The sequence below is a fragment of the Cupriavidus cauae genome (assembly GCF_026210475.1).
Taxonomy (GTDB): domain Bacteria; phylum Pseudomonadota; class Gammaproteobacteria; order Burkholderiales; family Burkholderiaceae; genus Cupriavidus; species Cupriavidus cauae.
This window is the reverse complement of the sequence record NZ_CP080294.1, coordinates 914,690-1,145,375: the sequence shown is the minus strand read 5'-3', so window position 1 is coordinate 1,145,375 and position 230,686 is coordinate 914,690. Positions and strand designations below refer to the sequence as shown.

Genomic DNA, 230,686 nt, shown 5'->3' with positions numbered 1-230,686 from the left:
GCACCATCCGCGAGGATGGCGTGACGGTGTTCCTGGTCGAGCAGAACGCCAACAAGGCGCTGCAGGTGGCCGACCGCGGCTATGTGCTGGAAACCGGCAAGGTGGTGCTGGCCGATACCGGCGCGAACCTGCTGGCCAACGATCAGGTGCGCAACGCGTACCTGGGTGGCTAAGGCGCGGTCGAAGCCAGGGCCGGGATCGACGCACCGCAGCCAGGCATCGGCCCGGCCACCGCAGCCTTTACCGGGGCGTCGGTGGCCGGGCCGCTGTCCTTCCGGCACCCCACGATGCCACAGGGCACATTGCGGTACGTCAGGCGGCACGCCGAGCGGCACCCCACGCCAGTACGGCACATCGAGCGGGAGTGAATGCAGTACAATGCAAACGATTCTCATCTACGCCCGCTGATTCATCACTAAGCAAGCGGTCAGGTAGTACCGGCGCCACGCCGGCAACCCGCCCGCGGGACCAAAGCACATGCGCTTGTCAGACTTGCCGCGGCGCACCGCGGCCATCGTACTGTCGGTCGACGACAGCACCCCGAACGATCCCATCGCCCGACGCCTGCGCGAACTCGGCTTCGTGCCCGGCGAGGCCGTGCAGATCATTACCTTCGGCCCGTTCGGCAAGGACCCGCTGGTCGCCCAGGTCGGCAGCACGCGCTTCGCGCTGCGCCGCGCCGAAGCCGCCCGCGTGACGGTGCAGCCCGAGGGCGCCCGCACCGCCAATCCGGCCGCTGCGAGCAATACGGCTGCTGCAGGCAATACCGCCGATACAGCCGGTACCGCATGAAGCGGACCGATTCGAATTACGCCATGTCCGTCGCTACTTCTCCCGCCACTCCCGCTTCCGCCGCCACCGCGCAGGCGCCGCTGCGCGTCGCGCTGGTCGGCAACCCCAATTGCGGCAAGACCGCGCTGTTCAACCGGCTGACCGGCAGCCGCCAGAAGGTGGCCAACTACGCCGGCGTCACGGTCGAGCGCAAGGAAGGCTATTTCGTCGCGCCGTCCGGCCGGCAGGTCCGCATCCTCGATCTGCCGGGCGCCTACAGCCTGCACGCGACGAGCCTGGACGAAGCCATCACGCGCGACGTCTGCATGGGCAACCGCCCCGGCGAGGCCGTGCCCGACCTGCTGGTGTCGGTGGTCGATGCCACCAATCTGCGGCTGCACCTGCGTTTCGTGCTGGAACTGCGCCGCCTCGGCCTGCCGATGGTGGTGGTGCTCAATATGAGCGACGCGGCCGAACGCTGCGGCATCCGCATCGACCGCGACAAGCTGGCCGCCGCGCTGGGCGTGCCGGTGGTGCAGACGGTCGCCGTGCGGCGCGGTGGCGCCGCCGCGCTGCTGTCGGTGCTCGACGGCGCGCTGCCGTCGGCCCCGCCGCCTCCTCCGGCCCCGGCCGACGACTTCGACACGCATGCCGAGGTCAAGCGCCTGCTCGACGCGGCGGTGACGATGCCGACCGCATCGGCGAGCCTCGAAGACCGTATCGACCGCGTGGTGCTGCATCCGGTGTTCGGCCTGGCGATCCTCGCCGTGCTGCTGTTCCTGATGTTCCAGGCCGTGTTCTCGTGGGCCGAGCCGCTGATGGAGAGCATCGAGGGCGGCGTGGCCTATGCCGGCGAACTGGTCGGCGGCCTGCTGCCCGATGGACTGCTGCGCAGCCTGATCGTCGACGGCCTGATCGCCGGCCTGGGCAGCGTGGTGGTGTTCCTGCCGCAGATCCTGATCCTGTTCCTGTTCATCCTGACGCTGGAGGAATCGGGCTATCTGCCGCGCGCGGCCTTCCTGCTCGATCGGCTGATGATGGGCGCGGGGCTGTCGGGCCGCTCGTTCATCCCGCTGCTGTCGAGCTTCGCCTGTGCGATTCCCGGCATCATGGCGACCCGCACGATCCAGGACCCGCGCGACCGGCTGACCACGATCCTGGTCGCGCCGTTGATGACCTGCTCGGCACGGCTGCCGGTCTATGCGCTGCTGATCGGCGCCTTCATTCCGGCGGACACGGTGATGGGCGTGTTCAACCTGCAAGGGCTGGTGCTGTTCGCCCTGTATGTGGCCGGCATTGTCAGCGCGCTGGTGGTCGCCTATGCGCTGAAGTTCTTCCGCCGTGACCGCACCGAGCATCCGCTGCTGATGGAACTGCCGGCCTACCGCATTCCGAATCCGCGCGACGTCGCGATCGGGCTGTGGGAGCGCGCCCGCATCTTCCTGTCGCGCGTGGGCAAGGTGATCCTGACGCTGACGGTGCTGCTGTGGTTCCTGGCCACCTTCCCGTCCCCGCCCGAAGGCGCGACGCTGCCGCCGATCGACTACAGCTTCGCCGGCATGATCGGCCACGCGCTGGAGAAGGTATTCGCGCCGGTCGGCTTCAACTGGCAGATCTGTATCGCGCTGGTGCCGGGCCTGGCCGCGCGCGAAGTGGCGGTCGGCGCGCTGGCGACCGTCTACGCACTGTCGGGCAGCGAGGACACGGTGGCGGCGCAGCTCGCGCCGATGATCGCCGCGCAGTGGTCGCTGGCCACCGCGCTGGCGCTGCTGGCGTGGTTCGTGTTCGCGCCGCAGTGCATCTCGACACTGGCCGTGATCCGCCGCGAGACCAACTCGTGGAAGGTGATGGCCGCCTCCACGCTCTATCTCGCGGGCCTGGGCTATCTGGCGGCGTTCGTCACCTATCGCGTGGCGCTGCTGTTCAGCTGAGGCAGCCGGAAACCATCATGTCGCTCTATCACGCCGTCGAATCCGTGCTGGTGCCGCTGATCGTGCTGGTGTGCGCGCTGTCGGTGGCGGCGCGCTACATGCCGCGCACGCGCGAGCGCGCCAAGGCCGCGCTGGCCGCCAGCCTGGGCGGCGCGCAGGCACGCGGATGGCGCGCGCGGCTGGTGGCACGGCTGGCGCCGCAGGCGGTAGCGGCCGGCTGCGCCACCGGTTGCGACAGCGGGGGCTGCAACAGCTGCGACAGCAATACATCCGGCAATACATCGGGCAATACGTTGGGCAATGCGTCCAGCCCCGCCCCGTCCGCGCACGAGAAGCCGATCCGCATCGTGCGCAAGCCGCAGGGCAAGGGCCAGGGGGAGATACACGACAGCGCGCGGTAGCACGTCGTAGCAGCACGCCGCAGCCGCACACCGCAGCCGCACGCCATAGTAGAGAGGGCCAGCTTTTGCTGGCCCTTTGCTTTAGGTCAAACGGGTCCGCAGGCACCACGGGCACACTCGGCATGGGGTCTTTCCCAGTCCTGTCGATCACAACATGAGCCCGATGCAATCTCCTCGTACCCGATTGGCAACGGTCGCCGCGGCGGCCGTCATGATGGCCTTGCCGCCGCTGCACGCCAACGCGGCCGACGCTGCAACCAACACGGCAACCGGCGCCGCAGGTGGCATCGCGGCCGGTACCGCGGCCGGCACCGAGCCCGAAGGCAACTGGATGGTCCGCCTGCGCGGCACCTATCTCGACTTTGCGCAGAAGTCCGACCCCGTCGGCGGCGCGGGCGCCTCGGACCGCATCGGCGTCAACAACAAGTGGATCCCCGAGCTGGATGTCACCTATTTCTTCACGCCGCACATTGCCGCGGAACTGGTGCTGACCATTCCGCAGAAGCACGACGTCCATCTCGACGGCAATCGGATCGGCACGTTCAAGCATCTGCCGCCGACGCTGCTGGTGCAGTACCACTTCCTGCCGCACGCCACCTTCCGGCCCTATGTCGGCGCGGGGCTGAACTTCACGCGGATCTGGGGCGCGGATCTCGCCGGCAATACGCTGTCGCTGGACCGCTGGAGCATCGCGCCCGCGCTGCAGATCGGCATGGACTACCGGCTGACACGCCACTGGTACCTGAATGCGGACATCAAGAAGGTGTGGCTCTCCAGCGATGTGAAGGCGGCCGGCGCCAAGGTGTCGGAGGTCAAGCTGGACCCGTGGCTGTTCAGCGTCGGTGTCGGATATCGGTTCTGAGGGCCGGTCCCATTGGCACGCAGAAACGGGTACGCTCGTCTCTCGCTGCCGCTGTTGCGGACCGATGAAACGCCCCCGGGGCTCGTCGCCATGGGGGCGTTTCGGATCGCAGGGCCCGGCACCGGCGCGGCACGGCGCGCCAGCCGCGCGCCAAATGCCCGCCAACTGCCCGCCAACTGCGCGCCAACTGCCCGCCCTAGATCGCAGTGCCCGCAATCGTCACCGACAACCGTTGCCCGGTCTTCCTGACGCTGCAGCTCGCGGTCAGCGAGAAGTCGCCCGGGGTCAATGGCGTCACGCCGACCTGGCCCGGATGCGTGGCCGGGGTCACGGCGATATTGCCGGCCTGCTGCCAGTCCCACGCCTCGCATTCGAGGAAGGTCAGCGCGTTGCCGCGATGCCTGACGGTCGCGGTGACCGGGATCGGCAGCGGCGGCATCGTCGCGATGCGCAGCGGTTGCGGACCGTCGTAGACCAGCGCCCAGGTCGGCTGCTCGGTCACCGTCAGCCCGGCGCTTGGCGTGGCATCGAGGGCCTTGCTGGTGGCCGTGACCTTCAACAGGCTCTGCAGCGGATCGGCCCCGTTGGGACGGCTGGTGTTCAGCGTGAAGCCGCGCCCGCTCGCCGTGGGCTGGACCGACAGCGACGGCGAGGTGCTGGCGTACGACCATTGGCCGTCGAGCTGCGCGGTCGCATCAAGGCCGTCGCTGCGCATCACGCGCGCGGACAGCGTGGCCGGATAGCCGTTCAGGATCGAGATCGCGTCGATCGGCGTGCCGTTGCGCAGCAGCTCGAGCGTGTAGGCGTAGCTGCCGTTCTTCAGCACCACGACGGCGATCCGCGCGGCCAGCGCGACGCCATTGGGCGCCGTCACGCCGACGGTGACCGTGCCCTCGACCGTGCTGGTGGTAGACGGGTTGACGCCGTGCAGCGTCGCGCGCTCGCGATCCGCGCTCAGCTGGATGCCGGCGGCCGAGCTCGCCCAAGCCCAGTCATGCACGGCGGCGGACACATCGATGCCGTCGCCATCGAGCAGCGTGGCGCGGATCTGCCGCGTTTCGCCGTTGGCGAGCGTCAGCAATGGATGCGAGACCGCGAGGCTGTAGTGGGGGCTGGCCGCGACGGTGATCGTGGCCGTCTGCACCGGCAGCACGATGGCCTTGCCGTCGGCGCCGTTGATGGTGGCGGCGACCTGCACGTTGACGGTACCGGGGGCGATGCCGGTCACGACCGCGGCACCGGCGACGGTGGCACTCGGCGTCACCGTCGCGACGGCGGGATCGGACGAGGTCCACGCGTAGCTGCCCTGGGCGGTAACGTCCTTGCCATTGCTGTCGACGATGACGGCGGCCAGCGTCAGCGTGCGGCCCACGCCGACCTGTCCCGCCGATTGCCCGAGTGTCACGGTATAGCTGACCGTTGTCGGGGAGCCGTTGGACCCGGGTCCCGACGATCCGCCGGAACCCGAGCCCGAACTCGGACCCGCTGCCGCACCATCGCTGCCGCCGCCTCCGCCGCATGCGGCCAATACCATCGCTGTCAGCGCCGCCGCGACCCAGGCGAGCGCCTTCGACCCCGTTCCCGTTCTCATGATGTCTCCCCGTTTGCTGGGCCAATGTCCCCATTCAGGCTAGGCGCGACGGCGGCGTCGCTGTACCGGCCAAGCGGTGGACGATGGCCGCGGTTTGCGTGGGGCAGCGCGCGTTCAGGTACGAGACCGGGAGCGCGATCTCATCCATTTGGCCGAGACCGCGGTGTGGCGTCACACCACCGCAGCGTGCGCGCTTGACGAGTCGACGCTCGATGCACTACGCTTCGTGGCTGCTACACCGTAGCGCCTCGTCGAATCGCGTCGAATCGCATCGAAGCTCGACACCACTCACACCAGCCAGCACGATGTCCGTTGCAACGACCGTCCACCGCCAAGCCGCCGATGCCCTGCGCATCGCCGCGTCGGCGCGCGCGCGTCGTGCGGTCGCCATCGATGGCCTCGGCTCGGTCCGCGCGCTCGCCTGCGCCCTCTCCTCGCTACAACTAGACCTACCGATCGGTTGCCGGGCCTAGCGCCCCGTGGCAGTTCGGCAGCCTGTCGCCACTTTTCCGTTCGCATTGGCACGCCGCAATCGGCCTCGATTGCGGTCCTGATCGCGCCCGATCGGCATTCGATCGTCCGCGTGCCATCCGTCCCGCTTTTCTTTCGCTATCGCGATTCCCTCGCGAGGAGGACCCGTTCATGCTGCGCAATCCCGCCGTCAAATACCGCCCCGCCGCCACCGTCGATCTGCCGGATCGCAGCTGGCCCAACCAGCGCATCACGCGCGCGCCGATCTGGATGAGCACCGATCTGCGCGACGGCAACCAGGCGCTGATCGAGCCGATGAGCGTGGCGAGCAAGCTGCGCTTCTTCGAACAACTGGTGAAGATCGGCCTCAAGCAGATCGAGGTCGCGTTTCCGTCGGCATCGCAGACCGATTTCGACTTCGTGCGCATGCTGATCGAGCAGAACCGCATTCCCGACGACGTGACCATCGTCGTGCTGACGCAGGCGCGCGACGACCTGATCCGCCGCACCATCGAATCGCTGCGCGGCGCGCCGCGTGCGGTCGTGCATCTGTACAACCCGATCGCGCCGGCGTTTCGCCGCATCGTGTTCGGCGCGAGCCGCGACGAGGTCAAGGAGATCGCGCTGGCCGGCACGCGGCTGATCCGCGAACTGACCGATGCGATTCCCGGCACCGCGTGGACCTACGAGTATTCGCCCGAGACCTTCAGCATGACCGAGCTCGATTTCGCGCTCGAAGTCAGCGACGCCGTCGCCGACATCTGGGAGCCGGGCCCGTCGCGACCGATGATCCTGAACCTGCCGAGCACGGTTGAGTGCAGCACGCCCAATGTGTTTGCCGACCAGATCGAATGGATGCATCGGCATCTGGCGCGCCGCGCCGACATCGTGCTGTCGGTCCACCCGCATAACGATCGCGGCACCGCGGTGGCGGCGGCCGAACTGGCCGTGATGGCCGGTGCCGATCGCGTCGAGGGCTGCCTGTTCGGCAACGGCGAGCGCACCGGCAACGTCGACCTGGTCACGCTGGCGTTGAACCTCTATACGCAGGGCGTCGATCCGCAGCTGGACTTCTCCGATATCGACGAGGTGCGCCAGTGCGTCGAGCATTGCAATCAGCTGCCGGTGCATCCGCGCCATCCCTATGCCGGCGATCTGGTGTTCACGGCGTTCTCGGGCTCGCATCAGGACGCGATACGCAAGGGCTTCGCCCAGCAGAGGCCGGATGCCATCTGGGAGGTGCCGTACCTGCCGATCGATCCCGCCGACCTGGGCCGCAGCTATGACGCGGTGATCCGCGTCAACAGCCAGTCCGGCAAGGGCGGCATGGCCTATCTGCTCGAACAGGTGCACGGGCTGTATCTGCCGCGCCGGCTGCAGATCGAGTTCAGCCGCGCGGTGCAGCGCATGACCGACGAGACCGGGGCCGAGGCCAGCGCGGACGATCTGTTCGCACTGTTCCGCCGCGAATATCTCGATGTCGATGCGCCGCTGCGCTACGTGTCGCACCGGATGATGTCGAGCGCGGACGACCAGGTCGAGATCGAGGCGACGCTTGTGCAGGATGGCGCCACGCGCGTGGTGCGCGGCAAGGGCAACGGTCCGATCGACGCCTTCGTGCGCGCGCTCGGCATGCCGGTGCGCGTGATGGACTACCACGAACACGCGCAATCGTCCGGCGCCGATGCGCGCGCGGCCTGTTATGTCGAGGTACGGGTAGGGGAATCAGCGACCGGCTTCGGCGCGGGGATCGACGCGAATCTGGTGACGGCGTCGTTGAAGGCGGTGGTGTCGGGGATCAATCGGCATTTGCGGGCGGCACAGCTGAGCGGCGCCGACCAGCAGGCCGCCTGAGACACGCCGCGCACCTTGCGACACCGCAGGTTGGCTTCCCTCTCCCGCTCACGGGAGAGGGGACACCATAGCGATACCGGCGGCGTCGCGCGTCACCGTGTCACCGTGTCACCGTGTCACCGGAACGCCGGCTCGTCGAAGCTGCGCAGCTTGCGCGAGTGCAGCGCCTCGACCCCGTTCTCGCGCAGGATGCGGATCGCTTCGAGCCCGATCGTCATATGCTGGCTGACGCGCTGGCGATAGAAGGCGTTGGCCATGCCGCGCAGCTTCAATTCGCCGTGCAGCGGCTTGTCCGAGACGCACAGCAGCGTGCCGTAGGGCACGCGCAGGCGGAAGCCGTTGGCCGCCACCGTCGCGCTTTCCATGTCGATCGCGATCGCGCGCGACTGGTTGAAGCGCGCGTACAGCGTCTTGGACTTCAATTCCCAATTGCGGTCGTCGGTCGAGACCACGGTGCCGGTGCGCATCCGCGTCTTCATCTCGTTGCCCGACAGCCCGGTCACCCGCGCTACCGCTTCCTGCAGCGCGACCTGGATCTCGGCAATCGGCGGCACCGGCACCCATGGCGGCAGGTCCTGGTCCAGCACGTGGTCGTCGCGCACATAGGCGTGCGCCAGCACGTAGTCGCCAAGCTGCTGCGAGCGGCGCAGGCCGCCACAATGCCCCACCATCAGCCAGCAATGCGGGCGCAGCACCGCCAGATGGTCGGTCATCGTCTTGGCATTCGACGGGCCGACGCCGATATTGACCAGCGTGACCCCGAGCCGGTCCTCGCGCACCAGGTGATAGGCCGGCATCTGCGGCAGCGCGCGCGGATACAGCGCCAGATCGGGCTCGGCCTCGCCGTGGTTCTGCACGATATCGCCGGGCTCGACGAAGCGGATGTACTCGTCGCCATCGGCGCTGGTCATCAGCGAACGGCCCAGCGCGACGAACTCGTCGACATAGCGCTGGTAATTGGTGAATAGCACGAAGCGCTGGAAGTGCTGCGGCGCCGTGCCGGTGTAGTGGTACAGCCGCTGCAGCGCCAGATCGACGCGCTCGGCGGGAAACAGCGACAGCGGCCAGGCCTCGCCGGGCACGGGCTCGTAGGTGCCGTTGGCGATCCCGTCGTCGATGCGGCTCAGTTCTGGCAGCACGAACGACGCCTCGAGTTCGCGGGCCTGCGTGTAGCTGATATCGGTGGTCGACGCCTCGATCACGAAGGGCAGCGGAATCGGCCGCCGGCTGGTGCCCACCACCACCGGCACGCGGTGATAGCGCATCAGCCGTTCGATCTGGTCGCGGTAGTAGTCGGCAAACAGATCGGGCCGCGTCACGGTGGTGCCATAAACCCCGGGATACGCCACCGTGCCCCACGACGGCCGGCTGTCGGTCACCATCGTTTCGATATTGACCGAGATGCCCAGATAGGGATAACAGGCATGCGCCGCCGAGGGCAGCGGCTCGCCGCGGGCGAAGGCATCGAAACGCGCGCGCACCGCGCCGACCGCGTTGTCGTAGATCTCGCCGATGCGCGCCAGCGCGGCTTCTGGGTCGGTGAACTCGGCCAACTGGTCGGCCGGATGGGCGGAAGAGAAGATCGAGGCTTGCATGCGACGATCATACTCCGGAGCGCACGCGCCCTGCACATGACCGTGCTGGCGACCCGGCAAACCATCGCGATGCCGCTCCAGCGAATGCGGAGCGGCATGCGGGAACGGCTGCCCGGCTTATTTCCTCGGCTTACTTCGCCGGCTTATTTCCTCGGCTCACTTCGCCGGCTTGTTCGCCCGCCTTATTCCGGCTGGATATTGGCGGCGCGGATGATGCGCCCCCATTTGGCCGATTCCTGCTGCTGGAAGGCCGCCAGTTCGGCCGGCGTGCTGGTAAAGATCTCGGTGCCGGTGCTGCGATAGAAGTTGCTTGCGGTCTGGCTGCGCGCCGCCTTGACGAGCAGCTCGTTCAGCTTCGCGACCACCGGCTGCGGCGTGCCCGCCGGCGTGTACGCCGCGAACCAGTAGCTCATCTCGTAGCCCTTGACGCCCGCCTCGTCGATGGTCGGCACATCCGGTGCCAGCGGCGAACGGGTCTTGCCGGACACGCCGAGCGCGCGCAGCTTGCCGCTCTTGACCTGCGGCAGGCCGGTCGCGGTATCGGTGATCATCATCTGGATCTGGTTGCCGAGCAGGTCGGTGACCGCCAGCGGATTGCTCTTGTAGGGCACGTGCAGCAGCTGGACCTGCGCCATCTGCTGGAACAGTTCGCCGGCGATGCGCGACGACGAGCTGCCGCTGCCGAAGCTCAGCTTGCCCGGCTGCTGCTTGGCCAGCGCGATGAACTCGCCCACGGTCTTCACCGGCAATTGCGGGTTGACCACCATGATCTGCCCGCCCTTGCCCAGCGCGGTAATCGGCGTGAAGTCCTTGACCGGATCGTAGGGCAGCTTCTTGAACAGATGCTCGTTGGCCGCGTGCGTGGTGTTGGTCGTGATCAGCACCGTATAGCCGTCCGGCGCGGCCTTGGCGACGTCGGAGGCCGCGATGAAGCCGTTGGCGCCCGGCTTGTTGTCGACCACCACGGTGACCTTCGCATCGGTGGTCATCGCCTGGCCGATGGCGCGGGCCAGCTGGTCGGTGGCGCTGCCGGCGGCGAAGGGCACGACGAAACGGACCGGCTTGTCGGGGAATTCCGCGCGCGCCGGCGCTGACGGCAGCGCCAGCGCGGCGAATGCCGTCAGCGCGGCCAGCGCGGGGAGCAGTGTCTTCAGGCGCGGCGCCGGTTGCGTTCGCACGGCCGCGGGCAGGAATCGGGATGGCATGGTGTGGTCTCCTCTGGGTGTTTTATGAGGTCAGTTATCAGGTCGGTGATCAGGTCGGTGATCAGGCCAGTCGTCGGGTCAGGATGAACCGATGCGTGGCGCCGAGTCAGCCGCCTCCGCGCAAGCGCGGCGGCAAGGGAATCTCCAACTGCAGCAGCAGGAAGGACAGGGCCTTGCCGTGCGCGTCGAGATTGAGCGCATCGTTGACGCCGCCGTCGAGCACGCCGTCGAGGACGAAGTTCATCGCATGCAGGCTGGGCACGACGTAGCGCGTCACCGCGGCGGGACGGCGATGACGGAACAGCGTGCGTACCGCGTCCTCGGTCACGTGTGCGAGCAGATGCGCGAAATCGCGCTCGTCATAGGCGATCACGCTGATGTTCGAGCGGTCGCCCTTGTCGCCGGTGCGGGCGTGCGCGAGACGATAGAGGGCAATGGTGTCGGACGTCGTCATGTTCAGCCTTCGATCATCGTGTGGCGCGGCGACACCGCATCGCGCGGCACCAGGCAGGACATCGCGTTCAGCCGCGGACGCAGCGCGGTGCGCACGCCGCCGCCGCCGGCAGGTCCACAGCAATAGAGCGCGTTGACCTCGCGCAGCAGCGCCTCTGCCACGGCCTTGTCCTCGTGCGCCAGCGCGGCGCGCAGCCGCACGTCCTGGCTTTGCGCTTCATCTGGTTGCGGCGCGGACAGCCATGCGCCGCCATCGTCGGCCAGCACGCTGAGCACGCCGATCAGGTCGAGCCGCACCGGCGCCTCAATGCCCAGCATCGCCATCCGCTTGCGCACGATGTCGCCGGCCAGGCGCGCGCGCGCCGCGGCGTTCGGTCCGGCGTAGGAGATCTCGCCCTCGGCGATCCAGCCGCCTTCATGAAACAGGTTGGCCTTCAGTTGCTCGGGACGCGCGTGGCCGCGGATATTGCGCACCGCGACGCGGTCCGGACCGACCTGCTCGACCGTGACCGCGCTGATGTCGGCCACCACGTCGGGCGTCAGATAGGCGGCGGGGTCGTGGACCTCGTACAGCAGCTGTTCCTTGACGGTACGCAGGTCGACGCAGCCGCCGGTGCCGGCCGCCTTGCCGATCTCGATGCCGCCATCGCTGTCGAGTCGCACGATCGGATAGCCAAGCGCATGGACGTCGGGAACGTCCTTGATGCCGGGATCGGCGAAATAGCCTCCGGTCACCTGCGCACCGCATTCGAGCAGATGGCCGGCCATGGTCGCGCGCGCGAGGCGGTCCCAGTCCTGCCAGGACCATTTGAAATGCGCCATCGCCGGGCCGACCGCCAGGGCCGGGTCGGCGACGCGGCCGCACACCACCACTTGTGCACCGGCGATGAGCGCATCGGCAATGCCATGCGCGCCGATATAGGCGTTGGCGCAGACGAAGCGGCGCTCGGGAAAGGCCTCGCCCAGGAGGCCCGACAGCAGCGCGCGGCCGGCATCGCCGGACAGATCGTCGCCCTCGACCACGGCCACGCGCGGCCTGGGCAGGCCCAGTTCGGCCGCCAGCGCCTGCACGCGTCGCGCGGCGCCGTGCGGATTGGCCGCGCCGAAATTGCCGATGATCGGAATGCCGTGCGCCAGGCACAGGCCCAGCACCGGGGTCAGCAAGGCGTCGAGCAGCGGCTCGTAGCCGCGCTCGGGATCGGCGCGCCGGGCCAGGTGGGCCAGCGCCAGCGTGCGCTCGGCCAGCGTTTCGAAGATCAGCGCGGCCGGGCCGCCGTCGGCGATCAGCGTGCGCACCACGGGCAGCGCGGCGTCGATGCGATCGCCGGAGAAGCCGGCACCGGAGCCGATCGAGAGGGAAGAAGCCATGGCGGGCGCGATATCAGGAAGTCGACGGTCGGAATCAGGACCAACAGGGATCAACAAGGACCAACAAGGACCAACAAGGACCAACAAGGACCAACAAAGACCAATACGGAACCGCGCAGATGCGCGGCCGGTCCCGGCATTCTAGGCACGATGGCGAATTCGGAAAAACGGATTATTTGGATTAATCTAGCGGTCCGGCCGATCAATGCGCGGTCCGTCCGTGGTCGATTCCCGACCGATCCGTGGTCAATTCGCGGCCCGCTCGCCGTGCATTTGCCGTCCGTGCGCCATCCATGCGCCGTCCATTCGCCGTCCATTCGCCCTCGATCAACCATCCTTTCGCCGCCATGAACCTGTCCGTCAAGCATCTGCGCGCCTTCGTCGCACTGGCCCAGCAGCGCAATTTCACACGGGCGGCGCAGGCCTGCCATCTGTCGCAGTCGGCGTTCAGCGCGCTGATCCGCACGCTGGAGGAACAGGCCGGCGCGCGGCTGTTCGAGCGCACCACGCGCTTTGTCGAGCTCAGTGCCGAGGGTCGCCGCTTCGAGGAGGTAGCGGAGCGGCTGCTGGCCGATTTCGAGGACGCCTTCGCCGACCTGCGCGACCATGCCGAGCGCCGCAAGGGCCGGGTCGCGATCGCGGCGCTGCCGTCGATCGCCGCGGGCGATCTGCCGCCGGTGCTCGCCGCCTTCCGCGCGCGCTATCCAGGCATCGCGCTGGCGCTGCACGATGTGCTGGCCGACGGCTGCATCGATCTGGTACGGCGCGGCCGCGTCGATTTCGCGCTGGCGCCGGCGCCAGGCCAGGATGCGGACCTGAAGATCGAGCCGCTGGTGGCGGATTCCTTCCACGTGATCTGCCCCGCCGATCATCCGCTGGCCTCGCGCCGCAGCATCGCCCCGTCCGCGCTCGCCGGCCTGCCGTTCATCCATCTGTCGCGCACCAGCAGCGTGCGGCAGCATCTGGACGCCGCGCTGCATCCGACGCGGCTCAATGGCGTGATGGAGGTCGAGCATCTGGCCACGGTGGCCGGGCTCGTGGCCGCGGGCCTCGGCGTCACCGTGGTGCCGTCGCTGGCGCTGTTCCAGTTCCAGCTGCCCAATCTGGCGATCCGGCCGCTGCGGCTGGAATCGCTGGTGCGCGACATCTGCCTGGTGCGGCTGCGCGACCGCGGTGATTCGGCCGCGGCCAGCGCGATGCTCGACTACGTCTACGCGCACTTTCGCAAGCGGCGCGGCGCGCAGGATGCCGCGCGGCCGACGCGTCCGAAGTGAGTCAGACGTGAGTCAGAAATGAGCCAGATAGCCGCCGTCGACGGCAAGGACGTGGCCGGTGACATAGGACGCCGCCGGCGAGGCCAGGAACACCGCGGCGCCCGCGATCTCGTCCGGCTGGCCCCAGCGGCCCAGCGAGGTACGGCGCTGCAGCCAGTCCTTCACGCCGGCGTCGCCGACCATCGGCTGGTTCGGCTCGGTGGCGAAGAACCCCGGCGCAATCGCGTTGACGGTGACGCCATCGCGCCCCAGGTCCGCCGATAGCGAGCGCGTCAGCGCATCGAGCGCGCCCTTGGTGGCGGGATACAGCACGTCGTCGCCCCGCGCCACCTGTCCCGCGATCGAGCTGACATTGATGATGCGGCCATAGCCACCGCGACGCATGCGTATCGCTGCATGCCGGCACAGGTTGTACGGCGCGACCAGATTGGTCTCCATCATCGCGCGCAGATCGCCGGTATCGAGCTCGGCCATGGTCTGCCGATTGCGCGCGCCGGCGTTGTTCACGAGGATGTCGAGCCGGCCATATTGGCTGTCGATGCTGTCGAACGCCTTCGCTACCGCGGTCTCGTCGGTAATGTCGAGCACCAGCGGACGGGCGCCCTCACCGAGCGTGGCGACGGCCTGCTCGACACGCTGCGCATTGCGCGCGGCCACCAGCACGATGGCACCGGCGTCGATCAAGCCTTTCGCGATGGCGATGCCAAGACCCTGCGCACCGCCGGTAACCAGCGCCACGCGGCCGGTCAGCGAGAAGGGATGGGAGGAGGAATGGGATGGGGTATGCGCGGACATGCGGGGAAATATACCGCAGAGAGGCGAGCTTATCCCTGTGGTGTCTGCCTGGTTTGTTCGATCAGCCAGTCGCGAAACGCCACCACGCGCGGATCGTCGCTGCTGCTCTCCGGATAGACGAGGTGATACGCATAGTCCTGCGCCACGCTGACCCCGATGTCGAACAGCCTGACCAGACGGCCCGCCGCGAGGTCGTTGGCGATCATCGGCAGTTCGACCAGGCCGACGGCGCCGCCGTCCAGCACGGCCTGCACGACGTGCGTGGAATCGGCGAAGGCCATGCAGCGGCTGTCGTCGAAGTTCTCGATGCCGGCCGCCGCCATCCACATCGGCCAGTCCGGCCAGACGATGCCATCGGTCCGGCAATCGACATGGCACAGCGTGTGGTGCAGCAGATCGCGCGGCTCGTGCAGCGGGGGGCCGGATTCGAGCAGGCGGGGACTGCAGATCGGTACCACCACCGTGCCGAACAGACGCTCGGCGCGTGCGCCTTCGTAGTGGCCGGCGCCGAAGCGGATCGCGACGTCGATATCGTCGGCCTCGAAATCACGGACCTGCTCGCTGATATCGAAGGTCAGCTCCAGGCCGGGATTCGCGGCGCGAAATTGCGGCAGCCGAGGCAGCAGCCAGTTGGACGCGAAGCGCGCCTCCAGCGATATCCGAAGATGCGTCGCGCCCCGCGCCATGCGCCGGGCGCGCGCGGTGGCGCGGCGCAGATTGTCGAGCGCATCGGCGGTGGCCTCGTACAGGACCGCGCCGGCGGGTGTCAGCTGGATGGTGCGGCTGGTGCGCGTAAACAGCGTGATGCCGAGCTGTTCCTCGATTTCCTTGATCTGGTAGCTGACCGCCGCGGGCGTCAGGCCAACCTCTTCGGCCGCGCGGGTGAAGTTCAGATGCCGCGCCGCCGCTTCGAAGGTCCGGAGGGCGCGCGTGCCCGGCAGCATGCGATTCATTGATCTTCAGGCGAGATGGGAGGGTCGGCCGAAAACTACCGGTTTCTCGGCGAGGGGTCAATGCGCAGGGAGTCGCGCCGAGCCGGCGCGCACAGAGAGAACGTGGTGCACGGGCACGGGCCCTGCACCACGTATCATCGGACCTTCAGACCATCAAACCATCAGACCATCAGACCATCGAACAGCCGAAGCAATGCATCGCGCCGGATCAGGGGAATGCCGGCACCGCCGGGTCCATCCCCGCGAAGCGGGCTTCCGGATGCGAGCTGCGCAGCAGCGTTTCGATTTCCTCGACACGGCCGCGCGGCACGTCGACCATCAGCAGGATCTTGCCGTCGGCGATATCGGCCTCGAAGGGCTTGAGCCGGCTGTTCGGCGCGGAGCTGCCGATCATGCTCGAGGCCCAGGCCCCGAACACCGCCCCGAGCACCGCCAGCACGCCGACCAGGCCCCATTGCGGGGTATCGCTGACGATCGGGAACATCGCGACCACCACGCCGGCGACCACGCCGACCGCACCACCGATCATCAAACCCATCTCGGCGGCGTGAACGATATCGGAGGTCTGGAACAGATTGGCTTCATGCAGGCCGGTCATGTCCATGCCGTCGCGGGCGACGAAGTGGATGTGCCGGTGTTCGACGCGATTGATCAGCAAATCGTCCATGGTGCGCCGAGCGCTGACCACGTCGGGCAATAACCAGTAGATGCGTTTGCGCATGACGGATTCCTCCGAGCGAGGTCCCGTCCGTGGGCTGCCGAGGCTGGCAGGTGGCGGCAGAATCCGCCAGCGGGGCGGGTTTTACTTTTGTACGCCACCAGGCAGGGAATCGCAAGCGAAGCCGTGAGGTGCAGCGCACCGTGCCGGCGCCGCGTCGCGTAGCCGTCACGCCGGCACAGGGCCGACGTGACGGCGATGACGCCAGGGCAACGCCAAAAGCCGAAACTGGGGGCGAAGTCCGAGCCGAAGCGAACCCGCGCCAAAGCGCAAGCCCGAGCCGAAGCCCGAGCCCCACCCGAAGCCGCTCAGAACGTGATCGGCAGCCGCACGTTGACCTGCAGATCCGGCGTATCGCGCGTCAGCCCCGCGCCGACCGAGATATTGAGCGTATAGCGGTCGCTGAAGCGGTACGAATAGCCGACCAGCAGCGAGCCCTGCGTGATCCGCACCGAGCCGGGCACGGTCTGTCCGTTCTGCTTGGTCGGCCAGATGATGCTCTGGTCGTAGCCGATGCTGAATGACGCCCGCTCGTTCAGCGCCAGGCCCATGCCGAAGTTGAAGCCGAAGATGTCGCCCGGCTCGATCTTGCCCAGCGGCTCCTTCTGGCCGTTCAGCACGGTACGGCTGACGTTGTCGCGGCCAAAATTGTGCAGATAGCTGAAGGTGCCGAAGAACACCGCAGGATCGGTCGGCAGCAGCCACGTGATGCCCGGCTGGATCGCATGAAAGCCGGTGCCGGTCGGCATGCCCAGCGGCAGCCCGGTGCCGGTGGTATTGCCGATGCAGCGCTGCACGCAATCGGTGACCACGTCGAACGGGCTCTTGCCGGTATTGGACTTGTAGCGCAGCCAGCCGACGAAATACGGCATGCGGTCGTTGCCGTAGTTCAGCTGATAGCGCAGCGTCGCCTCGACATCGCCCAGTCCGCTGCCGCTCGAATTGAAGACGTTGTCGACCGCGGTGCCGGTGAAGACTTCGCGGCTGATGGTCGAGCCCGAGCTATGCACGTACGGGACCTTGGCCTCGATTTCGAGCCGCTTGGTAATGCCGTAGCGGAAGGCGACCGAGGCGACATAGGTCGAGGTCTTGACCTCGCGCACGTCGATCAGCCCGATCAGGATCGCCGGAATCACCGTGTAGCCGACCAGCGCCACGCGGTTGTTGGACGAATAGCCGTACTGGAACGCCGGCTCGACCACCAGCCGGCCGGGCGGCGTCAGCACGCCGGGCTGATCGAAGATCGGCGCGATCTCCGGCGGACGCGTGTCGCGCTCGGGCGGCCGGCCCACCGGTTCCTGCGCCTGTGCGACGGTGGTGCTGCCGTTCGCGGGGCCCTGTGCCGGACCTTGTGCCGGACCTTGTGCCTGATTGACCGGCACGTTGCGCGTATTGGGCAGGCCGGTGTTGCCGCTGGCGGCAGCCGGCGCCGTCGCCGCGCCGGTCGCGATATCGGCGCCGGTCACACCGGGGCCGCGCTGCCCGCCGCGCTTGTTCGCCAGCGCATCGGCGCCGACGATGCTGCGCAACTCGCGGATCGTGGCCTCTTGCTGGGCCATCGAGCGCTTCATCGCGTCGAGCACGGCGGCCTGTTCCGCGACCTCGCGTTTCAGGGCTTCCAGCTTGGCGGCCGTCGGCCCTTCGTCGGGCAGATTCTGCGCATGCGCCAATCCCCCCAGCAATAGCAAGGTCGAGCATCCCGCCTGCCGGATGCCCTGCATCGACCTTTTTCTCATGACTCTCCTCCCCCCGGATGGCGGACTGGTTCAGGAGTCCGCGACCTGTTTGCGTTGTTGCCATGCACCCCTGTGTGTCCGGATGCGACCGCGTGCATCCGTTGCTTCCGCTTGCTTCGTGTGGTCCCGTATGCGTGTTTGGCTCTACCGCATGCTCGCCGCCCGCTGCAGGGCGCTGTTCAATGCCGCGCCGGCGACCCCCGCGCGGAACGCCTGCAAGGTGTTCACGCCCGCATCGATGGTCAACAGGCTCTGGATCGACTGGTTGTTGAGCGAGTTCTGGATCACGGTCGCCGGCGTGCCCGCCAGCGCCCCCGCGTTGAAGCTGTTGCCCGGCCCGTTCTGGATCAGATTGAGCAGGCCGTTGGTGGTGACCGAACCGGTCGCGGTGGCGATCACCGCCGGCGCCGGCATCGGCGGCGTCCCCGAAGACGGTGGAGGCGATGGCGCCGCCACCGTGGCGGTGCCCGGCGTGGAGGTGGACGTGCCTGGCTGTCCCGCGCTCGCCGAGGAACTGGCGCTGCCGCTGCCGGGCGTCGAGGTGCCCTGCCCCGCCTGCCCGGCCTGCCCCAGCGCGTTGGCCGCGACCGAGCCCGCATTGGCCGCGCTCTGCAGCGCGGCGGCAAGCCGTCCTGCCTGTTCCGAGGTGATGCGGCTGACGTCGGGAATCACCAGGCTGGTCGATACCACCAGGTTGCCGTTGATATAGACGGCGCGTTCGATGCCGAACGAGACCTGCAGGCCGCCGGTCTCGAAGCCGCCTCGCAGTTCTTCCAATCGTGCCGATGCGACCGGTTTCCAGCCGGCCATGCCGCTGCGCGCGGCAGCGATGGCATCGTGATGCGGATCCGCGGCGGGGTAGGACGCCAGTCCGGCGTCCAGCCCTTCCTCGCGCGGGGCCTGCGTGCTCCACGCCTGGCCGGCGCAGGCCAGTCCCGCGCCTAGCAGCATCGCTGCAGCGGCCGAATTGGCAGCGCCACGGGCGGCGCCGCGGCGCGCCGGCCGCGTAGTCATGGCTTGTCGATACATGGTGACGGGTCCCTAGAAGTCTCCAGCGCCATGCTTTGGCATGACGGTAAAGAACAGACTGTCCCGATTGACCCCCATCCAGTACGGCCCACTGGGTGCGACGCGCCAGTCCGAAGCCTGGTTGAAGCGCGCGATATCGGTGCGGTTGTGGATCACGAACAGAAGACTACTGTCCCAGATCCGTTCGAAGTGTTCGCGAGACAACGCTCGCGTACCGAGGGCGGGATCGCCAACCAACACCCGATTGCCGCGTACCCCCTTGACCACGACGAAATGGTGGTAGCCGTTCTCGACCACCAGCACGATCGCCGGGACCTGGGTTTCCTCGAGCTTGGACAGCGGCAGTTCGAAGCCGTCGGCCATGAAGCCGCGCGTTTCGAGGAAGCGCTTCATGTCCAGCAGCGAGAAGCCCTCGCGCTGGATCTTGGCGCGATCGCCGGTCAGGTACATCTGCTGGAACACTTCGGCTTCCGTGACCGGATGGCCGTACTGATAGGTAAGCAGGGTCGCCACTGCGGCCGAGCCGCAGCTGAAGTCGTACTGCTGCCGGATGGTGGTCTTGAAGCGTGCCTCCTTCAGGCTCACCGTCCGGACCTTGTAGTCGCTGCCGGCCGGTGGAATCACCACCGTATCGGCGGCGCGCGCCGGCACCATGGCCGACGCCCAGGCGAGCGCCGCCAGCGCGGCAAGGCGTGGCAGGTTCATGGCCTGCTTCATGGCCTGCTTCATGGCCCAAATCGCACGTTCAGAATCGTCGCGTTCTGGATCAGCGTGTTGGCGCCGGTGTTCTGTATCACCGTGGGCAGGCCGCTCGCATTGGCGAACGCCCCATCCGAAATCGCGTTGCTGCCGGTGATGACGCGATTGGCGGTGTTGTCCGCCACGACGCCAGCCAGCCGCATGTCGTTGACCACCACTTCGGCGCCGCCACGGATATCGGCCAGCGCGTCGGTGCCGACCGGCTTGCCGAAGCCGGCGAGCACGGTGCCCGTCTGCCCTTGTGCCGATGCGTCGACCGTTGTCCGCGGTGTCGCGGCCACGGGGGTGTCCTTGCTGTTGTCTTCCGGCATGCCGACGGTGGTCGGCATCGCGGCCGTCGGGCTCGCCGCTTCTGGCGCGGCGGACGGCTCTGCCGCGGCGTGCAGGCCGGGCCAGAGCAGGAATGCTGTCGTCAAAGCGCCGACAGCGGTGCGGACCGCTCGCATGATGGTGCCTCCTTGTGTCCCGTCGAACGGGCATCCCGACGCGAGGCCGGGACGCCCACTCCTGCAGAGCAACACCGCGCAAGGCGCGATGCCGGTGCGCCATCCACGCACCGGCATTCGCGAGCGCGCAGCGTCTTACCTGCCTACAGCCAGGTTGGCCTGGACCGTGACGGCTTGTTGCACCAGCGAGCCGAGGCCGCTGTTCTGGTTGGCGATCATGATGCCGGCCGCCGACTGCCCGACGCTGCTCATCGCGTTGGACATGTTGAACGTGCCTGCATCGGCCAGCGCCGCACCACCGGCACCACCGGCACCGCCGGTCGCACCGTTGCCCACGCCGCCGGTACCGCCCGCACCCGCGCCACCGGCACCGCCGGCACCGCTGGTCGCGCCAGCCGCGCCGACCGCGCCGTTGCCGGCGGTCGCGGCGCCATTGCTGGCCGTGGTGGTGGCGCCGCCATTGGTGGCATTGCCGCCGTTGCCGCCGTTACCGGCCACGCTGGTCTGCGCGCCGCCAGCGCCGCCGGTGCCCGTGCCGGCGCCGCCCGAAGCCGTCGCCGCACCGCCGGTGCCCGCGCCACCCGCACCGCCAGTGCCGGTACCCGCGCCGCCAGTGGCCGCCACTGCGCCGGTGGTACCAGCGCCGCCGGCACCGCCCGCCGCGCCGGACGTGCCGCCCGCCGTGGTCACTGCGCCGCCAGTGCCTGCGCCGCCCGCACCCGCGGTGGTCGCGGTGGTGTCAGCGCCCGGACCGCGCGCGCCGCCGCCGCTCGAGCTGCTGCTGCCGCCCAGGCCAGCGCTCGCGCCGAGCGAGCCGCCCGACGCCGCACCGGCACCGCCGCCATCGCCGCCGCCGGCCAGGCTGCCGCCGGTGCCGTTACCGCCGGCACCGGTGCCATTGGCGCCGCGCGCGCCGACGCCCACGCTGGCGGCCAAGGCGCCACCGCCGGTGCCGACGCCGTTCGCGCCCCGGCCCGCGGTGCCGTTGGCGTTACCGCCATAGCCGCCGCGGCCCGCCGTTGCGCTGCCGTTGGTGGCATCGCCCGCGGTCGCATCGCCAATGCTTGCCATGCCGCCGGCACCGCCGTTGCCGCCGGCGCCGCCATTGCCGCTGTTGCCGCCATTGCCGCCGGTGCCACCCATGGCATTGCCGCCGGTGCCCGCGCCACCGCGGCCGCCGGCGCCGCCGCTGGCATTACCCAGCTGGCGGGCCACGTTGCCGATATGGCTGACGGTGAGGCCGCTGACCGTGCCGTTCAGGCGCGTCATGGCGACCGCACGGCTGGTGTTGAAGGCATTGGAGAAGTTGGCGGTCGAGGTGGAGCCGTTGTTTGCCGCAGTCGTGCCAAGGCCCTCAGCCCATGCGCGTCCGCGGTTCTCCGAATTGGTCTTGGTCGTGGTGGTGGTGTCGTTGTCGGTGACATTGACATTCACCGCCACGGCGTCGTCGGTTGCGGTCTGTGCCAAGGCGTGCCCTGTCACCCCGAGAGTCAGGGCGACGGCGGACGCGAGTAAGGTCTTTTTCATACATAGCTCCCAGGAGGAATGTTCTCTGCGACTCAGCCCGGCGCCGCGCTCGTCAGACGGAAAACGAAGCGGTAGCCAGGTCATGGTCCGGCATTGGCCAAACCGAAGCGCCCTGCGCATATTCGGTGCCAGCACCCCCCGCAGGCGTCGCTTTCCCTTGTAAAACAAGGCCAAAATGGCCCTGCTGCGGTGCAAGATCCCGCTTTCGGTGCGACACTGGGAGCCTAAATACTGTGAACCGGAACAGACATGTCACATCGCTGTGACAGCGGCCGGAAAGTGGCGTCGCGCCGCGATTCCGATTGCGCGAGAAAAATATGTTTATCGCCGGATAGTTAAGTCGGGATGCCGATAAAACCGAACCGGCTGACGTGGCGTTACGGAATTGAAACGAGGAATCGGACAGGGCGCAGGTGGTGTTTTTTTAAGCACGTCCTGCATTGGGGGGATGTTTCGGATGGACCGCATCGCGGATCATTGGCGGCCGTTGCCGGGGCGCGCTTCATGCGTCGCTTCCCGTAGCGGAAATGCTGGCTGGAAATCGCTCGCCGGATTGCACCGGAAATTGTGTCGACATTGCGCCGACGTTGTTCCGCCAAGGCCAGTGACCGGCCGGCCCAGCCAATGTGCGAATTCACACGGCGGCACGTATTCCGTTGTCACTTTGATCCATGTCTGATTTAAAGTACATTAAACTAATTGCCGACCTGTCGTCGACTCGCAAGGGAAACCATGAGTGAAGCCGTCGTTCCCCTGTATCACCAGATTTACGTGGTGCTGCGCCAACAGATTGTGGAAGGCCGTTTTGGCCAGGGGCCTCTGCCGGGCGAGATCGACCTGGCCAAGCAATTCCATGCCTCGCGCGTGACCATGCGCCGTGTGTTCGATCGCCTGGTGCAGGAAGGCCTGGTGCGCCGCCATCGCGGCCTGGGCACCTTCGTCAATCCGCATCCGATCGCGCCGGCCGCCAATGCCCCACGCACCGTCAGCCTGCTGGACAACCTGCTGGACATGGGCCAGAAGACCTCGGTCAACGTGATCTCGATCGAGGAGGTGCAGGCCGCCCCGGACGTCGCCGAATCGCTGTGCCTGCAGCCCGGCGATCCGGTCACCAAGGTGGTGCGCGTGCGCCATTACCACGGCGAGCCGCTGTCCCATATCACCGTCTATGTGCCGGCCGACCTGGGCCGCCATCTGACGCGCAAGGATCTGGAGACCACGCCGATCCTGCGGCTGCTCGAGAACCGCGGCGGCCTGAAGCTGGGCCGTGCCACGCAGGTGTTGTCGGCGCGCCTGGCCGACGTGGTGGTGGCCCCGCTGCTCGAGGTGCCGGTCGGCGCCGCGCTGCTGGCGACCCGCCGCGTGGTGCAGGACAAGTCCGGCCGGCCGATCCAGCTGCTGCTCGGGCAGTACCGGCCCGACCGCTACGAATACCGGATGGAGCTGTCGCCGGCAGGCGGCGACAGCGCCAACGTCTGGGTCGACAACGGGACCCGCACCAGCTTGCGCGACTGACGCAGGCGCGCCATGCTGCGCGCTTCGACGATCAGACAAGGAGACTCGCGTCATGCCGCTGCATCGAGCCAGCCGTTCCCTTCTGCCGCCGGCGCACCCCGCCGGCATCGTCAAGACACGCCGCGCCGCGCTCAGGCTGGGCGCGGCCACGCTGCTGACATCGCTGGCGTCGCCGATACCGCTGCTGCCGCTGCTCGCGCCGTCCAGCGCCATCGGCGCAACCAACGGGAACGCAGGGCAGGCGAGCACATCCGGCACATCGGCGACATCGGGCACCTCCGCGACATCCGGCACGTCGGCGGCCCCGCTTGGCCAGATCGCCGGCGGCAAGCCCATCCGCATCCTGGTCGGCGCGCCGGCCGGCGGCACCACCGATACGCTGGCCCGCACCATCGCCAACGAGATGGGCAAGCTGCTGGACCAGTCCGTCGTGGTCGAGAACCGCCCGGGCGCCGGCGGCAATATCGCCGCCGAGCTGGTGGCGCAGAGCGCGCCGGACGGCAGCACGCTGCTGATGAGTTTCACCAGCCATACCATCAACGCGACGCTGTACAAGAACCTGCCCTTCGATCCCGTCGCCGATTTCACGCCGATCACACTGGTGGCCAGCGTGCCAAGCGTGCTGGTCGCCCATCCGTCGGTGCCGGCCAACAATGTCGCCGAGCTGATCCAGCTGGCCAAGTCCCGTCCCGGCAAACTGAACTTCGGCATCGGCGCCGTCGGCTCGTCGGTGCATCTGGCCGGCGACATGTTCAAGATGATGACCGGCACGTACATCGTCAACATTCCGTACAAAGGTACGACGCCGGCAGTGACCGACCTGCTGTCGGGCCGCGTCGAGCTGATGTTCGCCAGCACCCTGAACGTGCTGCCGCATATCAAGGCCGGCAAGCTCAAGGCGCTTGGGGTCACCAGTCCGGCGCCGCTGCCGCAGCTGCCGGGCGTGCCGCCGATCTCGCAGACCGTCAAGGGCTTCGAGTCCAATGCCTGGTTCGGGCTGTTCGGCCCGGCAGGGCTGCCGCCCGAAGTCACGCGCACGCTCTATCAGGCCGCGCGCCGGGGCCTGGAGACGCCATCGGTGGCCAAGCGCCTCGAAAGCGATGGCGCGCAGCCGGTCGCCAGCACGCCCGAGGCCTTCAGCGCCTTCGTCAAGCAGGACATCAAGCGCTGGGCCACCGTGGTGCGCTATTCGGGAGCCAAGGTGGAATGAGCCGTGCCGGCGCCGGGACCGCCCCGGCGCAAACCCTCGCACAGAAGCTGGTCGCCCGCGCCGCGGGCCTGGACCGCGCGACGCCCGGCACCGTGGTGACCTGCAAGGTCGATCTGGCGATGTCGCACGACTCCAGCGGACCGCGCCGCGTCGCGCCGCTGCTGCGCGAGCTGGGCGCCAAGGTCTGGGACCCCGAGCGCTTCGTCGTCGTGACCGACCACTTCGTGCCCGCCGCGGATGCCGAGGCCGAGGCGATCGTCCGCTTCACGCGCGACTGGGTCCGCGAACAGCGCCTGCCGCATCTGATCGACAACGAAGGGATCTGCCACGTGGTGCTGCCCGAGCGCGGCTACGTGCTGCCGGGCCAGTGCATCGTCGGCGGCGACAGCCACAGTCCGACCGGGGGCGCGTTCGGCGCCTATATGTTCGGCATCGGCGCCACCGAGATGGCGGGCGTGCTGGCCACCGGCGAGATCTGGCTGCGCGTGCCGCAGACCATCCGCATCCAATGGGACGGCACGCTGGCCGACGGCGTCTGCGCCAAGGACATCATGCTGTTCCTGTGCGCCCGGCTCGGACTGGGCGGCGGCTGCTACGAGGCGATCGAATATGCCGGCACGGCGGTGACCGCGCTGTCGATGCAGGAGCGGATGACGCTGACCAATATGAGCGCCGAGCTGGGCGCGCAGACGGGCCTCGTCGCACCGGACGCCACCACGCTCCAATGGCTCGAACAGGCCGGCGTGCCCGCCGCCACGCTGGCGCAGATCGATATCGAGCACTGGCGCAGCGATGCCGATGCGCCGCTGCTGCAAACCCATCGCTTCGACGCCGCCGCCCTGGCGCCGCAGGTCGCCGCGCCGCACTCGCCGGCCAACGGCGCGCCGGTCAGCGACGCCCAGGGCCAGCCGATCGACCTCGCCTATCTCGGCGCCTGCACGGGCGCCAAGCTCGACGATCTGCGCATGGCCGCGCGCATCCTGCGCGGGCGCAAGGTCGCGCCGGGCGTCTCGCTGCAGCTGGCACCCGCCTCGCTGCGCGACCAGCAGCAGGCCGAGCGCGAAGGCACGCTGGCGGCACTCGTCGATGCCGGCGCGCAGCTGCTGCCCAATGCGTGCAATGCCTGCGCCGGTTACGGGCCCACGCGCTTCGCCGCCGGCACGCGGGCGATCGCCTCGACCGCGCGCAATTTCGCGGGCCGGATGGGCGACGCCGGCAGCGCGGTGTGGCTGGCCTCGCCGATGACCGTGGCCGCATCGGCGGTCACGGGCCGCATCACCGATCCGCGCACGCTGCTGTGAAGACCGAGATCCGCATGGATACGCCGACCCATACCGGCCCCGATACCGGACCCGATACCGGACCCCATACCACGCCCGAACGCCAGGCCCCCGGCCGCATCTGGCGCTTCGGCGACAACGTCGATACCGATGCGATGGCGCCCGCCACGCAGATGAAAGGCGGCATCGAGCAGATCGCGCGCCATTGCCTGGCCGGATTGCGTCCCGAATTTCCCGCGACCGTACGGCCGGGCGATCTGGTCATCGGCGGACGGCATTTCGGCGTGGGCTCGTCGCGCGAGCAGGCTCCCCAGGCCTTGCGCCATCTCGGCGTGGCGGCAGTGATCGCGCCTTCGTTCGCGGGCCTGTTCTATCGCAATGCGTTGAATCTCGGCCTGCCGGCGCTGGTCTGCGCGGATACCGCCAGACTGGTAGACGGCGAACACGCGACCCTGGATCTGGAGAACGCGGCCGTCGTGCTGCCCGACGGCAGCCGCGTGCCCTGCGAACCGATCCCGGCGTTCCTGCTCGACATGCTGCGCGCCGGCGGGCTGATCCCGCATCTGAAGCGGCGGCTGGCGCAGCAGCGCGCTTGACCACCTGTCGCGCTCAGCCGCGCTGCGCGTTGCCAGCCTCGCGCAGCAAGGCCATCACCTCTTCATCGGTGGTCTGGTCGAAATCCGCGTAATACGCGCCCACGGCGCCGAAGTCGTCGGGTACCCATAGCGAGACGCATTCGTCGGCCGCGTCCCGCAGCGACGCCAACCCTTCCACCGAAGCGACCGGCACCGCCGCAATCACGCGAGCCGCCCCGGCATGGCGCGCGCTCTCCAGTGCCGCGCGCATCGTCGCGCCCGTCGCCACGCCGTCGTCGACCATGATCACGACCCGGTCGCGCATCGCCGCCACCGGCGCCCCGCCGCGATAGCGCTGCTGGCGCCGGGCGATTTCTCCCAGCTGTCGACCGCGCTCCAGCTCGAAGGCGCCGCTGTCGACCGCGCGGCGCGTCCACGCATCGTCATTGGCGACGGTATGCGGGGGCGAGCCGGTGGCATCGCCCTCGACCACCGCGCCCAGCGCCAGTTCGGGATAGCCGGGCGCGCCGATCTTGCGCACCAGCAGGATGTCGAGCGTCGCGCCCAGCGCGCGGGCGACCTCGAAGGCGACCGGCACACCGCCGCGCGGCAGGGCCAGCACCAGCGGCGGCTGGTTTTCCTCTCGTTTCGCATAGCCCAGCTCGCTCAGGCGGCGCGCCAATTGGACGCCGGCGTCGCGTCGATCGGCGAAATACGGCGGCAGCGGCATCGCGGCCCTCCTGTCCTGTTGGTGCTTCCCCGGGGCGGTACGAGATCGGGGCCGCGCACGGGCCCATTAACCCTGTGGCGCGGTCACCCTTTTATGTCCGGCTCGACACATGCCGTTACAATGCGAAGGTTAACAAGAACGATTCGCATTTATCGTTCGTTGCCCGAGCCTCCGACCCGCACGGACCGACGTCACGGTCCGCGCCGCCGCACCGCGGCGGCATTCCGCGGGCGTTCTGAAAAAATATAGACGGAACCGACCATGCCACAGCGTGCAACCCATCGCCGCGGCCGCCACCGCGGCCATGCCCTTCGCCTGACGACTCTCGCCCTGGGCCTGCAAGCCGCCGGCATGGTCTGGGCCCAGCAGTCCGCGTCCGCCGATGCATCGGCGCCGGCTGCCGCCCCCGCCTCTGCTGCCACCGCCACCGCCACCGCTACTGCCCCCGCCACCGCTACTGCCACGGCCCCCGCCGAATTGCCGGCCGTTACCGTGCGTGCCACCAGCGACAACGAAACCGCGACGGGCCCGGTCTTTGGCTACGTCGCCAAGCGCAGCGCCACCGCGACCAAGACGGATACCCCGATCATGGAAACGCCGCAGTCGATCACCGTGATCACGCGCGACCGCATCGAGGCGCAGGGCGCGCAATCGGTGCAGGAGGCGATGGGCTATACCGCGGGCGTCCACGCGGGCCTCTACGGCAACGACAATCGCGGCGACTGGGGACGCTTTCGCGGCACCGATTTCACGCAATACCAGGACGGCCTGCTCAATGCGGTGGGCTACTACAACAACGTCCGTCCCGACGTGTATGCGCTGGAGCGGATCGACATCCTGCGCGGCCCGTCGTCGATGCTGTTCGGCCAGGGCGCGGTCGGCGGCATCCTGAACCTCGTCAGCAAGCGGCCGCAGCCCGAGGCCGCCCGCGAAATCGGCGTGCAGTTCGGCAACAACAACCGCAAGCAGGTCCAGGCCGATCTGACCGGGCCGCTCGATGCGGACGGCAAATGGCTGTATCGGCTGGTCGCGCTGGCGCGCGACAGCGACACGCATGTGGACTTTGCCCAGGACAATCGCTATCTGATCGCGCCGTCGCTGACGTATCGGCCGAACAGCGATACGTCGTTTACGCTGCTGGCGAATTTCCAGCGGGATGACAGCAATACCACTGCGGGCTTCTTTCCCTGGAGCGGCATGCTGTTTCCGAACCCCGGCGGCCTGAAGATTCGCGACAGCCTGTTCGTCAGCGAGCCGGGATTCGACCGCTTCAAGGCGGAACAGGCGGCGATCGGCTACCAGTTCGAGCACAAGGCGAACGAGGTGTTCACGGTCCGCCAGAATCTGCGGTACTCGTACAGCACGGTGGATTACCGCAGCATTTACGCGCGTTTCAATGGGCCTAACGGTGGCTGGGTGCCGGGCAGCGACCGGCTGCTGAACCGCACCGTCTATTGGGACAACCCGCGGCTGCGGTCCTTCCTCGTCGACACCCAGGCACAGGCCAAATTCCGCACCGGCAGCGTGGGCCATACCTTGCTGACCGGCATGGATTATCAGCACGCCGATATCGACGGACGCCGGGGCGTCAACGGTACCGGCAGCGCGGCGCCGATCGACATCATCAATCCCGTTTACGGCAATTACGTCGCACCGACGCTCGGCCACGTCAATCCGACCAAGCAGATCCAGACCGGCATCTATATGCAGGACCAGATGTCGTGGAACCAGTGGCTGCTGATGGTCGGCCTGCGCTACGACTGGTCGCGTGCCTCGCAAGTGAACACGACGGCCGGCTCGCGCGACGACAATGAGCTGACCAAGCGTTTCGGCCTGATGTACCAGACCGACATCGGCCTGAATCCGTACATCAGCTATTCGGAGTCCTTCCAGGGTGTGCCGGGCACCAACCGCGCCGGCCCGCTCAAGCCGCTGCGCGGCAAGCAATGGGAAGCCGGTATCAAATACCAGCCGCCCGGCAAGAACGCGATGGTGACGATGGCCGTGTTCGACATGCGCGAGAAGAACCGTCGCGCATCGGGCATCGTCAACGGCGTGCCCGACACCGTGCAGATCGGCGAAGCCCGTACGCGCGGTGTCGAGGTCGAAGCCCTCGCATCGCTGCGCAATCGGGTGGACCTGATCGCCAACTACACCTACCTCGATACCCGCATCCTCGCCGGCAATCCTGCCGAAGTCGGCAAGCGCATCGCCAGCATTCCGAAGCATATGGCTTCGCTGTGGGGCACGTACAAGTTCAACCTGTTCGACAAGCCTGGCTTCTCGGCCGGCGCCGGCGTGCGGTATTTCAGCGCGAGCTATGACGGCACCGATCGCAACAAGGTCAGCAGCGCCACGCTCGTCGACGCCGTGCTGGCCTACGACCACGGTCCGGTTCGCGTCGCGCTGAACGTGAACAACCTGTTCGACAAGGAATACCTGACGACCTGCCTCGCCCGCGGCGACTGCTATTTCGGCGCCCGCCGGACGGTGGTGGGCAGCGTTACCTACCGGTTCTGATCCGGCTCGGGAAGATTATCGACACTTGGGCTAATGGACGAAGCCTGATTGCGCCGCCTGTGGGCGGCGCTTTTTTTGGTCGAGAGCATCTATGTGGGCGGGCTTCCCAGCAGATTCCAGCGCCGTCCGGAAGCGCTGAAAACGACACTACCGTTCGAAATTTCCGCCTGGATCACTCGAATAACTTGACTTTGCGCATTATCTGCGCAAGATTCAAATTTATTCTACGCACCACCAGGTTGATTTCATGCTCCTCGAGTTCCGCGTCAAGAACTTCCGCAGCCTGCGGGACGAGCAGGTCCTCAGCCTCGTGGCGTCGAAGGACGCCTCTCTCGCCGACACCAATACCGTCGAAACCGGCCTGAACGCCGCCCCCCGGCTGCTGAGCAGCGCCGCCGTCTATGGCGCCAACGCGAGCGGCAAGTCGAATCTGATCAAGGCGCTGCAATACATGCGTGGCGTGGTCGTGGAATCGGCCACGGTCGTACAGCCTGGGCAGACATACGCCGTCCAGCCGTTCCGCCTCGACACCGCTTCTGCGGCGAAACCGACAGAGTTCGAGGTGACCGTGATCCTATCCGGCGTGCGGCATCAGTACGGCTTCGCCATGACGCAGCAACGCATCGTCAGCGAGCATCTGCTGGTCTATAAAGCCTTCAAGCCGCAGCGCTGGTTCGAACGGCACTATGACCCAAGCTCGGGCAAGGACATCTACGAGTTCGGTACCGGGCTGAAGGGCGCGAAGACGCTGTGGGAAAACGCCACCCGGTCCAATGCGCTGTTTCTGTCGATGGCCGCCCAGCTCAACAGCGAAGCACTGCGGCCGCTGTTCGACTGGTTCGCGAGCAGTTTGGTCGTCTTCAACGAGCAGGCGCGGCTCAATCCGCAGGTTTCGATCGAGATGCTCAAGCAGCCCGGAGGACGCAAGCGGATTTGCGATTTCCTGACGTCCGCCGACATCAGCATTGCCGACATCGAAGTCGTGACGCGCAAGGTGCCTGGGCAGACAGTGCATTTCGATGTTGCCGCCGGCAAGTCCGAGCTGCGGTCGGAGGAAATCGAAGAGCATCAGCTGCGCTTCTCGCATACCACCGATCACGGCACGGCCGTATTCGATCTAATGGACGAATCAAACGGAACACGCAACCTGTTGTTCCTCGCCGGCCCCGTCCTGGACATTCTCGAGAAGGGTCAGACATTGGTGATCGATGAACTGGATACCAGCCTCCATACCCTTCTGGTTCGCGAGTTGGTCCGGCTGTTTCACCGTCCCGACGTCAATACCGGCGGCGCGCAGTTGATCTTTACGACCCACGATACGTCGCTGCTCGATGCGCCGGATCTTCTCCGACGCGATCAGATCTGGCTCGTCGAAAAAGACAACGAACAAGCCTCGCACCTGATTGCGCTCGCAGAATTCAGCCCTCGCAAGAATGAAGCGCTGGAGCGCGGATACCTGATCGGCCGATATGGCGGCATCCCGTTGGTGCGCGGTGATATCGGGCGACGTCACTGATGGCCCGGGATAAATCCCCACGGGTCCGCCGACGCGATCAGTTGGCGCGCAAGATTGGCCAGCGCGCCAGCTACGACCGCATCCTGATCGTTTCCGAAGGCGCGAAAACCGAGCCAAACTACTTCTGCGAAATCCGGGCCGCCTATCGTTTGCACACCACCAATGTGGAAGTCCGGCACTGCGAGATCGGAACGTCTCCGATCCAGGTGGTGCAATACGCCGAATCGCTATTCCGAAACGGCGATCGCCACAAGCGCATCCAGGCCCGTGCATTCGAACAGGTCTACGCTGTTTTTGACCGCGATGATCACGACAGCTACTTCGATGCCCTGCAATACGCAGCGGCACTGGATGGTCGGCTGAAGAACGATATCAAGCAAGACGTCGCCTTCCGTGCCGTCGCGTCGGTGCCGAATTTTGAGCTCTGGCTATTGCTCCACTACGCGCAGGTCCACGCGCCCGTCCATCGCGACGAGGTGCTCCGGCGACTGAAAAATCATGTTCCGCAGTACAGGAAAGGCATGCGGGACGCTTTTGCCATCACCAGACCGAATCTCGACGCTGCGACGAGACGGGCCATGGAGCTGAGCCGGCGATTCACTGCCGAGATGGCGCCGGAACCGTACACGGGGGTGGGAGAACTGGTGACACGGCTGACTACCTTGAGAGCCGCGTCTTGATGGTCGAGCAGCGCACGGGCCCGAACCCCGCTTTTCTGCTTTGAATGACGGATGTGTCAACGCCGACAACAGGTCGCGCGTCCGCATCACGGATCATGAGGGAGGACATTGCTTGCCTAGTGGCAACACAATGAGACCTCCCCCTATGTACTCCTATGCTGTCGCAACCGGGACATAAGAAGCAACGGTCGCCTTCAATCTATCTCCAAGATCAAAGATGTCGTCAAGGCTTCCCAGCGGGATGCGTTCTTCCTCTTTGTTCTCGTCGAACAACCCGATGTAGAGTCGATTCTCGTTGTTGAAACGCAAGCGGCAAATTGGCTTACGGTTGTTGTCATCGAAAAGGATCGCACAGTAGCTTGCGGCATCGCGTATCGCCACCATGTCAGGCTTGACGACAGGCCGAAGGATCGCCTTGACGATCTGATACGCCTCCATCTCCAATGCAGAGGGCGTCGGTACGCCTTGGACTTCCTGTTGTGGTTCGCTCATCGCGACTTCCGGCGAAAGCGAAGGCTCCGGCGACATGGCGCCTTTTAGACGCTCGTTGATCTTGTCCCCGACGAGTTGCTGGAAGGCATGTTTCGTGATCATCGTGAACTGATCCTTCACGGCGTTCCTGAACTGCTTGCCAGCGAGAAACTCCGCCGATACCAGCCGCACGAAGTCCTCTGGCGGATTGATCATCCACTCGTTCAACGTGTTCTTGATAGCGCGGGTGTACTTCAGATGATTAGCCGTCGTCAGAATATTTTCGACATCAAACGCCGTCTTGGCGAACTTCTTCAGCTCGTCCACATCCTGGTCCCGAAAATCCAGAATGTTGAACTCGAAGAAGGGCTTGTCATCCATCTTGTTTGGCTTCTCCAGATCCGTGAAGAACCGATAGACCAAACCGTTCGTCAGCACGCCGAACCGAGCCTCCGTCACGTGGAAATAGCGAAACAGCTGGCTGGCATGGTTGATGTGCAAGTCGCCACCACACTTCTTGCACTCGAAAAGCATGATCGGCTTCCCGTCCTTCAGAATTGCGTAGTCGACCTTCTCGCCTTTCTTGGTACCGACGTCAGCGACGAGTTCGGGTGTGACCTCCAGTGGATCGAAGACGTTATAGCCGAGCATGTGGATGAACGGCATCACCATCGCGTTCTTCGTTGCTTCTTCGGTTTGAAGCATATCCTTGGCAGCCGCGACCCTGGCGGCGAGCGATCGAACCTCGTCGATAAAGTCCAACTTATTCTCCTTATTTTGAATTGATATAGCGGACCCGCCCGCTGGTACAGCAGGATTTCGATGCTCTACAAATGAGCAAACCATGATCGACTGTTCGGCCAATAAGGCGTAAGTTGCCTGACCTCGCCGCTTCACGTATTTCGCCGAAATGGGAATGCCGGATCGTATAGTATCGGCGCTCGCAGACCGTTCAAGACCCCACCGATGGGGGATAGCGTCTCATTGCCACAGATGCCAAATCAGCGAAGGAAACCGCCGACCTCCGCCAAGAACCCCTCGCGCATCTCCACATTCGACATATGCACCGCCGGTAGCAGCACCAGCTTCGCACTCGGAATCGCCGCTGCGATCTCTTCGCTGTGCTCCGCGCGTGTCACCGTATCGAACTTCCCGCCGATCACCAGCGTCGGCCGTGAAATGAGCGTAATGGTCCGACGCAGGTCCATATCGCGCACGGCGGCCAGTGCGCCGGCGATGCCGCGTGGGTTGGTTTCGAGCAGGACCTTGCGGAACGACGCGAGCGCCGGATCGCTCTTCTCGCACATTTCGGCGGGAAACCAGTTGCCCAGGAACGCCTCGGCGGTCTCGTTCGGCGTCGCGGTCAGGATCGTTTGAATGCGAGGCGCCCAATCCGCAGCGGGGCCGAGATAGGCGGCGGTATGCGCGAGCACGAGGTGGTCGATTCGCTCGGGGGCGTGGATCCCCAGCCATTGCGCGACCATGCCGCCCAGCGACAGGCCGAGGAAGTGGACCCGTTCGAGCTCCAGCGCGTCCATCAGTTCGAGCGCGTCGCGCCCGAGCCGGTCCAGCGAATAGGCGCCGGTCGGCACGTCGGAGGCGCCGTGGCCGCGCATGTCGTAGCGCAGCACGCGAAAGCGTTCCAGCAATTGCGGCATCACGCCGTCCCACATCGACATATCGGTCGCGATCGAATTGGACAGCATCAGCACGGGGCGGCCGGCTTCGCCCTCGAAACGGTAGGCAATCCGTTGGGCATCGCTGGTGGTGAAGGTCGAAAGCGCTTGCATCTCGGTTCTCCTGGAAGGTAGGGAAGGCCCTTCGCCGAATCGGCGCCGGGGCCATCACAGGAACCATCCTAGCGGCGGACCGAATCTGAGAAAATTACAAAGTTCTCAACTTCTCTGTCAGCAAAACAAACAATGTCCCGCTTCACGTTGCAAGACCTGCAGTGCTTCGACGCCGTCGTCCGCGAGGGAGGCTTCCAGGCGGCCGCGACGGTTCTGCATCGGACGCATCCCGCGGTGTTTGCGGCGGTGGCCAGGCTGGAGCGGCAGCTTGGCCTGGCGCTGCTCGATCGCAGCGGTTACCGGGTCAGCCCGACGGAAGCGGGGCGCGCGTTTCATCGGCACGCCCAGTCGCTGCTGCGCGAGCTGCATGCGCTGCAGCTTCATGCCGAGCAATTGGCGATGGGCGAGGAAAGCGAACTGCGCGTGGTGATCGGTGACCTGTGTCCGCCGCCGTAGACGCTGCGGCTGCTCGGCCCGTTCTTCGCGGAACATCCCGCAACGCGGCTGGACCTGCATGTCGAAGCGGTGACCGGGCCGTGGGAGCGCCTGTTCGACGGCGAGGCGGACCTGATCGTGCATCGCGTCGACAAGAGCGACACGCGCATCGAATGGCTGGATCTATGCAAGATCGAGCTGATCCCCGTGGTGGCACCGGGTTTTCTGCCATTCCCGGTCTCGCGTGCAATCCGTCCCGAGCAATTGCGGGCGCTGACGCAATGCGTGATCCGCGACAGCGCACGGCGTCCCGTAGCTCAGGAGCATTTCGTCGTGGCGGGCGCGCCGCAATGCACGGTGCCGGATCCGATGATGAAGAAGGAGATCATCCTGCAGGGGATGGCGTGGGGACATCTGCCCCGCTTTCTGATCGGGCAGGAACTGGCGGAAGGAAGACTGCTGTCGATCGCCGGGCGCTATCTGCCGGGCCGTGTCGAGGAACTGGTCGCCGCCCGCCGGCGCGACCGCCCGCATGGGCCCGTCGCGAACCGGCTGTGGGAGCATCTGGGCAAGGCGGCGCCGCGATTTCGCGCGGCGCTTCGCCATGGCGGAAATCGCTGAGTACGCGACGACCTCGCCCCTCCGCTACACGCGCGTCGTCTCCGCATGCGCCAGCCAGTGCCGCGCGATGGCGTCGCGCCGCGCGATCCAGACGCTGCCGCGCGAACGCATATGCGCGAGCATCGCCTCCAGCGCCGCAATGCGGCCGGGCCGCCCCAACATGCGCAGATGCAATCCGACGGACATCATCTTGGGGGCGTGTGCGCCCTCGCGCCAGAGCCAGTCGAACGCATCGGTGACATAGCCGGCGAAGTCGGCGGCGCGCACAAAGCGGTTGCCGTGCTGGAACTGCATGTCGTTGGTGTCGAATGCATAGGGCAGCATCACATGCGGCCCGCGCGGGCCAGACAGCGTCACGGGCAGGTCGTCACCATAGAAGTCGCTGTCGTAGACGAACCCGCCCTCTTCCATCAGCAGCCTGCGCGTTCTCGGGGTCGACGCGGAACGGGTATGCCAGCCCACCGGCCGTATGCCGGTGGCCGAACGGATTGCGGCGACCGTGCGGTCGATGGCCTCGCGCTCCTGCTCCTCCGACATGGCGACATGGCTTTCCCAGCGCCAACCATGGGCGGCGACCTCATGGCCACGGGCCACGGCATCGCGCGCCAATTCGGGCAGGCGCTCCACGGCTCGTCCGCAGGCGCTGACCGTGATGGCTACGCCGGCGTCGGCCAGGCATTGCATGATGCGCCACCATCCCGCACGCGTCCCGTAGTCGAAATGGCTCTGCAGGCAGGGATCGGGACGGCCTTCGATCCGGTCGACCACCTCGTACGTCGATTCGTTGCGCGCGTCGCCTTCGGCGATTGACAGTTCGGCGCCTTCCTCGAGATTCAGCACGAACGATACCGCCACCCTGGCCTCGCCTGGCCAATGCGGGTGGGGCGGACGACCCGCATAACCGAGCAGGTCGCGCTGCACGGCTGGCGCTTGTTCGTCGGAGTTCGGCGGCAAGGCATCGCGGTCCATCGTCATTCCGCCTGCAGCTTGCCGCTGCGCACCAGCTTCGCGTAACGGTCCAGCTCGCCGCGCAGGAAGGCCGCCGCCTCCGGAGGCGACGCGGTGGCCGGCTCGGCGCCCAGCGCCTCGAAGCGGCTGCGCACGTCGGCGCTCGCAAGTACCGCGGCGATGTCCTGGTTTAGCTTCTGCACGATCTCGCGTGGTACGCCCGACGGCGCGATCATCATGAACCAGGGTGCGAACTGGTAGGCGGGCAGGCCGGCCTCTGCCATCGTCGGCACGTCGGGCAGCAGGGGCGAGCGGCGCGGCGTGGTCACGGCAAGGGCCCGCAGCTTTCCGCTCTTGATATAGCCGACCGACGAGACGACCGGGTCGATCATCATGTCCACCTGGCCACCGACCAGATCCGTCAGCGCCGGCGCAGCGCCCTTGTAGGGCACGTGGGTCAGAGCGACGTCGGCCAGGCTGGCAAACTGCGCGCCGCCAATATGGCTGGTCGAGCCGCTGCCCGAGGAGGCATAGGTCATCTTGCCGCCGGCGCGCCGCGCGAGTGTGACCAGCTCCGTCACGGAGCGCGCCTGCACTGCCGGATTGACGGCCAGCACGCTGGGCAGCGTGGCGACCATTGCCACCGGCGTGAAATCGCGCTCGGTGTCATAGCGCAGCTTCGGATAGAGGCTGGGATTGACCGCATGGCCCACCGTCACCAGCAGCAGCGTGTGTCCGTCCGCAGGTACCTTGGCCACGTACTCGGTGGCAATCCGGCCGCCGGCACCCGGCTTGTTCTCGACCAGCACCGGCTGCTTCCACGCCGCGCCAAGCTTGTCCGCGAGGACGCGGCCGAAGGTATCGGCCGCACCGCCGGGCGGGAATGGCACCACGATGCGTACCGGCTTGTCCGGAAAGCTGGCGGCCGATGCCGCCGCCACGGCGTTGGTGGAAGCCGTGCCGACTGTCAGCAGGGCGGCGCAGGGAAGAAGGCATCGGCTCAACAAAGCGTGCAGCGTCATAGGGTCACCTGTTGCGATGGAAGGAAGGAACGCCCCGGGTCGTTTGCAAGCGCCGTGCCATCGATGGCTGCATCACGGCACGACGCGACAGCGCAGCGGCGTCATGCCGCCGGTTTCCAGTATTCGCGACCGACTCCCTGCCACAGCGCGCGACAGGCATGCTCGGCCTCACGGCATACCTCGTCGAGATCCACGCGCGTCGGCACGCCATCGTTCACCAGCACCTCGCCATCGACGACGACCATCCGGACATCCCTGCCCTGGCCGTTGTGAACCAGGTTGCCGAGCGGATTGACCAGCGGAACCAGATGCGGCCGCGCGAAATCCAGCATCACGAGGTCCGCGCGCTTGCCGACCTCCAGCGTGCCGATGCGGTCCGCCAGCCCGAGCGCACGCGCGCCGCCCATGGTCGCCATCTCGAACACATGGCGCGGCTGCCAATCGTCATCGACGCCGCCACGCTGCACGCGCGCCGTGACCAGGGCCCAGCGCATCAACTCGATCATGTCCGCATGCTGCGTATCGGTTGCCAGCGCGATATTGATGCCGGCGCGCTTGATGTCGGGCGTCGGTGCAAGGCGGCCGGAGGTCGCATTGCACTTGGGGATGTGGACCACATGTGCGCCCGCCCGCGCGAGCCTCTCGATGTCGTCTGCCGTCACATAGATGCAATGGCCGCCCATCAGGCGCGGCGTCAGCAGTCCGGTCTCGTCCAACACTTCGGTTGAAGTGCGCCCCGTGCGTGCCTTCACCCGCTCGACTTCCACGACGCTCTGGCCGAGGTGCATGTTCACCCGCATGTCGCGCTGCTGTGCCAGCGCGGCGATCTCGCGCAGGAAGCCGTCGGAACAGGTGTCGACGGCGTGAGCGGCGAGCTGGACCTGGACGCGATCGTTTCCCTGCCAGCGGGCCGCCAGATCCAGGGCCGCCTGCAGGGTGCGGGATCCGATCGCCGCGTCGTAGTGCCAGCGGCCTTCGGCGACCTGCGCGAAATCGACATCGTGGATGCGCCAGCTCGGCGCGAGCCGCACGCCGAGTTCGGCCATGGCCTCGGTGGTCACGTCGGCGTGCACGAAGTTGTCGCCGATCAGCGTGGAACCGAACAGCATCGCCTCGAGCGCGCCGAGCCGCGCCAGCGCGCGGGCCTGCTCCGGATTGACCTGCGTGCCCTTCGGAATTCCCGGCGTATAGGACGGCGCGAAGCCCGCGTCGGCGGCCACGCCGCGCACCATCGACAGGATCGCGTGCGTATGGACGTTGACGAGCCCCGGGATCAGCACCTTGCCGGTCGCGTCGACGACGCGCCGGACCTGGGCGCCTTCGGGCAGCGCGTTGCCGATATAGGCGATCGAGCCGTCCCGAACGGCAAGCGTCATGTCGCGCTGCGCGACGTCGGCACCGGCCGCGGTACCGAGCAATGTGGCGCCGGTGAATACAAGGTCGAACACGGGCGGTGACTGCAGGAATTCGGTGGTCATGGATGGGTCTCGTTTCGAAGGGATCACGGTCGCTTCTGGTGCGGGCGCCTGTTGATGGCGCATTCATGGCGCACCGATGGTGCACCGCATGCACCATTACCGCACAACAATTTTGCTGAAATCTGGTTAACCATTCTGGTTGACGATAACCCGGAACGCAAGAATAATTCGGCCATCGGTCCGCCACGCCGGCCGCTCGCGCACGTCCCACGGATGAGTACCGACCCTTCGCCCGACATCGAGCAACGCCTCTATCAATCGATTGCCAGCGCATTGATGGCCGGCAAGCTGCGCCCCGGCATGCCGTTGCGGGAGCGCAATCTCGCGGAACTGTTTGGCACCACGCGCGGCGCGGTGCGAAAGGTGCTGGCTCGACTGGGGCAGGAAGGCAAGCTCGAACTGCTGCAGAATCGCGGCGCCTTCGTACCGCAGCCGTCGCCGGAAGACGTGGCGGACATCTATGGCGCGCGCGCCATCGTCGAGGCGGGGCTCGTTGCCGCGCTGGCCATGCGCCTGACCCAGCGCGGTGGCCGTGGTGCCCTGGCACGGCTCAAGTCCCATGTGGAGGCCGAAGAGGCGGCATGCCGGGCGCAGGACCGCGAAACGTCGGTGCGCCTGGCCGGCGAGTTCCACCTGAAACTGGCCGAACTGGTGGGCAACGACTCGCTGCTGCGCTATCTCGAGCAATTGATCGCTCGCACACAACTGTTCGTCGCGCTCTACGAGGCGCGGGACGAGAGCCATTGCGCGCCGGACGAGCACCGCCGCATCGTCGCCGCGCTCGACAAAGGCGACGTGGCCGCGGCGATTGCGACGATGAGCGGCCATCTGGCCGACGTCCAGGCGCGCGTGCTGGCCCATATGGCGCCGACGACCGACATCGATCTGGCCGACGTGCTCGGCGCCCCGCTGGCCTGATCGTGCGCTTCGTTCTGCTCAACCCCAATGCCAGCGTCGAGATGACGGCGCGCATGTGCGCGGTGGCGCGCGAGGCGATCGGCCCCGGTCACACGCTCGACGGGCACCACAATCCCGACGGCCCGGCGGCCATCCGTTCCGCGGCCGACAACGCGCTGGCGGTGCCGGGCCTGCTCGCCCTAGGCGCCAGACATCTGCACCGGTGCGACGCGGCGATCCTCGGCGTGTCGATGGACACCGCGCTCGGCGAGCTCCGCCGGCAGGCGACGATCCCCGTCGCCGGTGTCACCGAATCGGCCATGCTGCTCGGCTCCCAACTCGGCGCGCCCGTCGGATTGATTACGGTCGGTCCCGACCTGGTGCCGCTGTATCGCGACCTCGTGCGGCAGTACGGGTTGGGCAGCCGCCTGGCCGGCATCATCGGCATCGAAGCGCCGGGGGCCTACGGCGGGGCGACCGACACTAGCGTGGCCGACAAGCTGCGCGATGCCGTGCGCACCTTGCATCGCGCCCATGGCGCACGCGTGGTGGTCACCGTCGCCGCCGCGCTGTGCGGCTACGTGAACCTGCGCGATACCGACGTGCCGCTCTACGACGGCATCGCTTGTGCCGCCTTGCAGGTATTGGCGCTGGCGCGGCTGCGCCAGGCCTCTCTTTCTTCGGCCGGCTGACCCCTCGTTTTCCCTAGCCCCTCGTCCGTCGACGGCGGGCCTCACGCGGCCGCGCTGCGCTGCGGCCATCTCCCACCCCACCCCGCAAACCCTTTCCCCGCTTGGCCTGCACGTCCGCGGCCGTGCCCCGAAACCGTGCGCCGCACCAATAGCCGGCATGCACATGCACCACTTTCGTCAAACAATTTTGGTCTTGATTGTATGGCGGTTATTGGACTACTGTACGGGACAGTGAGACGCCATGCGAGGGCCGTGCCGACGGCACGGAAGCGGCAGTCCCACCCACTACGCCAACATGCCAACCGCCGACAGGCGGCCCCCTCCGGAGGAGAACGCATCATGCAAGCAGTCAGTGTCGACGCAACCGCGCGTGCCGCGCAGGACCGTCCCCAGTCGGTCGCGCGGGTCGCGGGCGCCAGCGTGGCGGGGACCACGCTGGAGTTCTACGACCACTTCATCTACGGATCGGCCGCCGCGCTGGTCTTTCCGAAGCTGTTCTTCCCGCAGAGCGATCCGCTGACCGCGACGCTGCTGTCCTTCGCCAGCTACGGCGTCGCGTTTGTCGCGCGGCCGCTTGGCGCGGCGATCTTCGGCCACTTCGGCGACAAGTTCGGCCGCAAGTCCGTGCTGATCGTCACGCTGCTGATGATGGGCCTGGCGACCTTCGGCATCGGGCTGCTGCCGACCTACGGTAGCGTCGGCATGCTGGCGCCGCTGCTGCTGGTGCTGCTGCGGGTGATCCAGGGCCTCGCGCTGGGCGGCGAGTGGGGCGGCGCGGCCATCATGGTCAACGAGCTCGATCCCGAAGGCAGGCGCCGAGGGCTGCTCGGCAGTCTGGTGCAGCTGGCCGCGCCGATCGGGCTGCTGCTGGCCAACGGCGTCTTCGCGCTGGTGACGTGGATGGTGTCGGAAGAGGCGTTCCTGAGCTGGGGATGGCGTGTGCCCTTCCTGCTGAGCGCGTTGCTGGTCGGCGTCGGCATGTACATCCGCGCCAATGTGCGCGAGTCCGCGGTGTTCGAGAAGGCCGAAGCGCAGCACGCCGAAGCGCGCGCGCCGATCGCCGAAGTGCTGCGTCACTACAAGAAGCAGCTGCTGATCGCATTCGGCGCGCGCCTGGGCGGCGATATCGCCTTCTACGTCTTCACGCTGTTCCTGCTGTACTACGTGCCGACCAAGCTGGGCCTGCCCAAGAGCATCGCGCTCAATGCCGTGCTGCTTGGCGCCGTCGCGCAGATTCTGTTCATCCCCGTCGCGGGCCTGCTGGCCGACCGCATCGGCCGCCGCCCCGTGCTGATGATCGGCGGCATCGGCGGCGCGCTGTGGGCATTCGGCTTCTTCGCGCTGGTGCATACGCTGAGCCCGGCGCTGATCATGCTGGCCTCGTTCATCGGCATGGTGCTGGTGTCCTTCATGTTCTCGCCGCTCGCGTCGTTCCTGCCCGAGCTGTTCGCCACGAAGGTGCGGGTCACCGGCGCCTCGCTGGGCTTCCAGTTCGCCGGCGTGTTCGGCGGCGCGCTGGCCCCGCTGATCGCCGTCGGCCTGCTGGACCGCTTCGGCAGCAGCACGCCGGTCGCCATCTACCTGGCCGTGGTATGCGTGCTGATCGCCGTCGCCGCGGGCGTGGCACGCGAGACCGCACGGGCCCGCCTGTCCGACCTCGGCAACGAGGCCGCACGCTGAACGAGCGCCGCGTGTGCCGCGCCAGAACAACAACCGTAATGAGATACCCGTGAAACAGTTCGACCTTCTGATCCGCAATGGCACGGTGGTGACCGCCAGCGACACCGTGCAATGCGACATCGCGATCGCCGGCGGCCGCATTGTGCAGCTCGGCCACGACCTCGGCAGCGCCCACGAGGAGATCGATGCGAGCGGCAAGCTGGTGCTGCCGGGCGGTGTCGATGCGCATTGCCACCTCGACCAGCCGATGCCCGACGGCCTGAAGATGGCGGACGACTTCGAGTCGGGCACCATCTCGGCCGCGTGCGGCGGCACCACCACCGTGATTCCGTTTGCGGCACAGGAAAAGGGCCAGTCGCTGCGTGCCGCCGTGGCCGACTACCATCGACGGGCCGAAGGGCGCGCCGTGGTGGACTACGCCTTCCACCTGATCGTCTCCGATCCGACCGAGACGGTACTGCGCGACGAGCTGCCCTCCCTGATCCGCAAGGGCTACACGTCGTTCAAGGTCTACATGACCTACGACGACCTGAAGCTTAACGACCGCGAAATCCTCGACGTGCTGACGGTGGCGCGCCAGGAAGGCGCGCTGGTGATGATCCACGCGGAGAACTCCGACTGCATCGCCTGGCTGACCGACCGGCTGGAGGCCGAGCAGAAGACCGCGCCGCGCTTTCATGCCATCGCGCGGCCGATGGCGATCGAGCGCGAGGCGACGCACCGCGCCATCACCTTCTCGGAACTGGTCGATGTGCCGATCCTGATCGTCCATGTGTCGGGGCGCGAAGCGGTCGAGCAGATCCGCTGGAGCCGCGCGCGCGGCATGAAGATCTTCGCCGAGACGTGCCCGCAGTACCTGTTCCTGACGGCATCGGACCTCGACCAGCCCGGCTACCATGGCGCGAAATGCGTCTGCAGCCCGCCGCCGCGCGACCGCGCCAACCAGGAGGTGATCTGGGACGGCCTGGCCGATGGCCTGTTCACGATCTTCTCGTCGGACCATGCGCCGTTCCGCTACGACGATCCGCAAGGCAAGCAGCCGGGCGGGCAGGAGGTGCCGTTCCGCTATATTCCGAATGGCATCCCCGGGCTGGAGACGCGGCTGCCGCTGCTGTTCTCCGAGGGCGTCGGCGGCGGGCGCATTTCGCTGAACCAGTTTGTCGCGTTGACGTCGACCAACCCCGCCAAGCTCTACGGACTGCATCCGCGCAAGGGCACCATCGCGATCGGCGCGGACGCCGATCTGGCGATCTGGGACCCGCAGCGCGAGGTGGTCATCCGCAACGCCGACCTGCATCACGCGGTCGACTACACGCCGTACGAAGGCACGCGCGTCAAGGGCTGGCCGGTCGCGACGCTGGTGCGCGGCAAGGTCGTCGCGCACGAGGGCAAGATGCAGGCGACGGCGGGACACGGCGAATTCCTGCCGTGCGCGCTGCCGGAGATGGCAAAGCCGCGTTACCGGACTTCGGGAGGAAGCCTTTGATGTCCCATCCGAATCGCAGTCGGCAGGACAGCGGCCATGACCGCGATGCCGCGCCGCCGTACCCGAGCGCCTCTGGCATCGCGGCCCAGGTCAACGCGGGCGAGCTCGATCCCGGCGCGGTGGTGTCGGCGTTCCAGGCACGCATCGACGCGCGCAACGGTGAACTCAATGCCGTCTTCGAGGAGCGCCGCGATCTGGTCGAGGCCGACGTCGCGCAACTGCGCGGCCGCCTGGCCGCCGGCGAACGGCCGCCGCTCGCCGGCGTGCCCGTGATTGTCAAGGACGTGGTGTGGGTGCGCGGCCGCCGCGTGACCCAGGGCTCGCTGCTGTACCGCCACTTCGTCGCGCCCGAGGACGCCATCGCGGTCGAGCGGCTGCGCGCGGCCGGCGCCATCGTGCTGGGCATGGGCAATACCTCGGAATTCGCCTGCAAGGGCCTGACCACCAACAAGGTCTACGGGCTGACGCGCCATCCGCAGGACACCGCGCTGACGGCCGGCGGCTCGTCGGGCGGTTGCGCGGTGGCGGTGGCCGCCGGCATGGCGCCGCTGGCGCTGGGCACCGATGGCGGCGGCTCCAGTCGGCGCCCGCCCGCGCACGCGGGGGTGGTCGGCTTCAAGCCGTCCTTCGGCGCCATTCCCGATGCCGCCGGTTTTCCGCACGCGTTTCCGGGCATCCAGGTGATGGCGCCGATCACGCGCACGGTCGACGATGCTGCCCTGATGTTCCGCGCGCTGTGCGGTCCCGATCCGCGCGATCCCGATTCCATGGGCTTTCAGTGCGCTGCGGCCGAGCCGCTGGAGGAGCTTCGCATCGCGGTCAGCCCGCGCCTGGGCCTGGACACACCGGTCGACGACGATGTCGCCGAGGCCTTCGAGGCGGCGGTGGCACGCCTGCGTGCGGCAGGGCTGCGCATCGCGCGGCAGGATCCGGCCTGGCCGGAAGGGGCCGGCGAGGCGGCCTTGATGCCGCTGCAGCATGTCGGCCTGGCCAATCTCTACGGCGAGGCCTGGCGAAGCGACCCGGATCGCTTCGATCCGGACATCGCGCGGCAGATCGAGCGCGGCCTGTCGTGGAGCGGCGCCGAGGTAGCGCGCGCACGCGAGGCGAGCCGCCGCATCGGCCTGGCCCTGGCGGCGTTCTTCACCGAGCATGACCTGCTGCTGTGCCCGACCACGCCGTGCGTGGCCTGGCCCAACGACCGGCTCGGTCCCGAGCGGATCGGCGGCGTCGCCGTCGAACCGCGGGCGCATGCCGTCTTCACGCCGTTCTTCAACCATGCCCAGGCGCCGGCGATTTCGGTGCCATGCGGCACCGGGCGCGACGGCCTGCCGGTCGGCTTGCAGATCGCCGGCCCGCGCGGCGCCGACTGGCGCGTACTGGCGGCCGCGCGCCTGGTCGAACAACTGCTGGCGGCCGGCTGAGGCGACGGCCGCTCCCCGCACGTGACGAACCCGCGACTCCATCCCGAGACACCATGCGCATCCTTGTCCTGAATCCCAATACCAGCGAAGGCATCACGGCGCGGCTGATGGCCGCCGGCAGCGATGCCGCCGCGCCCGGTTCCGAACTGGTGCCGCTGACCGCGCCACGCGGCGTGCCCTATATCGCCACCCGTGCCGAGGCGCAGATCGGCGGCGCCATCGCGCTGGAGATGCTGGCCGAGCATCATGCGAGCGTCGATGCGGCGATCATCGCCGCCTTCGGCGACCCGGGCCTGCTCGGCGCGCGCGAACTGTTCGACCTGCCGGTCGTCGGCATGGCCGAGGCCGCAATGCTCAGTGCCTGCATGCTGGGACGGCGCTTTGCCATCGTCACCTTCGCCCGCGCGCTGGGCCCGTGGTACGAGGAATGCGTCGACATGCACGGACTGCGCGGCCGGCTGGCCGGCATCCGCATGCTCGACGACGCGTTTGCGTCGGTATCGGATGTGCAGGACGAGAAGGAGGCGTTGCTGGTGGCGCTGGCCAACCGCGCCGTCACCGAGGACGAGGCCGATGTGGTGATCCTTGCCGGTGCGCCGTTGGCCGGGCTGGCGGCGCGGGTGCGCGACCGCATCCCGGTGCCCGTGGTCGACCAGATGGCGGCCGCCGTCAAGCAGGCCGAGGGGCTTGTCGCGCTGAACACGCGCAAGGCGACCGCCGGCACGTTCCGCCGGCCCGATGCCAAGTCCACGTTGGGTCTGCCCGATGCGCTCGCGGCGCGTATCGAGCATCGTTAGCCCATCGTTCGCCAGTCGTTGTCGGCAGCCCGCACGTCGGTCCGCACCCCAGACCGCAGGTCAGTCCGCACATCGGTGCTCCGATGACCCGGCGCGTTGGCGCCTTGCTACACGGAGGCGAACACCGCCTCCAGGTCGACCTCTTCGTCGGCCGGCGCGTCTAGATGCAAGGTGCTCTCGACATGCGCCAGATGCTCGGTCATCAGCGTGGCCGCGCGCTCGCCGTCTCCCGCTTCGAGCGCATCGAGAATGTCGTCGTGTTCGTGATGCGGGCAGGACGGCACGCCCGGCGCGTCGTACAGCGCGATGATCAGGCAGGTCAGCGAGCACAGCTCCCGCAGATACCTGGCCAAGTACTGGTTTTCCGACAGGTCCGCAAGCCGCGCATGGAATTCGCCGGACAGCCGGATGATCGTGCGCCGGTCGTTCTTGCGCCGCGCCTGCGCTTCGTCGCGCGTGATCGCGCGCAGCGGCCGCAGGCGCTCCCGCGTCATGCCGGCCGCGAGGTCGCGCGCGAGCTCGGGCTCGATCAGCCGCCGCGCATGCAGGACCTGGCGGGCCTGCTGCACGCTCGGGCTGGAGACGAAGGTGCCGCGGTTCGGATACACCGTCACCACGCCCTCGTGTGCGAGCTTGGTAAAGGCCAGCCGCACCTTGGTCCGGCTGACGCCAAACACAGTGGCCAGTTTCTCCTCGACCAGCTTGGTGCCGGGCGGCAGCCTGTGCTCCCAGATCGCGACCAGGATGCGCTCGGCGATCTCGTCGACCTGGATGCCGGACGCGGCCTTGCCGTCGTCCAGCGGTTCGGCGGGGCTGTCGGTGTCGAGGCGGACGGCTTTCGCTCGCGGCATGATGGGGTCGGATACGGGCAGTTGGAGCGCCTATTGTACGGCGGCTGCCGGGCGACTGTATATCGCCTCGGCCGTCCGATCACCGCAGCGGCCGCCGCAGTGGCCGTATGCCGCCCCGCCCTTGCCGCTATCGGTTGACCGTCTTCGCCGGCATCGCCAGCACCAGCAGGCAGCTTCCCAGCAGGCAGACGGCGAACAGGATCAGGCCGGCGCTGGGGCTGTTGAAGGTGTCCTTCATCCAGCCCAGCAGGTACGTCGCCGCAAACCCGCCCAGGTTGGCGATCGAGCAGGCCAGCGCAATGCCCGCGGCCGCCGCGGTGCCGCTCAGGAAGGTCGACGGCAGGCACCAGAACACCGGGAACGTCGCCACGATGCCGACGTTGGCCAGCGTCAGCAGCGCCAGTGTGGCGCCGGTATGGCCAGTGACGAAGGTACTGGCGACCAGCCCGAAGGCGCCGAACAGCACCGGCACGACGATATGCCAGCGGCGTTCGCGGGTGCGGTCCGAATGCGCGCCGTTGATCAGCATGGCCACCACCGCCACGGCATGCGGAATCGCGGTCAGCAGGCCGATATGCAGCGGGCTGGCGACGCCCGAATCGCGGATGATGGTCGGCATCCAGAAGCCGATCGAATACGTTCCCATCAGCAGGCACATGTCGATCACGCCCAGCATCCAGACGCGGCGGTCGGTGAAGGCCGCCTTCAGCGAATGCTGGTTCTCGACGAGCACGTCGGCTTCGAGATTGCGTTGCAGCGTGCGTTTCTCGCCCGCATCGAGCCATTTGGCCGAGTCGATGTTGTTCGGCAGATAGAAGAACACCATCACGCCGAGCAGCACCGAGGGCAGCGCCTCGAGGAAGAACAGCCATTGCCAGCCGGCATAGCCGTAGACGCCGGCAAACGCCGTCATGATCCAGCCCGAGATCGGACTGCCGATCATGCTGGCCAGCGGCAGCCCGATCATGAACAGCGCGATGATCTTGCTGCGGCGATGGGTCGGATACCAGTAGGTCAGGTACAGCAGCACGCCGGGCAGAAAGCCCGCTTCGGCCGCGCCGAGCAGGAAGCGCACGATATAGAACTGCGTGGGCGTGGTGACGAACATGGTGGCCCCGGACAGCAGGCCCCACGTCACCATGATGCGGGCGATCCAGATACGCGCGCCGACCTTCTGCAGCACCAGGTTGCTCGGCACTTCGAACAGGATATAGCCGACGAAGAACAGCCCGGCGCCCAGGCCGTAGACCGTCTCGCTGAACTTCAGGTCGTCCAGCATCTGCAGCTTCGCCAGCCCGACATTGATGCGGTCCAGATAAGCGGCCAGATAGCACAGACAGAAGAACGGAATCAGGCGCCATGTCACCTTGCGGTAGACATCCGGTTCCGTCGTTGGGGCCAGCACGCCGGCCGTTCCTTGAGAGTACTGATACGACATCTTCGCTCCTTGCTTGGTCTACCTTTGGGTGCTGGCGCCAACACCGTCCCCGCCTCGGCGTCGATGACGCAAGGTGCGGGTTCGGCGTGACTGGGGTCCGATGCAGTGCGTGCTGCATCGTGATCGGGAATGCGTTGTGAAGCAGTGGTGCGGTTGTGAGTAGCGGCGGCGACCTCTTCGATGTCTTGAGCCTGTTCGACCTTATTGCCCGTGATGCGTGCCATTGGCGCCATTGGCGCCATGTACAACCTTCGCGCCGGTGGACGCGCTGCTGCGTATTCGGGCCACCGCCTCGTCCACGCCCTGCCAGGCCGGCTTGTCCGGCGCAAAACGGGCGCGCAGGTAATGCACCAGTTCGGCGACCTGCCGGTCGTCGAAGCTGTCGGCAAAGCTCGGCATATCGCCCAGCGCATTCGATGAAGGCGCCGGAATGCCCTTGAGCACGGCCTGAATCACGTTGTCCGGCTTGTCGCCATGCAGATTGGTGTTCAGCGCCAGCGACGGCTTGGCGCCGAACATCGGCACGCCCTGATCGGATTGATGGCAGACCGCACAGGCGCTCTGGTAGAGCCGGTCGGCGGGACCGGTCATGGTGCGGGCTAGCGTCGCGCTGCGCTGCTCGAGGACCCGTGCCCGCCGGTCGAGCGTGGCGGCATCCGGCGGCGGCGCGTTGAACGATGCGACGTAGTGCGCAATCGCGCGGACGTCGCTCTCCGGTAATTGCGCCAGCTCTTCGACGACCGGCGCCATCGGTCCGGCGGCGGCGCCATGGCGCGACGAGTACCCCGTGCGCAAATACTGGAACAGGTCTTCTTCGGTCCAGGGAATCGGCGCGCGCGACAGCGAGGTCAAGGCCGGCGCTTCCCAGCCTTCGGCCTCGCCGCCGGTCAGGTAGGCGCGGCCGCCCTTCTCCGCGCCGAAGGCATTGCGCGGCGAATGGCAGGCGCTGCAGTGTCCCAGCCCTTCGGCCAGATACGCACCGCGGTTCCATTGCACCGAGCGCGACGGGTCGGGCTGGAAGGGCTCGTTGCGATGGAACAGCAGATTCCAGCCGGCCATCAGTGGCCGCAGATTGAAGGGGAACGCCAACTCGGTCTTCGGCGCCGGCGCATGCACCGGCTCGGCCGACATCAGGTACGCGTACAGCGCGCGCATATCGCCCTCGCTGATCTTGGCGAAGGCGGTATAGGGGAAGGCGGGGTACAGCCGGCGTCCGTCGCGATGGACGCCTTCGCGCATCGCGCGCTCGAACGCGGCGTACGACCAGTTGCCGATGCCGGTGTCGACATCGGGCGTGATATTGGTGCTGTAGATCGTGCCGAACGGCGTCTCGAGCGGCAGGCCGCCGGCGTTCTTCGCGCCGTTGGGCGCGGTGTGGCAGACCGCGCAATCGCCGGCCGCCGCCACCAGCTGGCCGCGTTCGATTGTCGCGGCCGAATAGAAGCCCGGCTCGGGGGGCGCAACGGGCGCGATCGCCGAGCGCCATGGCATCACGGTGGCGCACAGTCCGGCGATGGCGGCGCCCGCCGCAATCAGCCAATGGCGCTTGCGCCTGGCGGGCGCGCCCTCGGTGTGTTCTCCGGCCAGCGCCAGGCGTACGCGTTCGCCGCTGAACGGCGGCTCGCGCAGGCGCACGCCGGTGGCATCAAAAATCGCATTGGCGATCGCGGCGGCGGCGGGCAGGGTCGCGGCGGCGCTTCCGCGCAGACCCGCGGTCGTCGTCAAGCCGCCGACGACGCGGACCTCGGGAGCGAGCGTGCCGACCGCGGCCGGCAGCGCGGTGGCGGCATCGGCGGCCGTCGCCCAGCGATCGAACGACGGCGCCTGTGCCGTCAATTGCCGGGTCGCTTCGGCGATATCGTGTTCCAGCGCCGGCGCAGCGGCCTGCGTTCGGCCGGGTGAAGGTGAAGGCGAAGGCGACGGCAAGGACGACCGCGAAGGTGTGGACGTGGACACCGCGCTGTCGTGACCGAGCGTGACCCGTGTCACGCTGACTTCGCCGCTGAACGCGTCTACCTCGACGTCGGCAACCCACGCGGCCCAGCTGTGCGTTGGCTGCGCGCCATCGGTATCGACCACGCTGGCGTAGGCGAAGCCGCGCCCGCGGCGAACGCCCGCCGACACATCGGGCGACGCGGCGCGGGACACAGAGCGCTGTGCAGGCGCCTGCCATCCGGCCTGCCACGCCACCTGCCGAACCAGCGCCGCGCCCCGCTCGTCCTGCAGATGATTCAGGCGCAGCGCAACCGGATCGACGCCGGCCAGCGCGGCGGCCTCGTCCAGATGCGATTCGCGTGCAAACACCTGAGCGACGGCGCCCGCCAATGGGTTGATCGCGATGGCGACTGCCGTGGGCGCCATGTCGGCCGACACCGCTTCGAGATGGTCGATCCGATACGGCGGCACCAGTCCGGCGTCATCGCTGCCGCCGACATCCGAGACCGCGGACGGCGTACCGGTCTGGATCGATGCCAGCGGCCGAGCCTGGACAGGCATTGCCGTGGCTGTGACCTGGTAGGCGGAAATCGCGGCGGCCTCGCCATCGGGCTCGCCGCCGGTCGTCGCACTTGCGATGCGGGTCGTGATCCATCCCGCGGCATCGTCGAACGCCGCCGCATCGAAGCGAACCCGCACCGGTCCGCCGACCGCCTGCGCCAGCAGCGCGGCATCGGCGGCGGCATGATGGGACACGCTTGCCCGGGCGGCCGCACCGCTCACGTCGGCCATGTCGGCCACGTCGGCCATGTCGGCCATGTCGGCCATGGCGGCCATATCGGCCATATCGGCCATATCGGCGCCGTCGTGCCAGCAGATCAGCGCGACCGCGGTCTCGGCAATCCCGAGCAGCTTCGCCAGCTCGGCGCGCAGCGCACCGGGACGGCTATCCGGAAGCCAGACCCGCAGTTCGCCGTCTCGCCAATCCGCGATCGCGGTGGCGGCAGGCGGGGCGATGCCGGCCAGCGGCCAGCGGTAGTCCTGTTCGAGTTGCATGGATGCGGCCGCCAGCGCCGACGCTGCGTCGCCGTGCGAGGCGACCACCCGGCGCCGGCGCGGAACACGCTGCTCGGTACGGCCCCCGGCCTCCGACCATACCGGGCGCAACGCTGCCGCACCGGCTGCCGCCTGCGCGGGCGAGCGTGCCACCACGGCGAGGAAGTTGGCGCGCGCGACCACCGCGACCACATCGGGCACCGCGCGTGCGGCCTCGGCGTCGAAGCGGCGCAGCGTCGCGGCATGCGGATGACGGGGCCGCACGACTTCGCCAAACAAGCAGCGTTCGCGCGCGGGCGGTGGGATCAGCATCGTCCCGTCCGCTCCGTGGGCGATATCGCCGCCGCCGGCCACCCGTGCCAGATCGTTCATCGCGGCTCCGCCTGTTCGCCGGCCTGCCCCAGCAATACCGCGGCGCGCTTGACCGCGCGCACGATCTCGACATGCGTGCCGCAGCGGCACAGGTTGAAGCGCAGCGCTTCGCGGATCTGCTCGTCGGTGGGATCGGGATGCATCGACAGGAAGGCCTTGGCGGTCATGATCATGCCGTTCAGGCAGTAGCCGCACTGGGCCGCCTGTTCCTCGATAAAGGCTTGCTGCACCGGGTCCAGCCGCTCGCCCCGCGCAAGCCCTTCCAGCGTCGTCACCGCATGCCCGACCGCGGCCCTGACCGGCACCACGCACGAACGCGCCGCGACGCCGTCGATCAGCACCGTGCAGGCCCCGCACTGACCGAGCCCGCAGCCGTACTTCGGCCCGTTGCATTGCAGGTCGTTGCGCAGGACATAGAGCAGCGGCGTGGCCGGGTCGGCGCAGACCGATCGTTCGGTGCGGTTGACGTTCAGCGAGAGCTGGCTGGGGGGGCGAGGCACGCTCATGGGGCTGGCTTGTCTTGGGGGCGGCAATGCAAGGTTGCCGCGCCTCCGGGATTCACGATGGGCATCGCGGGCCGGAGCGCGCCGGCTCGACCGCGCCGGCGGGCCCGAAGACCCGCGCCAGGCCTGCGCTCAGGCCGCGGCGGTGGCGGTGGCCGCGGTGGCCGGGCTGGCGGGCACCGGGGCCGCGGCAGGCTCGACCAGCGGTACCTCGAACACATCGTAGCCGAAGCACCAGTCGGGATTCTCGTTGCTGCGCAGCCAGGTGTTCTCGTGCGAGACCCGTTGCACCTTGCTGGCGCGCTCGGCGCGGTTGGCCTCGTACAACGCAAAGGTCGTGCCGAAGTCGTCGAGCCCGGCTTCGACGAAGCAGCGGGTCAGCATCGCGGCGTCCTCGATCGCCATCGCCGCGCCCTGGGCCATATGCGGCTTCATCGGATGGCAGGCATCGCCCAGCAGCACCAGCCGGCCGCGGCTCCACAGCGGCAGCGGGTCGCGCTCCAGCAGCGGCCACTTGGTGACCTCGACCGTGCCTTCGATCAGCGACTGCACGCCCTGGTGCCAGCCGTCGAACGCGGCGCGCATCTCCTCGATGCTGCTCGGCAGCCAGCTCTTGCTCATGTCCCAGGTCGGCTCGGGCACGCCCGTCACGTAATAGATCTCGTCGAGCTTGCCCGTGTCGAAGTAGACCATCATGTGCCGATCGTCGGACCACCACTTGGTACAGCGGTCGTGCGTGAAGCCCTTGACGCGCGAGATCGGGAACACCGCGCGGTGCGCGATATAGCCGGTGTACTTGGGCGGCTCGGCGCCCAGCAGCGTTTCGCGGATCTTCGAATTGACACCGTCGGCGCCGATCACGATATCGGCCTCCTCGACGGTGCCGTCGGCAAAGCTCAGCCGCACCACATCGCCCAGATCCTCGACCTGGGTCAGCTTCTTGTCGAACAGCAGCGTGCCGGGCGCGACCGCGTCGGTCAGCAGCGCGTGGAAGTCGCCGCGGTGCACGGTGAGGTAGGTGGCGCCGTAATGGGACACCGCGTAGTCGCCCAGCGGAATCTGCGCGATCACCTCGCCGGTCTTCCAGTCGCGGCTGTACCAGTAGTCCGGATGGCAGCCCATCGCATTGAGTCCGTCCTCGATGCCGATCCTGCGCATGATCTTCATCACGTTGGGTCCGACATGGATGCCGGCGCCAAGCCGCGAAAACGCCGGGGCCTGTTCATACAGCCTGACGTTGAAGCCCTCACGCTGCAGCAGCGCGGCCGCGGCCGTTCCTCCCAGTCCTGCACCGATCACGGCGATCCGAGGTTTGCCTTGCACGTTTTTCTCCTGGCCATCACTTCCATCAAACACAGTTCGCGCCGGCCGGGGCCAGCGATTGGAATTGAGTGTACACACCATATTTTTTGACGTAAAGGCGGAATGCGGCGACTCGGTGTAATCCCTAGGTATTGAAGTGGACGGAACGCTGCAATGCGCCATATCCGTGAAATCAAGCACCAATTGCGCCTTACGTTCGTTGAGTACTTACTAAAATGGTGCATTCGGCACGGTGCCGGAGATGGTTGTCGTAATACAGTGTGTACACTACAATGACTCGACACACGCAAGACGGCTTGCCGTAACGCGCCCCTCTCTACTGACAAACGGAGTCGACAGTGCAGAAAGTCTTCCGGATCGGCCAGATCGTGCCGAGCTCCAACACCACCATGGAAACCGAGATCCCCGCGATGCTGGCGGCGCGCCAGCTGGTGCGGCCGGAACGCTTTACCTTCCACTCGAGCCGGATGCGGATGAAGACGGTCAAGAAGGAGGAGCTTGCCGCGATGGACGCCGAGTCGGACCGCTGCGCGGTCGAACTCAGCGATGCGCGGGTCGACGTGCTGGGCTACGCCTGCCTGGTGGCGATCATGTCGATGGGGCGCGGCTATCACCGCGTGTCGGAAGGGCGCCTGCAGTCGCGCACCGCCGAGAACGACGGCACCGCACCGGTGGTCACCAGCGCGGGCGCGCTGGTCAATGCGCTGAAGGTGATCGGGGCGAAGCGCATTGCGCTGGTCGCGCCCTATATGAAGCCGCTGACCGAGCTGGTGGTCGACTACATCCGGAACGAGGGCTACGAGGTGGTCGACTGGCGCGCGCTGGAGATTCCGGACAATCTCGAAGTGGGCCGCCACGATCCGAACCGCCTGCCGGCCATCGTCGCGCAGATGAATACGCGCGACGTCGATGCCGTGGTGCTGTCTGCCTGCGTGCAGATGCCTTCGCTGCCGGTGGTCGAGAAGGTCGAAGCGATGACCGGCAAGCCGGTGATCACCGCCGCGATCGCGACCACCTACGCGATGCTCAAGGCGCTGGACCTGGAGGCGGTGGTGCCGGGCGGCGGCACGCTGCTGTCGGGCGCGTACTGAGCGGAGGCCGTCATGACAGCGTCCCTACTCTATGGCGGCAACGTCCTTGCCAACGGCATCCGCCAGCATTACCTGCGCTACGGCGGTCCGGGCGAAGGCCGCGACGCGCGCGACCCGGTCATCGTCGTGCCGGGCATCACCTCCCCTGCGATCACTTGGGGCTTCGTCGGCGAGCGCTTCGGCCGCCAGTTCGATACCTATGTGCTCGATGTACGCGGCCGCGGCCTGTCCGAGGCCGGCGACGCGCTCGACTACAGCCTCGATGCCCAGGCGGCCGACGTGATCGCCTTCGCCGAGGCCCTCGGCCTGCAGCGCTACAGCGTGGTCGGCCACTCGATGGGCGCGCGCATCGGCCTGCGCGCGGCGCGCGCCAGGCCGGCCGGCCTGGTACGGCTGGCGATGATCGACCCGCCGGTATCCGGCCCCGGCCGCCGGCCCTACCCCTCGCAGCTGCCCTGGTATGTCGATTCGATCCGGCTGGCGCGCCGGGGCATCGATGCAGAAGGCATGCGCGCCTTCTGCCCGACCTGGACCGAGGCGCAGCTGCGGCTGCGCGCCGAATGGCTGCATACCTGCGACGAACGCGCGGTGGTGGCCAGCTTCGACGGCTTCCACCAGGACGACGTGCATGCCGACATGCCCCATGTCGCCGTGCCGGCGCTGCTGATGGTCGCGGGCCGCGGCGACGTGATCCGACCCGAGGACGTCGAAGAAATCCGCGGCCTGATGCCGCAGCTGCAGGTCGCGCGCGTGCCAGACGCCGGCCACATGATTCCGTGGGACGACGAGGCCGGGTTCTATCGCGCCTTCGGCGACTTCCTCGGCGCGCCGCTGCAGCCGTGACGCACGCCAACCTTCACCGAATCACCGAGCAAGGAGAACGCATGCCGGTAAGCGATCATGATCTGACGCAAGCCTGGAAGCAGGTGCTGACGCTGTCGAAGCTGCAGCCGGGCCAGAGCGTCACCGTGCTGACCAGCGCCGCCACGCATCCGCAGACGATGCGCACCGCGCTGCTGGCGGCCTCGTCGATGGGCGCCATCGTCAACCGGCTGGATCTGCCGCCGGTCAACGCGGAGAAGGCGCTGAGCCGCGATTCGCTGGCCTATCTCGGCACCACGCCGCTGACCGGCAATCCGGCCGCGATCGCCGCGCTCAAGGCCAGCGACCTGGTGCTCGACCTGATGACGCTGCTGTTCTCGCCCGAGCAGCACGCGATCCTCGCCACCGGCACGAAGATCCTGCTGGCGGTCGAGCCGCCCGAGGTGCTGGTGCGGCTGGTGCCGACCGAAGCGGACCGCACGCGCGTGCGCGCCGCCACCGCGCGGCTGTCGCGGGCGCGGGAGATGCATGTCGTCTCCGACGCCGGCACCGACCTGCGCTGCGCGCTCGGCGAATTCCCGGCCATCAGCGAGTACGGCTTCGTCGACGAACCCGGCCGCTGGGACCACTGGCCGAGCGGCTTCGTGCTGACCTGGCCCAACGAGGGCGGCACCAACGGCCGCATCGTGCTCGACCGCGGCGACATCCTGCTGCCGATGAAGTCCTATCTGCAGGCGCCGATCGATATCACGGTCGAGAACGGCTATGTCACGTCGATCGACGGCGAGCTCGACGCCGAGCTGCTGGCCGATTACATGGCCTCGTTCAACGACCCCGAGGCCTATGCGATGTCGCACATCGGCTGGGGCCTGCAGCCGCGCGCGCGCTGGTCCACGCTGGCGATGTACGACCGCGAGGCCACCATCGGCATGGACGCGCGCGCCTACGAGGGCAACTTCCTGTGCTCGTTCGGCCCGAACAACGAGGCCGGCGGCAGCCGCACCACCGCCTGCCACATCGACATTCCGGTACGCCATTGCACCGTCCGCCTCGATGGCGAGACGGTGGTGGAGCGCGGCCGCGTGATGGACGGCGGCGCGCCGGTGCAGCATGCATTCGACTATCGAAACGACGGAGCCTGACATGCAGGATGAAGTGTCGACGTACCAGCGCCAGGGCTTTGGCGCGACCATGGAGATCGCCGCGCCGTTCGGCCTGCTGATCATCGACTTCGTCAACGGCTTTGCCGATCCGGCGGTCTTTGGCGGCGGCAATATCCCGCAGGCGATCGCCAACACCGGGCCGCTGCTGGCCGCGGCGCGCGAACAGCGCTGGCCGATCGCGCATACGCGCATCGTCTTTGCCGACGACGATGCCGACCGCAATGTCTTCACGCAGAAGGTGCCGGGCATGCTGACCCTGAAGGAGGCCAGCCACGACAGCGCGATCGTGCCAGAGCTGGCGCCGCGCGACGGCGAGCTGGTGGTGCGCAAGACCGTGCCGTCGGCGTTCTTCGGCACGTCGCTGGCGGCCTGGCTGGCGCACCGCGGCGTGCGCACGCTGCTGGTGGCCGGCTGCGTGACCAGCGGCTGCGTGCGCGCCAGCGTGGTCGATGCGATGTCGCACGGCTTCCGCCCGCTGGTGCTGTCCGACTGCGTCGGCGATCGCGCGCTGGGCCCGCATCAGGCCAATCTGTTCGATATGGAGCAGAAGTACGCGACCGTGATGCCGCGCGACGAAGCGCTGGGCGCGATCGCCGCGGCGCAGGATCGTTAAGGCTTCGACAGACCGCCGGAGACCGCCGATGCGTCCCGCTTCAACCGGCCGCCGCCACGCGGGCGTTCTGCGCGGTCTTGCCCACGGTCTTGCGCACCGGCTTGCGCGCGGACCTGGCGGGGCGGGATGCCGCGGCCGGCTCGGCCGCCGTCGCCTGCTCCGCCGCAATGGCGGGCCGGCAGACCGCGTTGAGCACGGTGTGCTGCATCACCTCGCGCCAGTGCTCCAGCGCGGGCTTGCTCATCATCGGCTCGCCGAGGAACGCGCTCAGCGTATGGTGGTTGGAGTTGTAGAAGTAGCCCAGCGAGGCGATCACCAGATAGATGTCGCGGGCGCGCACCTCGGGCCGGAACTGGCCGCTGGCCTTGCCGCGCTCGAGCACGCCGTCGAGCACCGACAGCGCATAGCTGGAGATTTCCTTGAGCCGGCCGGACTTCTTCGCATGCCGGCCCTGGCTGATATTCTCGCTGGTCAGGATCGCGACGAACTCGGGGTGGTCCAGGTAGTAGTGCCAGACGAAATCGGTCAGCTGCATCAGCGCGCGCACCGGATTGTCCGGATCGAGCTCCAGCGCCTGCTCGGCCTCGTTCAGCTGCATGTAGATGGTCTCGAGCACTTCGACGAACAGCTTTTCCTTGCTGCCGAAGTAGTAGTAGATCATCCGGTCATAGGTCTTGGCGAGCGACGAGATGCGCTCGACCCGTCCACCGTCGTAGCCGCGCTCGGCGAACACCTTGATGGCGGCCTTCAGGATCTTGGCGCGCGTATCCTGGGCTTGCCGGGCCCGCGTGCCGGCCGCTGCCCTGGTTCTTGCCGTCGCGGTGGTCATGTCGTCGGTTGCGAGGATCTGGCGTTGCGAAGCTGCCAGTATAACTGTCGAAGGTGCCCGCGGCCGCACGCCTTGCAGGCCATGCGGGGCGATCCATGCAAGGCGATGCGAGAGCACTGCGGCGCCATCGCGGCGCGGCCGCGATCGAAGGAAAACGAACGAAATGCCGATGCACGACGATGACTCTCCGCGCGCCCTGAGGGCGGCGCTGTCGCAGGCCCGCGGCGTGCTGCTGATCACGCGCGCCGCGCAGGCCGCGCCCAAACCCGCACCCGGCCAGCCCGGGGCGGCATCCGACTATGTGCCGGCGCTGCCGGATGTCTTCGTCGCCGTGCAAGCGGACGGCGAGGTGCTGGCCTTCAATGGCCATGTCGATCTCGGCACGGGCATCCGCACCGCGCTCGCGCAGATCGTCGCCGAGGAACTGGACGTGCCGCTCGCTTCGGTGCGCATGGTGCTCGGGCATACCGATGCCACGCCGAACCAGGGCCCGACCATCGCCAGCGCGACCATCCAGATTTCCGCGCAGCCGCTGCGCCGGGCCGCGGCGCAGGCGCGCGCCTTCCTGCTGGCGCGCGCCGCCGAGCGCCTTGGCGTGGCGGCCGACGGCCTCGTCGTCGACGCAGGCCGCGTTCGCGTCCGTCCATCGGACAGCCATACGCCCGCCGAAACCGGCCTGTCCTACGGGGCCCTGCTCGGCGACGACCACATCGAACTGCCGCTGGCCGACGAGGTCGCGCTCAAGCCGGCCAGCGCCTATCGCGTGGTCGGCAAGGCCGCGCCGCGCGTCGATATTCCGGGCAAGGCCACCGGTGCGCTGACCTTCGTCCATGACGTGCGCGTGCCCGGCATGCTGCATGGGCGCGTGATCCGTCCCCCGTATGCGGGACGCGATGCCGGCGACTTCGTCGGCCGCAGCCTGATTTCGGTAGATCGGGACTCGATCCGCGACGTGCCGGGCGTGGTCGATGTCGTGACGATCGGCGATTTCGTCGGCGTGGTCGCGCAGCGCGAGGAGCAGGCGATCGAAGCGGCGCGCCGGCTGCGCGTGCATTGGCGCGCCGCGCCGCCATTGCCGCCGCTGGACGATCCCGAGCCCGCGCTGCGGGCCAATCCCGCCAAACGGCGCGAGCTGCGCGCGCAGGGCGATGTCGATCTTGCCCGGGAGCAGGCCGCCACCACGCTGCAGCGCAGCTATGTATGGCCCTACCAGATGCACGCGTCGATCGGGCCGTCCTGCGGTGTGGCCCACTGGCGCAACGAAGGGCGCAACGAAGGGCGCGACGATGGGCGCAACGAAGGCCGCAACGAAGAGCGGGACGACGACGGACGCAACGAAGAGCGCGAAGAACGGCACGAAGAACGGCACAACGATGCGGACGGCAGCGCGCTGACGGTCTGGTCCGGCACGCAGAACCCCCATGTGCTGCGCATCGACCTGTCGCGCCTGACCGGGCTGGACGAAAGCCGGATCGAGATCGTGCGGATGGAGGCGGCCGGCTGCTATGGCCGCAACTGCGCGGACGACGTCTGCGCCGACGCCGTGCTGCTGTCCCGCGCGGTGGGCCGGCCGGTGCGCGTGCAGCTGTCGCGCGAGCAGGAACATCTGTGGGAGCCCAAGGGCGCGGCGCAGCTGATGGACGTGCAGGGCTCGCTTGGCGCCGATGGCGCGCTGCTGGGCTGCGACTTCGTCAGCCGCTATCCGTCCAACGACGCGCCGACGCTGGCGCTGCTGCTGACCGGCAGGATCGACCCGGCGCCGCGGATGCTGGAAATGGGCGACCGCACCGCGGTGCCGCCCTACGACTACGCGCATACGCACATCGCCTGCGACGATACGCCGGCCATCGTCCGCGCCGCGTGGCTGCGCGGGGTATCGGCGCTGCCCAATACCTTCGCGCACGAGTCCTTTATCGACGAGCTGGCGCACGAGGCGGGCGCGGACCCGCTGGCCTTCCGACTGCGGCATCTTGCCGACGAACGTGCGACGGACCTGCTGCGCGCGGTCGCCAACGAAGCCGGCTGGCGCGAGGGCGAACGCGGGACACGCGGCATCCCCGCTGCCAACGGCAGGCTGCGCGGCCGCGGCATCGCCTATGCGCGCTATATCCACAGCAAGTTTCCCGGCTTCGGCGCGGCCTGGTCGGCGTGGGTCGTCGATCTGGAGGTCGAGCCCGACAGCGGCAGCATCCGCGTGCTGCGCGTGGTGGTCGGCCAGGACACCGGCATGATGGTCAACCCCGACGGCGTCCGCCATCAGGTGCATGGCAATGTGGTGCAGACCCTCAGCCGCTCGTTGAAGGAGCAGGTGCGCTTCCACGCGGACGGCGTCGCGAGCCGCGAATGGGGCAGCTATCCGCTGCTGACCTTCCCCGAGCTGCCGCCGATTTCGGTGGTGCTGATGCCGCGCCAGCACGAGGCGCCGCTTGGCGCCGGCGAGTCCGCCTCGCTGCCGGGCGCGCCGGCGCTGGCCAATGCGCTGTTCGACGCCACCGGCCTGCGGCTGCGGCGGCCGCCGTTCACGCCGGAATCGGTGCGCGCGGCGCTGGCCGATGCCGCAGGGAAATCGTCGCCCGCGCGAATGCGGCGACCCGGTGTCTCCGCCCTTGCCGGCTGAAGCAGCGGCTGCATTACCGCGCTCGCGGGAACGGCAGCCTTTGCGTTCGCGTTCGAGTTGGTGCTACGCCCCCGGCTCGCGCTCGTCGAACTCGCTCATCTTCTTGAGCAGATAGGTGATCGCGACGCGTTCGGCCGGGTTCAGGTCGCCGAAGGTCTGCTCGGTGATCTGGTGCGCGAAGGGAATCGTCTGGTCGATCAGCGCCAGTCCGGCGGGCGTGACGGTGACCACCACCTTGCGCCGGTCGCTGGGGTCATGCGACACCGCGATCAGCTCGCGCGCCTTCAGCCGCTCGATGATGCCGCGCACCGTGGCCTGGTCGATCGCCGTGGCGCGCACGATCTCGCTGAGCGAGCACGATTGCCGCTCCTTGACCGCGCACAGCACGACGAACTGCGCCGCGGTCAGCTGCGAATCGGGAATGGTCTGCTGGAAGATCGCGACATGCCGCTGATAGGCCCGCCGCAACAGGTGGCCGACCTGGTCGGTGAAATCGTACGAAGGGACCGGCGTCTTGTTCTTGTTGGATGACGAGGTGGACACTTTGCGTGGCGGCATCGGTAGGAGTGTTGCGCAGAGTATATCGGGCACGGCGTCGATACGGGGCCTTCGCCGCCGCTTTCCGCGCTGCCTTCGCCGGCATTTCCTGGGCTGGTTCGCGGGCGGTTCGCGTCCGATGCGCGGCCGGTCCGCGTCCAATCCGCGTCCGGTTCACGGCAATAGGCGTGCGATTTGACGGCCTGCCGGCGCGCGCGCAGTATCATGGGGCCTTCCGCACGGCGCAGCGCGCCCACATCGCTTCTATGTCAGCCGTCATCCCGGGGCATCTGGCCAGGCCTGAGCCCTCCCACATGGTCCGCTTCTACGACGAGGATTCGATCCTTCTGGCGGACGTGCGCGAGTTCGCCGACGAGGCCTTGCGCTGCGGCGGCAGTGCGATCCTGATCGCCACCGAAGAACACCTGGACGCCCTGCTGCCGCTGTTGCGCGGGCTCGGCCCCGGACGCGACGACCGGCCGTGGTACACCGGCAATCTGGTCGCACTGCCGGCGCAGGCGACGCTGGACCGTTTCATGGTCGACGGCTGGCCGGACGAGCAGCGCTTTCTGGCAAGTGTGGGGGAGCTGGTCGCCACCGAAGCGCGGCGTGCTCCGCCGCTGCACGCCTTCGGCGAGATGGTGGCGCTGCTGTGCGAGCAGGGCAGGCACGACGCCGCGCTGCGGCTAGAGGAACTGTGGAACGACCTGATCCGGCGCCACGGCTTCAAGCTGCTGTGCGCGTATCCGCATCGCGTGTTCGACAGCGACGAGCAGGCGCGGCACTTCCGCTGCGTCTGCGACGTCCACACCCACTTCTACGCCACCGCGGCCGGCAAGCCGCCGGAGATCGAGGACAACGCCCTGCGCGCCGCGGTATGGCAGCAGAAGGCGCTGGCGCTGGAGAACGAGGTCAAGCGCCTGCGCGAGGCCGAAGCCACGTTGCGCCGGCGCGAGATCGAGCTGACCGACTTTCTGGACAACGCCGCCGAGGGGGTGCACCGCGTGGCGGCGGACGGCACCATCCTGTGGGCCAACCAGGCCGAGCTGCAGATGCTCGGCTATCGCTACGACGAGTATGTGGGCCGCCCGATCACCGACTTTCACGTCGACGCCCCGGTCATCGAACACATCCTCGACAGCCTGAAGGCGGGCGAGACGCTGTACGACCAGCCGGCCAGGCTGCGCTGCAAGGACGGCAGCATCAAACCCGTGCTGATCCACTCGAACGGCTGCTTCGAGGACGGCAAGCTGCGCTATACGCGCTGCTTCACGCGCGACGCCAGCGACCGCGTCGCGCGCGAGATCGCCGAGCAGCAGCGCGAACGCCTGCTGCGCGAACTGGAGCGCGCCAGCCAGGCCAAGGACGAATTCCTGGCCATGCTGGGGCACGAGCTGCGCAATCCGCTGTCGCCGATCGTCACCGCGCTGCAACTGATGCGCATGCGCGGCTCCACCGAGACCCAGCGCGAGCGGGCCATCATCGAGCGCCAGGTCGATCATCTGGTGCGGCTGATCGACGATCTGCTCGACGTCTCGCGCATCACGCGCGGCAATATCGGACTGAAGGTCGAGACGGTGCAGCTCGTCGACGTGCTGACCAAGGCCGTCGAGATGGCAAGCCGGCTGCTGGAGCAGCGCAGCCATCGGCTGACCGTCGATGTCGACCGCACGCTGGTCTGGCAGGGCGACCCCGTGCGGCTCGCGCAGGCAGTGGCCAATCTGCTGACCAATGCCGCGCGCTATACCGATATCGGCGGCGAGATCCTGCTGTCGGCGCGGCGCGACGATGAAGGCGGAGACGACATCGGCAGCGGCAGCGGCAGCGGCAGCGGTGAGAGCGCCGACGGCACCATCGTGATCCAGGTGCGCGACAACGGCATCGGCATCGCCGCCGAGATGCTGCCCCATCTGTTCGACCTGTTCTATCAGGGGCCGCGCAAGATCGACCGCCCGGAGGGCGGGCTCGGCATCGGCCTGGCGCTGGTCAAGAATCTGGTCGAGTTGCACGGCGGCAGCGTCACGGCGACCAGCGAAGGACCCGGTCACGGCAGCGAATTCACGATCCGGCTGCCCGCGCACGCCAGCGCCGCACTGGTCGCCGCTGCGCACCGCGAGGAACCTGCCGCCGTGGTGGCCCCCGGCGATGCGCGCCGCGTGCTGCTGGTCGACGACAACGTCGATTCGGTACAGGCGCTGGCGCAGCTGTTGACGGCCTACGGCCACCATGTGCAGGTCGCCTACGACCCGGTTTCCGCGCTGCGTATCGTCGAACGCTTCGCCCCTGATGTCGCGGTGCTCGACATCGGGCTGCCGGTGATGGACGGTTACGAGCTGGTGCGCCGGCTGCGCGAAGCGCTCGGCGAGCACCCCTGCCGCTTCGTCGCGCTGACCGGCTACGGGCAGGAGACCGACCGCGATCGCAGCAAGGCCGCCGGCTTCGGCCAGCATCTGGTCAAGCCGGTCAGCCCCGATGCGCTGCTGCGCCTGATCGAGGACACCGGCCGCTGAGACGCGGCGGCGCGCTTCCCGGCGCGCTTGCCAGCGCGCCTGTCGACTCGCTCCCTACACCGCCAGGTAGTCGCGCCGCACCGCGTCGTTGGCCGCCAGTTCCGCCATGGTGCCGTGATAGCGGATGTGGCCGTTCTCCAGCACATAGGCGCGATCGCTGACCAGTTCGGCGAAATGCAGGTTCTGCTCCGACAGCAGGATCGACATGCCCTCGCGCTTGAGCGCCAGGATCATGTTGGCCATCTGCTCGACGATCACCGGCGCCACGCCCTCGGACGGCTCGTCGAGCAGCACCAGATAGGGATTGCCCATCAGCGTGCGCGACACCGTCAGCATCTGCTGCTCGCCGCCGCTCATCTGGCCGCCCGGACGGTGCGGCATCTCGCCGAGATTGGGAAACAGCGAGAACAGCTTCTGCGGCGTCCATTCGACCGCATCGGGGCGCGGCGGCTGCTTGCCGATCTCGAGGTTCTCCATCACCGTCAGGTCGGTGAAGATGCGCCGGTCCTCGGGCACGAAGCCCATGCCCATGCGGCTGATCTGGTACGGCTTGGCACGCGCCAGGTCGCGGCCGCGGAAGCGGATGCTGCCGTGCGCGCGGTCGAGCAGCCCCATCAGCGCCTTCATCGTGGTCGACTTGCCGGCGCCGTTGCGGCCCATCAGCGCGACCACCTCGCCCCGCCGCACTTCGAGGCCGACATCGAACAGGATGTGCGCGCGGCCATAGAAGGCGTTCAGGCCGCTGACTTCCAACAGCATGTCGGCGTTCATGCCGAGCCCTCCTGCGTCTGTGCCGGGCGGCGCTGTCCCGCCTGGCTTTCGAAGGTCTTGCCGGTGCCGAAATACACCTCGCGCACCTTCGGATCGTTGCGGATCGCCTCGCCATCGCCCTCGGCGATCAGCTGCCCGCGCGCCAGCACGATCATCCGGTCCGCATAGGCGAACACGACGTCCATGCTGTGCTCGGTAAACAGCACCGACAACTGGTGCCGCACGACCAGCTGCCTGGTCAGCGCCATCAGCGCGCGGCGTTCCTCCGGCGCCATGCCGGCGGTCGGCTCATCCATCAGCAGCAGCCGGGGCCGGTTGGCCAGCGCGATCGCGAGCTCGACGCGCTTGACGTCGCCGTAGGCCAGCACGCCGCAGGCGCGCTCGGCCTGGCTCGCCATGCCGACCTGCTCGAGCAGCGCCATCGCCTCCTCCCGATGGTGCTCGCGCACCGGGCGCCACAGCTGGAACAGCTTGCGCTCGCGCGACAGGATCGCCATCTGCACGTTCTCGACCACCGTCATCGAGCCGAAGGTCGCGGCGATCTGGAAGGTCCGGCCGACGCCGAGCCGCCAGATGTCGCGCGGCCGCATGCCGGCGATCTCGTGCCCGTCGAAGCGGATCGAGCCCTGGTCCGGCTTCAGCTGGCCGTTCAGCATGTTGAAGCAGGTCGATTTGCCGGCGCCGTTCGGGCCGAGCAGCGCCAGCAGCTGGCCGGCGGGCAGGTCGAACGACACGTCGCTGACCGCCTTGACGCCGCCGAACGCCTTGCCCAGATGTCTGACTTGCAGCAGCGTCATGCCGGCTCCTTCAGCGAGGGGGATTGCCAGGACGAGGAGGACGCGCCGGCCACCCCCGCACCGCCGGCCGCCGGCTCGGCTACGGCCGGGTCCGTCTCGCGCCCGAAGCGCTTGCGCAGCGAACCGACGATGCCCGCCGGGAACAGGATCACCAGCAGCAGCATGGTCGCGCCCAGCAGCGCGCGCCAGTAATCGGTTTCGCGCGCGATGGTGTCCTGCAGCCAGGTGAACACCGACGCGCCGACCAGCGGCCCCGCCAGCGTCTGCACGCCGCCAAGCAGCACCATCACCAGGCCGTCGACCGAGCGGCCGACGCTGATCGCCTCCGGCGAGATGCTGCCCTTCGAGTAGGCGAACAGCACGCCCGCCATGCCGCAGAACAGGCCCGCGATGGCGAACGCCACCCACTGCACGCGCTTGACGTCGATGCCGATCGCCTCGGCACGCAGCGCCGAGTCGCGGCCGGCCCGCATCGCGTAGCCGAACGGGGCGAACAGCACGCGCCGCAGCGCCAGCACGCACAGGCAGCACAGCCCCATGGTCAGGTAGTAGAACGCGGTCGGTGACGACAGCCAGCCGGCTGGCCACACGCCCAGCAGCCCGTTGCTGCCGCCGGTAAAGCCGTCCCATTGATAGATGACGGACCAGACGATCTGCGCGAAGGCCAGCGTCAGCATCGCCAGATAGGTGCCCGACAGCCGCACGCAGAACCAGCCGAACACCACCGCGCCAATGCAGGCGACCAGCGGCCCCAGCAGCAGCGTGGCCTCCATCGGCAGCTGCCATTTGGTCAGCAGCAGCGCGGCGGCATACGCGCCGAGGCCAAAGTAGGCGGCATGGCCGAACGAATGCAGGCCGCCCGGCCCCATGATGAAGTGCAGGCTGGCGGCGAACAGCACAGCGATCAGGATCTCGACCAGCAGCACGGTCAGGTACGGATAGGCCTGCGCCAGCACCGGCACCAGCAGCAGCGCCGCGACGGTCAGCGCGCCGGCGAGCTTGACCGCCTTGCCGGGCGCGCGCATCGGCGCCTCCAGCTCGGCGCCATTGCGCGACGGCGCCTGCGGCTTGCCCAGCAGTCCCCATGGCCGCACCACCAGGATCACCGCCATCACCAGGAACTCGACCACCAGTGTCATCTTGGTCAGCGCGATCTCGACGCCGCCAAACGACACCGTGCCGAGCGCGATGCACAGCGCCTTGATCTCGGCGATCAGCAGCGCCGCGAGGAAGGCACCGGGAATCGAGCCCATGCCGCCGACCACGACGACGACGAAGGCGTTGCCGATCGTCTCCAGATCCAGTGCCAGGTTGGCCGGGACACGCGGACCCTGCAGCGCGCCGGCCAGTCCGGCAAGGAAGCAGCCCAGCGCGAACACGCCGGTGAACAGCCAGGCCTGATTGATGCCGAGGGCGCCGACCATCTCGCGATCCTGCGTCGCCGCGCGCAGCAGCGTGCCCCAGCGCGTGCGCGTCAGCAGCAGCCACAGCAGGCCGAGCACCAGCGGGCCGATCGCGATCAGCACCAGGTCGTATTGCGGGAAGCGCTGGCCCAGTATCTCCACCGCGCCGCTCAGGCCCGGGGCGCGCGGGCCGAACAGGTCTTCCGGTCCCCAGACGAACAGCGCCGCATCCTTGATCACCAGCACCAGCGCGAAGGTCGCCAGCAGCTGGAACAGCTCCGGCGCCTGATAGATGCGCCGCAGGATCACGCATTCGACCAGCGCGCCGATCGCGGCGACCAGCAGCGCCGACACCAGCACGCCGCCCCAGAAACCGGCGGCGGTTTCGCCGATGCGGCTGACCACCGTGTACGACAGATAGATGCCCAGCATGAAGAACGAGCCGTGCGCGAAATTGACGATGCGCGTGACGCCGAAGATCAGCGACAGCCCGGCGGCCACCAGGAACATCGTCGAGGCTTCGGCCAGGCCGTTCAGCAGCTGGACCAGCAAGCTTGTCAGTGTCATGTGTCGACTCCAGCCGGGACGCGCCGGCCTTATTGCATTGGCCTTACTGCATTGGCCTTATTTGCACCGGCCTGTTGCATCGGCCCGATTGCGTCGGCGTGGTTGCATCGCCGTTATTGCGCCGGCCGCATCGCCTTCACTTCGGCGTCGCTCGGCTGGACCTTGGCGCCGTCCACATAGACGAACGAGGTCATCACGCCCTTGCCGTCGCGCACGCCGGTGCGGCCGACGTAGGCGCCCATCGTCGATTGATGGTCCTGCGGACGGTAGACGATCTGCCCCATCGGCGTGTCGACGCGCAGGCCGGAGAACGCGGCGGCCAGCTTGTCGCTGTCGGTGGTGCCGGCCTTCTGCAGCCCGGCCGCGATCGACTTGACCGCGGCGTAGCCGACCACCGAGCCGACGCGCGGCGTGTCGTTGAACTTCTTGCGGTAGGCCTCGACGAACTTCTTGTTCTCGGGCGTATCGATCGCGTACCACGGGTAGCCGGTGACCACCCAGTTCTTCGGCGCCTCGCCGCGCAGCGGATCGAGGTATTCGGGCTCGCCGGTCAGCAGCGACACGACCTCGCGCCCCTCGAACAGGCCGCGCGTATTGCCCTCGCGCACGAACTTGCCGAGGTCGGCGGCGAACAGCACGTTGAAGATCGCATCGGGCTTGGCGTCCGCCAGCGCCTGCACTACCGAGCCGGCGTCGACCTTGCCCAGCGGCGGCGCCTGCTCGGCAACGAACTCGACATCGGGCTGCGCCTGCTTCAGCAGCTTCTTGAAGGTCGCGACCGCCGACTGGCCGTACTCGTAATTCGGATAGACGATGGCCCAGCGCTTCTTCTTCAGCTTGGCCGCCTCGGGCACCAGCATCGCGACCTGCATATAGGTCGACGGGCGCAGCCGGTAGGTGTACTGGTTGCCGTTCTGCCAGACGATCTTGTCGGTCAGCGGCTCGGCGGCGAGGAAGAACACGCGCCGCTGCTTGGCGTAGTCGGTCAGCGCCAATCCGGTGTTGGACAGGAAGCCGCCGAACAGCAGCGCCACGCGCTCGCGCGCCACCAGTTCCTCGGCCACCCGCACCGAGTCGCCGGGATTGCCGTTATCGTCGCGCGATACCACCTCCAGCTTCTTGCCGAGCACCCCGCCCGCCGCATTGACCTCGTCCACCGCCATTTCCCAGCCGCGCTTGTACGGCTCGAGGAACGCCGGCTGCGCCTTGTAGCTGTTGATCTCGCCGATCTTGATGGTGTTCTGCGCCAGCGCCGCGGCGCTGCCGAGCAGCGCCGACACGGTGACTGCCATGGCAGCGGTGGCGCGGCGCAGTCGTCGTTGGGGGCGGATTCGGTTGTGCATCGTTCTTCCTTTGCTGAAGCGAGTCGCCGGTTGGCGGAGATGGACGGTGGAACGGCAAGGCGCGCCGGCGCAGGCCCGGCACAGGGACGGCACAGCGCTGGTGCGTGGCGCCCCGCCCGGGCAGTGCGCCGCGCACTGTTTTCATTCAGGATTCACTACATAAATCGCAGCGGCCGGTTTGACGCAAGGAACGGGCCAGCGGCTGCCCACGCCGAACCGTGCAAGCATGCCACGGCAAGCGGCTTCGCGCTCGTTCCGCGGCGGATACGTCCGGCCGCGGCGCGGCGTGGTGCTTCCGGGCCCCGCCATTGATGTAGTGTTTACCGAATGGACGTTCAGTATGTACTACATCAAAGCGGGTGGAAATCAGGGTGTTCACGGGAATGGCACCGGCGGGGAGGCGGTGCGGCGCGGGAGATCGGCGAACAAGGCAGGCAACGACGCAGTCGGCGAGGAAGGGCAGGAAAGCGGCGCGGCAATCAAGCCCTCTGCGAAAAGCCGGGCGGGATCAGCCCCTTGCGCGCAGCAGATCGACATAGGCGGTCGGCACCAGCCGGCTGGCGTCGATGCCCAGCTTGCCCAGCAGCGCGTGCGCCTCGGCCACGCCGTGCTCGGGCGCTTCGCCGTCGCGCAGCACCACCTCCAGTTCGAGGAAGTCCCCCAGTCCCTCGACGCGGTCCAGATGCACGCGGGTGCGGCCGATCAGGTAGAGGATGCGGGCCTTGCGCACGCGCCCGGCCTCACCGTAGGCGGCCGACAGCGCGGCGCGCAGCTGGTCCGGCTCGGCGGTCGGCACGATCTGGTAGTGGCTGGGCTTGGGACCGCTGTCGTCGGCGCGGCGATAGAAAATCAGCTCGCCCCGTCCCGAGGGAAACGCGCGCAGCTTGAGGCGGCCGTTGCCGCAATGGAAGAAGGTGTCGTCCTGTTGCAGCAGCTCGGGACCGTGATCGGCCAGTTCGGCCGCGAGGGGCGCCAGGGCGTCGCGGTCGTCGACGCGGGCCTTGATTTCGATATTGGTCGGCATGGGGCGACGATGGTAGCACGCGTGCCCCCCGTGCCCAGCCCGGCCCGCCCCGCGCGCTCAGGCATTCGCGGCCTGCCCGATGGCCAGCGCCAGCGCGTCTTCCAGCCGGTCGTTGCCCCAGAACATCTGCTCGCCGACGAAGAAGGTCGGCGCGCCGAAGATGCCGCGGTGCAGCGCCCGTTCGGTCTGCGCGCGCAGCGCCTCCTTGTTCTGCCGCAGCACCGCGGCGGACAGCAGCGCGTCAGCCGGCAGGCCCAGTTCGGCCAGGGCCTCGCCGACCGCCTCGGGGTTGTCGATATCGCGGTCCTCGGCGAAATTGATCCGCATGATGCGGCGGCAATAGGCGCCGATCCAGGGCTCCTCGGCGCCGAGCAGTGCCACGCGCATCGGCAGCAGCGCGCGGCGCGGAAACTGGCTCGGCTGCCGCCACGGCAGGCCGTATTTGGCGCACTGGCGCGCAGTGTCGATCATCGCGTAGGCGCCCTTGGCGCGCTGCACCACGAAGGGCGAGCCTTCCCAGCCGTGTGCGGCGAACACCGGGCCGAGCAGGAAGGGCCTCCATGCCAGCGCGACGCCGTGCCGGGCGGCCAGCGCCTCGATCCGCATCGCGCTCAGGTAGCTGTAGTTGCTGCCGAACTCGAACCAGAACTCCAGGGTGGGCGTGGGCACGGCGGACATCGTGTCTCCTCGTGGGCTGCGACGTCACGATGATGGCGCGCGGCCCGGTGCCGCTCAAGCGCGGCTTGCGCATGGCTGGCATGCCGGCACGGCATGCGGCGGCGCACAAGCGAAGCACAGGCAGGGGACGAGCAGGGCGAAGGCTGTGACATGTCCGCCGCCCGGGGTGTCGTCCCTTTCCTACAGGCAATTCAGTCCGGGGCCGAATCGACGCCGGTCCGCCCGGGCCTAAGCTGGACGCATCAGGCGGCAACCACGCCGCTCAGGAGATCATCATGTGGAAGCTGATAGCGACGCTCGTTGCGGCGGGCGCGATGACCATCTCGATGCAGGGCTGTACGTTGGGCGGCGCTGTCGCCGGCGGCGCGATCGGCCACGAAGTCAGTGACGGCAGCCCGTGGGGCACCATCGGCGGCGCGGCGGTCGGCGGCTATATCGGCCACGAGCTCGGCAAGGACTGACGGGCGATTCGGCCCTTGATCGGCCCTTGATCGGCCCTTGATCGGCCCTTGCAGGCCACCCTGCTTTCGCGGGTGGCCTGACTCACCGGCGCTCGCCGTCGAAGGCCTGCGATCCCTCGGTGGTCAGCGGCCACGCGATGGCCAGCGATCCCTCGGTAGTCAACAATCCCCCGACGAGCTGCGGTCCCTCAACGGCGACCGTTCAATAACGCGGCCGCTCCGCGCTGCGCGCCACCACCGCGTTGCCCGCGATCAATTCGCTCAGCAGCGCCAGCGAGGCGCGCCCGCTGGTGCGGTACGGATCGAACTCCGCCCGCGGGAAATACTTCAGCAGCGTGGCGGTATTGATGCGGCAGGTATCGACCAGCCCCATCGCCCAGCCGGCAAATTCCCGCTCGGCGATTTCCTCGTAGTGCAGCAGCACCACGTCCTCGTGCCGCGGGTCCTGTGCGATCCGGTGATAGAGCGCCGACACCTCGGCGCGGGCGCCCTCCAGGGCCTGCAGGAACACACCGTTGCCGTAGCACAGCACCCCGGTGATGCCTTGCGGCGGATTGCGCTCGATGCTGGTGGCGACGATGGTATCGACCAGATCCTCGTCGGCGGGCTGGCGGGCGCGGCTCGCGTAAAGCAGACGAACTAGCATGATGGCCTCCTTCAGCCGCGGTTCAGATTGAGCAGGGTCAGGAATTCGCGCCGCAGGCTGTCGTTCTTCAGGAAGGAGCCGCGCATCACGCTGTTGGTCATCTTGGCGTCGGTATCGCGCACGCCGCGCCAGTGCATGCAGAAGTGCTCGGCCTCCATCACGATGGCCAGGCCGTCCGGATTCATCTTCTGCTGCAGCAGGTCCGCCATCTGGCTGACTGCTTCTTCCTGGATCTGCGGCCGGCACATGATCCATTCGGCCAGCCTCGCATATTTGGACAGGCCGATCAGGTTCGAGTGCTGGTTCGGCATGACGCCCACCCATAGCTTGCCGATGATCGGACACAGGTGGTGCGAACACGCGCTGCGCACGCGGATCGGACCGACGATCATCAGCTCGCTGAGCTGCTCGACATTGGGAAATTCCGTCACGCTCGGCGCATGCACATAGCGGCCGGCGAAAATTTCCTTCAGGTACATCTTGGCGACGCGGCGCGCGGTCTCCTGCGTGTTGTGATCGTTGTCGATATCGATCACCAGGCTGCGCAGCACGTCGGCCAGCCGGTTCTCGACCTCCTTGGACAGCTGGTCGAGCTCGCCCGGCTCGATGAAGCGCGAGATATTGTCGTTGGCGTGGAAGCGCTGGCGCGCGGCGAGAAGCCGGGCGCGGATGCGCTCCGACACCGGTTGCTCGACGACGTGGCCGCGCGCGTCGGCCACGACGGGCGTCGAGGCGCCGGCTGCTTGCCGTTTCGGAGCGGAATCGCTGGTGGTCATGCCGTTTCCCGAGTTGAAGGACATTGGCCCGACTATAGGGGGACGGCACAGTGGCGGCAAGCGCAGGGACGAACCTGGCGCTGCCTGGCGAAATCGGCGCCCGCAATGGCCCGGCGGCGTCAGGCCTCGCCGGCCGCTGCCGCGATGTCCCGCGCGGCCTGCGCGAACAGGGTCGCGGGCGGCACGTACAGCCCGCGGCCGAGCAGGCCCCGTTCCCCGGCGGCATCGATCATGGCGATCGCGGTCAGCGGCTCGCAACCCGCGGCGACGCGTGCGGCATCGAGGCCCACGGCCAGCCCTTGCGGCGCCAGGCCCGGATGCCGGCCCGCCAGCAGGATTCCGGACCGCTTGCGCCAGTCGGCCGGCAACCATGGCGCCAGCACGGTGGCGATCTCCGGCGCTCCGGTCAATGCCTGCCCGCCACAGCCCAACACATCGATGACCCCGCTGTCGCCGATTACCGGCGAGGCGGTGGCCGCGGCCGCCGATGCGTTCAGCGGCGGCCCGACCGGTGCGGCGGCAGCCGCGGTATGCCATCGATGCGGCTGGCCGGCCAGCCGGATGCCAGCCTGCTGCCCATTGCCGGCCAGCGCCACGACGAGGGTCGACGCCGCGTCGCGGCCGCCATCGGCGGCGCGTTCGAGCATCAGGTGGCAGGCCGCCATCCAGAGCGTCAGAAAAAACAGCGGCGTCTGGCGCAGCATCTGCGCCACCGCGTACGCGTCTGCTTCGCCGGTGGCGTCGGCCGCCACGTCGGGAAGGGTGTCCAGCGCCGGGATCAGCCGCTCGCACAGGGCCGCGTTGGCCACGACGGTACGCGCATGCAGATCGTCGCCACCGGCCAGTCCCGCCGCCGCCAGCGGCAGCAGGGGCAGCGGCCCGGCGGCTAGCACGGCGCTCAGCCGGCGCGCCAGCGGGCCATCGCGCCACGCCAGCCTGGGCAGGATCGCGGGATCCCGGCTGCCGAAGCGCAACTGCGGCCCCGCGCCGCTGCCCAGCAGCGACCACGCCCGGGCACGCGGGCAGTACGCGGCTGGAGCCGCGACGTCGGTGACCTCCACCAGCGCCGAGGAAGGCGAAATCAACGCGGCCAGCGGCGTGACGGCGCCGAAGTCCTGCGCCGGCCGCAACGCAATGCGCCCGGATGCAATCGCGCGCTCGGCCGCCATCGCATCGCTCGCCCAGCCCTCGTGCAGGCAGCACAGCACGGCCGAAGCGAGCAGCGGTCCCGGCGGCCGGCACGGGTCCGTCAGCGGCGGGCCGGCGTGCAGCAGGGTGTGGTGCTCCAGACCGAGCGCCTCGCGCGCGGGTCTTACGGCCGTCCACGCGGGTTGTACCGAGACGAGCCGCGCCAGCACGCGCGCATTGGCGGCGCGGCGGTCCGCTTGATTGGCATCGATCGCGTCCATTGCCATTCTCATGCCGCCTCACATCCCCATATAGGCCTGGCGCACACGGGGATCGTCGGCCAGCACGCGCGTGTCGCCTGCAAGCGAGATGCGTCCGGTCTCGACCACGTTTGCATGGCGGGCCAGCTCGAACGCCGTCAGCACATCCTGCTCGACCAGCAGGATGGTCAGCCCCGCGCGGTTGATCTGCAGCAGCGCCTCGCCCAGGTTCTCGACCGCACGCGGGGCCAGCCCCAGCGACAGCTCGTCGATCATCAGCAGCTGCGGGCGCGACATGATGCCCCGGCCGATCGCGCACATCTGCTGCTCGCCGCCGGAGAGCGTGGTGGCATCCTGCTTCTGGCGCGTCTTCAGGATCGGAAACATGGTGAAGACGAAGTCGAGGTCTGCCTCGATGTCGGCGCGGCTGTCGCTGCGCAGATACGCGCCAAGCAGCAGGTTGTCGCGTATCGACAGGCCGCGGAACAGCCGCCGCCCTTCGGGCACATGCGCGACGCCGGCGCGCAGCATCGCGTCGGGACTGGCGCCGGTCATGTCCTTGCCGGCAAACGCGAGTCGCCCGCCCGAGGGCTTGACCATGCCGGAGATCGTCCGCAGCAGCGTGGACTTGCCGGCGCCGTTGGAGCCGACGATGCAGGTGATCTCGCCTGCCGGCACCTGCAGGTCGATGCCCCACAGCACCTGCACGTCGCCGTAGCCGGCGTGCAGCCCGGCAATCTCCAGCAGCGGCGTGTTGAGGGGCGCGGCGGCGCCGGCGGGCGCGGCACTGGTGCGAGCGCCCATGGCGGCGCTGGTTTGGACGTTCATCGGTGGACCTCCGTGGTGGTGTCCGCCGCCGGCGTCGCGGCTACGCCATGCGCCGCCTGGCGCGCGGCAAACTTGCTGCCCAGATAGGCCTCCACCACGCGCGCGTCGCGGATGACGGCCTGCGGCTCGCCCTGCGCGATCAGCTCGCCCTGATGCAGCACCAGGATCCGCTGGCTCAGGGACATCACGACCTTCATCAGATGTTCGATCAGCAGGATGGTCACGCCGCGCGCCGCGATCGCGCGCATCAGCGCCAGCGCCTGGTCGATCTCGGCGGTGTTCAGCCCCGCATTGACCTCGTCGAGCAGCAGCAGGCGCGGCCGCATCGCCAGGCTTTTGGCCAGTTCCAGCCGCTTGCGCGACGGCAGCGTCAGCGCGGTGGCCGGGCGCCGCGCCTCATGCGCGAGGCCGACGAACTCGAGATGGTCCATTGCGTCGCGCTCGGCCTGCGCCAGGCTCGCCGCGTGGCCCGCGAACAGCGCGCCGGCGCAGACGTTCTCGAGGACCGTCATCTGCGGAAACGGCTGCACGATCTGGAAGGTCCGCGCCAGGCCGCTGCGGGCCGCCTGCCACGGCCGCTGCGCGGTCACGTCCCGGCCGCGGAACACCACCGAGCCGCCGTCGGCGCGCACCACGCCGGTGATCAGATTGACCAGCGTGGTCTTGCCCGCGCCGTTCGGTCCGATCAGTCCGACGATCTCGCCTTCCTCCAGCGCGAAGCTGACCTCGCGGGTCGCATGCAACCCGCCGAAATGCTTGTCCAGTGCCTGGACCTCCAGCAGCCTGCCCATCAGCGCACCTCCGTCGCGGTGGCGCGGCCGGCGCGCGCCCAGGCGGCCGATCGGATGTGTGCCAGCCCGCGCCGATAGTCGATCTTCAGCAGGCCGCCCGGCAGGAAGAAGATCAGCAGCACGATCACCACGCCGAGGATCGCCTGGTGGTAGTCGAGAAAGCGCGCCCAGATGGTTTCCTCCATCAGCACGAAGGCGGTGGCGCCGACCAGCGGCCCGTACACTGTGCCAAGTCCTCCCAGCATCGCCATCACGGGCACCTTCAGCGTCAGCAGGATGCCGAACGCGTCGGTCGGCGCGATATACGAGACCCACGACGCGTAGATGGCGCCGACGGTGCCGCAATAGACGGCCGACAGCGTGTAGGCCGCGGTCTTGTAGCGGTTGGTGTCGATGCCAACCATATCGGCGGCCTCCTCGTTCTGGCTGATGCAGCGCAGGCCGAAGCCGAGCCGCGAGCGCTCGACCGCCAGCGTGGTGGCCCACGCGCACAGCATCACCGCCAGCATCGCGTACAGGAAGACACGGCCGGCGAAGTCCGGGCCGCCGTCGAGGATGCGGATATTGAGCCCGTCCCCGCCGCCGGTCACATCGACCCACAGCGAGGCGACCATGCGCAGCACCTCGACCAGCGTGATCGACCCGATCGCGAAGTAATGGCCCTTCATCCGCAGGATTGCGCCGCCAAGCAGCGCGGCGAACAGGCTGACGAACACGGTCGCGCCCAGCCAGGCGAGCACCATCGGCACGCCCGCGTTCTGCAGCAGGCCGCCGACATAGCTGCCCAGGCCGACAAAGGCCGCGGTGGAGAACGACGGATAGCCGGCATAGCCGCCGATGAAGTTCCACGACAGCGCCAGCGCGCCGTACATGCAGACGAACGTGGCGAGCCGCACGAAGTAGTTGTCGGCCAGGAACGGCATCGCGGCCAGCAACAGCACGCCGCCGGCGAACAGCAGATGCGCGCCGCGCGCGGGGAAGCGGGAACGGTTGGCGTTCATTGGTACCCTCGCTTGCCGATCAGCCCGGTGGGCCGCGTCATCAACAGCACCAGCATCAGCAGCGAGCCGACCAGGATCGCGCTCTGCGCCCCCAGGAAGTTGCCCGCCACACTCTCGATCAGCCCCAGTGCGAGGCCGCCGACCAGCGCGCCCGGCACCGTGCCGAGCCCGCCGATCACGCAGATCACGAAGGCCTTGCCGAGCAGCAGCCCGGTGATATTGGTGGTGATCGGGAACACCACCGACATCAGCACGCCGCAGGCGCCGGCCATCAGCGCGCCGATGCCGAACGTGATCGCGTAGACGCGGCCCACGCGAATGCCCATCAGCGTGGCGGCATCACGGTCCATCCGCACCGCGACGATCGCGCGGCCGATGCGCGAGCTGCGCAGCACCAGATAGAGCACGCCGGTCATCGCCAGCGCCAGCAGCATCGCCAGCAGCCGGTCGTTCGGCACGATCACGCCGTTCAGGTCCAGCCGCCCAAGGTCCAGCGAAATCCGGCGCGGCGTCGCGTCGAACCACACGTTCATCAGGTTGTAGAGGATCATGTCCAGGCCGAAGGTCAGCGTCAGCGTGGTCAGCACCGGCTGCGACACGACCCGGTTGACCAGCCCGTACTGCAGCAGGAAGCCGAGCAGGAACAATCCCACCGATACCACCAGCAGCATCACGAAGGGACTGACCTGCCAGTGCAGCCACGCGAAGTAGGCCAGATAGCCCCCCAGCACGATGAACGACCCGTGCAGCATGTTGATCACGTTCAGCACGCCCCAGACCAGCGAAAAGCCGACGGCGATGCAGGCGTACAGCGCGCCCAGCATCAGGCCGTTGACGACGATTTGTGCGTAGAGACTCATGGCGGTGGCTTCCGGCGGTCCGTGTCAGCGCACGGCGACGAGGTCGGCCTGCTTGACGGCTTGCGGATACAGCACCGCCACCTTGCCCGACTGGACCTGGATGATCGGCAGGTCGCGCCCGGCATTCATGCCATTGGGGCCGAACTTGACCGGGCCGTAGAACGTCATCGCATCGAGCGAGGCCAGCGCGTCGCGCACCTTGGCGCCCTGCGTGCTGCCCGCCTTCTCGATGGCCTTCTGCAGCGCGATCAGCGCCGCCGCCGCGGAGGCGTGCACATAGTCGGGGTCGTGCTTCTCGCGGGCGACGAACTCGTCGTAGAACGCCTTGGTCGAACCGAACACATCGTCCGCCTTGTATTGCGACGACGGATGCCACCAGGTCGCGCTGCTGACGTTGTTGGCGAGCGGGCCCAGCGCATCGATGAACTCGCGGTAGGCCGGACCGGTGATCATCGTGATGATCGGCGCGGTCGTGCCCAGATCGGCCATCTGCTTGCGCACCAGGATCAGGTCCTTGGTGTAGCCGGTGATATAGATCCACTCGGCGCCCGATGCCTTGATGCGCGACAGCGACGCGGAATGGTCGAGCGCTCCCACCGGGAAATATTCGTTGTGGACGACCTTGAGCCCGGCCTTCTCGGCATGTGCCTTCATGGTCGCGGCCATCGAGCGCGGAAACACGTCCTCGCGGCCGAGGATCGCGATCTTCTTGACCGTGGGCATCTGTGCGGTGAAGGTGCGGATCATCGAATCGACCAGGCCGCCGTTCGGTGCCAGCGTGCCGAACAGGTATTTGTAGCCCTGGTCGAACACCGACTCCGACGACGCGGCCGACGCCATGACGGGAATGCCATAGCGCTCGGCCACGCCCGCGACAACCTTGGTATGTCCGGAGCCGAAGGGCGCGGTCAGGAATTCGACCTTGTCCTGCGTGATCAGCTTCTCGGCCATCTGCTGCGCGCGCTTCTCGTCGGACTGGTAATCGTAGGTGATCAGCTCCACCTTGCGCCGGGTGCCGCCGACATTGATGCCGCCGGCCGCGTTGACCCGCTTGAGCCACATGTCATAGGCGACCTGCTGCTTCTTGCCTTCGTCGGCCAGGCCTCCGGTCAACGCTAGCGGCGCGCCGATACGGATGGTGGACTGGGCCTGGGCCAGCGCGGTGGCGCCCATCAGGAGCGCGGACAGCAGCGCGGTACGGATCAGCTTGGGAGTCATGGAATACCTCGTCACGGGACAGGTCTTGCGGAGCGAATCAGGGAAAGGGACGGCAAACTCAGCGGCGGCCGAACGACAGCCACTGCCGCAGGCGGGCCCACAGCGCGGGCCAGAACAGGGCATTGAGGTCGAGCGGCGCGTTGGCAGGCGCGTTGGCTGGCGCACTGGCTGGCGCACTGGCTGGCCCACTGGCTGGGGCCTGCCTCGACGGCGCAGGCGCCGTCTCGACAAAGGCAGGCGGCTCGGCCGCGGCGAAGGCGGCTACCGTGGGAGCCGCCGCAACGGTAACGGCCGGTCCGGCCTCGGCTTCGAGCTTGCGGCGCAGGTTGGCGGCAAAGGCCTCGGTCAGCCGGGCGGCCAGCTCGCGCACGATGCCGCCTCTCGAGAACTGCGCCAGGCTGCCGGCGATCGCATAGTCCACCGCGATGTCGACGCGCGTGGCGGGCCCGCCGGTCGCGTCCGCGAGGTCATGCAGCGAGAACGCGGCCTCGCCCTTGACGCGCGAGCCGCTCTTGCGGTCCGCGCCGGTGCCTGTCACCGCGCCACGGTAATCGGCATCGTCCAGGCGCATCTCGCCGTCGCCGGCGAAGACCGCGACGATGGGCCCGAGCTTGACGGTCATCGTCAGGGGCAACCGGCCGTCTCGTGGCGGCGCCGACAGCGACGCCCCGGGCAGGCAGGCGATCACGCCCTCGGTATCGCGGAAGCAGCGCCATACCGCGTCGCGCGCGAACGGCAGCAAGATCGTTTGTTGGAGTTCCATGCGGGGCTCAGCCTCCTGTGGGTCGCCTCGGTAGCGTGTCGTGTCGGTTCGCGCGGGTTCTGGTCAGGTCCGATTGACCGCGCCGGCGGTCTTGCGGGCATCGAGCACGCTGCGTATCGCCCGCACCAGGCCGACATAGCCGGTGCAGCGGCACAGGTTGCCGGCAAGCTCGTGACGGACGCGCGCATCGTCGGCATCCGGCAGCCGCAGCACGATGTCACGCGCAGTGGCCAGCATGCCCGGCGTGCAATATCCGCATTGCAGCGCGTGTTCGGCGCTGAAGGCTTCGCGCAGTTGCGCCATCACGGGGTCGGCATCGAAGTCCTCGATGGTGCGTACCTCGGCGCCGGTGCAGCTGACGGCCAGCACGGTGCACGAACGCGTCGGCACGCCGTCGACCTGCAACGTGCAGGCGCCGCAGACGCCCTGCTCGCAGCCGAGATTGGTGCCTGTCAGGTTCAGGTGTTCGCGCAGGAAGTCGGCCAGGTGCGTGCGGGGCTCGATGGCGGCGCTGACACGCTCGCCGTTGACACACAGTTCGACAGGCATGGGGAGTGTCATGCGCCTTCTCCGGTAAAGACAGCCAGCGCCGCGGCGGCGCGCCGCAACGCCACCGCGTGGAGTTGGTATTCAAGCGTGCCGGGCTCGAGCCCGGCCTCGCACAGGTGGCGGTGCGCCAGCGCTTCGTCCCAGCGCTCGATCAGCGCGCCGGCGTCGGCGATCACGAACGGCGCGCCGTCGATGGCGCCGATCACCGCGCGACGCCTACCCTGTGCGCCGTCGTCGACGAAGGCGCAGATCGCCTCGGCGAATTCGCCCGGCTTGCGGTTGACCTTGTAGTAGCTCCAGCGCGCGCCGGGGCTCAAGCGCGCGATGCGGACCCCGAGCAGCACTTCGTCATCCGCCAGCGCCGTGGTGAATGCGCCGACCATCCAGTCGCGCTGCGCGATCTCGCGCTGGCCGCGCGGGCCCATCACGATGCAGGTGGCGTCGAGCAGCGCCATCACGTTGATCCAGTCGGCCGCCGGGTCGGCATGGGCCAGGCTGCCGCCCAGTGTGCCGCGGTTGCGCACGGCCCGATAAGCGATGCCGCGCGCGACGAAGGACATCAGGCCGCGGCTCGGATCGGGAATGCGCCCGTCCTCGATCTGCGCATGGGTGATGCCGGCGCCCAGTTGCACCGACGTGCCCGCGTCGAGGCATTCGCGCAGTGCCGCGATGCCGCCCAGATCGATCAGCTCGGCCGGCTGTGCCAGCCGCAGGTTCAGCATCGGGCCAAGCGACTGGCCACCGGCGACGGCCTTGGCAACGCCATTGCTGCCGGCGAGCGCGGCGAGCGCCGCTTCGACGGTGTCGGGCCGCCGATAGTCGAACGGCGCCGGCTTCATGCCGCCACCTGCGCAGGCGACGACGGCATCGGGCTGAAGTGGCCGGGGTGGCGGACATCCCTGGCACGCGCATTGGCGAGCGCGGCGAGGATCGCCCGCGGGCTTGCCGGCAGCTCGCGCAGTTCGGCGCCCAGCGGCCGCAACGCGTCATTGATGGCGTTGACGATCGCCGCGGGCGAGCCGATCGCACCGCTCTCGCCGATGCCCTTCTGGCCGAACTCGGTGTAGGGCGCTGGCGTTTCCATATGGTGGATGCGGATCGCAGGCACTTCGGTAGCGCCGGGCAGCAGGTAGTCGGCCAGCGTCGATGCCAGCGGCTGGCCGTCTTCGCTGTAGCGCATCTCCTCGTACAGCGCGGTGCCGATGCCCTGCGCCGCCCCGCCGTAGACCTGGCCGTCGACCACCATCGGATTGATCAGCACGCCGCCGTCCTCGACGATCGCGTAGTCGATCAGTTCGACCTTGCCGAGTTCGGTATCGACGGCGACCGCCACCGCATGGCACGCATAGCTGAAGGTGCCGGTATCGCGCGTTGCCTGGTAGGTGGTCATGACCTCCAGCCCCGAAGGATCGACATCGGCGGGCAACTTCTGCGGCTGCCGGTACCAGACGTGGGCGAGCTCGGCCAGCGGCACGCGGCCACCGCCGCCCACCACCGCCCCGTCCTCCCAGCGCGCCGCCGGCACAGGCAGGCCCAGCAGATGGGCGCCGATGTGCAGCAGCCGTGTTCGCAACTGCTTGCAGGCCTGGCCCACGGCCCCGCCGGCCATCACGATCGAGCGCGAGCCCCAGGTGCCGGTGGAGTACGGCGTGATCGCGGTATCGCCAAGCAGCACGCGCACCTGATCGGTGTCGACGCCGAGCACCTCGTGCGCGATCTGGGCCAGCGTCGTTTCCATACCTTGCCCGTGCGAATGCACGCCGGCGCGGATCTCCAGCACGCCGTCCGGCGTCAGCCGCACCACGGCCGGCTCGCGGCCAGGCACCATCGGAATGCCCCAGCCGTGATAGACCGAGGTGCCATGGGCGCCCTGCTCGCAGAACACCGCAAACCCGACGCCAATGCGGCGCCCGTCGGGCTCGCCGCGCTGCTGGCGCGCCCGCAGGCCAGGCAGATCGATGGCTGCCACGGCGCGTCGCACGCATTCGGGATAGTCGCCGCTGTCGAAGTGCTTGCCGGTGATGTTGTCGAACGGCATGCGCTCGGGCGGCACCAGATTGCGCAGCCGCACCTGATGGGGTTCCAGCCCCGCCTCGACCGCGATCGCGTCCATCACGCTCTCGATCGCGAAGCAGACGCCGGTGCGCGCCACGCCGCGGTATGGCAGGATCGGCGGCTTGTTGGTCGCCACCGACCAGGTGCGGCAGCGATAGCGCTCCATCATGTAGGGCCCCGGCAGGATGCTGCCGACCTGTGCGGCCTCCAGGCAGGCCGAGAAGGGGTACGACGAATAGCAGCCAGAATCCACCGTGGCCTCGCAGTCGACCGCCAGCAGGCGGCCATCGCGCTCGGCCCAGGCCTCGATGCGATAGGCGTGCTCGCGGCAGTTCGCGTTGGCCGTCAGCTGCTCGCGCCGATCCTCGATCCAGCGCACCGGCTGCTCGAGCCGCATCGCCAGCCACGCGACGCAGACTTCTTCGGGCAGCAGGATTCCCTTGTAGCCGAAGCCGCCGCCGACGTCCGGCGAGATCACGCGAACCTGCCCTTCGTCCAGGCCCAGACAGCCCGCCAGACCCGTGCGGTTGATATGCGGCATTTGCGCCGCGGTGACCACCACCAGCTGGGCCAGGCGCCGGTCCCACCACGCGACCACGCCACGGCCCTCCATCGGCGCCATGCTCTGGCGCGCGGTCCGCAGCGTGCGGATGACGTGAATCGGCGCGCTCGCGCGGATCGCGGCCAACGCGGCCTCGTTGTCGCCGTCCGTGCCGACCGCCGTCGAAAGAAACACGTTGTCGCCCCAGTGCTCGTGCACGAGCGGCGCGCCGACTTCGCGTGCGGCCAGCATGTCGACCACCGCCGGCAGCTCCTCGAAGTCGACGAAGACCTGCGCCGCAATGTCTTCGGCCAGGGCGCGGGTCGGGGCCACGCACATCGCAATCATCTCGCCGACCTGGCGCACCTTGCCGTCGGCGAGCACCGGCTGCGCCGACGACTTGAAGCCGGCGAGCCCCGAGTCGGCGACGATGGGCCGCACGCCGTCGAGGTCGGCCAGCGTGAATACCGCATCGGCCAGCCCTTCGGGCTTCTCGATGCCGCGGATGCGCGCATGCGCCAGCGGACTGCGCACGAAGGCGACATCGCGCATGCCGACCATGCGCAGGTTGGCGACATAGTCGCCGCGGCCGCGCAGGAAACGGTCGTCCTCCTTGCGGCGCAGCCGCGCGCCGATGCCGCCGGTCTTGCTGCCGATGTTGCCGCCGTTGTTGCCGCCGTTGTTGCCGCCGTTCCTGCTGCGGTCGCCGTGCGCTGCCGGGGTCGTCATCGCGATCTCCCTAGGCGACCTGCGCAATCGGCAGGATGGACGCGGCCGCATCGAAGCGCTGCCCGGCGCGCAGGCAGAACACCGGTTCCAGCATCCGCTCGACCACCACCTGGGTCCCCTCGTTGTCGGCGAGGACCCAGCGGCCACGCAGGTCTTCCAGCACCGAGACGTTGGCCTCGGCACCGACCCGCAGCGTGCCGGCGCCGTCCTTCAGGCCGGCCATGCGTGCCGCATTGACGGTGGCCATGCGCACCACATGGTCCAGTGGCAAACCGAGCGCCAGCATGCTTGTCATCGCCGACACCAGGCTGAAGCGGACGCGGCCGAGGAACATATGGTCCTGGTCCGGATGTTCCGCTGGCGTACCCGCTGGCGCCGGCACGTGCGTGTTGTAGCCGTGCATGTCGGCGCCCAGCGTATCGGGCACGATGCCGGCGTCCAGCACGGTGCGCGCCATCCGGTAGCTGAAGTGCGAGCCGTGACCGACGTCGATCTTCAGGCCGCGCGCCGTGGCCTCGCGCGCCAGCGGGTGCACGGTGCCGTCGCGGTTGACGAAGCCGCCGGGATGGCGGCTGAACGGATGCGCCAGCACATCGCCGGGCTTGAGCATGTCGACCACCTGCTCGAGGATCGTGTCGGGGTCGACCTCATGCTCGGGGTGGCCAGGCATCGGCCACAACTGGCCGAAGTGGACGTAGACCGGCAGCGCTGCCTGACGGCCGATCTCGGCGGACGCACGCATCACCTCGACGCCCCACCGCGCAAACCCGCCGAGCTCGGCATGGGCCTTGATGCCGCGCACCAGGTCGGCGTTGGCCAGCGCGGCCTTCACCGTGGCATCGACATCGACGCATTCGGGCCGATACAGCTCGGCGTAGTAATGGCCTTCGAGCCCGCCGACCAGATAGGCCGACAGGAAGGCGTAGACGCGGCTGCTTGCCGGCTCGGCAACGTAGTGCCGAAAGCCGGGCAGCGTCATGCAGCTCGCGCCGCCCTGGTCGATCAGCGTGGTGACCCCGGAATGCACGCCGCACATGTCCGCGTTCAGCCCGAAGCGTCCGGTCACGTACTGGTACACGTGCGCGTGCGTGTCGATCAGGCCGGGCAGCACCAGCTTGCCGCGGCAGTCGACGACTTCGGCCGCATCGGCGTCGGCAGGCAAGGCCGCCGAGCCGTCGCCGACCGCGGCGATGCAGCCGTTGCGGATCCATACATCGCACACCGCGTCGATGCCGGCGTCCGGATCGATGACGCGGCCTTGCCGAAGAACGATGTCGCGATTGCTTGCAGTCATGCTGGCCTCATGGGGTGAAAACGCTGCCTGCAAAACGCAAGAACTTTGCCAGTGCATGCCGCAGGCCCTGGCCCCGTTGCCGGAAACCCTTGACGGTCAAGGCTTTGCGGTCTTCCGTCGACGCAACGAAATACGGGGTATGCCACTTATCCGGGTCGATTCCGGATGCGCGAGGCTGGTGCCGGCGCACCGGGAATCGGCGTATACGAGCCCAGCGGGCAGCAAACATGCCCCGTTGCTGTGCAATACGGGGCATACCACCTATTCGGCGATAATGGCGGCAACCGAAGCCACGCTGGAACGGCTGCCCCCTGACCTGGCGCCAACCGCCGGCGGCGAAATGCCGTCCGTTTCCGAACACCGCACCGCATGACGACGACCAAACGACCCATCGCCATCCAGACCGAGATCGACGCCGCCCGGCACCGCTCCACGCTGCTGGGGCGCCCCGGCTTCCTGATCCGGCGCCTGCATCAGGTCCACTGCTCGCTGTTCCTCGAGGAGACCGAGGCGTTCGGCATCACGCCCGTCCAATACAGCCTGTTGACGGCACTGGACCAGCACGGCGAACTCGACCAGAACACCGTGGCCCTCGAGGTAGGCCTGGAGCGCACCACGGTGGCCGAAGTCATTCCTCGGCTGGAGGCGCGCGGACTGCTGCAGCGGCGGCAAAGCGAAACCGACCGGCGCGTCAAGCTCGTCAAGCTGACCCGCAAGGGCAAGACACTGGTCAGGAAGATGGAGGCGGCGGTTCAGCGCGCGCACGATCGCACCGTCGACCATCTGCCGCCGGCCGACCGTGAACGGTTCCTGCTGTATCTGATCCGCCTGGTCGAGGCGACCAACGAGCACGGCAGCGTGCCGTATCGGCTGCCGCCAGCGGAGTGACGGCCTGCGGGGAAATGTGACGAGTGATACATTAGCGCCAGCCCGATTTCCGGCTTGTTGTTCCCGTCATTGCGCCAAACAACGTTCTTCCGCATGGAGCGCCGCATGAACCCGTCCCGTTTTGCCCTTCCGCGTCGTGTTCTTCCTCTCGCGCTGGCCGCCGCACTGTCGTGCGCGGCGCTCGCCGGCACGCCGGCCCACGCGCAGGGCGTACCGGCGCAGCAGCAGAATCAGGTGCCCGGCTATTACCGGATGATGCTCGGCGAGTTCGAGATCACCGCACTGTACGACGGCTATATCGATGTCGACCCCAAGCTGCTGCGCAACACCAGCGCGCGCGAGGTGCAAACCCTGCTGGCGCGCATGTTCGTGGAGTCGACTCCCGGCGTGCAGACCGCGGTCAATGGGTTTCTGATCCACACCGGCAAGAATCTGGTGCTGATCGACACCGGCGCCGGCGCCTGCTTCGGCCCCGCGCTGGGCAAGATCGTCGACAACGTTCGCGCCGCCGGCTACGACCCGATGCAGATCGACACCGTGCTGCTGACCCATCTGCATGGCGACCACGCCTGCGGCCTGGCGGTCGACGGCAAGCCGGCGTTCCCGACCGCGACGGTCCATGCGTCGCAGATGGACGCCGACTACTGGCTGTCGCAGGACGTCGCCGACAAGGCCCCGGCCGAGGCCCAGCCCTACTTCAAGATGGCGCGGGATGCGGTCGCCCCGTATCAGGCGGGCGGGCGCTTCCGCACCTTCAAGGCCGGCGACGAGGTCGTGCCGGGCATCGCCGCGGTGGCCGCCTACGGCCATACCCCCGGCCATACCGGCTATCTGTTGCGCTCCGAGAAGAACGGCAAGGCGCAGAGCCTGCTGGTGTGGGGCGACATCGTGCACAGCCATGCGGTGCAGTTCCGCCGGCCGGACGTGGCGATCGAATTCGACGTGGACAGCCGCGCCGCGGTACGCACGCGCAAGCGGCTGTTCAACGATGCCGCGCGCAACAAGCTGTGGGTCGCCGGCATGCATCTGCCCTTCCCCGGCATCGGGCACGTGCGGGCCGACGGCAACGGCTATACGTGGGTGCCGGTCGAGTTCGGGCCGATCCGCACGGATCGCTGATCCGGCTGGCTGAGCCGGCCGGTCATCGGGGTACGCGGCCCGCCAGATATCGCGCTGTTTTTGGCGCGGCTGTTGGCGCTGCTGTTGGCGCTGCTGTTGGCGCTGCTGTTGGCGCTTCTGTTCGCCCTGCTGTTCGGGCTGCTGCTCGCGCCAATCGTGGGGCTACGCATCGCGCGGCTGACCGCGCCGCTGGTCGCGCCGCATCATGGCATCGCACATCGCCTGCAACCGTGCCGCCATGTCCCGCGCCGGCGCCGACGGTTCCGGCCTGGCATGCAGGCTCAACTCGACCGGCGGCACGGCGCCGATCAGCGCCGGCTCGTCCAGCACGCGATGCGCGCGCGTGACCACGCGGCGCGGCAGCAAGCTGATGCCCAGGCCGTCGGCCACCGCCGAACTGAGGCTGGCGAGACTCGCGCTGACGAAGCCGATGCGCCAGCGCCGGCCGCTCGCCTCCAGCGCATGCGTCATCTCCCCGCGATACAGGGCGCCGCCGGGAAAGACCGCCAGCGGCACCGGCTCGCGCCCGAAGGCGGGACGCCGGCGGCTGTCGATCCAGCACAACGGCTCAGGCCAGCTCGCCAGCCCGGCGGCGCTGCCCTCGCGCTGCTTGATCAGCGCCAGATCGAAGTCGCCCTCCTGGAATCCCTGCCATAGCTCGTGGCTCAGGCCGCTGGTGACCTCGAGCCGCACGCCGGGCCACGCGTCGGCGAAATCGGCCAGCACCGGCGTCAGCGTCTGCGCGGCGAAGTCTTCCGGCACGCCGAGCCGGATCTCGCCCTGCACCGCGCTGTCGCGGATCAACGCGACGGCCTCGCCCGACAGCTGCAGGATCCGCCGTGCATAGCCCAGCAGACGTTCGCCCTCGGGCGTCGGCGTGACATAGCGCCCGCCGCGGTCGAGCAGCGCGCAGCCGCACTGTTCCTCGAGCCGGCGCAATTGCTGGCTGACCGTGGACTGGGTCAGATGGACGCGCTCGGCGGCGCGGGTGAAGCTGCCGCTGTCGGCCACGGCGACGAAGCTGCGCAGCAGTTGGGGATCGAGGATGTCGTTCAAGGGGTGGCGTTCGAGGCGGCTATGTGTCCAGGGATTCGGGCAGGGATTGGGCCGGTCTTTGCGGGGTCCTTTGCGCGGGTCCTTTTGCAGGTCCTTTGCGCAGGTCTTTGGCGGGCCCTTTGAGCGGCCCTTTGCCGGGCTATTTGATTTCTCACTGCCCCGCATTCCATCATTTAATTTCCCAATTGCCAAGCGCGCGCGTACAGTCTGGTCCTCTACCCGCAGGCTCTTTTCCGCGAGGCATCCCCATGTCCAACCACGAATCCCTGTTGCGCGAAGCCGTGCATCTGGCGCAGGCCAACCGCGCACGCGGCGGCCGGCCCTTCGGCGCCGTGCTGGCGCGTGAAGGCCAGCTGATCGCCACCGGCGTCAACGGCATCGTCCACAGCCACGATCCGACCAGCCATGCCGAGATGGAGGCGATCCGCGCCGCCAGCCGGCGCCTGCAGAGCCCGGACCTGCGCGGCTGCGCGGTCTATGCCAGCGGCCATCCCTGCCCGATGTGCCTGGCCGCGCTGGTGATCAGCGGCGTGCAGGAGGTCTACTACGCCTTCGACAACAACGACGCCGCGCCCTACGGCCTGTCCAGCGAGGCCACCTACCAGGCGTTGCGGCTGACGCTCGATCCGCCGCCGCTGCCGCTGATCCGCCTCGATGTGGGTGTCACCGCCGATGCGGTCTATGGCCGTTGAGATCCATGGCAGTTGAAGTCCCCACCGGCCGGCGCGGCATCGGCGCGCCGGGCTGGGCACTGGCGGCCATCGTGCTGGCCGGCCTGAACCTGCGTCCCTTCCTGACCGGCATCGGCCCGCTGGCGCCGGTCATCCGCAACAGCACCGGCCTGGACTATCGCGGCATGGCGTGGCTGACGCTGCTGCCGATGGTGCTGATCGGCGTCGGCGCCTGCCTCGCGCCGGCGATGCGCCGATGGCTCGGCGAGCGGCGCGCGGTACTGCTCGCGTTGGCACTGGTCGGCATCGGTTCGCTGTTGCGGCTCGCGTGGCCCGGCGGCACGGCGCTGATCGCCACGGCCGCGCTGTGCGGCCTCGGGACGGCGGCCGCGCAGGCGGCGCTGCCGGCCATCGTCAAGCGCCAGTTTCCGGCACGGATGGCGATGGTGATGGGCCTCTATTCGGCCGCGCTGATGGCGGGCGGCGCGCTCGGCGCGCAGCTGACGCCGTGGATGGCCGGGCTGAGCGGCAGCTGGCATGCGGGGCTGGCGGTGTGGGCGCTGCCCGCATGGGTTGGATGGCTGCTCGCGTGGCGGACGCTGCCCCGCGATGCGGCCGTCGAGCCAGCGATGTCTTGCCGCGACGTCGCCGATGCCAGGGCCAACGCCGACGACGTCTTTGATGCCAGAGCCAAAGCGAACGCGACGGACACCGTTGATGCCAGCGCCAAAGCCAAAGCCGGCCGCCCAACCGCGATTCCGGTGCTGCGCCTGCTCAAGCGCCCACGCACCTGGCTGCTGATGGCCTCGTTCGGCGTGATGAACGGCGGCTATGCCTCCTTGATCGCGTGGCTCGCCGCCTATTACCAGGAGCGCGGCTGGAGCGGTCCGGCCTCGGGCGGCCTGATCGCGGTGATGTCGGTGGCGCAGGCCGTTGCCGCGCTGGCGCTGCCGACGCTGGCGGCCCGCAGCCCGGATCGCCGCGCATGGCTGGCGCTCGCCCTGCAGGCGATCGGCTTCGCCGGCCTGGCCGGATGGCCCGATCTCGCGCCGCCCGCATGGGCCATCATCGGCGGCGCCGGCCTCGGCGGCTGCTTCTCCCTCTACCTGGTGGTCGCGCTGGACCACCTGCCCCGCCCCGAAGACGCCGCCGCGCTCGGCGCGCTGATGCAGGGCGGCGGCTTCCTGCTGGCCGGCTGCGCCCCGTGGCTGGCGGCGGTGTTGCACGACGCAACCGGCAGCTTCGCCACCGCCTGGTGGTACCACCTCGCCGCGGTCGTGCTGGTGATGCTGGCCACCACGCGCTTCGATCCGCGCCGGTATCTGCTGGCGATGCCGAGCCGGGTCTGATGGCTGCCTGCGAAGGCGAAGGCTTCGGTCTTCGCCTTCGGCCACATCGGCGCTCCTTCTTCTCTTTCCGACGCCACCAGTTCGCCCGCATGGCCGCTGCAACGGGGCACACTGCACGACGATGCGTACCCGTTTCTGCGTACCGCAGCCGCGCTGCCGAAGCCGACCGTACCCGTTTCTGCGTAGGCCGGCCCGGACTTCCGATCAGGTCTTGATCCCCAGTTTTTCGATCAGCGCCTTGAAGGTAGCGTTGTCGCGCGCGATCACGCGCTTGAAGGCGGCTTCGTCCAGATAGCCTTCGCCCATGTTCTGCTTGGCCATCGTCTCGCGCAGCGCGGGGTCCTGCATGGTCTTGGCGATGGCGCTGCCCAGGCGGGCGACCACGTCCGGTGGCGTGCCCTTGGGCGCCGCGATGCCGCGCCAGCCGTGAATGACCAGATCGACGTTGCGCTCCTTCAGCGTCGGCACGTTCTCCCAGCCCGCCTTGATGCGCTGCTCCGACATCACCGCCAGCGGGCGGATCTTGCCGGCGGCCACATAGGTCGCGACTTCCACCGGCGTCACCGCCACCGCTTCGATATGTCCGCCGAGCAGGTCGAGCACCGCCGGATTCGCGCCGCGGAACGGCACATGGTTGAAGCGCACGCCGGCCTTGTCCTCCAGCGCGGCGGCGGACAGATGGCCGAGCGAGCCGGGACCGGCATTGCCCACGCGCATCGAATCGGGCTGCTTGCGGGCGGCGGCCAGGAACGCCTCGATGGTCGTGAAGGGCGAATCGGCGCGCACCGCGATGGTGGCCGGGTCCGCGTTCAGGCGCGCGACTGGCGTCATGTCGTCGGCGGTGAATTTGGCCAGACCCAGATGCGGGATCATCGTCAGCTCGACCGTGATCACCGCCAGCCGATAGCCGTCGGGCTTGGCGCTGACCAGATCAGCCCAGCCCACCGCGCCGCTGGCGCCCGACTTGTTCAGGATCACCAGGTTCTGCGGCAGATGCTTGCGTGCGGCCTCGGCGAAGGCGCGCGCAAGCACATCGGTGCCGCCGCCCGCCGCGAACGGCACGATCAGTTCGATCGGGCGCGACGGGTAGGCGCCGCCCTGGGCCAGCGCCGGGCAGGCCGCGGTGGCAGACATCGCAGCGAGCGCGCGCAGCACGGCGCGGCGTTGATGAAGCGGTTCATTCATGACGAAAACTCCGGGGTACGGTAAAGACTGGAGCGAGAGCAGGAGCGAGGAGAGAACCGGCGCAGGCCGCGCTCAATCGAGCCGGATGCCGGCGGCCTTGATCACGCCGGACCACAGCTTCTGCTCGCTGCGCGTGAAATCGCCGAACTCCGCGTCGGACATCGGCATCGGCTGGATGCCAAGCTCCTCGAGCTTGGCGCGCGTGCCCGGATGGCGCAGCGCGGCGACCAGTTCCTGGTTGAGCCGCGCGACGACCGGCTGCGGCAGCTTGGCCGGGCCGACAAAGCCCTGCCATGCATAGGCCTCGAAGCCCGCGAGTTCGGGCAGGCCGGATTCGGCCATGGTCGGCACGTCGGGCAGGATCGGCAGTCGCTGGGGCGTGGCCACGGCCAGCACGCGGATCTTGCCGGCGCGGATCATCGACAGGCTCGGCGGCAAGTCGACGAACATGGTCTGCACCTGGCCGGCCATCAGGTCCTGCAGCGCCGGCGACGAGCCCTTGTAGGGCACGTGCAGGATGTCGGTACGCGTACGCTGCTTGAACAGTTCCAGCGCGACATGCAGCGGCGAGCCGGGCCCCGACGACGCCGAAGAAATGCGCCCCGGCGACTTGCGCACCAGCGCGACGAACTCCTTCAGGTCTTTCGCCGGAAAGGACGGATGCACGGCCAGCACCAGCGGCATCCGGCCCAGTCCGCCGATGAAGGTGAAGTCCTTGCCCGCGTCATAGGTCAGGCTCGAATACATCGCCGGGTTGAAGGCCAGCGTGCCCGAGTCCGCGGTGCCGACCGTATAGCCGTCGGGCGCCGCTCGCGCGATGGCGGTGGCGCCGATGATGCTGGCCGCGCCGGGCCGGTTCTCGACCACCACGGGCTGGCCCAGGTCCTGCCCCATGCGCAGCGCCAGGTTGCGCGCGATCACGTCGGTGGTACCGCCCGGCGCATAGGGCACGATCCATTTGACGGGCTGGCTGGGGAAGGTCTGTGCGCCGGCCGGGGCCACGCAGGCAAACGTCGTGGCCAGTGACGTGGCAAGCGTCGTGGCGAGCGCGGCGAAGGCGCGGGCAATGCCGCGGGGGATGCGGGTCTTCATGGCGATGTCTCCTGTCTTGGCGGGAACTGCGGTGTTCCCTTGTCGTATGGCGAAGCGGGTGCCGCGCGGCGGCGGCGAACAAGCGGGTTCGGCGTTTCAGCGACGTTTGAGCGGCGTTGGCGCGGCGCCTCAGCGCGGCGCCATCAGCCACTCGTGCGCGGGGTCGTTGCGGAAGGCCCAGCGCCGTTCGGGCCCGGCCATCGTGTTCAGGTAATAGAGGTCGTAGCCGTACGGCGCGGTGCAGGGGTGATAGCCGCGCGGCACCAGCACCGCATCGCGATGCTCGACCGCCATCGCCTCGTCCAGACTGCGGTCGTCGGTATAGACGCGCTGGAAGGCAAAACCCTGCGAGGGATCGAGCTGGTGGTAATAGACCTCCTCCAGCGCGGTCTCGGCCATCGGGTCGCTCGCGTCGGCGCTGTCGTGCTTGTGCGGCGGATAGCTGGACGAATGCCCCGCGGGCGTGATCACCTCGACGACCAGCAGCGATTCGGCAGCCTCGCTCTCGGGCAAGATGTCGCAGACATGGCGGGTGTTGGCGCCCTGCCCGCGCACGCTGCGCCGCATCTGCGCGGGCTCGATCACGCGGCACGGCAGGCGGCCCTCGGCCGGTGCGGTACTGAACGCGATCTCCGCCGCATCGCGCGCGATGACCTGCACGTCGCGGCCCGGCGGCACATAGACGGCATACGGCGATTGCTCTTCGAAGACCGACCGGCGGCTGCCCAGCGCGCTGAACCGCTGCGTGCCGACCACCACGTCGACCTGCCCGGACAACACCGTGATGCACAGCTCGCGCGCGCCGGTGGACAACGCTTCGGCCTCGCCGGCGTCGAGCCGGATTGCACGAAAGCCGATATAGCGCCAGCCGGCCGACTGCGGCGTGATGTCGACGATATGGCGGCCCGGCTGGGCCTTGACCAGCAGGCTGCCGGTGTTGCGCATCGACCTCGGATTCATGCTGCCTCCCGTGTGGTGCTGTCGCCCGTGGGCGCGGGCCGGGTGCTGCGCCAGCCTGCAATGAGCCGGCGGAAGTTGGCGGCGACCCTTGCCTGGAAGGCGTCGTCGTCCAGTTCGCGGCGCAGCCACGCAAGACTCGCCTCGGCCCATACCGAGCGGCCGATCATGAAGCCCTTGACCAGCGGCGAGCTGGCTTGCGCGAAGCCATCGAGCAGTTGCTCGAGCGGCTGGTTCAGGCCAAGAATCACCGCCCCGCGGCACCAGGGGTCGCGCTCCTGCACGAGCCGGTCCAGCGCCTGCCATTGCGCTGCCGACATCGCGCCGACCTTCCACCATTCCGGCTTCAGGCCGATGTCGTAGAAGTGGCGGATCGCGCGGACCACCGCTTCGCCCCGGTCATCCGGTGCCAGCGTGTCCTTGGGCGGAATGACCTCGAGCAGCAGCTCGTGGCCGCTGTGGCGGGTCGCTTCCCATACGGCCTGCAGGTAGTCGTCCTGCTCCGCGCGCAGCGCGGCCGGATCGTCCGGGTGATAGAACACCAGGCACTTGACGACCTGCTCGCGCGGCCAGTGCGCCAGCTCGGAAGCGAGCGAGCGCGTGCCGTCGAAGCGCAACGGCCGCGAACCGGGCAGCTCGATCGGGCGGCCCACCCACCAGCCCCGACCGGTGGCCTGATGCAGCGCCGATTCGCCCAGCCGGCCGTCGATCAGCACGCCGATCTTGCCGCCGCAGCCCGGATCGCATTCGACCTCGGCCACCACTTCGTTGATCAGCCGCTTGAGCCGCGGGATCTCGGCCACGTTGGCGCCTGCCGCGCGCGCCAGCTCCTCGAATTGCGAGCGATGGTCGTAGGCCAGCACGTACAGCTCGGGCCACGGTTGGCGCGGCGCCGACACGCGATGCAGATGGGCCAGCGTCGGATCGCGGTCCGGCCGCGGATGCCGATGGCCGGAGAACCAGTGCGCCAGCTCGGCGGGCGTAGGCATCGCCGGCGCGCAGCCGTGCCGCGACACCACGATGGCGCCGCACGCATTGGCGATGGCAGCGGATTCGCGCCAGTCCTTGCCGCGCAGCAGGCCGGCGAGCAGGCCCGAGGCGAAGGCATCGCCGGCGCCGAGCACGTTGAGCACCTCGACCCGCTCGCCCAGCACCGTCAGCGCATCGTCCAGCGTCGGCGGAATCTCGCCGGTGACGATCGTGCAGCCGAGCGGTCCGCGCTTGACCACCAGGGTGGCCTGCGTGCAGGCGCGCACCTGGCGCAGGCTGGCCATCAGGTCGCCTTCGACGCCGCCGGCGATCAGCCATTCCTCCTCGGTGCCGATGATCAGTTCGAACGCGCCGAGCTGCGCCTGCAGGTGGCGGCTGACCTCGGCATTGCCGATATAGCGCGTCTCGCCGTCGCCCTTGCCGGTCAGGCCCCACAGCACCGGGCGGTAGTCGATGTCCAGCACGCGCACCACGCCGTGGCGCCCGGCGATCTCGAGGGCGCGCCGCGAGGCGGCCAGCACGCCGGGCGTGCTCAGATGCGTGCCGGTGATGACCAGGCTGCGGCAGCGGGCCAGAAAGGCGGCGTCGATGGCCTCGGCATCCAGCGCCATGTCGGCGCAGTTCTCCCGCGCGAACAGCAGCGGGAAGGTGTCCTGGTCCTTGATGCCCAGGAGTACCATGCCGGTCAGCCGCGCGGCGTCGATCTGCACCCGGCTGACGTCGCAGCCCTCGCGGCGCAGCGTGTCGAGCAGGAAGCGCCCGTTCTGCTCGTTGCCGACGCGCGAAATCATCGCCGAGCGCAAGCCGAGCCGCGCGGTGCCGAAGGCGATATTGGCCGACGAGCCGCCCAGGTATTTGGCGAAGGTGCTGGCCGCCTCGAGGCTGCAGCCGATCTGCTGCGCATAGAGATCGACCGCCAGCCGGCCAAGGCAGGCCACATCGAAATCGCGCTGATCGGGAAATGGGAGGGTGCGCATGGAGGTGCTGTCTCTGTCTGCTGTCTTGTCTTGTCTTGGTCGCTGCCGTGGATCGGGACCGAGCGGCTGCGCCAGCGATGGAAGCGATGATAGCGCGAGAATAGAAAATTTGTTCTGTTTTTTGTTGTGTGAGAAAATAAATTCCAATTCAATGCCTGTCTCTCCACATGCGGCCTGCACGATGCTGCCGCCGGAGAGGCAGCGCGGCGGCACCGAACACCGATGAGCGAATCCCTTCCCTACGCAGACGCCGATCAATTCCTGGCCGCCGTGCGCGCCGGCTTCCCACAACTGAGCAAGCAGCTCAAGGCGATCGCGCAGTACGTCGAGAGCCATCGCGAGCAGCTGGTGCTCGACGGCGTCAACGAGTCGGCCCGCCATTGCGGCGTGCAGCCTTCGGCCATGGTCCGCTTCGCCAAGCATTTCGGACTGTCGGGGTATTCGCAGATGCAGGCGCTGTTCCGCGCCGCGGCGGCCCGGCAGCTGGCGCCCAATCGGGACTATCGCGACCGGCTGCGCGCGCTGATCGGCAGCAAGGGCGGTCCGCTGGCGCCGGCGGACATCGCGCACGAGGTCATCGCGGGCAGCCTCGACAGCCTCGAGGCCCTGCAGCGCGAGGTCGACGGCGAACGCTTCGGCCAGGCCGTCGAGATGCTGGTCGAGGCGCCGTCGATCTGGCTGGTGGCATCGCGACGGGCTTTCCCGGTGGGCGCCTACCTCGCCTACGCGCTGCAGCACACCAGCAAGCCGATCCAGTGGCTCAATGGCCTTGGGCATATGCAGCAGGGCCAGCTGCGCGCCATCCAGCCGGGCGACGTGATGATCGCGGTCTCGTTCGCGCCCTATGCCGAGGAAACGCTGGCGTGCGTCCGGACCGCCGCCGCGCAGGGCGCGCGCATCGTCGCACTGAGCGACAGCGCGCTCGGCCCGCTGGCCGAACACGCCAGCGTGCTGCTGCAGGTCCAGGACGGCGCGACCTTCGGCTTCCGCTCGCTGACCAGCACGCTGTGCCTGGCGCAATCGCTGTTCCTCGCGGTCGCCTACCGGCTCGAGATCGAGTACACCAGCACGGCGCACTGACGCGCCCACGGCGGGTTCCCCGGCTGATTGGCTGATTCCCTGGCCGATTCAACGGCCGACTTACTGGCTGTTCCCTGGCCTGTTCGCTGACCTGTTCGCTGGCCGATTTGCTCGCCGATTCGCTGGCCAATTCGCAGGCTCGGCGTGCCGATCGGCATGCCGCCCTGCCCGCATTCATTTCCGATGTAACGCCACATTACGCACGCGCAACGCGGCGCGGCGATTCCACACGCGTTCATCCTGGCGAAAAAGCCTTGCCGCGCAAGGAGATACGCCAATCGACGCCGTCGCTCGACGCGGCCGCGGCGACGCGATGGCGCTGTGAGAGTGCCTTACAAGTGCAACGGCCGCCGCAGCGGGGGCACCGCTACATTGCAGCCATGTTCAACGCGCCCCGCCAAGGAGCCCACAGATGAAACGAACCCTCTCCATCCTCGTGCTGCTGTCCGCCACCGCCGCCATGCTGTCCGCCTGCATCGTCGTGCCGCATGGACATGGGCACGGGCATCACCATCGCCATCACCGCTATTGATGGAATTGCGGCCGCGCCAACGGCCCCGAACCGCATCGCAGTGCATCACCGCAACGCCCAGCTTGTTACCCGGACCAGGAGTACCTCATGACCCGCCCTCTGATTCTCGCGCTCGCCACCCTCGCCGCCGGCTCGGCCTTCGGCCTCGTGTCGCCGGCCCAGGCGCATGACGGCCATCGCTACGATCGCGACCATGGCTATCGCCGTGACGCGCCGCCACCGCCGCGCTACGAAGCGCCACGGGCCGCACGCCGGGGACAGGTTTGGGTGCCGGGCTACTGGCGTGCCGCCGGTCCGCGCTATGTATGGCAACCGGGCCATTGGGAACGCGCCCGCCCCGGCTACCGCTATGTGCCCGAGCGCTGGGTGCGCGGGCCGCACGGCTGGGTGATGCGGCCGGGACACTGGGTGCGATAAACCCGCCCGCTGTCTCGCTGGAACGAGAGAAGCGCCCCCATCCACTCTTTTTGTTTGAGCCCCGAAGGGCCGGCCATTGCGCCGGCCCCTTTTTGTCATCGCTGCGCCACCTGCGGCGCCAGACGGCGACCGTCGATCTCTGTTGCCTAACAAACATTGCTGCGGGACAGCGGTCGATACACTTGCCCTGACGGTTTCACCCAATCGCATCGGCACGCGTGCAGCGGCCGGTTGGAGGTGTCATGGCAAGCGAGAATCGAATCGTACCGGTGGTGCTGTGTGGCGGCACCGGCTCGAGGTTATGGCCACTGTCGCGCGACGGCCATCCGAAGCAGTTCCTGCGTCTGCTCGGCGAGCATACCTTGCTGCAGGACACGCTGCTGCGCGTGCGCGACATCGATGGCGTCGGCTCGCCGATCCTCGTCAGCAACGAAGCGCATCGCTTCGTCGTTGCCGAACAGGCGCGCGAGATCGGCTGCGAACCCGCGGCAATCCTGCTCGAACCGCATGCGCGCAACACCGCGCCGGCGGCCGCGGTCGCCGCGATCAAGGCGCAGGCGGGCGGCGACGATCCGATCCTGCTGGTACTGCCGTCGGACCATCTGGTCCGCGACCACGCCGCGTTCGCGAGCGCGGTCACCGCGGCCAGCGCGGCCGCCGCCGCGGGCGCCGTCGCCACGCTGGGCGTGGTGCCGACCTTCCCCGCGACCGGCTACGGCTATATCAAGGCGGTGCCGACCAACGATGGCGCGCTGATGACGGTCAAGCGATTCGTCGAGAAGCCTTCGCTGGAGCAGGCCACCGACTTCCTCGGCGAAGGCAATTGCTTCTGGAACAGCGGCATGTTCCTGTTCCGCGCCTCGGTCTATCTCGATGCGCTGCGGCAGTTCGCGCCCGACATCCTGCGTGCCGCCGAACAGGCGGTGGCGCGCGGCAAATCCGATCTGGACTTCTGCCGGCTCGATGCCGATGCCTTCGGCGCGTGCCCGTCCGATTCGATCGACTACGCGGTGATGGAGCATCTGCGCGACGGGCGCATGGCGCCGCTGGCCGCCGACTGGAGCGATATCGGCTCGTGGGATGCGGTGTGGAAGGCGGCCGAGAAGACCGAAGGCAACAACGCGGCGGTCGGCAATGTGGTCACGCACGGCGCGCGCGATTGCCTGGTCCATGCCTCGCATCGGATGGTGGCGGTGGCGGGACTGGAAAACGTGATCGTGGTGGAGACGCCCGACGTCGTGTTGGTCGTGCACAAGGACCATGCGCAGGACGTCAAGCAGCTGGTCAAAACGCTGCGCGCGCAGGGACGCCCCGAGGCGACGCAGCATCGGCAGGTCTACCGGCCCTGGGGGTCGTACGACAGCGTCGACCATGGCCAGCGCTATCAGGTCAAACGCATCAGCGTCAAACCCGGCGCCAAGCTGTCGCTGCAGAAGCATCACCACCGCGCCGAGCACTGGGTGGTGGTGTCGGGCACCGCGCGTGTGCGCCGCGGCGACGTCGAATTCCTGCTGACCGAGGATCAGTCCACCTATATCCCGATCGGCGAGACCCACAGTCTAGAAAATCCCGGCCGGATCCCGCTCGAGCTGATCGAGATCCAGTCCGGCTCGTACCTTGGCGAAGATGACATCATCAGGATGGCAGACATTTATGGGCGCACTTGACCTGCAACCGCTCGGCCCGCTGGCGGCCGGCGATCTCGAACTCCAGCCGCGGCAGCACGACGAGGCATCGGCCGGCAGCGGCGCACGCCGCAAGCGTGCGCTGATCACGGGCATCACCGGCCAGGACGGCGCCTATCTGTGCGAGCTGCTGCTGGCCAAGGGCTACGAGGTCCATGGCATCAAGCGCCGCAGCTCGCTGTTCAACACCGAGCGCATCGACCATCTGTACCAGGACCCGCAGGCGCCCGACCGCCGCCTGTTCCTGCACCACGGCGACATGACCGATACCGCGAGCATGGTGCGCGTGGTGCAGCAATCGCAGCCGGACGAGATCTACAACCTGGCCGCGCAAAGCCATGTGCAGGTTTCGTTCGAGGAGCCGGAATACACCGCGAACACCGACGCGCTCGGTACGCTGCGGCTGCTCGAGGCCATCCGCATCCTCGGCCTGGAAAAGACCACCCGCTTCTATCAGGCGTCGACCTCGGAGCTGTACGGGCTGGTGCAGGAAATTCCGCAGAAGGAAACCACGCCGTTCTATCCGCGCAGCCCGTATGCGGCCGCCAAGCTCTACGCGTACTGGATCACGGTGAACTACCGCGAGGCGTACGGCATGTACGCCTGCAACGGCATCCTGTTCAACCACGAGAGCCCGCTGCGCGGCGAGACCTTCGTGACGCGCAAGATCACGCGCGCCATCGCGCGGATCGCGCTGGGCCTGCAGGACACGCTGCACCTGGGCAACCTGTCCTCGCTGCGGGACTGGGGCCATGCGCGCGACTACGTGCAGATGCAATGGATGATGCTGCAGCAGGCACAGGCGGAGGACTTCGTGATCGCCACCGGCGAGCAGCACAGCGTGCGCGAATTCGTGCAGCGGGCCGCCGCCGAACTGGGCATCACGGTACGTTTCGAAGGCAGCGGGGTTGACGAGATCGGCGTGATCGACGCGATCGACAACAGCCGCCACCAGCTGGCGCCCGGGCGCAAGGTCGGCGACGTGATCGTGCGGGTGGATCCGCGCTACTTCCGCCCGACCGAGGTCGACACGCTGCTGGGGGACCCCACCCGGGCGCGCGAGCGGCTGGGCTGGTCGCCGACCACCAGCTTCGACGAACTGGTGCGCGAGATGATCGGTGCCGACTACGCGGCGGCACGGCGCGACGCCCTGTGCAAGCTGGCGGGCTTCCGCGCCTACGATCACCACGAATGATGGGGTGATGGCAACCGCGTAAGTGCGGCGGTGCGCGCCGGCGCGCCGGCGCATGAATGGCGGCCCGGGCCTGCTTCGGCGGCGCCCGGGCCGCGCAAAGGAAGAGGCAAGCGTGGAGCGGATATTGCGCGGCATCGGCGCGAACGCCCTGGGGCAGGTGGTCACCATCGTGACCCAGCTGCTCAGCGTGCCGCTGTTTCTGGCGGCCTGGGGTCCCGAGCGCTACGGCACCTGGTTGATGGTCATTGCGGTACCGGTCTATCTGGGGCTCGCCGACCTGGGCTTCACCGGCGTGGCGGTCAATCGCATCAATATGAGCATCGCGGCGGGCAACCAGCGCGCCGCCGTGGTGTGCTACCAGTCGACGCTGGTGCTGCTGCTGTCGATCGGCGCCGTGCTGGGCGGGATGGCGATGCTGGCCGGCGCCGCCTTCGGCGACGCGATCGAGGGATGGACCGGCCTGGCCGGCGGCGCGGCGGTGCTGGCGATGCTGATGATCGCGATCTACGTGGTCGGCTACATGTTTGCACTGCTGTCGCACGGCGTGTTCTACAGCGTGGGGCGCTACGCCGAGGCCATCATGTGGTTGAACCTGTTCCGGCTGCTCGAATTCGTCGCGCTCGCCGCCGGCGTGCTGCTGTTCGATGGCGGCTTCCTGCTGCTGCTGACGCTGCTGGCTATTGTGCGGGTACTGCTGGTGGTGGTGACGTATGTGCGGATGGTGCGCCTGGCCGCATGGGCGCGCGCCGGCGTATCGGCGTTTTCGCGAGCCGAACTGCGCGAGATGCTGCTGCCCGCGCTGGCGCTCAATGCCTTCCCGATCGGCAACGCCCTCAATATGCAGGGCATGGTGCTGTGCGCGGGCTTTGTCTTCGGTCCCGCCTTCGTCGCCTACTTCAGCGCGATGCGCACGCTCTCGCGCATCCCCTACCAGCTGGGCCAGCTGATCAGCCAGTCGCTGTCTCCCGAGATCGGCCGGCTCTATGGCCAGCGCAACGCGCGCGCGCTGCGCGCCCTGTTCCGTCATGCGCTCAGCGCCTCGGTGGGATTGGCCGGTGCCTGCGGCGTGTTCCTGTATATCGCCGGTGAATGGATCTGCCAGCTGTGGACGCATGGCAAGATCGCGCCGATCCATCCCGACTACAGCTGGCTGCTGGCGGCCGCGGTGGTCAATTCGCTGTGGCATACGGCATCGGTGATGGTGACCTCGACCAACAACCACGCACGGCTGTCGCTGGTGTATCTGGCGGCAAACGCCGCCGGTCTGCTGATCGCGGTGGCGGGCGGCAAGCTGCTGGGCCAGGCGGCGGTGTCGTTCGGCGTGCTTGCCACCGAGCTGCTGATCCTGCTGGCGCTGCTGCCGCTGATACACGGTTTCGCTCGGCACGGATTGGCCGGGGTGCTGGCCAAGCCCTGAACCGGTCAAGCTCTGAACCGGTCAAGCCCTGAAAGGATCATCCCCTCGTTGGCTGTCATTGCGGCGGATGCGGGCGGCGGATGCGGGCGGCGGATGCGGGCGGCGGATGCAGGCAGCGGATGCAGGCGGCGGATGCGCGGCGGATGCGGAGATTCGGGCGTCTTCGCGAGCCGCCGGGTCCCCCGCGGGCGCGGGGACGACGCATCTGACATCGGGCGCCGTGCGCACCGTCAGACGATATACCCTTCCTCGCGCCGGAAATAAGCCAGGTCCTCGGGCAGTTCCTGCACCGCCTTCGCCGGGCAGCCGCCGTACAGCATGTGCGGCGCCGCCATGCTGCGGTTCAGCACCGCGCCGGCGGCCAGCACGCTGTAGTCGGGCAGTGCCGCGCCGGGCAGCAGGATCGAGCCGGTGCCGACGAAGCAGTAGGCGCCGATCGTCACCGGCGCGCAGCGCTGGCGCGATTCGCGGATCGACACGCTGTGCGTCAGGATCTGGCTGCGATAGCCCGCCACCGTCGAATACGCACCAACCGTGATGGTGTCGGTGCAATCGAGGATATGGCGGGAGGTGATCGCGGCATGCCGGCCGATCACCAGTGCCGGGTCGCGGTCGGCGGCATCGCGAAAATGCGGCGAATCGGTCAGCCCCTGCGGGAATCCCGACACCCAGTTCAGGCTGCCGAGAATGGCATGCTCGCCCAGGCTCAGCCGGCGGATGCCCTTGACCAGCGTCAGGTGGGCGATGTGCGAGTGCGGCCCCATCTCGAGCTCGTCGCACAGCACCAGCGACCAGCCGATGCGCGCGCTCGGATCGATGCGCGCGCCGCAGAAGCGGTTCAGCAGCCGCCGCCGCAGCGGCCACGGCAGGCCGATCGAGACGGCCGCCAGCACTTTCCGGATCATGACTGCCTCCCGAACACGGGGCCGCGTACCACGCGCTCATAGGCGGCGCGCGGATTGGCCAGATGCTTGGTCACGCGGAACCAGGCCGACGCCAGATCGTCGTAGCGGCGGCGATCGCGCCCCAGAATCTTGCGGAACATGCGCTGCTCGAACTGCCGGTGCGCCTCGGCCATCCGCGCCGAGCCGGTGATCGACTCGGCGTAGACGCGGTAGCAGCTGAGAAAGTCGGGCACATTGCGGAAGGTGGCTCCGGCCAGCGCCATGTCGACCACCAGTTCGCCGTCCCAGTTCGAGCGGTTCTCGACATTGAAGCCGCCGACCGCGCGATAGGTCTCGGCGCGAAAGAAGGTCGACGGCTGGATCGCAATGCTGGCGCCATAGGCGGCGCGCCGCAGGCCGAAGCGGTCGGAGTAGACGCGCCGCACCAGTGCGCCCTCGCCGTCGATCACGTAGCCGTTGCCGCAGATCACGTCGGACGACGGATAGCGGCGGAAGTAGGCGGCCACCTTGGCGAACGCCTCCGGCAGGAACAGGTCGTCGGAGTTCAGGTAGCAGAAGATCTCCCCCGTCGCCGCCGCGAAGCCCTTGTTCAGGCCGTCGGCGGGGCCGTTGTCGGGCTCGAGGATGCAATGGTCGATCGACCTGGCATGGCGCGCGATGATGTCGCGGCTGCCATCGGTCGAGCCCGGATCGACCACGATGTATTCGATCTCGCAACCGCGCTGGCCCGTGACCGAACGGATCGCCTGCTCCAGATACCGCGCCTGGTTGAACGAGACCGTCACCACGCTGAATTTCATTGCACGCTCCGCAGCTGGCGATTGCGGGAGGCATGGTGCCAGGCGAACAGCATGCCGAGGAACAGCGCGGACTCCCAGCGGTGGTCCGCCGAGAACGGCGAGAAGAACACGTCCCAGACGAACTGCGCGGTGCCGACATAGAAGAAGATCGGCAGCGTGGGAATATTGCGCACGAACAACCACAGCGTGCGGGCCAACATGCAGATCCAGTAGAGGCCGCCGACGAGGCCGCTCCAGATCAGCGCGCCCATCAGGAAGGAGTGGGCGGGAATCAGCGTGTCGTCGGTGACGACGATCTTGTCGTCGAGCGCGGCCCCCATCTGGTAGACCATCACGCTGTAGGCGTCCTGGTAGCCGTTGCGGTCGATCGCCCACGAGCCATGGCCGAGCAGCGGCGCATCGAGGAAGGCGCGCATCGAGATCAGGATCTCCGAGCGGCCGCCGAACAGGATGCCGAGCTCGCTGGTGGCCTGCACGGTGTATTTGTGCGCGGCTTCGGGGGTGAGGAAGCCGAACTCGCCGGCATGCGCGAAGACCATCGAGAACAGCGCGTTGAGCGCCGCGATCACCAGCACCAGTACGCCGAACAGCAAGGGAATGCCGCCGCGCGCATTGGTCAGGCTGCGCACCCACGCAACCACGGCGCTACGGCGCAGCAGGTAGATCACCAGCGCCAGCAGCGGCAGCCCCGCCGCGCTGCGGAAGTCGAACGCCGCGGACACGGCGCAATAGGCCAGGATGCACAGCGCGATGCGCAGCGCGCCGGCGCGTGCCAGCGCCAGATAGCACAGCAGCAGCATCAGCACCGGCGTCGCATAACCCCACTTCCAGGGGTTGTACAGCATCTCCTCGGTCGGGGCCCGGCTCACGTTGAAGATCTCGCTGAGCGCGGCGCCGATCAGAAAATACCAGATCCGCTTCGGACTGCCCTGGCTGAAGTGCGTGCCGATCGCGAACACCGTCAGGAAGAACACGCCCGGCGCCAGCACGCCTTTGATCGAACTGGTCAGCGGCGTGCTGTTGGACAGGTCCGACAGCGCCTGGGCGAACGCCCACATCAATGTCAGGCCGAGGAAGGTGGCATAGCCGCGCTCGATCCGCAGCGTCGACAGCATCGCCAGGCCGTATGCCGCCGCGATGAATTCGCCGACGTACACTTCGCCGATCACATTGAGCTTGATCGCACACAGTGCGCCGAGCCCGAGGTACAGCAGCAGGGCGGCGTGGCTGGTGCGGGCGCCGATCGGCAGGGTCGAGGTGGTTTGCATGGTCTGACCGCCTTCTGAGTCGGTGAGCGGGTATGCCGTGCGGGACCAGGGCGGAACCGGACATCCGGACCCGCGAGCCCACGGACCCGCATGGCCGCACGATGCCGGGGGGTAAGCATGTTTTCCGTTCGATGGCGCACACCGGTTCGAGCCGCCCCGCGCCAATGTGCGCAAGCCCACAGTCGGAAGCGGGATCGCGCGCTAGAGTCCGTCCAGTGCACGCCCTTCCGGGTGCAGCCCGGCGTTCCCGATCCTCGCCCGACCGCCACGCCGGTGGCCCACTTCGCCGATCCACAGTCAGTGTCACAGCCATGAATCAGCCTCCACAACGCATCTTCGTTGCCGGCCATCGCGGCATGGTCGGCGGCGCCATCGTGCGCGCGCTCGGCGCGCGTCCCGACATCACCGTGATCACCCGCACGCATGCCGAACTGGACCTGTGCGACCAGGCCAGGGTACGCGCCTTCTTCGCCGAGCAGCGCATCGATCAGGTCTACCTGGCCGCCGCACGTGTCGGCGGCATCCATGCCAACAACACCTATCCGGCCGAGTTCATCCAGCAGAACCTGCTGATCGCGGCCAACGTCGTTCATGAATCGTGGCGCTCGGGCGTCAAGCGGCTGCTGTTCCTCGGTTCGAGCTGCATCTATCCGGCCTTCGCCACGCAGCCGATCGACGAGGCGGCGCTGCTCACGGGCGCGCTGGAGCCGACCAACGCGCCGTATGCCATCGCCAAGATCGCCGGCATCAAGCTGTGCGAGAGCTACAACCGGCAATACGGCACCGACTTCCGCTGCGCGATGCCCACCAATCTGTACGGCCCCGGCGACAACTACCACCCGGAGAACAGCCACGTGATACCCGGCCTGCTGCGGCGCTTCCACGAGGCCAAGCAGAGCGGCGCGAGCGAGGTGGTGGTGTGGGGCACCGGCACGCCGCTGCGCGAATTCCTCTACGCCGACGATCTCGGCCAGGCCTGCGTGCACCTGATGGCGCTGCCGCAGCAGGAATATCGCAACCACGCCGGCGCGCCGGGTTTCTTCAATGTGGGCAGCCCCGACGAGGTCAGCATCCGCGTGCTGGCCGAGCTGATCGCCGACACCGTGGGCTTTCGCGGCGCGATCCGCTTCGACACCAGCAAACCCGACGGCACGCCGCGCAAGCGGCTGAACTCGCGCCGGATCGAGGCGACCGGCTGGAAGCCGACCGTGTCGCTGGTCGACGGACTGCGGCTGGCCTATCGCGACGCGCTGCAAAGCGGCCGCCTGGAGAGCCCGCCGCGGCGCCAGCCGCGGCTGGTCGCGCTGCGCTGAGCCCGCGCAGGTCCCGCCGATGAAGATCCTGCTGTACTGCCTCAATTACGCTCCCGAGCTGACCGGCATCGGCAAGTACACAGGCGAACAGGCTCGCTGGTTCGCCGCGCGCGGCCACCAGGTGCGCGTCGTCACGGCCCCGCCCTACTATCCGGCCTGGCGTGTCGGCGCCGGCTACCGCGCCTGGCAATACCGGCGCGAGCAACACGACGGCGTGCAGGTATGGCGCGCGCCGATCTGGGTGCCGCGCCGGCCGTCTGGCCTCAAGCGCGTGCTGCATCTGGCCAGCTTCGCGCTGAGCAGCCTGCCTTGCCTGCTGGCGCAATGGCGCTGGCGTCCGGACGTGGTGATGGTGGTCGAGCCGCCGCTGCTGTGCAGCCCCGCCGCGCTGCTGCTCGGCCGCTGGACCGGTGCGAAGACCTGGCTGCATGTGCAGGACTACGAGGTCGATGCCGCCTTCGCGCTCGGACTGCTGAAGCAGCCGTTGCTGCGCAGGCTCGCCTATGGGCTGGAGCGTCATGCGATGGCCGGTTTCGACCGCGTATCGACGATCTCCGAGGCAATGCTGCGGCTGGCGCGCGACAAGGGCGCGCCGGCCGCACGCACGCAACTGATTCCGAACTGGGTCGACCTGCGCGCGATCCAGCCCGGCCGCGGCAGTCTCTATCGGCGTCGGCTGGGCATTGCGCCCGATGCCACGGTGGCGCTGTACTCCGGCAACATGGGCAACAAGCAGGGGCTGGAAGTGTTGGCCGAGGCCGCGCGCCAGTTGCGCGACCGGCCAGACATCTGGTTCGTGCTGTGCGGGGACGGCGCGGGCCGTGCCGCGCTCGAGCAGGCGTGCGCCGGGCTGCCGCAGGTCCGTTTCCTGCCGCTGCAGCCGGCCTCGCGCTTTCCCGCGCTGCTGGCCGCCGCCGATCTGCATCTGCTGCCGCAGCGCGCCGATGCCGCCGACCTGGTGCTGCCGTCGAAGCTGGCGGGTATGCTGGCCAGCGGCCGGCCGGTCATTGCGACCGCGCATCCCGGCACCGAGCTGGCCCGGCTGGCGGCGCGCTGCGGGCGCGTGGTCGCGCCGGGCGACGGCCTCGCGCTTGCCGCGGCGATCGACGCGCTGGCCGCCGACCCGGCGACGCGCGACGCGCTCGGCGCGGCGGGCCGCGCCTGGGCCGAGCGGCATCTGGACCGGGACGCGGTGCTGGGCCGCTGGGAGGCCGCGATGCAGGCCCTGTGCGGCGAGCACGCGGCGGTCAGCGTGCCGGCCGCGAGCGTCGGCACCGAGTAACGGACGGCGTTTCGGGCGTTTCGGGTGTTTCGGGCGTTTCGGGCGGCGTTTGCCTCAGCGGTCACTGCCGCTGGTCACGCCGCCCCCGCCCGTGCCGCGATCCGATGTGCCGCTGCCCTGGGTCGCCCCGGACGGCGTGCTGGCCTTGCCGCCGCCGGCGCTGGCGCGGCTGCTGCCCTGGGTCGAGTCGGACACGCCGCCGGCGCGGCGCGAGCCGCTCGCCGGCTTGCCGCTGGTCGCGTCGCCGCCGCTGTTGGCAGCGGTGTTGCCCGCGTTGTTCCCCGCGGTCTTCCCTGTGCCGCCGCCGGGCGCGGCCTTCGCGCTGCCAGGAGGCTGACGTCCGCCCGACGGCGAACCGGTGGTCGGACTGCCGCCATGCTCGACATCGCCGGCGCGGGATTGACGGGAGCCGCCGGCGCCGGCTTGCGCGCCGCCCTGGGCCCCGCCTTGCCCGCTGCCTTGCGCGCTGCCTTGCACGCTCGACTGGGCGCCCTGTCCGGGGCCGACCGCGCCGCGCGCACCGCCGCTGACGGGAGCGCTGGCGTCGGCCGCGGTACCTGCGCCAGCGCCGGCGCTATCGCTCATGCCGGTCGATCCTGCCTTGCCGCTGCCGCCGCTCGAGCGGCCCTGCGCCATCGCGAGCTGGCTCGCCAGCGCGAGGCAAGACGCGGCCACCACCAGCAGATCTCGTGGTTTCATGCTGTCCCTCCTGATTGTCGTGGTGATCTACCCGCTCGCCACGCAAGCCGCATGCCGATATTTGCGAGCCACCTGCAACATGGGGCTCCTGCGCCGCGCTGCAGCGCTTGCAGAAATTGCTCCACGGGCTTGCATATTTGGGGCCGGCGCGCATCGCGCGTCATCGGCGCCCGGGGGCGGTCAAGGCGCCGTGGCAAACGCGCGGGCCGGCACGCGCGCCGAGCGCCGCGACAGCCGTTCGAACTCGACCACGTCGTGGCCGCAGCAGACCGTCATATGGCCGTCGCGCCGTTCCTTGAGCTCGCGCAGATGCCGTTGTGTCGCCAGGCGAGCCTCACGGTCCTTTTCCATCATCCATTGATAGAAGCGCAGCCCCGGCGTGCAGTAGGGCCGCACCGGGTCGAGCTCGCCGTGATGGAAATAGGCGTCGCCCGCCTGCAGCAGCCATTCGCCCTGAGCCTGCACCGCGATGCCGGCATGGCCGAAGGTATGGCCGGGCAATGCAACCATCGCGATCTCGGGCGGCAGGCCGTCGAGCGTGCGGACGCGGTCGAAGCCGTACCAGCGCTCGCCGACGTCGGGTGCGTAGGTGCGCCAGCGTTCCTGCGTCGACCACTGCTGCGGCCGGAAGCGCTGGCGGTCCAGCCACGTGCGCTGCAGCCGCGCATAGTCGCGCTCGGCCGCCATCAGGTGGACGGTGGCCCAGGGGAAGTCGTCGAGTCCGCCGGCGTGGTCGAAGTCCAGATGCGTCAGCACGATGTGCCGCACGTCGCGCGGATCGAAGCCGAGCGCCTCCACCTGCCGGTAGGCCGTCATCTCGTCGCGGAAATCGGGCCGCAACAGCGTCAGGAAGAAGCCGCTCAGGCGCGAGCGCGGGTCCTGCACGTCGCGCCGCCCCATGCCGGTATCGACCAGCACCAGGCACTCCGGCAGCTCGACGAGCAGGCAGTGGCAGGCCAGCTCGCCGCGCTCGAGGATCGAACGGGAACGTCCGTCCATCAGGCGCCCGCCCAGCGGACAAGTCGAGATGCAGTTCAGATGATGGATCCGCATGAATGGTCTCCTGCACGATCCACCGCTCGTGCAAGTCCCATTCCAGGCCGCCGGGCATCCACGGCGCGGGGTCTGTGACCGGCCGCACCGACCGTCGGCGTGTCCCGGCACACCATCGTCCCATGCGCGCCGCGCGCTTACCGGGACAGCCGATGCTGATTACGCAAGACGATCCGACCATGGGCCCCTCGTTCTCGCTGGGGAACCGCGTGCAGCGGCAGATCTGGAACTGGGTCTGGCTGTTCCTGTTCCGTCCCAGCCCGCGGCCCGCACACGCCTGGCGCGCCGCGCTGCTGCGGCTGTTCGGCGCGCAGCTCGGGCGCCATGTCCATGTCTACCCGGGCGTGCGCATCTGGGCACCGTGGAATCTGCGCATCGGCAACAATGCCGGCGTGGCCGACGGCGTCACGCTGTACAACATCGAGCGCATCGACATCGGCGAATACTGCGTGGTGTCGCAAGGCACGCATCTGTGCACCGGCTCGCACGACTACAACAGCCCGAACTTCCAGCTGATCGCCTCGCCGATCACGCTGGCGCCGCGGGTGTGGATCTGCGCGGAGAGCTTCGTCTCGCCGGGGGTGTCCGTGCCGGAAGGCGCGGTGGTCGCGCCGCGCTCGGTGGTCACCAAATCGCTGCCGACGCCGTGGACCGTCTACGGCGGTACGCCGGCGCGGGCAATCGGCACGCGCAAGCGGCAGGGACGCTGAGTCGCAGGGACTGAACCGCCGAGCCGCGGCGCAGGGTGACGCGGCGGCGCGACGCCGCGCTCACGAGCTCAGGAGCTCAGGTGTTCAACTGCTCAGGCGCTCAGGCGCTCAACTCCATCACGATCTGCTGGTAGGTCTCGGCGAAGCGGCGACGGCGCCGTGCCAGGTCGTCGCGGGCAAGGCGCGCCTGCTCGGCGTCGCGCTCGGACGAAGCCGGACAGGCAAGCGCCTGCGCCATCGCGTCGGCCAGCGCGGGCGCATCGTCCGGGGCGAAGAAGACCCCGCGTGGCGGCGCCTGTTCGCGGTGGACCTCGATATCGGACAGCAGGATCGGCTTGTTCAGCGACCTGGCCTCTTCCACCGTGGTGCTCCATCCTTCGAAGCGCGACGGGTTGATCAGCGCGGCCGCGCCACGCATCAGGCCGGCCAGATCGGCGTGCGGGACCACGCCGAGAAAGCGGAAATTCCGCTGCAGGCCGGCCTCCTCGACGCTGCCCAGCAGGCGCTGGCCATAGCCGGGCTGCCGATGGTCGGCGGTCTGGCCCGTCGACAGCACCAGCGCTTCGATCCCGCGCTGCTTCAGCAGGCGCAGTGCCTCGACCACGATGCCGTGGTTCTTGTGCTGCCACAGCTGGTTCGGCAAATGGAAGTAGGGACCGCGAAAGCCGTAGCGGCGCTCCAGCTCGGACACCGGCGGCGCCGGCGCCAGCGGATTCATGTTGGCCACGAACTGCAGCACGCGGGCGCGATGCGCCTGCGCCGGAAAGCAGCGCTGCAGATCGCGGCACGCGGCGTGGCTGCTGACCAGCACGCGCGCCGAGCCCTGGCACAAGGACGCGAACAGGCGGTCGCGCATCGCGATCTCTTCGGCGGAGAACATCTGGGGCAGATGCAGATGCTGGAAATCGGGAATCCAGCCCAGCGTCGGCACGCCGGCGCGCGGACCGAGCGGGTTGTGGTGCGACAGCACCGCGATGCCGTTGCGGGCCAGATAGCGGGCCAGCAGCAGGTCCGTGCCGCTTGCCGCCTGGCAGGCCTTGCGCACGTACCACCACGGACGGCGGCGATCGAGCAGCGCCGTCCGATGAACCGGCAGCGGCGGCATGCCTTCGAGCAGGTCCGCCGGCGTGCGCTCGCCGGTCAGGATCACCGGATCGATCGTGCGTCCGGGCAGTGTGTGCAGGGCCCACAGCAGGTTGCGGAAGTAGCTGATGCCGCCGAGCCAGCCGCGATCCTGGAAGGCGAAAACGAAACCGACCCTAGTCATCGCACACTGCCTCGAACCATTGGGCATAGCGCCGCACGCCCGTTTCGAGCCGGATCTGCGGGGCCCAGCCGGTGCTCAGCGTATGACCGATATCGGCGCACTGGTCGCAAGGGTCGCCGTGACGGACCGCCAGCGAAAAGCGCGGATGGCGCGACGGCGCCAGGTCCCGATACAGCAGCGTCAGCACCTGCCTGACCGTGGTGGTCGTGCCGCTGGCGCCGTTGTAGATCGGGCAGGCCGGCGACGCCTGCGCCGCCACCGCGGCCACCAGGCGCGCCGCATCCTCGGCATGGAGCCAATCGCGGCTCTCCTCGCCCGTGCCGCAATAGAGGTCGTCGCGCTGGCCGATCTTGCGGCATGCGTCCCACAGCAGCTGCTTGCGCTGCCCCTCGCCAAAGAGCGAAAAAAAGCGCACCACCGCCACCGACACGCCGAAGTGCGCGCCATACGACGCGCACAACTGCTCCGCCATCAACTTGTGCATGCCATAGGGAGAGGCCGGCCGCAGCGGCGCCGTGCTGCCTTCGCTGGCGGGCAGATGCGCGGCGTTGCCATAGACCGCGGCGCTGGACGGATAGACCACCGGGGTGCGTGGGCAATGCCGCCGGATGTATTCGAGCACGGCGGCGGTCGTGTCGACGGTGCGGGCGTGGTCGCCGAAAGGATCGCGCAGCGATGCCGACACCGACCCGCCGCCGGCGCAGTGCACCAGCAGATCCGGCTCGATCTCCAGCCGCTCCAGGCGCTCGAGACTGACCGGGGCCTGGTGCCAGACCACGCGGCCGGCGCAGGCGCTGCCCGGGCTGCCGTGGCCGAGGCCGACCACACGCCAGCCCGCGGCAAGATAGTGCTCCACGACGTAACCGCCGAAGAAGCCTCTCGCCCCGGTGACCAGTACGGTCTTTTCAGTCATCGTCGATCGCCCTGCAACGTGTTGCGAACCAAAGGTCCTCTTGTGCAGACAATGTAGCGTCCAACATGGCGTCGCACTGTTGCCTCGACCTCATAAAAGGTCAAGTTACTTTTCGTGGGATGCCCGCGCAGTGTGGCGGCCGCGCGTGCCGCTAGGCGCAATGGCTGCGCAGCAGTTGCTTGACCTGCTCGCCGGCGCTGCGCCAGTTCAGCCGTTCGGCGTACTCCCGGTACGCGCCGCGGGCGAGCGCGCCATAGTGCGGCGCGGACTGGAACACGCGCTCGATGTAGTCGCACCACTCGGCCGGATCGGCCTGCAGCTCGAAGGTCATGCCGTTGCGGCGATCGCGTACCGCGGTCGGAATGCCGCCGACCCGCGTGGCCAGCGACGGCAGTCCGAAGGAGCTGGCCTCGGCCAGCACCACGCCGTAGCACTCGGCGGTCGAGGGCAGCAGCAGGAAATGGGCCTCGCTCATCAGCCGCTCGAAGTGGCGCCGGCCCGCTTCCGTGCTCTTGGGCACGAAACCGTGCAGCTTGACGAAGCTGGGTGGTTCGTACGGCGGACGGCAGCCGACCACATGCAGCTCGGTCGGAAGGCCGCGGCGATTCAGGCATTGCGCCACGGCCAGCGCGGTCTCGCCGCCCTTGCGCATCCAGTCCACGCCGACCATCAGCAGCCGGCAGACGCGGTAGTCCTTGCCCAGCACGATCCGCTCGATATCCTGCGAGGTGCGCCTGCATTCGAGGTTGGCGCCGAACGGCACCACCTTGACCTTGGCCGCATCGACGTCGTAGTGGCGCAGCGCGGTGGCCGCGGCCCATTCCGAGCTGAAGATCGCCAGGCGGCAGCGCGACAGCGCCTGCTGCTCGAGCCGATGGCCGTCGCGGAGCGTTTCCTTGCAGAAGTTGCTGAAGCCGGGATAGAAGCCGACCATGCCGTCGAAGGTCGCGTCGGTCCAGATCGCGATCGGACGGTCCGTGTCGAGGCACGACACCGGCAGCGTGCCGGGGCTGAGCACCGCGTCGCAGTGCGCGCCCTCCAGGCGGCGCTGCACGCGCTGCGCGTAGCGGCGCGCCACCGTCGGCGAGCGGTCGCGCTGGTAGTCGCGCCGCAACAGCCGCCGATAGGCCAGCGCCTTGGCGCGCAGCAGGCAGGCCAGCACCGGCCCCTCGTCGACCTTGTCGATCACCTCGGTCTCGATCGCGCTGCTGCGCAGCGCGCGCGGGATATAGCTTGCCGATCCCGACCAGGCGTGGGGATCGGAAGCGTCGTACGTCGTCACGTAGGCCACTCGCATGGTTCTCTCCAGCGGTGGCGGCGCACGCCGGCTACAGGGGTAACTGCATCGCCCGTCTTCGCTGCTCCTGTACCTTCAGCACCACCATGTATTCGTAGATCGATACCAGCACGCAGTAATGAAATCCGGCCTTCCCGTCGATGAAACCGAACTTCAGCAGGTACAGGTACAGAAAGCGCGCCACCGGCCGCATCGGCAGGCGGAACGACAGCTCTTTCAGCGCCCGCCGGCGCGCCGGCGGATCGGAGGCCAACAGCGAGGAAAAACGGAACTTGTCCTCGTCCAGACTGCGGATGGTCTCCAGCGCCTCCCCCATCGAATATTTGTTGTGCTTGTCGAACCAGGCGTCGAAGCCCTTGTTGAAGCTGTAGTGCAGGAAATGATGGCGCAGGAAGCCGACCGACCCGTCGACCACCGGCGCCGGATTGACCAGCCGCTCCCAGCGCACCTTGTCCGGCTGGAAGAAGCGCAGCACCCAGATTGGATAGCCGCCGGCGAAGCGGATCCATTTGCCGAGAAAGTAGTTCTTGTAGCGCACGCGGTAGGCCACGGGCGCTTCGGCCTCGTCGCCCGGCACCCGGTCGGCGATCTCGCGCAGCTCCACCGCCAGCTCCGGGCTGACCACTTCGTCCGCGTCGGAGTAGTAGACCCACCGATGCTTGAAGTCGATGTTCTCGTTGGCCCAGTTCTGATGGGCCGACCAGTTGTCGAACTTGCGCTGGAACACGCGCGCGCCGTGGCGCCGCGCGATCTCCAGCGTCTGATCCGTGCTGTACGAGTCCAGCACGACGACATCGTCGCACCACGACACCGACTCCAGGCACCGTGCGAGGTTCTTCTCCTCGTTCAGCGTCAGGATCAGCACCGACACCTTGGCGGTCTTGCACGGCACGGCATGCGCGCCGTCGGCGGCGGCCTGCGGCGTATCGGGACGCGTCACCGCCTGCGCCGGCAGGCTACGGGCCAGCGGAGCGGTCATTGGCCGTACCTCCGCAGCGCGATGCCGGCGCGCTGCAGCGCCGTGCGCAACTCGGTGGCGCTGACCAGCGGTTCGGTCTCGCAGCGCCGCCAGGGCTCCGCAAAGCCGGGATGGACAGAGATCTCGGTGAGCCCGTCGCGCAGCAGCTCCGGCAGCCGCGCGGCCCAGTCGGTGTTGTCGTGATTGATCGCGCCGTAGTAATGGGTATGGCGCAGCCCGTTGAAGTAGCGCTGGCAATAGTTGTTCATCACCGCCTGGCGCGGATTGGCGGTGAAGTAGAAGTTCTGCGGCCGCCGTACCCATTCGAGGCCGGCCCGTTCGAGTTCGGTGCGCAGCGCGCTGATCACGATGGGAAACTTGTGCAGATGGCCGTGGCTGTCGACATGGGTCACCTCGACGCCGTGGTCGCGCAGCTCTTCGAGCTGCACGCGGAACTCGCGCGCGATATCGTCCTCCGACAGCATCCAGGCGAGCGCGCGCACGCGCTGCCGATGGCTGGCGCGAAAGCGCCCGTCGGGCGTGCACAGCGACGAGGTCCGGCCCGCATGCGGCAGATGGCCGTCGACCATGTTGAAATGCAGGCCGAACGAGAAGCGCCCCCGGTTGCGGCGCGCGTAGTCGTACGCCTGCTGCGACGCCGGCCGGCCGGTCATGATGGTGGCGCTGGTCAGCAGCCCGGCCTCGAAGCAGGCAATGGTGGCGTCGCAGGTATCGGCATCCCAGCCGAAATCGTCGGCATTGAGGATCAGTTCTCGCATGTCAGTCTCCCGGTCAACCGCTAAGGGGCCGCATGCGAAAGCGCCGGTCCGGAATCGCGGTCGGCCGGCGGCGCGCCATCGGCGCGGCCCTGAATGATGTCGAGCAGGCGTTGTCCGACCTGCCTGCTCTGGAAGCGCCGCGCGAACGAGGCCGGCGCGGCGGCGCGCATGCGCGCGCGCGTGGCCGCGTCGGCGGCCAGCCATTCGCGCAGCGCCTGTTCGGTGCCGTCGACCGTGTCGGTGCGCACGATGCCCGCGCCGTCCGCCTCGATCTCGCGCCAGATATTGACCTTGTCGGAGATCAGCACCGGCACGCCGCAACCGAGCGCCTCGACCACCGCGACGCCGAAGTTCTCCTGGTGCGAGGGCAGGCAGAACACTTCGGCGGCATGGAAGGCACCCCACTTCTGCGGGCCGGACAGCATGCCGGTCCACACCACGCGCGGGGCGACGCCGACCCTCTCGGCCAGCATCTCCAGGTCCTCGCGCAACGCCGGCGCGCCCGGGCCGGCAATCACCAGCTGCAGCGCGGGATCGACGTTCGCCACGCGCGCGAAGGCCTCGATCAGCAGATCGCAGCCCTTCTTCTCGTGGATGCGCCCGAAGAACAGCACGATGCGCTTGCCCTCGGTCTGCGGAAAGGCCGCGTGAAAGGCCGCGCGCAGCGTGCCGTCGTCGGCCGGGGGCTGCGCGGTGCCATAGGACGCGATGCGTTCGGTGCAGTGGTACCAGGGAAACGACAGGCGCGCGCGCCGGCGCTCTTCGTCGCAGGTGAACAGCACCCCGGTGGCATGGCGCAGCGCGCGGCGCTCGAACAGCAGCCAGTACACCAGCTTCTTCAGATGCTTGAGCGGATAGCGGGTCTTGAACCAGGGGTCCAGCATGCCGTGGGTGAACACGTAATACGGCACCTTGCCGCGCAGCACCCAGAGCGCGGCCAGGCTGTGGAACTGCCAGAGACCTTCGATGATGACCGCGTCGTAGCGCGTGCCGTGTTCGCGCAGCCACGGCAGCAGGCGCGGGTTATAGGTGTAGATGCCCTTCGAAGGCCCCAGCGCGATCACGTTGAGCTCGCTCTCGCGCACCCATGGCGCATTCGGATCGTCGCCGCAGACGACATCGACATGCACGCCGCGTTCGACCAGCGGCATGCGCAACTGCCGCAAGCCTTCGATCGGGCCGCCGCCGGCCGGATTGATAGTCGCAATGATGTGAAGAAGCTTCATGGCCCTGACCGTATCGGCATGCAGCAGGATGGGATGGCGCACAGCGACGAACATGCCGCGCCAAGACGCGCCGTGCTGGCGGGCGGCGCTCCGTGCCACAAAGCGTAGGCAGCGCGATGGGCAAGCTCTGTTCGTTGGCGCACCCAGCGGGCGTGGCGCGACAGGGTCCCGCGCCGGGCGGATGCCCTCCGCACGAACGGCGGCAGGACGGCGGCAGAAGGGTGGAAGCAGGGTGGAGGGAGGGACGATGCGCCCTGCCTCGCGGTCATCATCCTGATGGTGGAGAACCCACTCATCCATTTGGCGGGCCCCCCGTTCGTGGGGCCCCGTCCGTGTGCGCGGCGCGATCCGTGACGGTGCGGGCCGCTGCTGTTTCAGCGCTGTATCGATGGCCCGGGCGAGGCTGGATCTACTGCGATGGGAACGCCATCGGCGATGACACGAGTTTCAACGCTGAAACATTATCGAACGAGCGTTGTTTCATTATTGAAACTCTAATGGGCGCATTTATTCTCACCCATTTGGGGAGGCTGGAAACGCTTATGGATCAAGGGTTACCGGATTATGAAAAGTGGGGGTAATCCCATCCTTCCGGGTCCCTGGGAGGTGACTTGATTTCGACTGACTCAACCCATAAGATGCCCTAAACGGATTAAAGATAAATGTTTTGGGGTGGGGAACAGGGTCGGCTATCGGGGCCGGCGCACCACAGTGGCCTGGTGATGCCGAGACCGACAGACGGGGGGAAGGCCTGAGCCGCTTCGCCGGGAAGTCGCCTGCGATGAGGCAACTGCATTCACCAGTGTATTTACCTGTTTTCCGCCCACAGATACGGGGGAAAAAGAACATGAATGCACTGTTGATTGAAAGCCATCCCTTGCTCCGGCTGGGCCTGCACCAGATGCTGGAGCGCATCGAGGGGATCGATCAGGTCATCGCGATCGATCCCGCCGATGTCTCTCTTCTTGACGGCACCGACGGCGATACCGACCTGATGGTGTTCGGCATGCCGCAGGATGTCGACGCCGGTTGGCAACTGCTGACCCAGGTCCGCCGCGTGCTCAACGCCCAGCGCGTGCTGCTGCTCTCCGATATGGTGCCGCTGCAGGTTCCGGCTGCCGCCATGGCGCAGGGCGTGTGCGGCTGCCTGCCGAAGTCCGCCTCGCTCGCCGTGCTCGAAGCGGCCATTCGCCTGGCGATGGTGGGCGGCTATTTCGTGCGCGGCAACGGCGCGGCGGGCACGCTGTCGTCCTCGCTGCCGGCCGGCTATGGCGGTCCGGTGGTCGCGCCGCCCTCGCTCGGCGTGCGCCCCACGATGACGGGCAGCGCCACGGTGTCGCCGCATCCCGCGATGCCGGCGTCTTCGCGCAGCGGCATCGTGCCGCCGCACGCTGCCGCGGCCGCGCCGCGTCCCGCACCGGTCGACACCGGCAGCGCGGAAGCGACCTACTACGACGAAGCCGAAATGCTGCAGATCACGCCGCGCCAGTACGAGGTGCTGGTGCTGCTGGCGCGCGGCCATCCGATCAAGACCGTCAGCCGCATGCTCAATATCTCGGTGGCCACGGTCAAGAGCCACGCCTGCACGCTGTACCAGCGTCTGAAGGTGCGCAACAAGGGCGAGGCGGTCTACACCGCGCTGCAACGCGGTGCCAAGCTCGAATGGGTCAACGGCGACGGCGCGGCGCCGGTTGCGTCGGTCACGCGCATGCCGCGTCCGGCGAACGAACGCGCGGAGATTACCGAACTGCCGCTGCAGGCCGGAGGCGGCATGCGCTGACGCCAGGCGGGGTTCGAACGAAGGCGGGCCGGATGAAATCCGGCCCGTTTTTTTTTTGCGTGATACGCGCGCTTGCGCGAGTTCGAACACTGGCAAGCGCGTCCTCGCCAACCCCTTTCGTTCCCCTTGCGTTGGGCTCCCGATCCACTCCGCATCAAATGTGTGACAACGCACCGATACCCAGTGCCTGCGCGGACACGATGGCAGCATCCGGGGGACATGGCCGTGCGCGTGTCCATGTGCAAGTCGCAGTGGGGGAGGTTACCATGAAAGCATTGGAACAGCATCAGCAACGCGGTCCACGCAGTGTGCGCCGCGGTCGAGCAGTGGCGGGGCTGGTCGCGGCCGGCGCGATGGGAGCGGCGGCGCTGCTGGCCGGCTGCGCCAGCTCGCCGGGCATGTATTTCGACAAGCAGGCGCCGGTCTCCGCCATCGGCCCCGATGCGGTGCCCAAGATCACGCCGATCACGATGGACCTGGTGCGCGAGCTGCGCAACAACTCGCGCCGCGAGAACGAGAACGTCGAGGAGCTGTTCGCCGCGCCGCAGCCGTATCGCGTGGGCCCGGGCGACATCATCTCGGTGGTGGTCTGGGACCACCCCGAGCTGGTCTTCCCGACGCAGACCTACAGCATCGGCCAGGCCTACGAGCTGCCCGCCACCGGCGGCAGCGCCAACGTGCCCGGCTATGTGGTCAGTCCCAACGGCGACATCCAGTTCCCGTACGCGGGCGTGATGAAGGTTGGCGGCAAGACCGCCAACGAGGTGCGCGACCAGATCGCCAAGGCGCTGTCGCGCGTGGTGCGCGACCCGCAGATGACGGTGCGCGTGCTGGCCTTCCGCAGCCAGCGCGTCTATGTCGACGGCGAGGTCAAGACGCCCGGCATGCTGCCGATCGACGACGCGCCGATGACGCTGGTCGAGGCGCTGAACCGCGCCGGCGGCGTGCTGACGCAGACCGGCGACAGCAGCCGCATCCGCGTGACGCGCGGCGAGCGCAGCTGGTACATCAACATGCCGGCGCTGCTGGCCAAGGGCGTCGACCCGTCGCGCATCCTGCTGCGCAACGGCGACATCGTGCGCGTCGAACAGCGCGAGGACAGCAAGGTGTTCGTGACCGGCGAAGTGCTGCGGCCCACCGCGCTGCTGATGCGCAACGGACGCATGACGCTGAACGAGGCGCTCGGCGATGCCGGCGGCGTGAATCCGAGTTCGGCCAGCGCCGACCAGATCTACGTCATCCGCAAGACCACCGCCGGCGAAGAGCCGAAGGTGTTCCACCTGGACGGCAGCTCGCCGGTGGCCCTGGCCATCGCGGAAGGATTCGAGCTCGAGCCGAAGGACGTCGTCTATGTCGATGCCCGCGAACTGGTGCGCTGGAGCCGCGTCATCAACCTGCTGATTCCGTCGACCCAGCCGGTGATCGGCACGGCCGGCGTGGTCCGATAGGCGGGCGCGATGATCCGAACCATATTGGTGGTCTGCATCGGCAATACCTGTCGAAGTCCGATGGCCGAAGCGCTGCTGCGGCAGGCGCTGCCAACGTGCGAGGTCGCCTCCGCCGGACTGGCACCGCCGGTCGGCGCGGCGGCGCATCCGTGCGCGATCGCGCTGATGGCCGCCGAGGGGCATGAACTGCGCGGGCATCGCGCCCGCGTCGTCGACGCGCAGCTGGTGGACTGGGCCGATCTGGTGCTGGTGATGGACCTCGAGCAGCGCGACGAGGTCGAGCGCCGGTTTCCGGATGCACGCGGCCGCGTCTATCGCATCTGCGAGTTCATCGCGGCCGACGTGCCCGATCCCTTCGGCGGTTCGCACAGCATGTTCGCCATCGCACTCGGCTTGATCAAGACGGGCATCGAATCCTGGTCGGTACGCATAAGAGCCATTGCGCCGGCCGAATGTCACGGGGAGGCATCATGAATAGCAACAACATCCGGAGCACCCACTCCGAGCGCGCCGACGAGCGCGATGGCATGGTCGATCTGACCTCCTGGTTCGACGTGCTGGCGCGATACCGCTGGACCTTCCTGACGGTGGCGGGCCTGGTCATCGCGCTCGGTGCGATCTATGCGCTGATCGCGCGCCCGGTCTATCGCGCCGACATCATGGTGCAGGTCGAGGAGAGCACCAACACCACCGCGGCGACCAACCGCGTGGCCGCGCAGATCTCGCCGGTGATCGAGGTCAAGTCGGCCGCCTCCGCCGAGATCGAGCTGCTGCAGTCGCGCATGGTGGTCGGGCGCGCGGTCGACAACCTGATGCTGAACATCGAGGCGTCGCCGCGCTACTTCCCGATCGTGGGCCGCGCGATCGCGCAGAACAACAGCGAGCTGTCGCAGCCGGGCCTGTTCGGCTGGGGCGGATTCGCCTGGGGCAGCGAATCGATCGCGGTCAGCGAGCTGACGGTGCCGGCCGAGATGGACGAGCGCAAGATCACGGTGACCGCGCTCGGCAAGGGCGATTACCGCGTCAGCTTCGCCAGCGATCCGGCCCGGGCCAACGGCAAGGTCGGCGAGCCGCTGACGGTGAAGACGGCCTACGGCCCGGTCAACCTGACCATCAGCAAGCTCGATGGCCGTCCCGGCGCGCAGTTCGAACTGCGCCATCTGCCGCGGCTGGCCGCGATCGCCCGCCTGCAGCAGCAGCTTCACATCATGGAACGCGGCAAGCAGAGCGGCGTGATCGGCGTCACGCTCGAAGGCGATTCGCCGCAGCTGACCGCGGCGATCCTGAACGAGATCGGCATGGAGTATGTCGAGCAGAACGTACGGCGCAAGGCCGCCGAAGCCGAGAAATCGCTCGAATTCCTGCAGGGCCAGATGCCGCAGCTGCGCCAGCAGGTCGAGGCCGCCGAATCGCGCTATAACGCGATGCGCAACCAGCGCGGCACGGTGGACCTGAGCGAGGAATCGAAGCTGATCCTGGCGCAGTCGGTGCAGATCCAGACCCGCCTGCAGGAACTGAAGCAGAAGCGGCAGGAACTGGCGATGCGCTTTGTCGGCGACCACCCCAGCATCACCGCGATCGACAGCCAGATCGACAGCCTGACCGCGCAGCTGAACGGCGTCACCGGGCGCATCCAGCGCCTGCCCGATGTCGAGCAGAACGTGCTGCGCCTGATGCGCGACGTCAAGGTCAATACCGAGCTGTATCAGGCCCTGCTCAACGACGTGCAGCAGCTCAAGCTGATGAAGGCGAGCAAGGTCGGCACCGCGCGCCTGGTCGATCCGGCCAGCGTGCCGCTCAAGCCGGTGCGGCCGAATCGCCCGCTGATCGTCGCGGTGGCGGTGGGCCTGGGCGTGCTGGCCGGCCTGCTGATGGTGGTGGTGCGCCGCTCGCTCGACGGCGGACTGACCGATGCCGACGAGATCGAGCAGCATACCGGCCTGACGGTCTACGCGACGATCCCGCAGAGCCAGCAGCAGGCGCGCAAGTTCGGCGGCGCCAGGCCGCTGCCTGGCCTGCTCGCGCTGCAGGAGCCCGAGGACCCGGCGATGGAAAGCCTGCGCAGCTTCCGCACCGCGCTGCAGTTCGCGCTGGTCGGCAGCCGCAACCGCATCGTGGTGATCACGGGCCCCGCACCGGGCGTCGGCAAGTCCTTCATCGCCGCGAACTTCGCCGCGATCCTCGGTGCCGGCGGCAAGCGCGTCGCGCTGGTCGACGCCGACCTGCGCCGCGGCGGCCTGAACCACCGCTTCGGCTCGCGCCGCTCGCCGGGGCTGAGCGACGTGCTGCTCGGCACGCCGCTGGACAAGGTGGTGCAGCGCCAGGTCGCCCCGGGGCTGGACTTCATCCCGACGGGGACGCAGGCGCCACAGCCGGCCGACATGCTGAACAGCCCGGGCATGGAGGCGCTGATCGATGAACTGAAGTCGCGCTACGACGTGGTGCTGATCGATTCGCCGCCGGTGCTGGCGGCGGCCGATGCCGGCATCCTGGCCAGCAGGGCGGGTGCGGTCTTCCTGGTGGCGCGCGCCGATGTCACCACGGCGAGCGAGCTGCAGGCGACCGACAAGGCAATCCGCCATGCCGGCGGCGACGTCAAGGGCGTGCTGTTCAACGGCCTGCATGTCGAAGGCCGCTGGTACCGCTCGCACTACCACTTCGGCAAGTATCGCTATATGAACCAGTACAGCGCGATCAAGGCCAAGCGCGCCTGATCCGCACGGGCTTGCACCCTACCGTCGTATCAACGCCGATCCCCGCCGCGCGCGGGGATCGGCGTTTTGTAGGACAGCCGGCGCGCGCCGCGTAGGAACGCGCTGTCGGTCTTTCGGCCATTTGTAAGGAGTTGTTGAAAGGCGGAAACGGCGACGAGCGCTTGCCATCAAAAATCGAGCGGGCGGCAGCATCCTTCGATCGCGTGCCGCCACCGTCGTCCCCGCGGCCCCATCGGCCGCGGGCTTCGTTCGATAACAACTCAAGAGGTCCGATATGTCCCGAAACCTGACTGTGCGCACCCGAACCGCCCTGGCGGCGCTGGCCGCGGGTCTGATCAGCGCGACCGCCTTTGCGCAGGCGCCGATGGCGCCCTCCACCGGCACCGGTGCCGATACCAGCGTTGGCGCGGGCGCCGCCGCTGGCGCCGGTGGTACTGGTGTCGGCGCTGGCGCTGGTGCCAGTGTTGGCGCCGGCGCCGGTGCCGGCACGATGGCGCCCGCCGGCGCGGCTTCGACCATGCCGACCACCGGCCCCGCTCCCGGCAGCGTTCCGGCCGGCATGGTCGCCACGCCGTACGGCCCGGGCGTCTACCAGCTCCAGCCGAAGCTCGATCCGCTGGTCGAGCGGCGCATGGCACGCGCCGAGGCACGCGGCGAGTACCGCGAGCGCAAGTCCGAAGCGCGGCAGGAATACAAGCAGGAAGTGAAGGCCGCCAAGCAGGAACGCAAGCAGGAGATGCGCGAGGCCAACGAGGAGGCCAAGCGCGAACTGACCACGCCGCCGGCGCGCTGATGCGTCGCGGGCCGCCCCTGGCCCCGGACGAAGGCCAAGCGCCAGTCCGGGGTCTGCGGGGGCGGGCCCGCGGGCTAAGCGGCCGAAGACGCGGCCAGCGAAGACGTGGATGTCGCCGCCACCGGCGCCCCGGACGCCGCCAGATGCCGCATCAGGCAAGCCGCGAATTGCGCGCGGCTCTCCGCGAGAAACAGCGAATGGTCCAGCCGCGGCAGTACATGGGCGCGAATGCCGCTCATCGGCGCCAGCGCCTCCAGATGCCGGCCGAAGCGCGCACGCGCCTGCTCCAGGCCGATATCCCCCGCCCCATACAGCAGATCGACGCGCACGCCGCGGCGTTGCAGGCTGTGCATCGCCTCGCGCGCATACGCGTCCAGATCCTTCGCGCCCGGTTCGGCGCGGGCGCGGCTCGGCAATAGCCGGCGCGCCAGCGCGGCGGCATGCGGCCACGGATCGATCTCGCCGCGCAGCAGCCGCAGCCATTGCGCCGGATTGCGCGCGGCGGCCAGGTAGACCCGCGTCGATTGCGGCTGCGCATCGGCGTCGGCTTCGGCTTCGGCATTTGCCCCGTTGCCGCCGTCCCGGCTGTCCCAGCGGAATTTGAGCAGATTGGCGAGCACCAGCCCATCGATCGGCGCGGCCGCCAATGCCGCCTGCAGCGCGAGAAAGCCGCCCGAGCAAACCCCCGCCGCCACCACGCGCCGATAGCCGCGCGCCTTGAGCCACGCCGCCGCGGCCGCGACATCGCGCCATGGCTGCTCGCCATAGAGCGCCGCGATCCGCATCGTGCGAGCGGCCAGCGGACTGTCGCCCAGTGCCGATACGTCGAGCCGCAAGGCCGCGACGCCGGCATGCGCGAGCTGGCGCGACAGCGTGACGAACAGCCGGCAATCGCCGACATGATGGTTGCCGCCGGTGTTTGGAAACAGCACCGCGATGCCGCTCGTATCGGCGCCGTCCTCGGGCGTGCACAGCACGCCGAACTGACGGCCGCCATCGAGCCACACCGGCTGCTCCACGATCCCCTCGACGCGCAACACGGCATCGTCCGGGACATCGCAAGACGGCTTGGCCCGGCGCGCCACCGAAGCGGCCGGACCCAGCCATTGCGCGATCTGCTGCCACGCCTGCTCGGGCACGCTGCTGTTCTCCGCCGAGCGCATCATCGCGGGATACTCGTCGAAGTCGAGCCGCGTCACCTGCACGCCCTGCGCACGATAGCGGCCCGCCAGCGCGGCGACCGGCGAACCGGCGCCGGGCCACGCATCGAGCAGCAGCACGCGCGGCGCGGGACAGGTGGCACGGCGTTCGAGCCGCAGGCTCTCGAGCAAGGCCACCGCGTCGGACGGCAACCGATAGCCCAGCACCTCGCAGCTGCCATCGCACGGCGGCGCCACCGGAATATCGGGGATCGCGTTATTGCACCAGCTGCCTTGCAGCGCGCGCAGCTCGCGCAGATAGGTGCGGCCGGTCACCGGCGGCGCCAGCAGGATCAGTCCGTCGGGACGCTGCCCGCCGTCGTTGGCCATCGCCTCGGCGGCCAGCACCGCAAGCGTCGCACCCAGGCGCAGACCGCACAGCACCACGCGCTCGACCCCGGTATGCGCGCGCAGCGTCTGCGCGGCGCGCACGATGCTGTGCGCACAGGCGCTGAGACGATCGGGACCCTCGTCGGAACCCGCCGAATCGCCGCAGCCGGGATAGTCGAAGCGCAGCACCGGCATGCCGGCGCTGGCGAGATCCGCGGCCAGGTGCCGCCAGGCGCGATGCGACCACATCGCTTCGTGGCCCCACGGCGCGCACAGCACCACGCCGGTTGCGCCAGGGCCGGCATGCAGCCAGCCGACGCAGTGGTCGAACGCCACTCGCTTCATCGGTCTTCCCCCGGATGCCGACAAGGCGCGCGGGCAAGAGCCCGCGCATGCCTCTTCGAAACCTTCTTGCTGCTTCTGCAATCCTGCCCGGCGCCCACGCAGAAACGGGTACGCTGCCCGCTTCATGCCTTCATGCCTTCATGCCTTCATGCCTTCATGCCTTCATGCCTTCATGCCTTCATGCCTTCATGCCTTCATGCCTTCATGCCTTCATGCCTTCATGCCTTCATGCCTTCATGCCTTGCCCGCTCCTGCCGCCACCGGACGTTCGAGGGCACGGGCCGCCGGTGTGGCTGGCGGCAGCGGCATGCCAAGATACGGATTGATGGTGGCGAAGTCCGCGCGGTTGCTGCGGCGCTGGGCCACGCCGTTGATGATGCCGCCCGCGATGCGCGCGTCGGCGCGCGCAAGCCGCTTGAGCGTGTCGTCGACCTGGCCGGGCAGCGTCACGTCGGCGCGCATGACCAGCAGCGTCGAGCCGGCCAGGCTGGCGATCAGCATCGCGTCCGCGACCGACAGCACCGGCGGCGTATCGACGATGACCAGGTCGAAACGCTCCTTGCACTGCTGCAGCGCGTCCTTCAGCGTCGGCAGCATCAGTAGCTCCGACGGATTGACCGGCGTGGCACCGGCGCCGAGGATGCACAGGCCCGCTACCACGGTCGGCTGCACCGCCGCCCCCACCGGAATGCGGCCGGCCAGCACGTCCGACAATCCCGGCTCGGCCGCCTGACCGAACCACGTCGCGACCTTGCCGCGCCGCATGTCGGCATCGATCAGCAGCACGCGTTGGCCGGCCTCGGCGAACAGCACCGCAAGGTTGACCGCGGCGAAGGTCTTGCCCGCGCCCGGCGCTGGACTGGTGATCGCCAGCACGCCATCGGGGGCGCCGCGCAGGCCGAAGTACAGCGAGGCCCGCACGCTGCGCAAGCCCTCGACCGCCAACGCATGCGGCGAGCGCCGCGCCAGCAGGAAGCGATCGTGCAGCCCGTTGGCGCTGCGCGCGCCGGCCTGCGGATCGGCGCCGCCTTGCGCCTCGGCCAGCGCGGTGCCGGGCGCGGGCGCGGCCAGCCGTTGCCGCGCGGCGTCGGCGAGCCCCATTGCCGCCATCGCACCGAAGCGCCGTTCGAGCTCGGCCTGGCGTTCGAGCTCCGCCTGCTCGTCGCTGAAGGCGACATCGCCCAGCATCGACAGGCCCAGGCGCGCCTCCGCCTCGCTGGCATCGGCGACCACCGGCTTGACACGCCGGCGCAGCATCACGCCGCCGATCGCCAGCGCCAGCGCGGCCGCGCCGCCGGCTACCGCCGCCGGCCATGGGCCGACGCCGACCGGCACGGTCGAGGCCGCGGCGGCATCGACGATGCGCACCGCGCTGCTGCGGTCGGCCTGCACCAGCGACAGCTGTTCGATCTTGCGGCGCAGGGTCATGTACATGTCCTCGGCCACCTTGACGTCGCGCGTCAGCGCCACCGATTCGCGCTCGGACAGCGACAGGTTCTGCATGCGCTCGTCGAGTTCGCGCCGCTCGCGGATCAGCTGCTGGATCTGGCTGTCGACGGTCTTCACCTCGTTGGCATCGGTGGTGAAGCGCTGCAGCAGCTTGGTACGCTCGAGCCGCAGCGCGGCGATCTGGCGTTGGTACTCCATGCTGCCTTGCAGATACGACTGCGCGTCCTGCGTCGGCTGGATCGAGCCGGAGCGCGAACGGTAACGCGTCAGCGCCGCCTCCGCGCGTTCGAGCTCGGCCTGCACGCGCGGCAGCTCGGCCGCAAGGAAGGCCAGCGACTCGGCCGCGTCGCCGCGCCGCGCGCTGGTCTGGCCGCGGATATAGCCATCGGCGATGCCGTTGACCAGATCGGCGGCCTGCTTGCGATCGCCGCTCTGCCAGGACAGCCGCACCGTGCCGCCCGGCATTTCGCTGACCTTGAGCTGGTTCGCGACGGCGTCGACCGTGGCCACCGGATCGCGCCGCATCAGCGTGAAGCGCGTGCCCGGCCGCGCGTCGATGCGCGAGATCAGCACCTCGACGCCATCGACCGCCGCCGACTCGCCGACTCGGCCTTCGAGCAGCGTACGGTTGCCATCGCTCAAGCGAAACGCGCCGCCGCTGAGCACCTCCAGCGTCAGCGGCTTGTTCAGCAGCCGCTCGGGCACCGCCAGCGTATCGAGCGCGATGCGCTCGCCGCCCCATGCATAGCCCATTCCCGGCGGCCAGGCGCCGCGCACCTGTCCCGGCTCGGACAGGCGTGCCGCCAGGGCACCGACCAGCGGCGCGCGCACGGGCTCGGCGGTGATGCCGAGCCTGAGCTGCTCGATCACCGGCGCGGCCACCGCGCGGCTCTTCAGAATGCTGGCGTCGAAGCCAGCGGCCGGAGTCGACGGCGCACCCGGTGCGCCGGCGACCACAACGTCAGGCTGCGCGACCTGGATCAGCGCCGCGGCCTCGTAGCGCGGCGGCACCGTCAACGCGGCCAGTCCGGCCACGGCGGCGCCGGCCAGCGTCGCACCGACCAGCAGGCCGGCGCGATCCTGCAGCGCACGCGCATAGCCGGCCGGCCGCTGCGGCACCACGTTGGGAGCCGGCATCGTTCCGGCGAAAGACAACCTGTCCACGGCAATCTCCTGACGCACTGGCGCAGTTCACGCTTCGGCGAGGGCCGGCAGCAGCCGGTCGAACTCGCGCTTGACGAGCTTGTAGCATTCGCACGAATGCGCTTCGAGCCCATGACGATCCAGCACCGTGATATGGCCGCGGCTGTGATGGATCAGGCCGAGGTCCTCCAGCTTGCCGGCGGCCTCGGTCACGCCCTCGCGGCGCACGCCGAGCATGTTGGCGATGACCTGCTGCGTGATCACCAGCTCGTTGGTCGCCATGCGATCGAGCGCGAGCAGCAGCCAGCGGCACAGCTGCTTGTTCAGCGAATGATGGCGATTGCAGACCGCGGTCTGCGCGATCTGCGTCAGCACGGCCTGCACGTACAGCAGCGTGGCGCGCTGGATCGTCGGCGAGCGCATGAACTCCTGGCGCAGCGTGCCCGCCGACAGCCGATAGGCAAAGCCGGGCGTGCGCACCTCGACGCGGCACGGCATGGTGTCGCCGCCGGTCAGCACCGGAATGCCGACCAGGCCCTCGTTGCCGATCGCGGCGATCTCGGCCGTCGCGCCGTTTTCCAGCAGCGACAGCATCGACACGATCGCCGTGGTGGGAAAGTACACATGGTGGATGCGTTGACCCGAGTCGGTGAGCAGTTGTCCCGCACGCATCCGCACCAGCTCCAGATGACCCGACAGCGTCTCCCACTCCTTGCGCGGCAGCGAGGCCAGCAGGTGGTTGACGTGCAAATCCGAACGTTGACCGATCATTTCTGTTCTCCCTTCTTGTCCTTTTTGTTGCTGTTTTTCCCCCGCCTCGCACCAGGACCCATCGACGACGTCCGTCACAACCACGAGACAGCGATGCTGACCGTGACGGCGACGCGGTGCGGCTTGCGTGCTTCCATTAAGTTCCATCTGTGGGACGCCCAACAGTAGCCGCACGGCTGAAACCTGCTCATCCTTCGGTAGGTGGGAATCGGGAGGGAGCCGCGTTACAGCGGTGCAACCTTTTGGCACGGCGCAGCGGCGATGCCCGCGCGCGTTGTGATGGGGATTGGCTTGCGCGACGATGCGCTACGCGCCGTAGCCAAGTGGACGAGGCGCGTTCAGCGCGCGAATCTCACCCATCGGGATGGCGGTGTTCGCCAGACGGTTTAGGCCTTCTCCGCCGCCTTCATTGCCGTGCCCCTCGCGATCACGTGGTCCCTCGTCGGCACGCAGCAGCACACGGCGGCTCGCACCCGGTGCGAGATGGAAGTAATCGCTTGCCGGTTGCAGGTTCGCATCGTCGATCTGCACCCAGCGCGCGAAGCGGCGCGCCGATATCGTCAGCCACCACTGACCGTCGATGCGCTCGACCTGCGCATGCAGCTCGGGCGGCGCGAGCGCGTTGGCACTGCGATCGGGCAGATAGAAGGCTTCGCTGACGAGCGAGCCACTGGCGTCGAACCACGCCGCATGCACCACGTCATGCAGGCGCGGGCCGAAACGATAGGCATGGGCGAAGTCGAAGAATTCGCCCGCCAGCTCGGCGCCGCTGACGCATTGCACCGAGCGCGGCGCCAGCGTGAAGTCGCGTGCCACGTCGAGCAGCGGCGTCAGTCCGTCGCGCAGGCAGCGCAACTGCAGGCGCATCGGCTGCGGGGCCGCGGTCTCGTTGATCAGGTGCACATGCACGCCGTTCAGCCCTTCGCCGGTAAGCAGCACTTGCCGCGGCTGCCAGACCTGGCGCAGCGCATGCCAGGCGGATTTGGGCCGGCGCAGCGCATCGACGATGCCCCAGCCGGCGCCCGGGGCCAGGTCCTGCCATTGCCACACCAGTCCTCCGGCGCAGCTGGAGCCCGCGCGGCGCCATTCGGCGAAGACCTCGCTCATCAGCTCGGCGACGACCGCACGCGAGCACTGCAGATAGCGCGCCGGATCCTCCCTGCGCAGGCGCGCGGGATCGACGGCGTACAGCGATTGCAGATAGAAGTCGCGCACGTCCTCGAAGTCCCAGCTCGCACCGGCATCGCGCGGCACCGCGCGCTTCCAGCGCGGGTCGTGCACCGGCGCGACGCCGGCCATCGCCTCGCGCAGCGTGCGCTCGCATGGCACGTTGGCGAAGGCCAGGCATTCGGCGGCAAAACGCACGCGCGCGCGCCGCGCATCGTCGAGCGGCCGTTGGTAGGCGCCGACGCCGTAGTAGTGGCTGACGCCGCGATCGGGCTGGAATGGCCACGCACCGCCGCTGGGCGAGTTGCGGACATACGGCACGGCAACACCATGCGCGGCGATGCAGTCGGGAATCACCGTGTCGAACAGCGGCTGGCGCCACGCCTCGCGCGGGGCTCCTAGCATCGCCGCCTGCTGTTCCGCCTCGCTGCCGCCGCACAGCACGGCCAGGCTCGGATGGTGGCCATGCGCGGCCAGCCATTGGTGCACCTCGCGGCGTGCGTCGTCGAGCAGCGCGGCGGCGGAGCCGGCCTGGGCGCTGGTCCCGGAGTTGGTTGCGGCGTCAGTCCCGGCATTGGTCCCGGCATTGGTCACGGCATTGGACGCTGCGTTGATGCCGCCGCTCGGCCCGACGTTGGCCGAATAATCGAAGTTGGCAAACAGGAAGTCCTGCCAGACCAGCAGGCCCATCGCATCGCAGGCCGCGTAAAACGCCTCGCCCTGATAGCACGTCACGCCGCTGATGCGGATCATGTTCATGTTGGCGTCGCGCGCCTGTTCGAGCCACGCGGCGCAGGTCCGCGCATCGGGCGCGTGGCCATGCAGATCGAGGCTGGCCACGCAGGCGCCGCGGCAGAACACCGGCACGCCGTTGACGCGAACGACGAAGCCGCCGTCGCGCTCGTCGACATCGACGTGCCGGAAGCCGACGCGCGCACACGGCAGCGTCTGCGCGCCGGCGCGCAGCATCACGTCGTACAGCACCGGCTCGCCGTGCGTGTGCGGCCACCATTTGCGCACGCGGGGCACGCGTACGCTGCCGTGCCATACAAGGTCGTGTTGCGGGCTGCGCTGTGGGCCGCGCTGTGAGCCGTGTCGTGGGCCGTGCTGCGGGCCGTGCTGTGGGCCGTGCTGTGGGCCGTGCTGCGGGTCGTGCTGCGCGTCGTGTAGCGGGTCGTGCTGCGCGTCGTGTAGCGGGTCGTGCCGGCATGTCAGCGCGGCCTCGTGGCCGTCGACGATCACCGTCAGCGGCCCTTGCGGGAGCGCAGCGACGCCGCGCACGTGCACCGATACGATGCCGTCGTCGCCGTCCAGGCGCGCGATCGTTTCACAGCGGGCGGCGTCGAGCGCTCGCGCGGGCGCAGGCATCGGCAGCAGATCGATCTCGCGCCACGGGCCCACCGCGTGTACCGATGGACACCAGCCGGGCATATGGCCCAGCAGCGTGGTACGGACATGCCGCAACGACGGCAGCGACACCAGCCGCGGCTTCCATCGCACCGGACCGCGCCGGCCGCGCAGCGCGCGCTCGAGCGAGCGAAAGCACAGCGTCAGCGTGTGAGCACCGGACAGCGTCAGTGCGATCTCGTGTTCGACGAACATCGAGCGGCTGTCGAGCACGCGGGTGTCGTCGAGCCACACCTCGCAGATCGTGGCGAGGCCGCGCAGCCGCAGGCAGTGGGCGCCCTCGCCGGAGATCGGCACGCGATACCAGTAGTCGCGCTGGTGCAGCGCGGGCGGCGCCTCGGCGCACCAGCGGCCCGCCGCCTGCAGCGCCTGCGCGACGGTGCCAGGGACCGGCGCCGGCAACCAGCCCACATTGCCCGGCACGGCGTCGGGCAAGTCGGGCGGCAAGTCGGGCGGCAAGTCGGCGGGCAAGTCAGTCGGCAAGTCAGTCGGCAAGTCGCCCGGCAACTCCGACGGCCTGGCGATCGCATCGGCCCCGGTTTCCAGCATCCGCCACGGGCCGGCCAGCGGCTGCCGCGTCAGCGGCCGGCCCAGCGGCATGGCCGCCGCCATCCGTTCGCACACATCGGGCGCGGTCGTCGCTACGGCCGTGGGCGCGGTCGCGAGCGCGCCCGCGGCGTCAGGGCTCGCCCTCGCCGACATAGGCGGCAAGCGCCGGTACCGCGGCCTCGTAGCAGGCTTCCATCTGGTCCAGGCAATCCTGGCAAGCGTCGGGCCGGCGGCCGAGGATCGAGCGGATCAGCCGGAACTGCATCACCATCGCCTCCGATGCCAGCCGCTGGCAGGCCGTGGCGATCGCGGCCGGCAGCGGCTGTCCCTGCAGGCTGAGCCAGCGCAGGTACTTGCCCAGCAGCTCGAAGTTGGCGCCCAGCTGGCGCAGCACGTTGAAGGCGTACGGGTGGAAGGCCGGTTCGCCGCGCACCGCCAGTTCGTCCAGATGCTGCGGAAACACCTGCCGGTACGCCGCGATCGGGTTCTGCCGGGGTCGCCGCGCCAGATGCCGCCGCAACAGCGCCAGCGACGCGCGCAGCAGCATCGGCCCGGACAGCGGCGGAAAGCGCCGCCGCACCACCTCGGCATACGGGAACAGCAGATTGGGATCGGCCTGCAGGTCGGGCAGCAAGCGGAACAGCCCCGCATAGTCGTCGCCGCGTGCGACGTGGTAGCCGTCGTTGTGGTAATAGCCGACGCCGCGCGCCTCGGGCATCAGCACGTCGATGCCGATGGTGGTCTTGGTGTGCTGGCGCCGGTACGAGGTGGCGCGATTGTCCGGCAGGTAATAACCGTCGACCTCGAGCAGCACCACATGGCCGCGCGCGGTCTGCGTCGCGACATGGCGCTCCATCGCGTCGTAGAGCGAGAGCTCCTGCACCACCACGCCATAGAGCCGCTCCAGGTCGTCGACCGGGTATTTGAAGAAGGTGAATTGATCGCCCTCGAAGTCCTGCGCGACGGTAAACGGCAGCGCCGCCAGCGGATCGAGCTGCCAGCCGTGCAGCAGTTCGATCCACAGGTCGACGTAGCAGTTGGTCTGCGGCCAGACCGCCTGCTCGGTATGCAGGACATGCGAGGCATGCACGGCTGGCGCCAGCCGCCCGGTGCCGTCATACATGGCGCAGTCCCAGCAGCTCGCGCACCTGGCTCGGCCAGCGTGCCAGCGCAAAACCATGGTGGCGCAGCAGCGCCAGAATCAGCCGGTCGATGCCGAAGCCGACGCAACCGGTGTGGGCGCGCGCGCCGTCGGCGGTGCGCAGCGGCCAGACTTCGGCGAAGTGGTCCTTGTGGTAGTTGAAGCTCATGCAGGCAGTCGGCGGGGCGTCGTCGTGGATCGGAATCAACAGTTCGAACTTCAGTTTCTGCTCGCGCTGGCCGTCGGCGACGATCTTGCCGCCGCGGCCGAAGAACGGGTCGTTGGCCAGGTCGAGCTGCCAGGGCAAGGCCAGCTGCTGCGCCAGCGCGCTGCCCCGCTCGATCCACTGCGCGCGGAACGCGGCGACCTGCTCGGCGGTGCCCAGCCGCACGTACTCGCGCATGCGGAACAGCTGCATGCGCGCCGGATCGACCGAGGGCTCATGGCGGAAGCAGTACGACAGCACGTCGACGACTCGGCCCTGCGGCGGCAGCGGTCCGCGCGCGGCCATCACCGGATAGATCGGATAGCAGGCGGCCGGCGTCAGCACCACGCGCGTGGGCCGCTGCTGGTCGGCCCATTCCTCGCCGGCATCGAGCCTGGCCAGCAGCCGGTGATGATCGCGATCGCTGCCGCAGAAGCTGTGCACGGTGCCGGCCAGTTGCGGAAAGCTCTTCAGGTATTCGCTGGCTTCGAAGTCCTGCCGCGCCATCGCCGGCGGAAAGCGCATCACCTCGGCCTGCTGGTCGGCGCCGAGCGCGCCGATGGCGGCGTTCAGGCCGTCGGCAATGGCCTCGAAGTCGGCGCTGCGGCCATACAGGCCATCGACGCCGGTCGGAATCAGCAGGCCGGCCTCGATCAGCGCCTGGCGAAAGCGCCGCTGCGCCGCCAGCGCGGCCTCCTCCGGCGATCGTGACAGGCGCTGCGGCGGCGCCGCGGTGTCGGCAGGCTCGACGGCGCCACCGTGCTGGCCGCTCTGGTAGTCCATGCCGATTCTCCTCAATGCGAACGTTCGGCCAGCAGCAGGCTGGCGGTATTGGCCAGGATGCGGTCGTTGCTGATCATCAGCGGCGCCGACCACAGATCGCGCAGATGGCGGCCGACGCTGAACGGCGTGCCGTGCTTGTAGCCGGCCATGCCGCAGATCAGCAGCGCGATCTGCACCGCCTCGAGCGCCAGCGCCGACACGCTGGTCTTCAGGCCGTTCATTTCGGCGGCAAAGGCAAAGTCCGCGGAGACGGATCGGCCCGGTGTGTGCTGGCGGTAATGCGCGAGCGCCATCTGCACGCGCGCCTCCATCGTGTCGATCATCGCCGCCGCCTCCGCCAGCCGCGTGGCCGACGGCGGCAGCGTGCCGGGACGCGAGCGCGCCTGGCCCTGGAAGAAGGCCTTGGCGCGCTGTACCGCGTCGGCGGCGATGCCGGTCCACAAGGCGCTCCACAGGATGTGCGACACCGGCGTCATGGTCGCGTCGGCGATCTCGCCGAACGGCACCGGCACGATCTGCTCGCAGGCCCCGCGCGCTTCCAGCCGGAAGCCGTTGCTGCAGGTGCCACGCATGCCGAGCGTGTCCCAACCGCTCGTGCATTGCAGCGTGCAATCGCCGCCGAGCACGCAGACCAGCACCTGATCGGACTGGGGAGCCTCCGCATGGCGGCGCGCGGTGGCGAGGATCACGTCGGCCTGCGCGCCGTACGAAATGGTCGGCGCCATCTTGACCAGATGAAAGCGCCCGCCGTCGGTGGCCACCGCGCAGCCGCTGGTACGCAGCGCGCCGCCGATCGACTGCTCCGAGGTGGCCGAGGCCAGCAGCAGCTGCTCGCCGGCGATGCGCGCAAGCAGGCGCTCGTGCCAGATGCTTGCGCGCGCATGCGCGACCAGGCAGGCGACCTGGATCTGATGCATCGCGTAGATCATGCCGGTGGCCGCGCACGCGCCGCCGAGCACGCGGCAGATCGCCGCGATGGTATCGAGCGAAGCGCCGCCGCCGCCGAGTTCCACTGGCACCATCGCACCCAGCAGGGCGCGCTCGCGCAACGCGGCCAAGGCGGCCTCGGGGAACGCCGCCTCGCGGTCCACGCCATCGGCCTGCGCCGCGGCGAGCGGCGCGACGTCACGCGCGGCGGCCAGCGCGTCCCGCGGTGGATGTCCTGCTTCGGGCGCGTCGCCCCCGCCCCAGCCCGGCGCGGCATCGTGCGGGCGCGGCTGCACCGCCTGCACTGCGATCGCGTTCATGCTGCCTCCTGCTGCTGGCGCAGATACACGATCGCGTCTGCCAGCGACTGGATGCTGCGAAACAGCTGGCGCGTCAGCATGCGGTCCGGAATCTCGATATCGAAGGCGTTCTCGATGGCCAGCATCACGTGCACCGTGGCGAGCGACGACAGACCGGCTTCGTAGAGGTCAGCCTGATCGTCCAGCGTGTCCGCTGGCACCTCGAGCCGGCCCACCTCCGCCAGGATCGTGCGTATGGTGGCTTTCATGGTCTCCTCCCCCTGGGGTCTTGGTATGCCCCATTTGGCTCGGCCGTACCCGCCGGCACCGTGCGCTTGCCAACGCACGTTCGCCACAGCCGTGGGTCGGACCCCTTTCAGAATGCGCTCTTGCCGGTCCAGCCATGCAGCGCGGTGCGCGCGATGATCCGCAGGTCCAGCTGGAAGGACCAGTTGCGGATGTAATAGATATCGAACTCGATGCGGGCGCGCATCTTCTCGACCGTGTCGGTCTGCCCGCGCAGGCCGTTGATCTGCGCCCACCCGGTGATGCCGGGCTTGACGCGATGGCGCAGCATGTAGCGGTCGATCAGCTCCTTGTACATCTCGTTGTGTTCGAGCGCATGGGGACGGGGGCCGACCACCGACATCTCGCCGCGCAGCACGTTGAAGAACTGCGGCAGTTCATCGAGGCTGGTACGACGCAGGAAGGCGCCGATGCGGGTCACACGCGGATCGTTGCGCACCGCCTGCGTGACGCCGCGGTCCTGGTGGACCACCATGGTGCGGAACTTGAAGACGTCGAAGGGCTTGCCGTCGATGCCCAGGCGCTTCTGCCGGAACAGCACCGGGCCCGGCGAGGACAGCTTGACGCCGATCGCGATGGCGACCAGCAGCGGCGACATGCCGAGCAGCGCCACGGCGGCGAAGACGCGGTCGAAGCTTGCCTTGAGCAGGCCCGTGATGCGCGAATCGGGCGGGCTGTTCAGGTCGATCACCGGCAGGCCGAGGAATTCGCTGAAGCGGTGGCCGAGCAGCTCGACCGACATGATGTCGGGCACCCAGCGGATGTCGACGAGGTCGTTGCGGAACTGGTAGACCACGTCGCACAGGTCGCGGCATGCCGCCATCGGCAGCGTCAGCCAGATCTCGCGCACGTCCTGGCTGCGCACGAAGCGCGTGACGTCGCTCATCTCGCGCAGGATCGGCACGCCGGAGGGCAGCGCATCGTCGTCGTGGTCGCAGTAGATGCCGACCACGTGGTAGCCAGCCTCGCGGATGCGCTGCACGCGCCGGTACATCTCGTTGCCGAGCGGACCGTAGCCGAAGATCAGCACGCGCTTGGCGTTGATGCCCTGCTGCCGCACATTGCCCAGCAGCTGGTACAGCACCAGCCGCGAGCCGACCAGCGCGAGCGAGACGATGCCGAACCAGGTGGTCGACCATAGCCGCGACACCGCGCCGATCTGATGCATCAGGTAGGCCAGCACCAGCCCGCTGACCGCGACCAGGCTCCATGCCGCCAACGTGCGCAAGCCCAGTGCGGCGCGGCTGCGGCCGCGCCACGATTCGTACAGTCCGCAGGCGGGAAACACGATCAGCGTGGCGACCGCGCAGAACGCGGTCAGGAAGCCGTGCACCGGCGCCGCGGATGCCAGTCCGCCCTCGGGAAACCAGAATTCGCCAACCAGGATGCCGCAGATGCCCACCGTCAATGCATCCGAGACCCGATACAACAGTTGCAGCGCTGTCTGCCGCTCGACGATCGCTTGCGCGCTTGCCGTTGCCATGACCCTCTCCCCTTGCTGCCGTGTTCGATGCCGTGCGTCGGCATATCGCGAACATCGTCGCGCTCGGGTCGGCGTGGGGTCTGTTGGGTCCCCCACACAGGTGGGGCTGCTATACGGGCGAGGAAGACGGCGCGGTAGACGGGAAGGTGGACGCGGCCGGAGGCGCGATCGTCGCCGCTTCGCGCCGCTGCCAATCCTCGCGTTGAAACGGTCGCGCGCGGCCGGACAGATACAGCGCGATCTGTTCGATCCACTGCTCGGTCGGCGCATGCGCGCCCGATGCCGGCACCCCGAGCAGCAAGGCGCCGATCAGCAGCAGCAGCGGCGCGCGCCGCGATCGACGCCACCGCGGTGGCCGCCGCTGGCGCCGCCGCGGCGCGGTGGCCAGCAGATAGCCGCCGCTGACGGCAAATCCCAGCGCCAGTCCGCCCACCACTTCGCTGAGCGAATGCGCGCCCAGCGGCAAACGCGAATAGCCCACCAGCAGCGCCAGCGATGCGCCGAGCGTTGCCGCGATCCACCCGAGGCGCGGCCGCCGTCCCGGTGCGAGCCGATGCAGCAGCACCGGCAGCACGCTCGCCGCCATCATGCTGTGGCCCGAGAAACCGGTGAAGTCCAGCGCCGGCACGCCGATGCCCCAGCCGATAAAGGCCAGCTTCGATGCAAGCGTCAGTCCGGCGTCGGCGGCGAACGCCAGGCACCAGTCGCGCGCCGCGCGCCATTCGCCGCGATGGCACAGCGACAGCAGCAACAGCGCGGCGCACGGCAGCAGCAGCGCGGCGTCGCCGAAGCGCGAAATCAAGTGCCAGTGCCACATGGTGTCGAATGCCCCGCGGAATGCCCCGCGCCGCCGCGGCGCGACCGTGGGCTTTTGGTCCTTTTGGTTGATGGAAGTCGCAAGATCGATTGGATATCGTCAGTCTTGTGGTGGGCCAGGCGGAATCGGCCTGCCACTTTGGAGCCCGCATGGTCCCCCGGTCTGCGGGCTTCTTTTTTCCCCCTTCCTTGCGTTGCGCTCGTCTGCGGTCGTCGTCTGCGGTCGTCGTCTGCGGTCGTCGTCGACGGCCGCGCTCTTCCCAAAAAAGAAAGGACCCCGGCGTGCCGTCTGTCGAGCGGCGGCTCCGCCGTGGTCCGCAGATCCGGCCGGGCGATCGCCGCAGCCGATACGCGCGTGTACGCATGTCGTTCGATTCGTCATCCGACATGCGGCTCCCCCGAGCACGCGCCTTATTTCCCCCCTTCGTGTTCGTTCGCCTGGCTCTATCGCTTACCGATCGTCCGGCCGCGGCGTCCTGATGTCGCGGCCATCGCCCGCGCACGTGCCGGGCGCCACCGACAGGAACGATGTCGCCAGTCCCGCGGCAATGCGCCGCCGCGCTTCGCGCTCGCCGGCTTCGCGGGCCGCGATTACCGCGGCATCCTCGCTGCAGAACGCGCGGCCATGCAGTTCGCCGCGATGGACCAGCGGCCCATCGCATGCCGACGCCAGCCGGATCTCATAACAACACGCCCACTTGTTGCGGCCCTCCGGCACGGCAAAGCCGCGCACGATCAGGACCGCCGCTCCTCCATTCATATGACCCCCCGCTCCTGCCGGCGGCGGACCTTCTGATCCCGGGTCCGGCTACGCCAGCAGCGTAGTGCCAGCATAGGCCGCATCGCCGGTGGACGACCATCAGCCGCTTGCCGTAGAACCAGGGCGCAGAAAGTTGGAGGTCGCAGCGGGAGAGGGAGCAGGCGCCATCAGCCACGCCATGCTGGCGCGCGGAAAGCATTGGCCGCCGGCGGCGACCAGCGCCACCGCCGCGGAAAGCAGGTCGGGCGAAGCCGGTGCCAGCAGGCAGCCGCCGGCCCCGAGCCGGGCGGCGCGCTGCGTCAGCGCCGTGGCGCCTGGCCTGGCGATCAGCAGCCACCGGCGCGGCGCGATGCGCTGGCACAAGGCGTCGATCAGCGCGCCGGCATCCGCGTCGCTGCTGCTGCAATCGAGCAGCGCGAAATCGACGGGCTGTTTGGGCAATTGGGCCGAGGATGCGTGCAGCAGCCATTCCGGCGACTGCAAGGTCAACGGGCAGGAGGCCTGACGCTTGCCGAGGTGGCGCGACAGCGCGCGCAGCATGATCGCGTTGTTGGCCAGAAGAAGGGTCGTCATCGACTCGGGCGAGGTCAGGGGGGCGAGGTGACTGCCGGCGTGCATGTCCATAAGCCTAGCAAGCCGCCTCCCGGGCCGCCTCGACCATTGGAATGAAGTCCCTCAGCCGAAAGGATGAGTTCGCGCAAGCACATGCCACCGTGACCGGCGCCTTGCAACTCAGGCCGCCTGGCAGACCGCCGGCAATCGCATGGCGTCGACGTGCAACGGCACCGCGCCCAGCGTCGAGGGTCCAGGCCAGTTCAGCTTGGCGCCGCGCCGCAGCGCTTCGTAGACGGCCTCGCCCTTGTTGCGCACATGCAGGCGGTGGTACAGCGTGCAGGCGTGGGTCTTGGCGGTGGCCACCGAGATATTGAGCACCCGGCTGACCGTCTTGATCGGGTAGCCGCGTGCCAGCAGTGCCAGCACCTCGTATTGCCGCTCGGTGATATTGAGCAGATGCGAGCCGAACGACGGTGTTTCGATGTCGGGCTGGATCAGCGGTGCGGTGCGGATGGCGATGTCCGCGGACCACCCGGGAACGGCGCGGGTCGACTCGATCGGTTCATCCGGCCGGGTGGCCGTCCCTTCCCTGCCGCCGGTGTTCTGCAGGCCGGACAGCCCCGTTTGCCGCGTCGGCTCGGCGTGGACCAGCGCGGGAAAGCACTCGCCGCCGGCCAGCACCAGGCGGATGGCGGCGTCGAGCACCTCGGCGCAGCAGTTCTTCGACAGCAGGCCCGCCACCATCGGGGGCACGGATTCCTGCGCCATTGCGGCGGGCAGGCCATCGGCCAGCACCAGCACGCGCTGCGGCGCCAGATAGCGGCACACGTCTTCCATCGCTTGCCAGGTGCCGCTGCCATCGTCGTGCCAGCCGTAGATCAGCAGGTCGGCGTCGCGCAGGCGGGCGTCGTCGGGCGACGGCAGCGCGGCCGGTTCGACATCGATGACGTGGACGGGAAGCTCGGATTGCGCCAGCAACTGGCGCAGGCCCAATCGCAGTAATGGATGAGGCTCGATCAACAGAATGGTGGCCATGCCGCTCTCGTTCTTGTTGCGACACGTGCGCCGCGACGGTCGCCCGTGTGATCGGAAGTGCGGTGCTATGTTGCCCCTGCCCCTCCCTACGATCCATCCCGCTTCTGTTCGGCGCGGCGTTCAGCGCGGCCGTCCCTTCCCGTCAAGCGTGATGCAATCGCCCCGTTTGCGTGTTTGCACGCTTTCGATCCCTCTAAAGACAGACTTAACTTTCACTTATTCTGCGGTCCAGCATATGCATGCGAAAACAGGAAAGCAAGGCTTGCCAGATGGTGGGTAAGTCGCTTTTGTGCGAATGCGTACGCAGCACAAGGCTGGAGGCGGGGTAAGGATTTTCCCTTACGTCAATCGCAAAGCGGCCGCGTTCTTAGGGTTCGGACCGATGTTTGGGCGGTGTTCGACCGATGTCCGGTCAATGTTTCCGGCGATGTTCGCGGCGATTTTTCGCCATGCTCTGCTCGCGGGGGTCGACCTTTCGGACGCTGTGCCGAGAAAATAATTTACATTACACTTCGGGTAGCAATTTGGGCAGGTTGCGCTACTCGTCTGCTCAAAGTCGTTATCAATCAATCACTTAAGGGCGATTGCCGATGTCTGTGCGGGACGACACGCTGGATCCCTCGAAACTGACCCGGACCGAATTCGCCGTGGTACGCGCGTATGCCCAGGGCATGGCCGCGGTCGATATCGCCAACCGCTATCTGCTCGACCCGGACGAGGAGGAGGAGGCGCTGACCGAGCATCAGGCGGTGCAGCGCATCCTGCGGCTGCGCGATCGGCTGGTCCAGTTCGCGCTGCAGAACAACCGGCCGGATATCGCGGCGATGTTCGACTCGCTCAAGGGTCGCTCGAATGTCGCGATGGACCGGCGCGTCGACGCGCTGTCGTCGTTGGAGCGCTTGTCGCCGGGGCGGCCGGCGCTCGATCACGCGGTGTCGCTGTGGTTCGGACCGAGCCTGTCGCGCCGCCTCGCGGCGGGCGGCATCGAACGCATCGGCGACCTGGTGGAGCGGGTCAACCGGCGCGGCGCCGCCTGGTGGCGCGGGGTGCCGCGCTTGGGCGCCAAGTCGGCCGACGTGGTACGGCACTGGCTCGAGCGGCAGCGCGACACGCTGCGTGCCAGCGATGGGGGACCGGTGTTGGGGCCCCAGGTGGGCGCGCTGGTCGCGCCATCGCAGCGGCCGCGGATGTCGCCGGCACCGTTGGACGAACGGTTGGCGGCGCCTGTTCCTCTGGAATATATGCTCTGTACATCACTTAATGGCGACTGGCGAGCCGTTCTTGGCGAGGAGTTGCAGTTGGTACGCCAATGGTTGGAGGGCAAGCGGCCCGGCTCCCACACCTGGGCCAGCTATCGGCGCGAGGCGGAACGGCTGCTGCTGTGGGCGGCGCGGCGGCGGCAGCCCTTGCGCGGCATGAACGCGGAAGATCTGTCGGCGTATTGGGATTTCCTGGCCAATCCGCAACCGGCCTCGTTCTGGCAGGGACCCGCCGGCCCGCGCGACCGGATGCCGTGGCGGCCGTTCGAGGGCGGCTTGCGGGACAGTTCTCGCCAGGCGGCCATGCGGGTGATACGGGCGCTGTTCGGCTGGCTGCGCCAACGCGGCGTGCTGGCGCATCATCCCTTCGATGGTTTTGCGATACCGCCTGCGGCGGCGGCATTGCACGACGATCGGCCAGGCGACAAGGCGGACGGAGAGCTAGAGGATCAGGCAGCCGATCAGGCAGCCGATCAGGCAGATGGTCTGGCTGGGCTGGCCGGTCACCGGGAAGCGGCTCCCGGGCTGGCGGCCGGCGCGGGTACGAGTGTGGCCGCATTTCGCCGCTGGCTCGATGGATCGGATGGCACGCCGATATGGCGGGCGGCCAATGCCGCCGCGTATCTGATCGGCGATTGCGGGATGCGGATCGGCGAAGCCGTGTTGGTCACCGGGGGCCATCTTCGGCTCGGCGACGGCAGCCGCTGTCTGGTTCGCCCGCGGTTCGACCGCGGTGGGTCCGGAATCGTGATGTCGGACCCTGAGCCGGGCCGCGTCGAGAAGCGCTTCGCCACGCTCAGCGACGATGCCTGGAACGCCCTCTCCCTGCATTGGGCAGACCGCGGTTTGGCGGCGGACGGGCTACCCCACGCCGCGCCGTTGTTGGGTCCGCTGATGTTGCCGCCGACGTCGCGAGGCCAGGCCAAACGGGCCAGTCAGCCGCTTGCCGGTTATTCCCCCAGCGGCCTGGACCGGCTGCTTCGCGCGGCGTGGCGGGATTTCGTTGCGCTGCCCGAGCATGCCGAGCATCGCGACCTCCGATTCACGCCGCGCATGCTGGTGCGGCGGCACGCCGGGCAGCCGTGATGGCGTGCTGCGCGGGCGGACCATCTTCATGGCCCAGCGGCGCGCCGCCCGTGCGGTCTGCTACAGCAGCGATTTGTCCAGGCCGAAGCGCGCCTTCAGGGCTTCCAGCAGCGCTTCGCGGGCATCGCGATCGGTCAGCTGGACGTCGAGCACGACACGGCCCGAGTCCCATTCCTTGATCGTGCCCAGCAGCTCGCCGCCGCTGGTCCGGATCTTGTACTGGCGGCTGATTTCCTTGACCTTGCGCGCCTTGCCCTCTTGCGCCTGCTTGCGAATCGCCTCGACTTCGCGGCTTGACAGGCCGTCGTTCATGATGCGCATCGCCAACTCGCGGGTGCGCTCCTCGCCCGCCAGCTTGTAGTACAGCGTCAGCTCATAGCCGGCCGCGATGCCGATCGCGCTGGGACGCTCGCGCATCACCATCAGCACGGACTCCGGCAGTTTCAGCAGCGCCAGCGTCTTGTTGACCGTGCCGGCCGACATGCCGGTCAGCTCGCAAATATCTTCTTCCTTGGCAACCTTGCCCTCGTCCAGCAACTGGCGCCAGGCGATCGCATTGTCGAGCGCCGACTGGTCCGAGCGCTGTTCGTTCAGCAGGAAGGACAGGCGGTAGAAGTCGAGGTCGCTGAGGTCGCTCTCGACGAAGCACTCCATCTCGAGCTTGCCGGCCGCCGCGAGCGCGCGTTTGCGGTAGTGGCCGTCGATCAGGATGTAATGGCCGGGACGGGACGGATCTGGCGCCGCGAGACCCGGCGTCTTCTGGCCGTGGGTCGCGATCGACGCGGCGCGCTCCTGGACGACGGCGGGATCGTAAATCCGGCGCGCGTTGAGCGGGTTGTCGTGCAATTGCGCCAGCGGGATGCGCTTGAGGACGCGGCCGTCTCCCGAACGCTCCTCGTTTTCAGCGCTGAAAGTGGGCGGTGTTTCGGCGCCCTTTGCCTGCAACAGGCCGTGCGGATGCTTGGCGATCGCCGCTTCCGCGCGCGCGAAGCGGTCCAGCGTGTCGGCGCGGCTCTTTTCCGCCGCCATGCCGGCCAGCATGCCGGCCCGCAGATTCTTCATCTTCGTTGCCATTCTCTTTACTCGATCAGGGACAACACCTCGTCCACCATGATGTCGACTTCCTGCACTGCCTCGCGTGCGCCCGGTACGCCGTGCACGGTACAACCGATGGCCTGGCACTCACGGAACGCCGAGCGCGAGCCGATCATCGATTGCAGCAGGGGAAAGTCGCCGTCATCGCCCAGGATTTCGATAGCCTGGCGCGCGATGGAAACGCGGCGTTGCACCATATTGGCCATCACGCGGACGGTCAATGTTTCGTTCTGGACCTGCGCATGCTGCGCGAGGGTCTTGGCCGCCACCGCCGCCCACAGATCGGGGGGCGACGGGACGACCGGGATCACTGCCAGATCGGAGATCAGCAGGGCGCTGGACGGCGCTGCGGAGTGCACTGCGGGCGGGCAGTCGACGACGATATAGTCGTAGTCCTGGACGAACTTGCGGACTTCGCGGTGCATCGCACCGCCGGAGGCCGCCAAACCAATGACGGAAGCGGGGAACGGGCGCTCGTCCGAGGCTTGCGCCGCCCAACGCGTCGCGGTTCCCTGCTCGTCCATATCGACCAGCATTGCGCGCGCCCCGCGCAAACCCAGCGTTCCCGCGAGATGCATGCTGACCGTTGTCTTGCCGCAGCCGCCCTTCTGATTGAACACCGTGATGATTTTCGCTGCCACCGGGGCCTCTCTCTTTCAGCGCTGAAAGCGCGGTTTGACTGTAGGCGAAACTTTAGTCAATCGCCTTGGTGCTATCAACCGATTTCTTCAATTACACGAATTCGTTACAGCCCGGAAGCCAAAAAGGCGCACAAGTTTCTTCAAAAGTTGTGCTTGAAAATCGGTCGAGAATCGGCCTACATTAGAGGTTGTGCGTTGTACGCCGCACATGACACGGTTAGACAAACTGGATATGATGCCCAACACAGTCGCGTCAAGTCGTGTCACCCTCGTCGGCTTCCGTTCGGTATCTGCGAGAAATCAACGTGCTTGAACGGTTGTTTGCGTCGTGTACAAAGAACTTGCGTCGAAAGGAAACTCACATGGCAACCGGTACGGTTAAGTGGTTCAACGAAACCAAGGGGTTCGGCTTCATTACCCCGGACGATGGTGGCGCGGACTTGTTCGCCCATTTCTCGGAAATCCAGGGCACTGGATTCAAGACGCTGAAGGACGGCCAGCGAGTGACCTTCGAAGTCAAGGAAGGTCCGAAGGGCAAGCAAGCTTCCGGCATCAAACCGGCCTGATTGCCCGCGTCGCCGCTGGTTCGCGGCACTCGCCGGGAGCCAGCAAAAAAGCAGGTGTTCAACACCTGCTTTTTTTATTGCCGCGCCCAATATTGCCGAGGCGAAGGGGCCCCGGCGCGTTCCTTCAAGGACAGTCGCTCAGGCCAGCTTGCGCACGCTGGTACGCGAGGGCTGCAGAATCAGCGCCTTCGACGAGTCGGCGTCGACCTTGGCGTCCGGATACACCACCAGCACGTCCTTCAACGCCTTGCGGAACAACGCGCGGAACTTGCGCTCGCTCTCGGTCTCGGTACCGAACTGCATCTGCAGCGCTTCCCATGGGATCTCGGTGCGCCGCTGGATGGTGAAGAAGCGGTAGGTCAGCCAGGAATAGACGTCCAGCGCGAACGGCGACTGCTTCAGCGCCTTCAGCGCACGCATATCGACCGGCACCGGGCGATTGACCAGCTCGTTGAAGAACGGCTCCGACAGCACCACAAAGCTTTCGAACATCGAGCCCTGGCCCGGCTGCATCGGATCCCACCAGGTCGACAGCTGATCTGCCAGCAGGTAGCCGACCCGATCGATCGACATCGGCTCGTGGTTGTTGGTCTGGTTCTGCGTCGGCGCCGATTTGTTCTGGACGATCGCAATGGTCGCGGAGAACAGGCGGATCATCTGCTGGCGCACCAGCGTCATGGTGCCGCGCTTGCCGCCCGTGGCCATCGGGATGCCGAGGTTGTACATGAACTCGGACAGCGAGTTACCCAGCGAGATGCGGCGGTCGTCCACGGTGCCGGTAAACTCGCCCCGTTTCTTCTTCGCCATGATCTCCTTGCCGATCCAGGCCAGCATCAGCCGCGGATAGGAGCCATAGGGATACCCGAGCGAGACCGTTTCCGACACCAGCTTCTGGCGGCCGTTGCTGGCGCGCTCGGAACGCTGCTGCGTGAAGTAACCGGGCTGGATCATCAGCGAGATGTTGCCACTGGTCCGGGTCCAGACGGGCGGCGCGCCCTTCGGCGCCCGGTAGGGAAGCGTGACCTGCACACTGGCGCGGCTCAGAAAGCCGACCTCGCCACTTTGCCAAGCGTCTTCGCGCTCCATGGCTTGCGCTTCGTCGAACAGCCGCTGAAATTTTTCGGACGGAACCAACGGCGCATCGTTGCCAGGAACGATGATGCGCGAGGGACCGGTTTCCACGTCAGTGACGGTGCGGTCGTCCGGGGTGGCCAGGGAACGTTTGATCGGCATATCGGCGTGCTTCGAATTACCCGCCTTTTTACTTGATGCCGCCACCCTTGTCACGCAGAAACGGGTACGTTCGGAGATTCGGGCGTATACCCCGTCGTGGGGCGAAATCTGGCCGGGTATACCCCGCGTTCGCAGCGGCTTCGCGCCGGCCTGGTCAGCCCTTGGCTCTGTGTCGATATCTCTCTCTTGCCAGCTCGCATGCCGTGCGGCAGGGGGCAACCCGGCAGGGTTGTCCACTTCCGCGCGGTCATCCACTACAAGCAATACATACCTTTACGGTTAACTACTCGTAAACCGTATACGGGGCGCCTAAGCCGTTGAACCGTAAACGTAAACCGACTCCCTTCGTACCCGATTCTGCGCCGCAGCGTACTCGATTCTGCGAAGCGTCGAACCCGAATCTGCGTATACCCGAACCTGTTTCAGCGAAAGCGGCGAACCGCTTTCTGCGGGGATAACTTCGGCATTGCACAGGCTTATCCACAGCGGCCGCGGGCTCGGTGCGTACCCGTTTCTGCGCCGTATCGGCGTGCCGGTGGGGATCGAGAAGACTGCAAAGCGCCTCATAAAGCGCATTGGGCCCGGTATTGCACGCATCCCGGCGTGGCCGTACCCGTTTCTGCGTGAAGATGCGTGGGACCAACTGGGGGAAGTGCGTACCCGTTTCTGCGGCGTACCCAGTTCTGCGAGCGACAGGCGGGGGAGCGGCCTCCGCAAAGCGTACCTACTTCTGCGTACGCGATGGGGCATCGGTGGAGCGACGAGCGTACCTGTTTCTGCGCAGCCTCAAGGCCGTGAAGCCGCGCCGCTCACGGCAAAGGCCCACGTATACGTACATCCTGTTAAAAGCGAGCGCTTCCAAACGTCTGCGGGCCGGAAACGTTGCCAATGCCTAAGGGCGTACCCGTTTCTGCGTCGGAGGTCGGACCTCGCAGAAGAGATCGCTGGAGGACTGCCAGACGGCCGTACCCATTTCTGCGCGTCTGGTACGTGTCCGACCGGTGCGATCCGCGTACCTGTTTCTGCGGGAAATGGTGCCGCATTGATCCCGAGGGGATGCACCCGGAAAACCGTACCCGTTTCTGCGTCGCGGCAAAAAAGCGGCAAACCGTACCCGATTCTGCGAACGTGACCCGTGCGCGGACCGCGGATCGGCCTTCAGTGCCGGCCTATCCGTACCTGTTTCTGCGTGCCGAAATCCTTGTGGGGTGGGCCATGGCGTACCCGTTTCTGCGGCTGTCGGCGGTCCGAAAAGGGCCAGCGATGCCAATCCGTACCCGATTCTGCGGACGGCAATCCGCGCTGCCCGTACCCGTTTCTGCGTGGTGAGGCCCGGCTGATGGCGGTGCGCCAAACTGTTCTGGCGCGCGGGCAACCAAGGGGAGGACCTGAGCAAAGGCGCGGCGGAGGGGGGGAGAGCCGAGGGGAAAGGGTCGAGCGGACGGGGGGCGAGGAGGAGGGGCGGAGGACGGGGCGAGTGAAGGGGCGAGTGAAGGGCCAGTGAAGGAGCCAGGGAAGGAGCCAGTGAAGGAGCCAGTGAAGGAGCCAGTGAAGGAGCCAGTGAAGGAGCCAGTGAAGGAGCCAGTGAAGGAGCCAGTGAAGGAGCCAGGGAAGGAGCGAGGGAAGGAGCGAGGGAAGGAGCGAGGGAAGGAGCGAGGGAAGGAGCCAGGGAAGGAGCCAGGGAAGGAGCCAGGGAAGGAGCGAGGGAAGGGGCCGAAGAGAGACGTCGAACCCGGACGACGCCGCCCGGCGGCCAGCGCTTGGCGGACCGACGAAGTTCGCCGCGCCACAAAACAAAAAGCCCCGCACGGGGCGGGGCTTTCAGTGTCTTCTCGCCCGAAGGCGAGGAGCGCGAGGCCTTACAGCGGGGTGATGTTCGCTGCTTGCAGGCCCTTCGGGCCGTTCTTCACTTCGAACGAAACGCGCTGGTTTTCTTGCAGCGACTTGAATCCAGAGCCCTGGATTTCCGAGAAGTGGGCGAACAGATCATCACCGCCTTCGTCCGGCTTGATGAAACCGAAACCCTTGGCGTCGTTGAACCATTTGACGATACCGGTTTTCATGGTCTTGCATTTCCTAAAAAAAATTAAAAAACGGAGGCGCTCAGGGCGCTTCCGGCAGAGCAACTCAAGGAAAGGACACCATGGACAACCGAAGTACCATGACGGTGGCTAACGAATGTGCTGTTGCCTCGTCGCTTGAATCTAGCGCGCTTTATACGGGGGATCGGAGCCCACGTCAAGAGCGGTGTTCCCCTGCTGCAGGCTAGATCACGCGAGTGCCCTCGTGCGATCATCACCCATTTTGCATACAGTCTATTTGTCCGTATCGGCGCACCTGTATACAAAAGTGTAAGACATTACGTGTGCCTCCCTGGCCAACGCGCCGGAAGGAGGCTCTTGCCTTTTGCGAGAGACGGGACAAAACGATACAGGAGACACAGCATGTCGATGCCCGAACCCCTTTCCGAACCCAACGACACACCCGCCATGACCACGCCGGCGCGCCGCTCGCCGCTCGAACGCCTGTTCAAGCTGAGCGAGCACCAGACCGACGTGCGCACCGAGATACTGGCCGGCGTCACGACCTTCCTGACGATGGCGTACATCATCTTCGTCAACCCGACCATCCTGGGCGATGCGGGCATGCCGAAGGACGCGGTGTTCGTCGCCACCTGCGTGGCCGCGGCGCTCGGTACGCTGATCATGGGCTTCTACGCCAACTATCCGATCGCGATGGCGCCGGGCATGGGGCTCAATGCCTATTTCGCCTACACCGTCGTCAAGGGCATGGGCCTGCCGTGGGAAGCCGCGCTCGGCGCGGTGTTCATCTCGGGCTGTCTGTTCCTGCTGGTGACGCTGCTGCGTGTGCGGGAGATGATCGTCAACGGCATCCCGCATTCGATCCGGGTGGCGATCACCGCGGGCATCGGGCTGTTTCTCGCCATCGTCGCGCTGAAGAACGCCGGCATCGTCACCGCCAGCCCCGCCACGCTTGTCACGCTCGGCGATCTGCATCAGCCCTCGGCGGTGCTGGCCATCGTCGGCTTCCTGGCGATCGTCGCACTGGACCGCCTCAAGGTGAAGGGCGCGATCCTGATCGGCATCCTGCTGACCACGCTGCTGAGCTTCGCGTTTGGTGGCAACACCTTCCACGGCATCGTGTCCGCCCCGCCGTCGATCGATCCGACCCTGTTCAAGCTCGACATCACCGCCGCGCTGTCGATCGGCATCATCAATGTGGTGCTGGTGTTCTTCCTGGTCGAGCTGTTCGATGCGACCGGCACGCTGATGGGCGTGGCCAACCGCGCGGGGCTGCTCAAGGCGGGCAAGATGGATCGGCTGAACAAGGCGCTGATGGCGGACAGCACGGCCATCATGGCCGGCTCCTTCCTCGGTACCTCGTCGACCACGGCCTACATCGAAAGCGCCTCTGGCGTGCAGGCCGGCGGCCGCACCGGCCTGACCGCGGTGACGGTGGCCGTGCTGTTCCTGGCCTGCCTGTTCATCGCACCGCTGGCCGGCACCGTGCCGGCTTACGCCACCGCGCCGGCGCTGCTCTATGTCTCCTGCCTGATGCTGCGCGAGCTGGTCGACATCGACTGGAACGACGCCACCGAAGTGGTGCCGGCGGTGCTCACCGCGCTGGGCATGCCGTTCACCTATTCGGTCGCCAACGGCGTGGCCTTCGGCTTTGTGACCTATGCGGGCCTGAAGCTGCTGACCGGCCGGGCCAAGGACGTGCCGATCATGGTGTGGATCATCGCCGCCGTCTTCGTCTTCAAGTTCTACTATCTGCCCGGCCATTGACCTGGCGGCATCGCTTGCAGCAAGGGCGGCCACGGCCGCCCTTTTTCATGGCCATCGTCCGGGACGTGCCCCCGAACGTTCGAAATTTCGCTGCAAAGTCACCGGACCGTACCCGTTTCTGCGTGCGCTGCAGCAGCGCGGAACGCGGGCACCGTACCCGTTTCTGCGTTCAAGGTAAGTACTTATTTACCTCCCGCACCATGATGGGCCACCGTTGTTACGGTCATACCGAAGGATGATTTTGGGCGCATGCCCCGCGTGGGGGCTAGACAAACGAAGCCAAATGCACTGAACTAGAGGCGTGCTATTCCGGGGGCGCTTCGAAGCGCCCCTTGTTGACTCCGGGCAACGGAGTGCGCCCATGGCGCGACGCAGACCCATTCGATCCGCGTGAAGCGGACGTACAGACAGACCGCCTTCAGGCGGCTTCGCCTCCACGACGAGAGCATGCGCAAAGCGTGCCGAAACAATAAGCGGAACAAGTGGTAATCGCGAACGTGTAGTGCCGGGGGATGTTGTTCAACGGGGAAGAATCATGACCGCAGGAGAAGTCCATCGGCCCGTTCTCGAGCCGACTCGATCCGCCACGCCTTCGATTACCCGCGCCTGGAGCCATCTGGCCAATGTCGCCGGCGCCAAACCCGAACACGCTCCCAGCCAGTCCCATCGCGAGCATCGCGACGAATTCATCGCCGATGCCGTGGCCGCCGTGCTCGCGGCCGACGACAGCGTGCCACCGAACGTCCGGCAGGCCATTGAAGGCCTGTTGCAACGCCACCGCCAGCTCGAAGCCGACATCGCCCGCCTGCGCGCCCAGCGCGAGGAATGGATCGTCAACGTGCTGACCTATCAGGCCCTCTATCACCGCTATTCCGGCCAGACCCTGCATGCCCCGAGCGATCGCCTGATGCGCGAGCGGGACAGCATGCGCCGCACCATTCGTGAACAGCTGCGCAGCGGCACGACGCCGACCGCGATGTTCGATCTCCCTCCCCACAGCGTTTCGAGCGTGTAATGGCGGCCGCCCACCTGGGTGCCCAGCCGCACCGCATACAACTGGACCGCAGCCCGATCCCGTCCGCCAGCCGGCGCAGCGAGACCGTGCGGCATGCGGCCACGCCAAACGCGCGGGAGAACGGGATGGACCGACTCAACAAGCCGACATCGCGGGCCGCGCAGGTCCTGGTGGTATCACGACAGCAGAACTTCGGCATCGACGCGAGCCAGTTCGGACCCGGCTGGGAGATCCGCCACCATCACCAGTTGCGCGACCTGCCACGGGTCGTTCGCAGCAGCGCGCCGATGGCTGGCGTGCTCGACCTGGAGACCGAATACACCGATGCCGAGATCGCGCTGCTCGAGCAGAGCCTGCAATGCCTGCACGTGATGTGGGTCGCGATCACCTCGCCGCAGCGGCTCGAGGACGAGCGGGTGCGGCGCCTGATCCGCGACTATTGCGTCGACTATGTGCGCGTGCCGTTCTCCTACAGCGAACTGGCCTACACGCTCAAGCACGCGCATGGCATGGCCGCGCTGCACGCCGCCCGCGGGCCGGATACGGCGGTGCAGGGCAAGATGATCGGCGAATGCGCGCCGATGCGGGGGATGTTCCGCTCGCTGGCCAAGGTCGCGCACAACGACGCCCCGGTGTTCATCTCGGGCGAGTCCGGCACCGGCAAGGAACTGGCCACGCAGGCGATCCACGAAGCGTCGAACCGGCGCAAGGGGCCCTTCGTCGCGATCAACTGCGGCGCGATTCCGCCGCACCTGGTGCAGTCCGAACTGTTCGGCTACGAGAAGGGCGCCTTCACCGGCGCCAACCAGCGCAAGATCGGCTGGATCGAGCAGGCGCAGGGCGGCACGCTGTTTCTGGACGAGATCGGCGATCTGCCGCTGGAGAGCCAGGTCGCGCTGCTGCGCTTCCTGCAGCAGGGCATGATCACGCGCCTGGGCGGCCATCAGTCGATACCGCTGGACCTGCGCATCATCTCGGCGACGCACGTGGACCTGGTCGCGGCGCAGGCCGAGGGGCGCTTCCGTTCCGATCTGTTCCACCGGCTGTGCGTGCTGACGCTGTCGATCCCGCCGCTGCGCGAGCGCGGCGAGGACATCCTGCTGCTGGCCAACGCGGTGCTCGCCGAGCACGGCCACGAGGCCCATCGGCGCATTCGCGGTTTCTCGCCGTGCGCGACGCAGGCGATGATGCAGTACGGCTGGCCCGGCAATGTGCGCGAACTGACCAACCGGGTGCGCCGCGCGATCGTGATGACCGACAATCGCAAGATCACCGCCGAGGACCTGCAGTTGCACGGCAACAGCGACGCGCCGCGCAAGACCCTCGACGCGATCCGCGAAGAGGCCGAGCGCGAGGCCATCCGCTCGGTGATGGCCAGCCACGGCTTCCACGTGGTGCCCGCCGCGCGCGAGCTCAACGTGTCGCGTGTCACGCTCTACCGGCTGATGCACAAGCACAATATCCGCGTCGAAGGCCAGTCGAGCCACGCCGAGTAGCGGACCGCCGAGACAGCGGCAATCAGCGGGGCCGACGATTCGTCGGCCCCTTTTTCATCGCGCTTGCCGCTCAGCGCCGCGGCGCCAATGACGAGGCCGGCTTCCAGCAGCCCGATGCCAGGCCGCCACCGTAGCCGACCGAATCGGCCGATGCCGCCAGCAGATCGATCGGCAGGCGGGCCACCTGCCGTGTCTTGCCGTCGTCGTCCACCGCGGACTGCTGGCCGGGCGCCTCGTCGTCCTGCGCGCCGGCGCCGAGCAGGCCCAGCGACAAGCCGAAGCCCTTGACGTAGATATCGTTGCTCCATGCCGTATGGCTGTGGATCTCGGCATCGTCGGACCGGTCCAGATGGCTGAAGCTGCCGGCCGCGGCGCTGGTACAGAACGCGGCCAACGCAGCGAATGCGCAAAGCCTGGTTTTCATTGTGTCTCCTCCCTGATCGGATGCCGGATGGCCAGCCGGCGCGCCGCGGCGCGTGGACAGGCCGACCTGTGGGCGGCCCGTGGCCGCCGACGATCCACGGAAGGGCGGCTATCGCCGTGTCCGGCTGCGGAAGGCCGCGATCGGCAGGACGCGGTTGGACTCCGTGCAGAACGACGATGTCGCCCGATGCGGCAACCGCGGCGCAGCCAATAGCGGGGGCGACAGCAGTTGCAATACCGACGGCGCGGCGCGCGCCGGACGCTGGGCGCGGCGTCGTGCCGTCATGCGTGCTGGAGGGTGACGCATGGTGGGGCGCTCTCCCGTGGCTGAAGCGTAGGTCCTGGCTCTCCACGGCCTGTTGCGACAAGCGTGCCAAGATGCGCCCGCCGTTGTCCCCGTTGGGTTTGCGGCGATTGGCCGCGCGCGCGACGGATCGCCCTGGACGGACCGGTCCGATTCTGTTGCGGCCCTGAAACCGGGGTGGCGGCGGCTGCGCGCACGGTGTTTCCCTCCCGGCCATGCCGTCGACGCCGGGACGGTGGCCAACGGCGCGCCGGCACAACGGCACGGGCGCCGGCATCCGTCCAAAGGAGGAATTCCGGATGAAGTCAGGGCAGGGAACGGCGCGACGGGCTCGCCGATACGGCCGAAGTCCCCTGCCTGGCCCGCGCCGCGCAGCCAAGGGCGGCGCGGTTACACCGGCTTAACGCACGGGTGCCGGACGCGTGCAGACGGGCGAAAAGCGCGACGGCGGCACCCGACGCGTCCATAACACTCGGAAACCCACACACGAACGTCCGCAGAAACGGGTACGCATCGGCCTGCGACGAGCATGGGCGGCCCCCACGTCGGCCCCAGACGCGGCCAAACCGCGGCGAAACCGCGGCGAAACCGCGGCCAAATCGCGGCCAAATCGCGGCCAAATCGCGGCCCAAACCGACGCCCAAACCGAGGCCGAAACCGAGGCCGCGCCTCGGCGTCATTCCTTGCGAGCCGGCGGGTTGGCCGAAGGCGCGGTGTCGGCGGCGGGCGTGTCGCCCGAAATCGGTTTCGGGCCGGGCTGGCTGCGGTCGCAGCCGGCGATCGCCAGGATGGCGGCGAGGCCCAGCGCGAGTGTGCCGAGCCGGAGGGCGGGGAAGGATGCGATCGGAAAACGGATCACGGTACCTCCTGAAGGAGAGAGAAGAGACGAAAGACGCGGCGGCGGAATGGCGCGCCGCCTGCTTTTACTCTAGCAGTTGGTCGCGGCCGGCCCTTGCGCCCGCTCTTTCACAGGCCTCGCGCAACCTCTTGTACTGACGCTCGCGCCAGCCCTTGCACCCGCCCTTGCACCCGCCCCTGCACCGGCTCTTGCACCGGCTCTTGCACCGGCTCTTGCAACGACTCTTGCACCGGCTCTCGCGCCCGCTCGCGCCCGCCTGCGCGAGCCCTTGCCCCGAACGCGGCTTGGGCACAGCCGCCAGGCGCGGTATCCTGAACACTGCCCCGCCGGCCGCGCCCGGCGGCGGCACGACCCCCAGCCCCTCCGGACCTCAGCCCACCGACCAAGCCAGGGAGCGCCTCCTTGCCGATGTACCAACCCGACCCCGAGCACCGCAACGGCCGCTGGCACGGCCTGGCCCGCATGCTGCCCGACCGCCATACCCTGCGCCGCACCGCGATGGTGGTGACGGGCGCCGTGCAGGCCTGGTTCGCGCACCGCGCCGCCAGCAAGGGCGCCGCGCTGTCGTTCTACATGCTGTTCTCGCTGGCGCCGATCCTGGTGCTGGTGATCTCGATCGCGGGGCTGTTCTTCGGCGCCGAAGCGGCTCGCGGCGAGATCTTCGAGCAGCTCGAGGGCCTGCTCGGCACGCAGGGCGCGACGGCGATCCAGGAAATCCTGGCCGCCACGCACCGCGCCGGCGGCAGCGGCGTGGCGGCGCTGATCGCCACCGGCATCCTGATCGTCGGCGCGACCAGCGCCTTCGCCGAGCTCAAGGCGAGCCTGGACGATATCTGGGAGGCCGATGCGACGCCGGCCAGCGGCTGGCGTTCGCTGGTGCGCACGCGGCTGCTGTCGTTCAGCCTGGTGCTGGTGCTGGCCTTCATGCTGCTCGTGTCGCTCGTGGTCAATGCCGCGATCGCGGTGGTGCAGCGCTTCTGGGACGGCATGTGGTTCGAGTCGTGGCTGGCCCCGGTCGCGACCACCATCTCCAACGGCTTCTCGTTCGCCGTGGTCACCGCGCTGTTCGCGGTGGTGTTCAAGATGCTGCCGCGCGTGCGCGTGACCTGGCGGGACGTGACGATGGGCGCGGTGATCACCGCGGTGCTGTTCTCGGTCGGCAAGCGCCTGATCGGCATCTACCTGGGCAACAGCGCGGTGGCGTCCTCGTACGGGGCGGCCGGCTCGGTGGTGGCGCTGATGCTGTGGGTGTACTACTCGGCCCAGATCTTCTTCTTCGGCGCCGAACTGACCCATCAGTACGCGCTGCAATTCGGCAGCCTGCGGGAGCGGCGGCGCCGCGGCGAGGCGCCGGAACCGGTCGGCGCCGGGAACCGGTAGAATAGCGGCCCATTCCCTCGGGCGCTCCGCCGCGACAGCCGATCCCAAGCCGGCCGCCGCGGAACGCGACACACCAGGCGCGGCGCGATCGGCTTCGCCATCGCCTCTGCCGCGCCCTCCGGGTCCCGATCCAATCGCCTGCCATCCGAACGTCCTACCGTGAGCTCGCTCGTATCCGAAATTGCGCGTCGTCGCACCTTTGCCATCATTTCCCACCCCGACGCCGGCAAGACCACGCTGACGGAAAAGCTGCTGTGGTTCGGCGGCGCGATCCAGGTCGCCGGCGAGGTGCGGGCGCGCAAGGCCGACCGCCACGCCACCTCCGACTGGATGGAGCTGGAAAAGCAGCGCGGCATCTCGGTGACCTCGTCGGTGATGCAGTTCCCGTACCGCGAGCACATCGTCAACCTGCTCGACACCCCGGGCCACGAGGACTTCTCGGAAGACACCTACCGCACGCTGACCGCGGTCGACTCGGCGGTGATGGTGATCGACTCGGTCAACGGCGTGGAGGCGCAGACGATCAAGCTGCTGAACGTCTGCCGGCTGCGCGATACGCCGATCCTGACCTTCATCAACAAGCTGGACCGCGAAGGGCGCTCGCCGATCGAGCTGCTCGACGAGATCGAGGACGTGCTGAAGATCCAGTGCGCGCCGATGACTTGGCCGATCGGCATGGGCAAGGCGTTCCGCGGCGTCTATCACCTGATCGACGACAAGGTGCAGCTGTTCGATCCGCACGGCGAGAAGGGCACCGCCGCCATCCTGGACGGACTGGACAATCCCGAGCTCGACCGCGTGCTCGGTTCGCAGGCCGAGGAACTGCGCGTCGAGATCGAGCTGGTGCGCGGCGCCTCGCACGCCTTCGACAAGGACGCCTTCCTGGCCGGCAAGCAGACCCCGGTCTATTTCGGCTCGGCGATCAACAACTTCGGCGTACAGTCGCTGCTCGACGCGCTGTGCGACCTGTCGCCCTCGCCGCAGCCGCGGGCGACCGACAGCCGCACGGTGCAGCCCGAGGAAGCCAAGTTCAGCGGCTTCGTGTTCAAGATCCAGGCCAACATGGACCCGCGCCACCGCGACCGCATTGCGTTCGTGCGGGTCTGCTCCGGCCGCTTCACGCGCGGCATGAAGCTGCTGCACGTGTCGGCCGGCAAGACGGTGGCGATCAACAACGCGATTACCTTCATGGCGCAGGACCGCAACACCACCGAGGAGGCCTACGCCGGCGACATCATCGGCGTGCCCAACCACGGCACGATCCGCCTGGGCGATGTCTTCACGGAAGGCGAGGCGCTCAAGTTCACCGGCATCCCGTCGTTCGCGCCGGAACACTTCCGCCGCGCACGGCTGAACAATCCGCTGAAGGTCAAGCAGCTGCAGAAAGGCTTGCAGCAGCTGGCCGAGGAAGGCGCGACGCAGATGTTCCGCCCGATCGCCTCGAACGAACTGGTGCTCGGCGCGGTCGGCATCCTGCAGTTCGACGTGGTGGCGCACCGGCTCGAGCACGAGTACGGCGTCGACGCGATCTTCGAATCGCACGAGTGCGCGACCGCGCGCTGGCTCAAGGGTGACCCGGCCGAGATCGAGAAGCTGATCGAGAAGGCCGGCCACAACGTCGCGCTCGACGGCGCCGGCGACCACGTCTATCTGGCGCCGAGCATGGTGAACCTGCGGCTGACGCAGGAACGCTTCCCGAACCTGCAATTCATGGAAACGCGCGAGATCGTCTAGGCGGCGCGCGCCGCATCGTCGTCCCCGCGCAGGCGGGGATTCAGCGTCTTGCCCGCGGACACGCAACGTGCCCCGGGCAAGCGCCCGGCAGGCCTCGCTTCAAACCCCGCCCCCGCCCAGCTCAAGTCCCTCAGAACGCCAGCGTCGCCTGCACGTAGAACGTGCGCGGCATGCCGACGTACTTGCCCAGGTTGTTGTCGGTCGAGCGCGTGAAATAGCGGCGATCGAACAGGTTCTTGACGCCCACCGCCAGCTTCAGGTTCGACATCGACTTGCCGAAGTCGTAGCCCAGGCGCATGTGCACCAGCGCGTAGCCGGGGATGTCCCCCAGCGCGCCGTTGGCGCTCTCGGCGGTCTGGTACGGCGTGCCGTCGGTCGGATCCCCGGGCGAATGCTGGCGCGATTGCGCGAAGCCATCGACGTTCAGCGTCCAGCGGTTGCGGCTGTAGCGCACGCCGGCGGTGGCCACATGGCGCGAGTAGAACGGCAGGTCGCGCCCGGCGAAGGTGCCGTGGTTGTAGGTGGCCTCGGTATAGGTATAGCCCGCATACGCCGACAGGCCGGCCAGCGCCTTCGACAGCGTGCCGAAGTCGTAGCGCAGCGAGCTCTCGACGCCGCGGTGGCGCGTCGCGCCGAGATTGGTCCACGCGTCCGGGCTGCCCATCGTGCCGCCGCGCAGCTGCAGCTCGTCGTCGAAGTCGATATTGAACAGCGTCAGCTCGCCGCCCCAGCCGTTGGCGTGGAAGTGCGTGCCCAGCTCGTAGGTCTTGGCCTTTTCCGGCGCCAGGCCGTTGGTGGTCTGCGCGATCTGGAAGTACTGCAGCGGCCCGAACGAGACGCCGGCATTGCCGAACAGCTTCCAGTTGTCGCTGACGTGGTACATCACCGCCAGCGAGGGCAGCGGCTCGTCCGACTTGATGTCGGTGCGGCGCTGCGTGAAATGGTCCGTGATGTTCGAGCGGATCATTTCATAGCGCAGGCCCGGCGTGATGGTCCAGTTGCCGACGTTGATGGTGTCGTCGATATAGACCGCGTTCGCCGTGGTGCCGCCGCTGCGCCATTGGTACATCGGCGAGGCGATCGTGGTCGGATCGACCGTGCCCGGCGTGTAGAACGCCGTGCGCGATGCCTGCTCGTCGCTGGCCTCGCGCAGGTAGCGGTAGCCGACGCTGACCTCGTGGCTCATGTTGGCGCCGCGGAACAGCTGCGAATAGCGCGGCTCGACGGCGAAGGTGTGGTAGTGGCGCGGGAACGAGCCAAGGCGACGGCGGCCGGCGCTCTCGCTCTCGATCTGGCTGCCACGGAAGCTGTCGGTGTAGTACGTCAGCACCTCGAACTTGCGGTTGTTGTCCTGGTGCGAATACTTCAGCGAGACGTCGTTGCGGCGGCCGGCGAAGGTGTCGTACGGCCGCACCGACTGGAACGGATCGGCGGCGTACTGCGCGGCGGTCAGGCCGCCCGGCATGTCGGCCAGCGCCTCGTAGTAGTGATAGCTGGCGGTGATCTGGTCCGTGCTGGAGATGCGGTACGAACCCTTGAGCATCAGGTCGTCGATATCGACGCGGTCGTTGCCGCGGCGATAGCCGTCGCCGTGCACGCCCGAATACATCAGCGCGCCGCCGAGGCCGTTGTCGTTGATGCCGCCGATGAAGACGCTCGGCATGGTCTTCACATTGCCGCCGTGCGTTGCCACCTCGGTCTCCACCGAGGCCTGCGCGGCAAAGGTCTGCGGAATCGGCCGGGTCACGAAGTTGATGATGCCGCCGACGTTCTGCGGGCCATAGCGCACGGAGCCCGCGCCGCGCACCACGTCGATGGTGTCGATATTGCCCATCGACAGCGGGGCCATCGACAGCTGCGGCTGGCCGTAGGGCGCGACCGCCAGCGGAACGCCGTCCAGCAGCACGGTCGAGCGGGGCGACAGGCGCGAGGCCAGGCCGCGCACGCCGACGTTCAGCGAGATGTCGCTGCCGCCGGTGCCGTTGCTGTCCTGCACCTGCACGCCCGGCATGCGGCGCAGCACCTCGCGCACATTGGTCGCGCCGCTTTCCTCGATGGTCCGGCGGTCGGCGATCGAGCGCGCGCCCGGGTGCTCCAGCACCTTGGTTTCGTTTGGCTGATCCAGCCAGTTGCCGACCACGGTCACCGTGCTCAGCGTCTTGTCCTCGTCCGCCGCGGCGGCTTGCGCCTGAGGTTGCGCCTGGGCTTGCGTCTGAGGTTGCGTCTGGGCTTGCGGCGACGCCTGGGCGATCACGATGGGCTCGGCCGAACGGGCCGGGGACGACAGGCACAGCAGGGCGACGCCGGCGGCTGCGGCGGTCAGGCGGAAGGCGGCTTGCAAGATCGGATCCTGAACAGAGGCGGGAAAGCGGCGAAAGCGGGGTCGGATCCGCGCGATGGCGCGGCGACCGGACCGCGACCAGGTGAAAGCGGCATCACGGCCTCCGCGTCACCCAAGAAGCGGCGATTTATAAATGCGAAGCATTCTCAGGCGCCGCAAACCGGCCCCGTCGTCATGGTCGACGTTGCGTGACGCCAACACCGCGCTGCCAGCAGGGATTCATGTAACGTCCAGCGCGCCTGGCGCCGCTCCGCTAGAATTGCGGCTTGCCGGCGGGGCGGGCCATGGGCCTCTCATGGCCCGCTACACCGGCCTCCCGCTGTCCCGGCAGCCGCCACCGCACAAGGCGGCGCCGCTTCCCTCTCCCGCCATGCCTCCCACCCCTGCCAGCAGCACGCCGTCCGCCTCCGATCCGGATTCGGTCTTTCGCGACCCCGGTTTCCGCATGTTCTGGTGCGCCCGTCTCTGTACGACGATCGGCTACCAGATCCTGACCGTGGCGGTGGGTTGGCAGATGTACGACCTGACCGGCGACCCGCTGATGCTGGGCCTGGTTGGCCTGGTGCAGTTCCTGCCCTCGGTGGTGCTGCTGCTGATGTCGGGCCACGTCGCCGACCGCTTCGACCGTCGCCAGATCGTGCGGATCTGCCAGCTGACCGAAGCGGCAATTGCCCTCGGCATGGCGGCGGCCAGTCTCGCCGGCTGGGTCCGGCACGAACACATTTTTGTGTTCGTCGCACTGCTCGGCGCGACCCGTGCCTTCGAAACCCCCACGCTGCAGGCGCTGCTGCCCAGCGTGGTAACGCCGCGCCAGCTGCCGCGCGCGGTCGCGCTGTCGAGCTCGGCGACGCAGACCGCGATCATCGTCGGCCCGGCGCTCGGCGGCTTTGCCTATGTCGCGGGCCCCGGCGTGGTCTACGGCATCGGCGCGCTGCTGTTCCTGGCGGCCGCCACGCTGATCACGCTGCTGAAGCTGCGGCAGCGGCCGCAGCGGTTGACCGCCCCGGTCAGCATCAGCACGCTGTTCGCCGGGTTTGCCTATATCCGCAGCCGGCCGGTGCTGCTGGGCGCGATCTCGCTGGACCTGTTCGCGGTGCTGCTGGGCGGCGCGACCGCGCTGCTGCCGATCTACGCGCGCGACATCCTGCATACCGGTCCGTGGGGCCTGGGGCTGCTGCGCTCGTCGCCGGCGATCGGCGCGCTGGCCACCGCGATCTGGCTGGCCCGTCATCCGCTCGAGCGCAAGGTGGGCCGCGTGATGTTCGGCGCGGTGGCACTGTTCGGCCTGGCGACGATCTGCTTCGGGTTGTCGACGCTGCTGCCCTTGTCGATGCTGGCGCTGGTGGTGCTGGGCGCCTCGGACATGATCAGCGTGGTGGTGCGCTCGACGCTGGTCCAGCTCGATACGCCGGATGACATGCGCGGGCGGGTCGGCGCGGTCAACTCCGTCTTTATCGGCGCCTCCAATCAGCTTGGGGAATTCGAATCCGGCGTGACGGCGGCCTGGCTGGGTCCGGTCGGCGCGGTGCTGCTCGGCGGCATCGGCACGCTGGTGGTGGTGGCCGTGTGGATGCGGCTGTTCCCGGCGCTGGCGAACCGCAACCGGCTTCACGACAGCCCCGGGGCCACCTGAATCCCGCCTGATTCCGACCGGAGTTCGACCGGAGTTCGACCGGAGTCCGCCCGGAGCTCGACCGGAGTTCGACCGGAGTTCGACCGGAGTTCGACCGGAGTTCGACCGGAGTTCGCCCGGAGTTCGCCCGGAGTTCGCCCGGAGTTCGCCCGGAGTTCGCCCGGAGTTCGCCCGGAGTTCGCCCGGAGTCCCAGCCGAACCGTACCCGTTTCTGCGTGCGGCCACGCTGCTGAAAGCGACGCCGGCGGCACTCTTTCCGAAATTTTTCCAATCCGCTGCAGCCCTTGCCCACCAAGGGCTCGCGCCCGTTCGCCCGGGCCCTGCCCAAATATTCACGGAAACCATTTCTCCATCGATCTGTCCCGAAAATATTGTCAATTTCGATTATCTGTAGGCGAATTCCGACATTGCGTCGGATGAGCGCGGGCAGACCCTGGCATCGCCCCGTGCGATAAGCAAGGGTGTCCCGCGCGCCTGCGGGCAAGGGAGCAGACCATCGATGTGCGGTATCGCAGGAGAAATACGTTTCGATCAACAAATGGCGGACCTTCACGCCGTGGCCGACATGGCGCGGGTGCAGGCCGCGCGCGGCCCTGACGGCGAAGGCTTGTTCGGCCTGGGCCGGCGCGCCTTCGGGCATCGGCGCCTGCGGATCATGGATCTGTCCGAGCGCGCCCATCAGCCTTTCATCGACAACGCGCTGGGGATGGGCATCGTCTTCAACGGCGCGATCTACAACCACCACGCGCTGCGCGAGGAACTGAGCGCCCGCGGCTACACGTTCTCGTCGACCGGCGACACCGAGGTCATCATCAAGGCCTGGCACGCCTGGGGCCCCGCGGCGCTCGATCGCCTGGCCGGCATGTTCGCGTTCGCGCTGTGGGAGCGCGACACCGGCATCACGCACCTGGTGCGCGACCGCCTCGGCATCAAGCCGCTGTACTACAGCCAGGACGCGCGGCGCCTGCGCTTTGCCTCGACGCTGCCGGCGCTGCTGGCCGGCGGCGACATCGATACCGCGCTCGATCCGGTCGCGCTGCATCACTACCTGACGCTGCACGCCGTGGTGCCGGCCCCGCATACGATCGTCCGGGGCGTGCGCAAGCTGCCGCCCGCCACGCACATGACCGTGCATGCGGATGGCCGCACCGAAACCCGTACCTGGTGGCGGCTCGACTTCGTCCACGACGCCGCCGACGAGGCGCGCACCTTCGAGGAATGGTGCGACATGACGCTGGCCGCGTTGCGCGACGCGGTGCGCCTGCGTACCGTCGCCGACGTGCCGGTCGGCGTGCTGCTGTCGGGCGGTGTGGACTCCAGCCTGATCACCGGCCTGCTCGCAGAAACGGGTACGCCCGACCTGCGCACCTATGCGATCGGCTTCGAGGCGGCCGGCGGCGAGGCCGGGGACGAGTTCCACTATTCCGATCTGGTGGCCCGGCATTTCGGCACGCGCCACGAGAAGATGATGATCCCGGCGGCCGATCTGCTGGACGCGTTGCCCGATGCGATCCACGCGATGAGCGAGCCGATGGTCAGCCACGACTGCGTGGCCTTCTATCTGCTGTCGGCGGCGGTCGCGCGCCATAGCCGCGTGGTGCAGAGCGGGCAGGGCGCCGACGAGGTGTTCGGCGGCTACCACTGGTATCCGCCGCTGGCGGCCAATACCGATGCCGACGGCGGCGTCGCGGCCTATCGCAAGGTGTTCTTCGACCGCACGCAGTCGGAGATCGCCGAGCTGCTGTCGCCGCAATGGCTGGCCGACGATCCGAGCGGCCGCTTCCTGGCGGCGCATTTCGCCATGCCGGGCGCCGACAGCGCGATCGATCGCGCGCTGCGGCTGGACACGACCGTGATGCTGGTCGAGGACCCGGTCAAGCGCGTCGACAACATGACGATGGCGCATGCGCTGGAGGCGCGCGTGCCCTTCCTCGATCACCGCCTGGTGGAACTGGCCGCTCGCATGCCGGCGCGCCACAAGATCGCCGCGGGCGGCAAGCACGTGCTGAAGGAAGCCGCGCGGCAGGTGATCCCCGCCGAGGTGATCGACCGCCCCAAGGGCTATTTCCCGGTGCCGGCGCTGAAGTACCTGCGCGGTCCCTTCCTCGACTACGTGCGCGGCCTGGTCGACAGCGACGCGGCACGCCAGCGCGGCCTGTACCGGGCCGGCGTGGTCGAGTCGATGCTGGCCGACCCCGATGCCCACATCACCCCGCTCAAGGGCTCGAAGCTGTGGCAAGTCGCGCTGCTCGAGGGCTGGCTGCAATCGCATGGCCTGTGAGGGCTGCCATGACTGGCGACAGACCGGGACCGGCAGCCCCCCACTCTGACGATGACGCCAACGGCCGCCGCGCGCGGCCGCAGTCCCGTGTCGGCCACGACCGGGGCCAGAACCCGGACAACAACGAGGAGAAAGATCGAATGTCGACCGTCAATGCGGAAGTCCGCCCAGCCACCAAGCCTTCGACCAAGCAGTCGGCCAAGCAGTCGGCCAAGCAGTCGGCCAAGCAGTCGGCCAAGCCGTCGGTACTGGCCGATTCGCTCCATCTCGGCGCGCCCACCGGCGCCGAAGGGCAGCCCCCGCGCGCCGTGATGCACGACGCCGGCGGCGCGCCGGTGCAGCAGGAACCCGCCGTGCAGCCGAGCCCCGCTCCCGCGCCGGTGTCGGCGCGCCCGAATGCGATGCTCGACTGCGGCTGGGGCCGGCTGATGTTCGCGCCGTCGTTCGAATCGCCGGCGCGGCTGGCCGCCGAGCTGCAGCAGGAAGCGCCGGGCCGGCGTGATATCGCGCTCTATGTGGAAGCGCCGCAGCTGCTGCTGGCCGAGGCGCCGCAGACGCTGTTCCTCGACCCGTCGCTGCTGTTTCGCCGCACGCTCGAGGACGGCGATGCCGCCGCGGCCGCAGCAACCGGCGCGGCCGGCGTCACGATCCGGCGCCTGACGACACGCGCCGATATCGCGGCGATCAACCGCCTCTACGCGGCGCGCCACATGGTGCCGCTCGATCCCGCCACGGTCTGGCGCCAGCGCGACCACGACGCGGTGATCTACCTGATCGCCGAGGACGAATCGACCGGCGACATCATCGGTTCGGCGATGGGCGTGGACCATCTGCTGGCATTCGGCGACGAGCGCGGCGGCAGCAGCCTGTGGTGCCTGGTGGTCGATCCGCAGACGCATCTGGCCGGCGTCGGCCAGGCGCTGGTGCGCGAGCTGATCGCGCTGTTCGCCTCGCGCGGACGCAAGCATCTCGATCTGTCGGTGCTGCACGACAACCAGCATGCGATCGGCCTGTACCACAAGCTCGGCTTCGTGCAGGTCGACGGCTTCGTCGTCAAGCACAAGAACGCGATCAACGAGCCGCTGTTCGCCGGCTCGAGCGAGTGCGACAACCTCAATCCGTATGCCGCGCTGATCGTCAAGGAAGCGCGCCGGCGCGGCATCGGCGTCGAGATCATCGATGCCGATGCCGGCATCTTCAGCCTGCGCTATGGCGGGCGCGAGATCCTGTGCCGCGAGTCGCTGTCCGAGCTGACCGGCGCGGTGGCGATGACGTGGTGCCAGGACAAGGCGCTGACGCGCAAGCGGCTGGAGCAGGTCGGACTGAAGGTGCCGGCGCAGCGCCAGATCGGCACCGATGCCGAGAACCTCGCCTTCCTCGCCGAGCACGGCTCGGTGGTGGTCAAGCCCGCCTTCGGCGAGCAGGGCCGCGGCATCAGCGTCGACGTCCGCACCGAGGACCATCTGCGCAGCGCGATCGACACCGCGCACCAGGAGGGCGGCACCGTGCTGCTCGAATCGTTCTGCCCGGGCCAGGACCTGCGCATCGTGGTGATCGGCTACGAGGTGGTGGCCGCGGCGATCCGCAAGCCGGCCGAGGTGGTTGGCGATGGGCAGGCCGACCTGAAGACGCTGATCGAGCGCCACAGTGCGCGACGCAGCGCCGCCACCGGCGGCGAGAGCCGCATTCCGCTCGATGCCGAGACCGAGCGCTGCCTGGCGGCGCAGGGCCTGACGCTGCAATCGGTGCCGGCCGCCGGCCAGCGCGTGCCGGTGCGCAAGACCGCGAACCTGCATACCGGCGGCACGCTGCACGACGTCACCGGCCAGCTCCATCCGGTGCTGCGCGAGGCCGCGCAAACGGCCGCGCGCGCGCTGCGCATCCCGGTGGTCGGCCTGGACTTCCTGGTGCCGGCCGCCGACCAGCCCGAGTACGTGATCATCGAAGCCAACGAGCGGCCGGGCCTGGCCAATCACGAGCCGCAGCCGACCGCGGAGCGCTTCGTCGATCTGTTGTTCCCCTTTACCTCCTGAGCCAATTCCTGAGCGGATTCGCGCGCCATGTCCCGGGCGCGCGGCGCCAGCATCGACATCCATGCAGAAACTGAACATCGACCGGCTGTACCTGAAGACCGCGTTGCTGGAGCTGCTCGCCATCCCCAGCCCGGCCGGGCTGACCGACGAGATCGTGCACTACACCGCCAACGTGCTCGATGGTCTGGACATTCCCTACCAGCTGACCCGGCGCGGCACCATCCGCGCGACGCTGCGCGGCAACCGCGCCAACAGCGGCATGGGGCCCGACTGCGCGATCGTCGCGCACCTGGACACGCTCGGCGCGATGGTGCGCGAGCTCAAGCCCAACGGCCGGCTCGCGCTGGCGCCGATCGGCACCTGGTCCAGCCGCTGGGCCGAAGGCGGCCGCGTGACGCTGTTTACCGAACATGGCCGGCATCGCGGCTCGGTGCTGCCGCTGCTGGCCTCGGGCCACGTCTACAACGAGGCGGTGGATACGCAGCCGGTCAACTGGGACCAGCTCGAACTGCGGCTCGACGAACCGGCGGCGACGCCGGAGCAGATCCGCGCGCTCGGCATCCAGGTCGGCGATTTCGTCGCCTTCGACGCCAACCCCGAAATCCTGGACAACGGCTATGTCGTCTCGCGGCATCTGGACAACAAGGCCGGCGTCGCCGCGGTGCTGGCCGCGCTGAAGGCGGTGCGCGAGAGCGGCGCCTCGGTGCCGATGGACTGCCATGCGGTGTTCACGCTGACCGAGGAAGTCGGCTCGGGCGCGACCGCGGTGATCGAGGACGACGTCAGCGAGGTGATCGGCATCGATATCGGTCCGGTGGCGCCGGGGCAGGGCGCGCGCGAGGAAGGCGTGACGATTCCGCTGATGGACTCGGCCGGTCCGCACGACTATCACCTGACGCGGCGCCTGCTGCGGCTGTGCGACGAGCATGGCATCCCCAGCCATCGCGACGTGTTCCGCTTCTACCATTCGGACGCCGGCGCCGCGGTCAGCGCGGGCCACGACGTGCGCACCGCGCTGCTGTGCTTCGGTGCCGATGCCTCGCATGGCTACGAGCGGACCCATCTTGACGTGCTGGTCAATCTGGCCGAGCTGCTGACCGTCTATATCCAGAGCGGGCCGACGCTGCCGGAGGACCGCCAGCGTCGCATGGGCTCGGTGGCGGGCTTCTCGCATCAGCTCGATCCGCGCCAGCTGACGCGCAGCGAGACGCCGTTGCCCGACGCCGGCGAACTGGTGCATACCCGCCGCGAAGGTTCGTCGTGATGCACCGTGACGCCTTCGTGATGCCATCCTTTCCGGAGCCGACGCCATGGATCTGAATTTCATCGACGCCGACAAGCTGCAGGCCACCTGGGCCTATCTGCTGCAGCTGGCCGTGCACCAGGGTTTGAACGTGCTGGCCGCACTCGCCATCCTGCTGGTGGGCTGGTGGCTCAGCGGCCGCGCGCGCAACGCGGTGCTGCACGCCTTCGACCGCCCGCATGTCGACGCGACGCTGCGGCCGATGCTGGGCAGCGTCACGCAGTGGGTGGTGCGCGTCGTCACCGTGATCCTGGTGCTGTCGCAGTTCGGCGTGCAGACCGCCAGCATCATCGCGATGCTCGGCGCCGCGGGCCTGGCGATCGGGCTGGCGCTGCAGGGCACGCTGCAGAACATCGCCGCGGGCATCATGCTGGTGCTGCTGCGGCCGTTCCGCGTCGGCCAGTACATCGACGCGCAGGGCATCGCCGGCACCGTGCGCGAGACCGGGCTGTTCATGACCGAGCTGACGACCTTCGACGGCGTCTGCCTGCGCGTGCCGAACAACAAGATCTGGGGCAGCGCGATCACGAACTACAGCGAGAATCCGACGCGCCGGCTCGATATCGAGGTCACGGTGCCGTTCGGCGCCGACGTGCAGACCGCGTTGCGGGTGCTGCGCCATATGCTGGCCGACGACGAGCGCGTGCTCGAGGTGCCGGCGGCCGAGGCGATGGTGGTCAACTTCACCAGCGAGGGCGTGACGCTGAACCTGCGCTGCTGGACCTCCAACGACAACTACTGGAACCTGCGCTTCGCCTTCTACGAGCGCGTCAAGCGCGAGCTGCAGGCGGTCGGCATCGATATCGCGGTGCCGGTGCAGGAGCTGCGCGTGCCGGGCAATGGCGGTCAGGGCGAACAGACCGCGCTGGTGCTGAACCATACGCCGCAGCCCCATACGCCGCAGCCGGCCCAGCGGCCCCAGTCGCCGCAGTCCGCGCCGGGCGGCGCGCAGCGACACGCCTAGCGGTGGCAGGCAGGGGCCGCGCCCCTGCCGCTCAGGCTCTCGCCGCCGCTCAGGCCTCGTCCGCGAACAGCGTGCAGGCGCCTTCCTCCGCCGTGCTGACGTTGCGGCGGAAGTTGCCGAACAGGTCGCGGCCGACGCCATGGCGATGGCGGCTCAGGTCCGGCACGTCGATCGTGCGCGCTTCCCATTCGGCCTGCGGCACCAGCGCGGTCAGGATGCCGGCCGGCGCATCGACGCGGATCATGTCGCCGTCGCGGACCTTGCCGATCGCGCCGCCCTTGAGCGCCTCGGGGCAGACGTGGATGGCGGCCGGCACCTTGCCCGAGGCGCCCGACATGCGGCCGTCGGTGACCAGCGCCACATGAAAGCCGCGGTCCTGCAGCACCGTCAGCGTCGGCGTCAGCTTGTGCAGTTCGGGCATGCCGCAGGCCGCCGGTCCCTGGTACGGCAGCACCGCGACGAAATCGCGCTCCAGCTCGCCGCGCTTGAAGGCGGCCAGCATGTCGTCCTGATGATGGAACACGCGCGCCGGTGCCTGCACCACCTGATGCTCGGCCTTGACCGCCGAGGTCTTGATCACCGCGCGGCCCATATTGCCGTCCAGCACCTTGATGCCGCCGTCCGGCGCGAACGGCTCGCCGGCGCCGCGCACCACCGACGCGTCCAGCGATTCGGTCGGCCCGTCGATCCAGACCAGCTTGCCCTCGCGCAGCGCCGGTTCGCGCGTGTAGTCCTCCAGCCCCTGCCCGACGATGGTGGTGACGTCGTCATGCAGCAGCCCGCGCGCCAGCAGGCCGCGGATCACCAGCGCCAGGCCTCCCGCCGCCTGGAAGCCGTTGACGTCGGCCTGGCCGTTCGGATAGACCCGCGCCAGCAGCGGCACCACCGCCGACAGCTCGTCGAAGTCGTCCCAGGTCAGCACGATGCCGGCCACGCGCGCCATCGCGATCAGATGCAGCGTGTGGTTGGTCGAGCCGCCGGTGGCCAGCAGGCCGACGATGCCATTGACGAAGGCGCGTTCGTCGAGCACCTGCGCGATCGGCGTATAGCGCTCGCCCTGGTGCACCAGCCGCAGCACATGCCGCGCGGACTCGCGCGTCAGCGCCTCGCGCAGCGGCGTGTGGGGATTGATGAAGGCGGTCCCCGGCAGATGCAGGCCCATGATCTCCATCAGCATCTGGTTCGAATTGGCGGTGCCGTAGAAGGTGCAGGTGCCGGGCGAATGGTATGACTTGCTCTCGGCCTCGAGCAGTTCCTCCCGGCCGATCTTGCCCTGCGCATACAACTGGCGGATGCGGGCCTTTTCCTCGTTCGGGATGCCGGTCGGCATCGGGCCGCCCGGCACGAACACCGCGGGCAGATGGCCGAACGACAGCGCTCCCATCACCAGCCCGGGCACGATCTTGTCGCAGATGCCCAGATACAGCGCCGCATCGAACATCTGGTGCGACAGCGCGACCGCGGTGGCCTGGGCGATCACGTCGCGAGAGAACAGCGACAGCTCCATGCCGTCCTGGCCCTGCGTCACGCCGTCGCACATCGCCGGCACGCCGCCGGCGAATTGCGCGGTGGCGCCGGCCTCCAGCGCGGCTTCCTTGATCCAGGCGGGGAACTCTCCCAGCGGTTGGTGCGCCGAAAGCATGTCGTTGTACGAGGAAACGATCGCCACATTGGGCCGTTCCTCGGCCTTCAGGCGGATCTTGGCGGGCTCGGGCATCGAGGCGAAGCCGTGCGCGAGGTTCGTGCAGGACAGCTGCGCGCGTTGCACCTTGCTGCCGGCCATGGCCTGCGTGCGGGACAGGTAGGCCTGGCGCGTCGGCGCGCTGCGGGCCACGATGCGGGCCGTCACTTGTTCGAGTACGGGATGGGGCATGGGGCTCTCTCCAGCGGATTCTTCAATGCCTGGCATGTCGCAGTTCAGCCTAGCGCATGTTGCAGGGGCTTGCACGGAGCATGCCCGCCGCGCCGCCTCTCGTGGCCACACGCGCCGCCACACCCACGACCACGGCCGCCGCTGGCTGCCGCGTGGCTCGCAAAGCGCCCGCGACTCACGTAAACTGGCCGCAACGGCCGCGCTACGGGGTCTCTATCAAGCGACAAGGAGGTCAGGGTGAGCATGCCCGATTTCGACATGGTGCTGGTTGGCGGCACCGGTGACCTGGCCAGGCGCAAACTGCTGCCGGCCTTGTTCGACGCGCATCGCGCCGGATTGTTGCATCCCGCGGCGCGCATCCTGGCCACGGGCAGCCATCCTTCCACCACCGAGGAATACGTCGCCACGCTCGAGCAGGGCATGCGGCCGGGCCTCGAACACGCCCCGCCGGGCGACTGGGCCAGCTTCGTCGCGCGGCTGTGCTACGTGCAGGCCGACGCCCGCAAGCCCGAGCATTTCGACGCGCTGGCGCGCAAGGTGCTGGACCGCCAACCCGAGGTCGTGGTCTGCTACCTGGCCACCGCGCCGCATCTGTTCGTGCCGATCTGCGAGCAGTTCGGCCGCACCGGCCTGAACCATCCGAAGGTGCGCGTGGTCCTGGAAAAACCGCTGGGCCACGATCTGGATTCGAACGAGGCGATCAACGCGGCGGTGGCGCGCTACTTCGCCGAGGAGCAGATCTACCGGATCGATCACTACCTGGGCAAGGAGTCGGTGCAGAACCTGATGGCGATCCGCTTCGGCAACGCGCTGTTCGAGCCGCTGTGGCGGCGCGAATGGGTGCAGGACGTGCAGATCACGATCGCCGAGGAACTCGGTGTCGAGGGCCGCGGCGATTTCTACGACCAGACCGGCGCGCTGCGCGACATGGTGCAGAACCACCTGCTGCAGTTGCTTTGCATGGTCGCGATGGAACCGCCCACCAGCCTGACCGAAGACGCGGTGCGCGACGAGAAGATCAAGATCCTGAAGGCGCTCAAGCCGATCTCGCCGCAGGAGGTCGCCGAGAAGACGGTGCGGGGGCAGTACCGCGCTGGCGCCATCGCCGGCAAGCCGGTGCCCGGCTATCTCGAAGAGCCCGGCATCGCGCCGGACAGCCGCACCGAGACCTTCGTCGCGATCAAGGCCGAGATCGCCAACTGGCGCTGGGCCGGCGTGCCGTTCTACCTGCGTACTGGCAAGCGGATGCAGTCGCGCGTGGCCGAGATCGTGATCCATTTCCGCGACGTGCCCCATGCGATCTTTCCCCGTCCGCTGACGCTGTCGCCGCAGAACCGGCTGGTGATCCGGCTGCAGCCCGAGGAAAGCATCCGGCTGTATTTCCTCGTCAAGCAGCCCGGCGACACGGTCGCGCTGACGCCGACCTCGCTCGACCTTGATTTCGCCAACTCGTTCAAGGTGCGCCGCGCCGGTGCCTACGAACGCCTGCTGCTCGACGTGATACGCGGACGGCTGGGCCTGTTCGTGCGCCGCGACGAACAGGTGCAGGCATGGCGCTGGGTCGAGCCGATCATCGACACCTGGGCCGAGAGTTCGCTGCCGCCAAAGCCCTATACCGCGGGCACCTGGGGACCGGCCGCGTCCTCCGCGCTGCTCTCGCGCGACAACGCGCTGTGGCACGAGGAGGTCTGACGCCGGCTCGCCCGCTTTGGCGAATCGGCCCGCCGCTCCGCTCCAACGAACCCTGACCCGGAAATCGCCATGCGCCGCTTCGAACATCCCTCGCTGCTGGACCAGGCCGAAGCGCTGGCCGCCTCCGTCAGTCACGCGCTCGACCTCGCCATCCAGGACCGCGGACACGCTGTGCTGGCCGTTTCGGGCGGGCGCTCGCCGGTGCCGATGTTCGAGCGGCTGCGCTATCGGCCGGTGCGCTGGGACGCCGTCACCATCACGCTGGTCGACGAGCGCGCGGTGCCGCCCGGACACGAGGACAGCAACGCGCGCCTCGTGCAGGAACACCTGCTGCGCGATGCCGCGGCCGCCGCCAGCTTCGTGCCGCTGATCGCCGATGCGGTCGAGGCGTCCGAGCCCGCGCGGGCGGTGGTGCGCCTCAATGCCGCGTTTCGCCAGCCCGACGTGGCGGTGCTCGGGATGGGCGAGGACGGCCATACCGCGTCGCTGTTCGCCGATGCGCCGGAGCTCGGCGAAGCGCTGAACGGCGATACGCCCTGCTATGTGGTGACACGCCCGGCCAGCGCGCCGCATGCGCGCGTGACGCTGAACCTGGCCGCGTTGCTGGCGGCCGAGCGCGTCTTCCTGGCGTTTGCCGGCGCGGCCAAGGCCGAGGTGTTCGAGCGCGCGCTGCAGGAGCCGGGGCCTGCGTTGCCGGTGGGGCTGGTGGCCAGCCGGCATCGGCATGGGTTCGATGTGTTCACTGCCTGACTGCGAGGCCTGACTACGCTGACTCGATACGCCGCTTCGATACGCCGCCCGAACACACCGCCCGAACACGCCCCCGAACACGTAGCCCGAACACGTAGCCCGAACACGTAGCCCGAATGCACGCGTTGCCACCACCGCCCGAATTTCGCCCGATGTTTTCCGCCCTGCGATGACTACCTACCCACGCCTGCTCGCCGATGTCGGCGGCACCAATGTCCGCTTCGCCCTGCAGACCGCGCCCGACGCGATCGGACCGGTCACGGCACTGAAGGTCGCCGACTATCCGTCGCTGGAAGCGGCGATGCGGCAATACCTGTCGCAGCTGTCCGGCCCGCAGCCGCGCCACGCGGCGATCGGCCTCGCCAATCCGGTCACCGGCGATCGCGTCAAGCTGACCAACCACGCCTGGGCCTTCTCGATCGAGGCGGTGCGCCAGGCGCTGGGCATGGAGACACTGCTGGCGCTGAATGATTTCACCGCGCTGGCGCTGGCCCTGCCGTACCTGCAGCCCGGCGAGCTGGCGCCCGTGCGTGCCGGCACACCGGCGGCCGACACGCCGCTGGCCCTGATCGGCCCCGGCACCGGGCTCGGCGTATCGGGGCTGATCCCCGGCCGCCACGGCGCCGGGCCCGTGGCCTTGGCGGGGGAGGGCGGGCATGTCGAGCTGATGCCGGCCACCGACGACGAGTGGATCGCCTGGCATGCCGCGCATCGCGAGCACGGCCGCGTCTCGGCCGAACGGCTGCTGTCGGGCATGGGGCTGTCGCACACGCATGCCGCGCTGGCCGCAGAAACGGGTACGCCCGTGCGCGTGCCGCTGACCGCGGCGGAGGTCACCGAGGGCGCCTTGCAGCGCGGCGATGCGCTGTGCCAGCGCGCGCTCGCGGTGTTCTGCGGCCTGCTCGGGTCGGTCGCGGCCGATGTGACGCTGATCCTCGGCGCGCGCGGCGGCGTCTATATCGGCGGCGGCATCGTGCCGCGCTTCGTCGAGGCGCTGGCGGCGTCGAGCTTCAACGCGCGCTTCGTCGACAAGGGGCGCATGCGCGCGTTCCTCGAGCCGGTGCCGGTGCAGGTCATCACCGCGCGCTTTCCCGCGCTGCCGGGGCTGGCGCACGCGCTGGCCGAAGCGGTCGACCGGCGATGAGCCGCTGCGTACGCCTGGCGGGGCGAACGAACGGAGCGAAGCGATGCGTGTGCTGCTGATCGAGGACGACACGATGATCGGCGATTCCGTGCGGCTGGCGCTGCGTCAGGAAGGCTTCGCGGTGGACTGGGTACGCGACGGCGAGGCCGGCCTGTCGGCCGCCACGCAACCGCCCGGCGTCGCCGCCGGCGGCGCGGCCGAGGGGCAGCACGATCTGGTGCTGCTCGATCTCGGCCTGCCGCGCCGATCCGGTCTTGATGTGTTGTCCGGCATGCGGGCGCGCGGCGTCGCCACGCCGGTGCTGATCCTGACCGCGCGCGATGCGGTCGCCGATCGCGTCGCCGGATTGAACGCCGGGGCCGACGACTATCTGGTCAAGCCCTTCGACCTGCAGGAGCTGGTGGCCCGCATCCACGCGCTGGCTCGGCGCGCGCAGGGCCGGGCCGAGCCGTTGGTCCGCTACGGCGCCATCGTGCTCAATCCGGCCACGCGCGAAGTCACGTTGTCGGGCGAGCCGGTCCATCTGTCGGCGCGCGAATACGCGTTGCTGGCGGCGCTGCTGGCGCGTCCGGGCAAGGTCTGGTCGGTGCCGCAGCTGCAGGAGAAGCTGTACGGCTGGGACGACGAGGTGGGCAGCAACACGGTCGAGGTCTATATCCACGCGCTGCGCAAGAAGCTCGGCCAGGGTTTGATCCGCAATATCCGCGGTGTCGGTTATGTCTGCCCGAAGCTCGATGAAGGCGTGCAGCAGGGGGACAACGGCGGCGAGAAGGACAGCGAGACGGGCAGCGAGACGGGCAGCAAGAAAGACGGCGGCAAGGACAATGAAGCCGCTGGAGGAGCGCGCTGATGCGATCGATCCAGCGGACCCTGCTGTGGTGGCTGGCGCTCGGCCTGCTGGCCGGCATCGCCGCCGCCACCGCGCTGATCTACGGCCAGGCCCGGCAGGAGGCCAACGCGCTGTTCGACTACCAGATGCGCCAGGTCGCGCTCGCGCTGCCGAGCCAGTTCAGCGGCCCGGCGATGCCATCGCTGCCGCCGCCGCTGCCGCCCGGCACCGACAACCTGTTCCGCTCCGACGAGGACGTGGTCATCCATATCTGGGACGGCACCGGCCGCAGCCTCTATCTGTCGCATTCGCGGCCGTCGCTGCCGCCGCGCGCGGAGCTCGGCTTCTCCAATGTGCGCACCGACGACGGCGAGTTCCGCATCTACAGCGTGCAGCTCGGGCCGGCGGTGGTGCAGATCGCGCAGCCGATGAGCGCGCGCCGCGAAGTGGCGGCGCGGATGGCGCTGCGCACGGTGGCGCCGCTGCTGTTGCTGCTGCCGCTGCTGGGCTGGATGGTCTGGCTGGCGGTGGGCCGCGGACTGCGGCCGGTGCGCGAGATCGCGCGGCAGGTCGGCAAGCGCGACGCCAATGCGCTGTCGCCGCTGGCGGTGGCGCAGATGCCGGCCGAGATCGCGCCGCTGACCGAGGCGCTCAACCTGCTGCTGGCGCGGCTGTCCGACGCGATCGACACGCAGCGCGCGTTCATCGCCGATGCCGCGCACGCGCTACGCACGCCGCTGACCGCGCTGCAGCTGCAGGCGCAACTGGTCGAACGCGCCGACAGCGAGCCGGCGCGCCGCGAGGCGGTTGGCAATCTGCGCGACGGGCTCGAGCGGCTGACGCATCTGGTGACGCAGTTGCTGACGCTCGCGCGCCACGAGCCCGGCGCGGCCGTCGCTGGCCATCAGCCGGTCGCCTTGCGCGAGCTGGCCGCGACGGTGGTCGGCGAGATGACGCAGGCCGCCCTCGATCGGCATATCGACCTGGGGCTCGACACTACCGATGGCGATGGCGGTGCCGATGGTCGCCATGGTCGGGTTGGTCACGATGGCGACAAAGGTCACGATGGCCGCGATGGAGACTCGGCCGGGCTGACCGTGCAGGGCGACCCCGACGCGCTGCGCATCCTGCTGACCAATCTGATCGACAACGCCCTGCGCTATGTGCCGGCCGGCGGCAAGGTCGACGTGCGCGTGCAGCGCGCGGATGCGGGCCGCGTCGCGCTGATGGTCGCCGACAACGGTCCCGGCATCCCGCCCGAGCAGCGCGCCCGCGTGCTCGATCGCTTCTACCGCCTGCCCGATGCACCGAGCGGCGGCAGCGGCCTGGGCCTGGCCATCGTCGACGAGATCACCCAGGTGCATCGCGCCACGCTGTCGCTGGAAGATAACGAGCCGGGGCTGCGGGTGCGCGTGGTGTTTCCCGCAGCGGGCGACGCACGAGGCGAACGCCGCCACTAGTCCGCGGCATACGGCGGTGGTGGCGATTTTCTCCAATAGCGTACCCGTTTCTGCGTACGGCTTTCGCCAACCGTTTGCATCCTCTGCCCTGCTGTCCCACTGATTCAGGAGGCACTCATGCAGATCGATCTCACCGGCAAGACCGCCCTTGTCACCGCCTCGACCGCGGGCATCGGGCTGGCCATCGCCATCGGCCTCGCGCGCAGCGGCGCCACCGTCATCGTCAATGGCCGCAAGCAGGACACCGTCGAGGGCGCCATTGCCGACGTGGTGCGCGAGGTGCCGGGCGCCACGGTGCGCGGCGTCGCGGCCGACGTCGGCGGCGCCGAGGGCTGCGATGCAATCGTGGCCGCCGAGCCGGCGGTGGACATTCTGGTCAACAACGCCGGCATCTACGGTCCGCGCGACTTCTATGAACTGAGCGACGAGGACTGGACCCGGATCTTTGATGTCAACGTGATGTCGGGCGTGCGGCTGGCGCGGGCGTATACGGCGGCGATGGCGGCGAACGGCTGGGGCCGCGTGGTGTTCATCTCGTCGGAGTCCGCGCTGAACACGCCGGAGGACATGATCCATTACGGCTTCTCGAAGACCGCGCAACTGGCGGTATCGCGCGGCCTCGCCAAACGGCTCAGCGGCACCGGCGTGACCGTCAACGCGGTCTTGCCGGGGCCGACACTGTCGGACGGCCTGCGCGAGATGCTGCGGGAGGACGCGCAGAAGGCAGGGCTGTCGATCGAGGAGGCGGCCGCCGAGTTCGTCAAGGCGCATCGGCCCAGCTCGATCCTCCAGCGCGCGGCCACGGTGGAAGAGGTCGCGCACATGGTGGTCTACGTCTGTTCGCCGCAGGCATCGGCGACCACCGGTGCCGCGTTGCGGGTCGATGGTGGCGTGGTGGATACCATCGCCTGAGCCTGGCAGCGGCGGGATGGTGCAACGGTGCGATGCCGCTGCATCGCGATCGCGCCGGACTTCATTTCGCACCACCGCGGGGTACGCAGAAACGGGTACGCTCCGCGCGCGGCGTCTGTCTTCATCGAGTTCGCGCGACGCAGAAACGGGTACGGCGCCGCTATCCATCGCCTGCCGGCGCGCCGGTTTTACCGGCGGTTTCATCGCAATCAGCCGGCCCATCGACGCTCGCGAACGGGTACGCAGAAACGGGTACGGTTTGCGCGAGGGGCACGCAGAAACGGGTACGCTTTCGCCGGCATGCGGGGGCCCGGTGCGTGCGCGATGCATGCTCGACACGTGTTCCGATGCTTGTCCTGATGCATCTCCAAGGCGTGCCCGAGGCGTGCCCGGACGCATCCACGCCAACGATGAAACGAAAACACAGGCGCGCATGGCGATGCCATGCCGCGCCGGTGTCGTTGTTTCAGGCCCGTATCAGATCCGTATCAGATCGGTATCAGATCGGTATCAGATCCGTATAAGACCCCGGATCAAACCCCGGATCAAACCTCTGCCGGCTCCGACGCGGCGGCACGCGCCGCCACCACCGGTGCGAGCGGCCGCGCCATCCGTGGCGCCTCCGGCAGCGGACCGCAGAAGCCAAAGTCCACCTCCGGCACGCGGCCGCTGATCAGCTCGGCGATCGCGCGTCCCGAGCCGCAGCCGTGGGTCCAGCCCAGCGTGCCATGGCCCGTGTTCAGGTACAGCCCCTGCACCGCGCTCGCGCCGATATACGGCACGTTGCCCGGCGTCGCGGGTCGCAGGCCGGTCCAGTAGCGCGCCAGTTCGGGACGGCTGACACCGGGGAAGATCTCCAGCGTGCGCCGCACGATCGCCTCGCAGCGCACCGGGTTCAGCTCCATCGAATAGCCGTTGAGCTCCGCGGTGCCCGCGATGCGCAGCCGGTCGCCCAGACGCGAGAACACCAGCTTGTACTCGTCGTCGGTCAGGCTGACGCTCGGCGCGCGCTCCGGGTCGAGCACCGGCAGCGTGGCCGAATAACCCTTGGCCGGATAGATATCGAGCTTGACGCCGAGCGGCCGCGCCAGCATCGGGCTGAAGCTGCCGAGCGCGAGCACGTAGGCGTCCGCCTGCTCGACGGTGTAGGCGCCGGTCTCGTCGGCGATCTCGACCCCGCGCATGCGACCGCCTTCCGCCAGCAGCCGCTGCACGCGCACGCCGTAGCGGAAGCGCACGCCGCGCGCCTCGCACAGCGCGGCCAGCCCGGTGGTGAAGCGGTGCACGTCGCCGGACTCGTCCTCGCTGGTGTAGGTGGCGCCCGCCAGCCGCGGCGCGATCGAGGCCAGCGCCGGTTCGAGCTTCACCACTTCGTCGGGACCGATCACGCGGCGCTCGCAGCCCAGCTCGCGCATGATGCGCGCCGGCTCGATGGCCGCGTCGAATTCCTTCTGGCTGGTATAGAAGTGCAGGATGCCGCGGGTCAGATGATCGTATTCGATGCCCGTCTCGGCGCGCAGCGCCTGCAGGCTGGCGCGGCTGTAGGTGCCGAGGTTGAGCAGCTGGATCATGTTGCGGGTGGAACGCCGGGCCGGACATTCGCGCAGGAACTTCAGCCCCCACGACCATTGCGCCGGGTCGGCGCGCAGGCGGAACAGCAGCGGTGCGTCCTCGCGTCCCAGCCAGCTGAGCAGCTTCAGCGGCGCCGAGGGGTTGGCCCAGGGCTCGGCATGGCTGACCGAGATCTGGCCGCCGTTGCCGAAGCTGGTTTCGCGTGCCGCGCCGGCATTGCGCTCGAGCACGACGACCTCATGGCCGGCCTTGGACAGATACCACGCCGAGGCCACGCCGATCACGCCGGCCCCCATCACGATGACTTTCATTTCAGGCTCCAGGATGCAAAAAGGGGCAGCCGGCCGGCATCGTCGATGCCAACCCGGCTGCCCCCACTGTCCTTTTGCCTGAGAGATTCACCGCGTCCGCCCCGGACCCGGTTTGCCCCTTCGGCGGCCGTCATCGCTGAACCATGATGGCGGCGCTCTCCAGTTCGTTGTCGTCTCCAGTCTTCGGTACCTGAGCGTTTCGGGGGTACGCCTTCGGCAGCGCTGCCGCCGCGCTGTCGCGCCGCAGGCTCGCTTTCTCCTGGATGGGCGGACAGTAACACGGCGCGGCGGCGGCCGCAACGCGAGTTACTGTGGCGCGGCGGGCGGCGTTCCCTTCCTGCGTGCCTTGTTGGCGTACATCGCCTGGTCGGCCTGCGCCAGCAGGTCGGCGATGCCGGTGTGCCGGGCGGGATCGAAGGCGACCGCGCCGGCGCTGAAATCGAGCGCATAGCCGCGCTGGCTCTGCGCGTTGTACGCGTCCACGACTTGCCGCAGCCGGGCCAGCATCGCGTCGCACTGGTCGGCCGAGGCGTCGACCAGCAGCACGACGAACTCGTCGCCGCCCAGGCGTCCGATCAGGTCGGACTCGCGGAAGGCCTGGCGCAGGTGGTCGGCGAAGGCGGCCAGCGCCAGATCGCCCTCGGCGTGCCCGAAGCGGTCGTTGATGGCCTTGAAGCCGTCCATGTCGAAGAACAGCAGTGTGACGGGCATTCCCTGGCGCTGGCAGACCGCCAGCGCATGCTGCGCCAGCGCCGAGAAGCCGCGGCGGTTCGACAGCATCGTCAGGTCGTCCATCGAGGCCAGTTGTGCCGACTCCAGTTCCTGCTCGGCCAGGCGACCCAGATCGTGCAGCAGCGCCTGATCGTCCTTGTCGAACTCGCGCGGCTCGGTGTCGATCAGGCACAGCGTGCCGACCTTGGCGCCGCCCCGTACCGCGAGCGGGCAGCCGGCATAGAAACGCACGCCGGGCGCGCCCCTGACCAGCGGGTTGTCGTGAAAGCGCTGGTCCTGCAGCGCATCGGGCACGATCAGCAGGTCGTCGCGCAAAATCGCATGGCCGCAGAACGATTGCTCACGCGGCGTTTCGCGGGCGGCCAGGCCGAACGAGGACTTGAACCACTGGCGCCTGGCATCGACCAGGCTGACCAGCGCGATCGGCACGTCGAACAGCCGCCTGGCCAGGCGGGTCAGCCGGTCGAAGCGCTCTTCGGCGGCGGTATCGAGCAGGTTCAGCGAGTACAGCGCGTCGAGGCGCCGCTGGTCATCGGCGGGAATGGGAGCAGGAATCATCTCGTCAATGCGATCGTTGTTATCCCCGATCGTCGTCTGCCCGCCTCAAGCGGGTTTGTCGCCGGCCGCCGCGGCAGCGCGGGGCCGGTCGATAGGGTCGTTCCATGTGCGGGCGGCCGCATGCGCGGTCGTGGACGTGTCCGCCAGCACCGGTGCGCCGCGGCGCTACACCTCGCGCGTCATCCCTTTCAGATCGATCCACTGCTCGAACTGCTCGGCGGTGACATGGCCGGAGGCGATCGCCGCCTCGCGCAGCGACAGGTTGCGGGCCACCGCCAGCTTGGCGATTTCGGCCGCCTTGTCGTAGCCGATATGCGGATTCAGCGCGGTGACCGGCATCAGCGAGCGTTCGAGCAACTCGGCGATGCGCGCCCGGTCCGCTTCGACGCCCGCCACCATGTGTTCGGCGAAGCTGGCCGCCGCGTCGGCCAGCAGTGTAACGGACTGCAGCAGGCTGTAAACGATGACGGGCTTGTAGGCGTTCAGTTCCAGCGTGCCCAGGCCGTTGGCCAGCGTGATGGTGGTGTGGTTGCCGATCACGCGGCAGCAGACCATCGCCAGCGCCTCGGCCTGGGTCGGATTGACCTTGCCCGGCATGATCGACGAACCGGGTTCGTTGGCCGGCAGCTGCAGCTCGGCAAAGCCCGCGCGGGGACCCGAGCCCAGCAGCATGAAGTCGCGCGCGATCTTCAGGAAGGACGAGGCCGTGGTATTGAGCGCGCCGGACAGATCGGCCAGCGCGTCGTGCGCGGCCTGCAACGCGTAGCGGTTGGCCGCCGGTTCGAACGGCAGGCCGGTGTAGTCGGCCAGCGCGCGCGCGAAGGCGGCGGCAAAGCCGGCCGGCGCATTGAGGCCGGTGCCGACCGCGGTGCCGCCCTGGGGCACCGGCATCGCGCGCAGCACGGCCTGATGCAGCCGCGCCTGCGCGTCGGCCACCTGCGCCTGGTAGCCGGAGAACTCCTGGCCCAGCGTCAGCGGCACGGCATCCTGCAGATGGGTGCGGCCGACCTTGACGATATCGGCGAAGGCCTCGACCTTGCTGCCCAGCGTCTTCTGCAGCGTCTCCAGCGCCGGCAGCAGCTGGCGCTGCACCGCACGCGCCGCGGCGATATGCATCGCGGTCGGGAAGCTGTCGTTCGACGACTGGCTCGCGTTGACGTGGTCATTGGGATGAACGGGCCGCTTGCTGCCGACCTCGCCGCCGAGCAGCTGGATCGCACGGTTGGCGATCACCTCGTTCAGGTTCATGTTGGTCTGCGTGCCCGAGCCGGTCTGCCAGACCGACAGCGGAAACTCGTCGGGCCACTGGCCGGCGATGATCTCCTCGGCGGCCTGTTCGATCGCCTGCGCCAGCCCCGCGTCGAGCACGTTCAGCTCGCGGTTCGCGCGTGCCGCGCACAGCTTCAGGATCGCAAATGCCTCGATCAGCGCCGACGGCATCTTCTCGTTGCCGATGCGGAAGTTCTGGCGCGAGCGCTCGGTCTGCGCGCCCCACAGGTGGTCGGCGGGGACGGGTACCTGGCCCAGGCTGTCCTGTTCGATGCGGGTCGCTGGGGGCTGCTGGTCTGACATGACTGGCTCCTGTGAACGAACGGTACGAATCGGTCTTCTAGGATACGCCGCCAATGCTCGGGTTGCCGCCGGTGCCGCCGGTGCCCGGATCCGCCCGTGGCGCCGACGCAGGGCGGCCCCGGCGGCGAAGGCGGCGAAGGCGGCCCTACGAGCGCGCCTCGCGCGACCGGTTCGCCAGCTCCGGCGGGCCGATCTCGAAGCGGCCGCGTCCGCCGTCCTTGGCGCGGTACAGCAGCGCATCGGCCTCCTTGGCCAGCTGCTGCCATGTGATCGGGGCACCCTGGTACAGCGCGATGCCGATGCTGACATTGACGTCGACGAAGGCGCCCTCGATGAAGAAGCGCCGGCCCACCGAATGCAGGATCGCCCCGGCCACGCGCACCGCGACATCGGGCCGGTCGATGTCCTCCATCACGATGGCGAACTCGTCCCCGCCCAGGCGCGCCACCGCGTCGCGCTCGCGCACGCAGCGCTGCACGCGCTTGGCGAAGCTCTGCAGCAGCTGGTCGCCGGCCGCGTGCCCATAGTGGTCGTTGACCGCCTTGAAGCGGTCCATGTCGAGGTAGAGGAGCGCCATCAAGCGCTCCTGCGAACGGCTGCGCGCCATCGCCTCCGCGAGCCGCGTCTCGAAGGCGCTGCGGTTCAGCAGCTGTGTCAGGTGGTCCAGGCGCGAGATCTGCGCCAGCCGCAGCGTCTCGAGCTTGCGCGCGGTGATGTCCTGCACGTGGACATGCACGCCCTCGACGCGGCTGCCGTCGGCACTCCACTCGGGCCGGAAATTGGTCTCGGTGCAGTGGTAGTCGGGGTCGTGGAATTCGGTCTCGAAGGTGACCGCGGTGCCGGCCAGCGCCTGCTGCAGATACGGCTGGATGCGCGCGTAGCGGGCCTCGCCCAGCAGCTCGCGCAGCGTCATGCCGCGCAGCTGATCGAGCGGAATGCCGAAGGTGCGCTCGTAGGCGAGGTTGTTGAAGACGTAGCGCTCTTCGGTGTCGATGAAGGCCAGCAGCGAGGGCAGCGTGTCGGTGACCGCGCGCAGGCGCGCCTCGCTGCGATGCAGCTGTTCGCGGCGCTCGCGCACGTCGCGCATCAGCCGGGCGAAGGCGCGCGCCAGCACGCCGATCTCGTCGTGGCGATCGGTCGACAGCCGCTCGAAGGCCGACAGGTCGCGCGCGCTGTCGCGCACCACGCGCCGCAACTGCGCCAGCGGCGCGAACATCCAGTGCACCGCGAACCAGTTCAGCATCGCCACCATGCCGACGGCCACCGCGGACCACAGCAGGAAGCGCTGCTGCATCGCGTGCAAGGGCTGGAAGGCTTCCTTGGCCGGCAGCACCGCGACCAGTTCCCAGCCGGTGGTGGCCATCAGATACCGTGCGATGACCGGCTCGCGCGGGGTCAGGAACTCGAACGTGGCCGGTTGCGCCTGCACCCCGCAGGTCTCGCCCTGGGCGCGCGCCGGTCGTCCCACCTGCTGCTGCAACCGGTGCTGCACGTAGACCGGTTGAGGCCCGGCCGAGACCAGGCAATAGAAGCCGGTGCTGCCGATCGGGCTGTGCGGCACCTCCACCAGGAAGTTGGAGCGCCCCAGGTCGATCCAGCCGCCTACCAGTCCGAGGAAGGTCTTGTCGTCCGAGACGATCGGCACGGCCAGCAGCACGCCGACCGAACCATCGGCCCGCGCCCGGATCGGCGGGCTGATCACGGGCGCCAGCGTGCGTGCGGTCTCGCGAAAGTAGGTGCGGTCCGCGACCGATACCACGGTGCCGTCGCGGGCCAGCAGCATGCCCCTGGCGTCGACCACGACGGCGCTGTTGAAGGTGCCGGGAATCGGCAGCGCGCGGCTGAGCATCGCCTGCAACTTGGCGGGCGGCGCGTCCATCATGGTCTTGAACTGCGGGGCCAGGTGTTCGAGCAGGATCAGGCGATCGCTGACCGCCGTGTCCAGTTGCTCCGCGGTCAGCTTGACCACGGAATCCTGCTGCGCCTGCAGGGCGTCACGCAGATCGGCGTGGGCCGATTGCAGCGAGCGACCACGATGGCGGCCCCAAGCACGGTCGACAGACCGGCGGTGACCAGCGCGATGCGGGTCGTCAACGACAGCGCGAAACGCGGACGACGTGTCTGTGCCGCGGGCGCCTGCGCGCGGCGATCGTCGTTCGGTGTGTCGGGCGGTCCTTTCTGCGGTGCGTTGGGCGAGGCGTCGAGCAAGGGGGACGGGTGCATGCGTGCCCGCAAGGGCGTTCCCCGGGGTCGGCGGGTTCCGTAGGCGTCACCGTATCACATCGAGCGGCATGGTGCGAGTAGCCGGGGCGGGCCTGGCGGCTGTCGCAAAGTGCATTTCGCGCGGTATAGTCCAAGCCGTGATCGGAGCCTGGACGCCAGCGGCATCGGTGCCGGTCACCGCTCTGGCGCCACGCTCCGGCGCCCCAATCCAGGCCGCCCCGCCGCCCCGCCGCTTTGCTACCGCGATGAAACTGCCTTCGCTTCCTCCTGCCGTCCTGGCTCTGCTGGTCGTGGCCGCCGGCGCCTGCGTCACCGCGGTGGCCGCCGTGCAGACCGCCGCGTGGAGCGAGCGGGCCGCCGCGCAGCGCCTCGATGCGATGCTGACGGCGAGCGTAATGGCGGTGCGCCAGCGTCTCGACACCGGCGAGCGTCTGCTGCGCGGGGCCAGCGGCCTGCTGGCGGCCGATCCCGACACCACGCGCGACCAATGGCGCGCCTATATGCTTGCCACGCAGGTCGACGATCTGCCGGCCGGCATCCACTCGGTCGGCTATGCCAGATTGACGGATGCATCCGGGCTGGAGGCGCTGATCGACACCGTCCGCGCCGACGGCCTGCCCGCCTTCGACGTGTTTCCGCGCGGCGAGCGCGAGGTCTACGCGCCTGGCATCTATGTCGAGCCCTTCGCCGGCCGCACCATCGGCGCGCTGGGCTTCGACCATCTGTCCGACCCGGCACGCCGCGCGGCGGCAGAAGCGGCGCGCGACGCGATGCAGGCGCGCATGACTTCCCGCGTGACGCTGCTGCGCGAGGCCCATCGCAGCGTCGCGCTGCAGGGCACGGTGCTGTATCTGCCGGTCTACCGCAACGGCATGCCGCTGAACGCGGTGGATGAGCGCCGGCACGCCGTGCTCGGCTATGTCTATGCCGCCTACCGGCTCGGCGACCTGCTTGCCGATGCCGCGGCGATCCATGGCGGCAAGCTTTCGCTGTCGCTGTATCAGGGGCGGCCCTCCGCCGCCAGCACCGTGCTGCTGGCCCGGGCGGGCGGCGAGGCGGCGCCGCGCACGCATTCGCATCCGCTGCGCCAGCTCGATCGCGAGCTGTCGTTCGGCGGCCAGACCTGGACCGTGCGCGCGAGCACACTGCCCGCCTTCGAGGACGGCGGCCCCGCCCCGGTACCGCTGGTGATCGCGGCCGGCACGCTCGGCACCGTGCTGCTCGGCGCTCTGGTGTGGCATCTGGCCGCGCGGCGCCGCAACGCCGAACGCGCCAGGCAGTCGGCCGACGTGGTGGCGCAGCGGCACGCGCGCCTGCTCGACCATGCGCCGATCTGCGTGATCGGGTTCGACCGGCACGGCACGATCACCTCGATCAATCGCCCCGGCGAGCAGATGCTGTGGTACCAGGCGCACGAACTGGTCGGACGCATTCCGTACAGCGCGCTGCACGAACCGGGAGAACTCGCCGCGCGGGCCCGCGCACTGTCCGCCGAACTGGGCCAGCCGGTGGCGCCGGGTTTCGAAGCGCTGATCGCCAAGCCGCGCCTCGGGCTGGTCGACGAGCACACCTGGCATTACGTGCGCAAGGGCGGTTCGACGCTGCCCGTGCAATTGACGCTGTTGCCGCTGCCGGGGGCCGGTGGCGACGCCGGCAGGCACCAAGGCGACGCGGGAGAGGACGGCGCCGGCGGCTACCTGGCGATTGCCCACGATCTGACCGAGCGCCGGCGCGCCGATGCCTATATCGATCATCTCGCGCACCACGACACGCTGACCGGGCTGCCCAACCGCGACTATCTGAGCGGCCGTGCCGACGCGCTGCTGCAGGCGATCGGTGCCCGTGACGGACGGGTTGCCTTGCTGCTGATCGACCTCGACCAATTCAAGCGCATCAACGATTCGCTCGGACACCATGTGGGCGACGACGTGCTGCGCACCATGGCCGACCGGCTGCGCGCCGCCGTGCGCCGGGCCGACCTGGCGGCGCGGATGGATGGCGACGAGTTCGCCGTGGTGTTGTCGGACATCGCCGATGAAAGCGAGGCCGAACTGGCGGCCGCCAAGATCGTCGCGCGGCTGTCCGAGGAATTGCGGCTGGGCGGCGTACGGCTGCGCGTCGTGCCGTCGATCGGCATGGCGCTGTTCCCGGCAGACGGCAATACCGTCGCCGACCTGCTGCAGGCGGCCGATGCGGCGTTGCATGCCGCCAAGCAGGGCGGCCGCGGCCAGGTGCGCCGCTTCTCGCCGGACATGAAGGAGGCGTCGCTGGCCCGCTTCACCATCGAGGGCCTGCTGCGGCGCGCGCTGGTCGAGCAGGAATTCACGCTGCGTTATCAGCCGCTGGTCGACACCGCCAGCCAGCGCATTGTCGGCGTCGAGGCGCTGCTGTCGTGGCACACCCCGGAGCGTGGCGCGATGGAGCCGGGCCAGTTCATCCCGATCGCCGAGCAGTGCGGGCTGATCGTGCCGATCAGCGAATGGGTCCTGGCGACCGCCTGCCGCGAAATCCAGACGCTGCGGATGCGCACCGGCATCGACCTCGAGGTCGCGGTCAATATTTCGCCGCCGCATCTGCAGCAGGCGGACTTTCCCGAGTTGGTCGACCGCTGCCTGCGCGAAAGCGGGCTGCCGGCCCGCAATCTGGCGATCGAAGTCACCGAGGGCATATTGATCGAGGGCACGCCGCAGACCATCGAGGCGTTCCGCGGCATCCGCGCGCTCGGTGTGGGCCTGTCGATCGACGACTTCGGCACCGGCTATTCGGGTTTGAGCTATCTGACGCGGCTGCCGATCAACAAGCTGAAGATCGACCGCTCCTTCGTCGCCAACCTCGCCGGCGGCGACAGCAATGACGAAGACCGCGCGGTGGTGGCGGCGATCATCGCGCTCGGCCATCAGTTGCGGCTGCAGGTGGTGGCCGAGGGCGTCGAAACCGCCGACCAGTTCCACTTCCTGCGGGAGCAGGGCTGCGATGCGGTGCAGGGCTTCCTGTTCGGTGCCGGCGTGCCGCTGGCGGAGCTGATCGAGCGCTGCGAGCAGGGCGTGACGTTGCAGCCGGTGTAGCGCCGCGTTGGCGAGGGGGTTCGCAGAAACGGGTACGTTTCGGCGTGGGGCGCGCGGCGGCGGATCGTACGGTGCGGCCCTCGGGGGTTCGCGGTCTCCGAGCCTTCCGCGATCTCCGCAATCAGGCAATCCCGGCAATCCCGGCAATTCCGGCAATCCCGGCAATCCCGGCAATCCCGGCACCAAAAAAAGAAGCCGCCAGTTGCCTGGCGGCTCGTCGGGAATGCGTCGGAGGGGTCAATTAACTCTGGCGCAGGTCATAGTTTAATTTCACTTAAGGCGTTTTGTCACTGCTTGTAATATTTACCCTTTCCGTTGTGGGGTCAAGCTGATGCCGTCGCGCAACAGTTGCGTCCTTACATCGCCGATCGCCGTCCCGGGGCGATGCGCATGTCCGAAAACGGCTTGCCATTGGCGGACGAGAGGGGTCAAATCCGCCCATCCGCGCACAGTCGCGCACACCCCGCACACCCGCACACCCCGCACACCCCCGCGCATTCACTGCGCATTCACCGGGCGCCACAAGCGCCGATCCCGTCATGACTCCCGCCGATTTCCTCCGCCTGCTGTCGCTGTCCGCCATCTGGGGCGCCAGCTTTCTCTTTATCCGTGTCGGCGCGCCGGTGCTCGGTCCGCTGACGGCAGCCTTCGTGCGGGTGGTCATCGGTGCGCTGGCGTTGGCGGTAATCCTCGCCGCGCTGCGTATCCGCTGGGACATGCGCGGCAAATGGGGCCGCGTGATGGTGCTCGGCGCCGTCAATTCCGGCATCCCCTTCGTGATGTACTCGGTGGCCGCGCTGTGGCTGCCGGCCGGCTATTCGGCGGTGTTCAACGCCATGACGCCGTTGATGGGCGTGCTGATCGGCGCGCTGTTTTTCGCCGAACGCATGACGCTGGCCAAGGGCGCGGGCGTACTGATCGGCGTGGCCGGCGTCGCGGTGTTGACGCGGACCGGGCCGGTCGCGTTCAGTCTTGAAGTGCTTTTCGGTGCGCTCGCTCGCCTCGCCGCCACCGCCTGCTATGGCCTGGCCCGCTTTCTGACGCGCCGCTGGATCAGCCAGCAGGGCGGGCTGGATGCGCGGCTGGTGGCAGCGGGCAGCATGGTCGGCGCGACGCTGTTCCTGCTGCCGTTTTGCGTGGCGGCCCTGGTCCGCGAGAACACGCTGCCCGCGGCCAGTGCCGGCGTCTGGGCGGCGATGGCGGCGCTGGGCCTCGTCTGTACCGCGCTGGCCTACATCCTCTATTTCCGGCTGATCGCCGATATCGGACCGGTGCGGGCGCTCAGCGTGACCTTCCTGATTCCGCCGTTCGGCATCGTGTGGGGCGCGGTGTTTCTGGGCGAGTCGCTGTCCTGGGCGCACGCGGTGGGCGGGGCGCTGATCGGCGTGGCGTTGTGGCTGGTGTTGAGGCCGGCGACGGTGCCGGCGGTCCCGGCCGCCGGGCGGCCGTGAGCGGTCTGCGATCGTGATCGAATGAGAAGGCGTCGGCTCGCCTAGGCGGGAGTCGCCCCTGCCGCGCGGCCGCCCTGGCCCGCAAGACTGGCGGCGGTGACGTTATAGCGTTCGCGCACCAGCATGATGACCTGCCGCGCATGGCGCAGGTCGCGGACGGCATCGTCGTCGCATCGTTCGGGAAAGTCGACTTCCGCGCTCCAGTTGCAGCCGGTATGGTCCGGCCGGTGCACGCACACCGCGCGCAGCTGGCAATCATGGCAACCCGGCTGCTCGCGCAACTGCCGCGCCAGGATGCGTTTCAGTTCGGTCAACGGCTTGAACAGGCGTTCCATCGCGAAGCTCCATCGGTGCCATCGGGTGGGCCGGCATGGCGAAGCGGCGGACAGCCAGTGGAAGGCGCTCGATGCGCCGGCGCGAGAAGCGCGCCGGGCGACGGAAGTTCCGGCTGCCGCGCCCTGGACGGGCGCCCGGAAAGACACGCCGTGCAGAAGCACGGCGCCAGGAATAAAAAGGTGGCTTTGCTTGCCGACGGAGTTTGGCGATCAAGAAAGCGGGGTCTGGTTGCTTCCCTGATCCTCCGGCGACTGGCTACTGCCAAACGCTCCGCGGTACGGAGCGGTCCCCACAAAAGACGGTTGTCGGACACCGGCAGGCGGCGTCGCGGAATTCGTGCGGCGGGCGCGAGCGTTGCGCTGCCGGCTTGGTCTGCGACGCCACCGTGAAACTCGGGTGTCGGCGTCGTCAGACAGTGATGCGATAGTAAATGAGAATTGATCTCATTACAAGTATTGGTTGGGGGAGATACATCCTGTTACTCCTCCTTTGATGGAGGGCGCCGAGGGCAGACGGGCAGCCACCCTCGGCGCGTCAGCGTTTCGAGACTTCAGTACTTCCACAAAATCTTCTGCAGCTCGCGCGTGTCGTTGGTCTTGGTCAAGGCCAACGCGGTAAGGATGCGCGCTTTCTGCGGCAGCTGGTCGTCCACCACCACCCAGTCGTACTTGTCGTCGGGCTGCTCGCCGTTGCGGATGACCACGCCGCTGCCGGTGCGCGAGGCGCGGACGATCTGTACGCCCTTGGCGCGTGCGGCCTTCAGCGGTTCGACCATGTATTCGCCTACGCTGCCATTGCCGGTGCCGGCATAGACGATCGCCTTGGCGCCGTTCCTGACCGCGGCGTCGACGCTGCCCGGGTTCGCATTGCCGTAGGCATAGACGATCGCCACTTCAGGCAGGCGGTCGATGCGGTCGATATCCCATTCCGTCGCGGTGGTATGCGGACGGGCCGGCAGCCGGTAATACAGCGTGCGGCCCTCGACCACGTAGCCCAGCGGGCCGAACGGCGAGCGGAAGGTCTCGGTCTTGAAGGTGTTGCTCTTGGTGACGTCACGGCCCGTGTGGATCTCGTCGTTCAGCACCACCAGCGTGCCCTTGCCCTTGGACTCCGGGCTGGAAGCGACCAGCACCGCGTCGTACAGGTTCAGCGCGCCGTCGGCGCCCAGCGCCGTCCCCGGACGCATGGAGCCGACCACCACCACCGGCTTGTCGCTCTTGAGCGTCAGGTTCAGGAAGTAGGCCGTCTCTTCAATGGTGTCGGTGCCGTGCGTAATCACGACGCCGTCCACGTCCGGCTGCTTCAGCAGCTCGGACACGCGCTTGCCCAGCTTGAGCAGACGCTCGTTGTTGAAGCTCTCCGAACCGATCTGGAAGATCTGCTCGCCCTTGACGTTGGCAACCTTCGAGATTTCCGGGACCGACGCGATGATCTTGTCGACCGGCACCACCGCGGACTGGTAGGCGGCGGTATTGATGGCCGAGGCGCCGGCGCCGGCGATGGTGCCGCCGGTGCCGACGATCACGATATTGGCCTTGCGGACCTGGCTCGGCGCGGTCGCCGCAGGGGCCGTGGTGGCTGCCGGAGCCGCCGTCGCGGCGGGTGCGGCGGGTGCGACGACGGTCTGTGCGTGGGCGGCGCCGGTGAGCAGGCCGGCGCAAAGCAGCAGCGCGGCGATCGGACGGACGGGGTGAAGGGTGGTGGTACGGACCATGATGCTCCTCTGAATGGATGGCTTCGCGTCGCCTTGTGAGCGCGCGGCCGTGTGCAACTGTCCTTGTTGGTATTGAGTCCCTGCGCTCGCGGGCCGGATGTTCACCGGCTTACGTCAAGCGCAGAGCGTGGACTATACACACGACACGGTAGGCCATCCAGAGGCACCCAGCACGTCCCGTCAACATGCCAAGTCACCCTCCCGCCTGGGCCTTCCAGATCACGCCGCCAATCGGAACGTCCCCACCGCGCGGTGCAGCGCGTCGGCCTGGTCTTCCAGCGAAGCCGCGGCGGCGGCCGCCTGTTCGACCAGCGCGGCGTTCTGCTGCGCCATCTGGTCCATCTGCGTGACGGCCTGGTTCACCTGCTCGATGCCGCCGGTCTGCTCCTCGGTGGCGGCGCGCATTTCGCCGATCAGGTCGGTGACGCGCTTGACCGCCTCGACGATCTCGCCCATTGCCTTGCCGGCGTTCTCGACCAGCGCCGAGCCGTCCTCGACGCGCTGCGCCGAGTTGCCGATCAGCGCCTTGATTTCCTTGGCGGCGGTGGCGCTGCGCTGAGCGAGGCTGCGCACTTCGCCGGCCACCACGGCGAAGCCACGGCCCTGGTCGCCGGCGCGGGCCGCTTCGACGGCGGCGTTCAGCGCCAGGATATTCGTCTGGAAGGCGATGCCTTCGATCACGCCGATGATGTCGACCACCTTGCCGGACGCGTCCTTGATCTCGCCCATCGTGGACACCACCTGATGGACGATCTCGCCGCCGCGCACCGCGATCTCCGACGCGCCTTCGGCCAGCCGGCTGGCCTGGCGGGCGTTGTCGGCGGTCTGGCGCACGGTGCTGGTCAGCTGCTCCATGCTGGCGGCGGTCTCCTCCAGCGAGGCGGCCTGCTCCTCGCTGCGGCGCGACAGGTCGGCGTTGCCGGCCGCGATCTGCTTGGCCGCGCCGGCGATCGAATCGGCCGAACCGCGGATGGTGCCGATCGCGCCGGTCAGCCGCTGCTGCATCTGGGCCATTGCGAACAGCATGCTGCGCTGGTCGCCGGGCGCGACCTCGACGCGGCTGGCCAGATCGCCTTCCGCGATCCGGCTGGCGATATGCGAGGTGAGCGCCGGCTCACCGCCAAGCTGCTTGTGCAGGCCGTTCGCGATCCGGACGACGACCAGGCTCATCAGCGTGCCGATCACCAGCAGCAGCCCCAGCGATTGCCACAGCGAGGCGCGGAAGGCCGCATCGATATCGTCCAGATAGACGCCCGAGATGAAGTTCCAGTCCCACGGCTTGAAGTTGGCGACATAGCTGAGCTTAGGCTGCGGCGCCTCCGCGCCCGGCTTGGGCCACAGGTAGTGGACGAAGCCGGTGCCCGGCCCCTTGCCGATCTCGGCGATGTCGCGGAACAGGTAGGTGCCGGCCGGGTCCTTGAAGTCGGCCATGCTCTTGCCGTTCATCTCGGACTTGATCGGATGCATCACGACCACGGTGTCCGAGCGCATCAGCGTGAAGTAACCGTCGCTGCCGAAACGCATCGCCCGCACCTTGTCGACGGCGAATTCCTTGGCCTGTTCGACGGTCATCTTGCCGGCCTTCGCCTCGGCCTCGTAGGCCTTGACTACCGACAGCGCGGTCTCGGTGACATGGACGAGGTCGGTGCGCCGCTCGTCGAGCCGCATGTTGCGCATCTGCCAGGCATCCCACAACAGCAGCGCCAACAGGCACACCCAGCTGAGCACCAATGGCAGCAGCAATTTCTTTCTCAAGCTAAGACGTTCCAGCATCGTGTTTCCCCGTGGTCCACCGTAAAAATTGTGTTTGTCCGCGGCATAACGGCGGACCGGCGGACAAACTTGACCGGGGAGGGCCTAGGGCTTTCCATGAGTGCAAATGCGGGCACAATCGTGGCGGTACGCGTAAAGTTACATGCACTTACTTACAAGTTACGGGCACGTGAAATGCGCTGTAATACTTATTAATCACGTGTGGATTGCAGGACCAAATGAGAACAATTATTCTTTCGGTCTCCTGAAACTCCCGTTACGACGGGCCGACGACGGACGGCGAGAGAGCCTGCGGCCAGTCGCTGCGCCGCCGTCCCGCACGCCGCATTGCCCCGGCGACGAGCAACACGCAGCAACGCCGGAACACAGTCATGACCGAATCCCGCCTGGAACCCCCTCTGGAGCCGCGTATGGAATCCCATATGGGCGCGGCGCAGCAGCGTCGGGCGTTCTGGCTCAAGCACCTTCACCAATGGCACTGGATCAGCTCCGCGCTCTGCCTGATCGGCATGCTGCTGTTCGCGGTGACCGGCTTCACGCTGAACCATGCCGGACAGATCGAGGCCGAGCCGAAGGTCGTGGTTCGCAATGCCGAGGCGCCGGCCCCGGTGCTGGCGGCCTTGCAGGCCCGCAAGGCGGCCCTGGCGGGCACGAACGGCGATAGCAGCGACGGCGGCAATAGCGGCAATAGCGGCAAAAACGGCGATACCGGCAACCGCGGAAATAACGCCGCTCAGGACAAAAGCCCGGTTCCCGCCGAACTCGCCGACTGGCTGCAGCGCGAATTCGATATCGACGCGCATGGCCGCGAGGCCGAATGGTCTCCCGACGAGATTTACGTGCCGCTGCCGCGCCCGGGCGGCGATGCCTGGGTCAGCGTCGCACTGGACAGCGGCGAGACGCAGTACGAGCTGACCACGCGCGGCTGGATCTCCTACCTGAACGATCTGCACAAGGGCCGCAACACCGGCGGCGCCTGGAGCCTGTTCCTGGACCTGTTCGCGTTTGCCTGCCTGGTGTTCTGCGTGACCGGCCTGTTCCTGCTGAAGCTGCACGCCGGCGCCCGCGTCGCCACCTGGCCGCTGGTCGGCCTGGGGCTGGTGGCACCGCTGCTGCTGGCCATCCTGTTTATCCATTGACGAGGTTCCCTGTATGCGTCGTTTGCTTAGCGTCTCCATGACCGGCCTGGGCGGCCTCAGTGGCCTGAGCGGCCTGGCGGCGGTCTCGTTCGCCGCGCCCGCCGCGGCGGCGGAGATGAACGTCAAGGTCGAGATCCCTCGCCTGAGCGTCGCCGAATACCACCGCCCTTATGTGGCGATGTGGCTCGAGCGCGCCGACCAGAGCCCGGTGGCGACCTTGTCGGTCTGGTACGACGTCAAGCTGAAGAACGCCGAGGGCACCAAGTGGCTCAAGGACATGCGCCAGTGGTGGCGCAAGGCCGGCCGCGATCTGCAGATGCCGGCCGACGGCATCTCCGGCGCGACGCGCGCACCGGGCGAACACACCGTGACCTTCACCGACGGCAAGGCGCCGCTGGCCAAGCTGCCCGCGGGCGAATACCAGCTGGTGGTCGAGGCCGCGCGCGAAGTCGGCGGCCGCGAACTGCTGCGCGTGCCGTTCGCCTGGCCGCCGGACGGTTCCAAGTCGGCGCAAGCCAAGGGCCAGCACGAGCTGGGCGCCGTCACCGTCAGCCTGAAGCCGTGAGCGTCGTGCCCCGCGCCGCCGCCCGCCGCATTCCATCCGTCCATTTCCGATCCCGTGCCCTGGAGCCCTCGATGAACCGTTCCGCGATGTCCCTCTCCGCCAGGCTGTCCGCGCTGGCCCTGGTTGCGCTGCTGCCGCTGTCCGCGCACGCCCACCGCCAATGGCTGCTGCCGTCGGCCACCGTGCTGTCGGGCAGCGATCCGTGGGTGACCGTCGATGCGGCGGTGTCCAACGACCTGTTCTACTTCGAGCATTTCCCGCTGCGCCTCGACAACCTCAGCGTCAGCGCACCGGACGGCAGCCCGGCCAAGGCCGAGAACCAGAGCACCGGCCGCTATCGCAGCACCTTCGACGTGCACCTGACCGCTCCGGGCACCTACAAGCTGGCGGTGGTCAACAACGGCCTGTTCGCCAGCTACAAGGAGAACGGCCAGACCAAGCGCTGGCGCGGCTCGGCCGAGGATTTCGCGCAGAAGGTGCCGGCCAACGCCCAGGACCTGCAGGTGACCCAGTCCGAGAGCCGGCTCGAAACCTTCGTGACCGCCGGCAAGCCGACCACCCAGGCGTTGAAGACCACCGGCCGCGGGCTGGAGCTGGCCCCCGTCACGCATCCGAACGATCTGTTTGCGGACGAGCCGGCCAATTTCCGGCTGCTGCTCGACGGCAAGCCGGCGGCCAACGTCGAGGTCGAGGTGGTGCCGGGCGGCAATCGCTATCGCGACCAGCTCGGCGAGATGAAGGTCAAGACCGATGCGGACGGCAAGTTCACCGTCAAGTGGCCGTCGCCGGGCATGTACTGGATCGAGGCCGAGGTGCGCGATGACAAGGTCTCGATCAAGCCCGCCAAGGCGCGCCGCGCGGCCTATATGGCGACCTTCGAGGTGCTGCCGCAGTAAGCGCGGCGCGTTGGGTCGAGTTGGGTCCTCCGATGCTGCCGATGTCCGCCGCCGCGGCGGCTCGCATGCGGTCCACGCCGTCATCCGAGCTACCATCCGCGCCGCCATCCGCCGCGCGGCGCGTGCTGGTGCCGCTGCGTTTCGATGCGCCACCGTCGCCGCCCGAAGGCGCGGTGGTGCTGCATCGATGCGGCGGGCAGACGATGGGGACGACCTGGTCGGTGCGCTGCCTGCTGACCGCCGATGATGCTGGCGATGACAGGGGCAAAGACGCGGGCAATGACGCAGGCAAAGTCGCGGGCAATGACGCAGGCAAAGTCGCGGGCAATGACGCGGGCAATGACGCGCCCGGTTTCGATGCCGATATCGATGCCGCTGTCGATGCCGCTGTCGATGCCGCTGTCGATGCCGCAACGATCCAGGCCGGCATCGACGCGTTGCTCGCACAGATCGTCGGGCAGATGAGCAACTGGCTCGACGACTCCGATATCGGCCGTTTCAACGGCGCGCCCGCCGGCAGCTGGGTCTCGTTGCCGCCCGCCTGCTTTTCCGTGCTGCAGGCGGCGCTGGCGGTCGCGCGCGACAGCGGTGGCGCCTACGATCCGAGCGCGGGCCCGTTGGTGTCGCTGTGGGGCTTCGGCCCCGACGGCGCACGCGCGCTGCCGCCGACCGCCGACGAAGTCGAAGCGGCGCGCGAGCGCTGCGGCTGGGCGCGCATCGAGCTCGACGAGGAAGGACAGCGCGCGCGCCATCCCGGCGGCGTGTCGATCGATCTGTGCGCGATCGCCAAGGGCTATGCGGTCGACGCCGTATCGGCATGGCTGTCGGCGCGCGGCGTCTCGCACCATCTGGTCGAGATCGGCGGCGAGCTGCGCGGCGAGGGCGTCAAGCCCGATGGCATGCCGTGGTGGGTCGAGCTGGAAAGCCCGCCGGCCACGGATGACGCCCGCGGCGGCGATGCCACCTTGCACGCGGGCGATGCCGCTGCACCGACCGTGGTCGCGCTGCACGGCCTGTCGGTCGCGACCTCCGGCGATTACCGCCGCTATTTCGACAGCGGCGGCCGCCGCTACGCCCACACGCTCGATCCCCGTACCGGCTATCCGGCCAGCCACGCGCTGGCCTCGGTGACCGTGCTGCATCGGCAATGCATGATGGCCGACGCGCTGTCGACCGCGCTGACCGTGCTCGGCCCCGAGGCCGGCATGGCCTTCGCCACGCAGCGCGGCATCGCGGCGCGGATGCTGCTGCGCACGCCGCACGGCTTTGCCGAACGCGTTTCGCCCGCCTTCGCGGCGATGCTCGCATGAACGCGCCGCGACGATTCGGCCTGCCCTCGCTGACGAGCGCGCTCGGCGTGCTCACCGCCATCAGCGGAGTGGCCGGCGCGTCCGGCCTGGCGCTGTCGCTGGCCGGCGCGGGCAAATGGCCGACCGCGGGCGGCGTCGCCCTCGCCTACGCCGGCTTCTGCGGCGCGATCCTCGCGCTGCATCGCCGTCGCCGCCAGGGCAGCGCCGTGTTCGCGTCGACCGCCGACGATGCCACGCTGATCGCCTATGCCAGCCAGACCGGGTTTGCCGAACAGCTGGCGCTGCAGACCGCGCAGGCGCTGCAACACGCCGGCCTGCCGGTGCGGGTCGCCTCGTTTGCCGATCTCGATCCGTCCGCGCTCGCGCGCTGCCGTCAGGCGCTGTTCGTTGCCAGCACCACCGGCGAGGGCGATGCGCCCGACAGCGCGGCGGGCTTCACGCGCAAGCTGGCCGCCGCGAGCGGCGACGGGCTGCGCCGCCTGCGCTACGGCATCCTGGCGCTGGGCGACAGCAGCTACGCGAATTTCTGCGCCTACGGGCATGCGCTGAGCGCGGCGCTGCAGCGCGCGCAGGCGCAGCCCTTGTTCGACCTGGTCGAGGTCGACAACGGCGACACCGGCGCGCTGCGCCATTGGCAGAACCACCTGTCCGCGCTGGCCGGTGGCGCCGAGATCGCGGACTGGGAGGCGCCGCGCTACGGCCGCTGGCGGCTGGTCGAACGCCGGCTGATGAATCCGGGCAGCGCCGGTGCGCCGGCCTTCCATCTGGCGCTGGAGCCCGAGTCGCCGGCCGCGCTTGACTGGCAGGCGGGCGATATCGCGGAGATCGGCCCGCGGCTGCCGCCGGAGCAGGTCGCTCAACTGCTGCGTGATCTGTCGCTCGACGGCACGGCGGGGGTGCGCTGCGATGGCGAGGCGATGCCGCTGGCGCAGGCGCTGGCCACGCGCATGCCGTTGCCCGCGCCGCATGCCGAAGCGATGCATGGGCTTTCCCCGCAGGCGCTGATCGACGCGCTGCCGCCGCTGCCGCATCGCGAGTATTCGATCGCTTCGCTGCCCGCCGATGGCCGGCTCGAACTGCTGGTGCGCCAGACCCGCCACGAGGATGGCCGGCTTGGCCTGGCGTCGGGCTGGCTGACCGAACACGCGCCGCTCGGCGCGCCCATTGCGCTGCGCGTGCGCACGAACCGCGCCTTCCATGCACCGGCCGACGACCGGCCGTTGCTGCTGATCGGCAACGGCACCGGCATGGCCGGCCTGCGCGCGCTGCTGAAGGCGCGCGCCGCCGCCGGGCACGGGCGCAACTGGCTGCTGTTCGGCGAACGCAGCGCGGCGCACGACGCCTTCTATGGGAAAGAATTGGAGGCCTGGCAGGCCAGCGGCACGCTGTCGCGCCTGGACCGGACCTGGTCGCGTGACGGCGCGCCGCTGCGCTATGTGCAGGACGCCGTGCGCGCCGCCGCGCCGCAGATCCGCGAATGGGTCGCGGCGGGCGCGGCGATCTACGTCTGCGGCAGCCTGCAAGGCATGGCCGCCGGCGTCAACGACGCGCTGGCCGAGGTGCTGGGGGCGCGGGCGCTGGCGGCGCTGGCCGAGGACGGCCGCTATCGGCGCGACGTCTACTGAGCGGGATCCGAGGGCCGTTCGCTGAACGGTCTGTCGTCCCCGGGAAAGCGGGGACTCAGTGGCCAGGCAAGTCGCTGGATTCCCGCTTGCGCGGGAACGACGCGATGTCCGGCGTGGCAGCGGTTCGAGCGTTCGCCGGCCGCTTTGCCGGCCACTTCGCCGGCCCTCATTCGACGTCCGGAAACCGCATGTCCTCGTACCGGACGAAGCGCGTCTTGCGCGTCCAGCGGTAGCCGAGCCAGATCGCCAGGAAGATCGGAATGCCGATATAGGTGGCAACCACCGACCACCAGTCGATATTGCCGCTGAGGAAGGCCTGGTAGTTCTGCCCGAGCGCGATCACCAGGCACAGCACGAAGGCGAAGATCGGGCCGTACGGGAAGAAGGGCGAGCGGTACGGCAGCCGCGACAGGTCGAGGCCACGCCGCGTCCAGCCCTTGCGGAAGCGGTAGTGGCTGATGGCGATGCCCAGCCACGCGATGAAGCCCGTCATGCCGGACAAGCTGAGCAGCCACAGATAGACCGCCTTGCTCTCGAACAGCGAGGTCAGGAAACACAGCGCGCCGACCGCGGTGGTGGCCAGCAGCGCGGGCATCGGCACGCCGTTGCGCGTGAGCCGCGCGAACACGCGCGGCGCGCGGCCCTCGGTGGCCAGGTTGTAGAGCATCCGCGTCGAGGCATACATGCCCGAATTGCCGGCCGACAGCACGGCGGTCAGGATCACCGCGTTCATCAGGCCGGCGGCGAAGGCCAGCCCCGCATTGCGGAACACCAGCGTGAACGGGCTGACGCCAATGGTCTGCACATCGCTCTTGAGCAGGCTCGGATCGGTATAGGGGATCAGCACGCCGATCACCGCGATCGCCAGCACATAGAACAGCAGGATGCGCCAGAACACCTGCCGCACCGCGCGCGGAATATTGCGCGCCGGATCGGCCGATTCGCCGGCGGCGACGCCGATCAGCTCGGTGCCCTGGAACGAGAAGCCGGCGATCATCGCCACGCCGATCATCGCCGGCAGGCCGCCGACGAAGGGCGCGTCGCCCAGCGTCAGGTTGGCCAGGCTCGCCGGCACGTCGCCGCGCAGGATGCCGAAGATCATCAGCGTGCCGATCGCGATGAACGCGATCACGGTCACCACCTTGACCAGCGAGCACCAGTATTCGGCCTCGCCGAAGCCGCGCACCGAGATCGCGTTGAGCCCGAACATCAGCGCGAGGAACAGCGCGCTCCACAGGATGCCGGGCGTGTCGGGGAACCAGTACTGCATCACCAGCTGCGCCGCGGCCAGTTCCACCGCGATCGTCACCGCCCAGTTGTACCAGTAGTTCCAGCCGAGCGCGAAGCCGAAGCCCTCCTCGACATACATCGAGCCGTAGGTCGAGAACGAGCCGGCCACCGGCATATAGGCGGCCAGTTCGCCCAGGCTGGTCATCAGGAAGTACACCATCGCGCCGATCAGCAGGTAGGCGGCGAGCGCCCCGCCCGGGCCGGCCTGGGCAATGGTCGCGCCGGAGGCGACGAACAGTCCCGTGCCGATCGAGCCGCCGATGGCGATCATGCTCAGATGGCGGGCCCGCAGCTTGCGCTGCAAGGTCGGACGCGCGGTGTCGGCGGCCGCCGCGGCGCGCGTGTCTTGGGAAGCGGTCATGGTCAGGACAGGAAGGCCAGCAATGGGGCGGCATCCTATAAGAAAACCCGCCGGCGGGATAGACGGCGGGATAGACGGGCCGCCAACTCGGTAGAATCGTGGCTTCCCTGCCCGCGCGGCCGAGCGGCGCTGCGGCGCCGCGGTCCCGACACCATGAAGCTGAATCTCGATTTCAACGACAGCATCCTGCTGCATATCGTGCTGAGCGTGCTCATCGTTCTGGTGGGCGTGCTGCTGGTCAAGCTCAACAACCGCTTCTTCGTCTCGCGCCAGCTCGCCGATCGCGACAACCTGCGCAGCTATCGCACCTGGACCGTGGCCTCGCGCAACCTGATCGGCGCGGTGGTGTTCCTGCTGCTGCTCGGCATCTGGGTCTCCGAACTGAAGAGCGTCGCGATCTCGCTGGCCGCGTTTGCCGCCGCGCTGATGATCTCCGGCAAGGAGCTGGTGATGTGCTTCCTCGGCGCGTTCATGCGGATGCTGACGCGGCCGTTCCAGTTGGGGGACCTGGTGGAGATCGGCCAGTACGCCGGCGAGGTGATCGACATGGACGCGCTGACGACGACGCTGGTCGAGGTCGCGCCGACGCGCCAGTTCACCGGCTACACGGTGCAGGTGCCCAACAGCCTGCTGCTGACGATGGCGGTGCGCAACCATTCGCAGGCCGGCAAATACACGCTGGACACCGTACGCATTCCGCTGCCGGCGCAGTGCGACCCGGACCGCATCGAGGCGGAGCTGCTCGACATCGCCCAGCAAGCCTGCGAGCCGTTTCTCGAGGCCGCGGGCCAGAGCCTGCGCCGCTATGGCGATACGCGCTTCCTGGACCTGTCGCAGTTCGCGCCGCGCGTGATGTTCGAACCGGTCGGCACCGACCGGCTCGACGCGATCGTGCGCTTCCCCGCGCCGGTGGGCGGGCGGCTGCCGGTGGCGCAGCAGATCATCCGGCGTTTCTATCGGCAGCGGATGAGCGACAGCAAGGAGGCCGGCGCCGATGCGGCCGCCGAGGCCGCCACGGAAGCCGACCAGCGCGAGGCCGCCGAGGACCGGGCGCGGATGGCTCGCGCCGGACGCCCTGGCACGGCCGGCGGCCCGGGCGCGCCGGACGCCAGCGGGCCGCCTGCCTCGTCGCCTGCCTTCTGATTGCCTGCCCTGTAACGCGCCTGGCATACCGGCCCGGCTTGCGGCCAGTTCGGGGCCCAGCTCGCGGCCCCGGTTCGCAGCCCGGTTCGCAGCCCGGTTCGCAGCCCGGTTCGCAGCCCGGTTCGCAGCCCGGCTTGCGGCCGGTGACCGCACAGCGCTGCCGCTCCACTGGCGCAGTGCGCCATGACCGCCGCGACGCTTGCCCTTACACTAGGGCGATCCGATGACGGCCCGCGCCATGTCCGCGCGCCGCCCACCCGATCTGTTCGACCCGTATGAATCCATCGAATCCCACCCCGGACGCCGCCGCTGGCGCCCCATCTGCCGCGCCAGCGAAGCGTCCGCGCGCTCCTTCGCTGCGCCACGCGGCCAGCGTGCTGGTGCTGCGCGACGGTGCCGACGGCATGGAAGTGCTGCTGGTGCGCCGGCCCGAACGCCAGGACGACCGCAGCAGCGGCGCCTATGTGTTCCCCGGCGGCACGCTCGATCCGCAGGACAACCAGCTGCACGGCCTCTGCGAAGGGCTCGACGATGCCGCCGCCAGCGCACGGCTGCGCCTGCCGGCCGGAGGGCTCGACTTCTACCTGTGCGCGGTGCGCGAATGCTGCGAGGAGGCCGGTCTGCTGTTCGCCTACCAGCGCGACGGCGAGATGGTCGCGCTCGAACGCTTCGACGACGCCCAGCTGGCCTGGCTGCGCGAGGCGGTCCGCTATGGCGGCCCGGGCATCGCCGAGGTCTGCCGCCGCTTCGATCTGCGGCTGGCGATGGACAGGATGGCCTATATCAGCCACTGGCTGACGCCGCCGGGCCTGCCCAAGCGTTTCGATACGCGCTTCTTCGTCGCGGTGCTGCCGCCGGGCCAGAGCGCGATGCACGACGGCATCGAGGCGGTCGATCATCGCTGGGTGCGCCCGGCCGAGGCGATCGCGCCGGACAGCGGCATGACGCTGGTCAACGTGACGAGGCGCATGCTGGCGTCGATCGCGCATTTCCCCACGGCGCAGGCCTGCTTCGACTACGCGCAGGGCCTGCGCGAGATCGCGCTGATCATGCCGCGGCTGGCCAATGGCCCCAAGGGCGTGCGACCGGTGCAGCCGGACGAGCCGCCCTACGCGGAGATCGCGCGCATCGATCCGGACGGCGCCGGCCACGGCCGCTATGCGCTCGAACCTGGCGTGCCGGTGCGGCTGTCGGAACGCGTCTGGCGCGTGACCGCCGACAACGGCAACGCGATGACCGGGCCAGGTACCAACACCTATCTGGTCGGCGGCGGCAAGCGCAACGAATGGGCGGTGATCGATCCGGGCCCCGACGACGAGGCGCATCAGCGCGCGGTGCTGGCCGCCGCGCCCGGTCCGATCCGCTGGATCCTCGCCACGCATACGCATATCGATCATTCCCCGGGCGCGGTGCGGCTGCGTGAAGCGACCGGGGCCCAGGTGCTGGGGCGCATCGCAAACCGGCCCGAGCGGCAGGACCCGACCTTTGCGCCGGACCGCGTGCTCGAACACGGCGAGCGCATCGTGCTCGGCGACACGGATGTACCGGGCGACGCCATCACGCTGCGCGTGGTGCATACCCCGGGCCATGCGTCCAATCACCTGTGCTTCCTGCTCGAGGAAGAGAAGCTGCTGTTTACCGGCGACCACGTGATGCAGGGCTCGACCGTGGTGATCGGCCCGCCCGATGGCGACATGCGGGCCTATCTGGCCTCGCTCGCCGCGCTGCTGGACGAGGATCTCGAATGGCTCGCGCCCGGCCATGGCTTCCTGATGCCGCGGCCGCGCGACGCGATCCGCCTGCTGATGCGCCATCGGCAGCATCGCGAGGCCAAGGTCGTCAATGCGTTGCGCGAGCTCGGGCCGGCGCCGATCGAAACGCTGCTGCCGCGCGTCTACGACGACGTGCCGCCGCGCATGCTGCCGGTCGCGCAGCGCTCGCTGCTGGCGCACCTGCTGAAGCTGCAGGCGGACGGACAGGCGCAGGAAGCGCAGGGCGACTGGCGCATGCTGCAGTAGGCTTCGCTCCGAGCCCGAGCCCGAGCCCGAGCCCGAGCCCGAGCCCGAGCCCGAGCCCGAGCCCGAGCCCGAGCCCGAGCCAGAGCCAGAGCCAGAGCCAGAGCCAGAGCCAGAGCGGAACCAGCGCTGGGACCCGGACCCGTCCCGGGCGATGCGCCGGCGGGCGCAACATCGCAGTGGATTTCCCGATAGCCCATCAAGCGGAACAAGGAGACACCATGAAAGCTGCCGTGCTGCATCAGCCCAGGACCCCGCTGGTCATCGAAGACCTCGCCATCGACAAGCCCGGCCCGCGCGAGGTGCTGGTGCGCACCGCGGCGGTCGGCGTCTGCCATTCGGACCTGCATTTTCTCGACGGCGCCTACCCGTTTCCGATGCCGGTGGTGCTGGGCCACGAAGCGGCCGGGGTGGTCGAGCAGGTCGGCGCGGAAGTGCGCACGGTCAAGCCCGGCGATCATGTGATCACCTGCCTGTCGGCCTATTGCGGCCACTGCGAACACTGCCTGAGCGGCCATCTGTCGCTGTGCGTCGCGCCCGATACGCGCCGCCGTGACGACGAGCCGCCGCGGCTGCGCGCCACCGGCGCGGCGATGAACCAGTTCCTGAACCTGTCGGCCTTCGCCGAACAGATGCTGATCCACGAGCATGCGCTGGTGGCGATCCGGCGTGACATGCCGCTGGATCGCGCCGCACTGATCGGCTGCGCGGTGACGACCGGCTTCGGCGCGGTCACGCATACGGCCGGCGTGCGGCCGGGCGAGACCGTCGCCGTGATCGGCTGCGGCGGCATTGGCCTGGCCACCATCAACGGCGCCGCGCTGGCGGGCGCGGGCCGCATCATCGCGATCGACCGGCTGCCCGGCAAGCTGGAGTTGGCGCGGCGCTTCGGCGCCACCGATGTGGTCGACGCCAGCGCGGCCGATCCCGTCGACGCGGTGCGCACGCTGACCGGCGGCGGCGTCCATCACGCCTTCGAGGCGATCGGGCTGAAGGCCACGGCCGAGCAGGCCTTTGCGATGCTGCGCCGGGGCGGGGCCGCCACCGTGATCGGCATGCTGCCGCCGGGCGTCAAGGTCGAACTCAAGGGCACCGACTTCCTCGCCGAAAAGCGCATCCAGGGCTCGATGATGGGCTCGAACCGCTTCCCGATCGACATGCCTCGCCTGGTGGACTTCTATCTGTCGGGCCGGCTGGAGCTCGATGCGCTGATCGCGCAGCGGCTGCCGCTCGAGCGCATCAACGAGGCCTTCGACGAGCTGCGGCGCGGCGAGCTGGCGCGCTCGGTGATCCTGTTCGAGCATTAGTCCGGCCGCGGCAGAGCGCCGGACCTGCGATGCCGCCCGCGCTGTGGGAAAATCCCGCTCGCGCGCCGCATCTCAGGCGCCGGCGAACGGGACGATGAAGACGATCGAATGGAAGGATTGGGAAATCTTCTGCCGCGTGGTCGAGGCAGGCACCTTCACGCATGGGGCCGAACTGGCCGAGGTGCCGAAGTCGTCCGCGAGCGCGGCGATCGCCCGGCTTGAAGCGCAGCTCGGCGGACGGCTGTTCGAGCGCAACACGCGCCGCGTGCGCGTGACCGAGCAGGGCCAGCGGCTGTACGAACGCGTCGCGCCGCATTTCGCCGCCTTGCGCGAGATCAGCGCCGAGGCCGCCTCGGCCAGCGAACAGGTCAGCGGCACGCTGCGGATCGCCACCCCGTACGAGGTCGGCTCGCAGCATCTGGCCCCGAGCCTGTCGCGTCTTCTGTCGCTGCATCCGAACCTGAAGGTGCAGATCGACGTCACCTGGGACCAGCCGGACCTGCTCAAGCACGGCTACGACCTGGCCTTCGTGATGACCAACACCACGCTGCACGACAGCTCGTTCGCCAGCAAGCGCGTGGTGCTGGTCGAGCGCGCCTTCTATGCCGCGCCATCGCTGATCCAGGCGCGCGGGCTGCCGCGCTCGCCCAGCGATCTGAACGGCTGGCCCGTGATCGGCAACGCCGACGATCGGCGCTGGGAGTTCGTGCAGGACGGCGCCGAGGTGGCCGTGCTGCCGGTCGACCCGCGCATTCGCACGCACAACGCGGAGATCCGGCTGAAGGCCGCCACCGACGGGTTGGGCGTCGCGCGCCTGTCGCCGAAGTTCGTCGACGAGCAGGTGCGCCAGGGCCAGCTGGTGCGCGTGCTGCCCGCCTATGCGTCGTCGCCGCTGAAGGTCTACGTGCTGATGCCCGCGCGCAAGCTGATGCCTGCCGCGGTGCGGGCGCTGCTCGATGTGATGGAGCACACGGTGGGGGCCGCGGCGCCGGCGCGAGGAGTGCGGCGGGCGGGGAAGGCGGAGGCGAAGGGCGATACCAAGGGCGATATCAAGGCCGACCCCAAGGCCGACCCCAAGGCCGATATCAGGTCCGACCCCAAGGCCGATATCAAGGCTTGATGCGGCCGCGGCGGCCGCGCTCAGAACGGCTGGTCGCCGGTCCGCAGCTCGACACCCAGCGTTTCGCCGATCGCCAGGATCTCGTCATCGTCCTCGGCGCGCGCGATCCAGCCCGCGTAGACGCCCGAGCCGATCTCCCAGTGCCATAGCGTGATGCCGGACGCGCGCAGTTGCTCGTGCGCCTGCTCCATCAGTTCGGGCACGCTGGTGCTGCCCAGGAAGTCCTCGTCCTCGGGGTCGTCGACGCCCCAATCGAGCACCAGCGCCACGCGCGCCGCCAGCTGGTTCATGCAGTCGATAAAGGTGGCGGTGTCATTCTGTTCGACCTGGAAGCCCGCTTCCCAGTCCACCACGTCCTGCACCACCGACAGCAGTTCGGTGCCTTCCACCGTATCGTCGGCTTCCTCCAGCGCCTCGTCCAGCAGCGCCAACTGCTTCTCGACCATTGCGCCGTCGTCGAAATTGATCATGCCGAGCAGCCGTTCGACCGCCTGGCGCGACTCGTCGTCGATGACTCCATTCACGGCTCGCCCTCCCGCTTCCCTTGCAAAACATCCAGTGTGCCGGACCGCCGTCCACTGTGTCGGTCCGCTGTGCCGGTCCACTGCGTCGGTTCACCGCGTTGATCCGCCGTGCCGACCCAGCGGCCAACCTGATTCGCCAGTTGCCCGATTTCCCGCATCCCGCGTGGCGTCACCCGCAGCGCGCGCGACGATGGCGTGCGCTCGACCCAGCGCCGTTGCAGCATCGCGTCCAGCAAGGCCGCGCCCAGCGCGCCGCCCAGGTGCGGCTTGCGCTCGCTCCAGTCGGGACAGGTGCAGGCAAATTGCCTGCGCTTGCGGCGTGCGCCGTCCAGATCCACGCCGAGCTGCGCCATGCCGTGCGCGCCGTGCTCGGACAATTCCACCGCGCTGTCCCGCACGAGGATCCATCCCGAATCGGTCATGCGCGCGAACAGGTCGACCGCCAGTTCGCCGGCCAGGTGGTCGTAGCAAGTGCGCGCGTGGCGCAGCGTCGCCGGCGCGGTGCGCGAGGGCGGCACCGCACGCAGGCGCGGCGGGCGGCTCGCCTGCGAGGCCGCGGCCAGCGCCTCGATGGCCACGCCGATCTCGGGCGCGGCCAGCCGGTAGTAGCGATTGCGGCCATGCGTCTCGACCGCCAGCAGGCCGCCCTCGGCGAGCCGGGCCAGATGGCCGCTGGTCGACGAGGCCGACAGCCCCGCGATCAGCCCCAGCTCGCCGGCCGGTCTCGCGCTGCCGTCCATCAACGCCCACAGCATCGCGGCGCGGCCCGGGTCGGCCAGCAGGCCAGCCAACTGACTGATGCTGGGAGCGTATTCCATAGTTCATTCCACGGTGAAACAACGATCGCAGTATAGGCCGATACTTGCCGATATCAACCATGCCTTGTCGGCGGTCATGCCGCGGCAATGTCGCGGCAATACCGCCGTAGCGCCGCCCCGATGCCGCGGCAATGCCGAGGTAATGCCGCCGTAAAGCCGCCGTAAAGCCGCCGCGAACCCCCTTGTGATCCCCATGACCCTGTACCCGACCAAGCCGCCTCCCGATCCGCTGGCCGCCGCCACGCATCCCGACCCCTATCCCTACTATCGCGAACTCGCACACGCGCAGCCGTTTCACCGCGACGCGATGCTGATGCTGTGGGTCGCCGCGGGACCGGACGAGGTGGCCGCGGTGCTGTCGCATCCGGCGTGCCGGGTGCGGCCGCCGGGACAGCCGGTGCCGCCGCCGCTCGCGCAGTCGCCCGCCGGGACCTTGTTCGCGCGGCTGATCCGCATGAACGACGGGCCGGGCCATGCGCCGTTGAAGGCGGTGCTGCAGCGGCAGTTGGCGACGCTGGACCTGAACGACGTGCGTGCTGCCGCCTCGGCATGGGCGCGTGTCCTTGCGGTGACGCACGATCACGGCGCGACCGCGAATCGCTGGAGCAGCGCGCTGCCGGTGATCGCGATCGCGGGTTTGCTCGGGTTCACGGCCACCGACGACGAGGCCACGGCCGGCCGGATCGCCACGCAGATCGCCAGCTTTGCCGCCGCCATGTCGCCGTTGGCGGGTCCGGCCGAGATCGCGGCCGGCATCGAGGCCGCCGCGGCGCTGCAGGCCCAGCCCCTGCGTGCCGATACGCCGTGGACGCAGGCGCTGCGCGAGCAGGCGCGCACGGCCGGGGTCGACGACGCCGCGATCGCCGCCAATCTGCTGGGGTTGATGGTGCAGAGCTGCGAGGCCACCGCAGGCTTGATCGGCAATACGCTGCTGCGGCTCGCACGCGATGCGGCCGCGGCCGACGATCTGCAGGCGACGGTGGCGGGCGTGCTGCGAACCGATCCGCCGATCCACAACACGCGCCGCTTCATGGCCGAGGATGCGTACGTCTGCGGCGTGCCGCTGCGGCGCGGCGATGGGATCCTGGTGCTGCTGGCCGCGGCCGCCGCATCGGAAGGCCGACCAGCCAGTGTCTCGGCGAATGTGCCGGCGAATGCCCCGGAGAATGCCCCGGAGAATGCCCCGGTAAGTGCCCCGGTAAGTGCCCCGGTGAGTGCCTCGGTGAGTGCCTCGGTGTATGGGCCGCCGAATTCCGGCGAGCGGGCCTGGACCTTCGGCCATGGCGCGCATCGATGTCCCGGCGATGCGCTGGCGGCGACGCTGGCCGAAGCCACCGTCGCCGCGCTGCTGGCGCGCGGCATCGAGCCGGCCGCCTTGGCAAAGGCGTATCGTTACCGGCCATCGCTGAACGCACGGATCCCGCATTTCCTCTGATTCCCATCTTTTCGGATCCCGATCTCCGCACAGGACCACCCAACACAATTCAAGGACGCCCCGATGATTGCCGTGATCTTTGAAGTCGAATTCGCCCCCGGGCAGAAGGACGCCTATCTCGATATCGCCGCGCATTTGCGCCCCACGCTTGAAGCGATCGACGGCTTTATCTCCGTCGAACGCTTCCAGAGCCTGAGCACGCCAGGCAAGGTGCTGTCGCTGTCCTTCTTCCGCGACGAGGCCGCGGTGCAGGCCTGGCGCAATACGGTCGAGCACCGCCACGCCCAGGCGGCGGGCCGCGGCGGCGTGTTTGCCGACTACCGGCTGCGCGTCGCGCAGGTGCTGCGCGACTACGGCATGCATCGGCGCGAGCAGGCGCCGGGCGACAGCCGCGCCGTGCACGATGCCCGTACCGGCGACCAGTAAGGGAACGCGGCATGGATGCTCACACGCTGGGCGCACAGGCGCTGTTCATCGGCCTGACCTTTCTGCTGGCGGGCTTCGTCAAGGGCGTGGTCGGACTCGGCCTGCCGACGGTCGCCGTCGGCCTGCTTGGGCTGGTGATGCCGCCGATGCAGGCCGCCGCGCTGCTGGTTGCGCCATCGATGGTGACCAACGTGGTCCAGTTGGCCGCCGGTCCGCGCTTCGGCGCACTGGTGATGCGGCTCTGGCCGATGCTGCTCGGCATCGTCGTCGGCACGCTGGTGGCCGGTGCGCTGGCGCCGCCGTCGGCCATGCAGCAGGCCACCGCGGCGCTTGGCATCGCGCTGATCGCCTATGCGGCGGTAGGGCTGTCGTCGTGGCACCTGAACGTGCCGGCGGCGCATGAGCGCTGGCTGGCGCCGCTGATCGGCCTGGCCACCGGCGCGATCACCGCGGTGACCGGCGTGCTGGTGATTCCGGCGGTGCCCTATCTGCAGGGCCTGGGCCTGGCGCGCGAGGAACTGGTGCAGGCGCTCGGCCTGTCGTTCACGGTGTCGACGGTGGCGCTGGCGATCAATCTGTTGATGCATGGCGTGCTGGCGCAGACGCCGGTGCTGGGCGCCTCGCTGGCGACGCTGGTGCCCGCGCTGGCCGGCATGTGGCTGGGCCAGCGGCTGCGCAACCGGATCAGCGCGGCGCTGTTCCGGCGGCTGTTCTTTATCGGGCTGCTATTGCTGGGAGCGGACCTGGCCTGGCGCGGCTGGCATTGAGGGCCGGCTTGCCCGGCAACGGCACCGTACTGGCAGCGGCATCGGCATCGGCGTCGGCAACTGCAACTGCAACTGCAACGGCAAGGGCAACGGCAACGGCAAGGGCAAGGGCAAGGGCAACGGTATCGGCGTCTGCACCGCATCGGCATGCCGCGCTCCGGCTTGCCGCATAATGGCCTCGGTCCCGACCCGCGGACCGCAATGCGTAAAGCGCAAGGCTGACCGATGCCGACCCCACGCCGCCGCCGCACCGTCAATCCCTGGGCCAAGCTTGGCAAGACCGCTGCCCGCCAGATGCAGCAGATGCAGCGCGCCGTCGCGCGCACGGTGACCAAGTCCGTCACGAAGACGGTGGCGCAGACCGTCGCGCATACCGTGGCGCAATCGGTCGGCCATGCGGCCCAGCAGGGCCGGGAAGCGCGGCGCGTGCTGTCCGGTGTCACCTCGCCGGCGCCGGCGCCGACCAGTCGTGGCGGCGGGCGATGGCAGGAGGGCGTCTGGGGCTTCGGTCCGCTGGCGCAGCGCCGCTATCGATTGTTCATCCCGTCCGGGGTCGGCGCATCGCGGCCCGCGCCCTTGCTGGTGCTGCTGCATGGCTGCGGGCAGGATGCCGCCAGCTTTGCCGCCTGCACGCGCGTGGCGGCGCTGGCGCGCGCACGCCGCTGCATCGTGCTGCTGCCCGAGCAGTCCTCGCGCGCCAATGCGCATCGATGCTGGAACTGGTTCCGCAGCGAGGCGCAGGCCGCGGCGGAGGCCAGCCTGCTGATGGGAATGATCGACCATGTCTGCCGCGCGCATCCGGTGCAGTCCGATCGCGTGCATCTTCTCGGCCTGTCGGCGGGTGGCGCGATGGCGTTGATGCTGGCGCTGCGCTATCCCGACCGCTTCGTCGCCGTCGGCTCGCACTCGGGCGCGGCCCCGCATCTCGCACGCAACGCCACGCAGGCCGGGCGCGTCATGCGCGGCTCGCTGAACGGACATACGGCCGCGCAATTGCAGGCGCTGCGGCTGCAATTGCAGGGCAGGATGCCGCCGCCGCTGCTGCTGATCCATGGCGATGCCGATCGTGTCGTGGCCTACGACAACGCCATCGCCAGCGCGACGCTGTGGCTGTCGCTGTCGACCCCGGGCGCATTGCCGGCCGCGGCGGCCCAGCCATCGGTGCGCGTGCTGCGGCGGGGTGAGCGCCGTCCGGTCGCGGTGCATGACTGGCGCCGCGACGGCAGGCTCTATGTCCGCCTGGTACGGGTTGAAGGGCTGGGCCATGCGTGGAGCGGCGGCGCGGCCAGCCAGGCCTATGCCGATCCGGCGGGGCCCGATGCGCTGCGGATCGCGCTGGCGTTCTTTGCCGCGGTTGCGCCGGCGCCGGTGCGCAGGCGCGCGGTCGCCTGAGCGTCGCGGGCTTAGTCCTGCCGCCGCGCGCCCGGTGCGACGATCTCCAGATCGGATTGGGGGCAGGCGACGCAAGGCAGCAGATAGCCGTCTTCCTTTTCGTCGGCGCTCAGGCCCGGCCATTCAATCCGATAGCGGATGCTGCCGGATACCAGCCGGGACAGGCAGGTGCGGCACGTGCCGTTGCGGCACGAGCTGGGCAGGCGAATGCCGGCGCGCAGCGCGGCCTCGAGAATGGATTGCCCCGGCTCCGCCGTGAACTCGAACCCGGATGGGGCGATACGCACGCGCAGCGGCGATGCCGTGTCCGGTCCGCTCCTTGGTTCGCCCATCGCATCGTCCCTCGGATCGCCTTTCACCTCGCCCATGGGCTCGGTCATCGCCTCGCTCATCGGCATCCCTCGTTGTCCGGGTCCACCCGCGGGAACTGCGCGCGGCCATGGGTGGCATCGCGCAGCGCCGCGCGCGCGGTGTCCACTTCGCTGGCGGGCAGCCTGACGATGAGCTTCACCGTCGAGCCATAGACGCTGTCGGCCAATGTGTGGCCGGTCTGTTCGAGCCAGCGCCGCACCCGCGCCTCGTCGGCATAGTCGACCTCGACCGCCACGTTGGCGTAGGCGATGCGTTCGATCCGTTCGGCGGTCTTCAGCGCGGCGGCGATCGCATCGGTATAGGCCCGCACCAGCCCGCCGGCGCCGAGCTTGATGCCGCCGTAGTAGCGCACCACCGCGGCCAGCACGCCATCGAGTTCATGATGGCGCAGCACCTCGAGAATCGGCCGCCCCGCGGTGCCCGACGGCTCGCCGTCGTCCGACATGCCGGACTGCCCGCCGGCCAACAGCGCCCAGCAGACATGCGTCGCCGTCGGATGCTCGGCGCGCAGCGACTGCACGACGCGCATCGCCTCGTCCCGGTCGGCGACCGGCATGGCGACGGCGAGAAAGCGGCTCTTGCGGATATCGAGCTCGGCGTGAACGGCGGCGGAAAGGGTGTACGTGGGCAAGGGGCTACGGCGGGGAAATGGCAACGGCGGGGCCAGTGTATCGCAGTGGCGATTCGGCTCGACAGCGGGGCCGTTGCTGGTAGGCTGTCAGTCTCGCCGTTCGAACCGGCTGCCCGACCGACCGATGCCCATGCTGCCTGAACACGTCCATCCCAACCACCGCCGCATCGCCCCCGCCGCTGAACGCAATCGCGAGCCGATTCTCGAGGTGTTGCGGCGCGTATTGCCGGCGGCAGGCACCATTCTCGAGATCGCCAGCGGCACCGGTCAGCATGCCAGGCACTTCGCCGCCGCGAATCCGGCGTGGATCTGGCAGCCCAGCGATCCGGACCCCGCCGCGCGGCGGTCTATCTCGGCGTGGAAGGTCGAGGCGGGATTGCCGAATCTGCGTGATCCGCTGGCGCTGGACGTGCTGCAGACCGACTGGGGCATCGAGCATGCCGATGCCGTCGTCTGCATCAACATGATCCATATCTCGCCGTGGCAGGCGACGGAGGCGCTGTTCGCGGGCGCGGCGCGCTTGTTGCCCGTCGGCGGCGTGCTTTATCTGTACGGACCTTACCGTCGCGACGGCCAGCACACGTCGCCGAGCAACGCGATATTCGACGAGCAGCTGCGCGCTAGCGACGCCTCGTGGGGCGTGCGCGATATCGAGGCCGTGATCGCGCTGGGGGACAGCGTCGGGCTGCGCTTCGAGGAAGCGGTGCCGATGCCGGCCAACAACTTCAGCGTGGTGTTCAGGAAGAACTAGCCTGCGGCAAAAAGACCGGCCGCAGCGGCAAACGCCTCGGCCGCGCACCGGCACCAACACTGCCTCGGCCCCGCGCCAGCATTACCGCCGCCTCAGCCCCGCACCAGCATCACGCCCGCCTCAGCCGCGCGCGGGCATCACGCCGCGTCGCCGCGCGCCAGCATCACCAACCGCGTCGGCCGCGCGCCAGCATCAACACTGGCTCAACCCCGCACCAGCATCACCACCGCGGTCGCGATCAGGCACAGCGAGAACCACGCCCGCAGATGGCGTTCGGGCATGCGGTGCGCCAGCGCCACGCCCCAGGAGATCGTCAGCATGCCGCCGAGCGACAGCGGGATGCCGCTGGCCCAGTCGACGTGGCGGGCCTGTGCATAGGTCGCCAGCGCGACCACCGCGCCCGGCGTGACCAGCGCCAGTGCCAGCCCTTGCGCCGCCGCCTGGCGGAAGCCGAACAGACCGACCAGTGCCGGCGCGGCCACCACGCCGCCCCCTACGCCAAAGAATCCCGACAACGCGCCCCCGACCACGCCGACCGCCGGAATCCAGCGCGACGACAGCCGGTCCTTCTGCACCGTGACCGCGCGGCCAGGCAACAGCCGCCACAGGAAATACACGGCCATGCCGATCATGAACAGCGCGAAGATCCGCCGCAGCAGCACCGCATCCATCGCCGTCGCCAGCCGCGCGCCCACATAGGTCGCCAGCACCGCGGACAGGCCCAGCACCAGCGCGGTGCGCAGCGCGATGTCCGCGCGGCGGCGGTACTGCCAGAAGCCGATCAGCACATTGGGCGCGATCATCACCAGCGCGGTGCCCTGCGCCAGTTGCTGGTCCATGCCGTAGAGCAGCCCGAGCGCGGGGATCGCGATCAGCCCGCCGCCGATGCCGAAGAGGCCGCCGACTGCGCCGAGCGCACCGCCGAGAAGGAAGGTCAACAGCGCGGGGAGCAGCGGAATATCGGGCATCGTCGATCGAGTGGAGGGGGCGGGCGCCACCGCGGCGGCCTCGCGCAAAAGTATCGATCATAAAACATGGAGACATCGCCCACACGCTGGACGTCAGGACATTCCCGCGGAATCGCGCGCTGCAAGCTAATCGTCAAGATCTTGAAAGCCGATTGAAATCCGGTTTCGCTCCAATGCCGCCGGAGATCGTGCCGGGCCCGTTGCCAAAGGGGCCGCACGGTCGCGTCGCGCCGGCCTTGCCGGCGCGCTTCGTGTCTGCGTTGCCTGAATCGAGCCTGTCATCGTGCATGTCCGTCGTCATCGCTTTGCCCACCTCCGCCTGCTGCTCGCGTCGATCGCCGTCTCGCTGCTGCTCGGCGCGCCGGCCCGTTTCGCCGCCGCCGCTCCGCCCCCGGCAGCCGTCGCACCGCAGCCAGATGGCGAATGCCGCGCGCCCGGCGCGGGCGCGACGCTGACGCTGTCCGAGGCGCGCGCGCTGGCGCTGCGCTGCAATCCCGACCTGCTCGCGGCTCGCCGCGCCGTGCAGGCGGCCGAGGCCGATATCCGGATCGCCGGGCAGCGGCCGAACCCGGTGCTGAGCCTGGGCGTGGAGAGCATCAACCCGCATGCCGGCGTCGGCGCCGGCAGCTGGCGCAACAAGACCGTCGATTCGACGGTGCGCATCGACCAGGTGATCGAGACCGCCAACAAGGCCGGCCTGCGCGTCAAGACCGCGCAGGCGGCCAGCGTGGCGGCGGGCCGGCAGGTGCAGGCGGCCACCGTGCAGCAGATGGCCGCGCTGGAGCAGGCCTTCTTCGATGCGGCGGTCAGTCAGCAGCGGGTCGACGTGCTGGCGCAGACGCTGGCGCTGTACGAGCGCACCGAGCAGGCCAACAAGACCCGCTACAAGGCCGGCGACCTGGCGCGCGCCGACGTAACCCGGCTCGAGCTCGATGCCTTGCGCGCCCGCGCGGACTGGCGCGAGGCACGGGCCGATCATCAGCGCGACCTGGCCGAACTCGCACAGCGCATCGGCATCCCGGGCACGCTGCAGGACGTCGCGCTGTCGCCGCAGTGGCCGGGCCTGGCCGAGCCGGTACCGTCGCTGGACGAACAGGCCTTGCAGGCGCGGCCCGATGTCGCCGTGGCGCAGGCGCGTCTGCAGGCCGCCGCGGCCGCGCGCGAGCTGGCGCGCGCGGCACGCGTGCCCGACGTGACCGTCGGCGCGCAGGCCGAGCGCTATCCGGTCTCGGCCACCAACCAGCAGGGCAGCGGCAACAGCTTCGGCGTGTTCGTCAGCATCCCGCTGTATCTGCGCCACAGCTATGGCGGCGAGGCGCAGCGCGCCGAGGTCGATTACTACGCGGCGCTCGACGAACGCAACCGCGTGCTGCTGGCCGCGGGCAACGAGGTCGGCCGGCTGCGCACCGCCCTCGATGCCGCGCGCGAATCGCTGCGTCAGATCGACGAAGCCGTGCTGCCCACGGCCGAGCGCGTCGCCGCCGATGCCGAGTTCGCCTTCGGCAAGGGCGCGATCGGCGTGCTCGAACTGCTCGATGCGCGCCGCGCGCTGCGGCAGACGCGCCTCGATGCCGCGCAGGCGCGGGGCGCCTATGCCAAGGCGCTGTCCGCCTATCTGGCCGCCACGCGCACGGCGGATGAAGCGGCCGCCGCGGCTCCGGCCGATGCTGCCGATCTGCCGCTGCAAGACGTCGCCCCCTACCTTTCCGTCCACTAGCCGGACACGTTCCGGCTTTCCCGATCCCGTCGCCATGACCCTCCGTTCCCTGTTGACGATCGTCCTGCTTGCCACGTCGCTGAGCCTGACCGGATGCGGCCGGAAGGCCGAACCGGAGTCCGAGTCGCCGCGCGTCGAAGGCGCGGCCGTCGTCTTCCCCGATACGGTCAAGTCGCTGCCCGGCATCGCCGCCGAACCGGTGCGGCGCGGCGCGGAGCGCGTGCTGACGCTGCCCGGCCGGCTGGTCTGGAACGAGGACCGTACCGTGCGCGTGATGAGCCCGTTCGCCGGCCGCGTCGCCGAGATCCTGGTGCAGCCGGGCACCACCGTCGCCGCGGGCCAGCCGTTGGCGCTGCTGTCCTCGCCCGACTTCGGCGCGGCGCAGGCCGACGCGCGCAAGGCGGCCGCCGATGCCGCGCTGGCGTCCAAGGGCCTGGCGCGGCAACGCGAGCTGTATGGCGCCGGCATCGTCGCGCAGAAGGACCTCGAGCAGGCCCAGGCCGAGGCCGCACGGGCCAGCGCCGAACTGCAGCGCGCGCAGGCGGCCCTGCGGCAGGTCGGCGGCGAACTGGGCAAGCCGGGCGCGATCGGTGTGGGCGCCCCGGATCGCTTCGCACTGCGCGCACCGATCGCCGGCCTGGTGGTCGAACGCAACCTGAATCCCGGCATGCAGCTGCGGCCCGACCAGCCGCCGGCCGCGCCGCTGTTCCTGCTGACCGACCCTTCCGACCTGTGGGCGCAGCTCGACGCGGCCGAGGCCGATCTGGCGCTGTTCCGCCCAGGCGGCAGCGTGACGCTGACCTCGACCGCCTATCCGGGCGAGTCCTTCCCGGCCAAGGTCGTCAAGATCGCCGACTACGTCGATCCGGCCGCGCGCAGCATCAAGGTCCGCCTGTCGGTGCCCAATCCCGAGCGGCGGCTGAAGGCCGAGATGTTCGTCACCGCGCGCATCCAGGCCGCCGGCTTCGACGGCATCGCGGTGCCGGCCCGGGCGGTGTTCCTGGCCGACAACCATCACTATGTGTTCGTGCGCGTCGACGCGCATCGCTTCGAGCGCCGCGAGGTCAAGGTCGGTGCGAGCCTGCCGGGCGTTACCGAGGTGGTGTCCGGGCTCGAACCCGGCATGCAGGTGGTGACCGACGGCAATCTGTATCTGCAGGACATCCTGCGCGATGCGAGCGCGACGCAGGCCGCGCTGCGCCAGCAAGCTCGATGAGGGCGGCCGCGTCATGATCTCGCGCATCGTCCATTTCGCGCTGCACCAGAAGCTGTTCGTCTGGATGGGGCTGGCGCTGTTCGTCGCCGGCGGCCTGGCGGCCTTCAAGAACCTGCCGATCGAGGCCTTCCCGGATGTCTCGGACGTGCAGGTCAACGTGATCACGCTGTATCCCGGCCGCGCGGCGGAGGAGGTCGAGCGCCAGGTCACGATTCCGATCGAGACCGCGCTGGCCGGCACGCCCAATTCGGTGCGGGTGTTCTCGCACACGCAGTTCGGCCTGTCCTACCTGATGGTGACCTTCAACGACAAGGCCACCGACGTCACCGCGCGCCAGCAGGTGATCGAGCGCCTGCGCGGCGTCGATCTGCCCGACGGGGTGCAGCCGGACCTGGCGCCGCTGTCGACCGCGATCGGCGAGATCTACCGCTTCCGCCTGAAGGGCAAGGGCCACACGCCGCAGGAGCTGCGCACGCTGCAGGACTGGGTGGTCGAGAAGAACCTGCGCCAGGTACCGGGCGTCGCGGACCTGGTGACCATCGGCGGCACCATCAAGCAGTACGAGGTCAACCCGAATCTGGCCCGCATGCGCGACGCGCATATCTCGCTGGCGCAGCTGTTCGAGGCCCTGCAGCGCGGCAACTCGAACGCCGGCGGCGGCGCGGTCGCGCAGGGGCGGCAGCAGTATCTGCTGCGCTCGCTCGGCAGCTTTCGCAGCTCGGCCGATATCGCGAACGTGGTGGTGTCCGAGGTCAACGGCACGCCGATCCTGGTCAAGGACATCGCCGAGGTGCGCGTCGGCGCCGCGCCGCGGCAGGGCCTGATGGCGCAGGACGACGAGGAGGACATCGTCTCGGGCATCGTGGTGATGCGCAAGGGCGAGAACCCGTCGGAGGTGCTGACCGCGCTGAAGGCCAAGATCGCGCAGCTCAACGAGCAGATCCTGCCGCGCGGCGTCGAGATCGTGCCGTACTACGACCGCGCCGACCTGATCGACAAGACGCTGCACACGGTGTTCGGCAACCTGGTCGAGGGCGCGCTGCTGGTGATGGCGGTGCTCTATCTGTTCCTGGCCAACGTGCGGGCCGCCGCCATCGTCGCGCTGGTGATCCCGCTGGCGCTGCTGTCGACCTTCATCGGCCTGACCTGGGTCGGCATTCCGGCCAACCTGCTGTCGCTGGGGGCGATGGACTTCGGCATCATCGTCGACGGCGCGGTGATCGTGGTCGAGAACATCTTCAAGCGGCTGGGCGAACTGAAGGAGCAGAAGATCCGCGACAGCCGCGCGCGCTTGCACGCGATCGCGCGCGCGACGACCGAGGTGGGCCGCCCGACGGTGTTCTCGATGGTGATCATCATCGCCGCGCACCTGCCGATCTTCACGCTGCAGCGGCACGAAGGAAAGATCTTCGCGCCGATGGCATACACGGTGACGGGCGCGCTGGTCGGTTCGCTGATCGTGTCGCTGACGCTGGTGCCGCTGCTGTGCTACCTGCTGCTGAAGAAGGACATCGCCCATCACGACAACGCGGTGGTGCGGCTGTGCAAGCGCGCCTATGCGCCGATGCTGGCGTGGGCGCTGGACCACAAGCGCGCGGTGGTGGCGAGCGCGGTGGCGCTGCTGGTGGTGACTGCCGGCGTCGGCAAGCTGCTGGGCAGCGAATTCCTGCCCGAGCTCGACGAGGGCGCGATGTGGGTCAGCTTCGACCTGCCGGCCTCGGTGTCGACCGACGAGGCACGCGAGCAGGCCGCGCGGCTGCGGCGCACGATCCGGCAAACGCCGGAGGTCAAGTCGACCATCTCCAAGGTCGGCCGTCCCGACGACGGCACCGACCCGAAGCTGATCAATACGGTGGAGATCCTGGTCGACCTGAAGCCGGAAGCGGAGTGGCGCCGCGGCTTCGACAAGCGCCGCATCATCGGCGAGATCAACGCGAATCTGCGCAAGCTGCCGGGGATCGAGCCGAACTTCTCGCAGCCGGTGCGCGACAACATCCTCGAGAGCATCTCGCAGATCAAGGGCCAGATCGTCATCAAGGTGCAGAGCGACAGCCTCGAGCAGAACAAGCGCGTCGCCGACCAGATCCTCGCCAACGTGCAGACCGTGCCCGGCGTGATGCGGGCCTTCATCGACCGCGACGGCGAGCTGCCGCAGTATGTGCTCGACTTCGACCGCGCCCAGGCCGCGCGCTACGGCATCAACGTGGCCGACGTCCAGGACCTGATGGAGACCGCGCTGGCGGGCAAGGCCGCCACCGAGCTGTGGGAGGGCGAGCGGCACTTCAGCGTGGTGGTGCGGCTCGCGCCCGGCGAACGCGAACTGCCGAACCTGCCGAACATCCTGATGCAGACCGCCGAGGGCGCCCAGGTGCCGCTGTCGCAGCTGGTGCATTTCCATGCGGCGTCCGGCGCGATGAATATCAGCCGCGAGAACGGCCAGCGCACCACGTCGATCGGCGTCTTCATTCACGACCGGGACATGGGCAGCGTGGTCAAGGACATGCAGGCGCTGGTGGCGAAGAACGTGCGCGCCGACGACGTCAAGATCGGCTGGTCCGGCGAGTTCGAGAACCAGCAGCGCGCGATGGCGCGGCTGTCGATCGTCGTGCCGCTGTCGGTGCTGCTGATCTTCCTGCTGCTGTTCCAGGCGTTCAAGTCGTTCAAGAGCGCGACGCTGATCCTGTCGAACATCCCGTTTGCGCTGGTGGGCGGCGTGTTCGCGCTGTTCCTGACCGGCATTCCGCTGTCGGTGTCGGCGGCGATCGGCTTTATCGCGCTGTTCGGCCAGGCCGTGCTCAATGGGGTGGTGATGGTGACCTACTTCAACCAGCTGCGCGAGCAGGGGCTGCCGCTGCGCCAGGCCGTGCTGGCCGGGTCGATGGACCGCCTGCGCACCGTGCTGATGACCGCTCTGCTGGCGATGCTGGGCCTGTTCCCGATGGCGGTCTCGCGCGCGATCGGCTCGGAGACGCAGCGCCCGCTGGCGATCGTGATCATCGGCGGGCTGATCACCGCGACCGTGCTGACGCTGATCGTGCTGCCGACGCTGTACGAATGGATGGTCAGCCGCAGCTGGCCGGATGAGGCGGCGGAGGAAGATGAGGTTGCGGCGGGGGCACCAGGGGTGCGACGGGACGACGAGGCGGTGGTTTGATTGTCGCCTCTCTACCGCCTGCGCCGCCGGCGGGAAAGGGGCGGGGGGAGGGCAACGGCGTTCGCTATCCCTCCGCCGCCGTCACGTCCCGCACGACGCCAGCCCGCAGCATCCGCGCAATCTCGGCCTCTCCATATCCGCACTCGGCCAGCAGCGCCCGCGTGTCCTCGCCCAGCCGCGGCGGCGGCCGCCGGTATTGCGCCGGCGTCTCCGACAGCTTGATCGGCAGGCCGATGCTCTTGACCGGCCCGGCCTCGGGGTGCTGCTGCTCGACCACCATTTCGCGCGCGAGAGTTTGCGGATGCGACAGCGCCTCGCCGATCGAATGCACCGGCCCGGCCGGCACGCCCGCCGCGTCGAACGCCGCCAGCCATTCGGCCGAGGGCTTGGTGCGCAGGATCTCCGCCATGGCCGGCAGCAGCGTGTCGCGGTGGCGCATGCGGTCCGAGTTCAGCCGATAGCGCGGATCGGTCAGCCATTCGGGCCGGCCCAGCACCTGCGCGATCCGCTCCCAGTTCTTCTCGTTGGCGCCGCCGACGATGATGTGCCCGTCCTGCGTCGGAAAGGCCTGGTACGGGGTCGCCAGCACATGCGCCGAGCCGCTCGGCCCCGGCGATTCGCCGGTGGCGAAATGGATCGCCGCATGCCAGTACAACTGCTGCAGGCCGGCTTCGATCAACGAGGTCTCGACGATCTGGCCGCGCCCGGTCTTCTGCTTGTGCTGGTAGGCCGCCAGGATGCCGAACGCGGCCAGGATGCCGGCATTGATGTCGGCGATCGAGTTGCCGGTGCGCAGCGGCGGTCCGCCTTCCTCGCCGGTGATGCTCATCAGCCCGGTATAGCCCTGCGCGATCAGGTCGAAGCCGCCCTTGTCGGCGGCCGGGCCGGTACGGCCATAGCCCGAGATCGCGCAATAGATCAGGCCGGGATTGATTTCCGACAGCACGTCGTAGCCGAGCCCGAGCTTTTCCAGCGTGCCCTTGCGGAAGTTCTCGATCAGCACGTCGGCGTCGCGCACCATCCGCAGCAGCACTTCCTTGCCTTCGGCCGTCTTCAGATCGAGTGCGATCGCGCGCTTGTTGCGGTTCAGCATCAGGAAGGGCGCCGACACGCCGTTGATGCGCGGATCGCGATAGCCGCGCGCATCGTCGCCGCCATCGGTCTTCTCGATCTTGATCACGTCGGCGCCGAGGTCGGCCAGCATCATGCCGCAGGTCGGGCCGGCCATGATCTGCGCCAGCTCGAGCACGCGCATGCCGGCGAGGGCGCCGGCCCGCGGAGAACGTTCGGATTGCATGGGGGAAGCCATCGCTGTCCTTCGAGGTGGAGGCCGCTCAGCGGCCGTGAAACTCGGGCGTCTGCTTGGCGAGGAAGGCGCGATAGCCGGTGCGGAAGTCCTCGGTGTCGAAGCAGTCGAAGGCCTCGTCGCGCTCGCGCTCGCTCAGCGGCGTGCCGGCCGCCAGTTGGCGCGCGAACTTCTTGTGCCAGCGGGCGACCAGGGGCGCGCCGCTGGCGATGCGCTGCGCGGTCGCGGCCGCTTCGGCGGCGACCTGGTCGTCGGGCACCACGCGCGACACCAGGCCCATGCCATGGGCCTCATCCGCGCCGACGATCCGGCCTTCGAACAGCAGCTCCAGCGTGCACGACTCGCCGATCAGCCGGATCAGCGGGGCCATTTCCGCATGGGCCATCACCAGCCCGAGGTTCTTGATCGGCGCGCCGAAACGGCTGCCTTGGCCGCAGATGCGGATGTCGGCCATCGCCGCGATCTCCAGCCCGCCGCCGACGCAGATGCCGTGGATCTGCGCGACCACCGGATGGCGGCAGTCCTGCAGCGCCTGCGCGGTGGCGTGCATCACCTTGCCGTAGGCGGTGGCCTGCGCCTTGTTCGAGCGCGCCTGCGCGAACTCGCCGATGTCGTTGCCGGGCGAGAAGGCCCGCTCGCCGGCGCCGCGCACGATCACGCAGCGCACGCCGTCGTCGGCGGAGAGGGCGCGGAAGGCGTCGCCCAGTTGCTGCCACATCGACAGCGTCATCGCGTTGAGCTTGGCGGGGCGGTTCAGCACGACGGTGGCGATGGCGCCGTCGCGGATCGTCAGCACGGGGCTGTCGTCGGTGCCGCCCGGTTGGGGATCGACGCGGGAATCCGGTCGGGATTCCGAGTGCGAATCGGGTCGGGAATCGGGTCCGGAATCGGGAGAAGCGGAGGCGGGCATCACGGTCATCGAGGGCGCTCCTGGCAGGTTGGCGACATGGTGTCTTGCCGCATCGTTGATTTGGTATACCATATCCCAAATCATCGCCACATACCAAGGAAGCATCGCCCATGGTTAACCCGGAAGACGCGCCGGCAACGCTGGCGCCCGACCTGCCCCAGGCGCGCACCGGCGGCGAGCGCGGCCGCCGCACGGGACCCGCCACCGCCGCCAGCGCCGCAGCCGGCCTGTCGGCAGACGGCGACGACCCGCTGGCGATCGCGCATCCGACGCTGGCCGCGGTGGTCGCCGAGCGGCTGCGGCAACTGATCATCGACGGCACGCTGGTGCCCGGGGTGTGGCTCAACGAGCGCGATCTGTGCGAACGGCTGCGCGTCTCACGCACGCCGCTGCGCGAGGCCTATCGCATCCTCGCCGCCGATGGGCTGGTGATGTTGCTGCCCAAGCGCGGCGCGCAGGTGATTGCGATGTCCGAGCGCGACGTCGCCGACCTGTTCGACGTGCTGGCCGTGCTGGAAGGACTGACCGGACGGCTCGCCGCGGAGAAGGCCAGCGACGAGGAACTGGCGCGGATCGCCCGGCTGCATCGCGCGATGCTCGACGCCTATGCCGCGCGCGACCTGCACGCCTACTACGAGGCCAGCATGGGCACCCATCTGGCGATCAGCGCGGCCGCCCATAACCCGACGCTGGCCGACACCCATCGCCGCCTCAATCTGCGCGTGCAGAACCTGCGCTTCCGCTCGAACCAGGACCGGGACGAATGGGCCCACGGCGTCGAAGACCACCAGCGCTTCGTCACCGCCTTGCTGGCGCGCGACGGTGCCACGGTGGAGACGCTGATGCGCGAGCACACGCTGCAGAAGAAGGCGCTGGCGATGCGCGAGGCCCGCGAGCGCGAGGCCGCCGCGACGCGATAGCCGCAGCGATGGACGCCGCGATCGTCGCAAGCACTTATTTCGGCTGTAACGCCGCATTACGCGACGAACGCGGCCGCGCTGGCGGCAGTACGGGCGGCAGCATGACGGGAAGGCGGGCGCAGCGGCCGCCAGCCTCGCCCCGGCAAGGGCCTGGGCGCTCTCCAGCGTGTGTCGAAGCCGGTCTCCAGCGCACGCCCGCTTGTGAGACGGCCTTACAACTGCATCCGTCCGAGAACGCGACGCATCGCTACAGTCGAGCCATGTTCAACGCGCCGCCAAGCCGGGCAGCGCATCAGGAGAAAAACATGACTCGCCAATTGCTGATCGCACTCGGAACCCTGGCCGCCGGCGCCCTGTTCGGGCTGGTGTCGCCCGCCCAGGCGCATTCGGACCGCCACGACCATCGGCATGGCTACCATCGACACGAGCACTACCGTCCGGCGCCGCCGCATGTGCGGCGCCACCACTACCGCCATGACCACCATCACCATCGCTACTACGCCCGTCCGCACCATGGCCACGGCCACTACGTGTCGCGCCCGGGACACCGCTACGTGCCCGAGCGCTGGGTCAGGGACTCGCACGGGCATGTCGTGCGGCGTCCGGGGTATTGGACGCGCTGAGCAATGGGATCGCGGTCTTGCGATCGCTGCCAGGAAATGCCGGCCGGTTTGGCCGGCATTTTTCTTGCGCGCCGGCTCCTTATGGACCGTCTCCTTACGCGTTGTCCGCTTGTGCGTTGTCCTTGTGCATCGCGGCAGCAGAATCGGCCTGCCCGGGCACAGAACGATCGGCGCGCGGCCGCAAGGTCATCAGCACGGCCAGCAGCACGGCCAGCAGCGCTGCCAGCGCGCCGACCATGAACACGCGCGCATGGCCGAAATGGTCGGCGATCCAGCCGGCTTACGGCCCGGTCGCGCCGTAAGCCAGATCCTGGAACGCCGCGAAGCCGCCGATCGCGGTGCCGCGCAGATATGCCGGCACGCGCCTGACCGCTTCCAGCCCCATCGATGGAAACACCATCGAGCAGCCCATGCCGGTGAGCAGCGCGCCGAGCATCGCCACGGCGGGCCCGGGCGCCAGCCACAGCAGGCACTGCCCCGCGGCCTCGATGAGCAGCGAGACCAGCGCCACGGGCACGCCGCCGAGCCGGTCCGGCAAGGTGCCGCACAGCAGGCGGACCGCGACGAAGCCCAGGCCGAAACAGGTCAGCCCGTAGCCGGCGCCGTGCCAGCCGTTGGCCAGGAAATACAGCGGGAAGAACGCGCCGAGCGCGGCGAAGCCGATGCCTTGCAAGCCCACCACCGCGCCCGGTTGCCAGATGCGCCCGAGCACCTGGACGAACGGCGGACGGCGTCCCGCTTGCGGCGGCGCCGCCGGGGCGGTCCGCCACAGCATCAGCGCGCCGAGCAGCGGCATCGCCACGCAGACCAGCATCAGCCCGGCGAAGCCGCAGCGTTGCAGCAGCCATAGACTCAACGGTCCGCCCGCGGCGAACGCGCCATACATGCCCGCGCCGACCAGTGCCATGACGAGGCCCGAGCGCGCCGGCCCCATCGCCCCCATGCCCCACGCCAGCATGCCGACCAGCGCGGCGCTTTCGCCTAGCCCCAGCAGCAGCCGGCCCGCGAGCAGTACCACGTAAGAGGCCGTGCCGCTGCCGAGGGACGGCCAGGAAGACAGCCAGCACAACAGCGAGGCCAGCGCGTACAGCGCGAGACCGCGGAACATGGCGGCCTTGCCGCCGCGTTCGTCCGCCAGCCGTCCGGCCCAGCCGCGACTGAGGATCGTCGACAGGAAGGCAATGCCCACCGCCAGGCCGGAGGCGACATTGCCCATGCCGAGCGCATCGGAGATGTGTATCGCCACGGCGGGCATCGCCATGGCGACGGCAAGGTAAGTCAGGAACAGCGCCACGGTCATCCAGACCAGCCGGCGCAGGGAAGAATCTTGCAGGACGTTCGACATCGACCGCCGCTCCTTCAGAGAGAGGGCGGCACCGGAACGATCGACAGGCGGGGAACGATGCAGACGCGAGGCATGACGCAAGCGGTCGACACACACCGCCAGCCGGCCGGAGGTGCCGCTGGTGATGCGTTGGTTCACGTGAACGCTTACGGCCGCGCGCCCGGGACATCGTTGGGCATGCGGCGGGAGCGATTCTAACCGCCCTGGGCGCGCGCGCAATAAAAAACCCTCGCCTCAACGAGGCGAGGGTTTTGCATGCCGGCGCGGGAGTCGCGCCGGCGCAGCGGCAAACGCAGGCCGATTACAGCGCCGCGTCCTTCAGCTTCTTCAGCGCGCGGACCTTGACCTTGACCGACGCCGGCTTGGCAGCGAACCACTGCTCCTGGCCGGTGAACGGGTTCTTGCCGAAACGCTTCTTGGTGGCGGGCACTTGCACGGCGGTGACCTTCAGCAGGCCGGGCAGCGTGAATTCGCCCGCGCCCTTCTTGTTCAGCGCGCCGATCATGGTGTTTTCCAGCTGGGCCAGCACGGTCTTGACCGTCTTCGGATCGAGTTCGGTCTGCGCGACCAGGTGCGACACCAGGCTCGACTTGTTGAAGGTGTCCTTCAGCGGCTTGGGCGTCGGCGCTGCCGGCGCTGCCTTCCTGGCGGCCTTCACCGGAGCGGCGGCCTTCTTGGCGGGCGCCTTGGCGGCGGTCTTGGTTGCTGCAGTCTTCGCGGTCGGTTTAGCTTTGGTGGCCATATCGATGTCGTGAACAGGTTCAATGTTGGAGCGCAGTACCGTCGGAAGCCGCCGGGCAGCGCCGCGCACAGAATAGCAAAACGCGCGAACGGTGCCTATTTTCAAGGGGTTTTCGGCGCGATTTGGCGGTTGGACCGTGCAATGTGTCGCGCGGATGCCACCATCTTCGCGATCGCCGCTGTCGCGATGCCCTGCGCGCTGCAAACCGGTGCGCCGATCAGCGGCGTTGCGCGACCCAGATCCCGGCCACGATCGCCGCCAGTCCGACGCCGTGGTACCAGTTCGGCCACTCGCCCAGCAGCAGCGTGGAGAGGATCGCGGCGAAGGCCGGCGTCAGCGTGACGAAGAACACCGGCAGCTGCGCGCCGGCACGCGCCACCGCGCGATCCCAGGCGAAATACGCCAGCAGCGACGGAACCGTGGCGACATAGGCGAGGATGCCAACCGTCTTCGTGCTCCAGACGATGGCCTGGCCGTCGATGCCCAGCTCCCAGGCGACGAACGGCACGCTGACCACGACGCCGGCGACGATCTGCGCGTACAGCAGCACGATCAGCGGCAGCGCCGGCCGCTGCTTGCGCAGCAGCCACGTATAGCCGCTCCAGGCCAGCGTGGCCGCCAGCATGAACAGGTCGCCCGGCACGAAGTCGAGCTGCGCAAGCCGGCCCAGTTCGCCGCGCACCAGCACGAAGGTCACGCCGACCAGGCACAGCAGCGCGCCCGCGATATGGCTGCGCGTGGCCGGCTCGCGAAAGAAGGTCACGCCGACCGCCAGCAGGAACAGCGGCATCGAGGCGCCGATCAGCGTCACGTTGATCGGCGTCGACGTGGTCAGCGCGAGATATTGCAGCGCGTTATAGCTGGCGATCGACAGCACGCCGAGCGCGAGGATCAGCCCCGCATGGCGCCGCAGCGCGGCCGCGTGCTCGCGCACGCCGTTCCACGCCAGCGGCGTCAGCAGCAGGCCGGCCAGCAGCCAGCGCAGAAAGTTCAGCGTGATCGGCGGCACGGCGCCGGCCGCCAGATGGCCGACGATCGCATTGCCGGCCCAGCTCAGCGGCGGGAAGGCGAGCAGGAGGAGGGTCAGCCAGCCGGCGCGCGAGCCGGCGATCGGAGAGGAGGACATGCGGTCGGAAGGCGCGCGGGCTCGGGCGTCGATGTGGGCGACGCGGGCCCGAAGCAGTGGTACCGCCTCGGGGCAGCGTCGCCAATGGCCCTTGCCGCGGACGCGGCGGCGTAGCAAGTGGAGCGCGCATTATGCCGCCTGCCGCGGCACAGCATGGGGCCGGCCCTGTTTTCCGCGCGGGGATTGCGGCTCGCAACCCTACCGGCGTGCTACCCCCGATCGGGGATGGCGTATTCAACCCCGGTTACCGCAGAGTGCAACCGAAATCAGTACGGCGGCGCAGCGTTAGGGCATACCATGTCCGCTTTCCGCCGGTCTGGCAGCTCAAACGGTCACGCCATGTACGCCATCCTGCCCGCCTTCGTCTCGTCGATCTTTCTCGGTTACGGCCTCTACGTGCTGGTGACGAAGGGCGTCACGCGCCTGACCACGTCCTTCTTCCTGATGTGCGCCACCACGTTCGCGTGGCAGGGCACCTGGGCCTTCCTGTTCCAGACCGTGCATCCGGATGTGGCGCTGCTGCTGGCCAAGGTCGGCTATCTGTTCATCCTGTTCCTGCCGACCACCTTCTATCACTTCATGACAGAGGTGACCGAGCGCCGCGGCGAGCGGCCATGGCTGCTGGTGTCGTACGGCATGTCGCTGCTGCTGGCGGTGGTATTGCTGACGTCGGATCGCCTGGTCTCCGACTACTACCTCTACAGCTTCGGCAATTACCCGCGCGCGGGCGTCCTCCATCCCCTCCATGTCGTGCAGACCGTGCTGCTGGCGCTGCGCAGCGGCTGGCTGCTGCGCGACGCGCGCCGCAGCGCGGTGGGCGAGAAGCGCCAGCGCCTGACGCTGTGCCTGTGGAGCCTGGGCCTGTATTCGCTCGCCGCGATCGACTATGCGGCCAACTATGGCCACGACTTCTACCCGCCCGGCGTGGTCTTCATCGCCGTCAGCCTGGGCCTGATCGCGCTGTCGATCGTCCGCTACGACCTGATGCATCCGTACTCGCTGGCCGCGACCGTGGCGCACGAGGTACGCACGCCGCTGGCGACGATCCGCATGCAGACGCAGGAGCTGGCAGTGGCCTGGCCCACGGTGCTGGATGGCTACCGCCGCGCCGTCGAACACGGCCTGATCGAGGACCGGCTGCGCCCGGCCCAGCTCGAGCGGCTGCCCACGCTGCTGGCGGCGATCCGCAGCGAGGTCGACGGCACGCAGGCGGTGATCGAGATGGCGCTGGCCTCGATCACGCTGGAGCGGCTGGACCGCGGCAGCTTCGTGCCGCACGGCGTGGCGCAATGCGTCGATTCGGCGCTGGAGCGCTACCCGTTCCGCGCCGGCGAACGCGAACGGGTCTCCGTGCATGCGATTCCGGCCGGCTGGCGCTTCCGCGGTTCCGACACGCTGCTGGTCTACGTGCTGTTCAATCTGCTGAAGAACGCGCTGCAGGCCATGCGCGCTCATCAGGGCGCGCACCAGGGCGCGCACCAGGGCGCGAACCCGGCCGCGCGCGGGGACGGCGGCCGCATCGAGATCTCGGCGCGCGAGTCGGGCGGCTTCTATCAGCTGCGCGTGCGCGATACGGGGCCGGGCATTCCGCCCGATGTGCTGCCGCGCATCTTCGATCCCTTCTTCTCCACCAAGCCGCACGGCAGCGGTGCCGGCATGGGCCTGGCCTTCTGCCGGCGCGTGATGGAGGCCTTCGGCGGCCGCATCGAGTGCGAATCCGCGCCCGGCCGGCATACCGTCTTCACGCTGCATCTGCCGGTCGCGCTGGCGGCCGAGCCGCCGGCCTCGGCGAACGCGGCCACGTCGATCGGCCCGCTCGGTCCACTCGAGACGCTGGAGCGGATAGATCGGATCGAGCCGATGCAGTCGCTCCAGCCGATGCAGCCGATGCAGCCGCTGGGCCAGGGCACGGCCGCCTGACGCGGCGGCCGTGCCCGGACCGGCTCGCATGGCCGGCCCGGCTGGCACTGGTTGGCGCTAGTTGGCCAGCACCGGCGCGCTCACCTCATACTCCTTGACCCGCTCGACGATCTCCTTCGGGAACCGCGCGATCCGCTTTTCCTTGTCGGCGAACACGATCTGCTGGTAGCCCAGCGAGACCGGCCGCTCGTCGACGCAGAAGCGGAACAGCAGATACGCCGAGCACTGCTTGACCTGGAACGTGTTCAGGTAGCAGTCCACCCGCTGGAACGGGAAGGTTTCCTCGACATATTCCTGATGCGCGCGCTTGGTCACGAAGACGCCGCCCGCGGCCAGCAGATTGCCGTGGATGCACTCGTGGAACCAGCGCTCGCGGCAGATGCCCTGCCACTCGAAATAGCGCGCGAAGTAGGTGTTCATGAAGGCGTTGGAGTCCTTCAGATAGATGTCGATCGTGTGGTGGAACGTCTTGCGGGGTGGGGTCTCGACCTGATCCTGCGCCAGCTGGCCGGTACCGCGGTTCAGGATGTGGGGAATCACGTCGCGCATCAACATGGAAAAGCTCCTGGATCAATGGCTGCGAGCGGCAGCCGCGCTTGCCCCGGGGGAGAGGGGCATGCCGCATTCTGGCCGCAGACCCTCCGCGAACGTCACCCACCTTTGCGGGTAGACGAGGGGCCGGCACACGTAAGCAGAACTTGCCATTGACGCGCCTTCGCTGACCGCGGCATGCCGCACCAACCCGCGGTAAACCCTAGTGGTATAGGTAACTAGACCTTATTACAGTGGCAGTTCGCCGAACCCCCTTTCCGGGGGCCGCACGGCGTTCGTTTGCCTCGCGTCCCTCCGCGGCCTGGCGCCGCGCACCGGTTCCTTCGTCTTGCCGCCATCGATGCCCGAATCCCTGTCCTCGACCGAATTGCTGTCGCGCAGCCGTGAGCCGGTCTATCTGCAGCTGGCGACCATCTTTCGCCGCCGCATCGAGAGCGGGGTCTGGCGTCCCGGCGAACGCATCCCGTCGCTGGAGGACCTGTGCCGCCAATACGGGGTCGCGCGCATGACGATGCATCACGCGCTGTCGGTGCTCGACGACGAAGGGCTGGTCGCGCGCTCGCGCGGCCGCGGCACCTTCGTCAAGGGCGGCGGCAAGCGGCGCCGGCCGCTATCGCTGCCGGTCACCTGGGGCCAGGCGGTCGAGGTCGGCGAGCAGCTGGGCACCGAGGCGCTGGTCGAGTCGGCGGGCAGCGTGCCGCTGCCGGACGAACTCGGCATGCCGTGCGAGGCCGAGCGTGCGCCGGCCTACCATTTCCTGCGCCGCCTGCACCGGCTCGACGACCGGCCCTTCGCGATCGGCGAGGTCTATATCGAGGAAGGCCTGTTCGCGCGCAATCCGCGCGCGTTCCGGCAGGGCGCGTCGGTGCCGGTGCTGGACCGCTTTCCGGGGCTGCGCGTCTCGAGCGCGCGTCAGCGGCTGTCGATCATCGCCGCCGGCGCGGAGTCGGCCGCGGCGCTGGCGCTGCCGGTGGGCGCGCCGGTCGCCGAACTGCGCCGCCATGCCTGCGCCGATGGCGTGATCGTCTATTACGCCCGCATCGAGTTTCCGACCGAATACGTCTGCCTGGACTTCGACCTGCTCGACCCGGGCGGCCTGGCGGGCTGAACGGCAACGCCTCACGGCACATCCCGAACCCATCGCCAAACGCATCGCCAACGCATCGCCAACGCAGGCATCACCGATCCCCACCCGAGATTTTCGAATCGACCGACCTGAGACCAAGGAAGCGCGCATATGGAGACCAACCAATCCCAGCAACCCGGGCAGACGCTCAACGGCGCCGAGAGCCTGGTCAAGACCCTGCTCGCCTGCGGGGTCGATACCTGCTTCGCCAACCCGGGCACCAGCGAGATGCATTTCGTCGCGGCGCTCGACCGCATCCCCGGCATGCGCTGCGTGCTGGGTTTGTTCGAGGGCGTGGTGACGGGCGCGGCCGACGGCTATGCGCGCATGGCCGACAAGCCGGCGGCGACGCTGCTGCATTGCGGACCGGGTCTGGCCAACGGCCTGGCCAACCTGCACAACGCCCGGCGCGCGCAGACGCCGATCGTCAATATCATCGGCGACCAGGCCACCTATCACCGGCCGCTCGATGCGCCGCTGACCGCCGACACCGAGGGCTGGGCCCGTCCCGTTTCGGTGTGGACCCGCACCGCGCAGCGCGCCGATCAGGTCGGCGCCGATGCCGCGGCGGCGGTGCAGGCCGCCTGCGCCGCGCCTGGCGGCGTGGCGAGCCTGATCCTGCCGTCGGATGTGTGCTGGGACGAGGGCGGGCAGGTTGCCGCGCCGCTGCCGCCGCTGAGCGCGCCCAAGGTCTCGCCCGATGCGATCGAGCAGGCCGCGCGCTGGCTGCGCTCGGGCCAGCCGACGCTGCTGGTGCTGGCCGGCACGGCGCTGCGCGAGGCGCCGCTGGCCGACGCGCATCGCATCGCCGCCGCCACCGACGCGCGGCTGATCACGCCGATGTCCAATGCGCGCGTGTCGCGCGGCCGCGGCCGTTTCGCGGTCGAGCGCGTGCCCTACTCGGGCGATGCGGCGCGCGCCAGGCTGGCCGGCATCCGCCAGGTGATCCTGGTCGGCGCGCCGCCGCCGGTGACCTTCTTCGCCTATCCCGGCAAGTCGCCGCGCCCTTATCCCGAGGACGCGCAGGTCCATGTGCTGGCGCGCCCCGAGCAGGATCTGGCCGATGCGCTCGCGCGGCTGGCCGACGCGCTCGGCGCGCCCGCGGTGCCGGTGCCGGACGCCGTCGCACCCGCCGGCATCGCCAAGGGCGCGGTGACCTCGGAAGCCGTCGCGCAGACGCTGAGCGCGCTGCTGCCCGAGCAGGCGGTGGTGGTCGAGGAGAGCGTCAGCTTCGGCCGTGCCTTCTATCCCGGTACGGTGCATGCCGCCCCGCACGACTGGCTGCAGCTGACCGGTGGCGCCATCGGCGCGGGCCTGCCGCTGGCGGTCGGCGCCGCGGTGGCGGTGCCCGATCGGCGCGTGGTCGCGCTGCAGGCCGACGGCTCGGGCATGTACACCGTGCAGTCGCTGTGGACGATGGCGCGCGAACAGCTCGACGTCACGGTGGTGGTGCTGGCCAATCGCAAGTACGCGATCCTGCTGGGCGAACTGGCCGGCGTGGGCGCCAACCCCGGCAAGACCGCGCTCGACATGCTCGATATCGGCAATCCCGACCTCGACTGGGTCAAGCTCGCCGCCGGCATGGGCGTCGAGGGGGCGCGTGCGGTCGATATGGAGAGCTTCGCCGATCTGTTCGCGATGGCGAACAAGCGCAAGGGGCCGTTCCTGATCGAGCTGGTGATTTGACAGGGGCGATGAGGCGCCGCTTGCCCTCTCCCCCAGCCTCTCTCCCGCATGCGGGAGGGGAGCAAACCGCCGCGCCGACGAACGACCGGTGGTGTTCTGCCTCTCCCGCTTGCGGGAGAGGGCCGGGGAGAGGGCAAGGGCGGCCCCATTCGCGATTGAATAGTCCACCCTTCCGGACAAGCGAATTGTGCAGGCGCCAATGACTGCGGCAAGCTGCCCCCGGAAGGCACCGAGCCAGGAGACAGCATGACAACACCCACCACCGAGGCGCAGGCCGAGCAGGGGCCGGACCGCCTCTACGCGGCCCTGCTGAACGAAGGGCGCTTTCGCATCCAGCACTGCCGCGACTGCGACCGCCACGTGTTCTATCCACGCAATCTCTGCCCGCACTGCGGCGGCGAGGCGCTGGACTGGACCGATCCGAAGGGCACCGGCACCGTCTATTCGACCAGCGTCGTGCGCCGCAAGCCGGACGCCGGCGGCGACTACAACGTCGCGCTGATCGACCTGGACGAAGGGGTGCGCATGATGAGCCGGGTCGAGGGCGTGGCGCCGCAGGCGGTGCGCATCGGCATGCGCGTCAGGGCGCGCGTGGCGCCCGCCGCCGGCGACGGCGTTCCCGCGATGGTGGTGTTCGATCCGATGGAGGGCTGACGCGATGCCAGCACAATCGTTGCGCGGTGGCGTCGCCATCGTCGGCGTGGGCCAGGCCGGACTCGGCGAGGCCCACGGCAAGACCGAAATGGAAATCCTGGTGGAGGCGGCCAAGGCCGCGGTCAAGGACGCCGGCATGTCGATGCGCGAGATCGACGGCATCGCCACCGCCAGCGTCGGCGCCACCATGTGGGTGATGCCGGTGGCCGAATACCTCGGCATCCATCCGAAGTTCGTCGACAGCACGATGATCGGCGGCTCCAGCTTCGTCGCCCATATGCTGCCCGCGATGCTGGCGCTCGAGGCCGGCCTGTGCGACGCAGTGCTGGTCTGCTACGGCAGCAATCAGCGCACCTCGACGGTCGGCCGCGCCGGCATCGCCAAGGTGCGTTCGGTGCTGGACCCGCAGCCGTACGAGAACCCCTACCAGCCGATGCAGCCGATCACCTCGTACGCATTGGCGGCCGCGCGGCACATGCACCAGTACGGCACCACGCGCGAGCATCTGGCCGAGGTGGCGGTGGCCGCGCGCAAGTGGGCGCAACTCAATCCCGATGCGCTGATGCGCGATCCGTTGAGCATCGACGACGTGCTGAACGCGCGCATGGTGTCCGACCCGCTGTCGGTGCGCGACTGCTGCCTGGTCACCGACGGCGCCGGCGCCTATGTGATGGTCCGCGCCGAACGCGCCAAGGACCTCGCCAAGCCGCCGATCTATGTGCTCGGCAACGCCACCGCGACCTGGCACCGGCAGATCTCCAGCATGCCGGACCTGACCGTCAGCGCGGCGAAGGAATCGGGCGAGCGCGCGTTCGCGATGGCGGGCGTCAAGCCGGCCGATGTCGACGTGCTCGAGCTGTACGACGCCTTCACCATCAACACGCTGCTGTTCCTCGAAGATCTTGGCTTCTGCGCCAAGGGGGAGGGCGGACCCTTCGTCAGCGGCGGGGCCATCGCGCCCGGCGGCAGGTTGCCGGTCAATACCAACGGCGGCGGACTGTCGTGCGTGCATCCCGGCATGTACGGCATGTTCATCACCATCGAGGCGGTGCGCCAGTTGCGCGGCGAATGCGGCGAACGCCAGGTCGGCGGTGCGGAGATCGCGCTGGTGCACGGCAACGGCGGCACCTTGTCGAGCCAGTCGACCGCGATTCTGGGAACCGCGGCGGCGCTGTAGCGGCCCCGGCTGCCGAACCGATGCTGCGACGGCATGCCGCAGCAGGCGTCAGGCAGGTACGCAAGCGCGCAAGGCAATGCGGACGGACGATTAACGCGTTC

General features: G+C 68.6%; 189 protein-coding genes, 3 pseudogenes and 1 riboswitch (1 of these 193 only partly in view). Of the genes and pseudogenes, 90 read left to right on the top strand and 102 right to left on the bottom strand.

All coding sequences use genetic code 11. The annotated features are described in order from the left end of the window. From KZ686_RS20455 to KZ686_RS20435, 5 genes are all read left to right on the top strand, one after another. Positions 1-173, top strand: partial view of an ABC transporter ATP-binding protein gene (locus KZ686_RS20455; protein ID WP_149318501.1) — the 3' portion only. Its footprint begins 529 nt before the window's first position; only the last 173 of its 702 coding nucleotides appear in the window; the start codon falls outside the window, past its left edge; its stop codon occupies positions 171-173. 304 nt (positions 174-477) lie between these two features. Further along, entirely contained in the window at positions 478-792 is a 315-nt protein-coding gene (locus KZ686_RS20450; RefSeq protein ID WP_226106823.1) for a FeoA family protein, read from the top strand. 23 nt (positions 793-815) lie between these two features. Beyond that, a complete protein-coding gene (gene feoB, locus KZ686_RS20445) occupies positions 816-2,702 on the top strand; it encodes a ferrous iron transporter B (RefSeq protein ID WP_265633513.1) in 1,887 nt (628 codons plus the stop codon). A gap of 17 nt (positions 2,703-2,719) precedes the next feature. Further along, positions 2,720-3,103 carry a DUF6587 family protein gene (locus KZ686_RS20440; protein ID WP_226106826.1) on the top strand — a complete coding sequence of 128 codons (384 nt, stop codon included), beginning with the start codon at positions 2,720-2,722 and terminating at the stop codon, positions 3,101-3,103. Positions 3,104-3,317: 214 nt separating this feature from the next. Further along, positions 3,318-3,965, top strand: a complete 648-nt coding sequence (locus KZ686_RS20435) for an OmpW/AlkL family protein (protein WP_407648618.1) — start codon at positions 3,318-3,320, stop codon at positions 3,963-3,965. A 196-nt stretch (positions 3,966-4,161) separates the two neighbouring features. Here the strand turns inward: KZ686_RS20435 and KZ686_RS20430 are convergent, their stop codons facing one another. After that, positions 4,162-5,370, bottom strand: coding sequence for a hypothetical protein (locus tag KZ686_RS20430; RefSeq protein ID WP_265633511.1), 1,209 nt, complete (start codon positions 5,368-5,370; stop codon positions 4,162-4,164). Between the two features lie 828 nt (positions 5,371-6,198). Between KZ686_RS20430 and leuA the strand changes: the two genes are divergently transcribed. Next, complete coding sequence (gene leuA / locus KZ686_RS20425; protein WP_265635254.1) at positions 6,199-7,881, top strand: 2-isopropylmalate synthase; 1,683 nt, start codon at positions 6,199-6,201, stop codon at positions 7,879-7,881. Between the two features lie 116 nt (positions 7,882-7,997). Here the strand turns inward: leuA and KZ686_RS20420 are convergent, their stop codons facing one another. The 4 genes from KZ686_RS20420 to KZ686_RS20405 all read right to left on the bottom strand — a co-directional run bounded on the left by KZ686_RS20420 (position 7,998) and on the right by KZ686_RS20405 (position 12,502). Then, positions 7,998-9,476 carry an AMP nucleosidase gene (locus tag KZ686_RS20420; RefSeq protein ID WP_149318505.1) on the bottom strand — a complete coding sequence of 493 codons (1,479 nt, stop codon included), beginning with the start codon at positions 9,474-9,476 and terminating at the stop codon, positions 7,998-8,000. A gap of 182 nt (positions 9,477-9,658) precedes the next feature. After that, positions 9,659-10,681 carry a Bug family tripartite tricarboxylate transporter substrate binding protein gene (locus tag KZ686_RS20415; RefSeq protein WP_226106834.1) on the bottom strand — a complete coding sequence of 341 codons (1,023 nt, stop codon included), beginning with the start codon at positions 10,679-10,681 and terminating at the stop codon, positions 9,659-9,661. Positions 10,682-10,787: 106 nt separating this feature from the next. Then, entirely contained in the window at positions 10,788-11,135 is a 348-nt protein-coding gene (locus KZ686_RS20410; protein WP_149318506.1) for an AtuA-related protein, read from the bottom strand. Between the two features lie 2 nt (positions 11,136-11,137). Then, positions 11,138-12,502: an acyclic terpene utilization AtuA family protein gene (locus KZ686_RS20405; protein ID WP_265635248.1), complete on the bottom strand. Its 1,365-nt coding sequence runs from the start codon at positions 12,500-12,502 to the stop codon at positions 11,138-11,140. A gap of 347 nt (positions 12,503-12,849) precedes the next feature. On the opposite strand from KZ686_RS20405, the gene KZ686_RS20400 reads away from it, so the two are divergent. Next, positions 12,850-13,776 (top strand): LysR family transcriptional regulator, encoded by a 927-nt coding sequence (locus KZ686_RS20400; protein WP_265635330.1) that lies wholly within the window; start codon positions 12,850-12,852, stop codon positions 13,774-13,776. Positions 13,777-13,788: 12 nt separating this feature from the next. Here the strand turns inward: KZ686_RS20400 and KZ686_RS20395 are convergent, their stop codons facing one another. From KZ686_RS20395 to KZ686_RS20360, 8 genes are all read right to left on the bottom strand, one after another. Then, positions 13,789-14,571 carry an SDR family oxidoreductase gene (locus KZ686_RS20395; protein WP_265635246.1) on the bottom strand — a complete coding sequence of 261 codons (783 nt, stop codon included), beginning with the start codon at positions 14,569-14,571 and terminating at the stop codon, positions 13,789-13,791. Between the two features lie 29 nt (positions 14,572-14,600). Further along, positions 14,601-15,524 (bottom strand): transcriptional regulator GcvA, encoded by a 924-nt coding sequence (gene gcvA, locus KZ686_RS20390; RefSeq protein ID WP_265635244.1) that lies wholly within the window; start codon positions 15,522-15,524, stop codon positions 14,601-14,603. 208 nt (positions 15,525-15,732) lie between these two features. Beyond that, positions 15,733-16,245 carry a DUF1269 domain-containing protein gene (locus tag KZ686_RS20385; protein ID WP_149318510.1) on the bottom strand — a complete coding sequence of 171 codons (513 nt, stop codon included), beginning with the start codon at positions 16,243-16,245 and terminating at the stop codon, positions 15,733-15,735. Positions 16,246-16,550: 305 nt separating this feature from the next. Then, positions 16,551-17,978 carry an acetate kinase gene (locus KZ686_RS20380; RefSeq protein ID WP_150084799.1) on the bottom strand — a complete coding sequence of 476 codons (1,428 nt, stop codon included), beginning with the start codon at positions 17,976-17,978 and terminating at the stop codon, positions 16,551-16,553. Positions 17,979-18,122: 144 nt separating this feature from the next. Beyond that, complete coding sequence (locus tag KZ686_RS20375; protein ID WP_265635241.1) at positions 18,123-18,992, bottom strand: flagellin; 870 nt, start codon at positions 18,990-18,992, stop codon at positions 18,123-18,125. Between the two features lie 27 nt (positions 18,993-19,019). Then, positions 19,020-19,712 carry a C39 family peptidase gene (locus tag KZ686_RS20370; RefSeq protein ID WP_265635328.1) on the bottom strand — a complete coding sequence of 231 codons (693 nt, stop codon included), beginning with the start codon at positions 19,710-19,712 and terminating at the stop codon, positions 19,020-19,022. A gap of 20 nt (positions 19,713-19,732) precedes the next feature. After that, entirely contained in the window at positions 19,733-20,212 is a 480-nt protein-coding gene (locus KZ686_RS20365) for a hypothetical protein (RefSeq protein ID WP_150084797.1), read from the bottom strand. 135 nt (positions 20,213-20,347) lie between these two features. Continuing rightward, on the bottom strand, positions 20,348-21,739 hold the full coding sequence (locus tag KZ686_RS20360) for a hypothetical protein (protein ID WP_149318514.1): 1,392 nt from the start codon (positions 21,737-21,739) through the stop codon (positions 20,348-20,350). 732 nt (positions 21,740-22,471) lie between these two features. Between KZ686_RS20360 and KZ686_RS20355 the strand changes: the two genes are divergently transcribed. Genes KZ686_RS20355 through KZ686_RS20340 form a run of 4 tightly spaced genes read left to right on the top strand, consistent with a single transcriptional unit; the run spans position 22,472 to position 26,340 of the window. Next, positions 22,472-23,254: a GntR family transcriptional regulator gene (locus KZ686_RS20355; protein ID WP_149318515.1), complete on the top strand. Its 783-nt coding sequence runs from the start codon at positions 22,472-22,474 to the stop codon at positions 23,252-23,254. A 52-nt stretch (positions 23,255-23,306) separates the two neighbouring features. Next, on the top strand, positions 23,307-24,464 hold the full coding sequence (locus KZ686_RS20350) for a tripartite tricarboxylate transporter substrate binding protein (protein WP_149318516.1): 1,158 nt from the start codon (positions 23,307-23,309) through the stop codon (positions 24,462-24,464). After that, positions 24,461-25,765, top strand: a complete 1,305-nt coding sequence (locus KZ686_RS20345; RefSeq protein WP_265635236.1) for a 3-isopropylmalate dehydratase large subunit — start codon at positions 24,461-24,463, stop codon at positions 25,763-25,765. Before KZ686_RS20350 ends, KZ686_RS20345 begins: the two co-directional genes overlap by 4 nt. Positions 25,766-25,779: 14 nt before the next feature. Continuing rightward, the gene (locus KZ686_RS20340) at positions 25,780-26,340 is read left to right on the top strand and encodes a LeuD/DmdB family oxidoreductase small subunit (protein ID WP_322784965.1); all 561 of its coding nucleotides are present in this window, start codon (positions 25,780-25,782) and stop codon (positions 26,338-26,340) included. A gap of 13 nt (positions 26,341-26,353) precedes the next feature. Here the strand turns inward: KZ686_RS20340 and KZ686_RS20335 are convergent, their stop codons facing one another. After that, on the bottom strand, positions 26,354-27,049 hold the full coding sequence (locus KZ686_RS20335; protein ID WP_150084757.1) for a phosphoribosyltransferase: 696 nt from the start codon (positions 27,047-27,049) through the stop codon (positions 26,354-26,356). A 351-nt stretch (positions 27,050-27,400) separates the two neighbouring features. Here KZ686_RS20335 and KZ686_RS20330 point away from each other — a divergent pair, with 351 nt between their 5' ends. The 3 genes from KZ686_RS20330 to KZ686_RS20320 all read left to right on the top strand — a co-directional run bounded on the left by KZ686_RS20330 (position 27,401) and on the right by KZ686_RS20320 (position 31,765). Then, on the top strand, positions 27,401-29,569 hold the full coding sequence (locus KZ686_RS20330; RefSeq protein WP_265635324.1) for a TonB-dependent siderophore receptor: 2,169 nt from the start codon (positions 27,401-27,403) through the stop codon (positions 29,567-29,569). A gap of 247 nt (positions 29,570-29,816) precedes the next feature. After that, a complete protein-coding gene (locus KZ686_RS20325; RefSeq protein ID WP_226106843.1) occupies positions 29,817-31,085 on the top strand; it encodes an AAA family ATPase in 1,269 nt (422 codons plus the stop codon). Positions 31,086-31,126: 41 nt separating this feature from the next. After that, positions 31,127-31,765: an RloB family protein gene (locus KZ686_RS20320; RefSeq protein WP_265635233.1), complete on the top strand. Its 639-nt coding sequence runs from the start codon at positions 31,127-31,129 to the stop codon at positions 31,763-31,765. Between the two features lie 153 nt (positions 31,766-31,918). Here the strand turns inward: KZ686_RS20320 and KZ686_RS20315 are convergent, their stop codons facing one another. Both KZ686_RS20315 and KZ686_RS20310 read right to left on the bottom strand, forming a co-directional pair. Continuing rightward, complete coding sequence (locus KZ686_RS20315; RefSeq protein ID WP_265635231.1) at positions 31,919-32,998, bottom strand: type I restriction endonuclease; 1,080 nt, start codon at positions 32,996-32,998, stop codon at positions 31,919-31,921. Between the two features lie 239 nt (positions 32,999-33,237). After that, positions 33,238-34,026: an alpha/beta fold hydrolase gene (locus tag KZ686_RS20310; RefSeq protein ID WP_226106849.1), complete on the bottom strand. Its 789-nt coding sequence runs from the start codon at positions 34,024-34,026 to the stop codon at positions 33,238-33,240. Positions 34,027-34,158: 132 nt separating this feature from the next. On the opposite strand from KZ686_RS20310, the pseudogene KZ686_RS20305 reads away from it, so the two are divergent. After that, positions 34,159-35,082: pseudogene (locus KZ686_RS20305) on the top strand (LysR family transcriptional regulator). Between the two features lie 24 nt (positions 35,083-35,106). Here KZ686_RS20305 and KZ686_RS20300 read toward each other — a convergent pair. The 3 genes from KZ686_RS20300 to KZ686_RS20290 all read right to left on the bottom strand — a co-directional run bounded on the left by KZ686_RS20300 (position 35,107) and on the right by KZ686_RS20290 (position 38,530). Continuing rightward, positions 35,107-36,051 carry a polysaccharide deacetylase family protein gene (locus tag KZ686_RS20300; protein WP_265635228.1) on the bottom strand — a complete coding sequence of 315 codons (945 nt, stop codon included), beginning with the start codon at positions 36,049-36,051 and terminating at the stop codon, positions 35,107-35,109. A gap of 2 nt (positions 36,052-36,053) precedes the next feature. Further along, positions 36,054-37,052 (bottom strand): tripartite tricarboxylate transporter substrate binding protein, encoded by a 999-nt coding sequence (locus KZ686_RS20295; protein WP_149318524.1) that lies wholly within the window; start codon positions 37,050-37,052, stop codon positions 36,054-36,056. A gap of 101 nt (positions 37,053-37,153) precedes the next feature. Further along, complete coding sequence (locus tag KZ686_RS20290; protein ID WP_265635226.1) at positions 37,154-38,530, bottom strand: amidohydrolase family protein; 1,377 nt, start codon at positions 38,528-38,530, stop codon at positions 37,154-37,156. Between the two features lie 54 nt (positions 38,531-38,584). Here KZ686_RS20290 and KZ686_RS20285 point away from each other — a divergent pair, with 54 nt between their 5' ends. From KZ686_RS20285 to KZ686_RS20260, 6 genes are all read left to right on the top strand, one after another. Continuing rightward, positions 38,585-39,448: a GntR family transcriptional regulator gene (locus KZ686_RS20285; RefSeq protein WP_226106853.1), complete on the top strand. Its 864-nt coding sequence runs from the start codon at positions 38,585-38,587 to the stop codon at positions 39,446-39,448. A gap of 2 nt (positions 39,449-39,450) precedes the next feature. Next, positions 39,451-40,119: an aspartate/glutamate racemase family protein gene (locus tag KZ686_RS20280; RefSeq protein ID WP_149318526.1), complete on the top strand. Its 669-nt coding sequence runs from the start codon at positions 39,451-39,453 to the stop codon at positions 40,117-40,119. A gap of 339 nt (positions 40,120-40,458) precedes the next feature. Then, entirely contained in the window at positions 40,459-41,799 is a 1,341-nt protein-coding gene (locus KZ686_RS20275) for an MFS transporter (RefSeq protein WP_149318527.1), read from the top strand. A gap of 49 nt (positions 41,800-41,848) precedes the next feature. Then, positions 41,849-43,285: a dihydropyrimidinase gene (gene hydA / locus KZ686_RS20270; RefSeq protein ID WP_226106854.1), complete on the top strand. Its 1,437-nt coding sequence runs from the start codon at positions 41,849-41,851 to the stop codon at positions 43,283-43,285. Continuing rightward, positions 43,285-44,709 (top strand): amidase, encoded by a 1,425-nt coding sequence (locus tag KZ686_RS20265; protein WP_226106855.1) that lies wholly within the window; start codon positions 43,285-43,287, stop codon positions 44,707-44,709. The genes hydA and KZ686_RS20265 overlap by 1 nt, the downstream gene beginning before the upstream one ends. Positions 44,710-44,762: 53 nt before the next feature. After that, the gene (locus KZ686_RS20260; RefSeq protein ID WP_265635222.1) at positions 44,763-45,506 is read left to right on the top strand and encodes an aspartate/glutamate racemase family protein; all 744 of its coding nucleotides are present in this window, start codon (positions 44,763-44,765) and stop codon (positions 45,504-45,506) included. Between the two features lie 107 nt (positions 45,507-45,613). Here KZ686_RS20260 and KZ686_RS20255 read toward each other — a convergent pair whose 3' ends face one another. From KZ686_RS20255 to KZ686_RS20235, 5 genes are all read right to left on the bottom strand, one after another. Continuing rightward, the gene (locus KZ686_RS20255) at positions 45,614-46,357 is read right to left on the bottom strand and encodes a GntR family transcriptional regulator (protein WP_226106858.1); all 744 of its coding nucleotides are present in this window, start codon (positions 46,355-46,357) and stop codon (positions 45,614-45,616) included. Between the two features lie 127 nt (positions 46,358-46,484). Then, positions 46,485-47,795 carry an MFS transporter gene (locus KZ686_RS20250; protein WP_265635220.1) on the bottom strand — a complete coding sequence of 437 codons (1,311 nt, stop codon included), beginning with the start codon at positions 47,793-47,795 and terminating at the stop codon, positions 46,485-46,487. Positions 47,796-47,996: 201 nt separating this feature from the next. Beyond that, on the bottom strand, positions 47,997-51,158 hold the full coding sequence (locus tag KZ686_RS20245) for a c-type cytochrome (RefSeq protein WP_265635218.1): 3,162 nt from the start codon (positions 51,156-51,158) through the stop codon (positions 47,997-47,999). Next, positions 51,155-51,664: a (2Fe-2S)-binding protein gene (locus KZ686_RS20240; protein WP_226106860.1), complete on the bottom strand. Its 510-nt coding sequence runs from the start codon at positions 51,662-51,664 to the stop codon at positions 51,155-51,157. Before KZ686_RS20240 ends, KZ686_RS20245 begins: the two co-directional genes overlap by 4 nt. Before the next feature lie 129 nt (positions 51,665-51,793). Next, entirely contained in the window at positions 51,794-52,984 is a 1,191-nt protein-coding gene (locus KZ686_RS20235; RefSeq protein ID WP_149318535.1) for an FAD-dependent monooxygenase, read from the bottom strand. Positions 52,985-53,322: 338 nt separating this feature from the next. Between KZ686_RS20235 and KZ686_RS20230 the strand changes: the two genes are divergently transcribed. Genes KZ686_RS20230 through KZ686_RS20215 form a run of 4 tightly spaced genes read left to right on the top strand, consistent with a single transcriptional unit; the run spans position 53,323 to position 56,673 of the window. Further along, complete coding sequence (locus KZ686_RS20230; protein WP_456064385.1) at positions 53,323-54,075, top strand: maleate cis-trans isomerase family protein; 753 nt, start codon at positions 53,323-53,325, stop codon at positions 54,073-54,075. Positions 54,076-54,087: 12 nt separating this feature from the next. Next, on the top strand, positions 54,088-54,918 hold the full coding sequence (locus KZ686_RS20225) for an alpha/beta fold hydrolase (RefSeq protein WP_226106861.1): 831 nt from the start codon (positions 54,088-54,090) through the stop codon (positions 54,916-54,918). 41 nt (positions 54,919-54,959) lie between these two features. Next, the gene (locus tag KZ686_RS20220; protein ID WP_226106862.1) at positions 54,960-56,039 is read left to right on the top strand and encodes a M29 family metallopeptidase; all 1,080 of its coding nucleotides are present in this window, start codon (positions 54,960-54,962) and stop codon (positions 56,037-56,039) included. 1 nt (position 56,040) lies between these two features. Next, entirely contained in the window at positions 56,041-56,673 is a 633-nt protein-coding gene (locus KZ686_RS20215; RefSeq protein WP_149318539.1) for an N-carbamoylsarcosine amidohydrolase, read from the top strand. A 40-nt stretch (positions 56,674-56,713) separates the two neighbouring features. Here KZ686_RS20215 and KZ686_RS20210 read toward each other — a convergent pair whose 3' ends face one another. Next, positions 56,714-57,502: a TetR/AcrR family transcriptional regulator gene (locus KZ686_RS20210; protein WP_150084742.1), complete on the bottom strand. Its 789-nt coding sequence runs from the start codon at positions 57,500-57,502 to the stop codon at positions 56,714-56,716. Positions 57,503-57,665: 163 nt separating this feature from the next. On the opposite strand from KZ686_RS20210, the gene KZ686_RS20205 reads away from it, so the two are divergent. Continuing rightward, positions 57,666-60,119 carry a xanthine dehydrogenase family protein molybdopterin-binding subunit gene (locus KZ686_RS20205; protein ID WP_226106863.1) on the top strand — a complete coding sequence of 818 codons (2,454 nt, stop codon included), beginning with the start codon at positions 57,666-57,668 and terminating at the stop codon, positions 60,117-60,119. Positions 60,120-60,182: 63 nt separating this feature from the next. Here KZ686_RS20205 and KZ686_RS20200 read toward each other — a convergent pair whose 3' ends face one another. Further along, positions 60,183-60,677 carry a MarR family winged helix-turn-helix transcriptional regulator gene (locus KZ686_RS20200; RefSeq protein WP_149318542.1) on the bottom strand — a complete coding sequence of 165 codons (495 nt, stop codon included), beginning with the start codon at positions 60,675-60,677 and terminating at the stop codon, positions 60,183-60,185. Positions 60,678-60,970: 293 nt separating this feature from the next. Here KZ686_RS20200 and KZ686_RS20195 point away from each other — a divergent pair, with 293 nt between their 5' ends. Further along, positions 60,971-63,166, top strand: a complete 2,196-nt coding sequence (locus KZ686_RS20195) for a hybrid sensor histidine kinase/response regulator (protein ID WP_265635211.1) — start codon at positions 60,971-60,973, stop codon at positions 63,164-63,166. Positions 63,167-63,220: 54 nt separating this feature from the next. Here the strand turns inward: KZ686_RS20195 and KZ686_RS20190 are convergent, their stop codons facing one another. The 6 genes from KZ686_RS20190 to KZ686_RS20165 form a co-directional block, all read right to left on the bottom strand. Further along, positions 63,221-63,937 (bottom strand): ABC transporter ATP-binding protein, encoded by a 717-nt coding sequence (locus KZ686_RS20190; protein WP_149318543.1) that lies wholly within the window; start codon positions 63,935-63,937, stop codon positions 63,221-63,223. Continuing rightward, complete coding sequence (locus tag KZ686_RS20185) at positions 63,934-64,734, bottom strand: ABC transporter ATP-binding protein (RefSeq protein ID WP_149318544.1); 801 nt, start codon at positions 64,732-64,734, stop codon at positions 63,934-63,936. Before KZ686_RS20185 ends, KZ686_RS20190 begins: the two co-directional genes overlap by 4 nt. Continuing rightward, positions 64,731-66,704 carry an ABC transporter permease gene (locus tag KZ686_RS20180; RefSeq protein WP_226106867.1) on the bottom strand — a complete coding sequence of 658 codons (1,974 nt, stop codon included), beginning with the start codon at positions 66,702-66,704 and terminating at the stop codon, positions 64,731-64,733. Before KZ686_RS20180 ends, KZ686_RS20185 begins: the two co-directional genes overlap by 4 nt. Before the next feature lie 113 nt (positions 66,705-66,817). Continuing rightward, a complete protein-coding gene (locus KZ686_RS20175) occupies positions 66,818-67,996 on the bottom strand; it encodes an ABC transporter substrate-binding protein (RefSeq protein ID WP_223819856.1) in 1,179 nt (392 codons plus the stop codon). Between the two features lie 559 nt (positions 67,997-68,555). Next, positions 68,556-69,071: a class IV adenylate cyclase gene (locus KZ686_RS20170; RefSeq protein ID WP_150084739.1), complete on the bottom strand. Its 516-nt coding sequence runs from the start codon at positions 69,069-69,071 to the stop codon at positions 68,556-68,558. A 57-nt stretch (positions 69,072-69,128) separates the two neighbouring features. After that, positions 69,129-69,749 (bottom strand): 2-hydroxychromene-2-carboxylate isomerase, encoded by a 621-nt coding sequence (locus tag KZ686_RS20165; RefSeq protein WP_265635208.1) that lies wholly within the window; start codon positions 69,747-69,749, stop codon positions 69,129-69,131. 275 nt (positions 69,750-70,024) lie between these two features. Between KZ686_RS20165 and KZ686_RS20160 the strand changes: the two genes are divergently transcribed. Further along, complete coding sequence (locus KZ686_RS20160; RefSeq protein ID WP_053823305.1) at positions 70,025-70,210, top strand: glycine zipper 2TM domain-containing protein; 186 nt, start codon at positions 70,025-70,027, stop codon at positions 70,208-70,210. 202 nt (positions 70,211-70,412) lie between these two features. Here KZ686_RS20160 and KZ686_RS20155 read toward each other — a convergent pair whose 3' ends face one another. From KZ686_RS20155 to KZ686_RS20095, 13 genes are all read right to left on the bottom strand, one after another. Further along, positions 70,413-70,856, bottom strand: a complete 444-nt coding sequence (locus tag KZ686_RS20155) for a BLUF domain-containing protein (RefSeq protein WP_265635206.1) — start codon at positions 70,854-70,856, stop codon at positions 70,413-70,415. Between the two features lie 11 nt (positions 70,857-70,867). Continuing rightward, positions 70,868-71,632 carry a GTP cyclohydrolase I gene (folE, locus tag KZ686_RS20150; protein WP_150084737.1) on the bottom strand — a complete coding sequence of 255 codons (765 nt, stop codon included), beginning with the start codon at positions 71,630-71,632 and terminating at the stop codon, positions 70,868-70,870. Between the two features lie 119 nt (positions 71,633-71,751). After that, entirely contained in the window at positions 71,752-73,041 is a 1,290-nt protein-coding gene (locus KZ686_RS20145; RefSeq protein WP_265635203.1) for an oxamate carbamoyltransferase subunit AllG family protein, read from the bottom strand. Between the two features lie 18 nt (positions 73,042-73,059). Next, positions 73,060-73,848, bottom strand: coding sequence for an ABC transporter ATP-binding protein (locus KZ686_RS20140; protein WP_226106872.1), 789 nt, complete (start codon positions 73,846-73,848; stop codon positions 73,060-73,062). Beyond that, positions 73,845-74,639: an ABC transporter ATP-binding protein gene (locus KZ686_RS20135; protein ID WP_226106873.1), complete on the bottom strand. Its 795-nt coding sequence runs from the start codon at positions 74,637-74,639 to the stop codon at positions 73,845-73,847. Before KZ686_RS20135 ends, KZ686_RS20140 begins: the two co-directional genes overlap by 4 nt. Then, positions 74,639-75,640, bottom strand: coding sequence for a branched-chain amino acid ABC transporter permease (locus KZ686_RS20130; protein ID WP_226106875.1), 1,002 nt, complete (start codon positions 75,638-75,640; stop codon positions 74,639-74,641). Before KZ686_RS20130 ends, KZ686_RS20135 begins: the two co-directional genes overlap by 1 nt. Beyond that, on the bottom strand, positions 75,637-76,500 hold the full coding sequence (locus KZ686_RS20125; protein ID WP_150084733.1) for a branched-chain amino acid ABC transporter permease: 864 nt from the start codon (positions 76,498-76,500) through the stop codon (positions 75,637-75,639). The genes KZ686_RS20130 and KZ686_RS20125 overlap by 4 nt, the downstream gene beginning before the upstream one ends. 24 nt (positions 76,501-76,524) lie before the next feature. Beyond that, positions 76,525-77,718, bottom strand: coding sequence for an amino acid ABC transporter substrate-binding protein (locus tag KZ686_RS20120; protein ID WP_150084732.1), 1,194 nt, complete (start codon positions 77,716-77,718; stop codon positions 76,525-76,527). Positions 77,719-77,776: 58 nt separating this feature from the next. Then, positions 77,777-78,481, bottom strand: coding sequence for an SRPBCC family protein (locus KZ686_RS20115; protein WP_265635199.1), 705 nt, complete (start codon positions 78,479-78,481; stop codon positions 77,777-77,779). A gap of 63 nt (positions 78,482-78,544) precedes the next feature. Then, entirely contained in the window at positions 78,545-79,042 is a 498-nt protein-coding gene (locus tag KZ686_RS20110) for a (2Fe-2S)-binding protein (RefSeq protein WP_150084730.1), read from the bottom strand. Next, complete coding sequence (locus KZ686_RS20105; protein WP_226106879.1) at positions 79,039-79,869, bottom strand: FAD binding domain-containing protein; 831 nt, start codon at positions 79,867-79,869, stop codon at positions 79,039-79,041. Before KZ686_RS20105 ends, KZ686_RS20110 begins: the two co-directional genes overlap by 4 nt. Continuing rightward, the gene (locus tag KZ686_RS20100) at positions 79,866-82,355 is read right to left on the bottom strand and encodes a xanthine dehydrogenase family protein molybdopterin-binding subunit (protein ID WP_265635196.1); all 2,490 of its coding nucleotides are present in this window, start codon (positions 82,353-82,355) and stop codon (positions 79,866-79,868) included. The genes KZ686_RS20105 and KZ686_RS20100 overlap by 4 nt, the downstream gene beginning before the upstream one ends. Before the next feature lie 10 nt (positions 82,356-82,365). Continuing rightward, entirely contained in the window at positions 82,366-83,649 is a 1,284-nt protein-coding gene (locus KZ686_RS20095) for an amidohydrolase/deacetylase family metallohydrolase (RefSeq protein WP_265635194.1), read from the bottom strand. Between KZ686_RS20095 and KZ686_RS20090 the strand changes: the two genes are divergently transcribed. The 3 genes from KZ686_RS20090 (at position 83,627) to KZ686_RS20080 (ending at position 85,656) form a co-directional block, all read left to right on the top strand. After that, positions 83,627-84,022, top strand: a complete 396-nt coding sequence (locus KZ686_RS20090; RefSeq protein ID WP_265635192.1) for a hypothetical protein — start codon at positions 83,627-83,629, stop codon at positions 84,020-84,022. The genes KZ686_RS20095 and KZ686_RS20090 overlap by 23 nt on opposite strands. After that, positions 84,019-84,537, top strand: coding sequence for a MarR family winged helix-turn-helix transcriptional regulator (locus tag KZ686_RS20085; RefSeq protein ID WP_265635190.1), 519 nt, complete (start codon positions 84,019-84,021; stop codon positions 84,535-84,537). The genes KZ686_RS20090 and KZ686_RS20085 overlap by 4 nt, the downstream gene beginning before the upstream one ends. Before the next feature lie 105 nt (positions 84,538-84,642). Next, positions 84,643-85,656: an MBL fold metallo-hydrolase gene (locus KZ686_RS20080; protein WP_226106888.1), complete on the top strand. Its 1,014-nt coding sequence runs from the start codon at positions 84,643-84,645 to the stop codon at positions 85,654-85,656. Between the two features lie 162 nt (positions 85,657-85,818). Here KZ686_RS20080 and KZ686_RS20075 read toward each other — a convergent pair whose 3' ends face one another. After that, positions 85,819-86,703 (bottom strand): LysR family transcriptional regulator, encoded by an 885-nt coding sequence (locus tag KZ686_RS20075; RefSeq protein WP_407648616.1) that lies wholly within the window; start codon positions 86,701-86,703, stop codon positions 85,819-85,821. Between the two features lie 257 nt (positions 86,704-86,960). Between KZ686_RS20075 and KZ686_RS20070 the strand changes: the two genes are divergently transcribed. Both KZ686_RS20070 and KZ686_RS20065 read left to right on the top strand, forming a co-directional pair. After that, positions 86,961-87,404, top strand: a complete 444-nt coding sequence (locus tag KZ686_RS20070; protein ID WP_150084724.1) for a nucleoside deaminase — start codon at positions 86,961-86,963, stop codon at positions 87,402-87,404. Between the two features lie 5 nt (positions 87,405-87,409). Beyond that, positions 87,410-88,732, top strand: coding sequence for an MFS transporter (locus KZ686_RS20065; protein WP_265635185.1), 1,323 nt, complete (start codon positions 87,410-87,412; stop codon positions 88,730-88,732). Positions 88,733-88,936: 204 nt separating this feature from the next. On the opposite strand, the gene KZ686_RS20060 is transcribed toward KZ686_RS20065, so the two are convergent. From KZ686_RS20060 to KZ686_RS20045, 4 genes are all read right to left on the bottom strand, one after another. Continuing rightward, entirely contained in the window at positions 88,937-89,917 is a 981-nt protein-coding gene (locus KZ686_RS20060) for a tripartite tricarboxylate transporter substrate binding protein (RefSeq protein WP_150084723.1), read from the bottom strand. A 72-nt stretch (positions 89,918-89,989) separates the two neighbouring features. After that, positions 89,990-91,009, bottom strand: a complete 1,020-nt coding sequence (locus KZ686_RS20055) for a Bug family tripartite tricarboxylate transporter substrate binding protein (RefSeq protein ID WP_265635183.1) — start codon at positions 91,007-91,009, stop codon at positions 89,990-89,992. Positions 91,010-91,138: 129 nt separating this feature from the next. Beyond that, on the bottom strand, positions 91,139-91,969 hold the full coding sequence (iolB, locus tag KZ686_RS20050; protein WP_265635181.1) for a 5-deoxy-glucuronate isomerase: 831 nt from the start codon (positions 91,967-91,969) through the stop codon (positions 91,139-91,141). Beyond that, positions 91,966-93,933 (bottom strand): bifunctional 5-dehydro-2-deoxygluconokinase/5-dehydro-2-deoxyphosphogluconate aldolase, encoded by a 1,968-nt coding sequence (locus tag KZ686_RS20045; protein WP_265635179.1) that lies wholly within the window; start codon positions 93,931-93,933, stop codon positions 91,966-91,968. The genes iolB and KZ686_RS20045 overlap by 4 nt, the downstream gene beginning before the upstream one ends. A 222-nt stretch (positions 93,934-94,155) precedes the next feature. Between KZ686_RS20045 and KZ686_RS20040 the strand changes: the two genes are divergently transcribed. The 5 genes from KZ686_RS20040 (at position 94,156) to KZ686_RS20020 (ending at position 100,259) form a co-directional block, all read left to right on the top strand. Then, positions 94,156-95,013 carry a MurR/RpiR family transcriptional regulator gene (locus KZ686_RS20040; RefSeq protein ID WP_149318557.1) on the top strand — a complete coding sequence of 286 codons (858 nt, stop codon included), beginning with the start codon at positions 94,156-94,158 and terminating at the stop codon, positions 95,011-95,013. 619 nt (positions 95,014-95,632) lie between these two features. Further along, a complete protein-coding gene (locus KZ686_RS20035) occupies positions 95,633-95,962 on the top strand; it encodes a YXWGXW repeat-containing protein (RefSeq protein ID WP_150084720.1) in 330 nt (109 codons plus the stop codon). A 242-nt stretch (positions 95,963-96,204) separates the two neighbouring features. After that, complete coding sequence (locus KZ686_RS20030; RefSeq protein WP_265635177.1) at positions 96,205-97,629, top strand: mannose-1-phosphate guanylyltransferase/mannose-6-phosphate isomerase; 1,425 nt, start codon at positions 96,205-96,207, stop codon at positions 97,627-97,629. Continuing rightward, positions 97,616-98,842, top strand: coding sequence for a GDP-mannose 4,6-dehydratase (gene gmd, locus KZ686_RS20025; RefSeq protein ID WP_265635175.1), 1,227 nt, complete (start codon positions 97,616-97,618; stop codon positions 98,840-98,842). The genes KZ686_RS20030 and gmd overlap by 14 nt, the downstream gene beginning before the upstream one ends. Before the next feature lie 112 nt (positions 98,843-98,954). After that, positions 98,955-100,259 carry a lipopolysaccharide biosynthesis protein gene (locus KZ686_RS20020; protein ID WP_149318561.1) on the top strand — a complete coding sequence of 435 codons (1,305 nt, stop codon included), beginning with the start codon at positions 98,955-98,957 and terminating at the stop codon, positions 100,257-100,259. 230 nt (positions 100,260-100,489) lie between these two features. On the opposite strand, the gene KZ686_RS20015 is transcribed toward KZ686_RS20020, so the two are convergent. The 3 genes from KZ686_RS20015 to KZ686_RS20005 are packed head-to-tail and all read right to left on the bottom strand — an operon-like array spanning position 100,490 to position 103,232. Continuing rightward, entirely contained in the window at positions 100,490-101,164 is a 675-nt protein-coding gene (locus tag KZ686_RS20015; RefSeq protein ID WP_006577967.1) for an acyltransferase, read from the bottom strand. Then, positions 101,161-101,964 (bottom strand): glycosyltransferase family 2 protein, encoded by an 804-nt coding sequence (locus tag KZ686_RS20010; RefSeq protein WP_150084717.1) that lies wholly within the window; start codon positions 101,962-101,964, stop codon positions 101,161-101,163. Before KZ686_RS20010 ends, KZ686_RS20015 begins: the two co-directional genes overlap by 4 nt. Beyond that, positions 101,961-103,232: a hypothetical protein gene (locus KZ686_RS20005; protein WP_149318563.1), complete on the bottom strand. Its 1,272-nt coding sequence runs from the start codon at positions 103,230-103,232 to the stop codon at positions 101,961-101,963. Before KZ686_RS20005 ends, KZ686_RS20010 begins: the two co-directional genes overlap by 4 nt. A 311-nt stretch (positions 103,233-103,543) precedes the next feature. On the opposite strand from KZ686_RS20005, the gene KZ686_RS20000 reads away from it, so the two are divergent. Together KZ686_RS20000 and KZ686_RS19995 are read left to right on the top strand one after the other, a co-directional pair. Further along, positions 103,544-104,545, top strand: a complete 1,002-nt coding sequence (locus KZ686_RS20000) for a GDP-L-fucose synthase family protein (protein ID WP_149318564.1) — start codon at positions 103,544-103,546, stop codon at positions 104,543-104,545. Between the two features lie 19 nt (positions 104,546-104,564). Then, on the top strand, positions 104,565-105,827 hold the full coding sequence (locus KZ686_RS19995; RefSeq protein ID WP_265635170.1) for a glycosyltransferase WbuB: 1,263 nt from the start codon (positions 104,565-104,567) through the stop codon (positions 105,825-105,827). A gap of 54 nt (positions 105,828-105,881) precedes the next feature. On the opposite strand, the gene KZ686_RS19990 is transcribed toward KZ686_RS19995, so the two are convergent. Together KZ686_RS19990 and KZ686_RS19985 are read right to left on the bottom strand one after the other, a co-directional pair. Further along, the gene (locus tag KZ686_RS19990) at positions 105,882-106,526 is read right to left on the bottom strand and encodes a hypothetical protein (protein WP_265635168.1); all 645 of its coding nucleotides are present in this window, start codon (positions 106,524-106,526) and stop codon (positions 105,882-105,884) included. 180 nt (positions 106,527-106,706) lie between these two features. After that, positions 106,707-107,579: an MBL fold metallo-hydrolase gene (locus KZ686_RS19985; RefSeq protein WP_150082807.1), complete on the bottom strand. Its 873-nt coding sequence runs from the start codon at positions 107,577-107,579 to the stop codon at positions 106,707-106,709. A gap of 152 nt (positions 107,580-107,731) precedes the next feature. Between KZ686_RS19985 and KZ686_RS19980 the strand changes: the two genes are divergently transcribed. Beyond that, positions 107,732-108,289: an LbetaH domain-containing protein gene (locus tag KZ686_RS19980; RefSeq protein WP_265635166.1), complete on the top strand. Its 558-nt coding sequence runs from the start codon at positions 107,732-107,734 to the stop codon at positions 108,287-108,289. Between the two features lie 100 nt (positions 108,290-108,389). Here KZ686_RS19980 and KZ686_RS19975 read toward each other — a convergent pair whose 3' ends face one another. The 6 genes from KZ686_RS19975 to KZ686_RS19950 form a co-directional block, all read right to left on the bottom strand. Further along, complete coding sequence (locus KZ686_RS19975) at positions 108,390-109,556, bottom strand: glycosyltransferase family 4 protein (RefSeq protein ID WP_265635164.1); 1,167 nt, start codon at positions 109,554-109,556, stop codon at positions 108,390-108,392. Continuing rightward, entirely contained in the window at positions 109,549-110,469 is a 921-nt protein-coding gene (locus KZ686_RS19970) for an NAD-dependent epimerase/dehydratase family protein (protein ID WP_150082809.1), read from the bottom strand. Before KZ686_RS19970 ends, KZ686_RS19975 begins: the two co-directional genes overlap by 8 nt. 151 nt (positions 110,470-110,620) lie before the next feature. Next, the gene (locus KZ686_RS19965; RefSeq protein ID WP_226106913.1) at positions 110,621-111,766 is read right to left on the bottom strand and encodes a glycosyltransferase family 4 protein; all 1,146 of its coding nucleotides are present in this window, start codon (positions 111,764-111,766) and stop codon (positions 110,621-110,623) included. A 31-nt stretch (positions 111,767-111,797) separates the two neighbouring features. Further along, the gene (locus tag KZ686_RS19960) at positions 111,798-112,745 is read right to left on the bottom strand and encodes a glycosyltransferase family 2 protein (RefSeq protein WP_149318571.1); all 948 of its coding nucleotides are present in this window, start codon (positions 112,743-112,745) and stop codon (positions 111,798-111,800) included. Beyond that, positions 112,742-113,503 carry a ChbG/HpnK family deacetylase gene (locus KZ686_RS19955; protein WP_226106915.1) on the bottom strand — a complete coding sequence of 254 codons (762 nt, stop codon included), beginning with the start codon at positions 113,501-113,503 and terminating at the stop codon, positions 112,742-112,744. Before KZ686_RS19955 ends, KZ686_RS19960 begins: the two co-directional genes overlap by 4 nt. Before the next feature lie 20 nt (positions 113,504-113,523). Beyond that, entirely contained in the window at positions 113,524-114,729 is a 1,206-nt protein-coding gene (locus KZ686_RS19950) for a glycosyltransferase (protein ID WP_150082810.1), read from the bottom strand. 847 nt (positions 114,730-115,576) lie between these two features. Between KZ686_RS19950 and KZ686_RS19945 the strand changes: the two genes are divergently transcribed. The 5 genes from KZ686_RS19945 (at position 115,577) to KZ686_RS19925 (ending at position 121,464) form a co-directional block, all read left to right on the top strand. Then, positions 115,577-116,509, top strand: coding sequence for a response regulator transcription factor (locus KZ686_RS19945; RefSeq protein WP_149318574.1), 933 nt, complete (start codon positions 115,577-115,579; stop codon positions 116,507-116,509). A 353-nt stretch (positions 116,510-116,862) separates the two neighbouring features. Next, positions 116,863-117,957, top strand: a complete 1,095-nt coding sequence (locus tag KZ686_RS19940) for a polysaccharide biosynthesis/export family protein (RefSeq protein ID WP_149318695.1) — start codon at positions 116,863-116,865, stop codon at positions 117,955-117,957. 9 nt (positions 117,958-117,966) lie between these two features. Then, positions 117,967-118,431, top strand: a complete 465-nt coding sequence (locus KZ686_RS19935) for an arsenate reductase/protein-tyrosine-phosphatase family protein (RefSeq protein WP_149318575.1) — start codon at positions 117,967-117,969, stop codon at positions 118,429-118,431. Next, positions 118,428-120,671 carry a polysaccharide biosynthesis tyrosine autokinase gene (locus tag KZ686_RS19930; protein WP_149318576.1) on the top strand — a complete coding sequence of 748 codons (2,244 nt, stop codon included), beginning with the start codon at positions 118,428-118,430 and terminating at the stop codon, positions 120,669-120,671. The genes KZ686_RS19935 and KZ686_RS19930 overlap by 4 nt, the downstream gene beginning before the upstream one ends. 274 nt (positions 120,672-120,945) lie before the next feature. Beyond that, on the top strand, positions 120,946-121,464 hold the full coding sequence (locus KZ686_RS19925; RefSeq protein WP_149318577.1) for a hypothetical protein: 519 nt from the start codon (positions 120,946-120,948) through the stop codon (positions 121,462-121,464). Positions 121,465-121,538: 74 nt separating this feature from the next. Here the strand turns inward: KZ686_RS19925 and KZ686_RS19920 are convergent, their stop codons facing one another. The 13 genes from KZ686_RS19920 to KZ686_RS19860 all read right to left on the bottom strand — a co-directional run bounded on the left by KZ686_RS19920 (position 121,539) and on the right by KZ686_RS19860 (position 138,134). Continuing rightward, entirely contained in the window at positions 121,539-123,338 is a 1,800-nt protein-coding gene (locus tag KZ686_RS19920) for an alpha/beta hydrolase (protein WP_265635157.1), read from the bottom strand. A gap of 234 nt (positions 123,339-123,572) precedes the next feature. Next, the gene (locus tag KZ686_RS19915) at positions 123,573-125,951 is read right to left on the bottom strand and encodes a polysaccharide biosynthesis tyrosine autokinase (protein WP_322784964.1); all 2,379 of its coding nucleotides are present in this window, start codon (positions 125,949-125,951) and stop codon (positions 123,573-123,575) included. Positions 125,952-125,978: 27 nt separating this feature from the next. Continuing rightward, the gene (locus KZ686_RS19910) at positions 125,979-126,701 is read right to left on the bottom strand and encodes a Crp/Fnr family transcriptional regulator (protein WP_006577453.1); all 723 of its coding nucleotides are present in this window, start codon (positions 126,699-126,701) and stop codon (positions 125,979-125,981) included. Positions 126,702-127,007: 306 nt separating this feature from the next. After that, on the bottom strand, positions 127,008-129,887 hold the full coding sequence (locus KZ686_RS19905) for a glycoside hydrolase family 2 protein (RefSeq protein ID WP_265635155.1): 2,880 nt from the start codon (positions 129,885-129,887) through the stop codon (positions 127,008-127,010). A gap of 67 nt (positions 129,888-129,954) precedes the next feature. Beyond that, positions 129,955-130,947 (bottom strand): DUF1839 family protein, encoded by a 993-nt coding sequence (locus tag KZ686_RS19900; protein WP_187829212.1) that lies wholly within the window; start codon positions 130,945-130,947, stop codon positions 129,955-129,957. Beyond that, the gene (locus KZ686_RS19895) at positions 130,940-131,953 is read right to left on the bottom strand and encodes an amino acid--[acyl-carrier-protein] ligase (protein ID WP_265635152.1); all 1,014 of its coding nucleotides are present in this window, start codon (positions 131,951-131,953) and stop codon (positions 130,940-130,942) included. Before KZ686_RS19895 ends, KZ686_RS19900 begins: the two co-directional genes overlap by 8 nt. Positions 131,954-131,964: 11 nt before the next feature. Continuing rightward, positions 131,965-133,200, bottom strand: a complete 1,236-nt coding sequence (locus tag KZ686_RS19890; protein WP_265635150.1) for an acyl-CoA dehydrogenase family protein — start codon at positions 133,198-133,200, stop codon at positions 131,965-131,967. Then, positions 133,197-133,448: an acyl carrier protein gene (locus KZ686_RS19885; RefSeq protein ID WP_265635148.1), complete on the bottom strand. Its 252-nt coding sequence runs from the start codon at positions 133,446-133,448 to the stop codon at positions 133,197-133,199. Before KZ686_RS19885 ends, KZ686_RS19890 begins: the two co-directional genes overlap by 4 nt. Positions 133,449-133,555: 107 nt before the next feature. After that, entirely contained in the window at positions 133,556-134,968 is a 1,413-nt protein-coding gene (locus KZ686_RS19880) for an undecaprenyl-phosphate glucose phosphotransferase (RefSeq protein WP_265635146.1), read from the bottom strand. A gap of 109 nt (positions 134,969-135,077) precedes the next feature. Continuing rightward, positions 135,078-135,785: a phosphatase PAP2 family protein gene (locus KZ686_RS19875; RefSeq protein ID WP_265635144.1), complete on the bottom strand. Its 708-nt coding sequence runs from the start codon at positions 135,783-135,785 to the stop codon at positions 135,078-135,080. Between the two features lie 450 nt (positions 135,786-136,235). After that, positions 136,236-136,544 carry a hypothetical protein gene (locus KZ686_RS19870; RefSeq protein ID WP_150082290.1) on the bottom strand — a complete coding sequence of 103 codons (309 nt, stop codon included), beginning with the start codon at positions 136,542-136,544 and terminating at the stop codon, positions 136,236-136,238. A gap of 99 nt (positions 136,545-136,643) precedes the next feature. Further along, the gene (locus KZ686_RS19865) at positions 136,644-137,117 is read right to left on the bottom strand and encodes a response regulator transcription factor (RefSeq protein ID WP_187829213.1); all 474 of its coding nucleotides are present in this window, start codon (positions 137,115-137,117) and stop codon (positions 136,644-136,646) included. A gap of 159 nt (positions 137,118-137,276) precedes the next feature. Further along, complete coding sequence (locus tag KZ686_RS19860) at positions 137,277-138,134, bottom strand: response regulator transcription factor (protein ID WP_265635141.1); 858 nt, start codon at positions 138,132-138,134, stop codon at positions 137,277-137,279. A 590-nt stretch (positions 138,135-138,724) separates the two neighbouring features. On the opposite strand from KZ686_RS19860, the gene KZ686_RS19855 reads away from it, so the two are divergent. Continuing rightward, complete coding sequence (locus KZ686_RS19855; RefSeq protein ID WP_265635139.1) at positions 138,725-140,479, top strand: phage integrase family protein; 1,755 nt, start codon at positions 138,725-138,727, stop codon at positions 140,477-140,479. Between the two features lie 60 nt (positions 140,480-140,539). Here KZ686_RS19855 and KZ686_RS19850 read toward each other — a convergent pair whose 3' ends face one another. Beyond that, the gene (locus KZ686_RS19850; protein WP_149318589.1) at positions 140,540-141,553 is read right to left on the bottom strand and encodes a ParB/RepB/Spo0J family partition protein; all 1,014 of its coding nucleotides are present in this window, start codon (positions 141,551-141,553) and stop codon (positions 140,540-140,542) included. Between the two features lie 5 nt (positions 141,554-141,558). Then, positions 141,559-142,215 (bottom strand): ParA family protein, encoded by a 657-nt coding sequence (locus KZ686_RS19845; protein WP_149318590.1) that lies wholly within the window; start codon positions 142,213-142,215, stop codon positions 141,559-141,561. Between the two features lie 362 nt (positions 142,216-142,577). Between KZ686_RS19845 and KZ686_RS19840 the strand changes: the two genes are divergently transcribed. Beyond that, positions 142,578-142,781, top strand: a complete 204-nt coding sequence (locus KZ686_RS19840; RefSeq protein WP_006576252.1) for a cold-shock protein — start codon at positions 142,578-142,580, stop codon at positions 142,779-142,781. Between the two features lie 138 nt (positions 142,782-142,919). Here the strand turns inward: KZ686_RS19840 and KZ686_RS19835 are convergent, their stop codons facing one another. Both KZ686_RS19835 and KZ686_RS19830 read right to left on the bottom strand, forming a co-directional pair. Then, positions 142,920-144,014 (bottom strand): replication protein RepA, encoded by a 1,095-nt coding sequence (locus KZ686_RS19835; protein ID WP_053823267.1) that lies wholly within the window; start codon positions 144,012-144,014, stop codon positions 142,920-142,922. Positions 144,015-145,873: 1,859 nt separating this feature from the next. After that, positions 145,874-146,077: a cold-shock protein gene (locus KZ686_RS19830; RefSeq protein WP_006576725.1), complete on the bottom strand. Its 204-nt coding sequence runs from the start codon at positions 146,075-146,077 to the stop codon at positions 145,874-145,876. 381 nt (positions 146,078-146,458) lie between these two features. Here KZ686_RS19830 and KZ686_RS19825 point away from each other — a divergent pair, with 381 nt between their 5' ends. The 3 genes from KZ686_RS19825 (at position 146,459) to KZ686_RS19815 (ending at position 150,334) form a co-directional block, all read left to right on the top strand. Further along, entirely contained in the window at positions 146,459-147,823 is a 1,365-nt protein-coding gene (locus KZ686_RS19825) for an NCS2 family permease (RefSeq protein ID WP_370639513.1), read from the top strand. A gap of 535 nt (positions 147,824-148,358) precedes the next feature. Continuing rightward, positions 148,359-148,838, top strand: a complete 480-nt coding sequence (locus KZ686_RS19820; protein WP_265635135.1) for a hypothetical protein — start codon at positions 148,359-148,361, stop codon at positions 148,836-148,838. 125 nt (positions 148,839-148,963) lie between these two features. After that, positions 148,964-150,334 (top strand): sigma-54 dependent transcriptional regulator, encoded by a 1,371-nt coding sequence (locus KZ686_RS19815; RefSeq protein ID WP_265635134.1) that lies wholly within the window; start codon positions 148,964-148,966, stop codon positions 150,332-150,334. Between the two features lie 70 nt (positions 150,335-150,404). Here the strand turns inward: KZ686_RS19815 and KZ686_RS19810 are convergent, their stop codons facing one another. After that, positions 150,405-150,758: a hypothetical protein gene (locus tag KZ686_RS19810; protein WP_150082292.1), complete on the bottom strand. Its 354-nt coding sequence runs from the start codon at positions 150,756-150,758 to the stop codon at positions 150,405-150,407. A 979-nt stretch (positions 150,759-151,737) separates the two neighbouring features. Continuing rightward, positions 151,738-151,920, bottom strand: coding sequence for a hypothetical protein (locus KZ686_RS19805; protein ID WP_265635133.1), 183 nt, complete (start codon positions 151,918-151,920; stop codon positions 151,738-151,740). A 408-nt stretch (positions 151,921-152,328) separates the two neighbouring features. Here KZ686_RS19805 and KZ686_RS19800 point away from each other — a divergent pair, with 408 nt between their 5' ends. After that, the gene (locus tag KZ686_RS19800; protein WP_265635318.1) at positions 152,329-153,300 is read left to right on the top strand and encodes a YihY/virulence factor BrkB family protein; all 972 of its coding nucleotides are present in this window, start codon (positions 152,329-152,331) and stop codon (positions 153,298-153,300) included. A 159-nt stretch (positions 153,301-153,459) separates the two neighbouring features. After that, positions 153,460-155,034 (top strand): peptide chain release factor 3, encoded by a 1,575-nt coding sequence (locus KZ686_RS19795; protein WP_150082296.1) that lies wholly within the window; start codon positions 153,460-153,462, stop codon positions 155,032-155,034. Between the two features lie 130 nt (positions 155,035-155,164). Here KZ686_RS19795 and KZ686_RS19790 read toward each other — a convergent pair whose 3' ends face one another. After that, positions 155,165-157,375 carry a TonB-dependent receptor family protein gene (locus tag KZ686_RS19790; RefSeq protein WP_265635132.1) on the bottom strand — a complete coding sequence of 737 codons (2,211 nt, stop codon included), beginning with the start codon at positions 157,373-157,375 and terminating at the stop codon, positions 155,165-155,167. Between the two features lie 370 nt (positions 157,376-157,745). On the opposite strand from KZ686_RS19790, the gene KZ686_RS19785 reads away from it, so the two are divergent. The 5 genes from KZ686_RS19785 to KZ686_RS19765 all read left to right on the top strand — a co-directional run bounded on the left by KZ686_RS19785 (position 157,746) and on the right by KZ686_RS19765 (position 165,589). Continuing rightward, positions 157,746-159,008: an MFS transporter gene (locus KZ686_RS19785; RefSeq protein ID WP_149318598.1), complete on the top strand. Its 1,263-nt coding sequence runs from the start codon at positions 157,746-157,748 to the stop codon at positions 159,006-159,008. A 499-nt stretch (positions 159,009-159,507) separates the two neighbouring features. Next, positions 159,508-161,289, top strand: coding sequence for an N-acetylglutaminylglutamine amidotransferase (locus KZ686_RS19780; protein ID WP_265635131.1), 1,782 nt, complete (start codon positions 159,508-159,510; stop codon positions 161,287-161,289). Positions 161,290-161,429: 140 nt separating this feature from the next. Then, positions 161,430-163,322: an N-acetylglutaminylglutamine synthetase gene (gene ngg / locus KZ686_RS19775; RefSeq protein ID WP_265635129.1), complete on the top strand. Its 1,893-nt coding sequence runs from the start codon at positions 161,430-161,432 to the stop codon at positions 163,320-163,322. Positions 163,323-163,383: 61 nt separating this feature from the next. Next, entirely contained in the window at positions 163,384-164,586 is a 1,203-nt protein-coding gene (locus KZ686_RS19770; protein ID WP_149318600.1) for an osmoprotectant NAGGN system M42 family peptidase, read from the top strand. Positions 164,587-164,632: 46 nt separating this feature from the next. Continuing rightward, positions 164,633-165,589, top strand: a complete 957-nt coding sequence (locus tag KZ686_RS19765; protein WP_226106941.1) for a mechanosensitive ion channel family protein — start codon at positions 164,633-164,635, stop codon at positions 165,587-165,589. Positions 165,590-165,638: 49 nt separating this feature from the next. On the opposite strand, the gene edd is transcribed toward KZ686_RS19765, so the two are convergent. After that, entirely contained in the window at positions 165,639-167,462 is a 1,824-nt protein-coding gene (edd, locus tag KZ686_RS19760) for a phosphogluconate dehydratase (protein WP_150082300.1), read from the bottom strand. 243 nt (positions 167,463-167,705) lie between these two features. Here edd and zwf point away from each other — a divergent pair, with 243 nt between their 5' ends. The 6 genes from zwf (at position 167,706) to KZ686_RS19730 (ending at position 174,249) form a co-directional block, all read left to right on the top strand. Next, positions 167,706-169,154 carry a glucose-6-phosphate dehydrogenase gene (gene zwf, locus KZ686_RS19755; protein WP_187829214.1) on the top strand — a complete coding sequence of 483 codons (1,449 nt, stop codon included), beginning with the start codon at positions 167,706-167,708 and terminating at the stop codon, positions 169,152-169,154. Between the two features lie 69 nt (positions 169,155-169,223). Next, positions 169,224-169,904, top strand: a complete 681-nt coding sequence (gene pgl / locus KZ686_RS19750; RefSeq protein ID WP_150082301.1) for a 6-phosphogluconolactonase — start codon at positions 169,224-169,226, stop codon at positions 169,902-169,904. A gap of 169 nt (positions 169,905-170,073) precedes the next feature. Beyond that, the gene (gene glk / locus KZ686_RS19745; protein WP_265635125.1) at positions 170,074-171,048 is read left to right on the top strand and encodes a glucokinase; all 975 of its coding nucleotides are present in this window, start codon (positions 170,074-170,076) and stop codon (positions 171,046-171,048) included. Positions 171,049-171,091: 43 nt separating this feature from the next. Continuing rightward, positions 171,092-171,898: a response regulator gene (locus KZ686_RS19740; protein ID WP_150082303.1), complete on the top strand. Its 807-nt coding sequence runs from the start codon at positions 171,092-171,094 to the stop codon at positions 171,896-171,898. Beyond that, positions 171,898-173,337: an ATP-binding protein gene (locus tag KZ686_RS19735; RefSeq protein ID WP_265635122.1), complete on the top strand. Its 1,440-nt coding sequence runs from the start codon at positions 171,898-171,900 to the stop codon at positions 173,335-173,337. Before KZ686_RS19740 ends, KZ686_RS19735 begins: the two co-directional genes overlap by 1 nt. 117 nt (positions 173,338-173,454) lie before the next feature. After that, positions 173,455-174,249, top strand: coding sequence for an SDR family NAD(P)-dependent oxidoreductase (locus tag KZ686_RS19730; protein ID WP_149318607.1), 795 nt, complete (start codon positions 173,455-173,457; stop codon positions 174,247-174,249). 545 nt (positions 174,250-174,794) lie between these two features. On the opposite strand, the gene KZ686_RS19725 is transcribed toward KZ686_RS19730, so the two are convergent. The 4 genes and pseudogenes from KZ686_RS19725 to KZ686_RS19710 all read right to left on the bottom strand — a co-directional run bounded on the left by KZ686_RS19725 (position 174,795) and on the right by KZ686_RS19710 (position 181,217). Further along, positions 174,795-176,132 carry a D-amino acid dehydrogenase gene (locus tag KZ686_RS19725; protein WP_149318608.1) on the bottom strand — a complete coding sequence of 446 codons (1,338 nt, stop codon included), beginning with the start codon at positions 176,130-176,132 and terminating at the stop codon, positions 174,795-174,797. A 56-nt stretch (positions 176,133-176,188) separates the two neighbouring features. Continuing rightward, positions 176,189-176,305, bottom strand: a riboswitch (glycine riboswitch). A gap of 133 nt (positions 176,306-176,438) precedes the next feature. Further along, on the bottom strand, positions 176,439-177,422 hold the full coding sequence (locus tag KZ686_RS19720; RefSeq protein ID WP_265635119.1) for a GGDEF domain-containing protein: 984 nt from the start codon (positions 177,420-177,422) through the stop codon (positions 176,439-176,441). 165 nt (positions 177,423-177,587) lie between these two features. Next, positions 177,588-178,994, bottom strand: a complete 1,407-nt coding sequence (gene fumC / locus KZ686_RS19715; RefSeq protein WP_265635117.1) for a class II fumarate hydratase — start codon at positions 178,992-178,994, stop codon at positions 177,588-177,590. A gap of 145 nt (positions 178,995-179,139) precedes the next feature. Then, a pseudogene (locus KZ686_RS19710) lies at positions 179,140-181,217 on the bottom strand (diguanylate cyclase domain-containing protein). A 245-nt stretch (positions 181,218-181,462) separates the two neighbouring features. Here KZ686_RS19710 and KZ686_RS19705 point away from each other — a divergent pair. After that, entirely contained in the window at positions 181,463-184,282 is a 2,820-nt protein-coding gene (locus KZ686_RS19705; protein ID WP_265635115.1) for a bifunctional diguanylate cyclase/phosphodiesterase, read from the top strand. A 539-nt stretch (positions 184,283-184,821) separates the two neighbouring features. Beyond that, a complete protein-coding gene (locus KZ686_RS19700; protein WP_265635113.1) occupies positions 184,822-185,733 on the top strand; it encodes a DMT family transporter in 912 nt (303 codons plus the stop codon). Positions 185,734-185,774: 41 nt separating this feature from the next. Here KZ686_RS19700 and KZ686_RS19695 read toward each other — a convergent pair whose 3' ends face one another. From KZ686_RS19695 to KZ686_RS19685, 3 genes are all read right to left on the bottom strand, one after another. After that, on the bottom strand, positions 185,775-186,068 hold the full coding sequence (locus KZ686_RS19695; RefSeq protein WP_149318613.1) for a hypothetical protein: 294 nt from the start codon (positions 186,066-186,068) through the stop codon (positions 185,775-185,777). 551 nt (positions 186,069-186,619) lie between these two features. Beyond that, complete coding sequence (locus tag KZ686_RS19690; RefSeq protein ID WP_265635111.1) at positions 186,620-187,783, bottom strand: asparaginase; 1,164 nt, start codon at positions 187,781-187,783, stop codon at positions 186,620-186,622. A gap of 219 nt (positions 187,784-188,002) precedes the next feature. After that, on the bottom strand, positions 188,003-189,556 hold the full coding sequence (locus KZ686_RS19685) for a methyl-accepting chemotaxis protein (RefSeq protein ID WP_265635109.1): 1,554 nt from the start codon (positions 189,554-189,556) through the stop codon (positions 188,003-188,005). A 410-nt stretch (positions 189,557-189,966) separates the two neighbouring features. Here KZ686_RS19685 and KZ686_RS19680 point away from each other — a divergent pair, with 410 nt between their 5' ends. The 5 genes from KZ686_RS19680 to KZ686_RS19660 all read left to right on the top strand — a co-directional run bounded on the left by KZ686_RS19680 (position 189,967) and on the right by KZ686_RS19660 (position 195,091). Continuing rightward, positions 189,967-190,695: a PepSY-associated TM helix domain-containing protein gene (locus KZ686_RS19680; protein ID WP_223819455.1), complete on the top strand. Its 729-nt coding sequence runs from the start codon at positions 189,967-189,969 to the stop codon at positions 190,693-190,695. Between the two features lie 13 nt (positions 190,696-190,708). Beyond that, positions 190,709-191,260, top strand: a complete 552-nt coding sequence (locus KZ686_RS19675) for a DUF2271 domain-containing protein (protein WP_265635107.1) — start codon at positions 190,709-190,711, stop codon at positions 191,258-191,260. Positions 191,261-191,331: 71 nt separating this feature from the next. Then, on the top strand, positions 191,332-192,156 hold the full coding sequence (locus tag KZ686_RS19670) for a DUF4198 domain-containing protein (protein ID WP_226106970.1): 825 nt from the start codon (positions 191,332-191,334) through the stop codon (positions 192,154-192,156). Between the two features lie 65 nt (positions 192,157-192,221). Next, positions 192,222-193,466: an FAD:protein FMN transferase gene (locus KZ686_RS19665; protein ID WP_226106971.1), complete on the top strand. Its 1,245-nt coding sequence runs from the start codon at positions 192,222-192,224 to the stop codon at positions 193,464-193,466. After that, the gene (locus KZ686_RS19660; protein WP_265635104.1) at positions 193,463-195,091 is read left to right on the top strand and encodes a sulfite reductase subunit alpha; all 1,629 of its coding nucleotides are present in this window, start codon (positions 193,463-193,465) and stop codon (positions 195,089-195,091) included. The genes KZ686_RS19665 and KZ686_RS19660 overlap by 4 nt, the downstream gene beginning before the upstream one ends. A 166-nt stretch (positions 195,092-195,257) precedes the next feature. Here the strand turns inward: KZ686_RS19660 and KZ686_RS19655 are convergent, their stop codons facing one another. Continuing rightward, positions 195,258-196,742, bottom strand: a complete 1,485-nt coding sequence (locus KZ686_RS19655) for an amino acid permease (RefSeq protein ID WP_265635102.1) — start codon at positions 196,740-196,742, stop codon at positions 195,258-195,260. Positions 196,743-196,895: 153 nt separating this feature from the next. Here KZ686_RS19655 and KZ686_RS19650 point away from each other — a divergent pair, with 153 nt between their 5' ends. The 4 genes from KZ686_RS19650 to KZ686_RS19635 all read left to right on the top strand — a co-directional run bounded on the left by KZ686_RS19650 (position 196,896) and on the right by KZ686_RS19635 (position 202,327). Next, positions 196,896-197,885, top strand: a complete 990-nt coding sequence (locus KZ686_RS19650) for a mechanosensitive ion channel family protein (RefSeq protein WP_265635099.1) — start codon at positions 196,896-196,898, stop codon at positions 197,883-197,885. A gap of 275 nt (positions 197,886-198,160) precedes the next feature. Continuing rightward, complete coding sequence (locus KZ686_RS19645) at positions 198,161-199,903, top strand: MBL fold metallo-hydrolase (RefSeq protein WP_265635097.1); 1,743 nt, start codon at positions 198,161-198,163, stop codon at positions 199,901-199,903. Between the two features lie 218 nt (positions 199,904-200,121). Further along, positions 200,122-201,207 carry a Zn-dependent alcohol dehydrogenase gene (locus KZ686_RS19640; RefSeq protein ID WP_265635095.1) on the top strand — a complete coding sequence of 362 codons (1,086 nt, stop codon included), beginning with the start codon at positions 200,122-200,124 and terminating at the stop codon, positions 201,205-201,207. Between the two features lie 94 nt (positions 201,208-201,301). Continuing rightward, complete coding sequence (locus KZ686_RS19635) at positions 201,302-202,327, top strand: LysR family transcriptional regulator (protein ID WP_265635093.1); 1,026 nt, start codon at positions 201,302-201,304, stop codon at positions 202,325-202,327. Between the two features lie 20 nt (positions 202,328-202,347). On the opposite strand, the gene KZ686_RS19630 is transcribed toward KZ686_RS19635, so the two are convergent. Beyond that, entirely contained in the window at positions 202,348-202,851 is a 504-nt protein-coding gene (locus tag KZ686_RS19630; protein WP_226106978.1) for a DUF6630 family protein, read from the bottom strand. Positions 202,852-202,988: 137 nt separating this feature from the next. Continuing rightward, positions 202,989-203,669: pseudogene (locus KZ686_RS19625) on the bottom strand (ArsR/SmtB family transcription factor); the annotation flags it as partial. A gap of 193 nt (positions 203,670-203,862) precedes the next feature. On the opposite strand from KZ686_RS19625, the gene KZ686_RS19620 reads away from it, so the two are divergent. The 4 genes from KZ686_RS19620 to KZ686_RS19605 all read left to right on the top strand — a co-directional run bounded on the left by KZ686_RS19620 (position 203,863) and on the right by KZ686_RS19605 (position 207,689). Beyond that, entirely contained in the window at positions 203,863-205,104 is a 1,242-nt protein-coding gene (locus tag KZ686_RS19620; RefSeq protein WP_265635090.1) for a cytochrome P450 family protein, read from the top strand. Between the two features lie 63 nt (positions 205,105-205,167). Continuing rightward, positions 205,168-205,530: an antibiotic biosynthesis monooxygenase family protein gene (locus tag KZ686_RS19615; RefSeq protein ID WP_226106982.1), complete on the top strand. Its 363-nt coding sequence runs from the start codon at positions 205,168-205,170 to the stop codon at positions 205,528-205,530. Positions 205,531-205,541: 11 nt separating this feature from the next. Beyond that, the gene (locus KZ686_RS19610; protein WP_150082319.1) at positions 205,542-206,297 is read left to right on the top strand and encodes a sulfite exporter TauE/SafE family protein; all 756 of its coding nucleotides are present in this window, start codon (positions 205,542-205,544) and stop codon (positions 206,295-206,297) included. A 225-nt stretch (positions 206,298-206,522) separates the two neighbouring features. Further along, complete coding sequence (locus KZ686_RS19605; RefSeq protein WP_265635088.1) at positions 206,523-207,689, top strand: extracellular catalytic domain type 1 short-chain-length polyhydroxyalkanoate depolymerase; 1,167 nt, start codon at positions 206,523-206,525, stop codon at positions 207,687-207,689. Positions 207,690-207,700: 11 nt separating this feature from the next. Here the strand turns inward: KZ686_RS19605 and KZ686_RS19600 are convergent, their stop codons facing one another. Continuing rightward, positions 207,701-208,021: a 2Fe-2S iron-sulfur cluster-binding protein gene (locus KZ686_RS19600; RefSeq protein WP_226107071.1), complete on the bottom strand. Its 321-nt coding sequence runs from the start codon at positions 208,019-208,021 to the stop codon at positions 207,701-207,703. Between the two features lie 56 nt (positions 208,022-208,077). Further along, positions 208,078-208,692 carry an IMPACT family protein gene (locus KZ686_RS19595; protein WP_265635086.1) on the bottom strand — a complete coding sequence of 205 codons (615 nt, stop codon included), beginning with the start codon at positions 208,690-208,692 and terminating at the stop codon, positions 208,078-208,080. Between the two features lie 130 nt (positions 208,693-208,822). On the opposite strand from KZ686_RS19595, the gene KZ686_RS19590 reads away from it, so the two are divergent. Beyond that, positions 208,823-209,443 carry a DUF938 domain-containing protein gene (locus tag KZ686_RS19590; RefSeq protein WP_265635085.1) on the top strand — a complete coding sequence of 207 codons (621 nt, stop codon included), beginning with the start codon at positions 208,823-208,825 and terminating at the stop codon, positions 209,441-209,443. 203 nt (positions 209,444-209,646) lie between these two features. Here KZ686_RS19590 and KZ686_RS19585 read toward each other — a convergent pair whose 3' ends face one another. Beyond that, positions 209,647-210,411: a sulfite exporter TauE/SafE family protein gene (locus KZ686_RS19585; protein ID WP_149318631.1), complete on the bottom strand. Its 765-nt coding sequence runs from the start codon at positions 210,409-210,411 to the stop codon at positions 209,647-209,649. Positions 210,412-210,694: 283 nt separating this feature from the next. Between KZ686_RS19585 and KZ686_RS19580 the strand changes: the two genes are divergently transcribed. Genes KZ686_RS19580 through KZ686_RS19570 form a run of 3 tightly spaced genes read left to right on the top strand, consistent with a single transcriptional unit; the run spans position 210,695 to position 216,498 of the window. Beyond that, positions 210,695-212,128 (top strand): TolC family protein, encoded by a 1,434-nt coding sequence (locus KZ686_RS19580; protein WP_407648603.1) that lies wholly within the window; start codon positions 210,695-210,697, stop codon positions 212,126-212,128. A 34-nt stretch (positions 212,129-212,162) separates the two neighbouring features. After that, positions 212,163-213,344, top strand: a complete 1,182-nt coding sequence (locus KZ686_RS19575) for an efflux RND transporter periplasmic adaptor subunit (protein ID WP_149318632.1) — start codon at positions 212,163-212,165, stop codon at positions 213,342-213,344. 13 nt (positions 213,345-213,357) lie between these two features. Further along, complete coding sequence (locus KZ686_RS19570; protein WP_265635314.1) at positions 213,358-216,498, top strand: efflux RND transporter permease subunit; 3,141 nt, start codon at positions 213,358-213,360, stop codon at positions 216,496-216,498. Between the two features lie 64 nt (positions 216,499-216,562). Here KZ686_RS19570 and KZ686_RS19565 read toward each other — a convergent pair whose 3' ends face one another. Continuing rightward, positions 216,563-217,795 (bottom strand): CaiB/BaiF CoA transferase family protein, encoded by a 1,233-nt coding sequence (locus KZ686_RS19565; protein WP_265635083.1) that lies wholly within the window; start codon positions 217,793-217,795, stop codon positions 216,563-216,565. A 37-nt stretch (positions 217,796-217,832) separates the two neighbouring features. Next, positions 217,833-218,723 carry an enoyl-CoA hydratase/isomerase family protein gene (locus tag KZ686_RS19560; RefSeq protein ID WP_265635081.1) on the bottom strand — a complete coding sequence of 297 codons (891 nt, stop codon included), beginning with the start codon at positions 218,721-218,723 and terminating at the stop codon, positions 217,833-217,835. Between the two features lie 101 nt (positions 218,724-218,824). Between KZ686_RS19560 and KZ686_RS19555 the strand changes: the two genes are divergently transcribed. Both KZ686_RS19555 and KZ686_RS19550 read left to right on the top strand, forming a co-directional pair. Then, on the top strand, positions 218,825-219,634 hold the full coding sequence (locus KZ686_RS19555; RefSeq protein ID WP_265635079.1) for a GntR family transcriptional regulator: 810 nt from the start codon (positions 218,825-218,827) through the stop codon (positions 219,632-219,634). Positions 219,635-219,939: 305 nt separating this feature from the next. Beyond that, positions 219,940-220,257, top strand: a complete 318-nt coding sequence (locus KZ686_RS19550; protein WP_149318635.1) for a hypothetical protein — start codon at positions 219,940-219,942, stop codon at positions 220,255-220,257. Between the two features lie 94 nt (positions 220,258-220,351). On the opposite strand, the gene KZ686_RS19545 is transcribed toward KZ686_RS19550, so the two are convergent. The 4 genes from KZ686_RS19545 to KZ686_RS19530 all read right to left on the bottom strand — a co-directional run bounded on the left by KZ686_RS19545 (position 220,352) and on the right by KZ686_RS19530 (position 223,470). After that, the gene (locus KZ686_RS19545; protein WP_265635076.1) at positions 220,352-220,495 is read right to left on the bottom strand and encodes a hypothetical protein; all 144 of its coding nucleotides are present in this window, start codon (positions 220,493-220,495) and stop codon (positions 220,352-220,354) included. 42 nt (positions 220,496-220,537) lie between these two features. Beyond that, a complete protein-coding gene (locus KZ686_RS19540; RefSeq protein WP_265635074.1) occupies positions 220,538-221,602 on the bottom strand; it encodes an MFS transporter in 1,065 nt (354 codons plus the stop codon). A 301-nt stretch (positions 221,603-221,903) separates the two neighbouring features. After that, a complete protein-coding gene (locus tag KZ686_RS19535; protein WP_149318638.1) occupies positions 221,904-222,344 on the bottom strand; it encodes an HU family DNA-binding protein in 441 nt (146 codons plus the stop codon). A gap of 217 nt (positions 222,345-222,561) precedes the next feature. Next, positions 222,562-223,470: a DMT family transporter gene (locus tag KZ686_RS19530; protein WP_149318639.1), complete on the bottom strand. Its 909-nt coding sequence runs from the start codon at positions 223,468-223,470 to the stop codon at positions 222,562-222,564. A gap of 339 nt (positions 223,471-223,809) precedes the next feature. On the opposite strand from KZ686_RS19530, the gene KZ686_RS19525 reads away from it, so the two are divergent. Continuing rightward, on the top strand, positions 223,810-225,390 hold the full coding sequence (locus KZ686_RS19525; RefSeq protein WP_265635071.1) for a sensor histidine kinase: 1,581 nt from the start codon (positions 223,810-223,812) through the stop codon (positions 225,388-225,390). 57 nt (positions 225,391-225,447) lie between these two features. On the opposite strand, the gene KZ686_RS19520 is transcribed toward KZ686_RS19525, so the two are convergent. Further along, a complete protein-coding gene (locus tag KZ686_RS19520) occupies positions 225,448-225,945 on the bottom strand; it encodes an acyl-CoA thioesterase (protein ID WP_006579723.1) in 498 nt (165 codons plus the stop codon). A gap of 337 nt (positions 225,946-226,282) precedes the next feature. Here KZ686_RS19520 and KZ686_RS19515 point away from each other — a divergent pair, with 337 nt between their 5' ends. From KZ686_RS19515 to KZ686_RS19500, 4 genes are all read left to right on the top strand, one after another. After that, complete coding sequence (locus KZ686_RS19515) at positions 226,283-227,050, top strand: GntR family transcriptional regulator (RefSeq protein WP_226106993.1); 768 nt, start codon at positions 226,283-226,285, stop codon at positions 227,048-227,050. 129 nt (positions 227,051-227,179) lie between these two features. Further along, positions 227,180-228,754: an acetolactate synthase large subunit gene (locus KZ686_RS19510; protein WP_149318642.1), complete on the top strand. Its 1,575-nt coding sequence runs from the start codon at positions 227,180-227,182 to the stop codon at positions 228,752-228,754. 246 nt (positions 228,755-229,000) lie between these two features. After that, positions 229,001-229,408, top strand: a complete 408-nt coding sequence (locus KZ686_RS19505; protein WP_226106994.1) for a Zn-ribbon domain-containing OB-fold protein — start codon at positions 229,001-229,003, stop codon at positions 229,406-229,408. A 4-nt stretch (positions 229,409-229,412) separates the two neighbouring features. After that, positions 229,413-230,585, top strand: coding sequence for a thiolase (locus KZ686_RS19500; protein WP_226106996.1), 1,173 nt, complete (start codon positions 229,413-229,415; stop codon positions 230,583-230,585). The last annotated feature ends 101 nt before the right edge of the window (positions 230,586-230,686 follow it).

Bases quoted from the DNA above. Each gene is read 5' to 3' on its own strand.
- KZ686_RS20450 (WP_226106823.1), top strand. From the start codon at position 478: ATGCGCTTGTCAGACTTGCCGCGGCGCACCGCGGCCATCGTACTGTCG.
- feoB (WP_265633513.1), top strand. From the start codon at position 816: ATGTCCGTCGCTACTTCTCCCGCCACTCCCGCTTCCGCCGCCACCGCG.
- KZ686_RS20440 (WP_226106826.1), top strand. From the start codon at position 2,720: ATGTCGCTCTATCACGCCGTCGAATCCGTGCTGGTGCCGCTGATCGTG.
- KZ686_RS20435 (WP_407648618.1), top strand. From the start codon at position 3,318: ATGGCCTTGCCGCCGCTGCACGCCAACGCGGCCGACGCTGCAACCAAC.
- leuA (WP_265635254.1), top strand. From the start codon at position 6,199: ATGCTGCGCAATCCCGCCGTCAAATACCGCCCCGCCGCCACCGTCGAT.
- KZ686_RS20420 (WP_149318505.1), bottom strand. From the start codon at position 9,476: ATGCAAGCCTCGATCTTCTCTTCCGCCCATCCGGCCGACCAGTTGGCC.
- KZ686_RS20415 (WP_226106834.1), bottom strand. From the start codon at position 10,681: ATGCCATCCCGATTCCTGCCCGCGGCCGTGCGAACGCAACCGGCGCCG.
- KZ686_RS20410 (WP_149318506.1), bottom strand. From the start codon at position 11,135: ATGACGACGTCCGACACCATTGCCCTCTATCGTCTCGCGCACGCCCGC.
- KZ686_RS20405 (WP_265635248.1), bottom strand. From the start codon at position 12,502: ATGGCTTCTTCCCTCTCGATCGGCTCCGGTGCCGGCTTCTCCGGCGAT.
- KZ686_RS20400 (WP_265635330.1), top strand. From the start codon at position 12,850: ATGAACCTGTCCGTCAAGCATCTGCGCGCCTTCGTCGCACTGGCCCAG.
- KZ686_RS20395 (WP_265635246.1), bottom strand. From the start codon at position 14,571: ATGTCCGCGCATACCCCATCCCATTCCTCCTCCCATCCCTTCTCGCTG.
- gcvA (WP_265635244.1), bottom strand. From the start codon at position 15,524: ATGAATCGCATGCTGCCGGGCACGCGCGCCCTCCGGACCTTCGAAGCG.
- KZ686_RS20385 (WP_149318510.1), bottom strand. From the start codon at position 16,245: ATGCGCAAACGCATCTACTGGTTATTGCCCGACGTGGTCAGCGCTCGG.
- KZ686_RS20380 (WP_150084799.1), bottom strand. From the start codon at position 17,978: ATGAGAAAAAGGTCGATGCAGGGCATCCGGCAGGCGGGATGCTCGACC.
- KZ686_RS20375 (WP_265635241.1), bottom strand. From the start codon at position 18,992: ATGACTACGCGGCCGGCGCGCCGCGGCGCCGCCCGTGGCGCTGCCAAT.
- KZ686_RS20370 (WP_265635328.1), bottom strand. From the start codon at position 19,712: ATGAACCTGCCACGCCTTGCCGCGCTGGCGGCGCTCGCCTGGGCGTCG.
- KZ686_RS20365 (WP_150084797.1), bottom strand. From the start codon at position 20,212: ATGCGAGCGGTCCGCACCGCTGTCGGCGCTTTGACGACAGCATTCCTG.
- KZ686_RS20360 (WP_149318514.1), bottom strand. From the start codon at position 21,739: ATGAAAAAGACCTTACTCGCGTCCGCCGTCGCCCTGACTCTCGGGGTG.
- KZ686_RS20355 (WP_149318515.1), top strand. From the start codon at position 22,472: ATGAGTGAAGCCGTCGTTCCCCTGTATCACCAGATTTACGTGGTGCTG.
- KZ686_RS20350 (WP_149318516.1), top strand. From the start codon at position 23,307: ATGCCGCTGCATCGAGCCAGCCGTTCCCTTCTGCCGCCGGCGCACCCC.
- KZ686_RS20345 (WP_265635236.1), top strand. From the start codon at position 24,461: ATGAGCCGTGCCGGCGCCGGGACCGCCCCGGCGCAAACCCTCGCACAG.
- KZ686_RS20340 (WP_322784965.1), top strand. From the start codon at position 25,780: ATGGATACGCCGACCCATACCGGCCCCGATACCGGACCCGATACCGGA.
- KZ686_RS20335 (WP_150084757.1), bottom strand. From the start codon at position 27,049: ATGCCGCTGCCGCCGTATTTCGCCGATCGACGCGACGCCGGCGTCCAA.
- KZ686_RS20330 (WP_265635324.1), top strand. From the start codon at position 27,401: ATGGTCTGGGCCCAGCAGTCCGCGTCCGCCGATGCATCGGCGCCGGCT.
- KZ686_RS20325 (WP_226106843.1), top strand. From the start codon at position 29,817: ATGCTCCTCGAGTTCCGCGTCAAGAACTTCCGCAGCCTGCGGGACGAG.
- KZ686_RS20310 (WP_226106849.1), bottom strand. From the start codon at position 34,026: ATGCAAGCGCTTTCGACCTTCACCACCAGCGATGCCCAACGGATTGCC.
- KZ686_RS20300 (WP_265635228.1), bottom strand. From the start codon at position 36,051: ATGGACCGCGATGCCTTGCCGCCGAACTCCGACGAACAAGCGCCAGCC.
- KZ686_RS20295 (WP_149318524.1), bottom strand. From the start codon at position 37,052: ATGACGCTGCACGCTTTGTTGAGCCGATGCCTTCTTCCCTGCGCCGCC.
- KZ686_RS20290 (WP_265635226.1), bottom strand. From the start codon at position 38,530: ATGACCACCGAATTCCTGCAGTCACCGCCCGTGTTCGACCTTGTATTC.
- KZ686_RS20285 (WP_226106853.1), top strand. From the start codon at position 38,585: ATGGCGCATTCATGGCGCACCGATGGTGCACCGCATGCACCATTACCG.
- KZ686_RS20275 (WP_149318527.1), top strand. From the start codon at position 40,459: ATGCAAGCAGTCAGTGTCGACGCAACCGCGCGTGCCGCGCAGGACCGT.
- KZ686_RS20265 (WP_226106855.1), top strand. From the start codon at position 43,285: ATGTCCCATCCGAATCGCAGTCGGCAGGACAGCGGCCATGACCGCGAT.
- KZ686_RS20260 (WP_265635222.1), top strand. From the start codon at position 44,763: ATGCGCATCCTTGTCCTGAATCCCAATACCAGCGAAGGCATCACGGCG.
- KZ686_RS20255 (WP_226106858.1), bottom strand. From the start codon at position 46,357: ATGCCGCGAGCGAAAGCCGTCCGCCTCGACACCGACAGCCCCGCCGAA.
- KZ686_RS20250 (WP_265635220.1), bottom strand. From the start codon at position 47,795: ATGTCGTATCAGTACTCTCAAGGAACGGCCGGCGTGCTGGCCCCAACG.
- KZ686_RS20245 (WP_265635218.1), bottom strand. From the start codon at position 51,158: ATGAACGATCTGGCACGGGTGGCCGGCGGCGGCGATATCGCCCACGGA.
- KZ686_RS20240 (WP_226106860.1), bottom strand. From the start codon at position 51,664: ATGAGCGTGCCTCGCCCCCCCAGCCAGCTCTCGCTGAACGTCAACCGC.
- KZ686_RS20225 (WP_226106861.1), top strand. From the start codon at position 54,088: ATGACAGCGTCCCTACTCTATGGCGGCAACGTCCTTGCCAACGGCATC.
- KZ686_RS20220 (WP_226106862.1), top strand. From the start codon at position 54,960: ATGCCGGTAAGCGATCATGATCTGACGCAAGCCTGGAAGCAGGTGCTG.
- KZ686_RS20215 (WP_149318539.1), top strand. From the start codon at position 56,041: ATGCAGGATGAAGTGTCGACGTACCAGCGCCAGGGCTTTGGCGCGACC.
- KZ686_RS20210 (WP_150084742.1), bottom strand. From the start codon at position 57,502: ATGACCACCGCGACGGCAAGAACCAGGGCAGCGGCCGGCACGCGGGCC.
- KZ686_RS20205 (WP_226106863.1), top strand. From the start codon at position 57,666: ATGCCGATGCACGACGATGACTCTCCGCGCGCCCTGAGGGCGGCGCTG.
- KZ686_RS20200 (WP_149318542.1), bottom strand. From the start codon at position 60,677: ATGCCGCCACGCAAAGTGTCCACCTCGTCATCCAACAAGAACAAGACG.
- KZ686_RS20195 (WP_265635211.1), top strand. From the start codon at position 60,971: ATGGTCCGCTTCTACGACGAGGATTCGATCCTTCTGGCGGACGTGCGC.
- KZ686_RS20190 (WP_149318543.1), bottom strand. From the start codon at position 63,937: ATGAACGCCGACATGCTGTTGGAAGTCAGCGGCCTGAACGCCTTCTAT.
- KZ686_RS20185 (WP_149318544.1), bottom strand. From the start codon at position 64,734: ATGACGCTGCTGCAAGTCAGACATCTGGGCAAGGCGTTCGGCGGCGTC.
- KZ686_RS20180 (WP_226106867.1), bottom strand. From the start codon at position 66,704: ATGACACTGACAAGCTTGCTGGTCCAGCTGCTGAACGGCCTGGCCGAA.
- KZ686_RS20175 (WP_223819856.1), bottom strand. From the start codon at position 67,996: ATGGCAGTCACCGTGTCGGCGCTGCTCGGCAGCGCCGCGGCGCTGGCG.
- KZ686_RS20170 (WP_150084739.1), bottom strand. From the start codon at position 69,071: ATGCCGACCAATATCGAAATCAAGGCCCGCGTCGACGACCGCGACGCC.
- KZ686_RS20165 (WP_265635208.1), bottom strand. From the start codon at position 69,749: ATGTCCGCCGTGCCCACGCCCACCCTGGAGTTCTGGTTCGAGTTCGGC.
- KZ686_RS20160 (WP_053823305.1), top strand. From the start codon at position 70,025: ATGTGGAAGCTGATAGCGACGCTCGTTGCGGCGGGCGCGATGACCATC.
- KZ686_RS20155 (WP_265635206.1), bottom strand. From the start codon at position 70,856: ATGCTAGTTCGTCTGCTTTACGCGAGCCGCGCCCGCCAGCCCGCCGAC.
- folE (WP_150084737.1), bottom strand. From the start codon at position 71,632: ATGACCACCAGCGATTCCGCTCCGAAACGGCAAGCAGCCGGCGCCTCG.
- KZ686_RS20145 (WP_265635203.1), bottom strand. From the start codon at position 73,041: ATGGACGCGATCGATGCCAATCAAGCGGACCGCCGCGCCGCCAATGCG.
- KZ686_RS20140 (WP_226106872.1), bottom strand. From the start codon at position 73,848: ATGAACGTCCAAACCAGCGCCGCCATGGGCGCTCGCACCAGTGCCGCG.
- KZ686_RS20135 (WP_226106873.1), bottom strand. From the start codon at position 74,639: ATGGGCAGGCTGCTGGAGGTCCAGGCACTGGACAAGCATTTCGGCGGG.
- KZ686_RS20130 (WP_226106875.1), bottom strand. From the start codon at position 75,640: ATGAACGCCAACCGTTCCCGCTTCCCCGCGCGCGGCGCGCATCTGCTG.
- KZ686_RS20125 (WP_150084733.1), bottom strand. From the start codon at position 76,500: ATGAGTCTCTACGCACAAATCGTCGTCAACGGCCTGATGCTGGGCGCG.
- KZ686_RS20120 (WP_150084732.1), bottom strand. From the start codon at position 77,718: ATGACTCCCAAGCTGATCCGTACCGCGCTGCTGTCCGCGCTCCTGATG.
- KZ686_RS20115 (WP_265635199.1), bottom strand. From the start codon at position 78,481: ATGGAACTCCAACAAACGATCTTGCTGCCGTTCGCGCGCGACGCGGTA.
- KZ686_RS20110 (WP_150084730.1), bottom strand. From the start codon at position 79,042: ATGACACTCCCCATGCCTGTCGAACTGTGTGTCAACGGCGAGCGTGTC.
- KZ686_RS20105 (WP_226106879.1), bottom strand. From the start codon at position 79,869: ATGAAGCCGGCGCCGTTCGACTATCGGCGGCCCGACACCGTCGAAGCG.
- KZ686_RS20100 (WP_265635196.1), bottom strand. From the start codon at position 82,355: ATGACGACCCCGGCAGCGCACGGCGACCGCAGCAGGAACGGCGGCAAC.
- KZ686_RS20090 (WP_265635192.1), top strand. From the start codon at position 83,627: ATGTCGCGATTGCTTGCAGTCATGCTGGCCTCATGGGGTGAAAACGCT.
- KZ686_RS20095 (WP_265635194.1), bottom strand. From the start codon at position 83,649: ATGACTGCAAGCAATCGCGACATCGTTCTTCGGCAAGGCCGCGTCATC.
- KZ686_RS20085 (WP_265635190.1), top strand. From the start codon at position 84,019: ATGACGACGACCAAACGACCCATCGCCATCCAGACCGAGATCGACGCC.
- KZ686_RS20080 (WP_226106888.1), top strand. From the start codon at position 84,643: ATGAACCCGTCCCGTTTTGCCCTTCCGCGTCGTGTTCTTCCTCTCGCG.
- KZ686_RS20070 (WP_150084724.1), top strand. From the start codon at position 86,961: ATGTCCAACCACGAATCCCTGTTGCGCGAAGCCGTGCATCTGGCGCAG.
- KZ686_RS20065 (WP_265635185.1), top strand. From the start codon at position 87,410: ATGGCAGTTGAAGTCCCCACCGGCCGGCGCGGCATCGGCGCGCCGGGC.
- KZ686_RS20060 (WP_150084723.1), bottom strand. From the start codon at position 89,917: ATGAATGAACCGCTTCATCAACGCCGCGCCGTGCTGCGCGCGCTCGCT.
- KZ686_RS20055 (WP_265635183.1), bottom strand. From the start codon at position 91,009: ATGAAGACCCGCATCCCCCGCGGCATTGCCCGCGCCTTCGCCGCGCTC.
- iolB (WP_265635181.1), bottom strand. From the start codon at position 91,969: ATGAATCCGAGGTCGATGCGCAACACCGGCAGCCTGCTGGTCAAGGCC.
- KZ686_RS20045 (WP_265635179.1), bottom strand. From the start codon at position 93,933: ATGCGCACCCTCCCATTTCCCGATCAGCGCGATTTCGATGTGGCCTGC.
- KZ686_RS20040 (WP_149318557.1), top strand. From the start codon at position 94,156: ATGAGCGAATCCCTTCCCTACGCAGACGCCGATCAATTCCTGGCCGCC.
- KZ686_RS20035 (WP_150084720.1), top strand. From the start codon at position 95,633: ATGACCCGCCCTCTGATTCTCGCGCTCGCCACCCTCGCCGCCGGCTCG.
- KZ686_RS20030 (WP_265635177.1), top strand. From the start codon at position 96,205: ATGGCAAGCGAGAATCGAATCGTACCGGTGGTGCTGTGTGGCGGCACC.
- gmd (WP_265635175.1), top strand. From the start codon at position 97,616: ATGGGCGCACTTGACCTGCAACCGCTCGGCCCGCTGGCGGCCGGCGAT.
- KZ686_RS20015 (WP_006577967.1), bottom strand. From the start codon at position 101,164: ATGATCCGGAAAGTGCTGGCGGCCGTCTCGATCGGCCTGCCGTGGCCG.
- KZ686_RS20010 (WP_150084717.1), bottom strand. From the start codon at position 101,964: ATGAAATTCAGCGTGGTGACGGTCTCGTTCAACCAGGCGCGGTATCTG.
- KZ686_RS20005 (WP_149318563.1), bottom strand. From the start codon at position 103,232: ATGCAAACCACCTCGACCCTGCCGATCGGCGCCCGCACCAGCCACGCC.
- KZ686_RS20000 (WP_149318564.1), top strand. From the start codon at position 103,544: ATGAATCAGCCTCCACAACGCATCTTCGTTGCCGGCCATCGCGGCATG.
- KZ686_RS19995 (WP_265635170.1), top strand. From the start codon at position 104,565: ATGAAGATCCTGCTGTACTGCCTCAATTACGCTCCCGAGCTGACCGGC.
- KZ686_RS19990 (WP_265635168.1), bottom strand. From the start codon at position 106,526: ATGAAACCACGAGATCTGCTGGTGGTGGCCGCGTCTTGCCTCGCGCTG.
- KZ686_RS19985 (WP_150082807.1), bottom strand. From the start codon at position 107,579: ATGCGGATCCATCATCTGAACTGCATCTCGACTTGTCCGCTGGGCGGG.
- KZ686_RS19980 (WP_265635166.1), top strand. From the start codon at position 107,732: ATGCTGATTACGCAAGACGATCCGACCATGGGCCCCTCGTTCTCGCTG.
- KZ686_RS19975 (WP_265635164.1), bottom strand. From the start codon at position 109,556: ATGACTAGGGTCGGTTTCGTTTTCGCCTTCCAGGATCGCGGCTGGCTC.
- KZ686_RS19970 (WP_150082809.1), bottom strand. From the start codon at position 110,469: ATGACTGAAAAGACCGTACTGGTCACCGGGGCGAGAGGCTTCTTCGGC.
- KZ686_RS19965 (WP_226106913.1), bottom strand. From the start codon at position 111,766: ATGCGAGTGGCCTACGTGACGACGTACGACGCTTCCGATCCCCACGCC.
- KZ686_RS19960 (WP_149318571.1), bottom strand. From the start codon at position 112,745: ATGACCGCTCCGCTGGCCCGTAGCCTGCCGGCGCAGGCGGTGACGCGT.
- KZ686_RS19955 (WP_226106915.1), bottom strand. From the start codon at position 113,503: ATGCGAGAACTGATCCTCAATGCCGACGATTTCGGCTGGGATGCCGAT.
- KZ686_RS19950 (WP_150082810.1), bottom strand. From the start codon at position 114,729: ATGAAGCTTCTTCACATCATTGCGACTATCAATCCGGCCGGCGGCGGC.
- KZ686_RS19945 (WP_149318574.1), top strand. From the start codon at position 115,577: ATGAATGCACTGTTGATTGAAAGCCATCCCTTGCTCCGGCTGGGCCTG.
- KZ686_RS19940 (WP_149318695.1), top strand. From the start codon at position 116,863: ATGGGAGCGGCGGCGCTGCTGGCCGGCTGCGCCAGCTCGCCGGGCATG.
- KZ686_RS19935 (WP_149318575.1), top strand. From the start codon at position 117,967: ATGATCCGAACCATATTGGTGGTCTGCATCGGCAATACCTGTCGAAGT.
- KZ686_RS19930 (WP_149318576.1), top strand. From the start codon at position 118,428: ATGAATAGCAACAACATCCGGAGCACCCACTCCGAGCGCGCCGACGAG.
- KZ686_RS19925 (WP_149318577.1), top strand. From the start codon at position 120,946: ATGTCCCGAAACCTGACTGTGCGCACCCGAACCGCCCTGGCGGCGCTG.
- KZ686_RS19920 (WP_265635157.1), bottom strand. From the start codon at position 123,338: ATGAAGCGAGTGGCGTTCGACCACTGCGTCGGCTGGCTGCATGCCGGC.
- KZ686_RS19910 (WP_006577453.1), bottom strand. From the start codon at position 126,701: ATGATCGGTCAACGTTCGGATTTGCACGTCAACCACCTGCTGGCCTCG.
- KZ686_RS19905 (WP_265635155.1), bottom strand. From the start codon at position 129,887: ATGGCGGCGGCCATGCCGCTGGGCCGGCCGCTGACGCGGCAGCCGCTG.
- KZ686_RS19900 (WP_187829212.1), bottom strand. From the start codon at position 130,947: ATGTATGACGGCACCGGGCGGCTGGCGCCAGCCGTGCATGCCTCGCAT.
- KZ686_RS19895 (WP_265635152.1), bottom strand. From the start codon at position 131,953: ATGGACTACCAGAGCGGCCAGCACGGTGGCGCCGTCGAGCCTGCCGAC.
- KZ686_RS19890 (WP_265635150.1), bottom strand. From the start codon at position 133,200: ATGAACGCGATCGCAGTGCAGGCGGTGCAGCCGCGCCCGCACGATGCC.
- KZ686_RS19885 (WP_265635148.1), bottom strand. From the start codon at position 133,448: ATGAAAGCCACCATACGCACGATCCTGGCGGAGGTGGGCCGGCTCGAG.
- KZ686_RS19880 (WP_265635146.1), bottom strand. From the start codon at position 134,968: ATGGCAACGGCAAGCGCGCAAGCGATCGTCGAGCGGCAGACAGCGCTG.
- KZ686_RS19875 (WP_265635144.1), bottom strand. From the start codon at position 135,785: ATGTGGCACTGGCACTTGATTTCGCGCTTCGGCGACGCCGCGCTGCTG.
- KZ686_RS19870 (WP_150082290.1), bottom strand. From the start codon at position 136,544: ATGAATGGAGGAGCGGCGGTCCTGATCGTGCGCGGCTTTGCCGTGCCG.
- KZ686_RS19865 (WP_187829213.1), bottom strand. From the start codon at position 137,117: ATGACGACCCTTCTTCTGGCCAACAACGCGATCATGCTGCGCGCGCTG.
- KZ686_RS19860 (WP_265635141.1), bottom strand. From the start codon at position 138,134: ATGGCCACCATTCTGTTGATCGAGCCTCATCCATTACTGCGATTGGGC.
- KZ686_RS19855 (WP_265635139.1), top strand. From the start codon at position 138,725: ATGTCTGTGCGGGACGACACGCTGGATCCCTCGAAACTGACCCGGACC.
- KZ686_RS19850 (WP_149318589.1), bottom strand. From the start codon at position 141,553: ATGGCAACGAAGATGAAGAATCTGCGGGCCGGCATGCTGGCCGGCATG.
- KZ686_RS19840 (WP_006576252.1), top strand. From the start codon at position 142,578: ATGGCAACCGGTACGGTTAAGTGGTTCAACGAAACCAAGGGGTTCGGC.
- KZ686_RS19835 (WP_053823267.1), bottom strand. From the start codon at position 144,014: ATGCCGATCAAACGTTCCCTGGCCACCCCGGACGACCGCACCGTCACT.
- KZ686_RS19830 (WP_006576725.1), bottom strand. From the start codon at position 146,077: ATGAAAACCGGTATCGTCAAATGGTTCAACGACGCCAAGGGTTTCGGT.
- KZ686_RS19825 (WP_370639513.1), top strand. From the start codon at position 146,459: ATGTCGATGCCCGAACCCCTTTCCGAACCCAACGACACACCCGCCATG.
- KZ686_RS19820 (WP_265635135.1), top strand. From the start codon at position 148,359: ATGACCGCAGGAGAAGTCCATCGGCCCGTTCTCGAGCCGACTCGATCC.
- KZ686_RS19815 (WP_265635134.1), top strand. From the start codon at position 148,964: ATGGACCGACTCAACAAGCCGACATCGCGGGCCGCGCAGGTCCTGGTG.
- KZ686_RS19810 (WP_150082292.1), bottom strand. From the start codon at position 150,758: ATGAAAACCAGGCTTTGCGCATTCGCTGCGTTGGCCGCGTTCTGTACC.
- KZ686_RS19800 (WP_265635318.1), top strand. From the start codon at position 152,329: ATGTACCAACCCGACCCCGAGCACCGCAACGGCCGCTGGCACGGCCTG.
- KZ686_RS19785 (WP_149318598.1), top strand. From the start codon at position 157,746: ATGCCTCCCACCCCTGCCAGCAGCACGCCGTCCGCCTCCGATCCGGAT.
- KZ686_RS19780 (WP_265635131.1), top strand. From the start codon at position 159,508: ATGTGCGGTATCGCAGGAGAAATACGTTTCGATCAACAAATGGCGGAC.
- ngg (WP_265635129.1), top strand. From the start codon at position 161,430: ATGTCGACCGTCAATGCGGAAGTCCGCCCAGCCACCAAGCCTTCGACC.
- KZ686_RS19770 (WP_149318600.1), top strand. From the start codon at position 163,384: ATGCAGAAACTGAACATCGACCGGCTGTACCTGAAGACCGCGTTGCTG.
- KZ686_RS19765 (WP_226106941.1), top strand. From the start codon at position 164,633: ATGGATCTGAATTTCATCGACGCCGACAAGCTGCAGGCCACCTGGGCC.
- edd (WP_150082300.1), bottom strand. From the start codon at position 167,462: ATGCCCCATCCCGTACTCGAACAAGTGACGGCCCGCATCGTGGCCCGC.
- zwf (WP_187829214.1), top strand. From the start codon at position 167,706: ATGCCCGATTTCGACATGGTGCTGGTTGGCGGCACCGGTGACCTGGCC.
- pgl (WP_150082301.1), top strand. From the start codon at position 169,224: ATGCGCCGCTTCGAACATCCCTCGCTGCTGGACCAGGCCGAAGCGCTG.
- glk (WP_265635125.1), top strand. From the start codon at position 170,074: ATGACTACCTACCCACGCCTGCTCGCCGATGTCGGCGGCACCAATGTC.
- KZ686_RS19740 (WP_150082303.1), top strand. From the start codon at position 171,092: ATGCGTGTGCTGCTGATCGAGGACGACACGATGATCGGCGATTCCGTG.
- KZ686_RS19735 (WP_265635122.1), top strand. From the start codon at position 171,898: ATGCGATCGATCCAGCGGACCCTGCTGTGGTGGCTGGCGCTCGGCCTG.
- KZ686_RS19730 (WP_149318607.1), top strand. From the start codon at position 173,455: ATGCAGATCGATCTCACCGGCAAGACCGCCCTTGTCACCGCCTCGACC.
- KZ686_RS19725 (WP_149318608.1), bottom strand. From the start codon at position 176,132: ATGAAAGTCATCGTGATGGGGGCCGGCGTGATCGGCGTGGCCTCGGCG.
- KZ686_RS19720 (WP_265635119.1), bottom strand. From the start codon at position 177,422: ATGATTCCTGCTCCCATTCCCGCCGATGACCAGCGGCGCCTCGACGCG.
- fumC (WP_265635117.1), bottom strand. From the start codon at position 178,994: ATGTCAGACCAGCAGCCCCCAGCGACCCGCATCGAACAGGACAGCCTG.
- KZ686_RS19705 (WP_265635115.1), top strand. From the start codon at position 181,463: ATGAAACTGCCTTCGCTTCCTCCTGCCGTCCTGGCTCTGCTGGTCGTG.
- KZ686_RS19700 (WP_265635113.1), top strand. From the start codon at position 184,822: ATGACTCCCGCCGATTTCCTCCGCCTGCTGTCGCTGTCCGCCATCTGG.
- KZ686_RS19695 (WP_149318613.1), bottom strand. From the start codon at position 186,068: ATGGAACGCCTGTTCAAGCCGTTGACCGAACTGAAACGCATCCTGGCG.
- KZ686_RS19690 (WP_265635111.1), bottom strand. From the start codon at position 187,783: ATGGTCCGTACCACCACCCTTCACCCCGTCCGTCCGATCGCCGCGCTG.
- KZ686_RS19685 (WP_265635109.1), bottom strand. From the start codon at position 189,556: ATGCTGGAACGTCTTAGCTTGAGAAAGAAATTGCTGCTGCCATTGGTG.
- KZ686_RS19680 (WP_223819455.1), top strand. From the start codon at position 189,967: ATGGAATCCCATATGGGCGCGGCGCAGCAGCGTCGGGCGTTCTGGCTC.
- KZ686_RS19675 (WP_265635107.1), top strand. From the start codon at position 190,709: ATGCGTCGTTTGCTTAGCGTCTCCATGACCGGCCTGGGCGGCCTCAGT.
- KZ686_RS19670 (WP_226106970.1), top strand. From the start codon at position 191,332: ATGAACCGTTCCGCGATGTCCCTCTCCGCCAGGCTGTCCGCGCTGGCC.
- KZ686_RS19665 (WP_226106971.1), top strand. From the start codon at position 192,222: ATGCGGTCCACGCCGTCATCCGAGCTACCATCCGCGCCGCCATCCGCC.
- KZ686_RS19660 (WP_265635104.1), top strand. From the start codon at position 193,463: ATGAACGCGCCGCGACGATTCGGCCTGCCCTCGCTGACGAGCGCGCTC.
- KZ686_RS19655 (WP_265635102.1), bottom strand. From the start codon at position 196,742: ATGACCGCTTCCCAAGACACGCGCGCCGCGGCGGCCGCCGACACCGCG.
- KZ686_RS19650 (WP_265635099.1), top strand. From the start codon at position 196,896: ATGAAGCTGAATCTCGATTTCAACGACAGCATCCTGCTGCATATCGTG.
- KZ686_RS19645 (WP_265635097.1), top strand. From the start codon at position 198,161: ATGAATCCATCGAATCCCACCCCGGACGCCGCCGCTGGCGCCCCATCT.
- KZ686_RS19640 (WP_265635095.1), top strand. From the start codon at position 200,122: ATGAAAGCTGCCGTGCTGCATCAGCCCAGGACCCCGCTGGTCATCGAA.
- KZ686_RS19635 (WP_265635093.1), top strand. From the start codon at position 201,302: ATGAAGACGATCGAATGGAAGGATTGGGAAATCTTCTGCCGCGTGGTC.
- KZ686_RS19620 (WP_265635090.1), top strand. From the start codon at position 203,863: ATGACCCTGTACCCGACCAAGCCGCCTCCCGATCCGCTGGCCGCCGCC.
- KZ686_RS19615 (WP_226106982.1), top strand. From the start codon at position 205,168: ATGATTGCCGTGATCTTTGAAGTCGAATTCGCCCCCGGGCAGAAGGAC.
- KZ686_RS19610 (WP_150082319.1), top strand. From the start codon at position 205,542: ATGGATGCTCACACGCTGGGCGCACAGGCGCTGTTCATCGGCCTGACC.
- KZ686_RS19605 (WP_265635088.1), top strand. From the start codon at position 206,523: ATGCCGACCCCACGCCGCCGCCGCACCGTCAATCCCTGGGCCAAGCTT.
- KZ686_RS19600 (WP_226107071.1), bottom strand. From the start codon at position 208,021: ATGGGCGAACCAAGGAGCGGACCGGACACGGCATCGCCGCTGCGCGTG.
- KZ686_RS19590 (WP_265635085.1), top strand. From the start codon at position 208,823: ATGCTGCCTGAACACGTCCATCCCAACCACCGCCGCATCGCCCCCGCC.
- KZ686_RS19585 (WP_149318631.1), bottom strand. From the start codon at position 210,411: ATGCCCGATATTCCGCTGCTCCCCGCGCTGTTGACCTTCCTTCTCGGC.
- KZ686_RS19575 (WP_149318632.1), top strand. From the start codon at position 212,163: ATGACCCTCCGTTCCCTGTTGACGATCGTCCTGCTTGCCACGTCGCTG.
- KZ686_RS19570 (WP_265635314.1), top strand. From the start codon at position 213,358: ATGATCTCGCGCATCGTCCATTTCGCGCTGCACCAGAAGCTGTTCGTC.
- KZ686_RS19565 (WP_265635083.1), bottom strand. From the start codon at position 217,795: ATGCAATCCGAACGTTCTCCGCGGGCCGGCGCCCTCGCCGGCATGCGC.
- KZ686_RS19560 (WP_265635081.1), bottom strand. From the start codon at position 218,723: ATGACCGTGATGCCCGCCTCCGCTTCTCCCGATTCCGGACCCGATTCC.
- KZ686_RS19555 (WP_265635079.1), top strand. From the start codon at position 218,825: ATGGTTAACCCGGAAGACGCGCCGGCAACGCTGGCGCCCGACCTGCCC.
- KZ686_RS19550 (WP_149318635.1), top strand. From the start codon at position 219,940: ATGACTCGCCAATTGCTGATCGCACTCGGAACCCTGGCCGCCGGCGCC.
- KZ686_RS19545 (WP_265635076.1), bottom strand. From the start codon at position 220,495: ATGGTCGGCGCGCTGGCAGCGCTGCTGGCCGTGCTGCTGGCCGTGCTG.
- KZ686_RS19540 (WP_265635074.1), bottom strand. From the start codon at position 221,602: ATGTCGAACGTCCTGCAAGATTCTTCCCTGCGCCGGCTGGTCTGGATG.
- KZ686_RS19535 (WP_149318638.1), bottom strand. From the start codon at position 222,344: ATGGCCACCAAAGCTAAACCGACCGCGAAGACTGCAGCAACCAAGACC.
- KZ686_RS19530 (WP_149318639.1), bottom strand. From the start codon at position 223,470: ATGTCCTCCTCTCCGATCGCCGGCTCGCGCGCCGGCTGGCTGACCCTC.
- KZ686_RS19525 (WP_265635071.1), top strand. From the start codon at position 223,810: ATGTACGCCATCCTGCCCGCCTTCGTCTCGTCGATCTTTCTCGGTTAC.
- KZ686_RS19520 (WP_006579723.1), bottom strand. From the start codon at position 225,945: ATGTTGATGCGCGACGTGATTCCCCACATCCTGAACCGCGGTACCGGC.
- KZ686_RS19515 (WP_226106993.1), top strand. From the start codon at position 226,283: ATGCCCGAATCCCTGTCCTCGACCGAATTGCTGTCGCGCAGCCGTGAG.
- KZ686_RS19510 (WP_149318642.1), top strand. From the start codon at position 227,180: ATGGAGACCAACCAATCCCAGCAACCCGGGCAGACGCTCAACGGCGCC.
- KZ686_RS19505 (WP_226106994.1), top strand. From the start codon at position 229,001: ATGACAACACCCACCACCGAGGCGCAGGCCGAGCAGGGGCCGGACCGC.
- KZ686_RS19500 (WP_226106996.1), top strand. From the start codon at position 229,413: ATGCCAGCACAATCGTTGCGCGGTGGCGTCGCCATCGTCGGCGTGGGC.